The following is a 230,686-nucleotide window of genomic DNA, read 5'->3' as shown; positions in this document are numbered from 1 at the left end:
GGCGCTGCGCCAATTCTTCACCACGGATGATAGCAAGGCTTTCAAAACCACAAAGATAGGCTGCAAAAGCCGTGGCCGCAATGTGATTAGAATAGGCTCCACCAAAAGTGAGGACTTTTTTAAAGCCTAAACGTTGTGCTTCTAAAAAATTATATTTTAGCTTATAAAATTTATTGCCTGAGATTTGCGGATGGACTAAATCCAAACGTTTTATGGTGATGCTCACATCCTGTATTTGCACGGTTTGATAAGGAATGGTATGAGCAAGGGAATCAAACATACTGGACAAATCTGCAAGAAAAAAGAATCCGTTATAGTGTAGCGGATTCTGACTGATGATGGATATCAAGGGATTATTGGGCTGTATTTGAATGTGCGGTATCGACAGAAGCCACCACTGACATCCCTGGACGTAAGTATTCAATGCCGTTTTGTTTGGGGTCAATGGCAATGCGAACTGCAATACGCTGAACCACTTTGGTAAAGTTGCCTGTGGTATTGTCAGGTTTTAAAACGCTGAATTCAGAACCTGCAGCCGGTGAAATTCGTTCAACCTTGCCAGTAAATTTTTGATGATTCATTGCATCAACTGTAAACCAAGCTTTTTGCCCAATTTGCATATTGGAAATTTGGGTTTCTTTAAAATTGGCTGTAATCCAACGTTGTTGTGGAATCAGATACATCAGCTGTGTACCCGCAGTTACATATTGACCAATACGTGGGCTAACTTCGCCTAATTGCCCATCCATGGGAGCGGTGATAATACTGTAGTCTTTGGTGGTGACGGCTTGGTCAAACTGTGCTTGTGCATTGGTTACTTGCGCTTTTAAACCTGTTTGCGCCACTTGAGCCGTTTTTAAGGCTTCTTGTGCCACGTCTATATTGGCTTGGGCTTGGTGAAGTACAGCCAAATTATTTTTTACATCTGCATGAGCTTTGTCTTGTTCCGTTTTTGATGTAGCACCACTATTTCCTAATTGTTGGTAACGCTGTAATTGTGTCACTGCAAGTTCATAGCTAGCGCGAGCCTGATCTGCTTGGGCCTGTGCTGCGACAATATCAGCTTTACGCTGTTGAATGGCTTGGGCTTGATTAGCAAGATCATTTTCAGCTTGATCAATTCCTGATTGTGCCTGCGTGACTTTTTGATCATAGGTCGTTGCATCAATATGAATGAGCGGTTGACCTTTTTTGACCGTTTCAAAATCGGTGACCAGTACATCTTTTACATAACCATTAATTTGCGAAGACAGAATGGTGGTTTTACCTTTAACGTAGCTATTTTCAGTCGATTCAATATTTGAATGAAAAGGGCCAATTTTCCATGCCCATAAAATAATTGCAATTCCCGCCAGTAGCACAAAGAACATCAGTACCAGCACCCGCTTATTGGTGGGAATTAATTTACTAGACGGCTCTGGTGCAGGGGTGGTATTTTCCTGCTGGGTTTCTTGTGCTGACATCAATTCTCTCTGACTTTAATTTATAGATTTCTTGCAATGGAACGACTTTTAATTCCTAATTTTCCTTTTAAGCTAAAGATATCACCTTAACTTGAATTGGGTAAAAGTTGTTGTTTATAGCTCCGATATTGGTTCAGGCTAATCACAAATAAGCCCCAAAAAAGTAGCAGAATAGCAAAGATTTCATTGAGAAAAATTACATCGTTATAGGCACGGACTTGTGCTTCTTTTAATACATTTTGATTCAAAGTACGTAATGCCTGATTCTGTTCCAAAACAGGGTCTGTTGTATATGTTTTACTGCTTTGGCTATACTGCTGTAGGCGTTGTATCACCTGTGGGCTGGTTTGCGGTAAATCGGCAATAATTTCGGCTTGATAATGTTGGGTGCGAATTTGCTGATAAGTCGAGAAAAATGAAGAACCGACTAATCCTCCAAAAGTTTGGCTTGCAGAGAACAGCACAATAAAAGTCACCATATGGCTTGGCCCTTGTTGTAATGCGCGAAGAATGCCCGTCAGCAACAATGGGCCAATAAACATACCACTGGCAAAGCCAACCAAAAATTGACTTGGATAGAAATTCTCTGGGCGGACGTCACTGCTCAGATGATGATCGAGCGAACAAGCAATTAAAATAAGAACCACTGCAGCCAATAAATGCAAAATAGCTTTTTCACGAGAAAATGTGAGTGCGCTAAATAATGTCCCGCTAATAATACCGACGATAATAACCACATAGAACGTTACAAATTGGTCGGGGCCCATCCCCATCGTTTTTAAAAAATTAACTGCAGCATAGCTTTGTTCAGACATTAAAAACCGAATGGCAAATGCCCCAATGACAAATCGTATAGTCGATGATGTTCCTAACCAGCGGGTAATAATAAGTGGATTTACTCGATAATGTTCATACGTTATACCGACAATAATCAGTGCTAAAGCACCCATAAGCAGATAGGCCAGCCAGTCCACATTCAGCCACCATAAAATGGGCCCTTGTGTAAGCACAATACACAAAAAGGCAAAGCCTGTGGCCAAGAGGGCAAACGTGAATAAATCTTGATACTCAAATACGGCTATGCGTAAGCTTCGTGGTAATTTAAGTGAAACCACCATTGCGAAACAACACACGGCCAAACCCAATTCGAAGGTGTAGAGCACAGCCCAATCATTTACATTGACCAAATACGGAGAAATAATCCACGCCAAAGGAATGCCCAATTGTTGGAAACCTAAAGCCAAATATAGGCCGCGTCCAAAGTTTTCTCGCTTAAAAGCCTGCATAATGTAGTACATGCCCAGCGAGCTGAGGGGCGCTGCCACTAAGCCACTGATCAGACGAACAAAGACCGCCATTTCGAAGGTATTGACAAAAATATGCAAAATCAGCACGGCAATAAACATCAGCAAGCCTATTTCAGAAAATAGACGTAGCCCATACTGCTGACGTGCTTTAAACAAAATTAAATTGGAACTGACATTGGCCATGACATAAGCTGCAGGAATCCATGCAACTTCTGAAGATGTTAGACCATATTCACCCTGAATAAGGGGTAAATTTGCGGTAATAAAACCATTGCTTAAACTGCCTGAAATGGCAACAAATAAGCCAATAAAGAAATATAAAAAGCGTTTATAGCTTGGGTGTGCAATGGCCGCGGGAGAACCTGGTAGAGTTGGTTTTTCTTCCGTTGTCCAGTCGGGTGCGGGTTCTAACAAGCGAGGAGGCTGAGCCATTATGTTCTCTCTATTTCGGTCGAATACCATCTAAGAGCAATTCAACCGCACGGGTCGCTAAACGTTCTTGTTCTGCATTGGTATAGCCTTGTAAGGCAGCCCGAAGAATAGACGTAACCATCGAATAATCGGCAGGGCTAAAGTCAGCACGGCAAGTACCATTGGCAATGGCTTGATCAATTAAAGGTTGTAAAATGGTGTCGCGGTGTTGGTAAATACTGACCATGGCAGGGTCGTTGCGCTCAATCACTCGCCAATATTCCATTAACGCCGTTAAGTATGGAATATTGTAAATATGGTCTTGAATTAAACGAATAAAACCATCTTCAAATTGTGCATGATTACGTGCCCGTGCCTCAAGGCGGTCTAATGCTTGTTGCATTAAGGCCAAAACTAAATCGCGACGGTCAGAAAAGTTCCGATAAAAAGTGGCACGTCCTACTTTCGCCTCATCAATAATTAATTGTAGTGGGGCATTAATACCGTGAAGACGGAAAACATGAATCGCCGCTGTAAGCAATTCATCACGATTTTGGGCGGCGCGTTCTTGGCGAATAGACATGCGGACGATTGAACCCAGTTAAATACAAGAGGCTTATATTTAACGGACAAAAGTGTCCGATGTAAAATGTTAACGAGTATATTTTTTGTAACCTGAAGGCAGTTCTGATCTAAATTAAGGCGTAATTTTGCTAAAAACAGCTCAAAATTTCATCTAAAAAGATTAACAGTATAATTTACTAAAATACTGCTGATATTTTGTACAGGAATGCTACGCTGTAAAATAAGACACATGGAGGGGATAATATGAAAAATTTATCCGCAACCATAATGACTTGCTTAGTGTTCACACTGGCTGGTTGTGATGTGAAGGACGATTTAAATAAGCCCAAAACACAGGTACGAACCATGATTATTGGCGGTATGCCTGCATCTGAGCAGGACTATAAAATACCGAACAATAAAGTCATCTTGGCAGAGCATATTCAGCGTGAATAAATCACTGAGTTTAAATAGGGTGGGCATATTGTCAGTACAGGGTAGTGCACTATAAATTGTAAGAAGTAAAAGATGCCTTGTGATGCGTCAGATATGTAAATATTTGAAGCAGACGCCTTACTTCTCGTAAGCGTTTGTTGAATTAAAGCCTTACAAACGCAGAAAAGGCCTTGTACTCGCCCAATATGCCCGAACAGAGATGGATGAATCATCCAAATTTTTAAATCAGATCGACTTGCCAGTTCGATGCTTGAATCTCTAAATTATTTTGACGTAATTGCTTACTTATTTCATCTGCTTGTTTTTGCAAATCTGCAACAGAAATGGTTTTTATCCAACGAATTTCACTTGAACTATAACGCCCATTTTCGCGTCGTGAACTGTCAATAGCTTGTTGAAGAATACGGTGTTGTTGCGTTAGGAAGTCACGCTGATTGAGAACAAAAAGCAGTGATTTCCCTTCAATTGATTTTGCCTGTGCATTGGTGGCATGAATGCGTTGAATTAATTCATGCAGTTCCTTATTGACGATAAAGGCTTCTTTAAGCAATAGGTTTGGATCTTCGCTAGGCTGATCACCTTCTTGCACCAAAACGTTATTATTAATACGTTGTTGTAAAGATGCCAGTTTGGTTTGCAAGTCACTTCGTAAGAGAAGCGCTTCTGCTAGTTTCATAATTTTTAAATCTTTTATTCCTTGAATACGATCATGCAATGGAATCGTGGGGCAATCAAGGAAATTACAGTGAATTATTCGGTAGTTTTGTGAAAGTCTGGTGAAAAATAGGAAGATATTCGGCCATCAAGCTTGTAGAATTGCCACGGCATTTATTTTTAAGGTATTACCGTGGAATCATTTTGGATTTTAGGCTCTATTGCTTTTGCTTTAATGTTAGGGGCAATGAGTCCGGGGCCAACCTCTATTTATGTGGCTAAAAATTCAATTGCAATTTCACGTAAACATGGTTTGTTTACGGCTTTAGGAACAGGCACTGGCGCTGCCGTTTTTGGTTTGTTGGCGGTACTGGGTTTGCAGGCTTTTTTACTGGCTGTGCCTTCGGCTTATTTGGCTTTAAAAATTTGTGGTGGCTTATATTTACTGTTTTTGGCTTTTAAAATTATTAAGCATGCCAAAGAGCCTATCGATACAGATAAAAATGTATCTACGCAAATGACCTTACGCCGTGCATTTACCACAGGCCTCATTACTCAATTGTCGAACCCTAAAATAGCGATTGTTTTGGCCAGTATTTTTACGGCACTTTTACCGAAAGAAATTCCCACTTATTTCTATTTCGTTTTACCTATTTTGTGTTTTTTTATTGATGCCGGATGGTGTTCATTGGTGGCTGTGGCTTTATCTGCAGAAAAACCGCGCCGTGTTTATTTGAAGTTTAAGGCAGTGTTTGATCGTATTGCAGGTGGGGTCATGACCTTGTTAGGGTTAAAGTTAATTTTTGGGATGAAGTAATTTTAGTTGCCTAGCGGAATCCATAAAATAATAAAACCTTGTGCTTTCATAGAAGGTGCTTCTTTGGGCTTTAGAGAACGAGAGTTTCTGATCTTTTTGATGCTATGATGTTATAGAGCCGATTTTATTTGTAGACGAAAACAATCTTGCAGATGGCGATAATTATTCCATCAAGATAAATGGCTGATTTATCTAATAGTTTGCAAGAAACGCTTCATTCCTAAAAAAATATAGGTATTCACCAATAACTCTTGTTGTTGTTGTCTGTATTAGAAAAATAATGAAAATCTGTATATTGACTTTATTTGAAAAAATCGACGGTTTTGTAGATAAAATATTTTATAAATTAAAAGCTTAGCTTTGTTTCACTTTTTATTTAATACACGTTAATATGGTGTGAATTAGTACATTTAGGTGATGAAATGAGTTTCTGGAAAAAGAAAAACAAAGCAAGTTTTGTATATTTTATTATTACAGCATACTCGTTACTTGGCTTCAGCATAGGTTATGTCATCTGGGAGTTTTTTCTGAATGGCTAGGTCGAAGTACCCGTTATTTGCAAATAAAAAAGCCTCTAGTGATAGGGGCTTTTTTGTAGCTGTGCTTTTGACTTGGTTTATTTGCTTGACTATCTTTTAGAGGGAAATTCTGCCTTACTTTACCCTTTGCGGAACAATGTTTCCTCCTCTTAAAAGGAGGAAGTTTGTTATCAATTAATCCTTAAAATGCACAGGAATCCATTGATAGCTTTTCCCATCTGCGGAATAGATATGTCCAATAGCAGGGAACGGCAAGTGTGGTGCTGCAATAGTTTGCCCGCCTTTTGCATATTCCGCAAATTGCTTTAAGCGAGTTTGCACCGCTTTTTTCGGGTCGATGTCATAATCAATAGCGGTTTCTGGTTTGTCGAATTGCACGGTATGTGAGTGCACAATGTCACCAATAAATACCACTGTTTCGTTTTTGGTTTTCAGCGCATAGCTAAAATGTCCCGGCGTATGCCCCGCGGTATTAATGACTTTAAAGCCCTGAACTTGATCGCCCAGTTGATACGTTTTGAAGCGTTGTTTGGCTTGATAGGGCGCAATGGCTTGTTTAATTTTTTCAACAGTTCCTAAGTAGCCTGCTTGTTTCTCTTTCGGGAACTTTTCGACCTGTTTCGGGTTTAGCCAATAGTTCGCTTCATCGTTCGAAACATAAACCGTTGCATTTGGAAAGTTAGCCATGCCATTTTGGCTAATGCCACACACATGGTCTGGGTGCAGGTGTGTCAGCAAGATAGTATCGACTTGTTCAGGTTTATAGCCTGATGCTTTTAAGTTGCTTAACACTGAACCTAAATGTGTACCAAAACAGCTAGCAGCACCGCTATCCACCAAAACCAGTGAATGACCTGTATTGACTAAAAAGGCATTTATGGAGGTTTGTACACCTTTGGCTTGGTCGGCAGTGTATTTCTTTAAAATTTCATGCACTTGTTTTTCTGGAAGGTTTTGAAATAGCTTCGGTGACATGAAATTGGTGCCGTCTAGCAGGGCAGTGATTTGTACATCACCTGCTTGGTATTGGTAATAGCCTGAAACTTGTTTTTGTTGGGGGATGGCGGATTCGGCAGCTTGGGTGGTAAGGGCTGTAGTAATTAGAGCGAATGCTAGGAATAGAGGTTTTAAAGTTTTCATGGATTTTTGTAAGTTTTAAAGAGATAGTCTTTTTTATCATATTAATAATTTTGATTAAAATCTTTCTTATGTATTGTAATACTCATTGTGTTTACGTGACTCTTAGGTTGTGTTTGGCGTAAATCCTCAACAATGGCAAACACAGTCGAAAAAATAGCAGATCTAGTAAATTGAAGTAAATTCTGAAGACTACTTTCAAAATCGCTGATTTTTACATAAGTATGTGTCGAATCATTTGAGAGCTCAAATGAATCAGGTACTAAAAATAAAATATGATGCTCTAGCGAGTTTCGCCAAATTTTATAAAATCCAAATTGCCCATTTTTTTCATTTAGATCGTATATAAGACTATTAATTGCAATCAAAGCAAAATTTTCTTTTTCTTCAAGTTTTAATTTATTTGTATGCCAAAAATTATTAAAAGCCGTATTTTTATTAATTGTTAATCCGAAATATTGGCAAAGAAAAATTGCTAATTTATCTAGTATTGAAAAGCATAATCTAAAACAAGTCCTTAATTTTTCGGATCTTATATCTATGATTTCATGTTCATTTAATTCTGAGTAACAACTTTCAAAATCAACTTTATAGCTCTCAGTAAATCTATATTCATAGTAAAGAACACGAACTAATGAAAACTCAGCTTTAATACGATTCAAGTATTGTTCGTATTGAAGAATATTCTGAGAAGAAATGACGCTTTCAAATAAGGTTAAAGTGTCTCGCTCATTGGCTATGCATGGACAATACATGCCGTGAATATTCAAAGTTAAATTTTCTTTGATACACCATTGTCGAAAGTCACTCATTGAGGAATTGTCTTTAGATGTCTCTAATTCTTCAATATCTAAATTTTTGGAACTTAATTGTTTAGTTAAATAATCTATCTTATGATTGTAATAGGGAATCCAAGCTTTAGGGATTAACGGAGATTCGCTAGCAAATTTATATCCTTTTATTATTTCAATAATCATTTTTTCAGTGCGATGATCTAATAATTGATCAAATTGCTCTAAACATGATGTTCGATTTAGCCATGCTTGAGGGTAGGTAGTATTTTCTTTAATTACGGAATTATAGAGTTGTAAGGCTTCCGAAAAACGAAATTGTTGTTTGAGAGTATTTGCAAGATTAATTATATTTTGCTGATATAAATCGTAGTTATTTTCTTTTTTAATTAATTTATATGCTTTCCAATATAGGTTTTTAACATCATTATATAAATCTATATTTTTAAAAGTTACTTTTTCTTCGGAATAACCACAATCATTTGCTAAGGATAATTTTCCATTTGCTAAATTATAATAATAGTTAATATTAGATTGAATTTCATAATGATCTGAGTTGGTTTCTAAAATTTGGATTCCTTTAGAAACAGCATTTTTATTTCTTAAAGATGTACCTACGTCTATAAATTGCCCTGCTAAATTAAATAATAAATGTAATACTGATTCGGAAGTTTCATACTTTTCGAGTTCATTTAACATCATCTCCGAACCTAACAATGCTTCATCATATTGTTCAGTATCAATTGAATAAGAAATAGCATTTATTGCTTCATTGATTTTTTTTAATTCTAAATTCATTTGATTTACTTAAATAAAAAGCCTCACTAAGAATATAGCAGGGCTTTTCATAAGTGTCTAAATCTTAAGACACTTTATCACCCGCTTTAGCACCAGATTCAGGTGAAATCACCCAAACACCTTCGCCATTACCCGCAGCAAGCACCATACCGTTAGAAATACCAAAACGCATTTTACGCGGTGCAAGGTTTGCCACCATGACCACCAGTTTACCTTTTAGATCTTCAGGTGCGTAGAACTCACGAATACCACTGAATACATTGCGTGGTTCAGCTTCGCCGACATTTAAGGTCAATTGAAGCAGTTTGTTAGAACCTTCAACGTGGGCAGCATCTAAAACTTCAGCGACACGAAGGTCAACTTTCATAAAGTCTTCAATACCGATAATTTCAGCTTCGCCAACTTTAGGTTCAACTTTGGCAGGTACTGCTTTCTTCTCTTTTTTCTTTTCAACTTTTACAGGTTCAGCCGTAGCCGCTAAAGAGTCTTTAGAAGCATCGACCATTGCCGCCACAGCTTTCGGGTCAACACGCTGCATTAAAGCTTGGAACTGTGCAATTTCATGATCGACTAAAACAGTTTTTACAGAAGCAAAATTGAAAGATTCAAGTTTTAAGAAGTCTTGAACTTGCTGTGCCAACGTTGGCAGTACAGGAGCTAAGTAAACTGCCAATTGACGGAAGAGGTTAATGCCGACTGAACACACGTCATGAACTTGTTGTTCTTGGCCTTCTTGCTTCGCCAATGCCCACGGTTTTTTCTCATCAATATATTGGTTGGCTTTATCTGCAAGTGCCATAATTTCACGAATCGCAGCAGAAAACTCACGTGCTTCATATGCTTTGGCAATTGAATCGCCTGCATCAATAAAGCTTTGTACCAATTCAGGTTCTGCACATGTTGCAGAGAGTTTATTGTCAAACTTGGTGTTAATGAATTTTGCACAACGGCTCGCAATATTCACCACTTTACCGACTAAGTCAGAATTTACTTTTTGCACGAAATCATCTAAGTTTAAGTCAGAATCTTCAACTTTATCTGACAACTTAGATGCGAAGTAATAACGTAAATATTCAGGGTTTAAATGTTCTAAATAAGTTTCAGCTTTAATAAATGTGCCACGAGATTTTGACATTTTTTGACCATTGACAGTCAAGAAACCATTCACAAATAAACCTGTTGGCGTACGGTAGTTTGAGCCTTCAAGCATGGCAGGCCAAAACAGCGCGTGGAAGTAAACGATGTCTTTACCAATGAAATGATAGACTTCTTTGTCAGAGTCTTTCTTCCAAAAGTCATCAAAGCTTAGTTCAGGGCGTTTGGCTTTAATGTAGTTTTCAAAACTCGACATATAGCCAATAGGTGCATCTACCCATACATAGAAATATTTGTTGGGTGCATCTGGAATTTCAAAACCAAAATATGGTGCATCACGGGAAATATCCCAATCATTTAAACCATTTTCAAACCATTCATCCAGTTTGTTGGCAATTGAAACAGGCAAGCGACCTTCATCACGTGTCCATTTTTGTAAATATTCTGCAAAGTTTGGCAGTTTAAAGAAGTAGTGATCAGATGACTTCTCTATAGGTGTCGCGCCACTTAATGTCGAACGTGGGTCTAATAATTCTGTAGCGTTATAGGTTGTTCCACATACTTCACAGGCATCACCGTATTGATTTTCTGCTTTACACTTCGGGCATGTGCCTTTAATGAAACGGTCAGATAGGAACATACCTTTTTCAGGGTCAAAAAGCTGTGTAACTGGGCGTACAGCAATATTGCCCGCTTCACGGTTTTTAATGTAAATTTCTTCTGAACGTGCTTTATTTTCAGCGCTATGAGTTGAGTCATAATGGTCGAAATACACACTAAAACCGTCAAAATCGCGAATATGTTCTTTTTGCACATTGGCAATTTGTTCTTCGGGTGAAATACCGTTGGCTTCGGCACGAAGCATGATGGCTGTACCGTGAGCATCGTCTGCGCATACATAAGTCACATCGTGTCCCATTGCACGCATGGCACGAACCCAAATATCTGCTTGGATATAACCGAGTAAGTGACCCATATGAATGGGGCCATTGGCGTATGGAAGGGCGTTAGTGACTAAAATATTACGCACGGATATAACTCTCTCATTCGTATTTTATATAAGGTCAATGATTTTACCTTAGATAGCGCTGACTTGCACAAGTGAATCGGTGAAAAGTTTTCAAAACATATGGGTACTGTGATACCTGAAGCAAAAATATTACTTTTACATCATTTAGACTATTACTTAAAGTGCAACGCCGTGCTCTTGTAATAGTATTAGGGTGTGTCCTTACTTAGCTTTGCACCAAATAAATAAGCATGCTAAGAACAACATGGATTTATAATTTCGAGCTAATTCTTCAAAACGTGCGGTAATACCACTAAAATGCTTTAAACGAGAAAACACATTTTCAACAAGATGCCTTAAGTGATAATAAAGGTAGTAGTCAAACTCTATGTGCAGTTTTTTGCTGTTAGATTATTCTTGGAGTAATAAGAATCATCTTACGATATTGAGCAACCTCACGAATATACTCTGAATTATAGCCTTTATCTGCGATCAAATAATCTACTTCACCGACCAACTCAATTAACTTGCAACTTGACTGTCGTGGACTTCGCCTCCAGTGATTTCAAAATTAATTGGATGTCTATTTACATCGATGGCAGAATGAATTTTTGTAGTTGCCCCACCTCTTGATTTTCCAATTGCTCTATCTTCACCATGCCGAGCTCCACTTGCATGCTGATGCGTACGAATGTAGCTTCAGTCAATGAAAACCTACTCTACCTCGTAGTTAAAAAAACGTCTCTCATATCCCTTTATTCGCTCAACGATTGTAGGCTGTTTACCAAGGACAAAAAAATTGGGAATATCACGCCAAGGTGTGCCTGTTTGAAGTTTCCATAATATTCTTGCTATTACGTGAACGATAGTAGCCATAAAATTGTATAGGAGTTTGGATTTTCACCCAAATTTCTTCAGTTATGACTCTTCGTGACATATTAGAAAACTTAATTTTAGTATGGTGATATAAGATATTTTAAGTGAATAGGTAAGAGGAATGAAATATCTACCTCAAATGAGAGCATGTCCTAATGACTCATTAAATATTTTTCTAAAATCATCCAGAATATAAAATATTTCGGTAATAGGATCCATAGAAAGCCTTGTGTTATAACGTTTTGTCTTGAGAACCAAGACGTTAAAATACTAAGGCTTTTTCCTACTCTTTTTTAGGTTGAACTCAGGTTAACTATGATTCGTTTTACTTTTTTGAAGCTTTAATCTTGATTCCAATCTTCTTATGGTCAATGGCACAAATCGTTTTAGCCCTTTGTTTTGAGGTTGGATTTTTAGGGATTATATAAAATATCTAAATATTTTTTTTATGACTTAAAAAGAATAAAATTCGCATAATGCCCATTATGTTAAATGAGGTCAATTTTGGTGAAAATTTCCTTAAATTCTAGGGCTGTATTTTGAATATGACCAGTAATGTATTCATCCTTAGCCTGAAAAAAGAAATCAAAACTTTGGCTCATCAATGAATCTTGTTGGCTTTGCTTTTTATAGATTGGTGCTAGACGGTCAATGTAGTAATTGATCCAGTCGGTTTGATTTAAGAACGCTGAATAGTCTTTTAAATCTGTATAGAGGTTCTGTAGGTCACTAGAAATAGCTTCAATATTGGGATGAAATAGCCAAACTGCAATATCCATAGGGGGAATTGCAGTAAGTTGGTAAGGCTGTGATGATTCAAAGCGTTGTATTGTATAAAGTTGTGCGCCACGGTCGTTATAACAAGAACAAAGCAGTTTAGTATTTTCTACTTGAAAATAATTTTTGCCTATTTCTAACTCTCTTATTTGTCTTGATATATCCAAGCACTGAGGAAGCTTATTTATATTGGATTGAGCTAATTTTTTAAAAAATTCAATGGATCTGCTAATCACATAACCTTCACCTGTGCCTGTAATAATGCCTTTATTCCATGAATAAATTTTTTGGCATTTTTTAGTGTCGAATTGAATTTCACTAGTTTCTTTTAAAACGACTTTTTTATTGTCTGTTGTGATAATGATGCTATCATTGAGCTGAATTGCTATGATGAAAGTCATATTCTTATTAAAAAAATTGAATTATTAATTATTTATATTATGCCAAATTCAGGCTCAACTTTTATAAATTTATAAAAAAATAGGTAATCCTATGGCGGGTGGCTCTCAGATTATCATCAATAAAGATGGTATTAAAATTATAACTCCTGCAAAGTTTGAAGTGAAAGCAGGACAACATGTATTTCAAAGTGGAGCAAAAGTTGACATTGTTAGAACTATTTTACCTGATATAAGAGTGGAAACAGAACATCGAAACTTTCAGGCAATTAATTCTGAAAATAATGAAATTTTAATAAATATTCCTTATTCAATATTGAATAAAAGAACAGGCATTAAGACCTATGGGTTTACGGATGAAAAAGGGATGACACATACAATTAAGTCCCCTGAAACTGATGAAATAGAAGTAAAATGGTTTGATCAAGAAGAGAATTAATGTGGCTACAACAACAAGTAATACTACAAAAAATTCAAATTCACCAACTCAACAAGTACCTCTAAAACCTGAGGCGGAATTACATTTGTTGGTAGGAAGTGCTTATGGTGAAGGAGACACGGAATCTCCCTATGGTCATACGGCTGTTTATATCAAACTAAAAGGCAAAGATTATATTTATGATTTTGGGCGATATGGGAAAACAAAACCTGAAACTTTTGGGCTTATTACTTTAACGGGAGCGAGTAGTCCCCGTGGAGAAGGCATATTAAGGGTCTGGGATAGCTTTCAAGCTTATATTGAAGATGAAAATAGACAGGGATTAGCATCCTCAAGATCAAGAATAACACATGCTTATGGATATAAAGTTTTTGATAGCCAAGCAAGTTTAGTTTTAAATTTTTACAATGACTTAATAAAAACAGCTAAACCACATCAAGAACGAGCGCATTTTAAAAGTTATATTTTGGCACAAGATTATTTTGCTTTAGCTCCAAATTGTACAACACAAAGTTTAGAAGCAACAAAGAAAGCAATTCCAAGCATGACTAAGTCAGGTTTTAGATTTGTGAATGCCGATAAAGTTTTACCAACTTCAGCTAAACTAGCTTTTAAAGCGAGTAAATATGAAATGCCTAAATATTTATTTTTACCTGAGAATCTGAATGATTATCTAATGGCATCTCCAGATGTAAAGGTTGATATGCGAAATACTCATCGACATCAAAAGTAGTGCCCATTATGAAAAAAAATATTGTGATAGGTGTGTTAATTATATTTTTTTTAGTTCAATTAATTTTAAATATTTATTTATGGAAAACTACGAAAATGCCTAAAATTCATGTTTTAGAGAGACCTTTAAAAATAACTTCTAATTTTGGAAACTATTCAGAGTATGCGATATTACCAGAAGGTACAGTTCTTTATGATGACAGTGATTCTTTAAATAGAAGAGTTAAAATTTATTTTAATTTACAGGGGCTTGATTTGAAATTTACAGAACAAAATCCTGAAATATTAAAACAACCGAGTGAAGTTTCGGCTATTAGATCTACAGATTTACCACGAATTTTAAAGACTCTTCCATTAACGAATAAAGATATTTATTTAATTATTAAACATGATGAAGATATAAGTGACAATGTTCGTGAGATTTTATTTAGAAAGTATAAGTTAAAACCAGAAGATTTTGAAAAGTAATTTAATAGATAGGTCATTTGAACTTAAAAATATAAATTTAACCCGAATCGCGGATAAGGAATTGACTTAAAAAAAGGTGGCTGAAAGCTATTAGGGGAGTTACACCAGCATCTATGCCTTCAGCCACTATGTTCCTTGAGCCATATATGGCTCATACATATTTATTTTGCATGATTGATGACTTTTTCAGAAAGTTGAAGCAACCTATTGGGAGTTTCTGAAATACAGTAACAAACGTTTGAGAATGTGCTCCTCTCAATTGAATATTTCGGAAATCGTGTTCATCGCCATTTGGTATAAATGCTCGTATTTTAATAATTTCAAAGCCTTTTCTTTTGCTTGAAACACAATTACAGTCATCTCTTTAGATCTTACCTTGTTAGTAGCACATGGTTTATCTCATGAGCAAATATCAATGTGCACTGCATGCTTTCTTTTCCCTGATGAAAAGGGGGTGTCAAAGCAGTCATTTATGGATTGATTCAACTATCCAAAGCAGATGAATATCACTTAAAACAACGTAATAAAACAATCTGAGCTAGACCTAAAAAAGAATAGAAAAAAGCCTTATGGTTTTAACATATTGGTTTTCTAGACAAAACTTTAAAATACAAGGCTTTCTATGGATACTATTACCGAATTATTTTGTATTTTGGATGAATTTTATAGTCTATGGTTCAGAAAAATATATTAAGACAGTGGAGCAAGCGTGCATGGCCACTGCATTTAAAGTGCTTTGGATCACAATCAACTTGCTCATGGTTATTGGGCAATAAGTGAAACGGAAAATTTATTATTCAGTGTGTATGATATAAATTAAATTTGAAGCCGTATTGCGTAGATTAAACCTCGTTAAGACGAACTTGTCCCTATATTCGCTAGTCAATAACAGCGATAATGTCTAGATTCAGCCAGTTTTAAGAGTAAACCGTCCATGATCGATGATGATTTTGATTTCGACCAGCCCGTGACCCGCATTCCACAACATGCAAATAGTACCAAACAACTTGGCAATCAAATTTTAAAACAAGCAGAGCAGTATTTAACAAGCATGGGCTCAGCTTCACATGCTCAGTTTGTAAGTAAATTAAGACAGTTGGCTACACAAGAGCCTTATTTTGACCTATTGGCAGACCAAATTGAATTTGAAAGTGATGTACCCATTGCCAATGATGCATTAAATTTGCTGTATTTTTGGAAAATGGCCTCTGAAAAAGAAACCGAACTGGCTGATTTCGCTTTGCTCGATTTAATTGAAAAAGACTATTTCCAAAATGAATTGCTAACCGCTGTAGATGCTTTACAGATTGGCGAGAATTTAGCGCAACATCGTCAAGTGATTGAGCAATGCTTAAAGATGTATCAGCAAGAATGTTATGCAGGTTGTGTGACAGTACTGTATGGACAAGTTGAAGGTATTTTGACCGAGGCATTGGCAGAACGTGGTTATTTGAAACTGAATCAAACCAAATATATTGATGTCTATAAAATTGTCCCAGGTCTAAAAGGCCATGAAGTGAAAGGCCTATGGCATAAAGTCAAAGTGGCTACAGATATCAATCCTTATTTCATGGAACTACAAGCCCTAAAAATGGACAACAGTTCATCTGTGACGGCAACTCGCCATAATATTGTGCATGGCTCAGACCTTGGACACTTCAGCCGAGAACGTAGTTTTGTACTCTTTATTTGGCTCTTTGCCATGATTAGCTTCATTACGACCGTGAAAAAATAATACGCGTATCTTTGGCTCTTCTGGCAATTATGACTTTTATTTCTGTTTGTCATAAAGTGTGTCGAAATGATGCTAAGGGCATTTTTTATCCTCTTTAATGTTATACCTATTGTTAGACAATTTATAACAGGAAAGAGGATAGATCATGAGCGATAATCAACTTGATGAATTGAAAAATAAAGCAACTGAACTGGGCGATGACTTCAAACAGACTGTTAAAGAAGCACAGTTAAAAGGCGAAGAAGTACTGGATGATTTAAAGCATTCAGCTAAAGAAGCCAAACTTGAGGCAGAGACAACATTAGATGATCTCAAGCAGGATGCCGATGTTCAGAAAGATGAAGCTCAAGCAGGTTTGAACGAAAAAGTGAATGATTTAAAAACCAAAGTAGAGACGGCTAAAGAAACAGCCCAAGAGAAACTGGATCATTTGAAAGAAGAAGCCAGTCATAAAATTGATGAGGCCAAGTTAAAAGCCAACGAACTGAAAAAAGAAGCCACCGATAAATTGGGTGAACTTAAAGTACAGGCAACTGAAAAGTTCGATGAATTAAAGAAAAAGGCCACAGAAACATTGAGTAAATTCAAAAAAGATGATCAGGCTTAAACTCGCTTAACGTAAAAGCCACTGCGGATAAAGCGGTGGCTTTTTTATTGCGCGATTGCAATAAGATAAGACTTAAAGAAAAAACGATAAGTGGATTGAGTAATGATGCTGAATTATTTATTTAAATTTTCAGTTTGAATGTTTTTAACATGTTGATTCACGACAGTAATGATATAGCGCATATTTTCAATTTCATAGGTGTAATCAATCGCTAAAACATCTTCTCCTTTATCTTGTACCAAGGGATAAGATTTCACCGTAATAGGAGATGCCTTGATGCGAATTTGCATTTCTTCGACTGTATCACCAATAGTGATGGCTTGTCGTTCAGCAGTTTGAATGGTGTTGGTACTGGTCGCACTATGGGCGAAACCCGCAGAGGCCAACAATAGAATCAATCCAATTTTTTTCATCTTGAAACTCCCCTAGTGATAAGTACTTTTGGGAAATTTGACTATAAAGTAATCAATAATGGATTATATCCACATTAAGCCCTATTTTTAAAGATTTATTTGTACTGTGTCACAAAGTTAGGTAAATAGTTAGAAAACAGCAGATTTTAGCGTATGAAATCACCATATTTTTCATATATCTATTTGTTAAATATGAAATTAAAGTAAGTTTATACCACTTAAAACCTAAAACCTTGCAAAGGTATATCAAGTACACAGCATATTTATATTGCAGAAATGTATCTATGTTCATTGTGTAAAACCAAGTCATTTACTTGGTTTTACACATTTTACAGGTATCTTATCCGTTGTAGTGCTTAACCTTCGCTGTATTTGCCGTTAAACTATGCACAATTTGCTGTATATCTGCTTTTTTGGAGTAACTTTATGTCGTGGCTTTCTTCGCTTAAATCTGTCTTTTCACCCTCTCAAGAGGTGAAAGAAGAGGAAGTCCAAAAGGTGCTTCAAAATTATATTTTACCGCACTCGGAAAATGCATTGAAAGATCGGATTACACAGATCAATGTGCAAGGACAAGTGTTACAAATTACCATCAATACCCATCCTTCAGAAGCCGACGATTTACAGCAAATTCACGATGATTTAGCCGATGCGCTAGAAAAATGCGGGATTACTGAATTGAATATGCATGTCATTCAGCAAAAAACAGGGCAGACAACGGGTGGTTGTGGTCATAATCATGCAGAAGGCGAAAGCTGTTCTAGTCAGCCAAAAGCTGAAATAGAAGCACCAAAAAGCAATTTACCACCTGTTGTCGATGCCTCTGGAACAGCTCCAGTACAACCAACCCAAGAACCTGATCCCAATAATCCACCTATTCAGAAAGTTGCGCCACAGCAACGTGATGTGCCTAAACATCCTCGTATTCAAAATGTGATTTTAGTTTCATCAGGCAAAGGAGGCGTGGGCAAATCGACCACAACCGTTAACCTTGCTTTGGCTTTACAGCAACTGAGTTTAAAAGTGGGTGTGCTTGACGCTGATATTTATGGCCCAAGTATTCCAACGATGTTGGGTAATGCAGGCCGCACGCCGATGATTGAGGCAGAACAATTTATTCCTATTGATGCTTATGGTTTGGCAGTGTTATCAATTGGTCATTTAACTGGGGATAATAATACACCTGTGGCTTGGCGTGGTCCGAAAGCAACAGGAGCACTGATGCAACTGTTTAATCAAACCCTTTGGCCAGATTTAGATGTTTTGATGATTGATATGCCACCGGGTACAGGGGATATTCAACTGACTTTGGCACAGCGTATTCCAGTGACCGGCGCCGTGATTGTGACAACACCACAAAATGTAGCTTTATTGGACGCTACCAAAGGAATTGAATTGTTTAATCGTGTGAATATTCCAGTTATGGGTGTGATTGAAAATATGTCGACGCATATCTGTTCAAATTGCGGTTATGAAGAGCAAATATTTGGTACAGGCGGAGGCGATAAACTGGCTGAACAATATCAAATTCCATTATTGGGGCGTTTACCGCTGAACGTGAAAATTCGTGAAAATGCCGATGCAGGAAAACCTTCCGTAATTGCAGGTGATGATGCGGCCGAAAGCTATTTGGCTATTGCACAAAAAATTGCAGATAAACTGACTAAAGTAGAAAAAGACCAAAGCCGTATTTTCTAATAGCGAAAGGTTTTGTTAAACGCCAAGACACTCAGCTCATTATGAGTTGGGTGTTTTTTGAGGGGATATTTAAACACAAGCAGACGGAATGTGGATTTGTACCACATGTAGACATCTCAAAGTCTTGGATTAGAATACAGATTTATTTAGTGATGCTTTGAAGTTCCAATTTACTTCAAAATGAACTGGGTTATGATGGCTAAATTAGAACAATTACGCAAAAAATAAGCAAAATGCCAAATAAATAATCATTTGTGACCAAACAGTAAAGCATCTTATTTTAATTTAAATATATGATTTAAATTAATAAAATAATTTATATCTAAATTTCATATATTGCCTTACAAATATTTTTTTGCGAACTGGCTTGAACTGATTTAATCTGCGCTCAATCTAAAGCGAGTTTTAGGTATGATTTCAATGCTTTTCATTGGTTTAGTGGTCTCTATTTTATTGACCCCTGGGCCAACCAATACCTTGCTGGCATCATCAGGAATACAAGTAGGAGTGCGTAAATCCTTTCGTTTAATTCCTGCTGAAGCATTTGGTTATCTTATTTCTATTACCCTTTGGGGGGTATTAATTGGAAAGATATCTACACATTTTCCATTATTGCCTACAATTCTGAAATTATTCAGCGCAACTTATATTGTGTTTTTGGCCATCCGTTTATGGAAAACAGCGAATGTTTCGCAAGACTATAATCAACCTACAATTGGTGCGATGACGCTTTTTACGGCAACTTTGCTAAATCCTAAGGCTTTACTCTTTGCATCAGCGATTTTTCCTGCAATTGCATGGGTAGATTTAAGCTACTATGTTGCTCATATGTTGGTCTTTTTAGTATTAATTATCCCGATTGCATTTTTATGGACATTCGTTGGTTCTATTCTGAGCGCGAATAAAATTAGCTGGTTAAATCAATCGAATATGCAAAAAACGGCATCTTTAGTGTTGATGTGTTTTTCTATCCCCCTAAGTTATTCAGCCTTGTTAACGCTTTAAATAACGTATTTTTTGGGTACACGCATTCTGCGAAGTAAAAGACAAATCTGTCCTCTCGGCCTTCGTGTTATTTTCATTGGGGCCAATTTCAGTTAAAGTACCACGCAATAATTGATTTAAGTTTTTGGAAAGAAAATAGATGGCTATTAAGTCTGATCGTTGGATTCGCGAAATGAGCGAAAATCACGGCATGATTGAACCGTATGCAGAAAATCAAGTCCGTTATGATGAAAATGGCGAAAAGCTCATTTCTTATGGCGTATCTAGCTATGGTTATGATGTGCGTTGCGCCCGTGAGTTCAAAGTGTTCACCAATGTTCATTCTGTAATTGTTGATCCGAAGAACTTTGACGATAAAAGCTTTATTGATATTGAAGCCGATGTGTGTATTATTCCGCCCAATTCTTTTGCCTTGGCACGCACGGTTGAATATTTCCGTATTCCACGAAATGTATTGACCATTTGCTTAGGTAAATCGACGTATGCACGTTGCGGTATTATTGTGAACGTCACTCCACTTGAACCTGAATGGGAAGGTCACGTTACATTAGAATTCTCAAATACCACCAACTTACCAGCACGTATTTATGCAGGTGAAGGTGTTGCTCAAATGCTATTTTTTGAGTCTGATGAAGTCTGTGAAACTTCTTATAAAGACCGTGGTGGTAAATACCAAGGTCAGACGGGCGTCACTTTACCTAAAGCTTAATTTTTAAAGTTGACAAAAAAGCAGACAATTTAGTCTGCTTTTTTTATGCAATTCATTCATCGGAAATAGGAAGGTTTCGGCTGGATTATTTTGCAATTGTGTAATTATTCAGCATAATTAAAAGTTAAAGTGGCTTGGCATATATCCATCATGGACTCGATGGAATAAAACAAATTAAAGTGCCAAGACAAGGAATAAATATAAGAAAGATGCAAGGCATCTGATAAAAAGGAAGGTCGAGATGACTTATGTAAAAAAGGCTTACAGATTTCGCCAGAGCTGTATAGCAATGTCGGTCAGTTTATTGCTGGCTCAGTCTGCCTATGCACTTCAAGATTTATCAGATATGGCACTTTCCGAAACCACAGGTGAAGGAGTTGCATTATTACCTGAAAATTTCAAAATGGTTTTTCAGGGGCCGAATGATGTGTCTAAGGCATCAAGTTATGGAACGCTAACAGATAAAGCCAGTTTGTTTGAAGCATCCCGAAAAGATACGGGTTTTATCCGTATTATTCCGCGTGGTGAAAATTACGAAAATTTGTATAAGCGTGCTTACGATAAAATTTATAAAGATAATTACCAACCTAACTATACCTATGCTAAAGCAAACTTATATCAACCTTCATATGACTCAACGTATACATCGACATATGATTCTATCTATCAAAATGGCAGTACCACAAGCAGTACTTATCAGACAAAATACACACAAGTAGCGGGAAAAAATACAACTTTATATCGTAATCAAGAAATTGAAACTTATGTAAATACAAAGGAATATCAAGACTATTATAATAAGCGCTACGATCAATACTATTGGAATTCTACGGCAACACTACCCAATGATGGTACAACAAAGTACGATGGTGGTTGGTTGAATAAAGAACAAGCCGCCGCAAATGCAATGAAAAATACCATACAAAAAATTGAAACATCGAAAGGTACAATAATTACAAACATAGTGAATAATCGGTTAAAAGACAAGACTTTAGCTGAAATTCGGGCCGATGCCACGGTTATTGCTAAGAATAAGGCTTTGTCCGTTGCGAATTTAACGGTTGAAAATTATGCTATTTCAAGTTCTAGGGCCGTGGCAAATACAAGTGCATCAAGCGTTGTGACTGGCACGAGAAACAAAGCAGATGTATTTATTTATGGTTTAGCTTTGTCTAAAAGTAATGATGACATGAACCAGCGCTACAGTAATCAAGGTCTAACTTGGGGGAGCACAGAAAACCCATGGCTATTCCGTTCAGGTACAGCCAAAGATATTCAGCAGTTCAAAAAAGAAAATAAAGCCGATATTGCTTATATCGCTTTAGAAGCGCCGTTGGCAAAGCAAGGCGGTAACTCGACTTCAGATCGAATTAAATTAGGTTTTTGGACAGATATTTTTTCAAGATCTTTTGATTCTATCAGCTATGTAGATCCTGTTACTGGAGCGCCAGATAGTGGATTAGATGTCAACTATCGTTTGCGTACTCAGTTTGTGGCAAATGGTCTCAGTATTGATGGCTCACAAATTCGACTATTCCAAACGCAATCTTCTAGTGTTGCACAGCAAAGTCAAACTTTTGCTATGGCATCTATTTTAAGGCTCAATACCAATGATGATCCTTCTACGCTTAAAGCGAGTGATCTTAATTTAAATGCTAGAGGTATCCGGATTAGTACGGCAGCTAAAACCGATATAGATGATGGTGCAGTTGCTACACCTGCAATGGATGGAAGTAATGCACCATTATTCAATGCTGTGGAGGGGTTATATCTTTATAGTACTAACATCAATCTAGTTCTAGGTAGTATGTATCAACCTTTTATTATTGGTTCTGAGGGCAATAATATTATTTTGGAAGTGACACAAATTCCAAATGTTCCTGAGATCTATTCCAAAATTTATACATTGTATGAAGACACCGATTCGAATCCAACGTTTCACACTGGGACGAATTTAACCAAAACCTCATTTAAAGGTTCTACTTGTAATGTGGCTTATTGTGGATCGAATACCTCTAGTATTACCGCTGGGGGGATGTCAGTTAACTATCAAGGAACCAATGCGACACACAGCAGTATTTCAATAGGAAGTGTAACTCGAGATTCCACAACAAATATGCTTCAAGCGAATCGCGATACAAATGCGACTGGTGTGATGTTTAAAAGTACTTCTGGTGCATCAGTCAATTTAGGTTCAGCTGTAATTGATGGTGTGCTAATCCAGCATTTGAAAATAAAAACAACAGGGCTGTAAGGAGCAAAATATGATGAATAAATTGATTAGCTCTGTACTGCTATTTACTGCTGGGATGTGTCATGCAGAATTATCAGGGTTAAACCTTCAAGAAATGCAAGAAACTCAAGGGCAAGGTGGGGCTGATTTAAGTTTGACGATGTCTTTAAATCATCGTTATGCAAATGATATGAGTTTGAATGATATTTCTAAGCGCGATGCATCAGGCAGGGTGACCCAAGCATTTTACAGTTATGACTGTGTCCAAGATGTACGGTGTCGTTTTGCATTTTCACCGAATAATCATAAGGATGGGAATAATCAAAAGTGGCTGGTATTTAAACAAATTCAAGGCACGATACAAATTGATAAAATCTCATTAGCTGGAACCACGATATTAAATAAAGATGGTAATCCTCAAACCGCGATGAAGCTCTCATTTTACGACGATAAGCCATTAAAAATAAGAAATTTAGGATTTTCTAATCTTTCTGTAGAAACAGACGATACAACAACGAAAGGTTATTTGAAAGATTCAAAATATAGTCAGTATACGGCTTATACGATTGATGAGTCTGGCGTGAAAACGACACAGCAAGTCAATGTGCCAACATTTGATAATGGTGCTGAAAAAGGATTTATGGGGTTAAATATGCATGGGAATTTGCATATGTCAGGTGATTTAAAAATATTCAGTTATAACTGTTCAGGTGCAACAGGTGCGCGCTGTTAAGTCGTTGACGATTTTATAAGGATATTGAGATGCATAAAATAATAAAATTAAATCTCCTGACAGCTTGTATATGTATTGCTCACCAAAGCTATGCATTGGAAGCATTGAATGATCAAGTCCTTGGAAAGGTCACGGGTCAGGATGGTATTTCCATCACACATGAAGTTTCACGTGTGAAAGTAGAACAAGTCAACTGGGTCGATTATTCAAGTGATGGAAATGCTCCAATCAAACTGGGCTTACATGATGTTGAAATCTTATCTGGACAAAATCACAGCAATATCAAGTCTCAAATAGATTTTGATGTGGGAGTCACGAATCCAGATAATACTAGCCGTAAAGGCGTAGGTATTGCATTAAAAGCAAGCATATCTCCTTTTACTGCCACAGCCTCTAAAATTATGCTGATTTGTGAGCCAAATTGTGCAACAGGTGAAGTGAGCCAAAATTTAGGCTCTTTAAGTTTTTCAACAATTTCGCCTTTAACTGTTTATTTGGCAACGACCAATGGATTATTTAATCGCAATGATAAAGCACATTTAGAATTTCGGTTGCAAAATGCCAGTATTGGTTACGGATTAAATGGACAGGATTTAACCGCTAAAGATTTTAACTTTAATTTTTCGGCAGATGGATATATGTATATAGATCCATCTGAAGGCATTGTACTTGCAACAAAATCACAAGATGGGAAAACTGATCATATTGTGAGCCTAGATCGTGTAGAAGATAAAACCAATGTCCATAATAGTCGTGTAGGAACAGCAACCAACCCAGGTTTGAATATTGATTTACGCTATGGCCCAAGTACTGGTGTTCAAAATAACTTAATACGGATAGGTGCATCTGGTGATTTAACCAATGCCAAAATGATGCTGAACTCTGATCAGACGGGCATTTCGCAATTTACTCAGGTTAATCGCTCAGGTGGAAACGTCACTGAAAAAGCGGTCACTGCAACCACAGGCTATGGTTTTAAAGATGCAGGTGGACTACATTTTGGTTTATCAGCAGATTTTTTGCATAGTGGTGTAAATCCAACTGTATTTGAATTGGGACATACTGGGACAGGTAGTTATGCGATTGAGTTTTCTAATTTAACTCGTTTAAATGTCCGTAATTCAAATGATGCAACGGCGACTGTAAATACCCAAAATGCCTATATAGACTTAGGCGATATTTATATTAATAACATTCGCACAAACTCTTTGGGGTTTGTAGTGAATGAACAAATTAAGAATATTTTGGGAGCGTCGGCATACGAACAAGTGTACAACCCTTCATCAACAGTTAACCCGCAAAATATGGTTCTGGTTGCTGTACGTGGTATGGATTTTCAAGCGATTGCACGTAAAGCGCGTTTTATTTCAGATAATTCGATTGCTGATGTTAATGCGGGGGCAACAACAGCTTCTACATGGGGCTTAGGAGTTCCGATTTACAATTTGAATGCCAATATGGCTATTTATTCAAAAGCGTATACCAATAAAAATAATGAAACCAAAGCAGGTCTAGGTTATGACTTAGCCATGTCTACAGACGGTTATGGGGTTGATGCAAAAACGGGAACTCCAAATACAACCTCAATTATTGTGATTGATGGTGCACAAGGCAATCATGGTGAAGAAGTTAACTATTATGCAGGTTTAAGAAATATTGACTCTTATGTTAAAGCCAAAGGGGTTATTGGTTTTGAAGATAAAGAAATTTATATTAAAGCGGATAGTTTGTTGGTGGTGGCTAAAGCTGAAGTGGCGATTGGTCAATTACCAGGCTCACTATATAATTGTACAAGTGAGCAGGCAACATGTGCCAAGAAAGTTGTTCCTATTGATAACTTTGCTCAAAAAGACGACGTTCTTGTCAGTATTGCTTTAAAACTGGATGGTAAGGGAGAGCTTTTTATTATTCCTGGTTTGGAAGGTATAAATGGCACACCAGATACCAACTATTTATCATTAAAAGCTAATTTTGAATTTAATCCACTCAATAATAACGATGACCGCGGGAGTTATATTAGTTTAATAAATACAGATGGTACATCAACTGAGTCCAGTATTAACTTAAATAAACTACAAGGTGATATTGGTCTTGAGTCACGTATACATATGCAGAAAGAAAGCATCGTATTAGATAATCAAGTAAAGTTTAACCGCTTAGCAACTGCTTCAGATTTTGGAAAAGTATTTACAGCAGAGTTAGCGATTGCACCCGCAGGGCAAATGCAAAAAATAGCAGATATCGCTATTCCTGGAGGTGTTATGCGTAGTTCGTTTGGAATCACACCAAAATAAAATAAATCACAGGGAATGATAAAAAATGAAAAAGACATGGATTGCTGCTGTCATTAGCAGTATATGCTTAAGTGGTAATGCGACGACTTTCAAAAGTTTGTCTGATGACGAATTGTCTAAAGTTGATGGACGAGCATTGCTAAACTTCACTAAAGATATGGAAACATATAAAACTAACTCAAATGAAGTGGTAAGTTTTTTTAAGTTGGGTTTAGATGCTGAAATGTCATTAAATACAAATATTAAAACTTTGCAGCTAGGCTGTGGCGGTGTCAATGGCTCGGATGGTTGTGATATTGATATTTCTAATTTAGCACTTAGTGGCCTACCTGATAGCTACGACAGCAAAGGAAATGGTGTTTATAACAATGGTCGTGCTTCTACCAGTGCGAAAATTACCAACCCATTTGTTCAGTTTGCCATTAAAAATAATGATTCAGCATCACAAAGAGAAGTAGTTGGCTTCCGATTGGGTGCAGAACAAATTTTAGGCTTATTAACCGCAGGTGTGTCAAATACACAAAATCCAACGGATGGTATTCAATCTTTTAGTGGCTATATGAAAATTGCTGGGACAACAGGTTCTACAAATACGGCTGGTGCTAAATTTGGTACAGCCCAAGACCAGAAAATTTCAGGTTTATTAGATATTGCTTTATTTGGGAATCATGGTTTTACCAGTGACCCAGGAAGTAGTGAGACAAAAGGTATTACTGTACCAAAACTAGATAATATTAAGTTCGATGTTCCAGGGTTTGTGGTACAAGGAACCAGAACAAAGTCCGCTAGTGCGAAGGATATTATAGTAACAATTCCTGTTATTCCTTTGGCTGCAGGTAGTGCAGAGGATAAAAGTAAGTATTCTGTCTATACAGGTTTGGATGCAACACAATTTGCCAACGACCAACTGTTAGTTAATATTGAACCCTGTGTTGGATTGGGAGCGCTTTGTTTAGTAAAAACCTCAAAATTTCAGATGGGGGAAGGCTCTAAGCTGACTAATCTGAACATGAATGTTACATTTGACCAGTTACTAAGTATGGTGCATAACATTCCTTTAACCGGTTCTGGGGGCTATTTGGCATTACAGCAAATGGCATTAAAATGGCCAGGTGCTGATAAGGCAGATGTAGCTCAAAGAGGGTGGTGGATGTCTTTTGCAGATCCTGTGCAGTTAGGTGAATTAAATGTTTCAGGAGACGTCGATATTTCAGCAGTGCTTCCTCAGGTTGCGCAAAATATTACAAAAACTTTAACTCAGGAAGAGATGCGTATTGAGATTGATTTTGGTAATGCTTTAGGGGCTTTAGCCGGGACGCCAATTGTAAAAACTTTGGAAATTGATGTGGGGCAGTGGACGCAAGCAAATCCATCTAAGTTAACGCTGTCGAATCAAATTCTAAAAAATCAGGATGTAACATCTAACTGCTTCGGTGGTCTAAAATTCTGCTAAAAGTACATATTATTCCAGTAATAAAAAATCCCGCATGAAGCGGGATTTTTTATAGCAAACTAAAAGTTACTTTGCAATTTTAGTCAGTAATTCTTCTTTAGAAATATTGACAGATTCTGCATCACGGCGACCTTTATATTCAAAAGTACCTGCGTCTAAACCTTTTTCACCAATCACAATACGGTGCGGAATACCCGTCAACTCAAGGTCAGAGAATTTTACCCCTGGACGTTCATTACGGTCATCCAGTAATACATCATAACCCGCTGCAGTTAATTCGGCATAAAGTGCTTCAGCTGCTTCTAAAGTGCGTGGAGACTTATGGGCATTCATTGGCACAATCGCAACTTCAAAAGGTGCAATGGCTGATGGCCAAATAATACCTTTTTCATCAAAGTTCTGTTCAATAGCAGATGCCACAACACGCGTTACACCAATACCATAACATCCCATTGTTACAACCAATGGTTTACCGTCTTCACCTAAGACTTTACAACCCAAAGCTTCAGAATACTTTTGACCCAATTGGAAAATATGACCGACTTCAATGCCACGTTTAATCAAGATTGTGCCTTGACCATCTGGAGAAGGATCACCTTCAACCACGTTACGTAAATCATAGACTTCAGTAAATTGTGCATCACGCTCCCAGTTAACGCCAACTGCATGTTTATCTACTTCATTGGCACCAGCTACAAAGTCAGAGAGTACAGATGCAGCACGGTCAACAATGACAGTCATGCCTTTTTTAACTAAACCTTGTGGGCCACAGAAACCGGCAGTTAAATCTAGTGCGACAAGTTGTTCTTCTGTTGCAAAAACAAGTGGAGTTGCAATAAGTGGATGTTTTTCTGCTTTAATTTCATTCAGCTCATGGTCGCCACGTAGGAATAAGGCCACGATAGGTGTGTCTTCACCTTCTTTAGCTACGCCTTGTACCAGTAATGCTTTTACTGACATAGCAGGATCTGATTTTAAAAATTCAGAGACATCTGCAATGGTTTTTTGATTGGGTGTATCTACAATTTCTAATGCTTTTGTTGGTGCTGCACGTTCACCAACCAATACGGCTTCTGCCATTTCAACATTGGCTGCGTAATCAGATTCGGTAGAAAAGGCAATATCATCTTCACCACTTGAAGCCAATACGTGAAATTCATGTGAACCTGAACCACCGATTGAACCTGTATCTGCTTGAACTGGACGGAAATTTAAACCTAAGCGATTGAAGATTTTGCAGTAAGCTGCGTACATGTTGTCATAAGTTTCTTGCAAAGACGCTTGGTCAACATGAAAAGAATAGGCATCTTTCATGATGAATTCACGTGAACGCATCACACCAAAGCGTGGGCGAATTTCGTCACGGAATTTGGTTTGCACTTGGTAGAAGTTTGCCGGTAGCTGTTTGTAGCTTTTTAATTCATTACGGGCAATGTCTGTAATAACTTCTTCATGCGTTGGACCTAGAACAAAGTCATTGTTATGGCGATCTTTGAAACGAAGTAGTTCTGGGCCGTATTGTACGAAACGGCCAGACTCATGCCAAAGTGACGCAGGTTGCGTTACGGGCATTAGAACTTGAAGTGATCCAACACGATCCATTTCTTCACGGACAATCGCTTCAACTTTATTTAATACGCGAACGCCCATCGGCAACCAAGTGTATAAACCTGAAGCCAATTTACGAATCATCCCAGCACGAAGCATTAATTGATGAGAAATGACTTCAGCATCGTTTGGGGTTTCTCTTAACGTTGCAAATAAAAAGCGACTCGCGCGCATAGAAACTGTCCTAAAATTAAGCGTTAAAGCAGAGATTATACAATAAAAAATGAGGCGAACATTTTGAATGTCACCTCATTGGTGTAGAAAAGGCATGAAAAAGTTATGACAAGATCTTTTTGGCTTGACGCAACATGAAATTTTTCAAGTCATCTAAGTAGGTAAAAATGACGGGAACCACGACCAAGGTCAGTAGGGTAGAGGTAATCACACCACCAATGACTGCATGTGCCATAGGTGCACTTTGTTCACCGCCTTCGCCTAAGCCAAGTGCCAAAGGCACCATACCCATCACCATTGCACTGGTGGTCATTAAAATTGGTCGTAACCGCGTTTTACCTGCAAGAATAATGGCTTCGTAGCGATCTACTCCTTTATCCATCGACTTTTTAATAAAGTCTATCAATAGGATGGCATTTTTTGTCACCAATCCCATCAACATAATAATGCCAATAATAGAGAATAAATTCAGGGTGGAGTTAAACACATATAGGGCTAAAAACACTCCAATCAAAGACAATGGCAAAGAGGCCATAATGGCAGCAGGGTGAATAAAGCTATTAAATTGCGAACCCAAGACAATATAAATAAACACAATAGACAGCGTAATTGCGGTCATCGCATAGCCAGCAGATTCAGCCATGTCTTTATTGGCACCTTGCGTTGCAAAATGATAACCGGGTGGTAGGTCAAAACTGTTTTCAATTTTTTTAATATCCGCGCCTATATCGCCTGCAGGACGACCTGCTGTATTGGCTTCGACCAAAACTTCACGTGCAAGATCACGTCGGTTAATTTGTGATGCGCCCAAGCTTTGTTCAAAACTGGCCACAGAAGACAGTGGAATTAAAATTGGTAAACCTGATGCATCAACTTTTGGCGAAGTGATATACATATTTTGCACATCACTGGGTACTCTGCGCGTTTCTTCTGTTAGTCGTAAATTTACATCATAGGTTTCGCCTTGAGCGTCTTTCCATGTGGTGACGTTGTCGCCTGCAATTAATGGACGAACGACATTGGCAATTTGGTTGACAGACAACCCTAAATCACTGGCCAATACACGGTTAATGTGGACGCCTAAAGTTGGTTTGGGTTCTTTCAGTGAACTTTCTAAATCGACAATGCCATTGATTTGAGATACTTCTGCCATAAAACGGTCTGAAATTTTTTGTAGTTCATTTAAGTCAGGCCCTTTAATTGAAATCATCATAGGTTTTTGCCCGCCTGAAACGGTTTCATCTGCCGATGCCACCGAGGTAATGGTAATGCCTGCAACCGATTGAAGACGTTGCCGAAATTGATTGTTTAAGTCGGTCAGGGTTTCCTTTCGTGCGGTGCGCGGGCTGACTGTAATACGAATACTAATATGGTTTTTACCACGGTCGGTCACACTATTAATGGCGCCGTAGGTGGCCCGAACTTCTGGATGTTGACGAATAATGGCATCGGCTTGTTTCAGTTTGGCTTGTGAATATTCTAATGTTGCATCGACTGGGGTTTCAAACTTCACGCGAATTTCGCCCTTATCTGGTACAGGTACAAATTCGGTGCCAATCAACTTTGAAAGCCCTAATGCGCCAAACAAAGACGCAACGGCGATCAGTACTGTAATGAAACGAAAACGGAGTGCAAGTTTGAGTAATTTTTCATAATGATGGCTCAGGTTATCTAGCTTGCCTGAAATCCAATTAAAAAATTGTTTAATACGACTTGGTTTTTTGTTGGGGTTTTTCTTTTCCGCCCAATGTGCAGACAGCATTGGGTCTAATGTAAAACTAACAAACATTGAAATAAGTACAGCGGTACTTACCGTAACACCAAACTGATAAAAAAAGCGCCCAATAATGCCTCCCATAAAGGCAACAGGAAGAAACACGGCAACAATTGTCAATGTGGTGGCCAAAACCGCTAAACCAATTTCTTGGGTGCCATCTAAAGCAGCTGTGACGTGGTCTTTGCCCATATCGGCATGGCGTACAATATTTTCACGCACCACAATGGCATCATCAATGAGTAGGCCAATACTTAGTGAGAGGGCCAGCAAGGTCATCATGTTGATGGTAAAACCAAAAGCCCAAATAAAGGTCAGCGTACCCAACAGCGCAATCGGCAAGGTTATACCCGTAATCACCGTTGAGCGGAATGAGCCTAAAAATAGCAAGACAATGAAAATAGCTAAAACAGCGCCCTCAATAATGGTACGCGTCACATCTTTAATACTGCCGCGAATACCTTTGGAGGAATCCACCACAATTTCGGCAGTCGTGCCTTCTGGTAATTGGGTTTGAATGTCTTTTAGTGTTTCACGTGTATTGTCTGTCACTTCAATGACATTTGAGTCAGAACTGCGCAAAATATCAATGGCCACTGCCGTTTTACCATTTAAGTAGGCACTGGATTGCATTTCCGCTTGGCTGTCTTCAATTTTGGCAACTTGTTTGAGAAAAATGGGTGCGCCGTTTTTATTGGCGACGATTAAATCACCAAAAGCCTGTGGATGAATAACGCGTGATTTGATTTCAACGACCAGCTCCGACGTTGGCTGTTTTAGCGTGCCACCTGGGACTTCAATGTTTTCGGCTTTTAAAGTGTTAATTACCTGATCGACCCCAAGCCCAAAACTTTGTAGTTTCTGTGGCTCAACTTGAATCCGAATCTGCCGTTGCGCATCCCCCAAAAGATTCACAGTCCCTACGCCAGAAACTGTTCTTAATTGCGGCACAATCCGTTGCTGTAAATAAGAACTCAGATCACGTAAATCCATATTTTTTGATTCGAATACAATGGACATAACGGGACTAGCGGTTGGATCATAGCGTTCAACAATCGGGTCATCAATTTCGTCACGGAACTGCGCACTGACTGGAGCAATTTTGTCACGAATGTCTTGGGCGGCAACAGAAGAGGGCACATCTAAATTGAATTCAGCAATAATGGTGGATAGACCTTCACTGGACTGTGAAATAACCTGTTTTAGGCCTGAAATCGTATTAATCTGATCTTCCATTTTTTTGGTAATTTCAGATTCAACCGACTCTGGTGAAGCCCCCGGATAATTGGTGTAGATCACCACAAATGGAAAGTCGACATCTGGAAATTCTTCAACACCCATACGTTGCCAAGATGCTAACCCCAGTACCATTAGACAGAGCATCATCATAATAGTAAAAACAGGGTATTTGACGCTAATTCGGGTAAACCACATAACAGCTATCCTATTCTTTTATTTATTCTTTATTGATGCTGACGGCTTTCTGAATATCATCGTCATTAAATTTTACACGGCTAATTAAATCAGTATTTTTCAGTCCCTGAACCACTGCAATATTGGTGTTGTAGCGTTGTTCTAGTACTGTCACATTCTGTCGAATAATTTTATTTTCGCGAATAAGCCAAACATAAGGTTTGTTTGGCAAATCGTGCACAGTATCTAAAGGAATAATTTGCCCCGAAATGGCTTGTGTACCTAAAATGCTCCCTTCTAGGAAAGAACCGATACTCAGAGAGGTAATACTTTCATTCAGTTTTGCAAAAAAATCAATTTGGCGACTTGTCGGATCGGCAAGGGGTGAAATACGCGATAAAGTTGCGGTGAGTTTATTGGGGTTGCCTTGAAGGGTGTATTCAATTTTTTGACCTATTTTTAATGCGGCCTGCATATCACTTGGGAGCTGAGCCTGAATTTCTAAATGATTTGGATCGATAATTTCAAATAAAGTTGTTCCAACCGCGACTGTTTGACCCGGTTCAACTTGTCGTTTGGTAATCACACCATTAATGGGACTGGTGATAATGCCATCTTGATCGGCTTTTCGTGCAATATCGACATTGGATTGTTGTGCATTCACGTTTTCTAATTGCGCTTGATAGTCCACTTGGCTTTGCTCGAACTCAACTTTTGAAATAAAGCCCTGATTGAGTAAACGTTGTTTGCGTTGCATCATCAATTTTGCCTGATTGGCTTGGGCTTTTGTTGCGGCTAAATTGGCCTGAGATTGGGCTAGTCGGGCGGCATTGTCCTGATTATTTAGACGTACTAAAATCTGCCCCTGCGTGACTGATTGACCAACTTTTGCATTGACTTGGGTTGCAGTTGCGGTCACTTGAGCCTGAATACTACTTTGATTGACCGCCCGAATAGTTCCAGTGAAATTCGTTTGATTGACTGAAGTACCTAGCTGAATAGGCACCAAATCTTGTTGAATCAATTCAATTTTTTTAATATTTTTAGAAGGTTGCTCTGGCTCATTTTTTTGACAAGCGACCAAGAGTGTACTAAAGCATAAAATACTAATTTTAAAATAAAATAAAAAATTCTTGCGGTAAAGATACGTTGTAGATTGTGCAGATTGCATAGTTGTCCTTTTTCAGTTGTTCACAAACACGCGAAAATGAACAGCAATTATTCCATTTCTTTTAAACGGGAAATAATTTTGTCGTATTCAGCTGCTGTATTTCGATAGCTACTTTGTAAAGATTGAATGTTTTCTTTTTTTGTGACGATGTTTTTTTGATTATTCGATAAAATAGTTTTCAATTGCGCAGGCACAGACTCACCCTTGCGAAAGTGCTCACGTTCTTGACGCACAAATAAAATACGATCATTTTGTAACTGTTTCAATTGATCTTGTTGAAAAATCAGCTGTTTATTAATAAGCGTCAAAGCATCCTTTTTTTTCTGCTGTGCAATTTGACTATTATTATAGGCTTGCTTTAATTTAAGGTCAGAGGCATTTTGTTTTGCCTCAGCAGCACGTTTAGGTGCTTGTTTAATATCTGCTTCAACATTATAGGGTTTATTGCGCTTAATGACCTGCATATTCTGATCAAGTGCTTCATAGCCATAACGGATATGATTGGGGCTTACACTCGTACTGATATTGGCAATGCCTCGGCTGTCATAATAACGATACCAAGCAACTTTGGGTTGTTGAGAAGCAACTGCAAATGTCGTATATAAAAGTAGATATAATCCTAAAATAATTTTTTTGCTCATACTTTTATAATCCATGAAAGTAAGTTTGAGCTGAAACTGACTTAACATTGGACTCCCCAGTTTAATGTTGACTAAATTACTTATTTTAAAGTAATAAAAATGCTATATTAGACCCAAAATGCAGAATTAAAAACTACTCTAAGCTAAAAAAAAATCATTGGTCGCCAGAAAGTGTGAAACGGTTACTGAAAAATGAGAATATTGTGTTTTTGAACGGAAAATGCGCATTGAAAATACACGTTAATATATGTTAAAAATGTTGATAATATGTAAAAACACAGCTACTAACAAATTTGTTTGTACATCCAAAAATAGTAGGGTCATTAAATGGACGATAAATTCCAAAATTTAAAAGTTATGGTGATTGATGATTCAAAAACCATTCGTCGTACAGCAGAAACACTGCTTCAACGTGAAGGTTGTGAAGTCGTTACAGCTGTAGACGGTTTTGACGCTTTATCTAAAATTGCAGAAGCGAATCCAGATATTGTATTTGTGGACATTATGATGCCTCGTCTAGATGGTTATCAGACTTGTGCATTGATTAAAAACTCTCAAAACTATCAAAATATTCCTGTCGTTATGCTTTCTAGTAAAGATGGTTTGTTTGATCAAGCAAAAGGACGAGTTGTTGGCTCGGACGAATATTTAACCAAACCATTCAGTAAAGATGAATTGCTGAATGCTATCCGTAATCACGTAACTAATTAATTTAGAAAAATTATTGGGGAATAACATGGCACGTATTTTGATCGTGGATGATTCGCCGACTGAAACCTTTCGTTTCAAAGAGATTTTAGGGAAGCATGGCTTTGAGGTGATTGAAGCTTCAAATGGTGCTGATGGGGTAACAATGGCACAGGCAGAGCTTCCAGATCTTGTTTTGATGGATGTGGTTATGCCGGGTGTAAATGGATTTCAAGCAACTCGTCAGATTGCTCGAGGTGCAACAACCAAGCACATTCCAATTGTTATTGTTAGTACAAAAGATCAGGCAACGGATCGTGTGTGGGGGAAACGTCAAGGCGCGTGTGATTACTTGACTAAACCTGTAGACGAAGACCAACTAATTGAAGTGATTAAGCAACACCTCAATGCAGGATAAAGCTCTATGGCAGCAAATGGATTTATCGAATTACTTCGAATAGCAAAACGTGGAAACAAAAATTATGTTTCCACAGAAAATGAAGTAAACCGATGGTCAGGCATTGCTTTTGAGATGATGGGGCAATATTTTGTTGCCCCTTTAGGTGAAGTATCTGAAGTGATTTATCCGCCTAAATGTACCCCAGTGCCGAATACGCAATCTTGGGTGCAGGGCTTGGCGAATATTCGAGGCCGTTTATTGTCTGTGTCTGATTTAGCGCATTACATTACAGGGCATAGAAGCAGTTACTCACCCACACAGAAAGTTTTGTGCATCAGTCATAATGACCATTATGTCGGTTTAGTTGTAGATCAAGTTTTAGGGATACAGCATTTTAATAAGAAAAGTTACTTTTCTGCAGGTACTGAGTTAGATAGCAATTTAAAAGAATATTGCCAGGGGTTTTTCCACCAGCATAATCAACAATGGCATGTCTTCCTATTTAGTAGCCTAATGCAAAATCCTAAATATATGAACGCATCTATAAAATTTATAAATTAAATATCGCACCTAAGCATGAAAGCGAACATCGGGGAGAAGCTGCATGGGCTTTAAACTTAAAAAGAAAAATACAGGCGAAAGCACGGGCCACAAAGGTGGTAATGCTTTATTAGCTAAGATTCAATCACAAACAGAACAGTTATCGCGTGTATTTGGTGATAGTGAAAAGTCCAAGCCATTAATTTTGGGTGCAGGCTTCTGTCTACTTGTCGCAATTTTCCTGTTACTTTATTTATTCTATAGCGTTCCGCGTAATAATGAGTTAACGCGAAGCTTAGGTGAATTACGCTTATTGTCACAAACAATTTCGCGTCAAGCAACAGAAGCAACCGCTTCAGGTACACCAGAGTCAATTAAGAAACTAATTGCATCTCAAAAATCTTTTGAAGAAAACTTAGAAACTGTTAAAGATACGCATGCATCCACTCAAGCGTTGAAATCAGTTGAAACGCAATGGAAGAAGGTTTCAGACAGTATTAATTTGATTTCTTCTCAACAAAAAATCATTAATACCTTATATGACACCAACATTGCTATTGGTGAATCTATTCCAGGTATTCAGGCTGAATATAACTTGATGGTTGACCAGATGGCGCGTCAAGATATGCCGTCGAATCAGGTTGTAATTGCAAAGAACCAAGTGTTCATTGCAGAGCGTATTTTACGTTCAATCAGTTCTGTATTGACGGGAAGCGAGAGCTCACGTGAATCTGCTGATGACTTTAGTGCAGATACAGAAACATTCGGTTCTTACTTAAATGCACAGTTAAATGGTAGTGCAGAGTTGGGTGTAGAGCGAATTACTGACCCAGCATTACGTGAGTCATTAGAGGGGATTAAAGCTGAATATGATGATGTATTGAAATCAGCAGCAGCGACGATTCTTAAAAACTCGACTCAAATTGTTAACGTACGTCAAGCATCTGCTTCCATTTTTGCACAATCAGATGAATTATTGACGAACTTAAATAAACTTTCGGGTGGTTCAAGTTTAGCGATTGCAATTCCTGCATTGTTCTTGTTGCTGTGTTTAGTTGGCTTCTTGATTTGCGTATTCCGTTTACTTACATTACGTGGTCATTCTGATAAACAACGTGTAACACGCTTACAAGAAGAATATGACCGTAACCAGAATGCGATTTTACGTTTACTCGATGAAATTGCAGACTTAGCTGACGGTGACTTACGTTCATATGCAACGGTATCTGAAGACTTTACTGGTGCAATTGCCGACTCGATTAACTTCGCGATTGACCAATTACGTGACCTTGTATCACGTATTACGGAAACGTCAGAGGAAGTAGCGCAATATACAGCGAATACACAGGGGATTACCAACCAGTTAGCTGAAGCATCTGAGCATCAGGCACAGGAAATTGCAGGTGCATCTGCCGCAATTAACGAAATGGCTATGTCGATTGACCAAGTATCTGCCAACGCCGATGAATCCGCTGTAGTAGCAGAACGTTCAGTACAAATTGCTGCCAATGGTGCACAAGTTGTAAACCGTTCAATTGAAGGTATGGATACGATTCGTGAGCAGATTCAAGAAACTTCTAAGCGTATTAAGCGTCTGGGTGAATCTTCGCAAGAAATTGGTAACATCGTTGCTCTAATTAATGATATTGCCGACCAAACGAACATCTTGGCATTAAACGCAGCCATTCAGGCATCGATGGCAGGTGAAGCAGGTCGTGGCTTTGCGGTAGTAGCCGACGAAGTACAGCGTCTTGCAGAACGTTCAGCATCGGCAACGAAACAGATTGAAGGCTTGGTAAAAACCATTCAAACGGATACCAATGAAGCTGTAATTTCAATGGAACAAACGACATCTGAGGTTGTACGTGGTGCAAACTTATCTAAAGATGCGGGTGTGGCACTGGATGAAATTCAGAACGTATCGGGTAACTTGGCAAAACTGATTGCAAACATTTCTGATGCTGCAAAACTTCAGTCTGCATCAGCAGGTCATATTGCAACCACGATGAACGTTGTACAAGAGATTACCTCTCAGACAACTACTGCAACCTTTGATACTGCGCGTTCGGTATCTGAATTGGCAAATATGGCCGAATCATTACGCGAATCTGTATCTGACTTTAAACTTCCTGATTAAAGTCAACGTATTGTGATTCATGCGCCTTACTTAAGGGTAAGACGCATGACAGAACATAGATAAAGCATCATCAAGATGAACTTAGCAGACTAAAGCTAAGTCTCTGGTGATGGTTACAATTAAGTTTAAGCATCCTGCTTGGTGGCAAAACGTAAGAAGCCTTAGCTATGAAAGAAATATTAAAAAATTTAGTAGAAACGACTACGCTTCCAGAAGATAGCTATCTTGATCAAGATGCAGAAATTTTAGAAATTTTTGTTGAAGAAATAGAAGAAATCTTTGCTGAATTAAATTCTTTATTTACTGATTGGCTACAAGAGCCGAATAATCAAGACATGCTGACTACGATTCGCCGTCACTTCCATACCTTAAAAGGTTCTGGTCGTATGGTGGGGGCAAAATCTGCTGGCGAAATAGCATGGGCTGTGGAAGATACTTTAAATCGTATTATTTCTGGGTCTCTTCAGGCTACACCTGTAATTCAAAAGTTTGCCAAAACAGTACTCAATGTCTATCAATATAAGTTATATCCACGTTTTAAAGTGGTGAGTGAACTAGATGTTGATTTACGTCCTTTGATTTTATTGGGTCAACAATTACAACAGGGTCTTAGCCCTGAACCTGCTCTAGAAGAATTATTAAATCTTGCAGATACACTGAACTCACCAGAAGGGCAGACAGGTTTAGAATTACACGACACAATCGATGCTACGAACGCTCAAGTGCTAGCCGATGATAATTATATTGAAGAAACGGTAGCAATCTTTATTGAAGAAGCAGAAGAGCATCTTTACACGATTGATCAGTTCTTAAAAACCGAAGATGGCAAGTCACAAGATTATAATGGTTTAATCCGTGCATTGCATACATTGCGCGGTAGCTCATCAATGGCACAGATTGAGCAAATTTTTGAAGCCAGTACCAAAGTTGAAAACTTATTTAAGACTTTGCTACAAGAAGATATTGGCTCTACCTCGAAAGAAACTGCCGTATTAATTCAATATGCAGAATTTGTCAGAGACTATCTGCACCTTTTAAGAGAAAGTCCAGAGCATTCAACAGGTACCATTTACGATACCTTTAATACTGCATGGCATGATTATGGTTTTGCTACAGCAAAAATAGATGACGATGTTAATCCGCAAGGTCTTGTTTCTAAGCTAATTGAGTTAAATATTGATCAATTGCTGGATGCTGAGTTTGAGTTTGATAGCCGAGCAAAAGCTGAATTTCCAGAATATCTACAATTGTTGAGCACTCAAGCTCAACAATTGATAGAGCATAGTAATAACCGTGCTTCGGCAGGTATTCATGAATTTGCGACAGAGCTGAAGCAGAGTTACGATGTTCTTGTGGAAAAACCACAATTACTCAATCTTGAATATGCCTATGAATTATTTGCGCAGGCGCACCAAGAAATTATTCATTTGTTTGATACTTTAGCGGCAGGCCAGCGAGTCGTATTAAGTGTCGAAACACAACAGCTCTTGAGTGAACTTTCTGCCTTTATTCATCAGGATATCGAGCAAGCGGTTGAGCAATCGAATACTGCACAAACTATTTCTGCTGAAGCTGAGCCAGTTGTTGCAACAACTAGTGTGGATTTTGCACAGTTAAGTCAGCGTATTTCTTCAGACCGCGCACAACAACAATCGGCTGAAATTAATAATGAATTTGACGAAGATCTACTGGCTATTTTCCTTGAAGAAGCAGATGAGCTTCTAGCAGGTATTGATGAAGATCTGAGTACATGGACAAAAGATCAAAGTAACATTAGTGCTTTAAATAATTTGATGCGTTATTTGCATACCTTAAAAGGTGGCGCAAATATGATTTCAGCATCGCATATTGGCCTGATTGCACACGAACTTGAATTTGTTTATGAACGTATTATTCGTAATCAAATCAGTATTAATCCTGCATTGATTCAAATTATTCGTTTGATTCAGGATGATGTTGCTGATCGTATTCAGATTATTCGTGATCAACAGATTGACTATCCTGCTTATGAAGCAATTGCAATTATTCAATCCATTCAGGATATTGCTGCAGGTCAAGCTACTACTTTGGTGGCAACACCTGTCGTAAAAACGTTGGCGAGTGTTGATGCTCCCACGCATGAAGTACCACTTGAATCTGATTGTTCAGTTGAGCCATCAGCAGTGCCTGATGAAACTCCAGTTTCTGCATCGCCAGATTTATCTGAGGATGATGCACTTCGGGCGGTGGTGGAAGAAACCTTCCTTGAGGAAGCTGAGGAAGTGTTGGAAAATGCTGAAAAGCTTTTAAGCCAATGGTTCGAGCAACGTAGTGACCGTAGTATTTTGCTTCAACTACAACGTGCAGCCCACAGTATTAAAGGTGGCGCGCGCATGGTGGACAATGAGCCAGTTGCTGCCATTGCCTATCAAATTGAAACGACTTTTGAGCAATTTGCAGTTTATCATTTTAACTCAAATGCTTACGATCATTTGCTACAAACCACATTAAGCTGGTTAAAGCAGGCGATCTTTGAGAAAGATTATAGTCATTTTGATAGTATTAAGCACAGTCTAGAGTCGATTCAGTTTGTTGACGTGACTGCGCAATTGCCAAATAGTTTTACTCAGTCAAATCAGAAATCAATTACACGTGGCTTTGAGTTTATTCAAGGAGATGGTGTAGAACCACCATCTATGCAAGGTGAATGGACGGATACGCTCAAGAACGATAATAGCAATGAGATGATTCGTATTTCAGCTGATTTAGTCGAGAAGATGATCGACTTATCGGGTGAGAACTCCATTAACCGTTCGCGTATTGAAATGGATTTGGGGCAACTGGGCAATACATTGAATGAAATGGAATTGGCCATTAAACGTTTGGCCGATCAGCTTCGCCGAATGGATGGTGAGCTTGAGTCCCAAATTATTGCCAAGCACGGTTCAGAAAAATCACGTTATGCCGATTTTGACCCCTTGGAAATGGACCAATATTCGTCTTTAAACCAATTGTCTAAATCACTTGCAGAATCAGCCTCGGATTTGGTCGATTTTAAGAGCACGCTCTCTGAAAAAATACGTGATACCGAAGGTTTGCTCCTTCAACAATCACGTATTCAAGCAGAAATTCAAGAGAGTTTGATGCGCACGCGACTGGTACCGTTCTCTCGCATGTTGCCTCGTTTACAACGTATTGTGCGTCAAACGTCTTCGACCTTGAATCGTCCAGCAGAATTGATTGTTCAAAATACTGAAGGCGAATTAGACCGTACTATTCTGGAACGTTTGGTTACGCCATTCGAGCACATGTTACGTAATGCGATTGACCATGGCTTGGAAGATACAGCAGAGCGTTTAGCACTGAATAAACCTGAATCGGGCAGTATTATTTTAAATATTAGCCGCCAAGGTACAGATGTTTTAGTTTCCTTTAGTGACGACGGTAAAGGGATTGATGTTGCTAAAATTAAAGCAAAAGCACTCAGTCTCGGTTTAATTAAAGCCGATCAACTTCTAGATCAACAAGAAATTTTACAGTTAATCTTCCATCCTGGTTTTAGTACGGCCACAGAAGTAACTCAAATTTCTGGTCGTGGTGTTGGATTGGATGTTGTACAAAGTGGAATTAAAGCGCTTGGCGGTCATGTTTCTGTTGATTCTGAGTTGGGTCAAGGGACAACCTTTACGATTCGTGTACCAACAACAGTATCGGTAAGTGATGCATTGATGGTTAAAGCGGGCGATCAACAATTTGCAGTTTCTTTAGCACAAATTGACCGTATTGTTCGTATTGCACCATCGACTTTGGAAGATTATTTTGCCAGTAAAGCCGATATCTTCAGAATTGATAACACCAGCTATAAGTTACGTTATTTATCTGAATTTGTGTCTAATCAACCTATTCCACGTCTAACCAATGTTGCACACTCATTGCCAGTCTTATTGATTAAAGGCAACGGTGGTCAAACTATTGCCTTATTGGTCGATCAATTGGTCGGCTCGCGCTCGCAAATTGTTGTGAAACCAATTGGTCAGCAATTCTCAAATGTGGGTGTCATTGCGGGTGCTACGATTTTAGGTGATGGTCAAGTGTGTTTGATTTTGGATGGACAAAGTATTGCCCGTCAAATTCAAACTACGCAACGTGTTAAACGTAGTACAGATCAGCGAGATCTTTCGCGTCATGGTCATGCACGCCGTCTGGTGATGATTGTGGATGACTCGGTAACCGTACGTAAAGTTACGTCGCGTCTTCTAGAGCGCCAAGGTTACGATATTGTCACGGCGAAAGATGGTGTTGATGCGATGGAGCAGCTAGAAAATGTCCGCCCAGACCTGATGTTGCTGGATATTGAAATGCCACGTATGGATGGTTTCGAAGTAACCAACCTTGTTCGACATCACGACATCCATCATGATTTACCAATTATTATGATTACGTCACGTACTGGTGAGAAGCATCGTGAGCGTGCATTTAGCTTAGGTGCGACAGACTATATGGGTAAACCGTTCCAAGAAGCTGAATTGCTTGCCAATATTGAAAATTTACTTGCAGAGAAGCAGGGGTAATCGATGAGTACTTTATCCAATGAGATTAGCCAACAGGAATTACAGCATTTAATTACGGTTTCTACTGGATTTATTGATGCTTATATTATCGATTGTCATGGTAAAGAGGCGATGCTACTTCCGCAAAATATTGTTTTATCTGCGTTAGATAGTGAAACACAGGTTCCTAGTGTGCAGTGGCATGAATTAAATTTACCAGTTTATGCCGTAAATGAGCCTTCGCGTCAAAGAGGTGTGGCCTTGGTACTTGAGGGCGATGATGTCAGTCAACGTTTCGCACTGATGTGTAATGAAATGCCGAAATCAATTCGTTTGCGTATTTCGGAAATTGTGGATGAGGAGCATGCGCTCACTGATCCTGCTGTTTTCCAATATGTCCGCATGAATGATCAGGTTTATCATGTGCCTAATTTGGCTTATATTCAGTCCACGATGGGCTTATAATTTTTAAAAAAAATAAAAAAGGAACTGAAAGAAGTTCCTTTTTTTTATTGATGCAATTTACTTAGGCGAGTAAGCCTTCTAAAATTTGTTCATAAATTTCAGCTAATGGTTCTAAGTCGGCAACATTTACATGTTCGTCAATTTGATGAATACTGGCATTTAAAACGCCCAATTCAAGCACCTGAGCACCTGTTGGGGCAATAAAGCGACCATCGGATGTGCCACCACTGGTAGAAAGTTCAGTTTCAATACCCGTCACATTACGAATGGCATTTTGTGCAGCAGTAACCAATTCGCCAACAGGGGTTAAAAATGGCAGGCCAGATAAAGTCCATTCAATTTCATATTGCACTTGATGGCGGTCTAAAATTTCCAAAGTGCGCGCTTTTAATTCATCGGCAGTCACTTCAGTTGAATAGCGGAAGTTGAAGAGGGTAGTCATGGTACCTGGAACCACATTGGTGGCACCTGTACCTGAGTTAATGTTTGAAATTTGGAAGGATGTTGCAGGGAAGTATTCATTACCATTGTCCCAAACAGTTTCACACAGTTCAGCCAGGGCTTTAGACGCAGTATGAATAGGGTTTACGGCAAGATGTGGGTAGGCAACATGGCCTTGTTTACCTTTAACAGTCAACTTCGCATTTAACGAGCCACGACGACCATTTTTAACAATATCACCCAATTGATTGGTACTTGACGGTTCGCCGACTAAACACCAAGTCATTTTTTCATTGCGCGCTTCTAGGGCTTCAACGACTTTCACTGTGCCATTAATAGAAGGGCCTTCTTCATCTGAGGTAATTAAAAATGCGATTGAACCTTGATGATTTGGATGCTTTGCAATAAAGCGCTCAGAGGCAATCACCATGGCTGCCAACGCGGTTTTCATATCAGCACTACCACGCCCGTATAGTTTTCCATCACGAATTTCGGGCTGGAACGGGTCTGAACCCCATGCATCTAAACTACCTGTTGGAACTACATCGGTATGGCCAGCAAAACATAAAACTGGAGATTCAGTACCTTTACGAGCCCATAAGTTATCGACGTCTTCAAAACGCATGTGTTCAATATTGAAGCCAATCTTTGCCAATCGGTCTGCCATAATAGTTTGGCAGGTATGATCAATTGGCGTTACAGAAGGCTGACGTAAAAGCTCTAGGCTGAGATCGAGTGTCGCTGAAGAAGTCATGCTGAATCTAAAAGTCTAAAATGTCGCAATATAATAGGCGAATCAGCAAAATAAGGGAAAATTTAAACATAAAAAAACCCTATTTAAATAGGGTTCTTCTAAATCAAGCGATGAAAGTGAGTTACGATAAAATTAATTGCGACGAATTTCATCAGATGTTTTTTCGGCAGTACCCGTGACAGCTTGGCCAGCCTTAGATACGTCTTTACCCACACCTTTTATAGTATTACAACCGGTTAAAGCAAAAGTAACGAGTAGTGCAGTAGCTAGAATTTTTTTCATCATCATCTCCATTTATTTTGAATAATTAAATTATTCTGATGTGAGATTAAGATTAAAAAATACACAGCTTGAACTGTGTTTAATTTTTAGGTGGTTAGGTAAGCAAGTGTAATTGAAATATTTTTCCATTTGGTTTAGAAAAATGGAAAAGTTAATAGACTGGCTTGGCGGAACATATAATATCGCTCATCATTGCCCTGTTTATATAAGCCATCTGTCCACCAAGTTGCATCTTCACTGCTTGAAAATTCCTGTGGACAGATCCACTCATGGCGCTGTAGGCGATAATAATGTTCTGAACCAGATGGAATACATTGGCCCCAATGTCCAATTCTACGTGCGGGGTTCACCCAGTCAGGAAGGGGGGAGCGCAATGAAAATTCAGGTAAATAGAGTTGTCCTTTTAATATGCAAAAACGGTGTTGAATGTTTTGACCAAGCGCATCTTCGAATTGGAATTGTTTTTGTGTGAAATGATTCAATTTACGGCTTAACGTATCGCTACGGTTTAGCCCATACCAATAAGGCAATGAAAAATCACCTTCTGCCAAATAGTATTTTAATGCAACTTCCCAATGTTCTATTTCTGCCGTTACTGTATTGCGTAAAACAAAGTCCAGTTCACCGACCGTTTTCCGACCATCAATTTTTTGGATGCTGTGTCCCAGTAATTCATAGGGATGATATGCATGATCTAAAAGCCAAAACCAGATAAACATTTCAAAACGCAGTCCAAGACGGGTGCTTTTTAATTTCTGTAAAAAACTCAAAAGTGCTTCTGGGTGCTGGTCTAAATATTGTAGGCGAGGCCAGTAGGTTTTGATGTGATCTTCCCAAATCTTATTGTCGTGAAACTGAAAAGAAAAATGCAGGTTTAAGTCGGCAGGAATATTTTGCAGAATATTGGGACTGCCGATACAAAAAGCCAGTTGTCGCACTTGAGGTTGTTTCAATGCCAGCCAAGGCTCATTAAGTTCAGTATTTAAAAATTTAAGATGCATAGTGGGCCTGAGGAAAGTGCAGAATAACAACGGATAAAATGCAAAAACACTTTATACTACTTTAATTCAGTAAGAAGGGTTGTGGTATGAGAACGTTGTTTTGGCGCAGCCTAGTGGTGATTTTTGTCATACTGGGCTTTATTGGTGCTTTGTTACCAGGGATGCCAACAACTGTTTTTTTGATCTTAGCCGCTTGGGCTGCCTCTAAAGGTTGGCCTCAAATGGATGCATGGTTACTGAATCATCCTAAGTATGGCGCAACCTTACGCGGGTGGCGTGAAAATGGCACGGTTCCCCGTAAAGCCAAATGGTTTGCTAGTATCATGATGTTCATCAGTGGAATTATCATGTTATTTACCACAGCACCTTTGGCTGTAAAAATTTTCACCAATGCAACGATGCTGATTGTCTGTATTTGGCTGTGGATGCGCCCTGAATCTAGTGACAGCTCAGGCACAGAACATCAACAACATTCGTCAGAGGAGCAACGATGACGCAATATATGCCTGATCAAGCGGATATCACCATTGATTTAAAGCATCAAACGCTGAGTTTAAATAAACACAATAAATGGTATGTGATCTCAAGTGGTAAAAATGGCATTGGCGAAGCTGAAAATAGTGGCAAAACCCCACGAGGTTGGCACACGGTCGCAGAGAAGTTTGGTCATAATTTACCGTTAAATACTGTTTTTATTGCACGCCAGCCTACGGGTGAAATCTATAGTGCAGCGTTTGCGATGCTACATCCTGAGCGAGATTGGATTTTATCGCGGATTTTATGGCTCAGTGGGTTAGAAGCCGGATTTAATCAAGGCGAGGGTTGCGATACCTATACGCGCTATATTTATATTCATGGCACGCCAGATTCAGAACCAATGGGTCTACCCATGTCGCATGGTTGCATTCGTATGCGAAATGCCGATATTGCAGAAATGTTTGAACTCATTCCTGAACATGCTTTGGTCTATATTGCAGAATAAGTCGATACGCAAAGTTGTTTCTACAATCATTCAGATTTGAGTGATAAAACTAGAATGAGAAAGTGACTGGTATTGAAAGCTTGTTATGATTAAGATGTAATGAGTGCCTTACATTTAAATGAAGTGAATGAAAAGATTTATAATTTTTCATCAATCTGAGCTTAAAATGAATAATCGTTCAATTAAAAGTCTAAAAGTAATTTATTGAATGTTTGAAATAAGTTGCTGTAAATCAAAAAAAGCACTTATATATTTAAGAATTAAATAAAAATGTCGTTTTTTATAGCAGATCACCTATTTTTTAATCACTTAGATGCGAAAAATGGAAAACTCGCAGAAAAGCGTTTGACACTTAGTGTGGATTCTCTATAATGCACCTCATCAAACGATGAAGACGTTTAGAAAGGGCGCTTAGCTCAGTTGGTAGAGCGTCTGCCTTACAAGCAGAATGTCGGCGGTTCGATCCCGTCAGCGCCCACCAAGCTTTTTCAACGTTAAGATGTTAAAAGTGCAGCGGTAGTTCAGTTGGTTAGAATATCGGCCTGTCACGCCGAGGGTCGCGGGTTCGAGTCCCGTCCGCTGCGCCACTTTAAAATCTTAATATTCGTTTGCCGCAATAGCGATATTGTGTAAATGCAGCGGTAGTTCAGTTGGTTAGAATATCGGCCTGTCACGCCGAGGGTCGCGGGTTCGAGTCCCGTCCGCTGCGCCATTTACATCGTAACCTTTTGAGGGCGCTTAGCTCAGTTGGTAGAGCGTCTGCCTTACAAGCAGAATGTCGGCGGTTCGATCCCGTCAGCGCCCACCATATTTTTTTGTGATGCAGCGGTAGTTCAGTTGGTTAGAATATCGGCCTGTCACGCCGAGGGTCGCGGGTTCGAGTCCCGTCCGCTGCGCCATCCCAAAAAAACAAATGTAACAACCCTTTAAGGGCGCTTAGCTCAGTTGGTAGAGCGTCTGCCTTACAAGCAGAATGTCGGCGGTTCGATCCCGTCAGCGCCCACCATATATCTGCTAAGATATTGGTTGTGTTTAAAAGACACATTGTGATGCAGCGGTAGTTCAGTTGGTTAGAATATCGGCCTGTCACGCCGAGGGTCGCGGGTTCGAGTCCCGTCCGCTGCGCCATTTCTCTTAAGTTCCTGAGACTTAAGAGGGTAAACAGCCAAGACATCATTCGTTTGTCTGGTTTTATAAAGACAATTTTATTGTTTTTATTCTCAGGGCGCTTAGCTCAGTTGGTAGAGCGTCTGCCTTACAAGCAGAATGTCGGCGGTTCGATCCCGTCAGCGCCCACCATCCCTTTATCTTCAAAAGCTTGCCTAATCTATTTTAATTTTATAGAATCTCAAATCTATAATAATTACTATATGTATATGATTTATGCGAAATCCATATCAGCGCAAAGCAGCATCTCAAAATCAAACAGCGCACCATAATCCCCAAGATATTTATAAACAATTTATTGAAATGATTGTCGCTCAAGGCGGTTTAATTGCATTATATCAAGAGGGTTGGGCCCTTTGTGCGACACCGACTGGACAAAAAGCCTTTGCGGTTTGGAAAAATAAAAATTTAGCTAAATTACTCATTAAAGATAATTGGGCAAATTATGAAACACAAAATATTAATTTAAAAGATTTTATTGAAAAAGTCATTCCATTTTTACGTGAACAAAATACGGTTGTCTCTTTAGATTTGACACCAGAGGGGCAGAATATTTTGGTTGCCCCAGAAAAATTATTACTTGATTTAAAAAATTATTTATATCAAGTCTATGTGCAAAAACCAGAAATATTCAAAGAAATGGAAATTCCTTTACCGAGGAATATTCGCCTTCATTAGATGGTGTTATTTGCTGTTTATTTTAATATTCACGTAGTAACCACCCGCTTAAAAAAGCAAAATATTCACGTAACCATGAGTTATAGCGGATATAAAGTGGCGTTGGCGCACTGATGGTATAGATATTGGTATAACCTTGATATTGGGCAATAGCCGAGGCTCTAGGTAGATGAAAATCACTGGTGGCAATCGCAATCGGTTGATTTAAGCGAATATTTAAATCTTTTAAAATGGCTTTACTGTTTATGATATTTAATTCAGTACTGGTGCTACGGTCTTCTAAATAAATATGTTCAGGATTCACATGATAATTTTGAACAATATATGTTTTCATCACTTCGGCTTCAGAGACTTTCTCATTAAAGCCTAAACCACCAGTCATGATGAGAACAGCTTCGGGATTGTTTAAGGCAATATCGGAAGCGACATCTAGACGTGTTTTTAAGGTGGCTGAAGGCTGACCATGTTCAATACCACTGCCGAGCACTAGAATGGCTTTGACTGGAGGGATATGGTTAGATTGAGCAATGGAATATTGTAAGTAGGCGAAAAAACCTGCCAAACTTATTAACCAAACCCAAAATCCTGCCCAGCAGAGTTTCCATATTTTTTTGAATGTGGCGTGTCGTGCTAAATATTGGTGTATTGCGTTATCAAATAGAGCAGTCACTATAAATATGACAGCAATGAGTAAGGGAAGAACAATACCCAAATGGATTTTATCCATTGAAATAAGCCATAGGCCATCTATAAGCAAGAGTGCGCCTGCGATAAACAGAAAGAGTCTTTTCATTTAACAACTGTATGTCTTTTAATATGCTGTGCAGTTTATACAACTTTCAGCCAATAAAAAACCGAGCAAAATCGCTCGGTTTTTTTAATTAAAGCTTAATTAAATTAATACACATCACGGCGGTAACGACCATCTTGCTGCAACTGATCAACTGTACTTTCACCTAATATTTCAATGAGTGCATGGTGAACATCAGAGGCCATGCCATTAATGCTGCCACAAACATAGATGACAGCACCATTTTCAACCCATTTTTTCACTTCCGTAGCTTGTTCACGAAGTTTGTGGTGCACATAGATTTTTTCTATTTGATCGCGTGAAAAAGCTAAATCTAAGCGTTTCAACATGCCTGTGCTTTGCCATGCTTCCATTGTACTTTGGAAGAAGTAATCGTGTTCACGTTGGCGTTCGCCAAAAATCAGCCAGTTTTCTGTATAGTCCGAACGAATGCGTGCGCTTAGCAAACTCATGAGGCCTGCTATACCTGTTCCGTTACCAATACAAATGATTGGGCGGTTATCATCAATCAAATGGAACGATTCATTGGTACGAATCCGCATTGCAATTGGGCTGTTCAGTGCAATGTGTTGTGTCAGCCAGCCAGAACCTAAGCCCAATTGACCTTGGGTATCTAACTGTTGGCGTACCACTAAACGTAAAACTTGTTGTTCAGGAATGCTAGCAATAGAGTATTCACGCGATGGCAATACTGGTAGTTGTTGCAGTAATTGATCTAGATTGGAAAATGGCTTAATTTCAACTGTTAAATTACGATTCCAAAGCATTTCTACAATAGTTTTATTGCTTGAACCCACCAAGGTATTTGCTGAAATGTTTTGTTGCTCTAAGAAGTCGTTAATGCGCGTAGGACTGTTGCCAGGTTGAATTTCAGCAATATCACCCGCTTGCCAAAGGACTTCATGTGTTGGCTGAAACTCTAAATTAAAAGCAGATGTCCCTAAGCTGTTTGGATTGAGTAAAGTACGTTGTGACAACATCCAGGTATCGAACGTTTTATCGATGGTCATGGCTTGTAAGTTGAGCTTTGTACTTTGGGCCAATGCACTATTCCAGTGCTGAATAGATGCTACATTGCCATTATCGACTTCAATGGTACTGAACAATTGAACCGCGCCATTCGCTTGTAGCCATGTATCAATACGATGTCCAAAACTACAGAAGGTATCTGGATATTCTTGTGAACCCAACGCCAATACTGCATAACTTAGATGAGTTAAATCTAGCGTTTGAGACATCAATTTTTTCTCAAAAGCAGAAGCTAAATCTGGCGATTCACCTGTTCCATAAGTACTGGCAATAAACAAAATTTGTGAGGAGTTTTTTAAATCATCAGCAGTCAATTGCTGGACTGATTTAACGCTCGCAGGTTGACGAGCTTCTTGCAAACTTGTTGCCGTGCGCCAAGCCAGTTGTTCCGAAACGCCCGTTTGAGACGCATAAGCAATGAGCCAAGGTTTGGCATTTGGGTCTAATGTGGTGCCAATTAAACTATTCCGTGCTTGCTGGGTTAAACGTTTTTGTTTACGACGTTTTAAATACAGCATCCAGCCCGTAATGAAGAATAAAGGCATTATTAAGGCCGCCAACATAGCCGCAAACTGATAGACAGGACCAAAGAAGCTACCGCGATGTACCGGTAACATACTATTCATGATTTTTTGATTCAGCTTTTGGTCTTCATATAATTCAAGCTTTTTAATTTGCGATGCTTGATAGTCATAGGTTGCTTTATTACGTGCACGTTCATGTTGAGGAATACTATCCACAAATGAAACTTCCATTTCGTTATTGGCTTTTTTCGGAATATTGAATGTAATGCTTGAATATTCACGGCCCACTTGTGCGTTAAAGCCTGTCCATGTTTGGTTTAATGCATAGCTGACTTGTTCTGGTTTTAAGCCTTTAGAGCCACGACCTTCGCCTTTTTGACCATGCTCAGTTTGAGCTGTCATTGCTGGTTTATTTTGATTTATTTCAGGTGGTTGAGGCTGTTTATTTTCCGCACCTTTGTTTTGAGTATTGGCTTGCATTTCAGGTTGTGGACGTTCTACACCCATCACTTTAAACATGCCATTTCGCCACCAATCATATGACCAGTACAAACCTGTAAATGCGAGAAGTAGATAAAAAATAATGACCCATGTACCAACAATTGCGTGTAAATCCCACAGGAAATTACGACCTTTCAATTTGGGTTTTACAAATAGCCACTGTTTGACCGAATGCTTTTTAGGCCAACGTAAATAAAGACCGCTCAAGACAAAGTAAATCAGCATAAGGGCGCTGGCGCCAGTAATCTGCTTACCGACTTCGCCGACTGTTAAATTGCGGTGCAATTGCTGAATAAATTGGAAAAATTCGCGCCCTTTAATTTCAGGTAATACGGCCGCAGAATAAGGATTAATCATCATGTTATAACCCTTACGTGCACCTTCTTTCACAATATTAATCGAGGAGGAGGCTGTAGGATCTGGGTTGATGGTAATACTATTGATTTTAATTGCGGGGTCAGTGTGCTGAAAATGCTGAAAAATTTGAGCAGGGGTTAATTTGTTTTTTTGTTCGACTTGAACTGTATAGCTTTCAGGATTGAGCCATTTTTGAATAGGTTGTTCATAAGAATAGATTGCCCCAGTCACCCCCATAATTGAGAGTATTAAGCCAGCGCTAATGCCGAGAAACCAATGGATTTGAAATAGAATTTTTTTAAACATGGCAATCAATGTTTAGGGCGTAGATAGAATGGTGCGAATTATAACCTCATATTTAGCAGACAATATGGATTTTAAGGATAATATTTATTCTCATTATCATTATTAGTTAAGAAAATAAAAAAACCTCCAAATTGATGGAGGTTTTTTTATACAATTTTATTTAAACAGCTTTCGGTGCACCGACAACTTCAGTCAAATGCTTACGAATGGTACTGAACGGAAAGTTTTTACTATCCAAACGTTTAGGCAGAATGTAAGCACCTTGTTGACCTTTAATTTTAAAGTTCACAAGAATAAATTCTGGTGTGTTGTACCATTCATAAATGTCTTTCCAACCTACGGTCATGTTACCTGTTTGCATGCCCATTTGTTGTTGCATAGAAATACCGTGAGGTTGTACACCTAAACGGATGCCTTTAATTTCTTGGACTGGCACTTCTTTCAGTTTGCGTTTGACATACCATTCAATACCAAAGGTACGAACAAGGAGGTAAATGGCAACTGCAACAATTGCAACCCAGCAAAAAATGGTGGAATAGTTTTTAATAAAAATGATTCCAAGCACGGCAAGGGCAATAATTGCACCCATAATTAGCCAAGCTTTTTTACCAATTTTATAATTGCTACGAGACAATACAAGTTGTGCATTGCGTTGTTCTTCTTCAGAAACTTCATAAGCTACTGGTTGTAGCGTATAAGCGTATAGATTTTTTACGGTCATGGTCAACTAACAAATTTCAAGCTGTAAAAAGTTTAGCATTAATTATAGCAATTCAGTGAGTATATTGTTCCAAAATCATCCGAATTATAATGAAGCCAATTCTGTCGCACGTTGATCGTGATCGTGGCTTAAATTCTGCTTTAAACGACTGAGTTGACCTAAGATGCTAAACATCAAGGAAAGTTGTTGTAAAACAATCAAAGATTTTTGATCTTCATCATTATTTTGTGAAAGACGATGGCGAATTGTTTGGAGCATATTTTGCACGGTTAAATCAGGAACTTCGTCGCGTAGAAGTGCACCTTGAATATCTTCTACGGCTTTATCTAACAACATCAGTATTTCTTGATCTTGAATTTTTTCCCGATGTGCACCTAAAGCTGCAATATAACTAATAAAGGTGTGATTTAAGCATAAGAATTCAAAAGCTTGAGTTTTTTGTACAGGGTCAAAATCGGGTTCCGTGGCTAAAGTTGAAATTAAAGATGCAACATCTGCGTCGTTATTGTGGGCCGCACGACGCACCACACGATAATTCAGCCCATTGTTTCGACCATCTTTATATTGTGCAACCACTTCTATTAAATAATTACATTGCGCTTGTAATGAGCGTTTGATCGTGCGTGGGAGGCGACGGAATTTCCAATCGGGGAAAATAAAACTCACCCCAAACCATGCCAAGGCGCAACCAATAATGGTGTCGACCATGCGAGGTACCGCGGCAGTAAAGCCTAAACCATCTAAATTGAAGTTAATGAGAGCCAAAATAGTGATAAAAGCAGTGGCTTGTGCATATTGTTTACTGCGTAATTCAAAGAATAAAACACCACAGAACACCAGTAGGAGCAGTTGGCCTTCAATAGAGGGAATGAAATACAAGATGGCATAGCCAAGAATAATACCGACCAAGGTACCGACAATACGTAAATATAAGCGTCGTTTCGTTGCGTTAAAATTTGGCTGACTCACAAATAAAGCGGTCAGTAGAATCCAATAACCATATTGAATATTTGTAATCTGTACAAAAATATAGCCAATGAACAGCACTAAAGACACTCGAATGGCATGACGGAACAATACAGATTCAGGCGTTAAATGCTGTTTGATGCGAATCACAATATCGTCCCAACCTTTCAGATCATCGTCCTTTAATTGGTTTTCTATATGATTGGTTTTATCAAAGTTGATGTGGCGTTCTGTTTCAACGTTACGCAATTGAGCATCAATTGCCTTTAAGTTTTGAAACAAGGAAAACAGCGCATTTACCCAAACTTGGTCATATTGTTGTTCTGCACGTAATTTATCTAAAGATATTTTTAAATTTTCAAAAGAATGCTTAAAGCGCTTACTGTGATCATAAGCATTACGTTGCATAATACAGGAGCTTAAGTCTTTACAGGCTTTGGCTTGAATGAACAGAATGCGCTGGAAGCGAAAAAGAATGTCACTGTGCTCAAAAATTTTGGCCAGTTTTTGATAGTCAAAATGTGCTGAATCGGCACGTTCATGAATATCCTGCGCCACAAAGTAATATTGCAGGTTACGTCGCGTATCTTTTTGCCCGCGGTCACCTTTTAAACGGGTAAGTAGGGCGGTTTTCATTTCATTGAAGATGGTAGTCAGCTTGGCATTTTCTAAAGACAATTCAATCATGCTTTGTTGGTAGCTTTTTGCAGTCATGTCGACATCAAATAAATTTGATTTGGCAAACAGAAAATCACCTAATGATGAATAGCATTGTGCCAATTTGTCTTGTACTTGACGCACAGGGAAAAGTAAAAAGCTAATGGTGGAAATGATTCCATACCATGCGGCACCAATCACCAATAAACTGGCTTGCATATACCAATTATCAAATAAATGTACGCCCAACATCGCATAAACTGAAACCACTAAACACCCATAAGAAATGGTGGCGTAGCGCCGACCTAAGGAGCCCAGTAAAATCCAACCAATACAGGCCACAATTAAGCCAATAGCAAATAAAATAGGGTAAGGGAACAACAAATAGACAGATACGGCAGTGACAAAGAACCCAATATAGGTGTAGATCAGGTTCATAAGCCGTACAGAAAAACGGTCATCGATATCGCTTAAAGCTGCAGCTACAACACCCAGTGTTAAGGGAATGGTATAAATCTGTTGGCCAATAAAATAGGGGACAAAAGCTGTTCCCGAAAAAGCGATAATCATGCGAATGTTATACATGAAGGTGGTGTTGTAAGTCGCTTGCTTAAGACGTACGAGCCAAGAGTTCAATTTCTATCCTTTGTTGTTCAAAATTGAGGTTTGCTAAACCAATCTTCAAATTATGTGATTATTCACCTTGAATATGCAGAAATAATACTATGACCTGTGTAAACTTGTCTGTAATCCTCTCATTTTATAATGAAATATTCATATGAAAGTCGAACAGAGCAAGGCCCAGTATTCAAGTGCATGGATTATGTTATTGGCGCTTTTAACTTCGCTAGGCCCACTTTCTATTGATATGTATTTGCCTGCTTTGCCTCAAATGGCACAAGATTTTAATGTCAGTACGCAAATGATTTCGAATACTCTGCCGGCCTATTTCTTAGGTCTGGCAGTTGGACAATTAATTTACGGCCCTGTGAGTGACCGTATTGGCCGTAAAATTCCACTGTATTTTGGTTTAAGCCTTTATATTGTCGCCAGTTTAATCTGTTTATTTGCACAAGATGAATGGAGCTTAATTGCTGCGCGTATTTTACAAGCACTGGGTGGTTGTGTTGGTGTGGTGATTGCGCGGGCGGCTATTCGCGACCGCTTAGACATACAAACGTCAGCGCAGGCTTTTTCTAGCATGATGATTGTAATGGGAATTGCGCCTATTATTGCACCAATGTTGGGGTCTTGGATACTACACTTCTTTAGTTGGCATGCTGTATTTGCTTGTCTAAGTTTTATGGGTGTGATTTGTCTGCTGTGTGTGCATTTCTTTTTTAAAGAAACCTTACCTGTTAGCCGTCGTTTGAACTTGAATTTCAATCAAGTATTACAACTGTATATGGCAATTTTAAAAGATGGCAGTTTTAGGGCACCAATGATTATTGGTTGTTTCTCTGGTGGATTACTGTTTTGTTATATCAGTTCTTCAGCTGCAGTTTTAATGGACAGTTATGGATTAAGCCAACAACAATTCGCTTATGCTTTTGGTGCAAATGCTTTTGGAATTATGGTGTTTTCTACGATTAATAAGCACTTGGTCACAAAGACTCAGGTGATTCAGCGTTTAAGATTAGGGGCATATATACAGCTATTTGGCGTATTTGTTTTGTTGATGGCAGCGCTATTTGAAAGTACACCGTTGGTTTGGGTCATGTTAGGAATGTTTCTTACGGTTTCAGGAATTGGCTTTACAGGGCCGAATGCTATGGCTTTGGCAATGTCAAAACAAGGAGCGCGTGCAGGAACGGCCAGTGCGCTGATGGGAAGCTTACAGTTTGCTTGTGGCCTGATTGGTGGGTTAATTTTGAACTTTATGCTTTGGAGTGCATTATTGAATATGGCAGGGGTGATGCTCATCTTTGTTGCAATTGTACTTTTTGCACTGCGAAAAATTCAATCAGGGCAGACGGCTTAAACCTTTATTTAATATAATCGCATATCGAAATATTTAAATCGTATATTTAAAATCAGAGATGAAAATGAGGCTTTTAAGCCTCATTTTTTGATTGTTGTTACCAGTTCAATATTGCTATTCAATACCATTATTCTAAAAACACCGCAAAATCTTCTACAGGAACACGTGGTGTAATAAAGGTATTCACAATATGATCGGGGTCTGCATACCCTAAAGCCATGCCACAGACCAATTCTTCATCTTCCGATGCATTTAGTGTATCTAGCACAATAGAGTGAACGTGATTCCATGCTGCTTGTGGGCAAGTGTCTAAACCACGAGCTTTGGCTGCCAACATGACATTTTGAATCATCATGGCTAAATCCATTTTAGAACCAATGCCTAAAGATTGATGCACAGTGAAAAATAGCCCAACTGGCGCATCAAATAATTTGAAGTTGCGGAGTTGTTGTTGTGCCATTTTTTCTTTTTCACCTTTTTGAATATTGAGCAATCCGTATAAGCCCCAGCCATTTTCACGACGACGGTCAATATAAGGTGAAAACCATTGTTCAGGATAATAGGGAAAAGTTTCTTGGTAGTTTTTAGCAAGTTCAGGGTGATGAAATAATTCTACTTGAGCAGCACAGACTTTTTTAACCAATTCATCACGCTTTTGCCCTTGTACCACATAGACTTTCCAAGGTTGTGTATTGGTGCCAGAAGGGGCACGACTTGCCACTCGTAAAATATCTTTGAGTATTTCAACATCAATGGGAGTCTCTAAAAAAGCCCGCACAGAGTGGCGCGAAGTGATGACTTGGTCGACAGATTGCATTTGCTGCTGATCCATAAAAATTCCCTTTTATTGACATTTAATTTTAATTCGTACTGTTGTTTAACATTTTTAGTTGAGATAGAACAAGTCAGGCTACCTAATGATGAAAAATAGACTAAAGTTGAAATACTTTTAAGGTATGAAATTATATTTTATAGGTATAATTGTGATGCTTTCAGCATATATGTTCGCGCTATTTTAATGACAATCTATTCTACAGTTCAATAGTTTAAGTCGAAATAGAAAATTGTTTTTAGCCTCTTTATTGTTTTTTTGCCATCACATTTATTTAGCATGTAACAACATGCTACTAAAGCACAGATGGTTATTCGCTTGAATGTCCGTTCAAATATTGCACATGGGATGTCAGGATGAGCAACTCAATTTTTAAAAGACCTAAAAATGGATTTCATAAAACAGAGCGCTTTGACTGATCCAATGATTGCAATAAAACGGTTTATTTAAAACGGTAAAAATGGAGTTTTTTTTACGCATTGATGATTTGTATAATTAGAAGACAAGCCATGTGCTTTATTCTAATTATAAATTAAAAAAGCGTAAAAACAGCAAAGAGGATTGCGATTTTTCCTGTATAAATATGCAATTATGGAAAAGTTAAGATTGTAACAAAAAAGCACATTTTCATCGGGATTGATAAAAAATGTGTGAAATTAGAATTCTTCTGGAGAGTATATGAATTTCGTTCAACTTAAAAACCCTGCGGTTAAATACAGCTTAGCCATTGCCGTTTCAGCAATTATGTTGAATTCTGCGCATGCAGCCACAGCAGACCAAAAGGCAGTTGCACAATTACGCGCTGAAGTTGCAGAGCTAAAAGCATTAATCAAACAGCAACAGCAGGTTCAAGTACAGCAACAACACGTGCAAGTACAACAACAAGCTGAAATTCTACAAGTTAAAACTCGTCCAGCAGTACAACCTGTGTCTACACTTGCAGGCTTAAAATCTAAATCTGGTGCAGATGTAAACCTCTATGGTTTTATTCGCGGTGATGCAAACTACATTATTGAAGGTTTTGATGGGGACTTTGGTGGCGTAGCTAGCTCTACTGGCGCTACAAAAGACAAGTTACGTGCAACAGCTAAAACAACCCGCTTTGGCTTAGATTTTACTGCACCAGTTGGTGGTGACAATAAAGTAGGCGGTAAGTTGGAAGTCGATTTTGCCGGTGCTGGTGATAGTGAATCATTACGTATCCGTCATGCATATTTGACTTATAACAGCTGGTTATTTGGTCAAACAACGTCTAACTTCTTGTCTAGCCATGCACCTGAAATGATTGATTTCAGCACCAACGCAGGTGGCGGTACTGCACGTGTTCCACAAGTTCGTTATAATTATAAACTTGCACCGCAAACTCAATTATTTGTTTCAGCAGAAGAAGGCGACAGCAAAACAGCGACAGCTGGCGATGTTCAGTACCGTCTTCCAAACTTAACTGCGAAGGTAACTCAAGGTTTTGCAGAAGGCAAAGGTTCAGCGTCTGCACGTGCACTTGTTGAAAACTACAAGTCAAAACTAGCAGATGATACAGAAACAGCTTGGGGTGTAGCAGCAGGTGCATCTTATGCAGTGACAGATCAATTGAAGCTAAATGGTGATCTTTCATATGCTGAAGGGAACAGCAACTATTTATATGCCGCTAATAATGCATATGTAGTTGATGGTAATAATATTGAACAAAACAAATTTTCAGCTGTACAAGTGGGTGCAACGTATAAATTCAATGAAAAACTACGTTCGACTGTAGCCTATGGTGCATTGTTTGCAGATGACGGTTCACGTTTTGCAACACTTAGTCCAGCTCAGAATGAAGAAGTGCAACAAGCATGGTTAAACATCATTTATGCACCAGTTAAGCCTGTTGAGCTAGGTGTTGAATATGTGAATGGTAAGCGTAAAACATTCGGTGGTAACTCGTACAACGATGACCGTGTTGGCTTAATGGCAAAATATAGCTTCTAATTTTTAATAGTTAGAATCTAGATAAAAAACAGGAGCATAAAGCTCCTGTTTTTTATAAACTTAAATAATTTAGCAACTTAAAAATACCAAATTAGAAATTTAAAAAAAAATACCAAAAATATAAAGCTAATCAATCAATATTATTGTAAAAAAATAAAGATTTTCTACAAAAAATCTGCATAATGTCCCACTTTTATTCGTATTGATGGTTGATCAAAGGCATCTGGCTTATGATGATGCAGTGGAACGCTAGAGGATTATAATGATGAGATGAATCATTATAGGCATTTCGCTGGGTTTGAATATTGAAGTAATACAAACACCGCATGTTCGGCTATTGACGTATTACAGTTATTTGTTGTGAGAAGCATCAGATGGACCGCTAAATTTTTATTGCGAAGCAATACAGACTGCTTAATGATTTAGGCAGAGCTGACGCTTATGTTTCGTTGTTATTTTACAGGACTGTTTAATTGTGGCGGGCCATTATCTGCATGGACTATTATTATGGAATTTACTTTTAACGCGTTCTATACCCTAATTGCAGCAGTTATTGTATTGTTGTTGGGGCGTTTTCTTGTTAATAAGATTAGTTTTTTAAAGCGATACAATATTCCTGAACCAGTTGCCGGTGGTTTGGTTGCAGCGGTTATATCGCTTATTGTACATAGCCTTTGGGGCTATAGTATTACGACGAGTAGTGCACTACAAACCAGTTTTATGCTGATTTTTTTTGCATCTATTGGTTTAAGTGCAAATTTCGCCAAACTTAAAGAAGGTGGTTTGGGACTTGTTGTGTTCTTGGTGGCTGTTGCTTCATTTATTGTGGTACAGAACTTTGTTGGTATTAGCTTAGCGACCTTATTGGGTATTGATCCTTTAATTGGTTTAATTGCTGGCTCAATTACCTTAACAGGTGGCCATGGTACAGCGGGTGCTTGGGGCGAAATTTTAGAGACGCAACATGGTATTAAGGGTGCGTTGGCTTTAGGTATGGCTAGTGCAACATTCGGTTTGATTATTGGCGGTATTATTGGTGGGCCTCTAGCGAAGTTGCTTATCAACCGTTATCAATTGGCAACTCCTCGTACCAATGAACAAATTGAAAAAAGTGATAGTACACCTCTAGAAGATATTAATTCGACTGAATATGTACCATTCGAATATCCACATCGTGTTCGCTTAATTACAGCAGATAATGCAATTACGACATTGGGTCTATTTGCAGCTTGTTTGGCTTTTGCTGAATTCATGACTGGTTATAGCAAAGGGACAATCTTTGAGTTACCGACATTTGTTTGGGCTTTGGCTGGTGGTGTAATTTTACGAAATATACTGGAAAGCATTTTTAAAGTTCAGATATTTGACCGCGCCATTGATGTGTTTGGAAATGCGTCTTTGTCACTTTATTTAGCGATGGCATTATTGTCATTAAAATTGTGGCAATTGTCAGATCTAGCTGGCCCACTGGTTGTTATTTTAGGTGCGCAAACCTTGACCATGGCACTGTATGCTGCATTTGTCACATTCCGTGTTATGGGGAAAAACTACGATGCTGCAGTATTGTCTGCAGGGCATTGTGGTTTTGGTATGGGGGCAACACCTACTGCCGTTGCAAATATGCAGGCCATTACCAACATGTACGGGCCATCACATAAGGCATTTTTGATTGTGCCACTATGTGGTGCGTTCTTTGTAGATTTGATTAATGCGACAGTTATTCAAATGGTACTTAAATTTTTAGCGTAAATGATGAAAAGAAAAGCCTTGTAAAAGGCTTTTCTTTTGTATGAATAATTCAATCAAACTTCACTTGCTTGGGTGTATAAAATCAATAATCCCTAGATGGGGCTTTCTTATTATCTTTTAGTACACAATATTTGAGAGACTTTTTATTTACATATAGGTAAAAAAAGGCTATTCAAAAGTGACAAATACGATTGGTACCGCATCTATAAAAATATCCAAAAACTTAAAATAAATTACATCGCTACATACTTCTTCACAAGGTTCTTTTTTGAATTATAATTTTATAAGATGACTGTTTGGCACAACTGGCGCTGATAACCTTTGCTGTTTAACGAATTATAACAGTTGCTACAACCCGATCTCTTTAGACTGTCCAGTTATAAAGAACTTGAATCAATACCGTGGGAATATTTGTGGTGAAAATGAAATTTGCTTTTGCTACGTTGGCCTGTGTATGTCTCGCGGGTTGTCAATCGATAGCAACTCAAGCAACTGATACGACTTCAGTGTCAGGGCTTATCACAGAATTTTCTACTTTACAGCCTGTAGAAGCCTATGCAGGAAAAGACCGTATTGATTTTAAAAAACTCAAGCAACAAGAACAGCGTCCTATTGTGGCTTTGGTGCTGGGTAGTGGTGGAGCACGAGGTTATGCACATATTGGTGCAATACAAGTTCTTGAAGCCAATGGTATTAAACCCGATTTTATTGTAGGTACCAGTGCAGGTAGTATTGTTGGTTCACTGTATGCGTCGGGTATGAACGCAGAGCAATTACGTGAAGTTGCTTTAAGCATGAAGCCGAAAGATGTACGAGAAATTCGCCTTGATAAAAAAGGGGTGTTGGACGGCAAAAAAGTAGAAGATTATATTAATAAACAAGTCAGTAATACCCCATTAGAACTTCTGAAAATCCCAATGTATGTGGTTGCGACCGAGTTACAACAGGGCAATAAAATGGTCTTTAATGCGGGAAATACAGGGCAAGCAGTACGTGCTTCAGTGTCTATTCCAAGCATGTTTATTCCTGCGGTCATTAATCAGCAGGAATATGTCGATGGTGGTTTGGTCAGTCCAGTCCCTGTCGATGTTGCACGTGATTTAGGTGCAGATATTATTATTGCGGTCGATATTTTGGCAAAGCCTGTACATACTGAAACCACAAATGTATGGGGATTGTTCAATCAAAATATTAACATCATGCAGTATTATTTGGCCAAAGAAGAGTTAAAGCGTGCAGATGTGGTCATTCAACCCGATATTCGGGAAAAAGCCCATATTTTTGATGTTGAAGGTCGTGAGTCGACCATGCAGGCAGGTGTCACAGCGGCTGAGCTGAAACTAAATGACATTTCTCTGGTTTATGCTACACATAAATATGCATTAGGGCATCAGATCATGCCTTATAGCGCACAGCGCTAGTACAATTTTTAAGATACCATCTAAGCAAGATGGTATTTATTTGGGACGAACTGTGTAGAAAAATAATTAAATTTTCTGGTATTTTTAATCGATAATTTTTCTGATCTGAATCGTACTGTTGTATGTATTAGCTTTTATAGGTATGAGCGCTAAAGCATGCCTTAACCATCTCTGTTTTATACATATCTTTATATTAAGTTATTGTTATTAAACTAAACCATCCTATGGCTATGTTGTATCAATTTTATGATCTAGAGGTTTAACTGTAGCTTACAGTTAAAAATTGCTCATGTTTTTATCGTGACCTCCGTAGCAGCCGATGAATCATCAGCAAAAATTAAGTTAGAAAAATACGTCATTTGAAATGCTTAAAATTCTGCGGCCTCAGTTATAAGACTCGCGTTATAATCTTGTTGTTCTTTCATTCAATCCTTTTTATCTGTTCATTTTTCTTATTGTGAGAGAATACACATTAATTCGCTGTATTTTTTGTCATAGGTCAATGACGAGGATATTTGGTAAATTTAATTCGAATTCAATCATTTAAACTTACTTTTATATATTTTATTGAATGATGATGGAATCACTATAAATAATAGTGATGGTTTTTTTGCCGATTAGAACATTTTCTTCAAATGAAAAACGATATAATAATCACACTTATCAATGTGATTTCACAGAGTCTAGAGAAACGCGATGTCCCCATTAGATCAAATTGCTCCAGTATTAGAAGACCAATCTGAGTTAAACATGTCAGTCTTAATGACCCCAGATATGGCTAACTTTTCAGGTAATGTCCATGGTGGCACTATTCTAAAATTGCTGGATCAGGTGGCATATGCATGCGCGAGCCGATATTCGGGGAGCTATGTGGTTACCTTATCTGTAGATAAAGTAAATTTTAAAGAACCGATTCATGTCGGTGAGCTGGTGACATTTCTTGCAAGTGTAAATCATGTCGGTCGCACGTCGATGGAAATTGGTATTCGTGTAGAAGCACAGAATATCCAAAAACGGACAGTACGCCACACCAACAGTTGCTATTTCACTATGGTTGCTGTGGATGAAACAGGTAAACCAAAACCAATTCCTGCATTGAATTTGGACAATGATTGGAAGCGTTGCCGTTTTGAAGCTGCAGAGCATCGCAAAGTTGCACGCTTACAGGAAAATCATCATCCATCTTGTAGCATTTATAAAAAATCGACCAATCGCTGATTTCGCGAAAGAAAAAGACTGCCATGGCGGTCTTTTTTATTGCCCAAGATTGAGAGGACGATCATTCTGCGTATAGTCGATATAAAAACCGAAGAGCTAATGACAGCACTTCGGTTTTATTTTTAGGCTAAAAACATTAAAAATCAATGTTGAGCAGCTTTAGCCTAAAAGGCGAAGCGTCAATTGCGCTGTTGTTATTGCGCAGGCTGAGTAGGTGTAGCGCCTTCAGCATTTGCTTCAGAAGCGGGCTGTGCAGCACTTGAGTGGGTTGTCGCATCTTCGGCAACCGGTTGTTCCTGTGTACTTACCACAATTTTTTGCGCTTCTTTGATGGTTGGTGATTGAGCATCTGAAGCGGCAAAACTGGTTGCAGCGACAACAGCCAAAGTTGAAGCAAGTAAAATTTGAGTTAATTTCATTTTGAGCATCCTTTTAATCTTTAATGTATTTTCATCATGATTCACATTGAGCATCACTCTCAATTTGAATCCGAACTCATGCTAAAAGTATCAAGGGATATGATCAATAGCCGCAACAAAAGGCCACATGACGATTTACTCGAACGATACAAGGACAGAAACTTTGTAGTCTTATGTGAAAATTGCGCTCAAATTTTCAAATAAAATGTATGAAAACATTTCAAAAACCTAGATTAGGCAATTTTAGATTACATACGCTTTACCAACCAGTTGGTTTGAACGCTTAAATATTAAATTTGAGTGCGTTAAAGATGTAAGCATTTATTACAATATTGCTGATCTAAGCAATTTTGAACGCTCAATTGAATGAGGGGTGGGAGTATCGAGGTCTATTTTTAAGACATTGCATCATCAACAGAGTGAAAAATAGAGACTTGCAAATAACCATTGAACCGAGGTTTAGAAACTTGCACGATTAAGGGCGTATCGCTATAGAATATGTCAGTTACTTTTGTTCATGCAGGCCATTTTGAAGCTTATTACCCCATCTCATGCCATTCCTGTGCATATTATTTCAGGCTTTTTAGGTGCTGGAAAAACCACATTGCTGAAGCATTTACTGAGCCAAAAACCAGAAGGTGAAGTGTGGGCTGTGTTGATGAATGAGTTTGGTCAAATTGGGGTCGATCAGCAGTTACTACCACAAGATCAAGGTTATGCCGTTAAAGAGTTACTGGGCGGTTGCTTATGCTGTAGCAGTCAAATGCCCATGCAGATGGCCTTGTCGCGCTTATTGTCAGAAACTCAACCTGACCGTTTATTTATTGAACCCACTGGTTTGGGGCATCCTGCACAGTTGTTAGAACAACTAACTGAGCCACATTGGCAACCTCATTTGAACATGCGGGCTTTGGTCACGGTGATTGATGGTTCACGTTTGCATGATAGTGATTGGAGCAAGCAAAACTTATATGCAGATCAGCTGAAAGCCGCACAAATTGTTACGGTTTCTCATGTCGATGTGATGACTGACGCAGACAAATTGGCATTATTCGCCTTACAAAAAGAATATCGGCCTTATCAGCAAATATGGTTAAACCTACCCATAGAGGAGTTGACCCTGACCGATGTTGATTTGGCTTTTACGGGCACGTCGCGAAAAATACAGCCTTTGCTCCAAATTCAAAGAAATCTATCGTCAACAGAAGCCATGCCTGAAATTAAACAGTTGCCTTATCATTATGTTGAAACAGCACAAGGCTATAGCGTTGCAGGTTGGAAAATGCCAAAGCGCTGGGTTTTTGATTTTTATGATTTATTAGACGTGCTTTGTGAACAAAAAAATTGGTTACGTATCAAAGGTATCTTTAATACCAATGCGGGCTGGAAAAGTTTTAACTTCAATCCTGAACAATTCAACTATCAATCTGCCGAAGAAAGTATTGATAACCGCCTCGAAATTATTTATCAGCAAAGTAAGGAATGGCTAGAATTTGAAAGCCAGTTGATGAACTGCCGTGTTGATGATACGAAATAGCGCAATCTTCTCTGCAAAATGTGGCTAAATCTTATATGCTAGGCGCCAAATTTGAGGACTTTTTTATGGCACTGAAAGCGACAATTTATAAAGCAGAATTGAATATTGCCAATATGGATGTTCATCAATATGCGGACTTCCAACTGACAATGGCTTTACATCCTTCAGAAACCATTGAACGTCTGATGGTGCGTATTTTAGCTTACGCACGTTATGCAGATGAAGCTTTGGAATTTACCAAAGATTTGTTTGAGACAGATGAGCCTGCCTTGTGGGAAAAAGATTTAACGGGTCAATTGGTAAAATGGATTGAAGTCGGTAGCCCAGATGAAGACAAAGTAAAAAAAGCCAGTGCACGTTGCAAGCAAGTTGCGGTCATTACTTATGGCAGTGCTGTTGATGAATGGTACAAACGCAATAGCAAATTAAAGACATTAAAAAATGTTGAAATGTGGAAGTTGTCTACTGCAACCACTGAAGCCATTCAGGCGTTGTGTGAACGTACCATGCAATTGCAGTTAAATGTGATGGATGGTGAATGGACTTTAATTGGCAATCATGCACAAGCGGTCATTGAGTGGGAACAGTTGCAATAATTCAGTACGCGTTTTAGAGCCGTATTCATGCAACAGTATTGATTGAAATTTCAATGAAAGATGTAAGCAAGACTTGCATCTTTCATACAAAGTTTTGTATACCTAAAGCAGAGAAATAACAATAAAGGCACAGTATGTATGCAGATTATGCTGACTTAATCCATCTGCTGGTGGCTTTAGCAATTGGCGCTGTTATTGGCGCAGAGCGTGAATATCGCAGTAAGTCTGCAGGTTTACGCACCATGATTATGGTGAGTTTGAGTTCCTGTCTATTTACTATTTTATCGCTAAAAATTGGTGTAGAAAACCCAGACCGTTTGGCTGCCAATATTTTAACAGGTCTGGGTTTTTTAGGCGCGGGCGTTATTTTTAAAGATGAAAACCGCATTTCAGGTATCACTACAGCAACCACCATTTGGATGACAGCAGCGATTGGTATGGCAGTCGGTGCGGGCTATTTGATACTGAGTTTGTTTGCCACACTCATTGTTTTAATCGTTTTAATTTTGCTGATTTATGTGCAAGAACGTATTGAGCATAGGCATCAGGCGCGGACGTATCGGATTGTTTGTCCATACCGCCAAGAAACTCTAGATAAATATGAAGAATTATTTAAAGAATACGGCATGCAGGTCATTCGTAATACACAGCGTAAAACGGAACATAGAATAACAGGGCGTTGGGTACTTATTGGTACAGCAGATAATCATCGTCATTTAACTGAATATTTATTGGATGATCCAAGTATTATCGAGCTAAGCTTTTAGCCAATTTGCATAGAAAAGTGCAGTTATAGCTGTAGAGCAGTTTATAATGTCGCGTAGCAGTATTTATTTTTAGGTGTGCAAATATGTCAAATGAATTAGAAATTATTGAGTTAAAAGTTGGCGAAGGCAAAGAAGCGGTTAAAGGCGCATTAATTACCACGCACTATACAGGCTGGTTAGAAGATGGAACGAAGTTTGACTCTTCTGTTGACCGTGGCAGTTACTTTGAAACCGTAATTGGTACAGGCCGTGTCATTAAAGGATGGGATCAAGGTATTATGGGAATGAAAGTGGGTGGAAAACGTAAACTGATCGTGCCTTCACATTTGGCTTATGGTTCACGTAAAATGGGGAATGTTATTCCAGCGAACTCAAATTTAATTTTTGAAATTGAATTGTTTGATGTGAAAACTCGCGATTAATTGTTTTAGTTTTTGTTTAAATAAACGGCAAGGAAGCCGTTTACTAATATTAAGAAAAAGTATTTGGAAATCAGCAAAATTAACCGTACATTAGATTGATAAACTACATTTTGGAAAATGTGTACATTGTTTTACTTGCAGGATGCAATTCGTTTTTTCTGGGGAGCTCTTCTTCTCATCGTTGTCTTTTTATTTGGGCAAACGTCCGTTTATGCGCAATATGAAACTGCGCCAGTTTCTTTTTATCAGCAACATCTTTTAACTGTAAATGAAGTCAATTTTTCTGAAGATGAAAGTACTCCACTTCAAGGTCAATGGTTATTTTATCCAAAGCAATTTCTCACTGGAACAAGCCCTGCACCTGTATTTATCCCCAAAGTCATCAATTTACCTGCCTCATTTAAAGAACTGACTGGTAGCAATGAAAATTACGGCACATTTGTTGGATATTTTAAAATCCCCAAAGAATTCATTGGACGTCGTATTGGTATTAAAATTCCAAATCAATATGGCGCATATAGAGTGTATTTGAATGGAGATTTTTTGGTTCGTGTCGGTGAAATAGGCAAATCATCAGCAGAACACGTGACTGAAAATGCGCCAAGAATCGCTTATTTTGTTGCGGAAAATGAATACTTTACCCTTGCAATTCAAGCTTCTAGCTTTTCATCTTTACATGGTGGTCTAGAAAACCCCATGCATATTGGTGTTGCAAAAGTAATTAATCGCCAATTTCAGCAATTGATGATGAGCATTGCCATGGTTTGTGGCGCGGTACTGGGGATTGGTTTATTCACTATTTTATTTGCGGTGTTCCGTGGCTCGAAAGTTCGCAATAGCCCCAGTATTTTTGTTTTTGGCATCTTTATTGTCTTTTTAGCGCTGCATAACCTATTTTCTGCCCCCTATGCTTATACCGTATTTACGGATATTAACTGGTTGTGGGGCACCCGCTTGGAGTATATATTTACTTACTTCGCCATTCTATTTTTTATTAGTTATATTTATTTATTGAGTCCAAGATATTTACATCGTCTCATTTACCAAATAGCGATGTTGTTATTGACTTTGAATATTTCGGTCACACTGGTTTCAGTTCCTGAAGTTTTTGCACGGCTGGCACTGTATTGCTCACCCTTTGGTTTGGTGGTTCTTATAAACTTTGCTTATGGTTTTTATCTGACTTTAAAGCATCACGAAACATATTCTGTCTTAAATTTATGCGCTGTTATTTTTCTGTGTATTACCTTCTTAAATGACTTTTTATTAATGATGAACTGGATTGATACGGTCAATTTATCTTTTATTTCGACCAGCGTTTATGCATTATTAATTATGCTACAGCAGTCTAGGAATTATGCGTACCAGACCTATCATACTGAGCAATTAAATAATAATTTGATGGAGCTGAATCGTCTACTGGATCAGAAAGTACAATCGCGCACCGAACAGCTTCATGCACTAAATGCAAAGCTAGAACATCAAGTGCAAACCGATGCGCTCACTGGGGCATATAATCGCCGTGCATTGAATGCCGAAATCCAAGTGCGTTTTTTAGAAACACAGCGACAGCATCAGGGCACTTTAATTTTTGCCATGTTAGATGTCGATTATTTTAAAAACTACAATGATTATTATGGGCATTTAAAAGGCGATGATATTTTGCGAAATCTGGTTCAGGTCATTTCAGACAACTTACCTTCGAGTGCTTTTTTAGCACGTTATGGCGGAGAAGAATTTGCTGTCGTCATGCAAAATGTTCCATTTCAGGTATCGGTCGAATTAATGAATACCGTTTTAGACGCAATTCGCCAGCAAGGGTTTGAGCATCATAATCGACAAGATCATAAGGATTTTGTCACGGTGAGTGTGGGGATGGCTTTCATGGATCGTCAACATCGTTATATTGATATTCATGCATTAATGAAAGCCGCCGATGTGAAATTATATGAAGCAAAGCATTCGGGACGCGATCAGCTGAAAGTCATTTAAGATTTTTGAGATGAATAATTTAGCTTAAATATTTCACCAAATGAGTGGTCGTTTGTGCTGAAGTAACATCTGCAGTGTGTTTAGGTTTAAACCCATGTTTCTTATAAAAGTGTAAAGCGGTTTGTGTACTGTCCAAGGTAATTTTTTTAACTTTTTTAATGTGCATACGTTCCATCATATTCATTAAAAGTGCTTTGCCAATACCTTGTTGTTGCATTTCAGGACAAATATAATTTAATAAAATTACCCCTTGGTCATCCACTAAAATAAAACCCACGACACGATTATTGTCAATATAGACCCAGCTGTCATTATAAAGTAGCCATAACAACAGATTGGATTGATTGGTTTTTTCAAGCCAAATTTGAATGTTACTTTCGTTGCGTTGATGATCGAGTACGCAGGAACGTATACTTTCATGAATCACCTGAATAATTTCAGGAATATCTTCAATCCTTGATTCACGTATCATAGCTCTTCTTGTTGAATTGAAAATGAAGTTACATTTCAGAAGATAATCTGTATTTTTAAAAGCCGAGAAATGTTGCTTTATGATGTGTTTTTGAAGAGTTTTCACTTAAATAGTCGGGTTTTATTCTAGTTTTGTTTCAATTCAGTTTTAAGTGTGATGTCTTCTTTATGTGAAATTTACTTTATAAAGCAAAACAGTCTTTATGACGGCATGATTGCTTTTCCTGTTGTGATACTTAAAAAGTACTTATCCTTAAAAAAAATACAATTTTATAGCACTGAATGTATATCAATGAATTGTTTAAAAAATACCCAAATCTATCGTATGATGATTGAGAACAATAGATGACTTAATACTATTTCGGGGCTGAGAGATGGTCAAACTTTTATTGATACTTTGCATCATAATTATACTTACTGTCGCTTGGATTATTGGTCTGAAAATTTATAAGACTCAGAAATTTATTCAAAAAAGACGCAAATCCCAAGCGCCAGATCAAGGTGCGAGCATAAGTGGCAGTTCGTATATCAAAAATGATGAAATAGTGGTAGTTCATGTCGATGCGTATGAGCAACAATTGTTTGATGATATTGCTGACTTATTTATGGAACAAGAGCAATTGTACGCGATTGATCATGCTGAAAAGGTACAAGATGCAGTATTTCGTAAAATGCCGGTGTGTTCCAAAACACAAATTCGTAAATTAGATTTAGAAGAGTGGTCAATTTATTGGACATTCTACGACCAATCTTTGGAATATTATGTCGGAAAATATGGAGTGTTTTATGCACATGTCGACCGTTTTGGCGCAGAGCATAAACACGAAATTCGGCGACAGGGAACATTTAGCTAATCGCTTATTACATCACATGAGACAGCTTGCATCCATCCTCTGAATTGAGTGCTTTAGAGTAATGATGGTATTTATTTGCCTTTAAATTTAGGCGCTCTACGCTCTAACATGGCCATGACACCTTCTTGAGCATCTTGTGAATGCAGTAAGGGATTTAAATATAATTGTAAATTGGAAAATGCCACTTCAGCTCCTTGCAATGTCGCTTCTTGTGCCGATGCCAATGTTGCTTGAACCGCTAAGGGGGCAGCGCGACAAATGTGTTCGGCCAATTCAAGGGCACGATCAAGTGGTGCTATTGTGCTAATTTCAGTAATTAAATTCATCGCTAGCGCATCTTGTGCAGAGAACGGAGCGCCCGTTAGCAAAAAACGCATGGCTTTGGCCCAACCAGCTGCTTGTACAAAACGTACTGTGGCTCCCCCAAAAGGTAAAATTCCGCGTTGTACTTCCATCTGTGCGAACTGAGTATTGTCCTGTGCAATGACTAAATCTGCATTGAGCATTAATTCAATTCCTGCGGTATAACAATAGCCTTGAACGGCCACAATGACAGGTTTAGTCCGCTTTCTGGAGCTTGTCCCCCAAGGGTTAATTTCATTGGGATTAAAATGAAAGACCCCAGAAGCCAGTTTCGGTTGCAGTTCAACTAAATCTAGGCCTGCGGTAAAATGTTCACCGTGCGCGAATATCACGGCACAACGTAAGTCATCACCATCTTCATATTCAGTCAGTGCGACAGAAAGATCATGAATCATATAACTGTCAAATGCATTGCGCTTTTCAGCCCGATCCAGACCAATCAGCATGATATGGCCACGGATTTCACGACTGACTTTCCCTTGATGATCCATATTTTTTCTCTTCAAGATAAAATAAATGATTATGGAGCTAGTTTTAAACAATCCTTATAAAATTGTCAAAAAAGCTGTACAGCAGGTTCTACATATAGAGTGGTCAGTGCGTTTTAATAACAAAACGGTGTAGATTTAACTTGCCTTTAGGTCAGAATTTTCCATAATTGCAACGTCTTTTTTTAGTTTCGTTGCTCATGTCTGGTCTTGAAATTGTAGCCGTACTTATTAGTCTGATTGGCGTGATCTTAACGGTTAAACGCAATATGTGGTGCTGGGGGTTTAACTTTGTGGCCTTTGTGTTGTACGCCTATTTGTTTTACACCTTTAAGCTGTATGGGGAAACAATTTTGCAGTTTTTCTTTATGGTGGTTAATTTTTATGGCTTTTATTTTTGGCTCAAAGGCAAAAAACACGATCAAGCGCATGAAATTCGCATCGAACCGATAGCAACCAAGAAGGTCATTTTACAAATGTTGATGGCGACCTTCGGTGGTTTGGTTTTTGGTCTTAGTTTAAAATATTTTACCGATGCGGCCGTGCCCATTTTAGATGCTCAATTGGCTGCCTTTAGCTTACTTGCAACCTATTGGACCAGTCGTAAACATATTGCGACATGGGTGCTTTGGGTTTTTGTCGATATTATTTATGTTGGTATGTTTATTTACAAAGACTTAATACTCACTGCTGGCTTATATGCAGGTTTTGTCGGGCTTGCAGCCTTTGGTTGGTGGCAGTGGACTCAAGTGAAGCATCAGCAACACAAATCAAATGCTTTAGCTCAAGTGTAGATAGTCTTGGCATGATGATTAACTTTAAACAAACCCAGTTGGATCAGTTTGATGCGCTTATTAGGCGCATCGTCAATACGCCTAATGACTATTTAAATTTTGATTCAGTGTCTGACTTTTACCAAGCACCGTGGCTTAATGACTTACCCAAAAGTGCAGTATGGGAAGTTTCAGGATTAGATAATGGTGCTGAAGTTTTTGATGTGCGTTTGAGTTGTTATGAGCGTGTGGTTTTTATTTATATCGCAGAGGAAATTGTCATACAGGATGGCAAAAAATAGCATTTAAAAACGAGTATAGTGCAACTTTAGATTTCACCATGACATGGATAAAGCCCTTTATGTCAGAGTGAAAAACCACAAAAACAAAAATGAAAGGAACAATCATCATGGCGCATCAGTTTGTTGTCAACGCTACTATTCAAGGTATTTCACTAGCAGACTTTCATCGCTTGGCTTCAGATATAACTTTGCATGAAGCTGTTTGTAAACGTATTCCTGGTGAAAATTTAGAAATTTTAGAATCTAAAAAAGCTGGGGACATTTATACCTTAAAGCGTGCTTATAATTTAGAGGTTAATCTGCCTGATATTGCAAAAAAACTCTTAAAAGATGCATTTCGTCTAAAACGTACAGATGTCAGTGACTTATCAAAAATGACCTCTGAAGTGACCTTAGACCCGAATTTACCTTTAAAAGCCCACTGTCAGCGCCAAGTGACAGGTGATGATTCGCAAATTCAGTTTCAGTTGGAATGGAGCGTGAAAGTCAATGTTCCGCTTATTGGTGGGATGTTAGAAAAACATGCGGAAAGTGAAATTCGTCGTTTTAGTCAGTTGGAAATTGACATCGTCGAAGATGAGTTACGTAAAAATTTAACGGTTTAAAGTAGGCTTTCCAGTTGAAAAAGAGCGGAATTTACCGCTCTTTTTATATGGATAATCATCAAACAAGAAAATTAATCATCTGCTTGAATTAAAGACGTACCATTGAGTTCTTGGTTTTTTGTTTGTTGCTCAAAGCGCGAACGGTAAACGAGGGCTGTAAAAAAGGCCACTATGCATACCACCCAAATGTAGTACATTGCACCAATTTGACTGTAGACACTTAACCACTGCACAAGAGGTAAGGTTATCCCGCCTGCAATGGCGTAAGCAAAATTATAAGAAAAAGAAATACCCGAAAAACGAATTTGTGCAGGAAACATTTTCACCATACTATAAGACACCATACCGACAGTCCCTGAGCTTAAGCCCAACAGCATATACAGTATAAATACAGTATAGGGTGCAACATGACCTAAGCTGTTATAGAACACGGTGGCAAGAGTGGCAACAGCCAAAGAACCCAACAGCATAATTTTACCAGCACCAAAACGGTCAGCCAACATACCAGCCAAAACACACCCCAACATTTGCATGATAATGGCGGCACTTTGCATTTTAAAAGCATCGGCACGTTCAAAACCAAAAGCACCTGTCAGTAGGTTTGGCATGGCTAAAATAAGCACAACAACACAAGCCGTTAAAAACCAAGTAAAAAACATGCCTACAATGACGGCAGTTTTATGATGAGCCAACACTTGTTTAACGGGGAGTTCTTTGGCCAAGGATTTTTTCTCTTGCATGGCTTTGAATACAGGGGTTTCTTTTAAGTAAGTGCGTAGGTACAGTGCAACAAAACCAAAAATTCCGCCTAAAATAAATGGAATTCGCCAAGCCCAATCATGAATTTCAGTTTCACTGAATTTAAGTGAAATAAACAATGACATTAATGCACCGAGTAAAATCCCCAGTGAAAGCCCTGCGGTAAGTAAGCCATTGGCAAGACCAACTTTCTTTTCAGGTACATGCTCTGATACAAATGTCCAAGCTGCAGGAATTTCACCACCAATAGCAATGCCTTGTACCACACGCATTAAAAGTAAAAGCACAGGTGCTGCATAACCAATCGTTTCAAATGTGGGCATAACGCCAATCATTAAGGTTGGAAGTGCCATTAATAAAATAGACAGACTGAACAAGCGTTTGCGTCCAATTAAGTCCCCAAAATGTGCCATGACCACACCGCCGAGTGGACGGAAAAAGTAGCCTGCTGCAAAAATGCCATAGGTGTTGAGCATGGCCCAAAACGGACTAAGCGTACTAGGGAAAAATAATTCAGAAATGATTTTTGCGTAAAAGACATAAATTACAAAATCATAGAATTCTAAGGCGCCACCTAGGGAAGAAAGTCCTAGTGTGCGTTTGTCTTCATTGGTTAAACGTGGATGAGCGTCCATGCAGATATTCCATAAACAAAGCGGAAATTAATTAGAGCTTAGTTTAGTTTAATGATCTGAAAATTGGTTGAATAATCAATCTTTATTTATATATTAATAACTTTCTATTATGATTTAACTAAATTTATATTATTTATAAGATATTGGCTTTTAATAGGCCGTATTATAAGCGAATAAATTGGGGTGAAATACAGAGAATAATTCCAATTAATATTAAAACAACTGTATTTTCAATAAAATAGGGGTAAATCATTAGTGCAATTCCACAAATAAGTGGCATGGTTTGTTGTTGTTTTTTACCATAAATAAAATAGCCCAAGCCAATTGAGCTAAAAACGACGCCAAGCAATACTGGCACAGTATTCATGATTGCATTCCAAAGTCAGTAAAATATTTATAGTTAAAATAGATGAAGCCAGACTTAATTTTTTCTCATTAAGTGAATACTTTTTATTTCTGTAATTTAATTATTCGGCCATACATCATTCGGGTAAAAACAATACAGATAATCACCGCGACAGTAATCACAATTTTATGTTGATGTGGGAGGAGCAGATGCCAAAAGACATGTAGCCAGTGACTAATTTGCAAGCCTACACTGACCACAACAAAGGCCCAAATAAAACTCGCAATTAAATTCATGAGGAAATAACGCACCGCAGGATAATGCACAATTCCGAAACTCATTGGAATAATAGTTCTTAAGCCCCATAAAAAGCGCATGAGTAAAATGGTTAAAGTGGGATAACGTAAAATAAGTTGGCTTGCACGCTGAAATTTTTGATTTAATTTCGGGCGATTTTTTATAAAGCTATAGCCATATTTTTTACCCAAATAATAATACATTTGGTCACCCAAAAATCCGCCAACCATTGCGACAGCAATTAAAGTCCAAAAACTGAAAAGGTGTTGTTGAACAGCATAAGCACCCAAAAGCAGTACAGTTTCACCTTCAAAGAAGGCACCGACAAATACAGCCAAATAGCCATAATGTTGCAATAGGGCAGACCAATCAAACATAGTTCATGTCTTTTATATTTAATAATGAATAGTGTTCGCTGTTCTACAGCCCAAAGCTTAAGCTATGATTAAAACGTGATAAATTTTTCTAAACATAAGCCTAAGAGTAGCTTTTAAATATTTCACTGTATTGGAGATGGTAAGGAATGAGTACAATTTTAGCAGTTGCACAGCGTGGAGAAGCAATTTTAAAGTGCATTGCTTCACCTGTGTTAGAGACTGAATTTAACAGTACGTGGTTACATGAACTGGCGCAATCGATGCATGCCACCATGCAGATAAAAAGTGGTGTCGGCATTGCGGCACCACAGGTTTATGTTTCGAAACGCGTGATTATTGTGGCTTCTCGGCCTAATTTACGTTACCCAGACGCACCTGAAATGGATGCAGTGGTGATGCTTAACCCAGAAATTTTAGAAATGTCAGAACAGGTGCTTTTAGGTGAAGAAGGCTGTTTAAGCGTAGAAGGTGAACGTGGTCAAGTCGCCAGAGCAGACACAATTCGAGTCCGTTATTTTACTTTAGTCGGCGCTATGATGGAGCTCACCTTGAGCGGATTTCCAGCGCGCATCGTGCAACATGAAGTCGATCATTTAAATGGTATTTTATTTGTAGATAGGCTTTAAATAAGCATCGAAATTTTAGTTTAAAACATGAGTATCTGCATAAAAATTGAGACAATATTTTCGGAATAAAATAATCAGTATTTGACTAGGTAAATAGTTATTGAATTGCTACAAGATATTTTATGACCAAATAGAGCCATGAGTTTTTGTGTGTTTATATCAGGTATTTTATCTATGAACGAATGTGTAATTTGCTCACAATAAGGCTAATTCTTTGAAAAATTAATTAATATATAATGTAATACTGTGGACTATTAGACATTCTTATATATAATTTGCTTGGTTTATCAATTAATTATGACTTGAGTATATAAGCGTGGCTGAATTAATTCCCCAAAGCATACAACAATTAAAATCGGCAAGCAGTGGGGAAAGAAAGGTCTACCAATTATTAGAGTATGTTTTCCAATCCGAAAATGCCATTATTTGGCATGAGCCGAAGGCATTAAATCGGTATACCGACTTTATTATTTGGTTGCCTGAACACGGTCTATTGGTGGTTGAAGTTAAAGATTGGTCAAAAGACCGTTTTGAAACATTGAACCCAGAAACTTTTACAGGTCGTTTTTATAACAAAAATGATCATAAGATTGTTGCTGTAAAGAATCCAGAATCTCAAGTGCGAAAATGCATGTTGAGTATTTTAAATGAGTTTAAAAAGTCAGCTATTTTTTTACAAACGGGTGGGGCATATAAGGGAAATGTAAAATTTCCAATCAGTAGTTGTGTTATTTATACCGAATTAAAACAAGAAGAAGCAGATTCTATTGGCTTAACCTTACCTTCAATTAGCACAGCACATAAAACCATTTTTAAAGATGATTTACGTTTTGTGGCTGAAAATAAAACCTTTAAGCAAAAGTTAATTCAAGCATTTAAAGATGTAGCGTTCCCATTTGAAAAATTAAGCTATGCAGAAGAGAAGTTTTTACGCTATATGATTTTTCCCGAAATTCGGGTAAATGAGTTCACGCAAGATGAATTATTTAGTGTAGAACCACAGGCAGTAAAAGCTTTAGATTTATCGCAAGAATCAATTGCTAAAAATATTGGCGATGGACACCGAATTTTAAAAGGTGTTGCTGGTAGTGGTAAAACTTTGGTTTTAGCTTGTCGTGCCAAATATTTAAAAACCATTTATCCAGACTATAAAATATTGGTGGTTTGTTATAACAATTCGTTGTGTAACCATTTAAGTCAAATGTTTGGTGATGATTTTAATGAAAAAATTGAAGTTCGTAATTTTCATAGTTTGGTTAAAAGTGTAACCAATGCCAAATTGTTTATGCTAAATAATGAAAAACAGGCAGATTATAATAGCCGTGTTGGTGATATTTTAAATGATTATTTGGCCCTAGATAATGTGGCAGAGTCAGATAAGTATGATGCAATTTTAATTGATGAAGGGCAAGACTTCGCGCAAGAGTGGATCATTGGTTTGTCTAAGTTGGTTAAAGCAGAAACCAATCATATTTTATTTTGCTATGACCCTGCACAGAATATTTTTAATCGTAAAAAACCAAGTTGGCGTTCAGTAGGATTACAGGTTCAGGGAAAAAAACCTGTTGAATTATTAAAGTGTTATCGAAATACCAAAGAAATTTTAGATATTGCCAAAGAGTTTTTAAATCCCAAATTATTAGACAGTTTACAAAATCATGATGAATATGATCGGGTTTTAGACCCAGACACGGGAGAGTGTAAAACGGGTGAATATCCAAGTATTTATCATGAAAATGACGTGCGTCATTTAGCGGACTTAATTGCGCGTAAAATTCGCCAATTAATAAAATCGAGTGTGCTAGCAAGTGATATTGCCGTTTTACAAGCAAAGTCGGCGCAATACGATATTTTTATTACAGAGCTGAAGGAAAAGATAGCTCTATATTGCCCTGATGTTGAATTGGATTTAATTTTTAGTAGTACAGATAAAAAAGCGCTTAATTTACAGAAAAATTCTATTAAAATTATGAATGTAGAGTCATCCAAAGGATTGGAATTTCCACATGTGTTTTTTATTGGTTTAGATTATATGCCACGTATAGGCGAAAACCGTGACATAGATTCTGAACGTAAACTGGCTTATGTTGGCATGACGCGTGCGCAAAATAAATTATTTATTCTAGGTTGTGAAAATACGGGTTTTTTATCTGATATCAAAGAGATACAGCAAAGAGCTACAATTCAATCGAGTGAAAATAAAGTATCTAATAATATTGTTGTAGAAACAACTAGTCTGGAAGTACTCACAGCTCATGATGAAATTGACATAAGTACGGATGCAATGACTGGTCAAAAGTGGTCTGAAGATGAAGAAGTAAAATTAATTGATGCTTTTATGGAAGAAAAACTGTCTATTAAAGACATTGCACAACGGCATCAGCGTAAAGAGGGCGGTATTCGTTCTCGCTTAAAAAAACTCAGGCTCATTGATTAAGCTATGCAGTGAATGAAATTTATTTTGGTATACCATTTTTAGCCTAATACAACTGATTGCCTTAATATATTGATGAGATTAAAAGTGTTGATGAAATGAATAGGTCATAAGGTTCATAGAACTTAATGCATTGGATTTTATATTGTGAATATTAATAAAAGTAGATAAATATTGGCAAATAAAAATAAGCATCATGTTGAATTTTTAAGATAAAGGTTGGATTTTTTAAAATAAATTTTATTAATTTAAAAAATGTGTAAGGATTATATTTTTTGTGTTGAATAGGGTGTTTTTGATTTTTTTATTTTAAGTGTGAGTATAAGAATGAATACTAAAATAGTTTAATGATCTTATGTTGTTTTTTTATTCAGTTGCTAGCGTAGTCTTTGTCAATTTTTTTGAAATAAAAGTCGTATTTTTTTAACAAAAAGCAGAATAAGTTGAAGATATTTAAATCAATTTATAAAAAAAAATTTAATTTTTATTACCTCGTTGTTTAGTTTTTTTTAATTGATTCTTAAACAAAAATGATATAAAAAGACACATCTAAAAAGGTAAAATATAATTTAATGATTATTGGTAGTTTAAATTATAAGAGCTTTGCAAAATTGATGACTAGAAGAATGCATTATGGGGTCACTGTATAATAATTTTCCAATACATATTTTCCGCGCTTATGATATTCGTGGAAAAGTGTCATTGCTCAATGCCGAGATGGTGCAAGCCATAGCGCATGGTTTGGCACAGCAGTACATTCGTGCAGGCCAAACGCAGTTAGTAATCGGTTATGACGCCCGTTTAAGCAGTCCCAGCTATGCCCACATTATTTTTGAAGTCTGTGCAGAATATCAGTTAAAGGCAACCATTATTGGCTGTTGCTCAAGCCCTATGTTGTATTACATTGCGCGCCAGTATGCTGGCAATGGCATTATGGTCACGGCAAGCCATAATCCTAAAACAGATAATGGTATTAAATGGATCGTGCAAGGCGAACCTCCATGTCCTGAGAAAATTCAGCAAGTAGCGCAAGATTCTAAAGCATTTTTTATTCCGAAACAGGCTGTACAGCAGTCACAGACTGAGCACCAAATTTTTCCTGAATTTTGCCTACAGTATCAGCAGTCGCTATTGTCTGATATTCAGCTCAAGCATCCGATTAAAGTTGTATTAGATGGCTTAAATGGTTCTGCTGGACGTTGTGCCACCTTGGTATTGAAGAAGTTAGGTTGTCAGGTAACCGCTATTCGCTGTGAAGCGGACGGAAACTTTCCAGACCATGCACCAGACCCATCTCAAGAAATTCATTTGACGAAAATTTGTCATACTGTACAAGAACAACAAGCCAGTATGGGTATCGCTTTAGATGGCGATGGTGACCGTTTGGTACTAATTGATGAGCATGGGAAAATCATTTCGGCAGATCGTTTACTGTGTTTATTTGCAGAGATGTGTTTGGCGGATCATCCTGAACGTGAAATTGTTTATGACGTAAAATGCTCGACTATGGTGAGAAATACCATACAGGCTTTAGGTGGTTTACCTGTCATGATTCGCACGGGGAGTTCATTTTTACGAAAATATTTAGCCAAGTCCCAAGGTAAAGCAGTCTTTGGTGGCGAATATGCAGGTCATTATGTGTTTAATGATGGCCGTGGTGGTGGCTATGACGATGGTTTATATGCTGCACTTCGTGTGATGGAATATATTCAGCAAAAAGGCCTCAGTTTGTCACAAGCATTGGCACAATATCCTGAACGTAATGGTACAGAAGATTTATATATCAGCACTTATCAAGCGATTCCGCAAACCGTTTTAAATGCGGTTGAACAGCAATCTCAGTATATTGATGCAGAAATTAGTAAAATTGATGGCATACGGCTTGATTTTGATGATGGATTTGGCATCATTCGAGCATCGAATACAGGTGAATATTTCACAGTACGTTTTGACGCAGATAATGCGACACGTTTAGATGAAATACGTCAGCTGTTTAGTTCCATGTTATTAGAGCAATATCCACATATTGCCCAAGACATTTTAGATGCTCAATAAGGAGAGGCGAATGCCACATCAGCATACTGGCATCGACAAAGCACAAATTTTGACAGAAGCTTTGCCGTATATTCAAAGATTTTCGGGCAAGACGCTGGTTGTTAAGTATGGTGGCAATGCAATGACTGATCCCGAGTTGGAAAGTTCGTTTGCACGCGACATCGTATTATTGAAAACTGTAGGTTTGAATCCGATTGTCGTTCACGGTGGTGGTCCACAAGTCGATTCATTCTTAAAACAGTTGGGTCGCGAATCTGACCGTATTGATGGCATGCGTGTGACGGATGCTGCAACCATGGAAGTGGTTGAAATGGTGTTGGGCGGTAGTGTTAATAAATCAATTGTCAATCTCATCAATCAACATGGTGGTCGTGCCATTGGTTTGACGGGTAAAGACGGTAATTTGTTACGTGCACAAAAACTGTTGATGTATAAAACCGCTGAAGACGGCACAGTACAAGAAATTGATCTGGGTCTTGTCGGTGAAGTGGTCGGTGTGAAAACTGACGTTTTAGAAATGTTTACACAAAGCGATTTCATTCCCGTGATTGCACCTTTGGGTGTTGATGATGAAGGCAATACCTACAACATTAATGCGGACTTGGTTGCAGGTAAAGTTGCAGAAGCATTAGGTGCAGAGAAATTAATTTTGCTGACCAATATCACCGGTGTTTTAGACGAAAACAAAAAATTGCTGACGGGTTTAAGTACGCAAGAAGTTGACCGTTTAATTGAAACGGGTGTGATTTACGGTGGCATGATTCCTAAAGTAGGTTGTGCTCTAGATGCTGTAAAAGGCGGTGTGGTTAGTGCGCATATTGTTGATGGTCGTGTGCCACATGCAACTTTACTGGAAATTTTTACAGATCATGGGGTTGGAACGTTAATTACCAATCGTAGCAATGTGAAAAAAGCTTAATTAAAGACAGTCTATATTTTAAAAAAGCCTCATCATAATGGGGCTTTTTTTATGCCTTAAATTCTATATAGATGAGCCAAACGTCATTCAAATGTCATCGACATTGTTTATTCGCATGCAAGGTAATGAAGCATGAGCTTATATAGGCATCAATACAATGCAATACCTTCCTACAGCGCTCTAGCTACCCTATATAGTCTCAGCAAGCATTTGAACGGCCTTATCTGCAATATCATTTTCAGTAAGATGAGCGTATCTCCAAGTTGTTTGCTGTGTATTTAGAAATGAGCTAACGGACGAAAAAATTTATTTTGCAGAAAAAAAACCGTGCCAATTTGTTAAAAATCATAAGAAACGCTGATTTTCCCGTTTGAAATGGTGGAAGGAGTCATGCAGAATAGCTTTGATGCCGATTAAAAAAAGATGATGAGTTATGTGCCAGTTGCTTGGAATGAATTGCGCGACACCTACGGATATTACCTTTTCTTTCCGAGGCTTTTCACAGCGAGCAGGAATTACCTCAGATCACTGTGATGGTTTTGGTATTGCGTTTTTTGAAGATAAAGCCTGCCGTTTGTTTGCCGATAATCAATCAGCAGTTGAATCACCAATTGCAGAATTTATTCGTAATTATCCGATCAAATCACGTAATGTTATCGCACATATTCGTAAAGCAACACAGGGTAAAATCAATCTGGAAAACTCACATCCTTTTAGTCGTGAACTGTGGGGACGTCAGTGGATTTTTGCGCACAATGGTGACTTACACAATTTTAAACCTGAGTTGGTGGGGCGTTTTACACCTGTAGGGAATACCGACAGTGAATTGGCTTTTTGTTATTTACTGGAACAGTTGGTAAAGCGCTTTGGGTACGTAGAACCCACGTTGGATCAAGTTTTTGATGTTCTGTTAGAAATTTCACCGCAAATTGCGGAGCATGGTACTTTTAATTTTTGCTTGTCGAATGGTCAAGCTTTATTTGCCTATGCCATTACTAAATTGCATTGGTTGGTACGCGAATTTCCATTTCAACCTGCACAGTTAATTGACCTAGATGTAGAAGTCGACTTTAGTGAGTTGACCACGCCGGAAGATCGTGTCGCGGTGATTACCACAGAACCGCTCACTCAAAATGAAGTTTGGACGGCATTTCAAGCTGGCGAAATGATACTTTTTCAGCATGGTCGTCCAATCCGTCAAGGATTGACACAAGTGGCGCGTTTAGAACGAGAAAAACATGATCCTTCACTTAAACGAATAACGAAGGCTGACCAATATTAAGTTGAAACATGTAATGGTTGCGGTTGGTTTTTAGTTGATATTTTCAGCTTTTGAGGCAACTATTGTGTTCTTGGTCAATTTATAAATTATTGAATTGATTAAATAATATCTTAGCTTTATGGTTGGTTTAAATTGTTTTATACATTTAAAACAACAGCATATAACAAATATGTAGATTTTTGCTTAAACCCGAGTAATTCACTTCATTTTTATTTAGCTCAATTGTCTATATCATTCATTTAAAGTGATATGTCTTTTATATTGTTAGGGGTCGTAATGAAAATGCAATGGGTTCCAGAATATAATACGGGTATCGATGTGATTGATGATCAACACAAACGAATTCTGGATTACATTAATGAAATTGATGGAATTAATGCGAATTTAGAACGTGATCGTGTTAAGCAGATTCTTGATAATATTATTGATTATACGCAGTCACATTTTACTTTTGAAGAATCTCTTCAAGAGGAAGCAGGTTATAAATATCGCGTACCGCATAAGCGTGTACATGATTTATTTATTAAGAAAATTGAATCTTATCGCGACCGTTTCGAAATGGGTCATGCAATTGAATCTGAATTACATGAAGTGCTTTCAAAATGGCTTATTAATCATATTCAACACGATGATGCAGATTATGTCGGCGCGGTGAAAGAAAATATGATGGGGATTATTAAAGAGAAAGAAAAGAAAACAGGTAAAAATTGGTTCGCCCGTTTTTTCTCATAAGTTTTTCTTTATAAAATAAGACTAAGCGAGATAAAAAAATTAAAATATTCTTATAAATTTGCGCAGCAAATCACTGTTATGGTGGTTTGCTTTTTTGTTTTTGATTTTCAGCGTTGAGCAAGGCAAAATAGCGCTAGATTTTAAAAAGGAATGCATCATGCAGGACAATGCTATGCCAAAATGGTTATCGCCTCTGATGGCTTTTTGTTTATCGTTTATTGTAATCGCAACACTTGCACCAATAACGGGAATTCAAATTGACCGCCAGTTAGATTTTTGGCTACTCTGGCTCGGCGCAATGTTAATTTTAGCATTGCCTGTGTGTTATTTAGAGATTGCTTTAGCAAAACGCTCCAAAACTACAGCATTGCAAGCATTATCAAATTTGACACGAGACGCAGATGCGTCTTCTAAATGGCGTTTGGCGGGTTGGTTCGGAGCTGTTTTTATTCCTTTTCTGGTCGGAGGAATGCTTTCAAATTCTGCACATCTCTTGAATATTTCTGTACTTCCTAGCGTTACACCCACAATTGTATTTGCTATTTTGGCTGTGGTGGCTTTTGCAGTATCTTTTATTCCCCGCCAATATACTGTGGTTTTGACCGCAGTTGGGGTACTGGGCTCTTTAATTTTAGCCCAAACCACTGGAACTGCATTATCTGAATGGAAAGTTACACCGCTTGAGTTTAGTGAATGGGGAAGCGCAACCGTATTGGCTTTGGTTGCCAGTGGTTTAGGCTTGGGCCTTTATTGGCAAAGTAGCTTGGCTGTGCTGAATCAACAAGATTCCGTTACAAAAATGGCCTTACCTATTTGGATTGCACAACTTTTAGCTGTGGTGGCTTTTGGCTTCTTTGCTGTAAAAGCCAATATTTCTGCATATGCTTTAATTTTTGCGACGGTTATGGCAACAGGGTTCATGTTAAATATGGCCCGCGAGCAGTTACAACAAAGACAATTGGCTGTGCTAATACAGTGGGCTATTTTATTGGTCGCTGTATTGGTTTGGGAAATTCCACAAATCGGCCCGATTTTTAATATTCTGCTTGTGTTGTGGGGCTTGGTGATTTGTCTCATTTATGCCGTTTTTGCAGGTTGGATTATGAAAATTAGTCACCTACGTAAATCAATGAATTTTAGTCACGAAGTTTTTTATAACATTTGGCGTATTGCTGTACGTGTGATCTTGCCAGTCGCGATTGTGCTTGCAATGATTGCTGTACTTGGAAAATTGTTCTAATGACGCAAGCTCAGGTTTGGGTGGCCTATGCAGGGGTAGATCAACAATTTCATATTGCCGTGCCATTTACAATTGGTATGACTGCATTAGATGCAATTGAACAAAGTGGTATCAGTCAACTCACTCCTTTAGCAGAAACGCTTCAAGTTGGAATTTTTGGTGTCCGTTTGCAAAATTTGCAACAGGTATTGTTGGTTGGAGATCGCGTTGAGATTTATCGACCTTTAACCATTAATCCGAAAGATATTCGCCGTAAACGTGCAATCAATAATCCCGTTGGGCGCTTAAGTAAGGGAAATCGCTTTAAATAATTGAAGCCATCAAAAAAACCCCTCAATGAGGGGTTCCTTTTTATATTAAACTGACTATAGTGGGGGCGCGGTTAGAATTGCTTCTTTAGAACCTGGTAACCCTGGTTGAGATTGAGGAATAGTTTCCAACCCTTCAACCTTTTCTACAATGCCTTGTTGATTAAAGTAAATTTTTAAATGCTGACCGCTGACTGCAGGGATTTTTGCTTTTTTAGCATAAGTACCTGGGGTATAGTTGTAAACATAGTCCCAGCGCAATGGATTCATTGGATCTGAAATGGTTGGACTGCCTAGCAAAAAGCGGACTTGTTGGAAGCTCATGCCGGCTTGGATTTTTGATGCTTGCGCTTGTGTTAATGGTGTTCCTTGAGGAATATCAACTTTATAAACGCCTAAAGTTGAACAGCCTACGAGCAATGAAGTGACGAATAACGTCAGCATGATTTTTTGCATTTTGCTACACTATCCCAAATTAATTATGATGCATTTGATCCAAGGATAGATCATACTGCATCTAAAGTTTGTTGCATATTCCAACTTTAGATTTGTTGAGAGACCTTTTTTCATGGCTATATCAAACCAAGATTTACGTAAAGCTGGACTTAAAGTTACGCTTCCACGAATTAAAATATTGGAATTATTAGAAAATTCAAGACAACATCATTTAAGCGCGGAAGATATCTACAAGACTTTACTTGAGCAAGGTGAAGATGTCGGTTTAGCAACTGTGTACCGTGTGTTAACACAGTTTGAAGCTGCAGGTATTATTCAGCGTCATCATTTTGAAAACAATCATTCTGTTTTTGAAATTATGCAAGAAGATCACCACGACCATATTGTATGTCACAATTGTAATAAAGTTGTTGAATTTACCAATGACACCATTGAACATGAACAGCATGAAGTTGCAAAAAAATACGGTTTTGCTTTAACTGGTCATTCATTGAATTTATATGGTTATTGCGATTCACAAGAATGTCAGGATGTGTATCGTAAAAAATAATGATTTAAAAATATAAATCATTATTTACGCAAAAAAAACAGGCTTCATATGAAGCCTGTTTTTTTTTAACGCTTAAATTTAGCCGATGATTAGGACTGTCCATCAAAGGTGATGTTGGAGTTGGCACGTAATAAATGCTCGCCACCTTCTTCAGACAGTTTAATTTGTAGACGTAAGTCATTTGGTGAGTCGGCGTGTTTTAGTGCATCTTTGTAGGTAATTTGCTTGGCTTTATACAAGTCAAATAAGGCTTGGTCAAAGGTTTGCATGCCCAATTCACGTGAACGTTTCATTAAGTCTTTAATTTCATGGACTTCACCTTTACGGATGAGGTCTGAAATTAAAGGAGAGTTGATTAAAATTTCAATGGCAGCACGACGACCACTACCATCAGGTGTTGGAATCAACTGCTGAGCGACCATTGCTTTTAAGTTCAGCGACAAATCCATGAATAATTGGCCATGTCGGTCTGCTTCAAAAAAGTGAATAATTCGGTCAATGGCTTGGTTGGCGTTGTTGGCGTGCAGGGTTGCAAAAACCAAGTGACCCGTTTCAGCAAAGGCAATTGCGTAATCCATCGTTTCACGCGAGCGAATCTCACCAATCAAAATAACATCCGGTGCTTGGCGCAGGGTATTTTTTAATGCAACTTCAAATGAATCTGTGTCAATGCCCACTTCGCGTTGCGTAATAATGCAGCCTTTGTGTTCATGAATAAACTCAATCGGGTCTTCAATGGTAATAATATGACCATGGGTATTTTCATTACGAAAACCAATAATTGAAGCCAAAGATGTAGACTTACCTGTACCCGTTGCACCTACAAAAATAATAATGCCACGTTTGGTCATGGCCAATTCTTTTAGAATCGGTGGAAGTTTTAATTCATCCATCGTTGGAATGACAGTTTCAATCCGACGCAAGACCATACCCGGTTGATCGCGTTGTTGAAAGGCACTCACACGGAAACGTGATGTATGATCTTTATTCATGATGGCAAAGTTACATTCGCGGGTATCTGCAAATTCTTTGCGCTGTTTATCCGACATAATCGAATGTACCAGCTGTCCAACGGTTGCACCCGGAAGCTTGGTCGAGCCAATTGGCAAGATGGTGCCGTTAATTTTTATTGATGGTTCGACATCGGCAGTAATAAATAAATCAGATGCCTTTTTTTCGACCATGTAGTCGAGTAAGCCATTAAAGTCCATAAGTTATCCCCAATCGCGACATTGTGTTTATAGGAATGATTCAGGTTGTTTGGCTGCAGTACGTGCAACTTGAGGGCTAATAATTCCTTTCGACACTAATGTTTTTAAGCTTTGATCGAGCGTCGTCATTCCGTAGTTTGCACCCGTTTGAATTGCTGAATACATTTGCGCAACTTTGTTTTCACGAATCAAGTTACGAATAGCTGGAATCCCGATCATAATTTCATGGGCTGCCACACGGCCTCCGCCATTTTTCTTTAATAGGGTTTGTGAAATAACGGCTTGTAAAGATTCTGACAACATGGCGCGAACCATATCTTTTTCTTCGGCAGGGAATACGTCAATCACACGGTCAATGGTTTTGGCCGCAGAGGTGGTATGTAGTGTACCAAACACCAAGTGACCCGTTTCAGCAGCAGTCAGTGCTAGGCGAATAGTTTCAAGGTCACGCATCTCACCGACTAAAATAATGTCTGGATCTTCACGGAGTGCAGAACGTAATGCTTCGTTAAAGCCATGAGTATGGCGATGTACTTCACGTTGGTTAATCAGGCATTTTTTTGAATTGTGTACAAACTCAATCGGGTCTTCGACCGTTAAAATATGGTCATAACGGTTATCGTTAATATAGTCAATCATGGCGGCAAGCGTTGTTGATTTACCTGAACCTGTAGGGCCTGTTACCAGAACAATTCCACGTGGGAATTCACAAATATCTTTGAAGATTTGTCCCATGCCTAAGTCTTCCAGAGAAAGTACTGTCGATGGAATGGTACGGAAAACGGCACCTGCACCACGGTTCTGGTTAAATGCGTTGACACGGAAACGGGCTACACCAGGAACTTCAAATGAAAAGTCAGTTTCCAATTTTTCTTCAAAATCACGACGCTGTTTATCGTTCATGATGTCATAAACCAGCTTGTGAACTTCTTTATGTTCTAATGATGGTAAGTTAATACGACGAACTTCGCCATCTACACGAATCATTGGTGGCATACCTGCTGATAAGTGTAAATCTGATGCACCATTTTTAGCAGAAAATGCTAATAATTCTGTAATATCCATAATATCCCCGAGAGCGTCTAAATCTTAATTATTTTGATAGAATAATAAGGCTTTCCCTCAGCTTAACCAACTGTTAGTTGAAGGGCAAAGGAAAAAAAGATGAATGAAATGAGAAACTCGTCAATGAATACACTTCAAGAAGCAAGAGAGCAGGTTTTGCATCAAATTCAGCAGGTATGCCAACAGGCTGGACGTGATGTAAAATCTGTACAGTTACTGGCAGTGTCGAAGACACATCCGAGTGAAATGCTTCGTGAAATGTACGTTGCAGGACAGCGTGCATTTGGTGAAAATTATTTACAGGAATCTTTAGAAAAAATTGAAGCCTTGTCGGATTTAGACATTGAGTGGCATTTTATCGGTCATGTACAACGGAATAAAACCAAGCACTTGGCTGAAAAATTTGCATGGGTACATGGTGTTGACCGTCTGATTATTGCAGAGCGCTTATCTGGCCAACGCGAAGCATCTCAAAGAGCACTGAATATTTGTCTTCAAGTCAATATTGATGCGCAAGATAGTAAAGATGGCTGTCAGCCAGAAGACGTTGCGGATTTAGTTAAAAATATCAGTCGATTCCCCCATTTGAAATTACGTGGTTTGATGGTGATTCCTGCGCCAAATCATCCTCAAGCTTTTTTTGATGCGAAAGCTTTATTTGATACTGTTAAATCACAACATGCACATCCTGAAGATTGGGATACGTTAAGCATGGGTATGTCGGCAGATATGTCTGAGGCTATTACTGCAGGCTCAACAATGGTACGTGTAGGAAGTGCATTATTTGGGGCACGTGATTATTCACAATAAAGTTGTATAAGCTTTATTTAAAGTATTGAAAACTGAACCTAAGGGTTCAGTTTTTGCTTTTAAAATTGAACTTTCCACTAAAGTTGAGTACAAAAAGAACAGCATAAAGGAATAACGTGTACTAGAAATACAGTATGGATCAAATATAGGGAAGGGCTATGACGGCTTATTATCAGCTGATAGAACGAAATACAGATGTGACAGGTATGGTAACTGCACATTATCGATCCACTATTTTGGCGCAAGGGGCATGGAATGAACATGAGCAACACATGGCGCCAGCGACAGGAATTATCTGTGCAGAGCTAGAGCAATTTTCTCCTCGAAATGAAATGCGTATTGGTCGAATCAGTTTAGATATTTTAGGCTTAATTCCAGCAGGTGAATTTACCATTAGTACCAAAGTCATTCGTTCAGGTAAAACCATTGAACTGATTGAGTCTGAAATGAAAGCGCAGGGCAAGAGCTGTATTGTCGCGCGGACATGGCGCATGATGGTACAAAATAGCAAGTCCATACAAGGTTTAGAAGATCAGCAGGTTTTGGGGCCAGAAAATGCGCCGATTTGGGAAGGAATTCGTCAATGGCCGGGTGGTTATATTCAGTCCATTCAAGCCAGAAGTCATGAGCGTCGTGAAGGGCAAGGGGTTGTATGGCTGAACACAGTGCATGATATGGTCGAAGGTCAGACGACTTCAGATTTTGTGCGTTTAATGGGGATGGTTGATACTGCCAATGGGGTTGTTTCTAGACAAAGTTGGCCGTTTACTTGGGGTTTTCCAAACCTAGATTTACAAATTCATTTGCACCGTTTGCCTCAAGGAGAGTGGTTGGGTTTAGAAACAATTCAACAGTATGGTGCAGATGGTATTGGTTTAACAAGTTCAGTTCTACATGATATTGATGGGCCATTTGGACGGAGTGAGCAGATTTTAACTTTACGCCAAATCTCATAACCCATGGTCAATATTTATCTAAGAATGTCAAAAGTCTAGAGAATGATCTAGGCTTTTTTGTATTAGCTGACAATTTCAATAGTACTGGCACCCGCGCCTAAAGGGCGAACCTGAATCTGTACAGGTATACGTTCATGCATATCTTGAATATGTGAAATGAGCACTACTTTACGGCCTTGATTCTGCAATTGATCGAGTGCGTTCATCACCATATGCAGTGAAGATGCATCGAGTGTGCCGAAACCTTCATCAATAAATAAAGATTCTATTTTCATTGAACCTGATGCCATATTGGCAATGGCCAAAGACAGGGCAAGGGCTGTAAGAAAGGACTCTCCGCCAGAGAGCGATGCCACGGAGCGAGTCTCTCCGTCCATGTCATGATCAATAATGGCTAAACTTAGCGAGTTTTCTAAACGCTTTAAGGTGTAGCGCTGAGACAGCATTGCCAATTGTTGATTAGCATATTCCAGTAAAATATCTAAATTATATTGCTGTGCATAATCACGGAATTTTTTCCCTGTGGCATCACCCATTAATCCTGAAATTTTGCCCCAACGGTGTTCTTCTGTTTGTATGGTTTTAATTTGTTCGGAAAATTGGTTTTGCTTAGCTAAATTTTGTTGATGTAACTCAAGTTTAAGTTTCAGTTGATCTCGAAGGTCTTGTTGTACTTTTAGCAACGTAACATTGTCTAAAATCAGTTGTTGTAACTGTGCTAAATCAATTTCAGATTGGTGCGCAAGATGTTCATGTAGTTGCTCTTGCATGGTTTTGAGCGCAGCGCTGGCTTCATTCAACAGTCGCTCAGCATTTTGCAATTGCTGACGAATTTGCTGCTCTTGAATAGGGCTAATTTGCGCCAACTGTTCTAAATCTTGAGGCTGAAAATCTGCATGCTGAATCAGCCACTGCTGAATGTCATGGTTCACCTGATTGGTACTGTTCTGATTTTGCTGTAACTGGACGTTAAGCTGCTCTAGCTGATTTTTTTCTTGATCAAATTGGGTACGCAGTTGCTCAAAACTTTGTTTCAGTTGTTGGAAGTGGCTCTGCATCTGCTGACGATTTCTATCATGTTGGTTTAACCATTCGTTCGGCTTTACATCGGTTAAACCGGTCATCTGTTGAATTAAATGATAAGCCGTTTCAGTGTTCTGCTGTCCCTTGAGTTTGATGTCATTCAGGCTTTGAGTTGTGTCACTAATGTGCTGATTAGTATTTTCAAGATTGAGTTTCAGTGTATGCAGTTCTTGATTCATTCTATCCAATTGCTTAGATAATTGTTCAAACTGCTCGAGTTGTTGTGAACGATGATTTAATTGGGAAAAAACTTTTTGGGCACTCACCACACTTTGCTGTTGCCATTGTATTTTTTCAGCATCATTTAGACAGTTCACAAGATGTTGAACTTGGCTCTGTAAATTTTGTGCGGTTTGAATTAAATGTTCGGCTTGTTGAATGTCTTGCATCAATTGCTGTTGATGTTTAATGCTTTGCATCCATTGATTCGATTGAGTTTCAAACTGTTGAATATCGAGCTGATAGTGCAGTTTAATTTGCTGAAATTGCGCCGTAATTTCAGCGGATGATTGCATGAAATTGAGTTCAATATCTGCCGTTTTAGTTTGTTCTTGTAATACTTTTTGAATAGTTGCAACTTTATCAACATTATGTTGAATGGCGGATTTAAGTTGTTCCAATTCTGTATTGAGTTTGGTCAGATTGTTTTGCGACTGTTGCCAAATTTTAAAACATTCTTGTTCTTTAATGTTCGCTTGCTGCTCTTGTTGCTGTTGCAATTCAAAGAGGGCTTTAGATACGGCAGAATCATTCACCTTATACGGATGCGAGGTGCTACCGCAGACTAAACAAGGTTCATTGTCTTGCAGTTCTGTGCGTAAATGTTCAATATTTTCAGCATGAAGTAAGCGTTGTTGTTGCAAAATTTCTTGTAGTTTTAGATGAGCGTCTTTGGCAAATTGGAAATCTTGCTCAGTATTGAAAGTATTTTTTTCCAGCTGTTGAAATTGAGCAGATGTGATTTTTAACGTGTCTTGACCTTGTTGCAATTCGGTTTGTAAGTCAAAAAGTTGTGTTAGGTTTTGTTGAATGACATCCAATTGATTGCGTTGATTGATTTTTAAATCACGGTGCTGACGCATTTGTTCTATTTGGTTTTCAAGTTGTTCAAGCGTTCCAAATTGATCAATAGCGTGTTGCAGTTGAGCTTTGTGCGTGGTTAATTTACTTTCAGCTTGGGCTAAACTTCCCAATTGATTTTCAATGTTTTGATAGTGTTGAATAAATTTTTCAAGTTGTTGTAAATGTGCAGAGAGGCCTTTATCTAGACTGCTAAACTGCTGTGTTTCTGCAAGTTGCTGACTTAAATTCGACCGTTGTCCGGAAGTTTGTTGAAGCAGTTGTTCAAGTGCAAATTGTTGCTTTAGTAACGGTTGTTTAGCGTATTTGCATTCATTCAATTTTGCCTGAATATTTTTAAATTCTATCCCAATCCGATCACGCTCAGTATTGCAATGGCGTACCTGATTGATTGCTTCAAAGTGTGTACTTTCAAATTTCTGCAATTCATTGACAGCGGTTTCAGCTTGGGTGAAGTTGGATTGTTCAGTTTTAAATAAATTTTGTATGTTATTAAAAAGCTGTTGTTGCTGTTGAATTTGTGGCGCAAGTTGCTGTTTAGTCTTAAGCAATTGTTGCTGTTGATACACACTAGGACGAATACTCGAAAATAGATTTAAGCGATTTAAACGTTCACGTTCTGGGGCTATATCTTGTTGGGCTTTGAGCTGTGTATCTACAAATTGTTGTTTGAGAATGATTTCGCTATCCAGTTTTTGCTTTCGCTCAAACCATTGCTGTTGTTTGTCTAATTGTATTTTTTGAGTCTCTAACTTTTTATAATCGGCTTCTACCTGTTGAAATTGATTGGATAATTCAGTTATTTGTTCATCAGACAAAATTTCGATATGACCCAGTACATTTTCAAGTTCTTTACGTTGATTGATGATTTGTTTGGTTTTTTCATATGCCAATTGGCCAATTTTTCCAAAAATTGAAGAATTGGTCAAATATTCAAGTAATTCACCACGTTCATTGTCACGCGCTTTTAAAAATGCTGTCACTTCAGATTGCGCCAAAAGTACAGCACGGGTGAATTGTTCAAAGCTCAATTGCGTAATTTTAAGAATACTGGCATCTACAGCCTTGGCCTTGTCTGCAACAACCACGCCATCGGTGAGGCACTTTAAATAACGTTGCACACTTTGTAATTTACCATCGGCTTTTTCACGTGAACGTTTGAGTTCCCAACGCGCCAAATAGCATTTTTGATCTTGTGCGACAAAGGTAATTTCTGCGAAACCATGCGCTGTGCCACGTCGTAACACAGTTAAAGGAGAATTGGTTAAAAGCTCGGAACCATCTACGTCTTGTAGTTTACCGTCGCTGTCTTTTAAACGTGGAATTTTATTAAATAAGGCAAGGCACATGGCATCTAAAATGGTCGATTTACCCGCACCTGTTTTTCCGACAATGGCAATTAAACCAGCCGAAGCCAAAGGCTCAGACTCAAAATCGATAAAATGCTCACCCGCAAGAGATGCCAAATTTTTTAGTCGTATTGATAAAATTTTCATGGCAAATCCTTAATTATGCTGTTCATCTTCAAGTGATTTTTCAGCATCTTGAATCAGGCTCAGAAAATCTTTTAATACAGCGTCATCAGTTGAATAGCCATTTTTATCCCAAATTTGTTGGAATAACTTTTCAGGGGTAGGTGGTTCTAAAGATGTTTGTGCATGGGCTTCACCTTGCTGTTCAGTGGCTAAATATTGGCGTGAAATGCGTACTAATCTATATCGGTTTTTAGGCAAGGCGTCTTCAAGTTGTTGACGTAAGTTTGGCTGCGGTGGGGTCAAGGTATGGTATTCAATATCAATATATTCACGATGGTCAATATTGCTAATTTCGCCATGTGGTAAGGCTTTTAGTTGAGTAAATACGTCATTTAATTCGCCTTTAATTTTGTGCAAATGAATACTACGAGGAATGCCAATAGCTTCAAATTGATAGCGGGATGTATCGCTTTGATTGGGATTAAGCGTGACATCGACCACTTGATGTTTATAGTTAATTTCACTAAAAGACAAGGGAATAGGTGAACCACTATAGCGAATATGTTCTTGTCCCACTTTTTGGGGTTTATGTAAATGCCCTAACGCGACGTAATCAATTGCATCATCAAATAAGGCTGTAGAAAGCGCTTCTTCATTGCCAATAATAATAGGCCGTTCGGAATCTGAGGTTTCCCCACCTTGCATATGTGCATGTGACATCAAAATAAGTGCTTGCTCTGGTTTTTTCCTTTTTTTCGCTTCTGCAATTAGTTGCTGATGTAAATAGGCAATAGCGGTTTGGCTGTTGGTTGTTTGCTCATTGATACCTGTAATTTCTGCAGGGCGTAAAAAGGGCAGGGCCAAACACCATGCCACAATATTTTTATTTTCATCATAAATTGGCAACATCAAACGGTCTAAATCGAGCTGACCTTCGGCATTTTTATGAATCACCCCAATGGTTTTGGCATTGTATTTTTCTAATAATGGTTCAACTTGTTCAATGCGATAACCAGAGTCATGATTACCTGCAATCATGAGGGTTTGCATATGCGGTGCTAAATCATGTGCATCGGCTAAAAATTGATATAACTGTTTTTGGGCAGCTGATGCAGGGTTAATGACATCAAAAATATCGCCAGCAATAAGTAGGGCGTGCGGTTGTTTGAGTTTAATTTGTTGCAGTAACCATCCCAAAAATTGTTTATGTTCATAATGACGGGAATGGTTATAGAAAAACTGCCCTAAATGCCAATCTGAAGTATGAAAAAAGCGAACCGTCATGCTGAACCAAAGTGTTGAAATTACGCTATTTAACTTAGCATATTTTAGTCAGATAAAATGAGCATAATAATGGAAAGCGCTAGTTTAGATGCGATTTAATACCAGAGACGTTTTGTTTTTGGAAATACAGAATGAGTCTTGAATTGCTTTGTAGATAGGCGGTTTAGAGCTTTGATTACGCATATGCACCGACTTGAAGCAAGCCAAGTGTATTGTAATCTTGATCGATGAAATAGTCCTGCCAGCACTTGTTGGGAAGAGCAAACCTTTCCATGGTAACTTGACCGCTGTGTGCTAATATTTTTTCTGTGGTGACATCAAAGTTTTCCACTTCAAAAGAACAGGTAAATGCATTTGTATCACAATATATTGGCGGAATCGGTGCTGGTCCTGCTAATCGTCCGTCATGCGTTGTTGCAGTTTAAATTTGATAGTACTGTATAGGTAAGGCTTCAATTTAATGAGATTTCAGCCAAAACATGGCTGTAAAACCCAATTTTACGAGCAGGGTTTGGTGATTGGATTTTAAAATAGTAGAGTGGATTCATTGTACGCCTTTTAAATAATTTATCAGCGGCCCATGCTTGGTCTGGTGCTTAAAAACCTTTATATATCATCCTCTTGAGTTGCTGGATATGCTTTGGTTTGTCATTTCTTTTGTGCAATAAATTAAGGTATTCCTTTAAGTCAGCAGTTATGAAATAATGTTGTTGTATTGTATGAAAAATATACTAATTGTTTTGGGCATTCCATTTCTAAATGCCTAAGTCAGGGTGGCTCATATGTGAATGATGAGCAGATAAAAAAACTGTTCTGATTGTAAATATCAGAAGCGTAAATAGTTTTGCAAAGACTGTATCACAGGGCTGGGGCAACGTTATGATCAACCATCATTTTGATTCTGAAGAATTGTCGAATAACAGGATTTATAAAACACTCATTGAGTCGACTTTAGCTATTCCATGGAGTATTGATTGGGAAACAAAATCTTTTAGCTATATCGGGCCACAGATTGAAAAGCTACTGGGCTGGTCACAAGATTCATGGCAGACCGTGCATGACTGGGTTGACCGTATGCATGAGGATGACCGTGATAATGTTTTTAATTATTGCGTTTCTCAATCTATTGCAGGGCTGGATCATGAGGCGGACTATCGGGCTTTGAAAGCCAATGGTGAATATACGTGGATTCGCGATGTCGTACATGTGGTGCGTAAGCCTAACGGCGAGGTAGATAGCTTAGTCGGCTTTATGTTTGATATTTCTGCGCGTAAGCGTCAAGAAGACCGAATGAAAGCCATGCAACGAAAACTTGAAGAGTATTCTTATAAGGATGGTTTAACTGGTGTCGCGAACCGTCGCTTATTTGATGAATATTATTCGCGTGAATGGCTGAATTCAATTCGGGTGCAAAAGCCACTGTCTTTAATTATTGCGGACATTGATTATTTTAAACAATATAACGATGTGAATGGCCATATTGTTGGTGATGCCTGTATTCAGCAGATTGCACAGTTGTTGGAAAGCTGCTGCGCACGGCCACGGGATTTAGTGGCACGGTATGGTGGAGAAGAGTTTGTGATCATTTTGCCTGAAACCAATTTAGAAAATGCGATACAGGTGGCAGACAATATTCAGCGGACGGTTAAGGTTGCTGCTTTACCGCACAAGGCATCTCCAGTTTCGCATCAGCTGACCTTAAGTTTAGGGGTGAAATGTATTTTGCCGACCGAAGAAAGAGGTCAAATGAACTTTTTAAGTTTAGCGGATGCCAATTTGTACCAAGCGAAAAATTTGGGGCGTAACCGTTATGTAGCAGATTTAGCACAGTCGTAAAAGAATGCAAAGCCTTCTAGGACTTTTTGAGTGAATAGATTTTTGATGCTTAATGTCTTGAGATTTTTAGTTGTGCAAAAAGTATGGCTACAGAAAATAAAAGACCGGCGATTCGAGTGATGGTGAATTCGCCGGTCAAAAAATCTGTTTCAAATTTAGGTTTTGGCTGCTGTTCAAAACTTAAATCTGAAACGAAGCTTATTGCTTTAAGTAAAAGGTCACCGAAACATTGTGGATGCCAGTACAAATCATCGGTTGCTACAGACCTTGTACTCTATATAACGCATACAGTTTCACATTGGTTGACAATAAACTGAAAAAATATTCATTTTTTTTTATACTGGTCATAATCTTTTTATAGGGTCATCGCTCAGATGTCTTTAAAACGTTATTTTCTAATCTTTTTTTTAATTTGTTTTGTGCTGACTTGTCTTTGCGGTGTGTTGGCTGCTGTGTTGCCAACAGGCGTAGGCGGTGTTTTAACAGCAGTGCCTTATATTGTTACCATGGTATGGGTACTTTTTATATTTTTAAAACGAAATCAGCGTGCGCCGACACAAGCGGAACGTAAAAAAATGACTTTAGGCTTTACTCTAATTTTTTGGGGTTACAACGTTGCTTTTCAAATATTAGGCATTGCCTTTTTTGCTTATAACGATCCTGAAATTTGGCAGAATTTCCTTTTATATTTAAAACAGCCGCAGTTTTTGACTGTTGTACTGATTATGGTGTTGTTAATTGCGATTCCTTTATATTTACTAACCTATTGGTTTTATGGCCCACAGGCACGTCGCATGGCGCAGAAAATGTTTGGGGCGAATTAAACTTGAATAAAAAACCATCTTATTTTATAGATAATGTAGATTGTTTTTAAAATAAGAGTTCAATGCCATGCAGAAAGAACGGGTGTTAATTACAGGAGCAAGTGGCTTTATTGGCACACGCTTAATTCAATATTTACTGTCTAAAGATTATGCAGTTGTTGGTTTGAGTCGGCAAAGTACTCGATTATCGAATCATCCAGATATGCTGTGGATTCAGCAACTGGATGAGCTAAAAACCGACAGAATTGATTATGTTATAAACTTGGCAGGTGAAAGTATTGGTAAAGGGCGTTGGACAGAGCAACGCAAACAACAGCTCATACAAAGTCGCGTTGAAACCACTACAAATTTGTATCGTTATTTAGAACGGCGTCGTATTCAACCCAAATGTATTATTTCAGGTTCAGCAGTGGGTTATTACGGTATTGATGCTGAAGAAAAATGGTTGAATGCTTGTACGGAATACTCACCCTATCAGCTTATTTTTCAGTCGGAATTGTGTCAGCAATGGGAAGCTTCTGCACTACAATTTCCACATCAGAACACTAAAATTATTCGTTTAGGCATTGTATTGTCTGCAAAAGGCGGAATTTTGCCACAAATGTTAATGCCGATTCGGCTTAATTTAGTCGGTAAAATTGGACATGGACGGCAACCGGTGGTTTGGGTGCATATTCAAGATGTACTCAGTGCTATTGAGTTTCTAATGACCAAGCAGACCCAGTCCAATGTATTTAATTTAACGGCACCAGAGCGGGTAACCCAAGTCCAATTTTCGATCTTGGCCGCGCAACAATTAAAGAAACATCCTTTGCTAAACATGCCTGCATTTGTTTTTAAATGTATATTAGGCGAGCAGTCGCAACTGGTTTTAAATGGTCAATATGTGAAACCACAGGCGCTGACTGAAGCAGGTTTTAGCTTTAAATATCCCACCTTAAAAGAAGCTTTAGCCAATTTGTTGGGTTAGGCACTTTTTATTCTTTGATGAAAAACCTGTAAAAATGGCTTCATTTTTTAATGATGGAAGCCATTTTAATATTCATTTTTGAGTATTTTAAACCGCATTTTCTACTTCTGACTGTAAGAGTTTTATTGGGTCATAAGCGTCGGGTGAGACTATTGTGGGTTGGTTTAAAACTAATTGACGGAGTAGTTGTGCTGAGGCAGGGCCCATACATAAACCGTTACGATAATGACCAAAATTGGCCCACAAATTTTCTAAATTCGGCATTTTACCAATATAAGGCACACCTGTTGGTGAGCTTGGTCTTAAGCCTGCCCATTGCTTGACCACTGGAAAATTTTCTAGCTCAGGCACCATTGCAATACTGGCTTTATAAATATCCTGTTGGGTTTGGGTCGATGGACGTTTATCAAAACCAAGATGATTCATACTGGAACCACAAACAATATGACCATCTGTACGTGGAATTAAATACATCACATTATTCATGCACATGGTCGGTAACCAGTGTTCAGGTGCTTTGAACAGTAACATTTGCCCTTGCACGGGAGTGACTGGAATAGAAAACCTTAGTTGCGTAGACCAATGTTCAGACCAAGCGCCCGTAGCAATAATAAATTGGTCGGCTTCATATATTTGGCCATTTTGCGTTTGAACGGATTGAATCTTTTGATTTCTAATCTGAAAGTTTTCAACCCATGTATTTTCAATAAATTGAACCCGTGGATGTTGTTTTAAATAGGTGATAATTGATTTTAAAAGACGTGGATTACGCACATTGGCAATTTGTGGGAAATAAATGGCTTGTTTAAATTGTGCTGAAATACGCGGATTGACCTGTTTAAGCTGCTCTTGTTGTAGATATTCACAGTGTTGCATCGGTTCTTGAAATTGTTTGGCATAATTTAAGCCAAGGTCAAAATCAGCTTCATCAAAAATCAGCATGCCTGTTTCATGAATTTCAAAATCTATACCAGAAATAGGTTTTAATTTTTCATTCCATGCCTGATACAGCACTTTGCCATGTTTAGCTAAAGCATTGACCGCTTGCGGATAGCGCCATGGATACATGGGAGAGAGGATACCGCCTCCCGCCCATGATGCGGCTTGCCCCGCCTGTTGCTGATCAAAAATAATGACAGAACAGCCTTGTTCAGCGAATTCGAGTGCAGACAATAAACCGCTGATGCCTGCACCAATGATAACAACTTTCATTTTTGAATGATTACAATCCGTTTATTTCATGTCTTTAAGTTTGAGCGCTGCTTCTTCTGCGAAATACGTCCAAATGCCATCAGCACCTGCACGACGACAACTCATCAGCGACTCAATAATCACATCATCCGACAACCAACCATTTTGAATGGCACCGGCCAACATGGCATATTCACCACTGACTTGATACACAAAAGTAGGTACGCCAAAAGTATCTTTCACTTCGCGGACAATATCCAAATAGGGCATGCCAGGTTTCACAATCACCATGTCAGCACCTTCTTGAATATCTAAGGCAATTTCATGTAAGGCTTCTGCACGGTTGCCAATATCCATTTGGTAGTTGTATTTGTTGCCACCTTTTAAATTGCTTGAAGAACCGACCGCATCGCGGAAAGGACCGTAGAAGCTAGATGCGTATTTTGCTGAATAAGCCATAATATTGGTATAAATATGACCATTGGCTTCTAAAGCCTGACGAATTGCGCCAATACGGCCATCCATCATGTCACTTGGAGCAATCACATCTGCGCCTGCTTCTGCATGGCTGAGTGCTTGTTTAATTAAACATTCAACCGTTTCATCATTTAACACATAGCCTGTGTCATCAATAATGCCGTCTTGACCATGTGTGGTATAGGGATCAAGAGCGCCATCTGTAATGAGGACCATTTCTGGCAATTCTTTTTTTAATAAACGTAGGGTATTTTGAACTAAACCATCTTCCTGCCAAGCGGCTTCTGCGGTTAAACTTTTGTCTTCTTGTGGCGTAACAGGAAACAAGGCAAGTTTAGATACCCCTAATTCAAGCAAACGTTCAGATTTTTTCAGCAGTAAATCTGCAGATAAACGCTGAATATTTGGCATACTTGGAATATCTTGGGTTTGGTTTTGACCTGGCAAAACAAAGACTGGATAAATGAGATGGTCTGCCGTGAGATGCGTTTCACGCACCATGGCGCGAAGTTGGTCATTTTTACGAATGCGGCGCATACGAGTGGCTGGAAATGCTGGACGATTGAACGTATAGGTCATAACAATCTCAAAGATCAGTATTAAACTTGCGGTATTGTAGCCCTAGATTTACCTTTTGGGTGAAATGTAATAGATTTTTTGCGGTAGGAACTCATATAGATGACAAGCAGTACAGAAAAAAGTTGGACGGGCAATATTGGTTCGGGCTCGCATGTTGAAATTGATGTGATCTTAGAAAAAATTTGCCAAGCCTTTAATAGCTCTCCGTTTTATTTGCATAATGGTATGCAAATGCGCGTGGTAGATGGTCAGGTTGAAGCGCATGTTTCAATGGCTGAAAACTTGATTGGGAATGTGGCATTTCAGATTTTACATGGTGGTGTGGCGGCCACACTTTTAGACAGTATTGGTGGTATTTCTGCCATGGCTGAGCTTTATAAAAACACCGCACCTGAAGATTTAATGGCAACCAGTCAAAAAGTATCGCGTTTGGCAACGGTCGACATGCGTGTCGATTATTTAGCGCCTGGGCGAGGGAAATACTTTATTGCGCGCGCAGAAACACTACGTTTAGGTCGTAAAGGATGCACCATGCGCATGACGATGGTCAACGATGAAGACAAGGCCATAGCAACAGCCATTGCTTCGTATGCGTATTAAGTTTGGCTTAAGCTAAATCAATAATAATTCGACACAATTTGCAGTATTTACAGGGAATTAGGTGCTATAAATTGAAAAAAGACTGATCAGTTACATTTTATATTCTCAAAAGATGATTATCTACCCTTAAAATGCATCAAATTTTAAAAAATGACTTTTTCATCGACATCATTGCGGACATAAGTGTCCGAAGCTGCCTTTGTTGCAGGGATGATGCTAGGTGACTAAGTCTGTTCGATTTAGGAAAAATCAATGACAGATGCTCAAGACACCCTGCCAGATCTGCAAGATACTGACCAGCCTAGCGATCAGGAACTTAAATCCAAGCGCAAAAAAAGTTTGGGCTTTGTGGCTTTTATTTTAGTTCTTGCACTGGCTATTTATTTAGTTTGGCAATTATTTTTCAATGACAGTGTCAGTACAGATAATGCCTATGTCGGTGCGGAAACTGCATCAATTACTTCGATGATTACAGGCCAAGTTGCAGATGTACTCGTCAGTGATACCCATGCAGTGAAAAAGGGTGATGTATTGGTACGGGTCGATTCACGCGATGCAGAAATTGCCGTTGCGCAGGCCAAAGCAGAATTGGTGAAAGCACAGCGTCAGTACAAGCAAACTCAAGCCAATAGCAGTGCGTTAAATTCACAAGTTTTTGTCAGTGATGATGGTATTCATAGCGCAATTGCGCAGGTGGCAAAAGCGAAAGCAGAATTGGATAAAGCCAAAGATGAGCTAAACCGTCGTCAACAATTGAGTGTTTCAGGTGCAATCTCTAAAGAAGAATTAAGTACTGCGCAAAGCGCCGTAAATAATGCACAAGCTGGCTATGATTTAACTCAAGCGGGTTTAGCGCAAGCAAAATCGAGTCAAAAAGCAGCGCAAAGTAGTTTGGCTGCCAATGATGCGTTAATTAAAGGCGCAAATGAAAACTCTACGCCAGATGTTTTGGTGGCACAAGCAAAATTAAATCAGGCGTTATTAGATTTAGAACGAGTGGACATTAAAGCCCCTTTTGATGGTGTGGTCACCAGTCGTAAAATTCAAGTGGGGCAACGAGTTGCACCAGGTATGGTATTGATGGTGGTGGTTCCTATTTCACAGTTATATGTGGATGCCAACTTTAAGGAAAGTCAGCTAGAGAACGTTCGTATTGGTCAAAAAGTGGTATTAACCTCCGACTTGTACGGTGATGGGGTTGAATATCACGGTAGCGTAGTGGGCTTTTCAGGAGGGACGGGTTCTGCCTTTGCATTAATTCCTGCACAGAATGCAACAGGTAACTGGATTAAAGTGGTTCAGCGTTTACCTGTACGTATTCGGCTCGATCCTAAAGAATTGGCTGAGCACCCGTTGCGCGTCGGCTTATCTATGGAAGCGAAAATCAACCTTTCATCGAAGTAGTTGCTTATGAATAACTACGTACCATATGGTGATTTGAAAGGTGGACGCTTAATGTTGGCTGCCTTTGTTTTGGCACTGGCCAACTTTATGGTGGTGCTGGACATGACCATTGCCAATGTTTCTGTACCTCATATTACGGGTAGCCTTGCAGTTTCTAGCTCACAAGGTACTTGGGTCATTACTTCTTATGCTGTAGCCGAAGCAATTTGTGTGCCCCTTACAGGCTGGCTAGCAGGTCGTTTTGGTGGAGTACGAGTCTTCATCTTTAGTTTAATTGGTTTTACCGTTTTCTCCATTTTTTGTGGTTTATCGACCAGTTTGGAAATGTTGGTGTTTTGTCGGATTGGGCAAGGCTTATTTGGCGGGCCGATTATGCCATTGAGCCAAATGTTGCTAATGCGTATTTTCCCACCAGAAAAGCAATCTCAAGCCATGGGCATGTGGGCCATGACCACTGTGGTTGGTCCCATTTTAGGGCCAATTTTAGGTGGTGCTATTAGCGATAACTTATCTTGGCACTGGATTTTCTTTATTAATATTCCAGTCGGTATTGGCTGTGCAATTGCCGCAATGCGTCTATTAAAGCCTGCCGAAACAGCAACCACCAAATTAAAAATTGATATGGGGGGCTTGTTGTTATTGGTGCTATGGATTGGTGCTTTGCAACTAATGTTAGATTTAGGCCATGAGCAGGATTGGTTGAATAGTCCGTTTATTGTGGTGTTAGCACTGACAGCATTGGTGGGTTTAATTATATTTACCATTTGGGAGCTGACAGAACGGCATCCTGTGGTCAATATTCATATCTTTAGATATCGAAGTTTCACCATTTCAGTTTTGGCTTTGGCTTTTGGCTTCGGTGCATTTTTCGGTAGCATTGTCTTAATCCCGCAGTGGGTACAGATTAACTTGGGTTATACCGCCACGTGGGCAGGGTATCTGACTGCAACGATGGGTTTTGGTAGTCTATTGATGTCACCGATTGTGGCCAAGCTTGCCACCAAATATGACCCACGGGCTTTGGCCAGTTTTGGTTTAGGTATGTTAGGTTGCGTCACTTTAATGCGGGCATTTTGGACTACAGAAGCAGACTTTTTTGCTTTAGCCTTACCACAAATTTTACAAGGCTTTGCTGTACCATTTTTCTTCATACCATTATCCAGTATGGCTTTGTCTGCTGTATTGCCTCAAGAAATGGCTTCAGCTGCAGGACTAATGAACTTTTTACGGACTATGGCAGGGGCAATTGGCGCATCACTTGCAGTGACAATTTGGGATGATCACGCCAAATTATCACGAAGCGAGATGGTTGGAACATTACATGTCGATGATGTCCAAGCGACGCTCATACAAAAAGGGGTAAGTTCTGAAGGTGCATTGGGCTATATTTCAAGTCTGGTGGATAAAGAAGCATTAACATTATCAGCCAATCATGTGTTTTTAATTTTGGCTGCGGTATTTATTTTTGCCGCACTGATTATCTGGTTATGCCCTAAGCCGAAAATAGGTGCGAGTGGTAGTGAGCACGTGCATTAAGGCTCAATAAAAAACCGCTAAATATAGCGGTTTTTTATTGTCCATCTTTTCAGATTTATAAATCAGATTTGGCACGTTTTAGTGCAGATTGCCAAAGATTTAAATGATACTCGCGTTGATCGTCCGTCATGGTAGGTTCAAACGCACGTTCCAATTGCCAAGATGCTGAAATTTCATCTAAGTTAGAAAATATACCAGATTTAAGTCCAGCCATGGCTGCCGCACCCCAAGCGGTTGATTCTAAAAGTTTAGGTCGTAGCACAGGCACATTTAAAATATCGGCCTGAAATTGCATTAGCATGTCATTTTGGCTGGCTCCACCATCGACACGGAGCTCTTTGAGCGGTTTAGAAATATCAGATTGCATGGCTGTGAGGACGTCGGATACTTGAAAGGCAATAGACTCTAAAGCAGCACGGGCAATATGGGCTTTATTGGTTCCGCGTGACATACCGCACAGTAAGGCACGTGCTTCACTGTCCCAATGCGGTGCACCCAATCCTGTAAAGGCGGGAACTAAGACTACACCTTCTGTGTCATTCACTTGGCTGGCCAGTTTTTCAACATCACTGCTTTTTTGAATGATACCAAGACCATCCCGCAACCATTGCACAATGGCACCTGCCATAAAAACACTACCTTCTAGGGCATAGGTGGTTTGACCTTGTGCTTGCCAAGCCAGTGTAGACAGCAATTTATTTTGGCTATATTGAACGTCGTGCCCTGTATTAAACAGCATGAAGCAACCTGTACCATATGTGTTTTTAGCCGTTCCTGCTTCAAAGCAAGACTGTCCAAATAAAGCCGATTGCTGATCACCTAAAATACCGGTAATAGGAATATTTGCACCCAGTAAACCAGTGGCCGTATCTGCAACATAAGTATCTGAGCTGATAATTTTAGGCAGTATAGACGCGGGGATATTAAAGCGTTGCAGAAGCTCATCATCCCATTGTTGCATCTGTAGGTTCATCAGCATGGTGCGTGAAGCATTACTTGCCTCAATGACATGTTCTGCACCTTGGGTTAAATTCCAAATGAGCCAACTGTCTATGGTGCCAAAAGCTACATGACCTTGATGCGCTAAATCACGAAGGCCTTGAGTATTTTCAAGTAACCAGACCAGCTTGCCTGCACTAAAATAAGGGTCTATACGAAGGCCTGTTTTTTTGTGAATCGTGTCATGCAGATTTTCATCAAGTAGCTGATTGCACCAATCTGTTGCGCGACGGTCTTGCCAGACAATAGCAGGTGCTAGAGGCTTACCTGTACGTTTATCCCAAACGACAGTAGTTTCACGTTGATTAGTAAGGCCAATGGCTTTAATGTCTTTGGCTAAAATTCGTGCATTTGCCAGCGCTTGTTGTACAACAGCAATTTGCGAACCCCAAATTTCTTGTGCATCTTGTTCTACCCATCCTGAATGTGGCGTTTGAATATGGGTTTCACGTTGAGCTGTTGCCTGAACTTTTCCGTGTTCATTGAAAATAATTGCACGACTAGAGGTCGTTCCCTGATCGAGGGCAAGTAAATAGCTCATATTTTTTTCTGTATGTCGGCTTGAAAAACAAAATTCTAACGCAATTATGCTATTAAGCGCATCAAGTTGTGTAAATGTTTAAAAAAACGCATCATGAAATCAAATATTTGTGCTATGCTTACTGCGTACTTTGGGGGTGTTTCTGGCTTCGACGCTGGTGATGAAACTCATAGATGCATGCCGAGAGCGCATTTTCTCTCGTAAATCAAATTTGCATTTTTTAGTCGCAAACGACGAATCATACGCTCTAGCTGCCTAAGGGTAGCTTGTCCGTCTCTCCGAATACTTGTGGTTAGAGAGTCCGACTGAAGCGCACGCACACAAGTCCGTATAAAGCCAAGCCTCGGGGCTTTGTACTAAACTTAGAGGATCGCGATTTGTACCCTGTTCGTCGGGTCACAAAGAGTTAAAATAGTAGACGATATCTAAGCATGTAGTATTCTCGAGCGTAATGCTGGCGGACGCGGGTTCAACTCCCGCCACCTCCACCAAATACCTAGTTTTATATGACTGAATATGATGTGATATAAGGCGGAAAGGCTTGATTCTAAAAGGATCAAGCCTTTTTTTATGCCTGTATATAACTGAGCTTAACCGAGTATACGAGTTTGTATCATGTATCACATCGTGTATCATTGATAAATTATTGAAACCACTGTGATACACAATGAAGCGTTCGGATATTAAAAAGCGCCCCTTATCAGATACAACACTGGAAAATTTAAAGCCCGAAGATAAAGACTATCGAGAATTAGACGGTAATGGGCTTTATTTCTTTGTACAAAAGAATGGCAATAAATCTTGGCAATTACGATACAAGAAATCCGATGGAAAATGGTCTTGGGTTGGATTGGGCGGGTATCCTGCTATTAAAGGCAAGTTGGCACGAAAGAAAGCACAAGAATTGTTGAATGATATCGGTAACGGCGAAAACCCGATTGTCAGTAAGCAAGAAAGAAAAATTAAAGAATTAGAAGCGAATAACGCGACCTTTGAAGCATTAGCAAGAGAATGGCTTGATACAAAGCAAACTCAATGGGTAGCAGATACGATGACACGTAACAAAGGAGCATTAGAAAAGCATATTTTTCCAATGTTCGGAAAGAGACTGTTTGTTTCGATTCGCCCGATTGAATGGATGGAACATTTAAAACGTATTCAACTTGAGCAAAAGATTTATGAGCAAGTAAAGCGTATGTGTGCGATGTGCCGAGATATTTACGATTATGCAAAGGTCACAGGACGCATTGATTACAACCCTTTAGAAGGCATGCAGAAATACCTTATTCAGGGCAAAAAAGAGAACATGGCTCATGTATCGGAAAATGAACTTCCTGCATTACTTAGAGCAATTAATAATTACCCAACTCTAGATAGCCGAATTGGTTTACAACTTTTAACGATGTTGTTTTGTAGACCTAGTGAATTACGTGAAGCTAAGTGGGAAGAGTTTGATTTAGATAATGCACTTTGGACTATTCCTGACTTTCGCATGAAAAAGCGCCGTGAGCATACAGTTCCTTTATCAACACAAGCTGTACAGTTACTCCAAGGGCTTAAAAGCATCCATTCTGAGTCTGAATATTTGTTTCCGAGTAGATCTAATAAGAATAAACCTAAATCAGACACGGTCTTTATTATGGCATTACGGCGTCTTGGTTATGAAGGGCGTCAGACACCCCACGGGTTTAGACATATCGCAAGTACGATATTGAACAATAAAGGCTTTGATGAGCGTCATATTGAATCTGCGCTTGCACATGTGAAAGATGGTGTAGCAGGGGTGTATAACAAGGCTCAATATTTGGAAGATCGTGCACGATTAATGCAGTGGTATGCCGATTATTTAGAAGAGTTAGCGGATATGAAAGTTATTCAATTTAAAAAGCTGGGAAATTAACAATGTTTTTGAATTATGAGGAGACTATTAAATATCTCAAAAATGTTACTCGTCAAAATAGCAATGGATTCACATTGATGCACTTTTTATCGAATGGATATTTGAATGCATACTTAAACTATGAAGGTGAACTTTGCTCTAAAATGTATGATGTACTATCGAATGGTATTGATGATTTTACAATCTATTCAACTGAGTTATATGCAGGGTATTTAATCTTGAATAGCAAAGAACATCTCAAAGTTCTAAATCAAGTTCTGATAGATGATAAGGCAGCTAATATTGTTAATTTTTATAAGCCTTCAGATTGTAAAATTTATTCTCCTTTAGTCGCTGGAACTCATGTTAATTATGGGGGACTTAGTATGAAGGATTTAGAAGCTTATATTGATATGATAGAAGCTTGTGGCGAAACAGTGCAAAAAGATATTACAGGGATGAGGAGTGAAAACTCGATCTAAAAACAATAATCCGTAATTTACGAGTTAATAAAAAAGATTTATTATTCAAAATAGAAGAAATTAATAGTATCCCCTTATCTCATCATGCCTTAAACCGTGATGGTGAATTCTATTCTTCAGAATTAGGTCTAGCCTTGGAGTTGTGGGAGGAAATCTACCTAAAGCGTAAAGGTCTATTTGAAGAAGAACAAAACTTAGAAAAAGCTATTAATGAATTGTTAAAAAATTATGAAATCACATCTACTAAGTTGAGGAGTATTAAAGTTGAAACGGAGGAAACAGGAAGGTTAAAAGCTAGGCTTAAAGTTCTTCTGAATCTAAGTGGCAAAAATAAAACTAGAAAAATTGTTTAACAGTTGAAAAAACGACCTTGTGTCACTTTTATGACACTGCCAAAAATTTTGTTTAATGACCTCATCGCAACGAGCATGGAGTCATTAAATGCAGTCTCAAACAATACCTCCTCTTCAGATTACCTACAATAAAGCATGTCAAATGCTTGATGTATCAAGAGATACATTGCGGGTTTTAATTCGAAGAGACCCCTCATTTCCACGCCCTCTCAAATATTGCGATACAAGGCAAGCCCCTGTTTATTTTGATTATGCTGAATTAATCGAGTGGCATAGTAAAAGAAAGGTGCAGTCATGATCGCTGATTCTACATGGCTAACTAGACCACAAGCTTCCGAATATTTGGCAAATAAATTGCCCTTTAAAACAGTGCAGCAATGGGCATCCTTTTTAGCAAATAACCGAACTTCGAAAGAAGTTTACACACTTAAATTTCAACAGATTAACGGAAAGATTGCATATAGCGAGACAACGCTAAAAGCTTTCATTCTTTCAATTACATCCAAACATTAAGAAAGGAATTCAAAATGAATTTTACTGATAAATTAAACGTACGACTTGGCTTGGCAGTTGGTGCTGAGACATTTCAAAAATTGACAATCGAGAATTTATTTAATGATTGGTTGAATGGTGTTGATTGGGCTCAATTGAAAGTTGAGTTTCCAAAAGAGCTAGTTGAGAAAAAATTAGCTAAAGGAATCGATGGTAATACCTTACCTGATTTAGTCAAAGTAATTGATCAATATTACTTTGACCAATTTAAAAAGGCTGAAGATATTCATCTTCAAAAAGTTGCTCAATGGCATGATATGGAAATGGAGAAAACATTTGGAAAACTTAAGAACTAGGAAAAGATTCATTCAGTAAGACAAAGACGGCTCAATGAGCCGTTTTTTAATATTTTAAGGAAAAACCAATGTTAAACAATTCAAACCCATTAACTTTAGAATGCCAACAATTGATTGAAAGACTTGATCAGTTAGATTTTGTCGATCCATTCAGCCTTTATTACTTTAATGAGACTAAAGATATTGAGAGTGAAATTCTTCGCTTAAAGACAATATCTACTCGTAATACAGTAACTAAAAAAGATCTAAGTTTTGGTATTCATACTTCAAATGATGAGCTTGATTTAATCATTGAAAGTATGAAATTACGTTATGCAAATAACGCTCAACATGCAGATCAAATGGAAACCAAAATTTTCTCCAATATTCATAGTTATGACTTTAAAGCGATGAATATAAAGATCAAAGCATGTCTCGACTTTTTGGATATTTATTTTCAAGTCGAGAAGTCATGTACAAGGCATGATATTAAAAAGTACTTGACGGAAAAAACGAAGATCCGCCATTTTATTAAAGAAAGTAATAGTGGTTATATTATTCGTTTACATGATATGAACTCAATTCACTCTATTAATCAACGAATAGCACACCTCAACCACTTCGGATTAGTCAAAGCTAGTCTAGCTATTACAGAGATGGAAGTAGCTTTAGACTTTTACGGTTACAAGCATATAGCGCTGATTACAGCCCTTTTTAAATCTCTTAAGCTACCAAACGATACCGAAAATTTAAGGATCTTTAAAACGCAAATAGGAGTGTTTACGCCGATTCCATTCAATCCAATTATTCTGCATAGCAAAATTGAAGATGGATACAATATTGGTATTAATCACAAATTAGCAGATGAATATTGGCATTTATACCGAAAGCAGACTGATCAAAATGGTCAGCCTTTACCTGAAGAATATTGGCGGATTCGAGCAGAAAAGAATATGAAAGTTAATGTCTTGTCTAAGCTGGATAATCGGCTTGTGAATATCAAACGTGTTTTACTAGATTGCTTTAAAGGCATCCGCTTCACCCAAGTAAAGAAAAATGCTGTTCAGAAAACAAAGCAATTGTATGATTGTACAGTGGAAGCCTACGGAGTTGAAAAAGTAGCATATCTTGATGCCAATCGGAATTTAAGAAAGCTACCTAAAGAAATTGAAATGAATACGGAGCTGAATAAATTAGCCGTGAATGCAATCTGTAATTTAGCTAAAAATTTTAGTCACCCTTCGTAAAATTGCTGTAAGTAAATTTATGCACTGATAACGCTAAAGTCCTTATACAGCAAGGATCACGGCGTTATTTCGAAATCTAATCTGCCTAATAACTTATATATGTCCTACTAAGATACTTTATCTAAGATGAAACTTAACATTTACTTAACCCTAACTTTAGCAAAAAGTTAACCTAATTTGAGCCAATGAGCGAAGTCCTAGAGAATTAGAAAAATGGTGTATGGAGACCATTCATAAAAATTGAGATTTTCACAAAAAACCTTATACTTTATTTTTAATTTCAATTATTTATAAAAAATGAATATGAGCACTAAATTTATCAAAGATCGTGAAGAAGAAATTACTGAGCCGTTTAAAGGAGATTTATGGGGGCGTAAGCAACTAGGTGAAAAGTTGACGCACTTCATCTCTAACTTGCAATGTGGAGCTACAATTGCATTAGATGCGGAATGGGGATCAGGTAAAACATGGTTTGTAAAAAACTGGAAAGCTGATTTAGAAGAGAAAAACTATAAAGTTATTTACATAGATGCTTTTGCACATGATTTTATGGAGGATCCATTTCTGATTTTATCTATGGAAATTCTTAATATAGTTGATTCCGATGCATCGGTTAGTAATAGATTTAAAGATAAATTCATTAGTGCTTATCATGCGGTGCTTCCAAACTTACCAATGCTTATTTGGTCTTTGGCTATGACCTTGATGGGCGGAGGGCATTTTAGCAAAGGTGTTCAGGATACAATCACAACTGTCAAGGAAGCAACAGGAGGTGTTGGAGAAAAGGTAGGCGAGTTATTAGAGGAAGGATTAAAAGAGCACTTGACGGAACTAGTTGATAATTACAATACAAATAAGAATGAGTTAAAATACTTTAAACAAGAGCTAGAAAATTTAGTTAAAGATTTGGAATATCCTTTAGTTTTTATTGTAGATGAGCTTGATCGGTGTAAGCCTGAGTTTTCTATAAAATTAATTGAAAGAATTAAGCATTTCTTTGACATTCCAAACATTATTTTTGTTCTTGCAACAAATAAAGCTCAATTAGAAGAATCAATAAATAGTTTCTATGGCTTCAAATCGACAAATAGTTATTTAGAAAAATTCATTGATTTAAATATTAAATTCCCAAAACGGGAAAGTGATTCTTATGTTGAAGTTATTCGAACATATGTTAGCAAATTTGGATTGAGAGTGAATAATAAGGATATTTTGATTTTATCAGCAGTATTTAATCTTAATTCAAGAGATCTCACTAGAATTCTACAGAAAATAGCTTTAATGAGTAATTTCAATCATTATGTTTCTATAGTAATGGCTTTTATCTACTTAGCTATGGAACAAAAATCAATGAATCCTAGCCGAATGTCTGAGAAGGAGTTTTTAGATAATTTTATGAATTTATTGATTACTCATGTTAAGAGTCAGCGTTCATATAATCATAGCAATTATGATTTCGCTAATGTGGCAAAATTTGCGGATCAATATGCCAGTAGTCAAGCAGGAAGAGATAGCTCTGGTTTTCCGTATTTGCTGAAATATTACTATCTTGAATATACCGATGAGATAATTGATGAACGCACTTTAGACATGAAAAAATCATTAAAAGATGATTTGAAAGCTAGTGGTTATTACAACGAAACGGATTTTGTTAAAAGTTGGGATAATTACATAAACTCAGGTTTTATAGTTAATTAAACTGAGTTTGTATCACAATATGTATCACATGATTTTTAATAAATTAAATATTCTATATTAAACATGCGTTTACTTGTTAAGTTCAATTGTCGCCACCCCAAAATTCTTTATATAAATCAGCCACTTAATTAAGTGGCTTTTTTATTGCCACATTTTTGCCACATTTCATATAAATCACGCCACATTTTCATAGGCATTTGTAAGTTTTCGGCTTTTTTTGTACTACTTTGTTTTTTATTCTGCACTAAATATTTGCAGTTATTCTGCACTATCTAACGATTTGCCAGATAGTGTAGGGCTGTTTAATTAATTCGTCGAAACAATAACAAAGCCAATATCACTCGCAGTACTGTAGAAGCATTACTGAACAACCTTTCACTTTTAAAGTCAGTGTAGAATAATGAGTAAATTAAGAATCGCTTAGTTTTACTCCATAAAAACCTCCAAACTTTTATTGGCTCAGTCTTTAGGTTCAACTAAAGCAGTCATATGGATAATTTTAGGTTTTTTTAAAGCACCCTTTAAGTTTTGAGTGACATTATGTTTACACAGTTCAATAGGAACGGCATAGCGTAATATCTGACTACATTTCACTTTAACTTTTTTAGCTTTCCGTCTTTTTTATAAAGTCGACAGACCTTGAGTACATCCATAGCTTTAATTTCATAAACAGGAATTTGGCCAATGTGCTGATTGATCACTTCTAATAAGCTTTGCTGTCCTTTAGTTGTAGATTCAGCAACGTCTTGTTTACTCATCCATTTTTTAGATAGCTCACTAAAAATATTCTTATTTGAACTTAATATCTCATTCTTAATTCTGATTTTTCCACATGTGGGTCAATGTTTTTAGTGAGACAGGTACGGCTTCTTCGCACTTAATTATTACATCAGCTAGAGTGATTGTTGGATAGGAATCAAAACTTAAGGAGTTTCATTTTTTAGTAGAGGGGTGTGAGTAACTGTATCACCAGTTTTGGAAAGGATTAAAAATAAGCCATTATTGTCTGAAATTCGTTGATGTTTATTAAGGGTTGCTTTGAGATTTTTTATCTTGCTATTCATAAGGATTTTGATGATTTTTGGCATTTTTACAGTACAAAATTTCGCGTATAAAAGTTTGTACTGTATTTTATATTGTAAAAATATTAGTCCACAAGAGAGTCATTAAGACTAATATAGAATCAAGTGTTATTTAAATTTCTGATTATTATAAAATTATATTTATGTTGTGGAGTGCTGTAGACCAAAATAAACCATAAAATGGTGCGCCCTGCGGGACTCGAACCCACGTCGGTCGCTTAGGAGGCAACTGCTCTATCCAGTTAAGCTAAGGGCGCAAAACGAACTTAATGTACTCTAATTTCAGACAAAAAAAAAGGTTATTGTCGAAACAATAACCTTTTAAATGCTTTAAAAAATTAAGCTTTTCTATAAAGTATTTTGAATAAAACAAACATGAGCGTAATCCAAACGGGAATCATAATGACCGCACCGCTCAAACCTTGTGTCCACATGATATAGAGTACTGTTGCAATAAAGGCAAGTACCAAATAGTTACTAAATGGTGACCATAGAGCAGGGAATTGTGAAACAGTCCCTTCAGCTTTCATCGCTTTCATGAATTGAAGATGGGTTAAACTAATCATCGCCCAGTTCAAAACTAAAGCGCCAACAACAATATAAATTAGATTACTTAAAGCATCTTCTGGCGCAAAATAGTTTAGCAAGACACAGCCAAAAATCAGTAAGGCAGAGAACAAAACAGCAGGGATTGGCACACCTTGCTTATTGGTCTGAGTAAAGATTTTAGGTGCATTTCCTTGCTGCGCTAAACCAAATAGCATACGACTGTTGGCATACATACCACTGTTATAAACAGAAAGCGCCGCCGTTAAGATAATAAAGTTCAGCAAATGCGCTGCCCAACCAATTCCTAATTGACTAAAAATCAGTACAAATGGACTTTTATCTAGACCGCCAAGTTCTAATTGGTTCCAAGGCACAAGCGATAACAGAATGGTTAACGAACCGACATAGAAAATCAGAATACGAAAAACCACTTGGTTAATGGCTTTGGGAATTGTTTTCTGAGGGTCTTTGGCTTCTGCTGCCGCCATACCAATCAGTTCAATACCACCAAAAGCGAACATAAGAAAGGCCAGCATGTAAAATAGGCCTTCAAAGCCATGTGGGAAGAATCCACCGTGTGACCAAAGGTTGCTAAAAGAAGCTGTTGATTCAGGCCCAGCGGTAACCAGTAAATAAATACCGAAAATAATCATAGCAACTACAGCAGTTACTTTAATAATAGACAGCCAAAATTCAGATTCACCATAAAACTTCACATTACCCAAATTTACAAGGGTAATTACAATGAAGAAAAACAGTACTGACACCCAAGCGGGAATAAACGGCCACCAATAATTAATATACTTAGCGACAGCGGTTAATTCGGTCATGGCAACTAAGACATATAAAACCCAATAGTTCCAACCCGCGAGAAAGCCGGGAAATTTGCCCCAATATTTGTTCGCAAAATGACTGAATGAACCGGCAACAGGTTCTTGTACAATCATTTCCCCGAGTTGACGCATAATTAAAAAGGCAATTAAACCACCAATCGCATAACCCAAAATAATGGATGGACCGGCAGATTCAATCACATGCGCAGAACCTAAAAATAAGCCAGTACCAATTGCACCACCCATGGCAATCAATTGTATATGACGGTTCTTTAAGCCACGCTGAAGTGTAGAGGATTCGTTATTCAAATTATTCAGCCCGACAAGGATTAAGTTCCGAATTGTAAAGTATTGCAAACTATTAGCCTAGTAGATGGTCAGTATGAAACATTTTGTTGATTTTAAAAATTATCTTTTTTTTAAAGTTATTATGATTTTTATCAAAGAATTAGGTTTATTTTTGAGGTTAAAACTATTAATAATATAAAAACCAGATTCTCTTGAGCGACTGTTTTTTATACTTAAGTCCAGTAGCGCATGTTTTACTTGCAAAAGAAGCTATGATTATGCGTGATTAATATCATATTGATCTAACGCAATACAATGATAAATAGGAAGGATTCAAAAATATGTCGTTTGCTCCACAAATTAAAATTCCAGCAACATATATGCGTGGTGGCACCAGTAAAGGGGTGTTCTTTAAACTAAGTGATTTGCCTAAAGAAGCACAACAGGCAGGCACGATTCGTGACCAGATTCTGTTACGTGTTATAGGTAGTCCAGACCCGTATGGCAAGCAAATTGATGGTATGGGTGCCGCTACATCAAGTACCAGTAAAACGGTAATATTAGCCAAAAGTGACAAGCCAAATCATGATGTTGATTATTTATTTGGCCAAGTTTCTATTGATAGTGCTTTTGTCGACTGGAGCGGTAACTGCGGTAATTTAACGGCTGCGGTTGGCGCATTCGCTATTACAAATGGCTTGGTCGATCAACATAAAATCCCAGAAAATGGGATTTGTACTGTAAATATCTGGCAAGCCAATATTCAAAAAACCATTATTGCGCATGTACCGATCACAAATGGACAGGTTCAGGAAACTGGTGATTTTGAATTAGATGGTGTGACTTTTCCTGCGGCCGAAGTTCAAATTGAATTTTTAGACCCAGCAGATGATGGCGGCGCAATGTTTCCGACTGGAAATTTGGTCGATATTTTGACAGTTCCAGAGGTAGGAGAGTTTCAAGCCACATTTATTAATGCGGGTATTCCAACCATCTTCTTAAACGCTGAAGATATTGGTTATGAAGGCACTGAATTACAAGAAGTAATTAATTCAGATGCTGTTGCACTGGCACGTTTTGAAAAAATTCGTGCTTACGGTGCTAAGCAGATGGGGCTAATACAAGATATTTCAGAAGCACAAAAGCGTCAGCATACGCCTAAGATTGCTTTTGTTTCTAAGCCAAAAGCGTATGTATCTTCTAGTGGTAAAACAATTGCTGAACAAGATGCAGATTTATTGGTACGTGCATTGTCTATGGGTAAATTGCATCATGCCATGATGGGAACTGCCGCTGTGGCTATTGGGACTGCAGCCGCCATTCCGGGGACGTTGGTGAATATTGCTGCAGGTGGTGGGGAACGCGAAGCAGTTCGATTTGGACATCCTTCAGGCACCCTACGCGTTGGTGCGCAAGCGGTTCTGGAAAATGGTCAATGGGCTGTGAAGAAAGCCGTTATGAGCCGTAGTGCACGTGTCCTGATGGAAGGTTGGGTGCGTATACCTCAAGAGACATTGGATTAATTCCAGCAATAAGATAAAAAGTCCCTCAATGTAGGGACTTTTTTATTTTGATTACACAAGATGCAGAAATGTGATTGTTATGATCGGCTATCAAGTTTATGGTTTTCATAAGCATGTATGAATTTACTTTTATAAAGCAAGATTGTGCTGAGAACATAGAGAAAGTAAATTAAAAGCAGTATGATGCTACAGGCCAATAAAAGCCAGTGAATGGCCGATTTTGCATGGTCTGTGCAAATGAAAAACTGTTTTAAAAGCTTAACGAAGTACTCGAGGTGAAAGTGTCATCTTTAACTGATGTGCAGACACATATATTGACTGAGGCGCAACAGCGCATTCAGCAAGATTTATTAACTGCATTAGATGCATTTGCAATCCCAGAACCTTTAAAAGGTGCGGTGTATCATGCGGTGATGCTGGGTGGAAAACGTGTGCGTCCAGCACTGTGTTATGCCACTGGTGCGCTACAGAACAATCCTAATCATGCTGCAGTACGCCGTGCTGCAGTCGCAATTGAATTTATTCATTGTTATTCTTTGGCACATGATGATTTGCCTTGTATGGACAATGATTTACTTCGCCGTGGGCAACCAACGTGTCATGTAGCTTTTGGCGAAGATACCGCGCTTTTAGCGGGTGATATTCTGCAATCCATGGCTTTTGAAGTATTAGGCAGTCGATTGTTTGATCAAGGCCCCGCCGTTGAAGCCTCAATTGTCCTGAAGCAAATGCAAATTTTGGCAACGGCATCATCAAAAATGGTGAATGGTCAGGTGCTCGATTTACAGGCCGAAGGCAAGCAGATTACACAAGATGCATTAGAAACAATTCATCGGAATAAAACAGGTGCTTTAATTACAGCGGCTATTATGATGGCTGCGGTTACACTTTTTAAAGGCACAGATCCTGCTATTCCAAAACTACGTGAGTATGGTCAAGCCATTGGTTTAGCTTTCCAAGTTCAAGATGACATTTTAGATATTGTGTCTGAAACAGAAGTTTTGGGTAAAACAGCAGGTAAAGATCAGCAAGTTGAAAAGTCGACTTATCCTGCACTGATGGGATTAGAACAAGCCAAGGCTTATGCGCAAGATTTACATAATCAAGCCATGAATGCATTGTCATATTTTGATGATCAAGCGGAAGAACTGACTCTCATTACTCAGTTTTTATTGGCGCGTAAAAGCTAAAAATAAATGGCAATAAAAAAGGGAGAACTCAAATGTTCTCCCTTTTTTATCACTTCACTATTACGTACTAAATGAATTACTTATTTTCGTTATAGATTTTTTCTGCTTCATCAAAACGGTCAGTCACTTCATTGCTTGGGACTTTGTCCATTAAGCTGACAATAATAATGGATGCAAATGACAAGATGAAACCTGGAATAATTTCATAGACACCTGTTGCGCCCCAAACATTTTTCCAAAGAATAACCATGACTGCACCAACAATCATACCTGCAAGTGCGCCATTGAGTGTCATGCGTCTCCAGAACAATGAAAGGATGATTAATGGGCCAAAAGCAGCGCCAAAACCAGCCCATGCATAAGCCACTAATCCTAACACTTTAGATTCAGGGTTTCCTGCCATCCAAATGGCTAATAGGGCAATCATCAGCACCATTAAGCGACCCACCCAAACCAATTCTTTTTGTGAGGCATTTTTGCGTAAGAATGATTTATAGAAATCTTCGGTTAGCGTGCTTGAGCAGACCAAAAGCTGACAGCTTAAAGTGCTCATGACCGCTGCTAAAATTGCGGCCAATACAATCCCTGCAACCCATGGATTAAACAAAATTTTAGTAAGTTCCATAAACACGGTTTCAGGATTAGCATTGACCACACCAGCCAATTCAGGATGTTGCTGGAAGTATGCAATACCGAAGAAGCCAGCAGCCACGGCACCACCTAAACATAGGATCATCCAAGTCATGCCAATACGGCGTGCATTAGGAATGGATTTAACAGAGTCTGCTGCCATAAAGCGAACAAGAATATGCGGTTGACCAAAATAGCCTAAGCCCCATGCCAATAAGGACAAAATAGCCACCCATTCTAAATGCCCCATCACATCTGTTGCATGTGGTCGGGCAGCCTCAAGTGCTAAAGTCACTTGAGACATATCTGCAAATGCCATGAGTGTCACAATAGGGGTCAGCAATAGTGCAAAAATCATTAGACTGGCTTGGATGGTGTCCGTCCAGCTAACGGCCAAGAAACCGCCAATAAAGACATAGCCAATTGTGGCAACTGCACTGATCCAAAGTGCTGTACTGTAAGACAGGCCAAACATGCTTTCAAATAAGCGTGCACCAGCAACCATGCCAGAGGCACAGTAAATAGCAAAGAACACTAAAATGATGACGGCAGAAACAACACGTAGAATTTTTTTCTGGTCATTAAAGCGATTAGAAAAATAATCGGGCAGGGTCAGGGCATTGTGTTGGACTTCAGTATGTACACGTAAACGTCCTGCAACCAATAACCAGTTCAGCCATGCGCCAATAATTAAGCCAATAGCAATCCACATTTCAGACAGACCTGAAAGATAAATTGCACCCGGCAAGCCCATTAAGAGCCAGCCACTCATATCGGAAGCACCAGCCGAAAGTGCAGTAACAAAACTTCCTAAACGACGGCCCCCTAAAATGTAGTCAGAGAAGTTTGTTGTCGCACGATATGCAATTAAGCCAATTGCAGTCATGGCAACAATATAAAAAAGAAAAGTAATTAAAGTTGGATTCAGGGAGCTCATACAATATCCATTTCGAGTCGGACAGCAGATCGAAATATGAATTGACAGTACAAAGAACGCCGATTGAGGGCAGTTCAGGCCACCATCAATTCAAATAATTTCAAAAATAACGCGAAATTTAACCATAAATTCATTTTTTTTGCTGACTTATTATTGGTGCAAATAAAAATAGACAGCATTTGAGCTGTCTATTGGTTTGAAACGAATGGTGTTTTAGTGATTTCGGCCCATGACACCACGAATGGTATTCATAATATCGGCAGGTAAAACCACCGTTTTGGCATTGTTTGATTTAGACATATCTTGCATGGCTTTAATATATTGTTCACCCAAAAGGTAAGCCACAGGGATCTCTTTATCGCCCACAGCAGAGCTTACCATTTCAATGGCACGTTGCGAGGCTTCTGCAAGCACAACTTGTGCTTCTGCATCACGACGCGACGCTTCTAAACGACCTTCTGCACTTAAAATAGCAGCCTGTTTTTCACCATCGGCTTTGGTGACTGCAGCACGACGTTGGCGTTCGGCCGCTGCTTGTTCTTCCATGGCAGTTTGCATGGTGTGAGAAGGTTTAATATCCTGAATTTCAACAGTTTTTAGGGTAATCCCCCAGTCTGAAATATCATCAGAAATCGCTGCTTTTAACTTCGCTTTGATATGATCGCGAGAGGATAAGGCATCATCTAGGCTCATTTCGCCAGTGATTGAGCGTAACGAGGTTTGAACCAGATTTTGAATCGCCCATACATAGTTTTCAATCCCATACACTGCTTTTTCAGGCGTGGTGAGGTTAATGTATGCTACGGCATTCATCAGCAATACAGCATTGTCACGGCTAATGACTTCTTGGGATGGAATATCAAGAACAATATCTTTGGTGGTGACTTTATATGCCACTTCATCGACATAGGGAATCACAAAATTTAGGCCAGGGCTTAAGGTTGTATGGTATTTACCCAAACGTTGCACAATCCATTTATAACCCTGAGGAACAATTCGCACGCCTTTAAAAATAGTTACAGCAACAAAGGCCAGCAGTGCAAATACAACTATCATAGCTCCGCTCATTTATTTACTCACTTTTTCGTTGTCATTATTACTGTGCAATTGCACAACTAAATCATTGCCTAAAATATCGACGACACGCACACGATCACCCACTTGCACAGGAGATAATGCACGACAGTTCCATTCGTCAGAACCCAGAACAGGCATCGGAAAACGTACTTTGATTTGATCGTGCTCTAAATTGGTTTGAATCACCATACCCACTTGGCCAATGGTGGCTTCTCTGGATAGTCCAGCTTTGGTTTTGTCAGTTGAAAGTGGCTTAATAAATTTAAACCAAGCGACGGTACAAAGAATAGAGAGAATCATCCAAGTGATGAGCTGGGTGGTGGTTCCCATCATCGGAAACAGAAAATACAAAATGCCGACCATAATGGCGCCAATACCGAACCAAAGTGCGGCAAAAGCGGGCAATAGCAATTCTGAAATAATCAGCAAGACACCTAAAACAAACCAGTGCCATGGCTCTAAAACTAATTCCATACATCTACTCGTGCATTATTGCAATTGATATAGATAAATAACTCTATATCAATGTAACAGATGAATAAGTATTTGAATATTTAAAAACTGTCTAAATTAAAACTTAGACACAGGCGCTGGTTTTAGTGCGGCAGGAGAGGCTTTAAAATTGGCAACCGCTTTTTGAATGGCGCGAATTTGCAATTGAGCCGCTCTTTCACCTTCTAAAATGGTTTCATTACTCGATTTTAAATCGAGCGTACCAATGTGGCCAACTTTGGGCTGAATCACAATATTGGCTTGATCTAATTCTTCATTGATGCTTTTTTGTCCCATAATGTTGAGGGTTTGATCTAAGACAGCAAACATATTTAGAGCTTTACTGCCATCGGGACGTGCTGAAATATCGACTGCAATGACAATATCTGCGCCCATATCTTTGGCTGTTTTTACTGGAATTGGACTGACCAAACCGCCATCGACATATTTATGTCCACCAATGGTTGCGGGAACAAATACATTGGGAATACTACAAGAGGCACGAACTGCTTGGCCTGCATTGCCTTTAATAAAATCGGCCCTGCGTCCATTGTCTAAACGTGTAGCCACCGCTGCAAAGCGAATGGGAAATTGTTCAATGGGTTTATTGCCGACATTTTTATTCACATAGTCTTGTAACTTTTGTCCCAAAATAACGCCTTGGCGGTTTAAGGTTAAGTCGCGAATATCAGACTCTTTAAAACCAAGGGCAATTTGTTGCAATTGGTACGGTGTTTTTCCGCTGGCGTATAAGCTACCGACAAAACTGCCTGCACTGGTTCCTGTAACAATCTTGGGCTTAATCCCATGCGATTCTAAAACTTTTAACACCCCAATATGGGCAAAACCTTTGGCACCACCACCGCCTAAGGCAACAGCAATTACTGGTTCGCGAGCTTTTATTGCTGTGGTTTGAGTTGGCTTTTTGACAGTTTTGTCACAACCTGCAAGGCTGAGCGCTAAAAGACCCATCAAAGAATAATGTAATAGTTTCATAAAAATACAGTTGAATAAGATGTGTACGAATTGGTGCACATCTCAGCAAAAAAAAGCCATTTTGGCTAGTGGTTTTTCCATCGCTTTTGTAACGGCTTGGCCAGCCAGTCTGGGTTTTTGGGTGAAAAATGACCTTCGTAGCGCTGTAAAATTTGTTCCAAATCTGCTTCAAAATTTCCAGTGGGTTCAAACGTACCAAGGCAATGAATGGTTTTCTTTGCATAATCAAAGGAAAACATCACAATAGGAATGTGTGCTTCATAAGCAATGTAATAGAAGCCACTTTTAATTTTATCGGCCTGCTTGCGGGTTCCTTCGGGTGCCATCCCAATCCAAATTTTATCTTTGGCATGAATAATGTCTGCAATTTGTTTGGTTAGACCGTGTTGATTGTCACGATTGACTGGAATAACACCCACCCATTCCAGTAAAGGTTTTAAAGGGGTGTTGAATAAAGTGTGTTTACCAAAAATTGTAATTTGAATACCAAGTCCCAAAAGTGCTGTAAAGCCATGCCATGCATCTATATTGGAGGTATGTGGGGAAATAATTGCAACCGCTTTGGGTAAATTGGGAAATTCACCTTCAAAGCGCCAGCCTTGCGCCAAATAAATGCGCTTAAAAATTTGCTTGGTCAGTGCCGAACCACGAGCAGGAACAAGATCTGGCAATGTTGGAAAATATTGAGTCATTGTTTTTATCATATATATTTCAGTATTTAACTTATCATAAGCCGATGCATTGATTGTCACATTGGCAAAATGGTGCAGTCTCATTGATATGTCGGTCATTTCAGATGGATTGGCCTCAAAATTATTCACCTTAGAACATCAGTAAGGACAACTTCATGTTTCAGGTACGTAATATCTACGTGTTGTTGTTTTCGCTGTATTGGGCACAGGGGCTTCCTGTCGGTTTTATGACTCATGCGTTGCCTGTTATTTTACGGGCAGAGGGCGTTTCTTTAGCACATATTGGTGGGTTTGGCCTATTAATGTTGCCATGGTCAATTAAAATATTTTGGGCACCGTGGATAGATCGGCTGGGTTCGGCGCGTATGGGGCATTACCGATCCTGGATTATTGCAACGCAACTTCTGACTATTTTAGTACTGATTATTATCTCTTTTTTGCCTATTCAGTCTTTGAATGAACCTGTGTATTTACTGGCTTTTTTTGTGGTGTTGTTCAGTATTAATTTACTGGGTGCAACGCAAGATATTGCAACTGATGGATTAGCCGTAAAAATTTTAAAGGGTGAGCAACAACATTGGGGTAACACCTTTCAAGTATTGGGTTCGCGACTGGGTTTTATTGTTGGTGGTGGCGCTATTTTATGGGCACTGGATTGGTTGCACTGGCAAGCGACTTTTTTACTGCTCGCAGGAATGGTCTTATTAAATACTTTCCCGATTTTATTTTATACAGAACCTCAACATCAGAAGCATCAGGAAAGACATCTAAATCGGACAAATATAAATTACCCACAAAGCCACTGGCAGACTGTTCAGCAATATCTAAATTATTTTATTGATCACCCACAGTTAAGACTTTGGCTATGGGTTTTAATTACTTTTAAAATTGCAGATGGTTTATCTGGCCCGCTATTAAAACCTTTAATGGTCGATTTAGGTTTGAGTTTTACGCAAATCGGGCTTTATGTCACCATGTTAGGTGCTGTTGCCGCTTTAATTGGCGCAGGGCTTGCAGGCCTGTCTTTAAAATGGTTATCACGCTTTCATGCACTAATTCTTTTTTCAGTTTTTAAAATAATCAGCCTAATGGCGTATACATGGTTGGCTTGGCAATATGATGCGGGGTTACAGATTCAGCCGTGGATAATTTATTGTATTAATGCACTAGAAGATCTGATTTCTGCCATGCTTTTGGTGGTGATGCTCACAGTCATTATGCAGTATAGCCGTCAGCACTTGGCAGCAACCGATTTTACTTTTCAAGTGGCATTGATGGCGACAGTCAGTGGTCTGCTATATAGCATAAGTGGCATAGTCGCTGACGCATTAGGCTATAGCACATATTTAATCATCATTAGCGTAGTAGCCATATTTTGTTTGATCCCAATTTACAGGTGGGGGCGTATTCAAGTCGTAATTTAAAATAAAAATAGTTATTAATCTTAATTGGTTGTAGTAGTCTATAAATGTCTACAAGAGGTATTCCTCAGGTCTGGATAAGCAAAATAGAGTGTCATTTTCTGTTCATTCTCTATTTTGAAAATATAAAACCAAGATAGCGCGATCTAACCAATGAATGCTCGTAGACCTTAAGCAAGTTTTAAGTTTTGGGATTTAACGTAGCACCATCTAGCCAAGCCGATGAAACACATGATGCTGACACAATGGTCTTCACTTAAGAAAAAAATACCGCCAATTTCTTTGGGCATGTTTAACTTTATTGTCGCATTGTGGCTGGCTATTGCGTTAAATCTGCCATTTTTTCGAAAAATTCATGATTTAACGCCCTATCAAGGAATAAAGGCACAGCTCTTTCTGCTTGCGACCATTGTGGTGGTTATTGCGTTATACAATGTATTGTTGCAACTATTGCAATGGCGTTGGAATGCTAAAATTTTAGCATCGGTTTTGATTTTTGTTGGTGGATTTAGTGCCTACTTTGTTTCAAGTTTAGGGGTGGTCATTTCACCAGATCAAATCCAAAATGCAATGCAGACTGACCCGAAAGAAGTCAAAGATTTACTTTCAGCACAATTTATAATTTGGGCTATTTTGTTTGTGGTTTTGCCTATTGCTATTTTAAGTCAATTGCCTATTTTAAAAGAGCCTGTCTCAAAAATTATCGTTAAAAAATTTCTACATATTGTCGGTTCTTTTATTGCTATTGCCAGTTTATTGTTTGTTTTTTATGTCGATTATGCAGCCATTTTTCGTGAACATCGTGATTTAAAAGGCATGCTTTCTCCGCAAAATGTCATTGCATCGAGTTTGTCTTATTACCGTCATCAAGTACCTGAGCAAAACTTACCTTTGGTTACTTATGGCACAGATGCACATCAAGTTGTCCCTACATCGAAAACTGAAAAACCTAAACTCATGGTCTTGGTTGTGGGCGAAACAGCACGTGCAGAAAGCTTTTCGTTGAACGGATACAGTAAAAATACCAATCCAGAATTATCTAAATTAGATGTGATTAATTTTAGCCAAGTCAGTTCTTGCGGAACAGCGACAGCGGTTTCTGTGCCCTGTATGTTTTCTGGCATGCCACGTAAAGACTATGACGCAAAACTGGCCAGCCACCGCGAAGGATTATTAGATATTGCTAAACGCGCAGGTTATCAAGTCACATGGTTAGATAATAATTCAGGCTGTAAAGGGACATGTGACCGTATTGAGCAAGTTCAGTTCAGTCCTGAATTAACCAAAAAATGGTGTGCAACCGATGGCGAATGTCGCGACGAAATTTTAGTAGATGGATTAAAACAATATATTGCAGCTATTCCACCTTCAGATGAAACGCCACGTTTAATTGTGCTACATCAAATGGGCAGTCATGGGCCTGCGTACTACCGTCGCTCAAGCGCAGATTTTCAGCCTTTTAAACCGACTTGTGATACCAATGCCATTCAAGGGTGTTCACAGCAAGCCCTGATCAATACTTATGACAACTCTATTGTGTATACCGACCATATTTTGAGTGAAGTCATTGGTGCATTACAGCAAAATCAAAAATATCAAACGGGTTTTTGGTATTTGTCAGACCATGGTGAGTCTACAGGCGAACACGGTATGTATTTGCATGGTGCGCCGTATGCCATTGCCCCGACACAACAAACCCATGTTCCAATGGTGATGTGGTTTTCAGCCGATTGGAAAGCAAAAAATGCACAGCAAATGACTTGCTTAAACAGTCAAAAAAGCAAAGAATTAAGTCAGGATAATTTATTTCCAAGTTTACTCAGTTTGTTGGGAATTCAAAGCCAAGTCATTGATGCAAAAAATGATATGTTGCAAAACTGCAGACCTGATAGCAATAAGGGAATCTAGTTCATGAGTAAAATATTAATCATTGAAGATGACTTTATGATTGCAGAATCGACACAGACTTTGCTGAAATATCAGGGCTTTGATGTAGATTGGGTAAATAATGGCATTGATGGCTTAAAAAAAATTCAACATGAAGAGGTCGATGTCGTATTACTGGATTTGGGGCTACCAATGATGGACGGTATGCAAGTGTTGAAACAAATTCGACAAAACCATCCCAATTTACCTGTTCTGATTATTTCTGCCCGTGATCAACTGCAACAGCGTGTTGAAGGTTTGAATCAGGGTGCTGATGATTATTTAGTTAAACCTTATGAGTTTGATGAACTTCTGGCACGAATACATGCATTGCTCCGTCGGAGTGGAAAAGAGCAGATACAAAACAGTGAGGCTCTTTTAAGTTATGGTGATTTGGTTTTAGATATTGAACAGCATTTGGTTAAATTTAAAGGCGAATATATTGACCTATCGAACCGTGAATGGGCGATTCTTGTTCCTTTGGTGACACATCCTAATAAAATTTTTTCTAAGGCAAACTTAGAAGACAAGTTATATGACTTTGACAGTGAAATTAGCAGCAATACCATTGAGGTTTACGTTCATCATTTAAGAAGTAAATTAGGTAAAGACTTTATTCGCACCATTCGAGGGTTAGGCTATCGTCTTGGACAGTTAGAAGGAAAATAATCAGTATGGCGTGGCTGGTTGGCAATTCTTTAAAGAAAAAACTGATTTTATATACTTCCTTTTTTAGCCTGATATTGGGCTGTTTGTTGATGGTATCCGCTTATAAAATTTCGTTGGAAGAAACCAATGAGATTTTAGATGCCCAAATGCAAAACCTAGCCAAACGTGTGGCCGAGCATGAACCGAACCCTGTAAAAAGTACTTTTGATGCGTCAAAGCACTATCATGAAGAAGACTTGTTTATTGATGTTTGGAGCTATGCCGAACAGTCGCATCAATACCATGAATTTAATCTTCTGATTCAACCGATGCAGCAAGCAGGTTTTTATACCCATAAGACGGATAACGGCACTTGGCGGACTTATGTTTTGCCTTTAAAAGATCATCAAGTTCAAGTCAGTCAACAACAATCTGTACGGCAAAATCTTGCTTTAGAGTTGGCTGGCAGTATGTTTATTCCTTATTTATTGGTGATGCCTTTTGTGCTTTGGGGTTTAGGCTGGATGATTGGGCGCATTTTACAGCCACTAGATGACTTTAAAGCGGAGTTGGCACGACGTGATGTGAAAGAGCTACAACCCATTTTAACGCAGCATTATCCTGTGGAAATTATTCCAACCATTGATGAAATGAACAGTTTATTCGAGCGAATTTCTACGGCACAACAGGAACAGCGCCAATTTATTGCCGATGCAGCACATGAATTACGTACACCAATTACCGCTTTAAATTTACAAATGAAAGTATTGCTACAAGAGTTCCCAGAACATGAGGCGTTGAAAAAGCTCAGTTTAGGCTTAATTCGAATTCAGCATTTGGTTGCTCAACTCCTCAGTTTAGCCAAGCAAGATGCATTTATAGATACCTTGAACCCTGTTCAGTCTTTTTATTTAAATGAAACAGTGGTCGATTGTGTAGAACAGCTGATTCATTTGGCGATGCAAAAAGATTTGGATATTGGCGTGGAACGCCAAGAAGTGGTGCTTATTTCCAGTCAGCAAAGTGCCATGCATTCTATTATTTATAATTTAATTGATAATGCCATTAAATATACTCCCACGCAGGGCATCATTAATGTTTCTGTCTTTACACAAGAAAATTACGCAGTCATTCAAGTTGAAGACAGTGGGCCGGGTATTGATCCAAAATTACATGAACATATCTTGAAACGTTTTTATCGGGTGCATCATCATCAAGAAATGGGCAGTGGATTAGGCTTATCTATTGTGGATAAGGCCGTGGAACGCTTGCAAGGCAAACTGAGTTTCGGCACCAGTGCAAGCTTAGGTGGTTTACAGGTGACGGTTGAATTTCCTATTTAGGCTGAATTGGTTTTGTTTAATGGTGGTGAATGCGATGCTAAAGTTGAAAAGCGAGAGTAATAGCAACTGTAAATCAGCACATTAATGCACCAGACAATCCATGCAGTCCATAAATTATGGCTAAGGAAATGCGCGCCTCGCATCATTTGAGCCCAACCCATCGCAAAGCCTAAAATAAACCCTGAAAATAAAAAGAAGTAGGCACGTTTAGGTTGTGTCAGCCGATAGACAAAATAGCCTGTCATAAAAGCAAAGCCAGTCGATGCATGACCACCAGGAAAACAATGGCCATTTTTCACATTGAATATCCAGAGAAATCCATGGGGCAGAGGTTGTGTCATAGACCATGGACAGGCATGTGATGATTGGGATTTTAAAATGCCAACCACAGCGGTACAAAGCATGGCAACACAGAAAAAATAACCCATTTCAAAACGCTGCGTGTGGAAAGTTTTAAACTTAAACGAAGCCAACCATTGCAATAAAATTAGAACGTATGTACCAATCAGCACATTTTTAACCCAACGGTGGTTTAATTCTGCTAAAGCCCAATGATCACGTAGTGGAAAATCGCCTACCGGACTCATCCATGAGGCAATGGTGTTTAAATCGATTAATCCACCGACCGGAAAAAATACACGAAGCACAGCAAAGCTAAAAAGTAAAAAGCAGGTCTGTAAAAAAATGAAATGCTGACGATCGGTCATAGTAAGCAAAATAATTATAATGAGGTGCTATTGCAGCAGACTTAGCTTAAAGTGAACTTAAAGATTACTAAACAGTGTATTTAGCTTGCTGATATCCAGATGAGTCATCATGCATGAGATGACTTTAGGAAGATGTTAACGTTAGAACAAAGGCAGTTTCAACTGGCAGTGGTGGGCATTGCCAAACCTTATCCTGGGATTCTTAATTTCGCCTGTAAGCCGTTGAATGTAGCGAGTTATCAATGTTTATTGATTGGTGATTATCCATAAATGATATTTATGGCGCGACATCAGTAGGCATGCAAGGGTGATGGTCAGATGGTTTTCATCCCGAAATAGAAAAGCATGTACCGTTTAATAAAATTTGGTCTTTGGAACAGGTTTAGTCTTAGCTTAATTAAACCAAGCGGTCATTGTATCTGCCCGCTTGGCTTAAACTTTAAAACATAGTGTCTTCTGAATTGGCAGTAATTCGATGAATAGACAAATCTGCACCACGGAATTCTTCTTCTTGGCTCAGACGAATGCCCATTAACGCTTTTAGTGCGCCGTAAACCATAAAGCCACCGACTAAGGCAATGCTGATTGCCAAGAACGTCCCGATGAATTGAGAAATAATAGATACGCCACCCAAGCCACCGAGCAATTGCTGGCCAAAAACACCTACGGCTAGCCCACCAAATGTGCCACAAACCCCATGTAGAGGCCACACGCCCAATACATCATCGACTTTTAATCTGTTTTGGGTGTAGGTAAATAGTTTCACAAAAATAATACCTGCTCCTATTCCAATCACCAATGCACCTACAGGATGCACCACATCTGAGCCTGCACAAATTGCGACCAAGCCTGCCAATGGGCCATTGTGTAAAAAACCAGGGTCATTTTTACCCATAAAATTGGCTGCCAGAGTTCCACCGACCATGGCCATTAATGAGTTAATTGCCACTAAACCTGAAATAGCATCTAGACGTTGGGCGCTCATGACATTAAAGCCAAACCAACCCACAATTAAAATCCATGAACCCAACGCTAAAAAAGGAATAGAAGATGGCGGATGTGCACTGATTCGGCCATCTTTTTTGTAGCGACCATAACGTGGGCCTAATAAAAGTACAGCAGCCAACGCAATCCAGCCCCCCATAGCATGAACCACAATAGAACCCGCAAAGTCATGGAAACTTGCTCCAAAGGTGCGTTCTAACCAAGCTTGTAAGCCAAAATTACCATTCCATGCTATACCTTCAAATAAGGGATAAATAAGAGCCACCAGTACTAAGGTTGCGATGGCTTGTGAACGCATTTTTGCACGTTCCGCAATACCGCCAGAAATAATGGCTGGAATTGCTGCCGCAAAGGTCAGTAGAAAAAAGCAACGCATGAGGTTATAGCCATGATCATTGGCTAAAACTGAACCTGCATGAAAAAAATGCTGACCGTAGGAGATATAATAGCCCACAAAAAAATAGGCAATGGCGGACAGTGAAAAGTCGGTTAAAATTTTACTCAGCGCATTGACTTGGTTTTTATGGCGTACTGTACCAAGTTCAAGAAATGCAAAACCTGCATGCATGGCCAGTACTAAAATTGCACCAAGGAGAAGAAAAAGTAAGTCAATATTTTGCATTTTGAGTCCCCATTTAGTGCATTTTTTCACAAAAGAAATTCAGTATATCGATGCAAACGATTTCGAAAAGAGGATTGATTAAGGGAAATTTTGATTAATTGGGTTTAAAAATAAACAAGACTCGATATAAAGCATTTTATTTTAATTTGCACTACATGGGGGCGTTTTTAAATTTTGGAATTTATCTATAATTATATACTTTTCAACTGGATGAGTTTGTTGTTGTGCTATGAGATTAAGCTTGTTTTAGAAAGGTGCAATTATTCAATTACAGGCTATTATCAAATTAAAATAGAAATAAGCGTTTTTTTATACGAACAAGAAAGATGTTATGCACTGCAATTAAGCACGATATGTTTTTATGCTTCTTTGAGATGTAAATATAAGAATAGAAACTTTAAGCTATGAATATCAAGTTAAAAAAAGCAGATTTAAAAATCTGCTTTTAATACAACATGTGCTGAATGAATTAGTGCAAAATTTTATTTAAGAATTGTTGCGCACGTTCACCGCGTGGTGTGTCAAAGAATTCATCTTTGGTGCAGTCTTCAATAATTTTTCCCTGATCCATAAAAATCACACGGTTTGCAACTTGTCGTGCAAAGCCCATTTCATGCGTCACGCACATCATGGTCATGCCTTCTTTGGCCAGTTGCACCATTACATCTAAAACTTCATTAATCATTTCTGGGTCAAGGGCAGAGGTTGGCTCATCAAATAACATAGCAATAGGGTCCATGCTTAGCGCACGCGCAATAGCAACGCGCTGTTGTTGGCCCCCAGACAATTGCGCAGGAAATTTCGATGCATGTGCACTTAAGCCAACACGCTCTAAATAGGCTAAACCTTTTTGTTTGGCTTCGGCTTCAGAACGGCCCAATACTTTCACCTGTGCAATGGTCAAATTTTCAGTAATGTTCAAATGTGGAAAGAGTTCAAAATGCTGAAACACCATGCCTACGCGACTACGCAGTTTATTTAAATCTGTTTTTGGGTCATTAATGGAAATCCCATCAACCAAAATTTGACCTGCTTGGAAGGGTTCTAAACCATTTACAGTTTTAATTAGGGTCGATTTTCCTGAACCCGAAGGGCCACAGACCACGACCACTTCGCCTTGACGAATTTGTGTAGTGCAGTCGGTCAACACTTGAAAGTCTTTATACCATTTACTGATATTTTGGAGGTCAATCATTACTTTTTGATCTGTCATACACTTAACCTCCGCTGTAGTTTTTTAACGACATAGGTTGCAATCATACTGACGGTGAAATACACCAAACCAGCGAATAAAATATATTGAGTAAGCAGTGACATTAAGTCTCCGCGGACATAGTTGGTACGGAAAAAGTCCAAAAGACCAATGGCATAGACCATAGTGGAATCTTGAAAAAGAATAATAGTTTGTTGCAGGAGGAGCGGAGTCATTTTCCGAAAAGCTTGAGGCAGAATAATCAAACGCATCGATTGGCTATAGCTCATACCTAAGGCATAAGAGGCTGCAGTTTGGCCTTTGGGAATAGACTGAATACCTGCACGGACAATTTCAGAGAAGTAGGCGGCTTCAAATAGCATGAATGCCACAATACTTGAAACCAGTGCAGTATCCATGGTCAAGTAATTGCCTGTGATGCCTGTATAAATAAAAGGCACGGCAAAATAGAACCACATCAGCACCAAAAGCAAAGGAATAGAGCGAAATAAATTGACATAACTTTTCGCAAACCAGTTCAGTGCTGTAATTGAAGACAAGCGCATTAGCGCAAGTAGTGTACCAATGAACACACCACCAATGGTCGCGGTAATGACCACTTTTAAAGTAATACTGAAACCATACCAAAGCGCAGGCCCAGACTGTTGTAGGTCTTGGATAAACGACGTAAGCCAATCCATTATTTATCTCCTGCAATTAAGCCAGGAACGCGCAAGCGTTTTTCCAGAAAATTCATAAAACCAATTAAACATACATTGATAATGATGAAAATAAGGGTGACGTAGGTGTAAATTTCGATGGTATTTTGCGTATATTCACTGATGGTTTTCATCTGAGAAATAATTTCAGCAACGCCGACTAAAGATGCAACCGAGGTATTTTTGACACAGTTGGTAAGTTCCGAGCTGAGCGGTGGCAAAATAGTGCGAAAGGACTGCGGTAAAATAATATAGCGATACAGTTGAGCCGTCGAAAAGCCCATGGCATAGCCTGCATTGGTTTGCCCCAAAGGTAAGGCTTCAATACCCGTACGTACTTGTTCGCAGACACGAGCTGCTGTAAATAAACCTAAACCAATACTCGCTGAAATTAACGCCGTGGTATTGGCACCTAAATCGTTCATCCACCAGTTTCGAATACCTTCTGGCAGGAAGTTGGGCACCACATAAAACCAAATAAATAATTGAATTAGCAAAGGTACATTACGAAAAATAGTCACATAAGCTGTGCCTATTGCACGTGCAGTCGGGCTGGGTAGGGTTCGCATAATCCCTAAAATGCTACCGAGCACCATGGCAATGCTCCATGCAACCAGTGCAATGACAAATAGCCAGCCGATCCCAATGAAAATCCACTGAAGATAGGTAGAATCACCTACACCTGTGGACTGGAAAATCATGCCCCAATTCCAACTATAATTCATACAAACTCCCTTTTAGCTTAAGCCAAATTCCTTTTGGCTTAAGCATCTCTCTTGTGTTTAGGGATTATTCATCACGATCATGTGGATTGCTGATAAGCGCTTTTAACTGATCGGACATTTCAAAGTTTAGGTTAATATTTTTAGGTGGAATTGGTGACTGGAACCATGTTTTATACATCGCATTAATGTCACCAGAACTATAGGTGGCTTTAATTGCATCATCGACCACTTGTTTAAAGCCTGTGTCGCCTTTCCGCATCATACATCCATAAATTTCATGAATCGGTGCGGTGCCAACAATTTCCCATTTATTTGGGTCTTTGGCTTTAGACTTTTCACCTGCCAATAAAATGTCATCCATCATAAAGGCAGCAGCACGACCATTTTGTAGCATTAGGAATGATTCTGCATGGTCTTTGGCAGAAATAATTTCACCAATGCCTAATTCTTTTTCATGCTGACGAATATAGCGTTCAGACGTTGTACCTGCTGTAGTGACTAATTTTTTGCCTTTTAAGTCAGCAAAGTCTTTGATACCTGAATCTTTTGCAGTGAGCAAACGAGAACCAACTTCAAAGAAACCTGTAGAAAAATCAACTTGTTGTTGACGCTCTTTATTGTTTGTTGTTGAGCCACATTCTAAGTCTACAGTGCCATTAGACACCAAAGGAATACGATTTTGACTGGTTACAAGGTTATAGCGAACTTTTAAATCTGGCATGTCCAGTTTCTTTTTCACCGCTTCAACCACTTTCATTTGCAGGTCATGCGCATAGCCGACAGGTTGGTTTGGATTATCTGCAATATACGAAAATGGAATAGATGAGTCACGATAGCCTAAAACAATAGTGCCCGATTTTTTAATCTTATCTAGCGTGCCAGAAGCAGAGGCATCTGCGCTTGCTGGTTTTTCAGATGCCGGTGCTTTGTTGTCACTGCAGGCACTCAGGCCAAGCATGAGTGCGCTTGCACAGAACAGTGAGGTCATGGCGCGTTTGTGTATCATAAGCAAAACTCCTTTTATTGCATTGTCATCAATTGCTTTAATTTTCGATGAATTCCGTCCATCAATTGGTGCAAAAGATGTTTTATTTTATGTATAAAAACTACATCAGAATTCATCTTAAGCGAGATTTGACAGATTGCTCAAGCAAATTTTTTATGAATTTGTTAACGGTAACTATTTAGGATTTAAACAGTTTTTTATAAATAAAAATGATTAGAAAAGTACAGCACAATACATGCCAGTCAGTGGTCATTAGTGAATTAGATTAGACAAAAGGTCAATATAACAGGCAGGATGAATGTCACTGCTTGATGCATATGGATTATTTAAGATAATGAAATAAATAGATATTTAAGCTTTATGCTACAAGTAATGGAATGCAGGAAAATGAGCAATCAAGAGTTTTTTGATGAAATTTTTGAGCTATCTTTTATACACTTTCAGTTATTTCATATTGAAGTTTTATCAAAAGGGTGAATTTTGAACATAAATGCGAATTTTTCAGTGCGTTGGTAATAGGAAAATTGCGCCCTGCAATAACATTATTACAGAGCGAAGAGAGACAAAATTGAAGACAAATTAAATTTATAATGGGTCTTTTGGCTTTCCAAAACGTTGTTGAAAACGCTGAATGTATTTTTTAAAGGGCCAAGTAAACTGCTGTACAAAACTATTGGGGATTTTATAGCCCACCGTACCATATACACTAGCAAGATGATTGGGCATATAGACTGATTTAAAAATGACATCATACAGTGGAATAAAGGCCGCATAGTTCTTATCGATGGCTGGTTTTTCTGAAGAATGATGCCAATGATGAAATTCAGGTGTGGCAATGAGCCAGCGTAAATAAGGAAAACGGAAGCGCACATTAGAATGAATAAAAATGGCGTGAAAGGAAATAAAGACTAAATAAGCAAAGACCGCAGACGTGTGAAAGCCTAAAAGAAAAATCGGTAAGGTTGCAATGAAACGGGTCATTAGCACTTCTACAATATGCAGGCGTGATGATGCCAGCCAATCCATATGTTCCGTTGAATGGTGAATGGCATGGAAACGCCATAAAAAATTGACTTCATGCATGGCACGGTGTAGCCAGTAGGTGGTGAAATCGACCACAATTAGCAACTCTATAAACTGTAGCCAAATTGGCTGTGCTTGTACCCAGGGCACAATCGGGTTACTGGGAAGGTGGGTAATCCAATATTGAATTGGCATAACCGTTAAAAAACTGAATAGCTGAATGCCGATGTGGCTAAACATGAAATATTTTATATCGGTCACCCAACCGACACGCAAAATTTTCTGCTTAGGATTTTTGGCAAAAAAGCCTTCAAGTGGAATAAATACCAGTGCCAAAATGATGAGGGTTAGCACAAAATAATCGAAGCCTGCATAAAAAGGAACGCTTGGTAGGACGGGTGCTTGAATGACACCACAACCCAAAACAGCAGCAATTAATGCCAAACAGAGACCATAAAAACCATAGCGGTTTTGCCGAACAATGGCGCTGAAAGCGCCGAAACCTGCACTGATGATAATGCCTGCCATTAAGCTGAAATAGAATAAGTCAGAATGTTTGCTGTAAAGCGGACGAAGTTCAGGTGTCGTCAATACACTGGGAAATAGAAAGCACAATGCACCAAATAAGCAGAGTAAGCTTAAGGTCATAGAAATAAAGGCGCTAATTTTACCAAGCCCAGCATTTAATTCTATATTTTCAAATTTTGCTCTTAATTGATCGGTCATCAGAAATATCAAAATTTATTATTATTGGGTTGCGCTATGTTAGCAAATATTGATGAATGATGGAAAGAAGCTAAGGAATGCCATGTCATGAGAGGGTAAATTCTCATCATGATTAAAATAAAATATTCTGCCGAACCCATAGTTTGGATGTTGCCTTTATCTAGATGTTTCATAATATTGTTCAATCTGCTGAATTAAAGTCATGCTTAAGCGATGAATATGTTGTCCATGCTCGATTAACGCATCTTGATGCTTGATCTGTTTTTGGTCATGGGCTAACAATAAATGCTGTTGCAGAATCTCTTCAGAATGAAACAGTTCAAAGGCCAGTTGGTTTAAATTGGCATCGTAGATTTGGCTATGTACAAAAATATGCAGTTCTTTGGCAAAAACTGGAATGAGTTCTAGGTATTCGGTTTCTAGGGTATGCAAAATATTTTCGGTACTTTGTTTATTTTGCTGCATTTGTATGAGGAAATCGTCGCTGTAGCGTTTAATGCGGTAGAGCGTGGGTAGGAGTGTCACAAAATATTTTTGCTTTTGTATGTTTTGCAATGTGCGATCACGTTGTAGTTCTAAACGGTTTAAATATAGAGGCACACTAATGGCCACGAAAATGGCAATGACGGAACCGACGGCTTGTACCCATGCGGCCAGTTCTTGATTAAAAATTAAATCTGCTTGTGTTGGCATTGAATACGCTCATTTTATTGTTGTCTTGATTGTGCCAACTATTGCATGGGACGGATATGGCATTAAAGGCCGATTAAGGCTTTGGGTTTCATGCATAAAGTTACGCTATAATTGCTCTTTTGCTTTGCATTTACTTATGTCTTTGGATTTAAAAACTACGATTCAGCCTGATGCGGAGCATTCACCCCAACAGAAAAAACTAAACCGTTTGATTGAACAAATTGAACAGCAAAAAATACAACTGGCAGCGTGGCAAAAAGCCCAAGCCGAAATTCAGCAACAGGCACATAAAACCCTTGTTCCCATCTATACTGAACTGCATGACATACTGTTTCAGCAGCTTGAACAGTTATGGAATAGCTTACAGCGTTATGAGTTTTCGAAAGCAGATATTGCACAGCTGGATGATAAAATCCAAAATCTCGCTGCAATCTTAAAAAGTTCCCAAGTGCTTTCAGAACAGCAAAAACTGAAAGTGACTCAAATTGATAAATTTTACCAACAACATGCAGAACATAATCAAGCTAAAAAGAATAAGAAAAAGGGAGCAGTTGAAAGTCATGATCCGACAGAAGCCTATGATCAGAATTCAGATCATGAACAAGCCGATGTAGCTTTAGATGGCTATGAATATGATGAACAGCAACACGAAGTAGAACGTGAACAGCACAGGCTAAATAGACAAAAACAAAAACGTGAGCAAGCGCAAAAAATGGCGCAGCAATCACTCAAAACAGTGTATTTAAAAATTGCCTCGATTATTCACCCTGACCGTGAACAAGATGAACAGCTTAAAGTTGAAAAAACGGAGATGCTGCAACACGCCAATCAAGCCTATGAACAGCAGGATTTATTTTATTTACTAAAACTTCAAATACAGGTCGAGCAGAATAGGGGCGTGGCTCAAAAGGGTTTAAGTAATGAGCAAGTGAAGTTTTATAAACTGGCTTTAGATGTGCAAAAACAGCAGTTAGATGCTCAAATTGATGACATTATTGAGTCACTGAATTGGACGAAACAAGCGAAATTGAAAGCTCAAAAGCCCTCAAATCCAATTCAAATTGCGGATCTGTATAAGAAGTTAGAAGCGGATTGTGCCGAATTAAAACAGCAAGTGAAGTGGGAAAAAGAACGGCTCAAATATATGAGTCGAGTGAAAGGGTTGGAGATGTTGTTGGGGAATGGGGTTTTGTAAATCTCAATTGCCCTCACCCCAACCCTCTCCCATAGGGAGAGGGAGCAGCAAGTGATTTTATAGCATCATGAATTTAATAATGAAAATTCCCTCTCCTTTTAGGAGAGGGCTAGGGAGAGGCAATAATAAAAATGAAATTAGACCCACAATTATTAGAATTCGCTAAAACCATGCGACACAATGCCACTGATGCAGAAAACCTGATGTGGAAAATACTCCGTGCCAAGCGTTTTATGAATCTGAAATTTCGTCGTCAGTATGTTATTGCTCCATATATTATGGACTTTTAATTTCATGAGTTTAGTTCTTAAGTTAAGCTTGAAATCATTTGGATAACTATTTAATTTTTCATTATTTTTGTTAGAATGATGAACTATAAAATTTTGCAATAGTATATCTTAATCTTATGCGAGACTATTTTTTAAGTTGTTCAAAGAATGAGAAATTAATATGAAACCCAGTTTGGGAATTAAGAGGGAGATATGGAATATATAAAAGTTCCATTGTCTGTGATAGGAAATTATAAAAGAGAGTCTATATTTTGGGTTCTTTGTGTAATTGTGGCAGGACAATTTGGTATTCTATGTAATTGGTTTGTACAAACTGTTTTTACTAAAAAGAGTTTTATGAATACATTTATATCTGATTTTAATAATGGTAATTTCTATATTTTTACCATTAGTTTAATGGCTTCATCATTTTTTATTATTCTGATTAGCTTTTTGTATGATGAAAAATCACATTTTAAGTCTTTAAAAATTTTTACACTTTTTATATTGGGTTTTGGGATTTTGTGGTGTGGATCAATTCATTCTTTAGTTCAAGCTAAGCCATCATATTTTTATGGTGAAAGTTTTTTTAAATATTATTTACAAATTGTTGGTTATCTAACTGGTGTCTTCGCCTCTGTTTACGCTGCTTGTATTGTGAAATTAGATTATGACAATGAGCGACATAAAAAATTAGATGATAAATCCTTTCATGCTACTACTGATACGTCAGTGAAAGAAATGGATGCTAAAAGTAAAGATACTACTAAAGATAGAAAAGGAAGATCATTATGAAAATAAAATTTTTTGAGGTTCAACAACCAATAGGTACTTTTTATCTATCAGTAGTAAATGCAAAAGATTTAATAAATATTACAGAGACTAAAGCAAGAGAAATTGACTCTGATGATATACAACGAGAGTATTCTCCAGCTAGAGTCAATGAGATTTCAAATTATTGTAAAGACCCAGATGCTACATTCCCTACTTCTATTATTATTTCAATAAAAGCTGAATCTTTTATAGGGTTACATAATGATTATTTGGAATTTAAGGATAATATTATAGTTGGAGAAATTTTAGATGGACAACATAGATTATTAGGATTAGAAAAATCAGGTATTGCTGAGAAATTTGACTTACCTGTTGTCTTTATGTTTGATTTAGATAATTATCAAAAAGGTTATGTTTTTTCAATTATTAATAGCAAACAAACACGAGTTAATCCTTCTCTAATTTATGATTTATTTGCTTTAGCAAGATATAGAAGTCCATTTAAAACTTGTCATGAAATTGTTAGAAATTTAAATCGAGATAAAGATTCGCCATTCTATGAAAGAATCAAAATGTTAGGTAAAAAAGAGGAACATCAAGATAAAGCTTCACTTTCACAATCGGCTTTTATTAATTATTTAGTAAAATTGATAAGCAGGAATCCTGAAAAAGATACGATTGATATTAAAAATAATAAAGAGCTTTTAGATGATTCAAATTTGATATTTAGAGAATACTTCATTGCCAATGAAGATCATATTATATTGAAAATTTTATTGAATTATTTCAATGCTATTAGCAAAGTATTTAATAAGGAATGGAATGATCCAGATAACTATATTTTATCAAAACCAATAGGTTATGGTGCTTTATTAAAAGTATTACCTGAATTCTTCAAAGTGGGTGATAGGGTAGGTGATTTATCCGAAAAATTCTTTATTAGTGAATTTAAAAAAGTGAAATCATATTTTGAAAAAAATGATGTAGAAATTACCTCAAAATATTTTGGTTCGAATGAACAAGCTAGAACACAGTTAGCAGACCTTATTTTGAAGGCAATTAATTCATAAGTATAAAGGGCTGAATAATCAGCCCTTTATACTATGGATTAGATTATCAACACCTTACAGCGCTGCAATCTGATCCATATTCGCTTTAATCTTCACTAACTGATCAGCAAACTCAGCCAGTTTCACTTTTTCACCTTCAACTACCGCAGCAGGTGCTTTTGCCACAAAACCTTCATTTGAAAGTTTGCCTGCAATTTGGTCATGCTGCTTTTGAACTTTGTCGAAGTCTTTTTGCAAACGCCCCAATTCCGCTTTCGGGTCAATTAAACCCTTCATTGGAACAAATACAGATACATGACCAACCACAGATGAAGAAGACAATGGCGGTTGCTCAGCTTCAGTTAAGAAAGTAATGCTTTCAACTTTTGCCAATGCTTTAACCAATGGCTCAATACGTGCAATCTGCGCTTTTTCAGCATCAGTGGTATTTTGCAGTAACACAGGTAATAAACGTGCATTACCTAAGCCCATTTCACCACGAATATTACGTACCGCACCAATCAGACCTTGCAGCCATTGCATGTCTGCTTCAGCTTGATCATTGATTTTTGCAGGGTCAGCAACAGGGTAAGCCGCAGTCATAATGGTGTCGCCACCTAAGCCAATCATTGGCGCAAGGGTTTGCCAAATTTCTTCAGTCAAATACGGCATGATTGGGTGAGCAAGACGTAACGATGCTTCCATTACTGCAAGTAATACACGACGAACTTCAGCTTTACGTTCTTCAGCAACATTTTCATCATTTAGAACAGGCTTAGTCAGTTCTACATACCAGTCACAGTATTCATTCCAAATGAATTCGTAAATCGCTTGTGCAGCCAAGTCTAAACGATAAGTCGCAAAGGCTTGTTGAACCGCAGCTTCCGCTTTTTGTAAACGGCTCACGATCCATTGTTCAGGCAATTCCCAAAGATCAGGACGCGCTGTTTGACCAACTGTTTGACCTTCAACATTCATCAGAACGAAACGTGTACCATTCCAAATTTTGTTACAGAAGTTACGGTAGCCTTCAACACGTTTCATGTCGAATTTAATGTCACGACCCGTGTTTGCAAGCGCGCAGAAAGTGAAACGAACCGCATCTGTACCGTAAGCTTGAATGCCTTCTGGGAATTCTTTACGCGTTGATTTTTCAATCTTCGCGGCTTGTTTTGGGTTCATCAAACCTGTGGTACGTTTTTGTACCAAAGTTTCAAGGTCTACACCGTCAATGAGGTCTAAAGGATCAAGCACGTTGCCTTTAGATTTAGACATTTTCTGACCTTCACCATCACGTACCAAACCATGTACATACACAGTTTTAAACGGAACTTGTGGCGTGCCATCTTCATTTTTCATGAAGTGCATGGTCATCATGATCATGCGGGCAACCCAGAAGAAGATGATGTCAAAACCAGTCACCAATACATCTGTTGGGTGGAAAGTATTGAGGAAATAGTTTTCCGCATCTTTCTTCGCGTCACCCGTCCAACCTAAAGTTGAGAATGTCCACAAACCAGACGAGAACCACGTATCCAACACATCTTCGTCTTGAGTCAGTTGAACATCAGCAGCAATGCCATTTTCTTCGCGCACTTCAGCTTCATTACGACCGACATAAACGTTGCCATCTACATCGTACCAAGCTGGAATACGGTGACCCCACCACAATTGACGTGAGATACACCAGTCTTGAATGTTGTTCATCCAAGCCATATACATGTTGCTATATTGCTCAGGCACAAATTTAATGTCGCCATCTTTTACCGCTTGAATTGCAGGTTCAGCCAATGGTGCAATTTTTACATACCATTGATCGGTCAATAACGGTTCAACGATCACGCCTGAACGGTCACCGCGAGGTGGCTTCAAAGTGTACGGCTGAATTTGGTCTAACCAACCTTCAGATTCTGCTTGTTCAACCAATTTTTTACGTGCCGCAAAACGCTCTAAACCGATATAGTCCGCAGGGGCAGCAATGGTTTTCGAAATTTGTTCGCCCGCTTTGGCAATAAACTCAAACTCTGCCAAAATTTCTGCATTTTTATTGAAGATGTTGATGATTGGGAGTTCACAACGTTTACCCACTTCATAGTCATTGAAGTCATGTGCAGGGGTGATTTTGACACAGCCTGTACCGAATTCTTTGTCTACATACTCATCTTTAACGATGGCAACAGTACGACCTGTGATTGGCAAAATAATATTTTTACCAACAAGGTGTGCATAGCGTTCATCATCCAGTGCTACCGCAACCGCAGTATCACCGAGTAATGTTTCAGGACGCGTGGTTGCAACGACGATGTAATCTTTACCATCATGGGTACGAAGTGACTTATCTTCAAAGAAATATTTAAAGTGCCACAAAGAACCTTGTTCTTCTTTATCAGACTCTACTTCTAAGTCAGACAGGGCCGTTTGTAATTTAGGATCCCAGTTTACAAGGCGTTTACCACGGTAAATTAAACCGTCTTTGTGCAAACGAACGAAGACTTCTTTTACTGCATTGGATAAGCCATCATCCATAGTAAAACGTTCACGTGACCAATCTACCGATGAACCTAGGCGACGAATCTGGTTGGTAATGTTATTGCCTGATTGTTCTTTCCATTCCCAAATTTTGTCGATGAACTTTTCACGACCAAGGTCATGACGGCTAATGTCTTGTGCAGCCAATTGGCGTTCAACCACCATTTGCGTGGCAATCCCCGCATGGTCTGTTCCCGGTTGCCATAAGGTATTTTTACCTGACATACGGTTGTAACGGGTCAGAGCATCCATAATGGCATTGTTAAAACCATGACCCATGTGCAAGCTACCTGTGACGTTAGGTGGCGGAATCATAATACAAAATGAATCACCTTTTTGGGATGGCTTAAAGTAGCCGTTTTCTTCCCAAGTTTTGTACCATTTTTTCTCGATCTCAGTCGGATCGTAAGTCGTAGCAATATTCTGCGCTGAATCAGTCATAGTTTAAACAGACCAAAAGTATGTGAAAAATTGCATCTATTGTAGCAAAGAAATGATAGGTTTAGACACTTTGGACGAATGTAAACTTTAGACAGTTGGCACTAGGCGAAAGTGAAGATATGATAAGGTCAGGGTCAAGTATTATGTTTTTTAAACATTATAAAAAAGGAGTCTGCTGTCATGAGTTATATTATTTCTTTAAAAATTAAACCAGAAACTCATCAGCATTTTTTAGAGATACATCAGCAACTTAATGCAGAAACGACAGAAAGTCTAGCCAAGCCTTTGGGAGATAACTTGGCTGACATTGCGTGTGAAATTATCGATCAGGTGTTTGGTGATATCGCCAAAATGTCAAAATCAGATGATCATGAGTCTGAAAAAATTATCCAGCAAATTTTAGATACCACGCGCAAATATATGCCGTGGTCGGTCTCTTTTTTCGGCAATGATCGGCTTAAACCGATGGTTAACTATTTATATGATTTAACTTCAGAAAAAGAAGGGACTTTTTTGATGAGTTATCCTGTCGAGCAATCTGTAGTCACTGAATTGTTGAACTGCGTCGATCAAATGAAAGTAGGCAATGACACCTATGTTCCTGTTGCACTCAAAGCCTTTACAGAAATAGTCGATCAAGGCGTAACGCATTTAATTCGTGAGCCGAAAAAAATACTTAAATTTAATTTGGTGGTCGATAAAACCTTAAACGGCATTATTCATATTACCACCCAGTTGGGGTATAAACGCTTTGAAAAATTAGGCACTTTATATGATGCCAAGAGTATGAGCGGTTTTTTTGACCACTTTTTAGGGTTTTTGAAGAACAAGTCTGATCTTTAAAAACTCATAAATTTTCTATTTTCAAAGGAAATACATCATGACCAAGCTAGATAATTTAAATGCTAAAGTGGTTTGGATTACAGGAGCTTCATCGGGTTTAGGTAAAGCCTTGGCTGAAGAATGTGCCTTGCAAGGCGCGCAAGTTGTTTTGACTGCACGTCGTTTTGATGAATTGGAAAAAGTCCGTATTGGGTTGCTAAATCCAGACTTGCACTTGTCTATTGTTGCCGATATTACCGATGAAAGCCAAATTCGGCATGCCTACGCCCAAGTACTTGAGTGTAAAGGGCGCATTGACTGGTTAATTAATAATGCAGGTTTAAGTCAACGTGCATTAATTAGCGAAACAACTATGCAAACTGAACGCGCGATTATGGAAGTCGATTATTTTTCACAAGTGTTCTTAACAAAAACAGTTTTACCGACTTTTCTTGCACAAAAAACAGGTCGAATTATCTTTGTTTCAAGCGTTGCTGGCTTATTAGGCACGCAGTATCGTGCTTCATATTCGGCAGCCAAAGCCGCAATTCACATGTGGGCAAACAGTTTGCGCGCTGAAGTTGCAGAGGATGGTGTGGATGTTTCGGTTATTTTCCCAGGTTTTGTCAAAACCAATGTTTCGATGAATGCTTTAAATGGTGAAGGAAAAGCCCAAGGCTATGACAATGATGCGACAGCCAATGGTTTAGACGCGGGTGAGTTCGCGCAAATTTCTGTCAAGGCACTACTTAAAGGTGAGGAATATATTGTGGTCGGTGGTCGTAAAGAAGTGCTGGGCACGTGGGTGTCACGTTTATCACCAAGTACCTTATATAAAATGATTCGTAAAGCCAAAGTGAAATAAGTGTGAATATTCGTAAAAAAGCGGTATTTAACTGGAGTGGTGGTAAAGATTCAGCTTTAGCACTGTATAAAATTTTACAGCAAAATCAATTTGATGTGGTTGCATTATTAACCACGGTAAATGAAGAAACAGAACTGTCTTCAATGCATGCCATTCCTCATTCATTATTACTGAAGCAAGCCGAAAGTATTGGTATTCCACTCTATCCAGTTTTCTTGCCTAAGAATCTTCAAATTTATGAACAAAGAATGAAAGATGCTGCAAATCACTTTAAAGCACAGGGCGTAGAACACTTTATTTTTGGTGATATTTATTTAACCGATGTGCGTAAATATCGTGAAGATCGTTTGCATCCTTTGGGAATTGAAGTGGTTGAACCTTTGTGGAACCCAAATTCAAATGAAGTGATGCAAGACTTTTTGGCTTCAGGCATAAAAACCCAAATTATCGTGACCGATGCCAGTAAATTAGGTGAGGCTTTTATTGGACAAGATATCAGTCTAACCGTACTTGATTTAATGTCCGCCGAAGTCGATGTCTGTGGGGAAAATGGCGAGTATCATACTTTTTCCTATGATGGCGGGCCATTTAAGTATCCTGTTGATTTTAATATTATTGAAACACGTAAGTTGTCTTATGAATTCAAGTTAGATAACGGCGAAGAAATGACCTATCACTATTGGCAAGCCATTTTTGAGCAGTAAATTGATCTGTCCTGATCTCATTTAAGAGGGGCAGGACAGACCATATTTTACTTTATATGATGGTTGATGATTGCTGTGCCGTAAGCAAAGACCTCCACCATACCACCTTGCATGCCTAATTCTGTTGTACTTAAACGCAAGCCCATAATATGATTTGCCCCTATTTTTTCTGCTTCTTGTTTGAGGCGAATAATGGCTTCACGGCGGGCGCGTTCTACCACACTTTCATAACTGGTCAGGCGACCGCCAAAGAAATTTTGAATATTGGCAATCACATATTTAAAATAATCGTGTGAAATAACCACATTGCTAGACACCAATTGTCCAAGATGATCACTGCTTTTAAAGCGATTATTATCTAAGCGAATATAAGCTAAACGTTTTTCTTCATCGTTCAGTGCTTTTAAATGTTTTTGTTCTGTATGACGGCCAAAACCCCATCCGACTGCAAACAAAATTGCAAAAATAGCAATTTTAAAAAGAAAAGCATCCATAACTTAGCCTTGCACTGGGAATGGATTTGCAATTTTAGCTGTATTTGCCTCAACGCGAACAGCTGTGCCATAGACAAATAATTCTGATGCACCTTGTGCGATATTTGAAGTTGAAAAGCGAATCCCGACAATGGCATTTGCACCTAAGCCTTGGGCTTTTTCAATCATCCGATTCATCGCTTCTTGACGAGATTCTTCTAAAAGTTCGGTATAACCTTTGAGTTCACCACCAACAATATTTTTAAGGCCAGCCATAAAGTCGCGCCCCACATGTTTACTACGAACTGTACTGCCGTAAACAACGTCTAATTGCTGGGTGATGGTATGAGCTGGAACAGATTCGAGATTACTTAAAATCATGATTAAAATTTATTATAAAAAAGATGCCTTGAAGATAGGCAAACTGTAGAAAAAAAGCAATAAAAAAGCCCACCGAAGTGAGCTTTTAAAACTGTTAAAACTTATTGAGCTTTGTCTGCTTTACGTTCAGCAGATGATGGTTGAACTTGAATCGTTTCTGAACTGCGGGCTTTGAGGCCACCACCCAGTGATTTATACAATTCAACTTGGTTGTTTAAGTTTGCTTGTTGAAGCAAAAGTAAACCTTGTTCAGCACCATACGATGTACGCTGTGCATCCAAAACAGTCAAATAGTTATCAATACCCGCACGGAAGCGGGCATTAGATAGCTTATAAGTTGTATTGGTTGCATCGACTAAACGGCGTTGTGCCGAAATACGATCGCCAATATTTTGACGAACAGCCAGTGCATCATTCACTTCGCTAAAAGCAGTTTGAATAGATTTTTCATAATCTGATAACGCAATTTGTTGATCAGTTTCTGAAATTTTTACATTGGCTTTGCGTGTGCCCCAGTCCCAAAGCGGAATATCCAAACTTGGGCCAAGTGACCAGACAAATGCGCCAGATTTAAATAAGTCACTTAAATCTGTCGATGCATAACCCGCCGAACCCGTCAAACTAATGGTGGGGAATAATTTGGCTTTGGCCGCACCAATATTCGCACCAGCAGCAGAAAGTTTATATTCTGCAACACGCACGTCAGGACGGTTGTTTAGCAAATCACTTGGTACACCAGTGCCAAACGCATTGTTTGCAGTAATACGCATTACACGTTGCGTTGCTAACAAGTTGGTTGGAACTTGCTGACCAACCAAAAGGTTAATCGTATTTTGTGCTTGAGCCACTTGGGTTTTGTAGTTTGCAACATCGTTACGCGCAGTTTCTACAGAAATCTGTGCTTGACGTACAGGAACTTCACTATCAATACCAACATCAAAACGTTTTTTGTTCAGATTGTATGATTCAAGCTGTGCCTTAAGCGTCTGATCTGCCAGTTTCAAATTGGCATTGGCAAAAGAATAGCTTAACCAAGCTTGAGCCACTTGACCCACCAATGCAATTTGAGTTGCATCACGTGCGCTAGCAGTCGCTAAGTAGCTGTCTAAGGCATTGTCTTTTAAGCTACGGACACGGCCCCAGAAGTCAAGCTCGTAAGCCGTTACGCCTAGACCCACGTTATAAACGGTATTTGCACCATTTGACGTTGCAGTGTCTTGACGTAATATGCCACCACTCGCACCAATCGTTGGAAGCTGATTGTTTGAGGTGATTTGATATTGTTGCTGTGCACGTTGAATATTCAAGGCTGCAACACGTAAGTCACGGTTATTGGCCAATGCCATGTCTAGCACTTGAATTAAGCGTGGGTCAGCAAAGAAATCTTTATAGCCTTGTGCTGCAGCAGATGAACCCGAAGCATAGCTACTAAAGCCTTCTGGAATATTCGCCTGAGCAGCTGGTTCTGGACCACGCATGCTTTGGCAGGCAGCCAAAGCAAGCGCAAGTGAAGAAACCGCAATGCTACGACCTGCAATAGACCATACTGATTGCATCACGATGTTTGCTCCTGATCATTTTGTTGTTTTGGTTTGTACTTAAAGATACTTCGAATCCAGACATAGAATACAGGAATAAAGAAGATACCTAAAAGCGTTGAACTGATTACGCCACCAAGAACACCATAACCTACAGAATGTTGACTTCCTGCACCGGCACCTGTTGATAATGCAAGTGGAAGTACACCAAAACCAAAGGCCAGAGTGGTCATAATGATTGGACGTAAACGCATTTTAGCGGCATGTAAAGTTGCTTCAAAGAGTTCTTCACCTTTTTCTTGAAGTTCTTTTGCAAATTCTACAATCAAAATTGCGTTTTTAGCAGAAAGACCAATCACGGCAATCAGTGCAACTTTAAAGTAAATATTATTGGACAAGTTTGGATCATTGGTTAAGGTCATGGTCAGGAACGTCAATACAACCGAACCAATAATACCCAGTGGAATAACCAAAATTACAGAAACTGGAATTGACCAACTTTCATATAAAGCCGCTAAGCAAAGGAAGACGATTAAGATAGATAACGCCATAAGGAATGGGGTTTGAGCACCTGCATCCTGTTCTTCTAGCGATAAACCACTCCATTCATAGTCAAAGCCTTGTAAGCCCGCAGATGGTAGTTTTGCAACAATTTCTTCCATCGCGATCATGGCATCACCAGAGCTGACGCCAGGTGCTGGTGTACCTTGAATATTCATCGATGAAATACCGTTATAACGTTCTAAACGAGGTGAACCATAAGTCCATTCGCCCGTTGCAAATGCAGAGAACGGAACCATCGTGCCTTGATTATTACGCACATACCACTTGTTTAAGTCTTCAGGCATCATACGGGCATCCGCTTCACCTTGAACATAAACTTTTTTCACACGACCGCGGTCAACAAAGTCATTGATGTATGAACCGCCCCAAGCCATACCCATTGTGGTATTAATCTCAGAAACACTTACACCCATTGAACCCGCTTGCGCTTGATCGACAATGATTTTGTATTGTGGGTTATCTTCTTGACCGTTAGGACGTACACCCGCTAAGCGTTTGTCTTGGGCAGCCATGCCTAAAACTGCATTACGTGCAGCCAACAGTTTGTCATGACCTTGGCCAGATGCATCTTTTAACTGTAAGTTAAAACCAGCAGTCACACCAAGTTCAGGCATTGCAGGAAGTTGTAATGGCATGATGTAAGAGGCATCTTTTACAATCATGTTTAACGCCATACCACGCTGAATAATCGCACCCACTTTAGACTCAGGTGTTGTACGATCATCCCAGTCTTTAAGCTTAATAAATGCTAAACCGGCGTTTTGTCCGACACCTGTGAACGAGAAACCAGATACGCTGAATACAGATTCGACGTAGTCTTTTTCTTTGTTCATGAAGTAGTCAGTCATGGTGGTAATGGTTTTGTCCGTACGTTCTAATGTGGCATTAGGCGGTAACTGGACTAAGGTCATGACAATACCTTGGTCTTCGTCTGGTAGGAACGATGATGGAAGCTTTGGAAATAAGAAGACCAATAAGCCAATCACTACCACATAAATCGTACCAGAGATGACTTTATTGTGTGTTAAACGATTCACACCACCTTGATATTTATGTGCAACTTTATCAAAACTGGTGTTAAACCAGCGGAAGAACCGTGCAGGCAAGCTATTGCTTGGTGCTTTATCTGGGTCATGCTGTTTGAGAATAGTCGCACAAAGGGCAGGGGTAAACGTTAAAGCAACAATCAATGAAAGAATCATTGCTGTAACTAAGGTAATAGAGAACTGACGATAAATAACACCCGTTGTACCACTCATAAACGCCATTGGGACGAATACTGCGGTAAGTACAGAGGTAATACCCACCAATGCACCAGAAATTTGCTTCATCGAAATTTCAGTTGCTTCTACAGGATCGCGATGTTCTTCCACCATAATCCGTTCGACGTTTTCCACGACAACAATCGCATCATCGACCAGAAGACCAATGGCGAGAACCATGGCAAACATGGTTAATGTATTGATTGAAAAACCGAAAACGTTAATAACCGCAAACGTACCCAATACAACAACAGGTACAGCCATGGTTGGAATAATGGTTGCGCGCCAGTTCTGTAAGAACAAGAACATCACCAAGAACACCAGAATCACAGCTTCAATTAAGGTATGAACAACACTCTCAATAGACAACTGAATGAACGGTGTAGTGTCAAATGCAAGTTTGTCTTGCATCCCTGTAGGGTAGTTCTTACGCAGTTCTACAAGGCGCTTTTCCACAGCAGCAGCTGTATCTAAAGCATTGGCACCTGTTGCAAGTTTAATTGCCACACCACCCGCAGGTTTACCATTGAATTTAGAGTCAAACTGATAGTTGTCTGCACCTAATTCTACACGTGCAACATCACCTAAACGCACTTGTGCGCCATTAGGGGTGTTTTTAAGGAAGATGTCTTTGAATTCATCAGCTGTTTTTAGCAAGCTTTGAGCATTGACAGTTGCGTTGAGCACTTGACCTTTAATTGCCGGTGCACCACCCAATTGACCAACTGCTACTTGTGCATTCTGAGTTTTTAACGCTGCAGCAATATCACTTGGTGTGACTTGGAGGCTTGCCATTTTGGCCGGATCCATCCAAATACGCATTGCATATGAACCACCAAACACTTGTACTTCACCTACACCCGCTACGCGACTTAAAGGTTCAGAGATGTTTGAGTTGACATAGTCTTTAATGTCATCTGCCGATAAGCTTTCGTCGGGTGAGTAAAATGCAAGAACTTGCAAGAAACTCGCGCCAGACTTCGTCACTTTTACACCTTGACGTTGTACGTCTTCAGGTAAAAGAGCGGTCGCAGACTGCAATTTATTTTGTACTTGAACTTGTGCAATATCAGGATCAATACCAAGTTCAAAATTTAATGAAATAGATGATTGACCATTACCCGCACTGTTTGACGAAATGTAACGTAAACCATCAAGACCATTCATTTGCTGTTCAATGATCTGGGTTACCGTATTTTCTACAGTCTCAGCAGATGCACCTGGATAAGTCGCAGAAATGGTGACCGTTGGCGGTGCAATGGTTGGATATTGTGCAATGGGCATTTTTGACAGCGTCAGTACGCCTGCCAACATAATGACCAGTGCAATCACCCATGCAAAAATTGGGCGATGAATAAAAAATTGAGCCATATAGTCTACCCCTTATGTATTTGAAGTAGATTTTTGTTCAGTTTTAGGTGTAGCACTTTCAGCAGGTTTTGCTGCAGGTGGTTGTGCACCTTGAGGCGCAGTGACTTGAGGCTGATAAGGTTTAGCAACGACTTGCTGTTCAGGTTTTACTTTCGCAATACCATCGACAATTACTTTGTCACCAACGTTTAAGCCAGCAGTCACAACCCAGTCTTTACCTTGAACACCTGAAGTTGTCACTGGACGAGGTTCTACAGCACCTTTGGCATTTACAATCATTGCCATTGCTTGGCCCGTAGGCGTACGCGTAATTGCAATTTGTGGAATCAAAATTGCATTTGGAATGACTGCTTGCACAATTTGTGCTGTTGCAAACATGCCCGGTAGAAGCAAGTGGTTCGGGTTTGAGAATACCGCACGCAATGTAATGGTGCCTGTATCAGGGTTCACACTAGCATCCGAAAATGCTAAACGGCCTTCAACAGAGTAATAGCTACCATCTTCAAGTTTTAACTTAACTTGAGTGTTATTACTGCTGTCTAAATTACCTTTGCTTAATTGCTGACGCAAGCGAAGCAATTCAGCACTTGATTGATTCATATCGACATAGATTGGGTCTAAGCGTTGAATCGTCACCAATGGGCTGGCTTGATTTGCAGTTACTAACGCACCGACAGTGACTGTCGAACGGTTCGTTTGACCAGAAATTGGCGCACGTATAATAGAATAGCCTAAATCAATTTCTGCACTTTTAATTTGTGCTTGCGCTGCCGCAACTTGCGCTTCTGTTACTTTCACGCTACCCAGTAAATCATCGTATTCCTGTTTAGAAACAGCGTTGATTGAAACCAGTTGTTGATAGCGATTCAGTTTGGTGCGCAATGAATTTAGGTTTGCTTGTTGCTGTAATAGGGCCGCTTTTGAACTGTCTAGGGCAGCACGGTTGCTACGCGAATCGAGTTCATACAGCGCTTGACCTTCACGGACATAGCTACCTTCAGCAAATAAACGTTTCAGAATGACACCGCTGGTTTGCGGTCGTACTTCAGAAATTTCAAATGCTGTAGTACGGCCCGAAAGTTCTACGGACTGCTCTACGCTTTGCGGTTGAGCAACAACGACACCCACCTCAGTTGGAGGCATTTGCTGAGAAGCCCCAGCTTGCTGTGCGTCTTTTGGGTCTTTGCTACAACCAACAAGTGCAATACTTGTTGCTAATGCGCAAGCAGTCAGGGCAGGAGCCCAAAGCTTTGCAGACATCATTCTTTCACCTCGGTTAGATTTTTATCTAAAATTCATTATTTATTGGTACTGTTTATATTTGGTCAGAATCAAATACAACAACGTGATCCAAATAAAACTTATGCTCCAGCCAGAAAGGACATCGGAAGGAAAATGAGCGCCCGCATAAACTCTGGATAAACCCATAATTAGTATCCATATACTAACAATAAGGCAGAGTAGTTTATGTTTTGAATGCTGCAGATAAACGTACATCAGCAAACAGCCCACCGTGGCTGCATAAAGGCTATGTCCACTTGGAAATGAATCCCCGTAAGTTTTTACAAGAGAATACATTTCAGGTGGGCGTGGTCTTGCGATGAGGTACTTGAGCAGCCAGGCTGTACTTATACTTCCAATCATTCCTATACTGATAAAAACAATATCTGAGTATTTTTTATACCATGCTAAGTGTAAACACCAGAGTATGATTAAAAATAATACAAAAGGCATGCCACCTAGTGCTGAAAGTCCGATTGCGATTGTATTCAAACTATTCAGGCGGTGTTGATACATCCATTGCACACTGACTAAATCAAATTGACTTAGTATCGGTAAATTGAGCATTAACACACTGATACTTAATAAAAAACAACCGAGGAAAAGCAACAGTTTTGGCATGCTTAAATCCTTGTCTTTTTCACCGTTCGGTTCACGGCTAAATAATATAGCAAAGTGTACTCATCAGTACACTTTATTTCAAGTGTGTGTAAATTATGCTAATTTCTTTTTGGTATTTTTTTAATACCTAGCAATATAAATTAACAAATCCTTTAATGACTATTCTTTTGGTTAGGTGATGCATCATTAATTTCTAAGGGTTGTTTAGGAGGCCAAAAAAAGTCACTTGGTCGGGTTAAAAAATGGGTCAAGACTAACTTAGCCAAGGGTTTCCACTGTTCAAAACGGACACGACGTGCGCGTAAGGCCACAATAATAGTTAAAGTAAAACTCACAAATAGGTTCGTGAGACCAATACATAGCACACCTAAAAAAGAAACAATAATTAGGCTTATTTCAGGGCCTCCATTAATACACATTAAGCCTTGAATAAAATTGGCAGAAGCGAAGGCAATGTGACGAATATCAAGAGGTAAACCTAAAATAAAGCCAATTGTTCCCATGCTACCCAGCATAATCCCGAACAGGAAATTACCTGCCAATGCACCTAAATTACGTTGAATATAAGACGCAAATTTATTTAAGCGTTCTTGTCCCATCATACGTTTAAGTGATGGGTGGGCTTGCAAGCGTGGGCCAACTTTGCGATAAATGGCCATATTGTCAAAATAACCGGCCAACAAACCCGATAAAAATAAACATACGCCCGCAATGGCTGCATGCGGAATAGCCAAAGAGGTAAATGGATCTAGGCTGTGTAAAAGTTGGGTGGCCTTAGTATGATTAAGCAAAGGTTCATCTAATGTCGTTTGCCATAAATAAGTAATAAGTGCAGCCGTAGGAATAGCAATTGAAATATTGCCCAAAATGGCAATAAATTGCGTTCGAATAATATTAATAATTAGGGCGGCTAATTCTGCGATTTGAGCATTTTTGGAACCTTTACGATGCTGTACCGTCGAGGCTAAAGCCGCTGCAGTCATAGCAGGTTGCTTGGTTGCAACGGTAAAATGCAAGACATGAATAAGGATAAAACCCAATGAGTAAGTCATGCTGAACAGGAATGCTTGCATTAAGGGTGCTAAGACTAAGCGGGCTGCTAAAATTTTGAGCGAAGCCATGATGGCAATAATCACGCCTGCACCTGCAGCGGATTTATACATATCGATAAAGCCTTTTTTATCGGTACTTACATAATGCTCACCCGTTTTACTGGCATTTTCGGTGACTTGCAAAGCCATTAATTCACTATTCATCGCCAGCAAAGAGCGCACACTACGTTCACTATATAAGGCTGTTGTCACATCGACCAATAATGCTCCAATAGAGCTGTAGCGAATATCATCTTCTTCGACAATTAAATTTAGCAAAATTTCAATACGGTCTAAACTTTGTTCCAGTAATGACAATAAATAGGTCAGGCTGACACTTACGCCACTACGTTTAGTTGCACGACGAATTTTTAATACCACTTCACGACATTGATCGAGCATCACCAGTGCTTGTGAAGCATCTGGAGGGACAACAGCGCTCATCTTTTCAGCATTTTGGTGTAGTTGTTTGTATTGCTGAATAAAGTCGTTAATTTCGCGGTTTTGTACTAAAAACGGTGATTTATATTCTGTCAGTTCGGGGTGTGCATTAATAAATTCAGGATATAAGCCAATACCACTGACACGATAGGAGAGCACTGTAATTGCTTTAATAAGTTCACTGCGAATCTGCTTTTTTTCTTCTTGATTGCTGTGGCCTAAATTGAACAGCCTGAATAGTTTTTGCCAACTTTGATCTTCAATATGGTCTAGCCAGTATTTATCACTGCGCTGATGAAAGACGCGTCGGAATAGTTCTTGAAGCTGACTTTCATCATTAATTAATGGTAAAAAATGTGCACCTAAACGTTGGGCAAGCTGATTCCAAAAGCCATCTAAAGATAAAATACCTGTATCTGCATATAAACTGGTTTGCTTATATTGGCTGATGAGTTTCAAAACAAAGCTTTGTAATGTAGAAGCAGCATCGGGTGTTAGTAGCAAGGTGGTGTACAAAGCTTCAAAATTATTTTGTATTTCTTCCGTATTTTGTGTGTCAGTAGGACGAATGCGATTTATCAGTTCAATCAGCAGTTCGTCTTCAAGTACAGCTCGAGGCGTATCGAGCTGTTGTTGCATTTTTAGGAATAAATCATTAAATTTTATATGCATAAGCAAAAGTGAAGCATCTTCTATTTTATTGAATTCGATGTAATGCCAAATTTGCTAAATTAATCAAAGCTTGACGGTATTCACTGTCTGGCAGTGCATTTAATGCATTTAGTGCAGCATCGGTTTCTTCAGTTGCGCGCAGGCTACAGTAGTCTAAAGCGCCTGAACTTTGAACAATGGCAATGACGCGTTCTAGGTCGGCTGTGCCACCTGTGGCAATACTGCGACGAATGATTTCGTGCTCTTCACCTGTAGTGTTCTTCAATGCAGAGATTAATGGCAAAGTCGGCTTACCTTCCATTAAATCATCACCAATATTTTTACCTAATGTTTCAGCATCCGAGGTGTAATCTAAAATATCATCAATAATTTGAAAGGCATTGCCAAAGTGTCCTGCAAATTTACGAAGAGGCTCACGATACTGCGGTGTACCACTTAAAATGGCGGCACCTTCGGTTGCTAGTTCAAATAAGCGCGATGTCTTACCGTGAATAATATTTAAATAAGTTTGTTCAGTTGTATCAGGTTGATGCTGTGATTGTAGTTGTAATACTTCACCTTCAGCAATTTCACAGGTGCCTGTCGAAAAGTCTTTCAATAAAACCATATCGTTTAAGTCAACCAACAAGTCAAACGCCCGCGAAATAAGAAAATCACCGACTAAAACAGCGGTTTGATTATTCCAAGTGGCATTGGCTGTTGGGCGACCACGACGTAATCCCGATTCATCGACCACATCATCATGCACTAAGGTTGCAGTATGAAGCATTTCAATAATGGCGGCGAGTTTACGGTGTTTTTCTAAATCGTCTGCGCCACAGGCTTTGGCAGCAAGTAGACACATGACGGGGCGCATACGTTTACCACCTGCTTCAACCACGTGTTTACTAACAGCCATAACTAAGGCAACTTTTGAGGTAATTCCTTCATTAATAAATTTGTCCATCGTGGCAAAGTCAGAAGCAACAGGCGCGAGAATGTCTTGCTTAAAGTCGATGGTCATGTGAAGAAAAACCTCAGTAATTTTGAATTGCTTATAATAGTGTAGCAATTTGGCACAATAATTACAGATAAGAAGCTAAACGATTGATTTAAAATTAGCTGATACTTTTAAAATTAATCGTTGTTCTCATCATCCAATACGAATATAAAATGCTTGAATTTAATCTGGCTGGCATTTTTTCATTTATATAAAGCCTATATAGTAGCGAATAGATTTTAAAAATCTATTTGATTTTTTGAAAAGGTTTTTGGTTTGTTAAGTTACTCAGGCAAAACATGCCAGAATTTGTTTATAAATTAATCGTGGCTTCTCGATATTTTTTGTGCAAATGGCTTGTTGTTTGTGTGGTTATCGCTTAAAATCCTTGCCCTTGTATGACCCCAGTGGTGATCGTCTTAAGATCGGTATATTCCTTTACCGGCACGACAACACGGGCATGTTTTGGAGTACATATGTACGCAGTTATCCAAAGCGGTGGTAAACAACACCGTGTAGTTGAGGGTGAAACCCTTAAAGTAGAATTATTGAAAGCTGAAACTGGCGCAACAATTACGTTTGATGACGTATTGATGCTCGTTAACGGTGAAAGCATTCAAATCGGTGCTCCAGTTGTTGCTGGCGCTACTGTAACTGCTGAAGTAGTTAGCCATGGTCGTCACGACAAAATTCGCATTATCAAAATGCGTCGTCGTAAGCACTATCGTAAACAACAAGGTCACCGTCAATGGTTCACTGAGTTGAAAATTACAGCTATTTCAGGCTAATTACGAGGAGTAAATAGACATGGCAACTAAAAAAGCCGGTGGTTCGACTAAAAACGGTCGTGACTCAAATCCTAAAATGTTAGGTGTGAAAATGTACGGTGGTCAAACTGTGACTGCTGGTAACATTATCGTTCGTCAACGTGGTACAGAATTCCACGCTGGTACAAACGTAGGTATGGGCCGTGACCATACTTTGTTTGCTACTGCTGACGGCGTAATCAAATTCGAAGTGAAAGGCCAATTCGGTCGTCGCTACGTATCTGTTGAAGCGTAAGCTTTAATAGAAAAAAACCCGCAGATTCTGCGGGTTTTTTTTATGCCAAATAAATAATATTTAAAATAATTTTGCTTTAAAAATAGATAAAAAATCACTAGAAAAAGAAAGTGTTTATTTGAAACATTTAATAATAATTGGTTTGCAATTGTGTAACAAAATGTGATTTACGTCACAATATTGTAGGGGTTTAATGGAGAGGTAAAATACAAAAAAAGGACAAGGGCATGAAAATGATATTAAAAAGCCTACTCACGCAGGCCCATTCTAAAGGCGAAGAACTTTCTGAAAGTGAATCTGAAGGTGTACTAACTTCAAAAGTATCTACAGTGTTAAAAAACACAGAAAATTGGTCTGGTTATAATTCTCAAAAAACTGTTCACAACTTTAATCGTGTACCGAAATTATTGTTACTTAGTGCAATGATCGCAGTCAGTGGTAGCGCTTGGGCAACTTATGGAGGGGATAGTCATGATTCAAATGGTAGTGGCAATGGGCAAGGTCATGAAGTTCATGGTAATGGCAATGGATATGGCCATGGAAACCATGATGATGATGACGATGATCATGGACATCAAGGTCCAATAGGACCACAGGGACCAATAGGACCACAGGGTATTCCGGGTAAAGATGGTCTGAATGGTACAAATGGAGTCGATGGTCTAAATGGTACAAATGGAGTCGATGGTAAAGATGGTGCCAATGGTCTGAATGGTACAAATGGAGTCGATGGTAAAGATGGTGAGAAAGGCGATAAAGGTGAGCAAGGTATTGCGGGTGTAAACGGAGCTAAAGGTGACACTGGAGCTAATGGTCTGAATGGTACAAATGGGGTCGATGGTAAAGATGGTACCAATGGTCTGAATGGTGCAACTGGAGCGAAAGGTGATACAGGCACAACTGGCTTACAAGGTGACATGGGCTTAAGTGCATATGACGTTGCAGTTGATAATGGCTTTAAGGGGACCGAAGGCGAATGGTTGCTTAGTTTAAGAGGGCCGACCGGACGAGATGGAGAAAATACTCTGGCTGAAGCGAAAAGCTATACGGATAGCCGTGTTGATGAGCTAAATCGTAGGGTTGATCATCTGGAAGATGGATTGTATGCAGCGGTTGCATCTAGTATCGCAATAGCATCTCTGCCACAACCAACAGATGCTGGCTATAACATGTTTAGTGTGGGTATGGGAACATGGGAAAGCGAGCAAGGCTTCGCAATTGGTTTTAGTGGTGTTTCAGAAAATAATAAGTATGTTTATAAACTGGCAGCAACAACAAATACTGAAGGTGATTTTGGCGCAGGCGCATCTATAGGATGGCAGTGGAAATAATCAAATGATTCAGTATTACGGTACAAAAGCTCCTATTTATTTAGGGGCTTTTTTTATGGCTGTTTTCTCCATCATGATGAATAAAAAACAGCAATTTGCATTAATAACAATACAAAACTTATTGTTTTCACTCATATTAGTTTTAAAAATTGGTTTAAGATGGGTGTCTAATAAATTGCAAAGTTACAAATATAAAAGGTGAATCTATGATTAAGCTTCGTAAAACCGTGTGTGCTATAGCATTGGGTGTGGCGACATTGGCACCTATGATGAGTACAACAGTTTTTGCTGCGACAGTTGCAGCGTCGCAACAACAAGCGACATCAAGCTTGGTTAAGCAGTTGAGTGGTGTAAAAAGTTTTACTGCAAATTTTGAACAAACCACCAAAGTAAGTGGCGGAAAAACTGTTCAGAAAAAAGGCTTATCTGCGCAACATATGAATCAAACCTTTAAAGGTGTGATGAAGGTTGAACGTCCAGGTAAATTTTTCTGGGAAACGCATAGTCCATCGAAGCAAACCATTGTAACTTCAGGGAAAACAGTTTGGATTTACGATCCAGATTTACAGCAGGCGGTTCGCCAAAGTTTAGATGATCAGGTGGCGAATACACCGGCATTGTTGCTTTCAGGTAATGCTGACCAAATTATGCAGTCATATCGTGTCACTCAGCCAGATAAAACCAAAACTTACTATACTTTGTATCCTAAAAATGAAGACGGTGCATTTCAAAGCTTAACCATTAGTTTTGGTGCAAATAAAGCCCCAACGTTAATGATTCTTGCTGACTCATTGGGCCAAACAACTTATGTTCGTTTTAATAATGTGAAAGTCAATGAATCGATTTCTGCATCTACTTTTAACTTTACGCCACCCAAAGGCACTGACATTATCGACCAGTAAGTATGAGTTAAAGCAAATTTAATAGAATAGATCAAGCAGGTGAAAGCCTGCTTTTTTATGCAGGATATAAATGATTCACTATTTATCAGATACATTTCGTAATGTTACCAAAGTGTTAGAGTGCGTATAGTGTAGGGCTTAAGTTTTGCAGGATAGGTTATAGGGGTTCCAGAATGAGAAAAATTCACTCGAATGCGATGATACTGGCGACGTTAGTTTCAATTGGCGCATTGACAGCATGTCAGCCTAGAAATGAGCCAGTTGCAGATAAAGATGGCGCGAAACAAGTAGCAACAGCTCAAGCAGAAGGTATCCCACTTATACAATCTAAAGCTGTACCAATGACGTTAACCAAACCTGAAGCCTGTGATGCTGAAGGTTGTACGCAGTACTCTATTCAAACGGTAGAAACCAATGTCGATTGGATTAATCAGTATTTTGCAGAACGTATTAAAAAGGCAGACCCGATTGCGTTTTCTACCGCACCGAATGAAAAGGTCAACTTGTCTGAAGGGTCGGAAGCAGGACTTAGTCAAAGCTCGACAGCAGTGCGTTATATTAGCCAATGGGGGCATGTTGCGACATTTGCTTTAGAAAGTTACAGTTATTCAGCAGGTGCGGCGCATGGCATGTCGCATGTGGAATATGTGAATTTTGATTTAAAAGCCAAAAAGCGTTTGGCTTTACAAGATGTTCTTGTTAAAGGCACAGAAGCGAAAGTATTAGATGGTTTATTTGATGCCAACAGCATGTGGCTTGCCAATCATGATATTGAGCGGAGTAAACTTCAATTGAGTGATAATTTCTATTATGGCGCTAACGGTATTGTATTTGTCTATCCACTTTATGAGTTAGCCAGTTATGCAGAAGGCATGTCTGAGTTGACGCTACCTTATCAAATGGCAAAAGGCTTGTTTAAACCTGAATATTTCCCAAATTTGCCAAATTATGAAAATCTTTAATTTTGCATAAATCTTACACTTTATTGTTTTAATAAGGTGCAGCTGTAAGCTCTGTGACTGTATTTTTTAGTGTTAAGAGCTTACACTATAGCCAGTTTTTTTCTTTACAAATGATTGGCTATGATCGACCCGAAATTACTCAGAAATAATATTGAGGCTGTAAATTTAGCCTTGGCAAAACGTGGTGTTCAACTTAATGTTGACGAATGGGCATCATTGGAAGTTCGTCGTAAAGAAATTCAGTCGAAAACCGAAAGTTTGCAAGCAGAGCGTAATGCAGGCGCAAAACAAGTCGGTCAAATTAAAAAATCAGGTGGTGACGCCTCTGAAATTATGGCGCGTATGTCTGCCATTGGCGATGAGATTAAAGTAGCGGATGCTGCATTGACTGAATTGCTGAATGAAATTGAAGCCAAATCTTTATCTATCCCAAATATGCCACATGAATCTGTACCAGAAGGTAAGGATGAAAGCGATAATGTTGAAATTTTAAAATGGGGCACTCCGCGCCAATTTGATTTTGATGTTAAAGATCATACTGACCTTGGTGAGATGATGGGCGGTCTGGAGTTTGAAACTGCAACCAAATTGACGGGTACTCGTTTCAGTGTATTGAAAGGCCCCTTGGCGCGTTTACAACGTGCAATCACGCAGTTCATGTTAAATACTCATACCGACCAAAACGGCTATACCGAAGCCTATGTGCCGTATTTAGTCAATGCAGATTCTTTACGTGGTACAGGTCAATTGCCTAAATTTGAAGAAGATTTATTTAAACTTCAAGGCGAAAAAGAATATTACCTCATTCCTACCGCAGAAGTGCCTGTAACCAATTTTGTACGTGATGAAATTATTGCGCCAGAACGTCTTCCTTTGAAATATGCCGCACATACCCCGTGTTTCCGTAGCGAAGCAGGTTCATATGGTCGTGACACACGTGGCTTAATCCGTCAGCATCAATTTGACAAAGTTGAGATGGTGCAGATTGTAAAACCAGAAGACTCGATGAATGCTTTAGAAGAGTTGACGGGTCATGCTGAAGGTATTCTTCAAGCTTTAGGTTTGCCATACCGTAAAATTATTTTGTGCGGTGGTGATATGGGCTTTGGCGCAATTAAAACTTACGACTTAGAAGTTTGGGTGCCAAGTCAAAATACCTACCGTGAAATTTCTTCATGTTCATGCATGGGTGATTTCCAAGCACGTCGTATGATGGCACGTTACCGTGTAGACCAAAAGAAAACTGAATTGGTACACACCTTAAATGGTTCTGGTTTAGCTGTGGGTCGTACATTACTTGCAGTCATGGAAAACTATCAACGTGCAGATGGTTCTATCGAAATTCCAGCAGTGTTGCGTCCATATATGGGCGGTGTTGAATACATCGACTAATATTTAATTTCCATACCCAATGTGGGTATGGAAATTGCTTTTAGACAATCAGATTTAAATTATTGAGGCTGTACGTGGATATTTTTCCAATCTCGTTAAAGCTACAACAGCAGTCTTGTCTGATTGTTGGCGGTGGTCGTATTGCCTATCGAAAGGCCGTGCTTTTAGTAAAAGCAGGCGCGGTTATTGATATTATTTCCCCTGAAATTGATGCCAATTTGTTGGAGGTGATCCAGCAGTGTGGTGGTCAGTATATTCAATCGCCGTATAGTGCAAGTTTATCATTACGCCATTACCGCTTGGTGATTGCTGCAACAGATGATCAAGCCATTAATCAAGCCGTTTTTGAAGCTTGTGAAGCAGATAATGTCTTAGTGAATAGTGTCGATGATCCACCACATTGTCGTTTTATGGTGCCTGCAATTATTGATCGCTCGCCTTTGGTGGTTTCTATTGCAACCAATGGCGCATCACCGGTTTTATCTCGTCAAATTCGGACACAGTTAGAAGCATCTATTCCACATGGTATGGGGAAGCTGGCTGAATTCTCAGGAAAATGGCGAAGTACAGTCAAAGCGAAAATAATGAATCCAGATGAGCGCCGTATTTTTTGGGAAGAGCTATACGACAGTCCGCTCAAGGAGCAGGTGTTTAATAATAATCTGGCTGAAGCCGATCGACTGATTACACAAGCTTTGACGCAGTGGGATAAACCCAAAGGTGAGGTTTATTTAGTCGGTGCAGGCCCGGGTGATCCAGAACTGTTGACACTAAAAGCCTTACGCCTCATGCAACAAGCCGATGTGGTGATTTACGATCGTCTGGTTTCAGCTCCAATTATGGAACTCTGCCGTCGTGACGCTGAAAAAATCTATGTGGGCAAAGCTCGTTCTAATCATTCGGTGCCACAGGATGGTATTAATGCCTTATTGGTAAAATATGCTTCTGAAGGCAAGCGGGTCTGTCGCTTAAAAGGGGGCGATCCGTTTATTTTTGGGCGTGGTGGTGAAGAAATTCAGGAACTGTTTGCAGCTGGGGTGGCTTTTCAAGTTGTGCCAGGGATTACTGCAGCATCAGGATGTTCTGCATATGCGGGTATTCCGTTGACACACCGTGACTATGCACAAAGTGTACGTTTTCTGACGGGACATTTGAAAGAAGGTTCGCCTGAATTGCCGTGGAGTGAATTGGTTTATCAAAACCAGACACTGGTGCTGTATATGGGATTAGTCGGATTGGAAAAAATTTGTGAAAAACTCATTGCCCATGGTCAACGTCCAGATATGCCTGTTGCCTTAATATCGAAAGGGACAACTCCAGAGCAAAAAGTAGTGGTTGGCACACTTGCCGATATTGCGACAAAAGTGTCCGAGCATCAAATACAGGCGCCAACACTCACGATTATTGGTGATGTGGTAAGTTTGCGTGAACAATTGCAGTGGCAAGGCTAATTTAAGCCCTGTTACATTATTTAAAAGAGTAGAGAAATCCAGTGATTCATGTCGTTTTGTACGAGCCAGAAATTCCAGCAAATACAGGGAATATCATTCGTTTATGCGCCAATACTGGTGCACAGCTACATTTGGTCAAGCCATTGAGCTTTGAATTGGATGATAAAAAACTGCGTCGTGCGGGTTTGGATTATCACGAATGGGCACACATGAAAGTTTGGGAAAACTTTGCAGAATGTCTTGCTTATTTAGAAACGCAAGGCATTACGAAAGATGCGATTTATCCTTTAACCACAAAAGGATTTGAAGCGCCACATACCTCTAATTTAAACCGTTCTGTGGTTTTATTGATGGGGCCAGAAACGCGTGGTTTACCTGAAGATGTGCGTATGTTATTTCCAAAAGAACACTGGATTCGTTTACCCATGGCTGAAAACTCTCGTAGTTTGAATTTATCTAATGCGACTGCAATCATCTTATATGAAGCTTGGCGTCAGCAAGATTTTAAGGTTTTAGTATAAAACTTTCATCTTTCTAAATTAAACCGCTATTGAGCGGTTTTTTTTATTGGACAACGAATACCTGCGTCAATTTTGTAAAATGAAAGACACATTACTTTTGAATAAAAAGAAAAATGTGTATAAACAAACGACTAATGCTAAAACAAACAGGTAAGCAGGTTTGAAATACATCAATATAAACTCCTTGTGGCTAGCATTTTTTGCAGTTTTTATTGCCATGTCATGTCTAGCAGAAGGTAATCAAATAAGTATGGGGAATGAAGTAGTTCCTGTGGTTCAACCATTAAGTAAAGAAGAAATTCAGCAGGGCATGCTCGAAATGCAACAGCGACAAAATCAGCGTATAGAGGCGTGGGGTAAAACGCTGAAATCGGAAGATTTTGAGAGGAGCTGGTTTGGACGTATTTTAAAACAGCCGAAACGTCAGGAAGTTTGCGGTATTTATCAGGGGTTAATCGATGAAACGTATCATTTGATGCAACAGAATAAAGAGCGTTTACCTGCAACAGATCAAACCCTGCTAGAAGATCGCAATCAGTTTATTCAAGCTTTTGGTTATAAAGATAATATTGTCGATACCCGCATGGGCTTTAATTGTCGTATACGCTAAGGTGATAAAGCACCATTGAGTTGTGATCAATAAAAGATGTATTTGGCGTTTTTAACTTCATGGTATAGCCCTGATTTTAAAGGGTGAGAAAAAATAGGATTCATAAAAAAGGCGCATGAAGCGCCTTTTTTATGAAAACTAGTATTTATCTATGTGAATCATCAAATTCATTGTGTTGTGGTGCAGGGTGCTTAAAGCCCTTGGTTTTATAACCAAGATATAAGATACCGAACATGGCCCACCATAAACCAAACTTTAACGCTGTTTCTTCAATTTCAAGCCACATGGCAAAAATACTAATAAAGCCCAGTAGTGGAATCACCACGAAACTAAAAATATCTTTAATATTTTTGGTGCGACCATCGCGTAATGCATAGCGCGAAATAACAGACAGGTTCACAAAGGTGAATGCTGTGAGTGCACCGAAGCTGATCATTGAAATAACAATGTCTAGGTCCATAAAACCAGCAGTTAAGGCAACGACACCGACAATTAAAATATTGTATGACGGTGTAAAACTTTTCGGACTGATATGACCAAAGATTTTTTTGTTGATTACACCATCACGGCCCATGACATACATTAAGCGTGAAACGCCTGCATGTGCAGAAATACCCGATGCCATTACTGTCACAATTGCAAAATACAATACGACCGTTTTGAATGCGACGCCACCAACTGCTTGAAGAATATCAGGCTGTGTTGCTGCTACATCTGCAAAGTAGGTTTTTGGGTCATTCGGGAAGTAAATTTGCATGAAGTAAGTGCTGATAATGAAAATTACACCTGCAATTAATGCTGTTAGGAAAATTGCTCTTGGTAATGTTTTTTCAGTATCTTTGGTTTCTTCTGCCAGTGAACTGAGTGAGTCAAAACCAGTGAATGAGAAGCATAATAATGTTGCACCAGTAATAAGTGCACCAACTTGTGTCATTTCATTCCAAAAGGGTTCTAGGCTCCATAACTGGTATTTGGCATTCACTAAAGTACCATCGGCATTGACACCGCCAGCAAGCAGGCTGTAGACCATCCAAGTGAAATATCCCACAACAGCCAATTGGATAAGTACAATTAGACTATTAAAGTTGGCAACAAATTTGGCGCCACGTAGATTGACCGCAGTCATGAATACCGTAAGACCAATCACCCATACCCAATGGTTAATGTCTGGGAACAATGCTTCCAAATAAATTACGGCCAAAATAATGTTGACCATTGGTGATAATAAATAATCAAGCAATGAAGACCATCCCACCATAAAACCGACATTAGAATGAATCGATTTTTGCGCATAAGTGTACGCAGACCCAGAAGATGGGTAACGGCGGATCATATGTCCGTAACTGATAGAAGTGAACAAAATTGCAATCAGGGCAATAATGTAAGAAGTCGGCACATGATAATGACTTTCTTCCGATACCAAACCGAAAGTGTCAAACAGTGTCATTGGTTGAATATAAGCCAAACCAATGATAATGATGTGCCAGAGACCGAGTGTTTTTTGCAGTTTTGCTGCCGATTGAGTCCCAGAAATATTAGTCAACGGCGTTGTCCTCTTAATCGTTGATCAAGGATCAGTCATGTGTCATAAGGATCGTTTGAGACGAACGATCCTCCCTGTGTTTTATACAAAAGTGCGCCAATCTACCCAAAATGGTGCATTTTGTCAGTAACTAATTGGGCTCTTTTAGCAAAAGTATGCCAGTTTGTATAAAAAATAAGTCATTTGTTTATTGCATGATAAAAGCCCGATGTTTAAAAAAACATCAGGCTCTAATTTCCCGCTATATTCGCTTACTTTGCAGCAATTACCAAGCTTTTTCTAAGATAGTTTTTAAATCTTGTAATGTTGCTTCTTTCGGATTGTAGATGATTGAACCATCATTTAATGCCTTTTCAGCGACATCATTTAACTGCGCTTCAGAGACTTTACCTGTTTCACGCAAAGTACGTGGTAATTTGGTTAAAGTATATAGACGGTCGCGCATTGTATTCAGGGTTGAAATGGCTTTGTCTGCTCTTAGGTGGGCAGGGGTTTGGGCATAAATATCTGGGCCAGCCAGTGGCAACAGCAAATCTGCCAATTTATCACCATTGACTTCTTTGTTGTATTCCAACACATAAGGCAGAAATAGATTCATACAGAGCCCATGTGGCAAATGAGCAACTGCACCTAATGAATGCCCTAGGGAATGGACTAAACCGACCATTGAATTGGAAAAAGCAATGCCTGCCATGGTAGATGCCTGTGCTAGTTCTAAACGTCCATTGGCATCGGTTGGATTATCTAAAACATTGAATAAGTTGGCACTGATTTTTTTTATAGCAGCCGTGGCATAGGCATCTGAAATTGGATTGGCTGCCAGACAAGTATAGGCTTCTACTGCATGAGTCATGGCATCCATTGCAGTCATTGCAGTTAAATGTGGTGGCAAGGTTTGAGTCATGCGAGGGTCTAAAATGGCAGCATGAGGCATTAAATAATACGATGCAAACGGCATTTTTACATTTTTCTGATTATCAGAAACCACTGCGACCATGGTCACTTCTGAGCCAGTACCTGATGTAGTTGGAATAACAAAAAATGGTTTGAGTGGTCTAGGGAGATTATGCGCCCCTGAGTATTTGAGTAAGTCATCGCCACCTTCTGAGACTAAAATATTGGTGGCCTTAGAGGTATCAATAACTGAACCACCACCAACGGCAATAATTGCATCACAATTATTATCACGATACAGCTGAGCAGCTTTACGCACGGTTTCTAGACTGGAGTCTGGTGGGACATCATCAAAAATATAACCAATAACAGCATCGGTCGATTCAAAAGCAGCTTCAATAGGTGCAAGCAAATTATTACTACGCACGCCTTTGTCTGTAATAATTAATGGACGAGTTGCGCCCAATGTCGCAAGTTCAAACGGAATATGTTCTAAAGCTGCATGGCCTGCAATCACTTTGACTGGACAGAAAAATTCGTAATAAGGCTTAGCCATGGGTTAGGCACTCCGTGTGAAATAAGATTGAGCTACTTTTAAATAAATACTGGCAGCTCCAGTTAATTTTTCTTTTAGGCTTAAATTATTTGGATATTCTTTAACTGCAAGTTCTGCAATTAATTTTGGCAAAATCAACGATTCCATTTTATTTAGACAACGTACTAAGCGAATTGCATAGGAAATATCACCATCGGCAATCATACGGTCGTTGGCAAAAGCCTGTGCAGTGCTTTCTTGAAAAGAAAATACTAAAAATGCGTGGCTTAAATGTTTAAATGTAATGGTTAAATCAGGCTTGGTGGCTAAGTTGGGCACCAATTCTAATTGTTGATTACTGGTTACACGTGCAATAAAAGCAGGGCCGTGCGGGAATACATTCATAGAGAGTGTAAAATTTTCTGGAAATTTAGACACTTCTTGCTTCACTTCATCATCGACTTGGCTTGCCATGACTAAACCTCTGCCAATCACGTCCATCATGAGTTTGACATAGGTTAGTTGCAAAGCGGGCTTTACGGATTTTGTTGCAATCACGCGATCATCCCTTTTTAAATATTATATTTAGAGTAAATACTCTAATTTATTTTTGTGTCGAAAGCAAAAGCTTTATCGCTGTTCGACGCTAACTTCCTTAAAGTAACCGCTGTTTTGTAATGTTTCAATGATGTCAGCACATAAGTTTTCAAATTTAGGATAATTTTGTACTAAATCTTGAATACGTACCATTTCCAGTCCTGCATAACCACAAGGGTTGATGCTGTGAAAACCAAATAAATCGCAATCAATATTCAGGGCAAGGCCATGATAAGAGCGCCCTTTTCGAATTTTAAAACCAAGTGAGCCAATTTTTCGCTCATTGACATAGACGCCCGGTGCATCAGCTTTGGCATAGGCTTGAATGTCATGTTTTTTCAGCAGATCAATCATTAAATTTTCTGCATAAGACACTAAACTTCGTACATTCCATCCCAAACGGTTTAAATCAAACATGAAGTAGGCAACCAGTTGTCCAGGGCCATGCCAAGTGACTTGGCCACCACGGTCTGTTTGTACCACAGGAATATTCGTTGGCATGAGGATATGTTCAGGTTTACCGGCTTGACCTTGGGTTAAAACATCGTGATGTTGCAAAATCCATAATTCATCTGGAGTGTTTTCATCCCGTTGTTCTGTCAGCGCTTTCATTTCAAGAAAGCGCTCTTCATAAGGGGTGAGTTGATTATATTGACGAATAATCAAAGCGGGTTTGAGAACCATATCAGTCACGTCAATGGCGTCCTTGTTCATTAAAATTTATGCTGCCTATTATAAAGAATTGTTGGTTAGATGGGGCAGTCAGATCTGTAATTCATTTATGATTAAGCATAAAAAAACACGCTGAATGGCGTGTTTTTTTATTTTATTTGATGCAATTACAGTGCAGTTTTAATGAGAGGGCAGGCAGCAAGGTCAGCATATAATAGATGCACTTGTTCAAGCTCTTCAAAACGAAGCTGCGCGGTAATTGAGTGATATTTTCCTGTGCGAGAAGGCTGTACAGCTAAGCTTGTAGCATCAAACTCGGGGAAGTGTTTCACTAAAATTTCTACGACAGCACCGTGTAGTTCTACGCCTGCGCTACCAATTAATTTAATTGGATAATCCATAGGGAAAACCCAAAGATCTTCTTGAAGCTCGCGAGATGGCGTACGGTCTAACATGGTCATAGTAATCCCCTTATATCAAACGCCTGCATGAATGCAGGCGTTGTCTGTCTTTTAATACTAAATGGGGATGCAAGATAGTTTTTCAAGCCCCCATCGGTATTATCGAAAATTAGTCATTTTCTAAGAATGAACGTAAGTGTTCAGAACGAGAAGGGTGACGTAATTTACGTAAAGCTTTGGCTTCAATCTGACGAATACGTTCACGTGTTACGTCAAACTGTTTACCTACTTCTTCCAAAGTATGATCGGTTGGCATATCAATACCAAAACGCATTTTCAATACTTTCGCTTCACGTTCAGTTAAGTTTTCAAGCACTTCACGTGTCGCTTCTTTTAAGCCTTCAGAAGTCGCAGCATCAATTGGAGAGGTAATGTTACCATCTTCAATGAAGTCACCTAAATGCGAATCTTCATCATCACCAATTGGCGTTTCCATCGAAATTGGTTCTTTGGCAATTTTAAGCACTTTACGGACTTTAACTTCGTCCATTTCCAGACGTTCACCCAATTCTTCAGGTGTTGGCTCACGGCCCATTTCTTGAAGAAGCTGACGTGACACACGGTTGATTTTGTTAATCGTTTCAATCATGTGTACTGGAATACGAATGGTACGTGCTTGGTCAGCAATCGAACGGGTAATCGCCTGACGAATCCACCACGTTGCATAAGTCGAGAACTTATAACCACGGCGGTATTCAAACTTGTCTACCGCTTTCATCAAGCCAATATTACCTTCTTGAATCAAGTCGAGGAATTGCAGACCACGGTTGGTATATTTTTTCGCAATCGAAATTACCAAACGTAAGTTTGCTTCAACCATTTCTTTTTTCGCACGGCGGGCCTTCGCTTCACCGACAGCCATACGTTTAGAAATGTCTTTGATGCCTTTAACATCTAAACCTAATTCTTTTTCAATATCAGCAATTTTTTGCTGGAATGCCGTAATGTCTGGACGAACTTTTTCCAAATATGCTTTTTGATCAGCAGGCGCTTTGGCAATTTGCTCATCTAACCAAGCAAAATTTGATTCTTGACCTGGGAACGAGGTACGGAACTGTGTACGATCCATACGACCACGGCGGATTGCATAACGCATTACTTCACGTTCAGAGGTGCGAATTTGTTCGTGTGTACCGCGAATCAGTTCAGAAATAATTTCAAACAGGCGCGGTGTGAACTTGAACATCATAAACACAGATGCCAATGCTTCAAGTGCTTCTTCGCCATCTTTGCTGTCACGGCCATGCTTTTCAAAAATTACTTTTGAGTTTTTCCACGCATTTTCAAGTTCAGTGAAACGTGCTTTGGCAATTTCAGGATCTGGCCCTGATTCGCCTTCAGATTCTTCCTCTGTAGTTTCAGCTTCTTCTTCCTCTTCATCATCATCCAATTTTACGTCTTTGGTTGATTTTGAAGTAGCAACACTTTCAGTTACTGTTTCTTCAGCTTCTTCTTCCAAAACTTCTGGAATAACTTCATCACTTTCAGGGTCTAAATAACCAGAAAGGATATCGGCAAGACGACGTTCGCCTGCTTCATAATCTTTGTATTCTTGTAGTACAACTTCAACAGCGTTTGGCCAGTAAGCAATAGAATGAAGAACGTCTCGAATACCTTCTTCAATACGTTTTGCAATACTAATCTCGCCTTCACGCGTTAATAGTTCGACGGTACCCATTTCACGCATGTACATACGTACAGGGTCAGTGGTACGACCAGGCTCGTTTTCAACAGATGCAAGTACTGCTGCAGCTTCTTCTTCGGCAACTTCGTCAGTGGCTTCATTGCCACCTTCAAACATTGTATCGTCAGTTTCAGGTGCGCGGTCATGTACAGGAATACCAACGTCATTCAACATTTGAATGATGTCTTCAATCTGTTCACTTTCCGTGATCGAGTCCGGAAGATGATCATTAACCTCAGCAAAAGTTAAGTAACCTTGCTCTTTGCCTCGGCTAATCAGAGCCGCTACTTGTGAAGTAGGGGAAGTTGTCTCGCTCATCTTTGCTTACTCTTCATTGAATCAGTGGCAGTAAAAAACCGTGCATAATTGCACAATTCAGATAAATTCGTTTGTGGATAGCTTTGCGTATTCTATTAGAAAAATTTTAGACCAATTTGTCTAATAAAATATAAATTCTGTCATATAGATGGGGGTGAAATTGTTGTTTTCAAGTTCATCCCGTACGTATTCTATTTTGAAAGCATTCAAAAAATAGAAGGACGCAGGGTGGATTATATCATGCCACATAAAATAGGCAGAAAAAAAGCCCTAAAAGTAATTTAATTGTAATAAATGCGAAAAAAACTTGACAAGTTTTTGGAACAAAGATAAATAGCGGCTAGGACCTTTATATTTTTCATTCATGAGGTAATTTTTAGTGTCTTCTACAGATTTTGAACTAGACGATAGCTTCAGTGATGATGACGTTAATTTCGATGAAGCAACCAGCAGCAAGATAAGTGCAAAGGAATCGCTGGAAAAACGTCGCCTTATCGATGATCTTCTTGCACAGCGCCGTTTAGAACGTGAATTAAAAGAATTTGATTATGATTTCGACGATGATGATTTAGATGGCGATGATGATTAAATTCATATGTAGCATAGCGTTTGAAAATGCTATGCTTCGCTTTTAAGTTTCTACGTTCGGATTTTAAATGAGTGCTTTAGATTTAGACTTGTTGAGTGAATATCTAGATGGTGACCAAAATGAGCATGGTCTAGATTTTGCAGCAACTCATGGTTTCTTGTGTGCAATTGCTGTTGGCCCAGCATTTGCCAAATGGTTGGATGAACTTTTTGATAGTAATCAAAAGAAAGTGCCTGCCGAAGTCATCGAACAAATAAAAGTATGGTTAGAATCTATTCGTCAAAACTTGGCGAATGAAGAAGGAATTGAGTTTCCTTTCGAGATTGAAGAAGCAGATGTAGAGTCAAGCTTGGGTGATTGGAGCGTTGGTTTTGTTGATGCCATGTTCTTAAACGAAGATGCTTGGTTTACAGAAGAATTTGAAGAACAATTGGTCGACTTAACTTTACCTATTATGGTGTTCAGTGGTGTCGATGATGAAGATCCTCAAATGGAAACTTTCCGTCGCAACGGCCAGTTAATGGACGAGCTTGCAGAAGAAATTCCAGCGAATTTAAATGAATTGTATTTGATGTATCACACACCAACTTAATTCAGCGCATATATAAAAAAGCACCTTTTTAAGGTGCTTTTTTATATTCTGTGTTTATGAATTTGTAAGATTAGCGTTGATGTTTTTTATTCTGTCCTTCTACACATTTTATTGCAAACCAGCCATAACTAAAATAAAACACTGCGAATTCAATCAGGGTAATAAATGCTATAGCAAGGAGCCAAATCCACATCGGTATAAGTTGTAAGCTTGCAATGATTGCTTCGCTTGTTCCTGTTGCCAATGCAAAAATAAAAACCAATAACGCACTGATAATAAATGTACAGGCGATGGATCCCCAAATAAGTTGAATCTTTTCATCGGCCGTTGGTATACGCTTTTCTCGCTTAACAAAATGCCAAGCCGTAAAAAAACCACCAACCATAAGCGTTGGAGCGCCACTACTACTTCCTATGCTAATGAATGTAGAGAGAATTCCAAAAACAATGAGAGCTGCTGTGTACGCGCCTGTAAATATCCATAAATAATGTTTCATATGTTTTTATATCCCCTTAGAAAGCTTAAAAATGACAATGGATTAACCATGCTAGTAATGTGAAAAATATGCTTTATTTAAAAATATTTGTTGTTTCAAACCACACTGAGTAGCGCTCTAAATATTTTTATTTTTGAGTTTACGATAGAAAAGCCATAACAGAGCTAAAATAACAATCGTAATAATAACATAACCCACTTGACTGAAAATTTGCTGCATAAGTGCTTGATTTTCACCAAAGTAAAACCCGACACAAGCCAAGAAGGTTGTCCAGATAATAGTTCCTAAGCTACTGTAAAGCATGAACTTCCAAAATGGCATACGACTCATGCCAGCAGGAATGCTAATCAGTGAACGAACAGCAGGAATCATGCGTCCCAAAAAAACAATTCGATGTCCATATTTTTCAAACCAGAGTAGAGATTTTTTAACATCTTCAGATTGAATAAACAGGTATTTACCATAACGGTCGACAAAACGAAAGATTGCATCGTGATTGAAGAGATAGCCAATCCAATAGAGTAGGGCGGCGGCAACCAATGAGCCGATACACCCTGCAACAATGACCCCACTGAGTAGTAGTTGACCTTGTGACGCTGTGTAGCCTGCGGAAGGCATAATAATTTCAGAAGGGATGGGTGGGAAAATGTTATCTAAAAACATCAGTAAAGCAATACCGAGGTAACCCAGTTGTTCCATGATGGATATAATCCATTCGGTGACATTCATAACGATGAAAATTCCAATTTGATGGAATTATCCTAAGCGCTATTCACTTTGCCGTAAAGGGTTGAAAGTGTAGATAACACAATCAGTTTTAGACAGTTGATAAGTCATTGAGTGCTGTAATCCATACCTTAATTTTTTGATTATTCATCTTGATAGTATAAATAAAATAACCCTCAAAAAGAGGGTTATTAAAAAAATGTTCTATCGGCTGTAATGCTTATAGACGTTTGCGTTTAGCGGCAGCAATTTGTGATTGACGCATACGGAATCCCGCTTTTTGTTGATCAGTGGTTTTGTCGATGCAATATTTGCACGATACGCCATGTTCATAGCTAGGAAGTTCTACTTCTTCTGGAAGTAGTGGCCAACCGCAAGCGTGACATTTAATATTTTCGCCTTCTTCCATGCCATGTGTAACAGCGGTACGGCCATCAAATACAAAACATTCACCTTCCCACATACTTTCTTCTGCTGGGGTTTCTTCGAGGTATTTTAGAATGCCACCTTTCAGGTGATAAACCTCTTCAAAGCCTTCTTGCAATAGGAGAGACGTTGATTTTTCACAACGGATGCCACCTGTACAGAACATCGCAATTTTTTTATTTTTGTGGTCTGCTAAATTTTGTTTCACATATTCTGGAAAGTCACGGAATGATTCAGTTTTAGGGTCAATCGCGCCTTTAAATGTACCTGCTTTGTATTCATAGTCATTACGTGTATCGACTAAAATGACATCATCACGGGCAATCAAGTCATTCCATTCTTTGGGGTCTAAATAGTGACCAACTAAGTCGCGTGGTTTAACTTCAACACCTAAAGTCACAATTTCTTTTTTATGCTTAATTTTCATTTTACGAAATGGTTTTTCAGAGCTGAAAGACTCTTTGTATTCCATTGTTGTAAAACCTTCATTTAAAAGAAATTGATGAATGCTATCCACCGATTTACGGTCACCAGCAACTGTGCCGTTAATTCCTTCATCTGCAACAATAAGAGTACCGCATAGGTTGATGGTTTTTACCAAATCTAAAAGACGTTGCTGTAAATCAGCAGAATTTTGAACTTCTTTGAATTGATAAAGTGCTGCAACAACCCAGTCAGAGACCGCGTGCTGTTCTACAGGTGCAAGCTGTTCTACAGTAGCGTTCATGGATACTCCAATTAATTAAGACGAGAATTTAAAGGCGTACATTTTAACTGGAATTACCAGAATATGCGAGTCATGCGACGGATATTAACAACTTCTCATCTGCCTAGAGAGCGTGTATATTCTTGGCCTGTCGGGTTTGACCCCGATGTTGTAGATTTTATGATTGATTAGGAGCATGTTTTGACTGCGGATCGCCGAATTGCCTCATTAACCCCATGTGCGGGACGTTGTTCGACGGTATTTGGGGACGCTGTGTGTCGAGGGTGTCGGCGCTTTAACCATGAAGTAATTCGATGGAATACCTACACGCCCGAGCAACATACGACGATCTGGAAGCGACTAGATGCGCAGCTCGATCAAATTCTTGTTCCAATGTTACCACTAGCAGATTTGCGTCATGTTGAAGGTTTTGTCCTGTCCAAACGTGTTCGCTTACGGCCAGATGCCAGTCGTGGTCGAAAACTGTATCACGCGCTTAAATTGTGTGAAAAAAACCGCCATTTTACCGATGCCAGCGGTTTAGGAATTCATTACAAGCAAGTTCGCCCACTTTGGGATGAGTTTGAGCGACGTGTGCTGGCACTTGCAACGGCCAGTTATGATTTGGCTTTTTTACGTGCCGACGGCATGAGCTATCATTTAATTCATAGAGTAGAAGAGGACGATTAACTTCACGTCTAATTTAATTTGGGTATTTGTTTTTAAATGAATATTTGGGTATTTGTTGCTGACCAGTTGTTGTAATGATTATCGTGTCTATACCCACGCTTATAGTTTTGTCTGACATTTAGCCACGACTATTTTAAAAGCATCAAATATTAAAAATGTAGCGGTTTAGATGCAAATTTAGTGTCTGATAGAAACCTTTTTATATCCTCAATGGTTTTCTTTACAACGATAGTGTTTTGATTGATATAAAAAATCCCAGCGAAATACTCACTGGGATTTTTATTGAAGCCTAAAAGGAGAGGGTGCGATGAATTTATCGTTTAGCCATTGTTCATTTATAGGGCTTCATCAAGGCAAATTAACATTGGTGGGCTAAGCGATATTGCACAATTTCTTCAATCGTAATAAGTGTTAATTGATGTGTTTGAGCATACGCTAAAACTTGAATACCCGAGGCCATAGAACCGTCTGGATTGGTGACTTCGCAAAGTACACCAGCAGGTTTTAAGCCAGCCAAACGTGCCAGATCAACGCTACCTTCTGTGTGGCCTCTACGTGTTAATACACCGCCATCACGTGCGCGTAAAGGGAATACGTGCCCAGGACGGTTTAAGTCACTGGCGATAGCACCATCTTTAATGGCTGCATGAATGGTTGTTGTACGGTCTTTGGCTGAAACGCCTGTCGTTACCCCTTCAGCCGCCTCAATTGTCACGGTAAAGGCTGTTCTAAACTGACTGGAGTTATCTGAAACCATGGCTGGTAGTTCAAGATGATTGGCCAATTCATTAGTCAAAGTTAGACAAACTATTCCTGAACCATCACGGATCATACGGGCCATAGTTTCGACATTCAATGTTTCAGCAGCGATAATTAAATCTGCTTCATTTTCACGGTCAAAATCATCCATCACTAAGACGGGTTTACCTTGGCGCATATCTTCAAGTGCTTGCTGAAGACGTTGCTCAGCAGGAGGAAGTGTTGAAAAGAAAATTTCGGGTTGAATTAAACTAGACATTGAAACGCTCGCGTAAGTTTTAAAGTACGATTGAACATTTCAGGACATAAAATAGGCGTAGCAAATCATTTGCAGAACAAACCACAATTGAAATGGATTACGTCGTCTTCTTTCATCCGGACTATACCGTCGGCTTTGGAATTTCACCAAATCTGCGAATCAAAAAATGAATTTAAGATAGGCTCGTGGGCTGAATCAGTTAGAACTGAGTGCTACTGAATTTACCACCGGTGGGGAATTTCACCCCGCCCTGAAGCGATGTAAGGTCATTATAGCCATCTTATATCAATGAAGAGATATGTTTTTATAGTCCGATGAGTTTTATATTTAGAACGAAAGAGGCTGTTGATAAATGAGGCAATAAAAAAGCCCACTTTAAAGTGAGCTTTTAAAATCTGTTTTCGTTTATGCAACTTGAACAGGAATACAGTTTGCCGTGTGGTTTACTGTGTTGTTCGGGTTTGCATACACTAAGCGCGGTTTGTGCGCATTTGCTTCCGCGATGGTGAAATCACCAAAAGTTGCAATAATCATTAAATCGCCAACATCTGCTTGATGTGCAGCGCCACCATTGACAGAAATAATGCCTGAACCTTCTTCACCACGGATGGCATAAGTTGTAAAACGTTTACCATTCGTCACGTTCCAAATATGAATTTCTTCATACTCACGGATTCCGGCTAAATCTAAGAGAATACCGTCAATTGCACATGAACCTTCATAATGCAATTCTGCTTGTGTGACCACGCAACGGTGAATTTTAGCTTTTAATAAACGAGATAGCATGGCTGGCGTCTCCTTGGTGGATCTAAGATCTTTATCTTACAATTAAAACAATCAGTTGGAACTGGGTCAGTATTAAACTGCATGCGCATTTTGCTCTGAAAAAAGCACCATGGCAATAAGCTTTACCCAATAATTTGTAGAACGATCAGTTTGGCTTGTAAGCATTGATTTGATTCATGGCTTGCTGTATGTCACCGTTTGTCAGTAATTTTATACGAGACAAAGCATGTGCAAGGGCATCATCCATGAGGTTTTGTTCGCTACTAGGCGCTTTGCTGAGGACATGTCCAGAGACACGCTCTTTAGAGCCCGGATGACCAATGCCAATACGCAAACGGTGAAAGTTTGGACCTAAGTGAGGGACAATGTCTTTTAAGCCGTTATGACCACCATGACCGCCAGCAGTTTTTAAGCGGATCACACCTGGATTCATATCGAGTTCATCGTGTGCAATGAGCATTGCTTCTGGAGCAATATTATAGAATTTTGTGAAGGGCACAACACTTTTGCCAGAGGCATTCATAAAGGTTGATGGCAATAGTAGACGAACGTCTTGACCTTCAATATTGCCACGACCGCTAATTCCATTGAATTTTGGGTCCGCTTTGAGGGAAATACCATATTGTTCTGCTAGGCGTTCTACGAACCAGAAGCCTGCATTATGGCGAGTTTGGGCATACTCTTTACCAGGGTTGCCCAAACCTACAATCAGTGAAATATTTGACACTAATTTATACCATTAAATACTTATGCGCGAACAAAGTCAGCGTGCATAGGTGTATTTTTAGCTGGGTGACGTTGTAACGCTTTGATTTTAACGCTTTCAACTTTATCGCCAACTTTAACTTCAATTACTTCTTCAAAGAAAGCATTGCTTTCTAAAGCTTTAACAAGTTCACGAAGCTCTAAAGTTACAGCTACAGGTTCAGCTGCGCCACCATAGATAATTGCTGGAACTTTGCTTGCTAAACGAAGGCGGCGGCTCGAACCTTTCCCTTGAATTGCTTCTTCACGTGCTGCTGCGTTTAATACGAAGTTTGCCATGATAGACATCCTATTTAAGTTTAATTGAGCTGAACTTTCGACCAGTTCAGCAATAGAAAATCTTGCTAAAAGAGCAAGGCTTTAAAATTGGCGCTGTCTTATAAATAAGAATCGAACATTGCGCTAATAGATTCTTCGTTGTTAATGCGACGAATTGTTTCTGCAACCATACTGGCAACTGAAACTTGGCGAATCTTACCAAGAGCTCTTGCTTCATCTGAAAGAGGAATGGTGTCAGTAACAACCAATTCATCAATAACAGAGTTTTTCAAGTTCTCGATAGCTTTACCTGAAAGTACTGGGTGAGTTGCATAAGCAACAACACGGCGCGCACCAAAAGTTTTTAGTGCATCAGCAGCTTTACATAGAGTTCCAGCAGTATCAACCATGTCATCTACAATGACGCAGTCACGATCACGAACATCACCAATTAAATGCATCACTTGTGATTCATTTGCTTTTTGACGGCGTTTATCGATGATTGCAAGGTCAATATCACCCATTTGTTTGGCAACAGCACGGGCACGAACAACACCACCAACGTCAGGAGAAACAACCATTAAGTTGTCATGTGACTGTTGACGGAGGTCAGCTAAAAGCGCTGGCGTACCATAGATATTGTCTACAGGGATGTCAAAGAAGCCTTGAATCTGATCTGCATGAAGGTCGATCATCACTACGCGGTCAATGCCTACAGTTGTTAGCATATCTGCTACAACTTTTGCAGTAATTGGCACACGGCTTGAACGAGGACGACGGTCTTGACGAGCATAACCGAAGTAAGGAATGACAGCTGTAATACGACCAGCACTTGCACGGCGCAAAGCGTCTGCCATAACTAAGATTTCCATAAGGTTATCATTCGTTGGGGCACAAGTTGGCTGTACGACAAATACGTCTTTACCACGCACATTTTCAGTGATCTCTACAGCAATTTCACCATCAGAAAATGTTGAAACAGCAGCAGCACCTAAAGGAATGTGTAAGTGGCTAACGACTTTTTGAGCGAATTGTGGATGCGCAGTTCCACTAAAAACGACAAGATTGGGCATGAAGCACCCTTGGCGGTTGATATATATAGAAAATAGATGGCAGGGGTAGCTGGATTCGAACCAACGGATGCCGAGATCAAAACCCGGTGCCTTACCACTTGGCGATACCCCTAATGCGGCAGAATTCTAATATTTTTGAACTGTTCTGTCAAGGTGTTTTAACAGATAAGTAGCAAAAGTGTGTTCTGTCTTTTTGATGAAATGGCAGGGGCGGCTGGATTCGAACCAACGGATGCCGAGATCAAAACCCGGTGCCTTACCACTTGGCGACGCCCCTAATGCGATGACTGTAAAATGGCAGGGGTAGCTGGATTCGAACCAACGGATGCCGAGATCAAAACCCGGTGCCTTACCACTTGGCGATACCCCTAATACAGATCATCTTACAGGTGAATTTAATTGGCAGGGGCGGCTGGATTCGAACCAACGGATGCCGAGATCAAAACCCGGTGCCTTACCACTTGGCGACGCCCCTATTAAACTTCAAAATGACATAATGGCGATTCTGCTAAACTGCTAACCAAGTAAGATTTACATGGCGCATTTTTCAGAATGTCATGAACATTCATTTTTTCATTTATCTCAACAAAAACACAAGCACCTGTACCTGTAAGCTTTGCTGTACCGAACTGATCTAAATACTGCATTGCTTCATCTACTTTAGGATATAAACTTCTTGCCACTGGCTCAAAGTTATTACCAAAATTAGATGGCGTTAGCTGATAGGCGCAAAATTTAGTAGGCTTCGTGTCTCTTGTCAATGTTTTTTGTGAAAAAAGCAGTTGAGTGCTGATAAAACAGTCAGGTTTTAGCACTATGTATTGTTTTTGATCTAAGTCTATGAATGTTAAGTGTTCACCAATTCCTTCAGCCCATGCATTGCGTCCATGAATGAAAATTGGTACATCGGCACCTAATTTGACACCTAATTCAGCCAGTTGTTCAGTATTTAAGCCACAGTGCCATAATTGATTAAGCACAATCAGTGTGGAAGCAGCATTAGACGAACCGCCACCAAGACCAGCCCCCATCGGAATGTTTTTTTCAATTTTAATTTGGACGCCACTTGGTGTTTGTGCAAAAGGCAACAGCATGAGTGCAGCGCGATAGATTAAATTTTGTTCTAATTCGACGCTTTGTAACCCATCAATGCAAATTTGATCTGAAGTTGTTTGCTTGAATTCCAACCAATCGTATAAGTCAATGAGTTGGAAAATACTTTGCAATTCATGATAGCCATTTTCACGGCGACCCGTAATATGCAGAAACAGGTTGAGTTTGGCAGGAGAGGGAACTCTGATCATATCAATTAGCACTAACGGTTCTGAATAATCATTGTAATGCGGTTTTCTTTTCCTGTTTCAAGTGCTTGCTTGAGGATGAGTTTGTTTGGCAAAGTGGCATTATTGTCGTAACTTAAGTCGACTACCCAACCATCTTCTATAATTTGCGTGGCTCGTCCGCTTTCATCTTTACTGAGCTGTGCATGTGCGGTGGCAGGTTTGGCTTGTACCCACTTGACTAAATGCGTAATGGGAGCTTGCCAACCTGTTGCGCGTTCTAGTAATTCTTCAGGCGTCGCTGCCATAATTAAACCTGTTTTGGCACTTTGCAGGCTTACTGCACCAGGTTTGCCATTAATTTGTGTTTTACCTACACCTAAAATGCCACTCAGCTCAATATCAAATTCATCTTGTTCTTGTACCCAGGTAAAAAATGCGCTACCCGATTGCTGCGGTGTGCGAACGCCAATTTTACCTTGTAAATTGAATTGATTTGGTGCTTCAACCACTGGCGTCGTTGTCTGCTCTTGCGGTTGGATATACTGCTGACAGCCTGTAAATACCAAAGTACTGGCCACAAGTGCGGAGATGCAAAATTTTGAAATGGTGCGCATAGCAGGGCTTTTAACTCTTTTTAATTTGCTGAGGTAACAATAACGTACTTAATTGATCTAACTGAGGATCATTCGGATGTTTTTGTTTGAGTTGTTGTAACACACGACTAAATTCGGGGAGATCACCTTGCATGTAAATAGAACGTGCATAACGAACGCCAATTTTTGAACTACCACTTAGTTCATATGCTTGTTTTAGCACCGCTGTTGCAGTCACAAAGTCATTTTGTAGAAAGCAAATATAGCCTAAAGTATCTAAAATAGAGGCCTGTTCAGGCGCGAACTCTAGAGCGTGCTCTACATATGTCCGTGCTTCATCTAAGCGATGGTTTTGTAAGGCTAAAGTATAAGCATACGCATTCAGGTAGGTTGGGCTATTTGGTTCAATAATCAATAAATTTTTGAGTAATTTATCGAGTTTATCGCGCTCTTGAAATGGGTCTAAAAGTAAAACTTCTGCATAAATCAGTTCAGGATCATCAGGAAGATTTTTGACGGCCTCATCTAAGAGACGAATTGCCGCTTTTTTATTGTTCATGCGTTTTAAAATATCAGCCTGCGCCAAGTAGAGAAAGCTGGCATGTTGCGGATAGTTCACCCGTTCCTGTGTTAAAAAGCGCAAGGCATCATTGAGTTTTTCTTGCTGGGCAAAAATATTCACCATATTGCGTCTAGACACGGTATATAGACTGCCATCGACCAAACGATAATAGGCTTTTGCTGTTTCAAAATGCTCTTTGCGTTCTGCGTTAACAGCCAAATAATAATAAGCTTCATTTTGATATTGTGCCGAATAACGCAATTCAACTAAATATTTTTCAGCTTTTTCATATTGTTCTAAGTCAATACTGGTGAGGCCTGCAATAAACAGAGGTTCTTCTGCTTTGGGCCATTTTTTTAAAATATCTTCTAGTTTGGTGAGGGCCAGTTCAGATTGATTGATTTTGATTAAGTATTTGGCTTCGGCTAAACGAACTTCCATATTGCTACGATGCTTTTGGCTTGATTTTTCATACCATTTTAAGGTTTCGACCTCGTTGCCAATTGCGGTAAGTAAATTGGCTTTCATTAAAATATAGCCTGTTGCTTTAGGGCGTTTTTTTAATGCGTGGTTAATGGTCGTTAGTGCTTCATTCAGTTGACCATTTTGGGCTTCTAAGCCTGCAATGAGCACCAAAATTGATGGATTATGATTTTCTTTACTGGTGCGTAGTGCACGTATTAAAAAGTCACGATCCTCTGTCGATTCAGGAGAAATACCCGCTAAAATTTGTTCCAAGTCTGCATTTGGGTCAATATTTAAAATTTTATCAAGGGTTTCTGCAGCCAACTCATATTCATGTGCTTTGAGTGCAATATGTGACAAATAGAACAAAGCAGGAACATCTTCAGGTTCCTGTACAACCCAATGCGTTGCAATGTCTAAAGCGGCTTGTAAATCGTTATGGTCTAGCGCGATGTTGAGTGCGCGCTGTTTTACAGCAGTGGAATTGCTTTTAATGGCAAGGACAGTATAGTTATGTAAAGCAGTGGGAATATCTTGATATGCAAGTGCAAACTCTGCAATCATGCTTTGTTTTATGGCATCATAGCTTGAATTTGCATGATAAACTTCTCCAAATGCTCGGACTTGAGCACTGGAAGCCATGCTACCGACCAGCAAGAATGTGGTAGAATAGTGCTTAATTGTCGCGCCGCTGAGTCGGCTATTTATTTGACGCAATTTTTCTTGATCCAAGTAATGCTTTTTATGACACCGATATTGCACAATAGCATAAATTTAGCGAAATGATGATCTGATATGTCTTTCTTTGCATTGGGTGTCAACCATCAAACCGCCTCTGTAGAATTGCGCGAAAAAATTGCATTTAACCCTGAAAAGTTAAGTGCTTTACTTGCGCAACAGAACTCGACTGCCGATTTAAACGATATGGTGGTGGTTTCTACATGTAATCGAACTGAAGTTTATGCTATGTCTGAAAATGCAGATATGGTATTAAATTGGCTTGCCCAAGCAAATCATCTTGATGTGAAACAACTGTCAAATCATGTTTATCGTTATGAAAATGCGCAAGCGGTAACACATCTTATACGGGTGTCGAGTGGTTTAGACTCGTTAATGCTGGGCGAACCGCAAATTTTGGGTCAGGTTAAAACTGCACTGACTTTAGCGAAAGAAGCTGAAACAGTTTCGCCAAATTTAAACCGAATTTTTGAATATGCCTTTTATGCGGCCAAACGTGTGCGTTCTGAAACTGCTGTGGGTAGCCATGCAGTGTCTATGGGCTATTCGGTTGCGCAATTGGCCTTACAAGTGTTTAGTAAACCTGAGCAACTGACGGTGTTAATTGTGGCTGCGGGTGAAATGAATAGCTTGGTTGCTAAGCATTTGGCAGAAATGGGTGTGGGTAAAGTCATTATCTGTAATCGAACACGTAGCCGTGCAGAAGTTCTGGCGCAGGAAATTGCACATCGTGTTGAAGTCGAAATTATTGAATTTGATGATCTTGCGAATAACCTACACCGTGCGGATGTGATTTCCAGTTGTACGGGCAGTTTGCATCAAGTGATTTACTTTAAAGATGTAAAAGTTGCGCTAAAAAAACGTCGCTATAAGCAAATGCTTTTGGTAGATTTAGCTGTACCTCGTGATATTGAGGCCAAAGTAGAAACCTTGGATGGCGTATATTTATACGGTGTCGATGATTTACAAAGTGTAATTGATGAAAACTTAGCGCAACGTCGTCAAGCTGCAGTCGAAGCAGAAGTCATGGTTAATCAGTTGGCGACTGAATTGGTAACGCAACAAAAAGTCAATTTGGCTGGGCCGACCATTCATGCCTATCGTGAACAGGGTGAATATTTAAGACAGGAAGAATTGGCTTTAGCATTGGCGCAATTACAAAAGGGCGAATCTGCTGAGCAGGTATTGCAAGAGCTTTCTTATCGCTTGACCAATAAATTATTACATCCAACGTCTATTGCGCTTCGTCATGCAGCAACAGCAGAAGACCCATCTTACTTTGAAATGTTAGAACAGGATTTAACTGAAGTTGCACAAAAACGACGTAAACCTAAAAAATAATTCAAACTAAATTTTAAATTCCATAAGCTAAAGATTGTTGCTTTGAACTGTAGATGAATATTTTATTCATCTAGCAGGGTTAATGATCTTTTTTTACCTATTTCATAAATTTTCTGTTTTAAATTACGCATTTCGGCCAGACTTGAGAACTTTTTAGATTTGATTTTTTGTTGCAAGCATTCATATTGTAGCTTGGTTGAAAAATCGGCAGCTAATTTGTCAGCTTGTTCAGGTGATGATGTGTAGTCACCAATGTTGGCATGTTCCAAAATATTTTGTAATTCATGATGATAGGAAGCACATGCACCTAAAGCATAATAGGTAGACAGTTCAGGATCATCTGGTAAATCATCAAAAATAATATTAAAAATATTTAAAATTTTGAACAGCAATAGATCTGGTGAAATCAATGCACGCAAAGGCTCAAAATGAATATACAAATAGGGATGATTGATCAAAATAGCAATCACATATTCTTCAGCATCAATTTTGGTACTAAAACTCAGTGATGCATCATTATTGACCTGCGGTTGCCATTTACGGCTAAAGCCGAGTTTTTCACGAAAATATTGCTGTAAAAGGTAGCGATAAGACCCTGTTTTAGGCAAAAGTTCCGTCAGTTGACGTAAATCACCCATCACCTGACTTTTACCTTCAGGCGACGCCACGTTGTGATTTTGTGTTAAATGAGCAAAAACAAACTCAGACAGCAAAGGCGAGGTGGCTAAAAGCCGTCTAAAGTTTTCAATCCCTTCACGTCGAATCAGTGAGTCAGGATCATGATCATTCGGGAGTACAAAAAACTTGAGTTCGCGACCATCATTGAGCAAGGGGAGAGCAATTTCTAAGGTGCGACGTGCGGCTTTTTGCCCTGCAGCATCGCCATCGAAAGCAATGGTAATACGACTGCTTTGCTTAAATAAAATATTTAAATGTTCGGTGTTGCTGGCTGTGCCTAAGGTCGCGACTGCACCTGCAATGCCATATTGCTGTAAAGCAATGACATCCATATAGCCTTCAACCATTAGCCATTCTTGGGCTTTTTGCTTACGACCTTCGTACAAGCCGTAAAGCAACTGGTTTTTATGAAAGACTTCAGAGTCGGGGGAGTTGATATATTTCGGTTTAATTTCGTCGTTTAATGCACGACCACCAAAACCAACCACACGACCTTTAGCATCGCGAATAGGAAAAATAACTCGTTCGCGCAATAAGTCAAAGTCACGGCCACTGTCACTGGTTCGAATTAAACCCAATAACTTTAAGCCACTAATATCTTGTGGAAAAGCTTTTTCTAAATGTTGCCAATCTTCTGGTGCATAGCCTAAGCGCCAGTAAGCAATGGTTTCTTTGGACAGACCACGTTGCTTAAAATATTGCTGGGCAATTTGGCTATGAGGAAGTTGGCTTTCGTAAAACTGCGCAATATTTTCCAGTAAATCGTATAAATTGCCGTCTTGGGCGGTTTGTTCTGGTGCTGTCGATTGCTCAAAAGCTGTAAATGGGTCATTGCCGTAAAAAACATCATCTTGAGCTTGGAATTCTGCAAAAGGATCATGCTCGAAAGTTGTCGACGTATTATTTTCTAGTGATGGGACGGAAGCTTCAATTTTAGTAGGTGCTTTCGGCTGTGGCGCTTCGCGTTTATATTTAAGTTTATTTGAATCTTGATTGTCTTTAGGAAGTTCAATGCCTGTTTGGCTAGACAGGTCTTTCATCACCTCAATAAAATTTCGGCTACCAACATCCATTAAAAAACGAATGGCATTACCATTGGCCTGACAACCAAAACAGTGAAAATACTGTTTGTCACGATAGACATGAAAAGAGGGCGATTTTTCCTGGTGAAACGGACAGCAACCCGAATAGGTTCGGCCTGTCTTTTTTAATTTCACAAATTGACCAATCACATCGACAATATCGGTGCGATCTAAAATTTGATCAATGGTGTGCTGAGGAATCGCCATGCTGTTTTATCAATATCATCTAAAAAATTGTTTAAAAATAGAATGCCGTTGCGGTTTTAATTGGCAAAACTGCACATAAGTTGATTGTTAGTTTGTATACCTTTTAAGCAGTCAGATCAAGCAATGCAAAATTTAGCTGAAAAGATAAAAGGGCAAGTATGATAACTTGCCCTTCATGAAAAATCGACCTTTAATGGTAGGTGATTTTATTCCACAGGTTTTGCAATGTCTGTCGATTCTGCTTTTGGACGATCTAATAGACCGAAAGATAATCGGTTGCTTAGACTACGCTTTTCATTTTCAATGTTAGTGTTTTTAACTTCAGCTTGTTCAGAGTGAGTTAAACCTTCTGCACCAAATACGCCCAGTGTAACGCGGTTGAATAAACTTCCTTCACTACGCGCAGCACGCATATTAACCGTACCGTCAGATTTTACTAGCTCTGGGTAGTTGAGTTTCAATACATTAATATATTGTTGCGACGTGGCTTTATCGCCTAGTTTGTCGTAACCATAAGCAATGGTGGCCAATGCTTCAGGAATTTGTGGTGTTTGTGGGTAGTGTTCAACCACCCAAAGTGAACGCTCAATAGCGGCTAAATATGCTTTACGTTTAATATTAAAACGCGCGGCATTCATTTCGCTTTCAGCCAGTTCTTGACCAATAAATTTCATCCGTTGCGCTGCATCTACTGCATAAGTGCTTGATGGATAACGACGAATAAAGTCTACAAAGTTTTGATAAGCCGCTTTAAGATAGCTGACATCACGGTGTGATTGCTTTAACGAAGTATAGCGTAACAAACCATCATAGTTTTGTTCCATGTTCGATACGCCACGAATATAGTAAGCATAATCTACATGTGGATGTTGCGGATTTAAACGAATAAAACGCTCTGCCTGTGCAATTGCGGCTTCATAGTCTTTTTGCTGAAATTTTACATACAATAATTCCAATTGTGCCTGTGTTGCATAGTCGCCTGTTGGATAGTAAGTTTCTAAGGCTTCTAAATGTTTAGCCGCGTCAGTATATTGATGACGATCAAGCGCTTTTTTTGCTTTTTCTATATAAACTTGTTCGCTGGATTGCGGACCAGTATCGACCACATCTTTTTTTGGATTGCTACTACAACCCGCCATTGCTGTTGCAATGCCAAGGGTTAGCGCAAGCATTGTCATTTTATAATGCGGTAGCGACATAAAAATTCCTCTGTTAATACTGGCAATGAGCTACAATTACACTATTAAACCACTTTTGCCTGAATGATCAAATGACTCAAGCACAATCTTCTAATGCAACACTCCCTGAAACTGATTTCAACTTACTTGAAGATTCAGAGGAAGCAGATAACCATAATTCAGACGCAACTGCAACACGTTTATCGTTGCAATTTCAACTGGATGAAAGCTTTTTAGGGCAGCGAATTGATCAAGTTGCAGCCATAGTATGGCCTGACTTTTCGCGTGAAAAACTTAAACAGTGGCTAAAAGACGGCCATTTGTTAGTAAATGGTAACAGCGTAAAGCCAAAGTATAAATCTGAGGGCAATGAGTTACTCACCTTAGATGTTGAACTGGAACCGCAAACCACAAGTATGCCTGAAGATATTCCTTTAGATATTATCTATGAAGATAATGATCTTATGGTGATTAATAAGCCTGTTGGTATGGTCGTACATCCAGGGGCTGGTAATATTACCGGAACTTTGGTTAATGCAATTTTATTTCATTATCCTAAATCTGTTGAGCTGGCGCGTGCAGGTTTGGTACACCGTATTGATAAAGACACTTCGGGTTTATTGGTTATTGCCAAAAATCTTGAAGCGCAATTTGCATTAAGCAAACAACTGGCTAAAAAAACCGTTTACCGTGTTTATGACTTAATTGCTTATGGTGCCATTATTGCAGGTGGCACAATTGATGAGCCAATTAAACGTCATCCTGTTGATCGTACTAAAATGGCTATTTTGCCAGGCGGTAAAGACGCGGTAACGCACTACAATGTGAAAGAGCGTTTTCAGCATTTCACGCGTATTCAAGCGCGTTTAGAAACTGGACGTACTCACCAAATTCGTGTGCACTTTAGTTATCTTGGTCATGGCCTTGTGGGTGACCAAGTCTACATGAACCGTGTACGTGTCCCAGCTGGTGCCTCTGAACTTTTGACAGACACCTTGCGTGGCTTTAAACGTCAGGCCCTGCATGCGGCCAAATTGGGTCTAGTGCATCCGCGTACAGGTGAAGAAATGATGTTTGAAGCGCCTTGGCCAGATGATTTGACACATTTGGTTGAGGTTCTACGTACTGAAAATAAAACCTATTAATGTCCAATCTGTTAGTTGATATGATTCATTTTTAAAGGAATATGACATGCAATTTGTTCAAGGGTTACCGAAAGGAATTTATGTTGGACAGACCCAAGTACACCATGAAAAAACCTTAGCGACTAAAACACCAGAGTTAGCGGGTTTTAACTTGGCATTGCATGTAAATGATGATTCGCAACGTGTCCAACAACATCGTATGGCATTGTTGGAAGAGTTTTCCTGCTATGGCGTTCAAAAAGTTACTTGGATGACACAGACCCACAGCACCATTTGCCACACCATTAATGCAGAAATTCCTTTTAATGCATTAGAGGGTGATGGCTTGGTCACACAAACTGCGGGTCATGCCTTAATGATGATGACTGCCGATTGTTTGCCTGTGGTTTTGGGTAATGCAGAAGGCACTGAAATTGCTAATTTGCATGCGGGTTGGCGCGGATTGGCTAACGGTATTATTGAAACCACCATTGAAACCATGCAAAGCCCACCTGCTTGGGCGTGGTTAGGTGCTGCGATATGTCAGGACAGTTTTGAGATTGGTGCAGAAGTTAAACAAGCCTTCTGCACAAAATATCCTGAATTAGACCGTGCATTTAAGGTGGGTATTAAAGCCGATAAGTTTTATGCAGACTTATATGCCATTGCACGTTATATCCTTGCATTACAGGGGGTAAAAACAGTATTGGGTGGCGATCAATGCTCTTATTTACAAGCTAAAGATTATTTTTCTTATCGTCGCGCCCCTAAAACTGGGCGTATGGCGACATTCGTTTTCATGGCATGAAAATGCTAAACTTGACTGAATCTGTAGATTTTTAATTCCTATGTCTTTAAGTGCGTCTTTATCCAAAAAATCTCTCGCAATTGTTTATCATAGTCCGTACGGACATACAGCAAAGGTCGCGTCTTTTATTGCTCAAGGTGCGACGCAAGTTGGTGTGCAAGTACATTGCATGAATATTGAACATATAGATTGGGATGTTCTGGATCAATCGAATGCCATTGTATTTGGTTGTCCAACCTATATGGGAAGTCTTACTTCTGGTTTGAAACTGTTCATGGAGCAATCTTCCAAACGTTGGTTAGCGCGAACATGGCAAGGCAAACTTGCGGCAGGGTTTACCAATGGTGGCGGTTTAAGTGGTGATAAACTGGCGGTATTACAGCAAATTAATTTATTTGCCATGCAACACGGCATGCTGTGGGCGGGTTTACCCATGATGCCGACGGGACGTGGGACGGAAGATTTAAACCGTATGTCGAGCTTTTTAGGTTTGATGACACAGTCTGATAATGCTCCTGCTGAAATTACCCCACCCAAAGGTGATCTTGATACAGCGCTTTGGTTTGGTGAATACCTTGCTTTGATGTTGAATAGAATTCAATAACGTGTAAGTCAGCTTATATGTATAGTTTAAAAAATTTAAATGAGTGCAGTGGCTAAGCATTGATCGAGTCATTGAAAATTTTCATAAAATGATGATGACAATTTGAAGTTTTTTTCGCGCATGCAATAAAAAAACCCCCATATGGAGGTTTTTTTATGACGGCATTATTTATGAAAAATACGAGCTTTATCACGTTGCCAGTCACGGTCTTTTTCAGTTGCACGTTTATCATGCAACTGTTTACCTTTAACCAAAGCAATTTCCAATTTGGCTAAACGGCCTTTCCAGTAGCAGGCTAAAGGCACACACGAATAACCTTTTTGCTCGACTGAACCCATTAATTTTTCAAGTTCACGCTTACTGAGTAAAAGTTTACGTGTGCGACGTGCTTCAGGCACAATATGTGTAGATGCACTAAGCAACGGTTGCACTTGAGCACCGAATAAATAAGCCTCACCATTTTTAAAGGTAATATAGCTTTCACTTAAGGTCATACGACCTGCACGAAGCGATTTAACTTCCCAGCCTTGCAAAGAAAGTCCAGCTTCAAATTTCTCTTCAATAAAATAATCGTGACGGGCACGCTTGTTTTGAGCAATGGTTCCGCCAGTATTTTTTTTAACTACAGTGACTTTCGACATAATCAGAAACTTCCAAAGTTATAACTATTGTACCCGAACTTGAAGATAGGGGAAGTTTTTAAATTAATGGAGTTTCTTCAACATAAAACAAGAGTTTGCTAAAATAAGGTTCTACAAAATAAACAGAGTACAAATGGATGTCTAAAACTCGCGTAATTTATCCGGGCACATTCGATCCAATTACCAATGGACACATTGATTTAGTTACCCGTGCATCAAGAATGTTTGATGAAGTTGTGGTTGCAATTGCTATTGGTCACCATAAGAATCCTGTGTTTAGCCTAGATGAGCGGGTAGAGCTAGCCAAAAACTCCTTGAGCCATTTGTCCAATGTGGAGTTTGTAGGTTTTGATGGTCTACTGGTAAACTTCTTTAATGAACAGAAAGCAACTGCAGTTTTGCGTGGGTTGCGCGCCGTATCTGATTTCGAATATGAATTTCAGTTAGCCAATATGAACCGTCGACTCGATTCAAAATTTGAAGCGGTATTTTTAACGCCGTCAGAGCAATATTCTTTTATTTCATCTACATTAGTACGTGAAATTGCACGTTTAAATGGTGATGTCACACAGTTTGTACCACAAGCTGTCGTGGAAGCCTTTAAACGGAAACAACAACAAGGCTGGTAGCGTGTCTTTATATATTACTGATGAATGCATCAATTGTGATGTTTGTGAACCTGTTTGCCCCAACGAGGCAATTTATATGGGCGAATCTATTTATGAGATTCACCCAGATTTATGCACCGAATGTGTGGGGCATCACGATCAACCGCAGTGTCAATTATTTTGTCCTGTGGACTGCATACCACTCGATCCGAATCATGCAGAAACACAAGATGAACTGATGCAAAAGTATGAAAAACTAATTGCTCAAAAAACATCAAGCAATTAGTTCAGAAGTTTGATAAAATGCGCCCCGAAGTGAGCCAGACGATCGCTGCTGTGGAAATCTCCGTGATTGAAGCAGGGGAGGAAAGTCCGGGCTTCATAGGGCAGGGTGCCAGGTAACGCCTGGGCGGCGAAAGCCGACGGCAAGTGCAGCAGAGAGTAGACCGCCTTCATTATGTTTCCAAGCAATTGGAATCGGAGGTAAGGGTGAAAGGGTGCGGTAAGAGCGCACCGCGTGTCTGGCAACAGTTCACGGCAAGGTAAACCCCACCAGAAGCAAGACCAAATAGGGATCCTGAGGCACGGCCCGTGCTGGATCCGGGTAGGTCGCTTGAGCGTACGAGTGATTGTACGCCTAGAGGAATGATCGTTCACGACAGAACCCGGCTTATCGGCTCACTTCACTAAATTTTGATCAATTAAGCGCATTATATACTTGACGGTTTTTAAATAAACCCACATAATGCGCGCACAAGTTTTGGCTATGTAGCTCAGTTGGTTAGAGCACCGCACTCATAATGCGGGGGTCACAGGTTCAAGTCCCGTCATAGCCACCATTTTTATAGACCACGTTCCAAAACGTGGTCTTTTTTTATTTAAAATAAATAAAATGATGATAATTGGAAGAAAGACCGCTGTAATTTTTCGATCTATGGGCACTATTTAATTTTTCATTCTGCAACAATTAACAGTTTGTCAGATCGTTCAGAACAAAATCGCATGATTTAAAATATTAATGATCACTCAAATGTCAAAAAAGGACTAGTCTGGTTAATGTATCATTAGAATTATTGAAGGTTTTTGGTCGAATTAAAATAAAAAATGCCTGATAGTGTTTGAGTATGTAGCTTCATTTTTGTTAAAATTATTTTAAATAATGAATAAAAAATATTAAAAATAAGGTCATAAAATAATGTTCAATAATATTTTTGGCATTCTGGAGCAATTTGGCTTTGGAACACAAAAACGTGCGATTAGTATTCAATTTTCAAATTTAGCACTTGATTCACAAATTATGTTGCAACGCATTGATGGTCATCATGGCATCAATGATGGATTGTCAGCAGAACTTATCTGTTTATCGACGCATCCATTCATCGAACTCAAACAATTCATTGGCTGTCAGGTGGCAGTGGATCAAGTGACAGATTCAAGTCAGTTGTTTAGAGCGACAGGAATTGTTACAAGTGCAAGCCAAGGTCAATCAGATGGTGCTTTTAGTCTTTATCGCTTAACGATGCAAGACCCAACGAGCTTATGACATAAGCGACGCAATAGTCGCGTATTTATGAATAAAAGCATTGTGGAAATTTGCGAAGTTATTTTTAAGGAGTGGCAATCTAAAAGTTCATTGTTTACTTCAAGTTTAAAACTAGATACTAGTGGCTTAACCAAAACTTATAATGTTCGCCCTTTTTCAATGCAATCGAATGAATCAGATTATGCTTATTTGACGAGATTAATGCGTGAAGAGGCAATAAATTGGCTGGTAGACGAGTCCAAATATATAGTTGCAAGCAATAGTGAAAATATTGAACCACAACAATTACGCCTAATTAGATGACAATACTCAATTCAAAGCCATTGAGCGTAGAAATATTCGATATCACCGTAGCAATGCCACAGAGCAATATGACAGCATCACCAGTTTTATTGCACAACGCCAGCTACAATCGACAGCAATACATGTTCAACGTTGGCAAGCAGAAGTCTAAGTCAAGAAGATGCCAGTGGCTCCGTGCTAAGTTCACATCAGCCCAGTTCACAACGAGATAATGAAAGTCTCAGTCTGGAACAAGCTTGGAACGTTTCACCTGCATGGATTCGTGATCTTAAATATGAAGATCAGGCGACGACTTCAGGCAATGAGCAACTTCATAAACTGAACAATCACCTTAATCAATACCAAGCGTTGCAAGCTAAATATTTTACAGCGCATAGCAGTGTGCGTGATATTCAAGTCGGGTATTGGTTTCAGCTTGTGGAGCATCCTGAGCTAGATAAAAATCATAGTGGTAGTGATAAAGAATTTCTCATACTCAATAAGCACTTTTACAATCAAAATAATCTTCCCAAAGACATTCAAAACCAAGTTGAAAAACTACTTACTCTTAGTCATTGGCAAACCAATAAAGACAGTGATGAAGAGCGTCAAGCCAATGAACTCAATGTCGTACGTCGAAGTATCAATATTGTCCCTGAATATGATCCATTGGTGCACCGTCCGACCGCATATGTACAACGAGCCAAAGTCACCACAGATGGAGAAGAAATTCATGTCGATGAATGGGGAAGGATAAAAGTCCGATTCTTGTTTACTCGAACTGAAGACCATTCCCATGATGGTGGTGCGGGTTCAAATGACAATGACAATGACACTGACTCAGCATGGGTGGATGTGCTTACCCCTTGGGCAGGCGAAGGTTATGGCGCACGGTTCTTACCACGTAAAGATGAGATCGTCGTCATCGACTTCTTTGATGGCAACATTGATCGCCCATTCGTGACAGGTCGTATTCATGAAGCACGGCGAAATCCGACCCAGTTTGATCTTAAAGGACAATTGCTGGACACTAAAAAACTCAGCGGTATCCGTTCGAAAGAAGTCGGTGGCGAAGGTTATAACCAATTGAGATTTGATCATCAAGGTTTTTATAATAATACGCATGTGCGCCGATCGGTTTTGTACTCAATTGTCAGAATAATCAAAGAAAAAAATATTAATCCTACATTTAGATGATACTCAGCTAGGACAGAAGAGTAGCTTATATTTTGTATATTAACCTGAATCCTGCTTAAGAAGGTAAGATCATTCATCTTGAGACAGATTTGCTATTTTGATTATAAAAATCTATGATCTGATCGCATTAAAATTGGATTCAAATGAGCCAGAAAATTACAATTATTTCATGATTTTAAAGAAAAAACCTTATCAGCAATTCTAGTTAACTGCTCATCTACATCAGATAACGCTTACCTAAAAGAAAAAATCAATGAGCAATCTTATTTCTATTGAAAGGCTAGCGGGTCAAAGTATTCGATTAATTGAGCAACATCATCCGTTTGCAATTGTTCACGCATTTTTAAAAACTGCTTTTCATCTAAGTCATACAGTTTAAGTGCAAGCAGTTTTTCTATGTCTGTTTCAGAAAAGCGATATTTAATAATTTTGGCAGGGACACCACCTACAACTGCATAAGGTGGTACATCTTTTGTCACAACGGCACCTGTTGCGACCACAACGCCTTCGCCAAGTGTTACACCTTGCATAATCATGGCGCGGGAGCCAATCCAGCAACCATCGCCAATGATTGTGTCGCCAGCAGGAACGAAACTACGGGTATCGAATGGAAAGGCTGAAATCCAGTCGGTACGATGCAATTGGTTGCCACCCATCATAATGACGCATTCAGCACCTAAACAGACAAAGTTGCCGATGTGTAGCTGATCTATCGGTTTTTCTGCTGTAGCAGGCTTATCATGTAGATATCGCACCACACAGCGTTCAAAACCTTGATCCCAATAAGCTGAATAATATGAATAATTGCCTTTAATATGGATATTCGGATTCTTCACTGTTTTAGAAATGAATTCAAATTCACACCAATGTTTTACAGGGGAATTAATCAATTTTTCAGACATAAAAATACAGTGTAAAGAGCGCTTTTAAGATTATAGCGTATTTGCGCAATGCTTTCGCCATTGTAGAGGTTGGTGCTGTCGTGGTTTACAGTTATAAGCCAAAAATAGTTGAGTAATAAGAAGCTATTTATCTAAAAAAATTCCAAAATGCTCTGAACCCATATGGGGCTAGATTGGGAAATAAGAAACTGCAAAGTGCTGAAAGGGGGGGGGATTGAGATAATTTGTGTAGTATTCGTTTGCGTACTGACATAAAAAGACCAAAAAATAGCAATCATGACACCCAAGAACACACCGCCAAAAGCAGAGTAAAAAGTTTGTATGAGACGATCATTCATTGGTTCTAATTCTTTGTTTTTATTGAGTTAATTATAATCTAAGGAATCAAAAAAATACAAAAAAACCCCTCAAAAGAGGGGCTTCAAGATTGAATCTTTAACTTTTAAAGATATTCAACTTTCACAATTTCGTATTCAACTTCACCATTTGGTGTTTGAATTTTTGCTTCATCGCCTTCATTTTTACCCAAAAGACCACGTGCAATCGGTGAGTTTACAGAGATTTTATTGATTTTGAAGTCTGCTTCATCATCGCCAACAATCTTATACGTCTTTTTTTCTTCTGTGTCTAAGTTTTCAATGGTTACAGTTACACCAAAAACAACACGGCCATTTTGCTCAAGGGTTTTAATATCAATTTCTTGAACTGCGCCCAATTTGCCTTCAATATCTTGAATACGGCCTTCACAGAAACCTTGTTGCTCGCGAGCAGCATGGTATTCTGCATTTTCTTTCAAATCCCCATGTTCACGTGCTTCTGCAATTGCTGCAATAATACGCGGACGATCAACCGACTTAAGTTGAAGTAATTCTTTCTCTAAGGCAATTTTGCCTTCAGGTGTCATAGGATAACGTTTCATTGTTGTCCCTCACAGTTGTTATGTATTAAAAAATACAGGGTTATAAAATAAAAAAATCCCGCCACCAATAAGGTGACGGGACTTATCGGTAACTTAATTAACCTTTAGTAAGGTCTTGCAAACGGTAAACGTCCATTGGCAATTTAATTGCTAAAGCTTGGCATACCGCATCGGCACCATTCAAGGTCGTTGTGTAATACACTTTACCTTGAAGTGCAGAGCGACGGATTGAGAATGAATCCTGCTGTGCTTGTTTGCCTTCAGATGTGTTGATAATGAGGTGAACTTCGCCATTTTTCAAGCGGTCCACAATATTAGGACGACCTTCGGTGACTTTATTCACACGTTCACATTCAATACCAGCTTCTTTGATCACGTTATAAGTACCGCCAGTTGCGATAACTTTAAAGCCAAGATTAGTCAACTGTTTAGCAATACCAACCGCACGTGGCTTATCTGACTCACGGACAGATAAGAACGCATGTTTTACTTCACCTTCGGTTGGAAGACCTGGTAAGCGGTCATTAGAGCCTAACACAGCTTTATAGAACGCTTCACCAAAAGATTTACCAACGCCCATGACTTCGCCTGTAGATTTCATCTCTGGGCCAAGAATAGGGTCAACGCCTGGGAATTTGTTGAATGGGAACACAGCTTCTTTTACTGCAAAGTGCGTCGGGATAATTTCTTTAGTAAAGCCTTGAGAGACTAAAGATTGTCCCGCCATGCAACGTGCAGCAACTTTTGCTAAAGACTCGCCGATACATTTAGAAACGAATGGCACAGTACGTGATGCACGTGGATTCACTTCTAAAATGTAAACGTCATTACCTTTTACAGCAAACTGTACGTTCATCAAACCAATCACGCCAAGCTCTTTTGCCATCGCAACAGTTTGACGACGCATTTCGTCCTGAATCTCATTTGAAAGAGAGTAAGGAGGAATTGAGCATGCAGAGTCACCTGAGTGAATACCCGCTTGTTCAATATGCTGCATGATCCCGCCGATCACCACATCTTTACCGTCAGATACGCAGTCCACATCAACTTCAATAGCATCATCTAGGAAACGGTCAAGTAATACAGGCGCTTCGTTAGATGCTTGAACCGCATCACGTAGGTAGCGTTTCAATTCGTCGTCGTTATAAACGATTTCCATTGCACGGCCACCCAATACATACGATGGGCGTACAACCAATGGATAACCCACTTTAGATGCTTCAGCCATACCTTCTTCAGCAGATTTTACAATGCTGTTGTTTGGTTGGCGAAGTTGCAGACGTTGAATCATTTGCTGGAAACGTTCACGGTCTTCTGCACGGTCAATTGCGTCAGGTGATGTACCAATAATTGGCGCACCCGCTTCTTCAAGCGCACGAGCCAATTTCAAAGGTGTTTGACCACCGTACTGTACGATAATGCCTTTAGGCTTCTCGATACGTACAATTTCCAGTACATCTTCTAAAGTGATTGGTTCGAAGTACAAACGATCTGAAGTGTCATAGTCAGTAGAAACCGTTTCAGGGTTACAGTTGACCATAATGGTTTCATAACCATCTTCACGCATTGCAAGGGCTGCGTGTACACAGCAGTAATCGAATTCGATACCTTGACCAATACGGTTCGGGCCACCACCAATCACCATGATTTTATCTTTGGTCGATGGGTTTGCTTCACATTCTTCATCGTAAGTTGAATACATGTAAGCAGTATCAGATTCAAACTCTGCTGCACAGGTATCCACACGTTTGTAAACTGGCATTACGCCTAAGTTCCAACGGTGTTTACGGAATTGCTTTTGTGAAATACCCATCAAATCTGCAATACGAAGATCTGACAAACCTTTGCGTTTGAACGAGCGGATGTTGTCGGCATTCAAATCGCCAAAACCTAAAGTTTTGATTTGTTCTTCAGACTTAATAATGTCTTCAATTTGAATCAAGAACCATTTGTCGATATTGGTTGCAGCAAAGATTTCATCTAAGCTAAAGCCGTGACGGAAAGCATCTGCGATATACCAAATACGCTCAGGGCCTGGAACTTTAAGCTCTTGAAGAATTTTATCTTTCGCGCCGTCAGCACCAATTTCAATTTTTTCGTCAAAACCACACGCACCGACTTCAAGACCACGAAGTGCTTTTTGTAAAGACTCTTGGAAGTTACGACCAATGGCCATCACTTCACCCACAGATTTCATCTGTGTAGTCAAAACTGCATCTGCTTGTGGGAATTTTTCAAAGTTGAAACGAGGAATTTTTGTTACAACGTAGTCGATTGCTGGTTCGAAAGATGCAGGTGTTGTGCCACCTGTGATGTCGTTTTTCAACTCATCAAGGGTATAACCCACAGCTAATTTTGCAGCGATACGTGCAATTGGGAAACCAGTAGCTTTAGATGCAAGTGCAGATGAACGCGAAACACGTGGATTCATCTCAATCACAACCATACGGCCGTCTTTCGGGTTGATACCGAATTGAACGTTCGAACCGCCCGTTTCAACACCAATTTCACGCAGAACGGCTAAAGACGCATTACGTAATAATTGGAATTCTTTATCGGTCAATGTTTGTGCAGGAGCAACGGTGATTGAGTCACCAGTATGCACGCCCATTGGGTCAAAATTTTCAATGGTGCAGACGATGATACAGTTGTCGTTTTTGTCACGAACAACTTCCATCTCGTATTCTTTCCAACCAATTAAAGATTCATCAATCAATAACTGATGAGTTGGAGAGAGGTCGAAACCACGTTCACAAATTTCAATGAATTCGTCGCGGTTGTACGCGATACCACCACCTGAACCACCCATGGTGAATGATGGACGAATGATTGAAGGGAAGCCCAATTTTGCTTGGATTTCGAATGCTTCTTCCATGTTGCTAGCAACAGCTGCACGTGGACATTCAAGACCAATACGACGCATTGCGTCATCAAACAATTTACGGTCTTCCGCCATTTCAATGGCTTCTTTACTCGCACCGATCAATTCAACATTGAATTTTTCTAAAATGCCGTGCTCATCAAGCGCAAGGGCACAGTTCAATGCTGTTTGACCACCCATTGTAGGAAGAACTGCGTCTGGGCGTTCTTTCTCAATGATTTGTGCAACAGTTTGCCATGTAATCGGTTCGATATACGTTGCATCTGCCATTGCAGGGTCGGTCATGATGGTCGCTGGATTAGAGTTGACCAAAATAACACGGTAGCCTTCTTCACGAAGGGCTTTACATGCTTGCGCACCTGAGTAATCAAACTCACATGCCTGTCCGATCACAATCGGGCCAGCACCAATAATTAAGATGCTTTTAATGTCTGTACGTTTAGCCATGATCGCTTCCTTAATTACTTCTTAGATGCTTCAATAAGTTCGATGAAATGATCGAACAATGGTGCGCAGTCGTGCGGGCCAGGGCTCGCTTCAGGGTGACCTTGGAAACTGAACGCAGGTTTGTCTGTACGATGCATCCCTTGTAGGGTTTTATCAAACAAAGATTTGTGCGTAGCTTTCAAGTTTGCAGGTAATGTATCTGCATCTACTGCGAAGCCGTGGTTTTGCGAAGTAATCATCACTGTACCATCTTCAAGATTTTGTACAGGATGGTTTGCGCCATGGTGGCCATGAGGCATTTTGATTGTCTTAGCACCAGAAGCGAGAGCCAAGATTTGGTGACCTAAGCAAATACCAAAAACAGGAATTTCTGTGCTTTCTACAATTGTTTTTACAGCTTCAATTGCATAGTCACAGGCAGCTGGGTCGCCAGGGCCGTTTGAAAGGAAAACGCCATCTGGGTTTAAAGCAAGTACTGTTTCTGCAGAAGTTTGCGCAGGAACAACAGTCAATTTACAACCGCGGTCTGCAAGCATACGTAAGATGTTGGTTTTGACACCGTAATCGTATGCAACAACATGGAATTTAAGTTCTGGTTGAGAGAAGCCTTGGCCAAGTGTCCAAGAGCCTTCAGACCATTCAAAGCCTTCAGGGTCACAACATTCTTTTGCAAGGTCTAAACCGTCTAAACCGCCGAAAGCACGTGCTTTTTCTAAAGCTTGTTCTTCTGTAATATTTTCGCCAGCCAAGATGCAACCATTTTGCGCACCTTTATCACGTAAAATACGGGTTAATTTGCGTGTATCAATATCGGCAATAGCAACTACATTGTGTTGCTCTAGGTATTCACCCAATGATTGCGTGGATCGGAAATTGCTATGCAGTAAAGGTAAGTCACGGATAATTAAACCGTTTGCCCATACTTTATGAATTCGACCTGATTCAACGTCTTCATCATTACAACCTGTATTACCGATATGCGGGTAAGTTAAAGTCACAAGTTGCTGTGCATAACTAGGGTCAGTCAAAATTTCTTGATAGCCAGTCATTGCTGTATTAAAAACGACTTCACCAGTCGTACTACCCGATGCACCGATTGACGTACCTTTAAAGATAGTACCATCGGCAAGGGCTAAAATTGCTGGGGTGCTCAAACCAAAGCTCCTGAAATTTAGGCTGTAAAAAAGCGAGAAGACGAAAAAAAAGGAAGGCCATTTTTAAACCTTTCCTCCCTATGTCTGCTCGCTTGAACTTAACACTGCATTATACGCATGAAGAACGATAAAGTCCATTTTATTTATGGTGAATATGTGAGATAAAGGGCTTGTATTTCGCTATAAAGTTGAGTTTTTCTTGCTGGGAAATGTAAGCAATTAATTATTGTTAGACAAATCGTAAACTAAAATTCATCAAATAAGTTTAAGCTGTGAAACTTAAGAATAATGATGGGTATAAGGTCATGGCGGCGCAACAGAAACCAGCAGTAGTAGCAAAATCTCTCAAAAATATTGCTACAGATAGTGCAGAGCAACTTGAGCAGGTAGCAAAAGAAGCGACTGACCAAGTGACAGAAGCTGTTACAGAGAGTAAAGATAAAATTGAAGTAGAAGCAAAGCAGTTGAATGCGAATGTTCAGCAGCAATTACAGCAATTAAAGCAAGATGTATTGCAAAAAATTGAACAGCTAAAAACACAGTTTGGTTCTTCGCAAAAAGACTTAACTGAGCTGAAAGATTTTGTAAAAACAGAATTTAATATTGTCCTTGATGATATTACGAAGCTCGGTAAAGAGCTAAAAGAAGATGTTGGTCAGATTTCTTTGAAACATAAAGAACAGTTGGCAGAAACTTATAAGCGTTCAAAAGAGCATACCTTAGAGGCGTGGAAAAAAGTTTCACCGTCAAAGGCTGAAAAAGAAGAAAACGTGCAAAGCTGAACTCTAATTTAGAGACTCAATTGCTATAAAAAAAGTAGCAATATAAATACGAGGGATATGTGTATCGTTCATCTGGTATGGGCATGCATGATGTGATGCCTGATTTTATTGTTATTGCTTAGACCAGTGTTATTCAAATTTTTATTTATTGCTTACTTATATGTTCAGCAACTTGATTGTTTTAGGTTTAAGTAATCGGCTATTTGCAATTGTATGCAGGTGTTTGGGAAAGTCTATTTATATGGGTTGGAGCAATGAGAAAATAGCAGCACAAAAATTACGACAGTCGAAATTTAATAATTACAGTAGATAGAAACAAAAAAAGCAAAAGGATTTCCTTTTGCTTTTCTTTTTTAAAACTGATGTAACCAGTCACGCTTATTGTGAAAATCTGCGTTGGGGCTACTGTGTTGCATGGCATAGTAATGATCACCTTGAGAGGTTTTCATTACAGCACTAAGACCTAAATACAAATTAGACCAACTCAGTTTGTGTTGCAGCATGAATTCAGCCAGATTGATGCTTACATTCATGCCGTAATGGGTACGCTTTAGTTGATTCAGTTCAATATCATAAGCTGCCTTCGGCGGCATATCTTCAGGATAGCGATATTCTTCAAACTGATAAGCTTGCCATGCCTGAGACGGGGAGAGGTTAATTTCTCTGTAAAAATCTTCACCGTGAACACCAATGAAAATTTCAAAACAACTGTGTTCCCACAGAAAGTCTTGACGAGGGTTCGATGTCACTAATTTAGGCCATTGAATATATTGGTTTGGATCACGTAACCAAAAACCCACATTAAGTGAATATGGGCCTTGTTGTTCAATAGCGCCAACAATCGAAATTGCTTCAAAGCGACGGTCAAACGCATTTAGATCATAACTTGCCATAATTGAAATCAGTTCGATGCATTTGCGAAACGAACAAGATTTGATAATTTTGCATTTTGTTTCACTGCTTTTTTATAAAGCAAAGCAATTTTACCAATCGTTTGTACAACTTCAGCGTCAGACGCCTTTGCAACTTCAGCAATTAAAGCGGTACGAGCAACACGGTCTTCACCGCCAACTTTAACTTTGATCAGTTCATGATCATTAAGCGCACGGCCTAATTCTTCAATTACATTTTCAGTTAAACCTTTATCACCAATCATTACAACTGGATTTAAAGCATGTCCGATTTGACGTAAACGCTTACGTTCTTGAATAGATAAAGCCGCCATAAATGTAACCTAATTTTAAAAACGGCTTAGTATAGCAAAAATCAAGATTAAACGCTTTAAATTCTAAGTAAAAAAACGATGCAAATTATTGAAAAAAACTAGCACGAATCGAAGAATTAGATACAGATGTATACTGCAAACAGGGTGTTTTTCACGTACACTTAAGGATTAGAAGTTATTTTTATTTAGAGAGTTATGGCAACACGCATTACTAACCAAAAATTATCCAAGAGTAGTCGAGATTGGATGCGAGAGCACTTAGATGATCCTTTTGTTAAAAGAGCACAAAAGGAAGGTTACCGTGCGCGTGCTGCCTATAAACTCCTTGAAATTCAAGAAAAGTACAAGTTGATTAAACCTGGTATGACCGTGGTTGACTTAGGCGCAGCGCCTGGAAGTTGGTCTCAGATTGCTGGAAGATTGGTCGGAGATAAAGGCCTTGTCGTGGCATCTGATATTTTAGAAATGGATGCACTGCCAGATGTAACATTTTTGCAGGGTGACTTCCGCGAAGAGGAAGTATTCGAAAAATTGTTAAATATTTTAAATGGACGGACTGTAGACGTTGTAATTTCAGATATGGCCCCCAATACATCAGGTAATAAGGCTGTAGATCAACCGCGTCAGATTTATCTTTGTGAGCTTGCACTGGACTTTGCGAATAAAGTACTGAGCCCGAAAGGTCAATTCTTGGTAAAAGTATTCCAAGGAGATGGTTTTGATGAGTTTCGTAAGCAAATAATTGAAAATTTTGATGTATTGAAAACGGTAAAACCAGCTGCTTCACGTGCGCGTTCAAAAGAAGTATTTCTATTGGGACAAGGGCGTAAGAAGAGTTTCAAGTAAAGTTTACTTGCCAACACGTTAAAAATTGTGCATTTTTAACTTATTGCAAGCTGGTCTGCAGCGTAAATATTAGGATCACCCCTTGGTTGGGCATGGTCGAATTAGATTGATATGGGAATAAAGCTTTGAGCGATCTTTTTAAGAATGCCGTGTTGTGGCTCATTATACTGGGCGTGCTGGTGTTAATCTTCAGCAATGTCAGTGACCGTAAACAACCGACCGCAATGAACTATTCTGAGTTTGTTGCAGCCGTGAATGCTGGTCAAATTAAGCAAGTCATAATTGATGGCGAAAGAATCCGTGGTGAGAAATCTAACGGTTCTGAATTTGAAAGTATTCGTCCAGCGGTCCAAGATCCTGAACTAATGCCGAATCTGATTAAAAACAATGTTGTTGTTGAAGGTACAGCGCCTCAACGTCAAGGTTTGTTAATGCAGCTTCTCATTGCCAGCTTCCCAGTGCTTCTAATTATTTTGCTATTCATGTTCTTTATGCGCAACATGGGTGGCGGAGCGGGCGGTAAAAATGGCCCAATGAGTTTTGGTAAATCAAAAGCAAAAATGCTTTCAGAAGATCAAATTAAAGTTACTTTTGCTGATGTTGCCGGTTGTGATGAAGCAAAGCAAGAAGTTGTTGAAATTGTAGATTTCTTGAAAGATCCAACTAAATTCAAACGTCTTGGTGCAACTATTCCACGTGGCGTATTGATGGTTGGGCCTCCAGGTACGGGTAAAACTTTAATTGCAAAAGCCATTGCTGGTGAAGCAAAAGTTCCATTCTTTAGTATCTCTGGTTCTGACTTTGTTGAGATGTTTGTAGGGGTCGGTGCATCACGTGTTCGTGATATGTTCGAACAAGCAAAACGTCATGCACCATGTATCATCTTTATTGATGAAATTGATGCTGTCGGTCGTCATCGTGGTTCAGGTACAGGTGGTGGTCACGATGAGCGTGAGCAAACCTTGAACCAAATGTTGGTGGAAATGGATGGCTTTGAAGGCAACGAAGGCATTATTGTCATTGCTGCTACAAACCGTGCAGATGTATTGGATAAAGCTTTGCTTCGTCCAGGACGTTTTGACCGTCAAGTGATGGTTGGTTTACCAGACATTAAAGGTCGTGAACAAATTTTGAATGTTCACTTGAAGAAATTACCATCTACAACAGGTGTGGATGTTAAAGTTCTTGCTCGTGGTACACCGGGTTTCTCTGGTGCGCAATTGGCAAACCTTATTAATGAAGCTGCGTTATTTGCTGCGCGTCGTAACAAAAATACAGTCGATATGCATGATTTTGAAGATGCAAAAGACAAGTTGTATATGGGACCAGAGCGTAAATCGATGGTACTTCGAGAAGAAGAACGTCGTGCAACAGCTTATCATGAAGCAGGTCATGCCATTGTTGCTGAAATACTTCCGGGTACGGACCCTGTGCATAAAGTCACAATCATGCCACGTGGTTGGGCATTGGGTGTGACTTGGCAGTTGCCAGAGTTTGATCAAACCAGTCATTACAAAGACAAAATGCTAAATGAGCTTTCAATCTTATTTGGTGGTCGTATTGCAGAAGAAGTCTTCATTCATCAAATGTCGACAGGTGCTTCAAATGACTTCGAACGTGCAACGAAAATGGCACGTGCGATGGTGACCAAATACGGTATGTCTGACAAGTTAGGCGTAATGGTCTACGAAGAAGACGCGCAACAGTCGTTTATGGGTAGCATTGGTAGTCGTACTATTTCTGAAGCAACGCAACAACAAGTTGATGCAGAAATTCGACGTATTATTGATGAGCAATACCGTGTTGCTCGCGATATCCTTGAAAATAATCAAGATATTGCGCATGCAATGGTTAAAGCATTGCTTGAATGGGAAACGATTGATCGTGATCAAATTCGTGACATTATAGAAGGTCGTGAACCGCAACCACCAAAAGTTTATGTTGCAGAAAATCCTGTGATTGATGTAGCACCAACAGATGGTCCAGCGACACCACCACCCTTGCCAGTAAGCTAATTTAAAGCATAAAACAGAGTCTCAATTGAGGCTCTTTTTTTATGCTTTAAATAAAATGATGATTGAAAAGAATTCAGCCCTGTTTGAAGCAAAGTTGTTAAAATACTCACAGAAAAATAGGAGTATTTGAATGCAGTTAATGCCTTTGCCAAATCGAATTTTAAATTGTGGAAACTTAAAGCTAGATTTATCTACACCACATGTCATGGGTATTTTGAATGTAACGCCCGATTCTTTTAGTGATGGTGGACGGCATAACAGCAAAGACATGGCGGTTGCACATGCCAAGCAAATGATTGCGGATGGCGCTACGGTGATTGATGTGGGTGGTGAGTCGACAAGGCCGGGTGCATCGGCGGTCGACGTGGCAGAAGAGATTCGTCGTGTGGTGCCTGTGGTCGAAGCATTGTCAAAACTGGATGTTGTAATTTCTATTGATACCTCTCAACCCGAAGTGATTCAAGCTGCAGTACAAGCAGGAGCACATATTTGGAATGATGTACGTGCATTAACGCGCCCTCAAGCACTAGAAACGGCTGCCCGATTAAATATTCCTGTCATTATTATGCATATGCGTGGCGAACCGACCACGATGAATCAGCTAGATCAATATGATGATGTTACACATGATGTGATTGGAGAAATTCAGCAGCGTGTAGATGATGCATTAAGTGCAGGTGTAAAAGAAGAAAATATTTTGATTGATCCTGGTTTCGGTTTTGCAAAAAATGCACAGCAGAATTTGAGACTTTTAAATGAATTTTATCGGTTAAATGGTTTGGGTTATCCTATTTTATCTGCATTATCACGTAAACGCTTTATTGGTGAGGCGCTGAATGGTGCGGATGCACAAGACCGTGCAGTAGGCTCGGTGGCTGCTCATTTGCTTAGTATTCAGCAAGGCGCATGCATGGTTCGGGCACATGATGTCAAACAAATGTCCGATGCGATTAACGTCTGGAAAGCGATGCAAATGGCGGTTTAGATACCGAAAGAGTTATGCTTTTAAACAAAGCCAATATTCGACAGCTATTTCGTGGGTTTTGTTTGGTAAATATGTGCTGATATGGTATATAGGCTCGCTTAGTTTGTATATTTAGAGTGCCTGTATGTTTACAGATTTACTTCTCCCAATGTTTGATGATGAGTATTACCCAGATGTGCTGGTTGCAGATGTAAAACAGTGCATTGAAAAATTCGCAAAAAAATTGTCGAAAGATGAATTGTCATCAGCTGAAATTTATCATTTTGCACATGAAGCAGTTATTTCAATCAATGCACTCAAGCCACAATTTGAAGACCTTGATTCATCTTTAGATGATACAGCTGCAGATTATATTGCTGAAGCCATGATGATGGTTGCTCAGTCAGAAGGCTATATGGATGTAGAAATGGAAGAGCTGATAGTCAATAGAGAGTGGTAATCCACTCTTTATTTTATGCTTGTTTTGAATAAGGTATGCATTATTGTTAGATTAAAAATCACTCTTCAAATAAGTCCAATAAATGGCAGGATTGGTTAGGGTGTACATCTAATATTTCTTCTATTGTTAGATGATAAAGCTCTTGTTTTTCATATACATCACCTCGAATGTTGACCCAAAATTTAGGATGCTGTTTTAAATAGTGTTCAATTTTAGCTTGATCATTTGTGTGATTAAAATGCAAAGGATATTCATATTGACTTAGGTCGCAGCGTTTTAAAAATAATTGGTTTGCACGCTGATGAATGGTTCCTGAAAATAGATCATAAAATTTAGTTTCTTCAATATCTGTTGCTTGAAGAGCGGTAGAGCTAAACAAGTAGAAAATGCATAAACACACAATATTTTTTTTCATCAATTAAATATCTTATTTTTAGAGTGATACTTTTTACATTAAATATGCAGACATAAAAAAACCAGCTATAAGCTGGATTTTTTATTGCACCATTTTAAGAAGTATTAAAATGGTGCCCGAGGCCAGACTCGAACTGGCACGCTTTGTGGGCGGGGGATTTTAAATCCCCTGTGTCTACCGATTTCACCACTCGGGCATGAGCGCAATAATAGTGGACGAAACGTGGCTTGGCAAGTGTAAAACTGCATGATTGATTTAAAATTAGACAAAATATGTGTTTATGTATAAAAAAAATGCTAAATCTGGCTTTGATATGATATGCGTCATATTTAGTCCATACTTTTGCGCTCAAACTGAAATAGAGTTTTATTAAGCTGGCTGAAAAAATGGATAGCTGAAGAATGAAAATTAAAGTTTCAGCTTCTAAGATGATTTAAAAATCTTGCTTGGTTTTATGAGATGCGTACAGTAAAAAAGAATATCTTAGGTTATCCAGAGCTAAAATTTTAAGATTTGGCGATGCATTGAAGAAACCTATTTTTCCATTGGCACAAAGTGCTTAATTGAAGCCAAAAAAAACCGAGCTATAAAGCTCGGTTTTTTATTTCATCATATTTTCTAAATAGGTGTTTAAATCTAAATGTTTGAAGCTTTTGCAGAGCTGATGCTCAAAGCCTAAGGCCTTTTCATGGAGTATTTGGAATTGTTGTTGTTGTTGCTTTAACTCATTCAATTTTTTAGAATTACGTTTGCATAATAGGCGCCGACATTTAATTTTCAAGACTTGTTTATAAGACCAAAAACACACCCGACGGGTTTCTTGTAAATAATAATATTGATGGCTGTCGCTGTGATCGCGGAATAAGTTCTCTTTATAAAAACGAACAAAGCCAAAACTCATGGCAAAAAAGAACAGTAAAGACTGCAAAAAACTGCTTTCTACATAGGCAATATTGATGGCTTGCAAAAGAATGATAACTGCAAGTTTAATGGGAGTGTGGCAAAGCTGTTTATAAAGCGAAACAGAACTATGCTTCATTTGTTTAATAACTAACGGTGTAATTAGCATGAAAAACAACATGACAGCAAGAACGGCAAGGCCTTTGGCGCGAAATTCGCTTAATTGAGGCCAAGTGTTTTGCAGATATGCTCCCAGACTCATGCTAATGGATATAAAAATCATCGCTGCCAATAGCCACGGAATGAACTCTTTTAATTCATCCAAAAGACCTTTGGTTTTTATCATGCTGTAAAACAGATAATTACGCTTAAAGGCGGCAGGATACAGCAATTTGAGCTGTTCCAAAAATTGCACAGCTTGTTTATCTTTCATCATGCAAAAAGCAGTGTTCTAAAAACTTGATGCTCAATATAATTTAATTTAGCGCATAAGACACAAAAAATTGTATGGATTTTTATAGATTCATCGCAGAACGGTAGATATTCCACTTTTCTGGGCTGAAATATGAGAAAATACTTTTTTATAATTGTATTTACAGGCAAGCAATGGCTGACCAATCTCCTGAAAATTTAAGTGATATTGAAATCTTAGATATTTTAACGTCGATGAGAAATGATGAATTGGATGCAGAAGCAAACAACATTATTCGTGAAGGCGGAAAGGCTGGACGTCAGGAAGCGCATAAACAAGCTTTGGTTGCTTTGCATCACTCATTTGAAGAAAAATTTGTAGAGGCCGTGACTTTGGCTTTGCATTTGAATGAAGGTCAAAGTAAAAAAATTCGCTACAAAAAAGACCGTATCCGTATTTTGAAAGTACGTGGTATCGATTACTCTGCGATTGATGGTGCAGAAACAGCACAAGTACTGTCTCAAGTTGCACAAGCCATTAGCCGTGAAGATGCAATCGTGACTCGCGATTTGCATAATATTTTTCCATTTTGGAAAGAAGGCTGGCCAATGGTTCAATTTGATAATGCCTATAGCATTTTACAAGATGATATCTCGATTCATTATCAAGCTGTGTTAGATGCACTTATTTCAAAGCATTAATTAAGTTTATCGTGTCAAAAAAGCGCCTAATGGCGCTTTTTTGTCTATTGGACTTTTACCCAAGTGTTAAACCGAAAGGGAAGATCTCAAATGCTCAAAGAAAAATCAGATTACTCTGATTTTTCTTCAGCTGTTTCGGTAGTTTCTAATAAGCGTGTCACCAAGAGCTGGTCAATTTTAAAATGATCAACATCGACCACTTCAAATTTATAGTCACCAAAAATTACGGCATCTGCAGGGCGTGGAATTTTTCTCAGTTTATACATCATGAAGCCTGCCAGCGTTTCATAGTTGTCGGTGTCGGGCATTTCATCAATTTCTAACGCATGCATCAAATCTTCAATGGGGGTACTGCCTTCAATTAACCATGAATTATTATCACGTTTAAAAATTTGTTGGTCTGCATCAATGGGAATAACCCAATCACCCATCACGGTAATCATAATGTCGGACAAGGTAATGACACCAACAACCAAGGCATATTCATTAATAACCACAGCAAACTTTTCTTTCGTTGAACGAAAACGATCAAGAAGCTCAGATAAGGTTAAAGTATCTGGGATAGTGAGCACATTACGAATGGTATTTTCGTTGAGTTGTAGTAGCGATTGGTTGTTAAGAATACGGACTAAAATATCTTTTGCATCAATATAGCCAATCACATCATCAATATTTTCGCTACACACCACAAACTTAGAATATGGGTATTCTGCAAGTTTTTGGCGAATACTGGCTTCGGATTCTTTTAAAGTAAAAAACACGACATTTTCACGCGTGGTCATACTTGAGGGTACATTACGTTCTTCAAGTTCAAATACATTTTCAATAAAATGATGTTCTTGTTTTTGTAGAACGCCCGCTTGTGCACCTGCATCCATGACGGCTGAAATATCTGCGAAGGTAATATTGTCGTCGCGGGTCGTGTTGACTTTAAATAAGCGGAACAATAAATTCGCAATGGCATTAATGACCCAAGCCAGTGGTTTACAGACTTTAATAAAGACTTGAATTGGGTTAATAACGGAGACGGCAATTTTTTCTGGAGCAATCATTGCCAAACGTTTTGGCATTAAATCTGCAAACAGAATAAATAGTGAAGTCACCATGGTAAAGGAGAGGGTAAAGCTGATGGATTCGGCCAATGGCCCTGTATAAAACCGCTCAACAAAATTTAGAAAATAAGGACGGAAAGCTCCTTCACCTAAAATACCACCTAAAATGGCAACGGCATTTAAGCCAATTTGTGCGGCTGCAAAAAAATCAGCGGAATTTTCTTGTAAATCTAGAACTTCTTGCGCACGTTCATCGCCAGCTTCAGCAAGAATTTTAAGTTTAACTTTTCGCGCACCAGCTAGAGCGATCTCTGTTAATGATAAAAAACCGGCTCCGGCGATAAGGATGGCGATGATTACGATATTTTGGAAGAGGCTCACAAACCCACCTGCGGATCATCGTTATTATGGATATTTTTAACATAAAAAAACTTGAGGAATAATGTAATTATTGCCTCAAGTCACAGTATAGGCTTAAAAAAGAAGAATTTAAGATTAATTATGCTCAATATTGTGAAAATTGAGAGTTATTCATCAAAAACTCACGGTTTTCTTCCTCTACCATTTGGCGGGCAACATAAAGAATGAGCTGGCGTAACCAACGGTGGGCAGGGTGATGGTGTAATAAAGGACACCATGCCATTTTTAGCTCAAATTCTGGAATATAGAAGGGCGGATCTTTTAATAATAGATTCTGACTTTTGGCTTGTAAGCGCGCAATTCGTGTTGGCAAGGTTGCCACTAGGTCGACATTGGCTGCCAATAGACCCGGCATTTGATAGTGACGAGTGAAAACAGAAATTTTACGTTTTTGTCCAATACGCTCGAGTGCTTGATCAATCCAGCCCAAACCTGCTTGTTTTTCTGGATTTACGCCAAAGCCAACGCCCATACCTGTTTTAGACACCCAAATATGTTGTGCATCTAGATAGCTTTTAAGATTGAGATTGGTCGCAGCAGGATGTTTGCTATTGAGTAAACAGGAAAAACTATCACGCCAAACCAAAACTTGGTGGAAACTTTGGGGAATTTCATTGAATCGGTTAATGGCTAAGTCGACTTTACCTTGTTCCATATCACGGTATGACACATCACTTGGGGTTAAAAAGTCGAGAACCACATTCGGGGCTTCGGAACGTAAAGCTTTGACTAAGCGAGGAACCAACGTGGCTTCTGCATAATCAGATGTCATAATGCGAAAAACACGATTAGATGTATAAGGACGAAATTCGGTACGAGGTTCCAAAATCATGGAAAGGTCAGCTAATACATCCCGAATACGTGGTTGTAATTCTAATGCACGTTCAGTTGGTGTCATTCCTTCCGAAGAACGAATAAGCAGAGGATCATTAAATAAATTACGAAGACGACGAAGAATATTACTCATTGCGGGTTGTGTTACACCGAGCTGTTCAGCAGCGCGAGTCACATTTTTTTCACGAAGCAGTACGTCTAAATAAATGAGTAGATTGAGATCGACACGCTCCAGATTCATAAAAAAAATACCGAAAATAAAATCAAGAAATTATTAGGATTATGCCATAACTGGTATGGGTTGTGTAAAAAGTTGACGAAATAAAAGACATCAAATGAATCAGATTTTTCAGTGCGTCATTGTTTTAAATAGGCCTATATGTCGCCCAAAAATATAACCTACTCGAAAGCCAAAATACCAAAAAAGAAGGCATGATTAAATAAAGCACAGAATAATAATTTTTTGAAATGACTCTTGAAGGTGGTGAAACCAACCGCAAAAATTGATCAAAAAACAGAGCAAATGCTCTAAATGGTGTTTTTAAGCATTGTTTTATTGTGTTAAGACTTAAGTCTAATAAAGAAAAATCAGCCAGTTTGATTGATTTATCGTCTAAGAAGTAAAGGTGAAAAATATTTTTATTTCATTAAAAGTATGTACTTACGATATTTTTAATGAAATATAATTAGACTTTAATCTACATATTTTTTAAATAAATGTTGAAGATTCTTAGAGAATATTGGATTAATTGATTCGCACAATCTAATCTGTGTTCATCGCAACGAAGCGCTGTAAATCTGAACTGTTAGAATTAACTAGATGAAAGCCTTCGATTGATAATCCTAAAAATATACACAGGGTAAAATATCATGACTACTTACCAAACAGCGATTGATGCAATCCGCGAATTAAAAGCAAAATTCGGTAGCACTTGGCGCGATATTAGCCCAGAAGATGCTGCACGTATGCAAATGCAAAACCAATTCAAAACTGGTTTAGATATTGCTAAATATACCGCTGCAATTATGCGTCGTGATATGGCTGAGTATGATGCTGACTCTAGCAAATACACCCAATCTTTAGGTTGCTGGCACGGTTTTATCGCACAGCAAAAAATGATTGCGAACAAAAAATATTTTGGTACAACTGACAAGCGCTACATCTACTTATCTGGTTGGATGGTTGCAGCACTTCGTTCAGAATTTGGTCCACTTCCTGACCAATCTATGCATGAAAAAACATCTGTACCTGCTCTAATCGAAGAAATCTACACTTTCCTTCGTCAAGCAGACGCTAAAGAATTAAATGACTTGTTCCGTGCGCTTAAAAAAGCAAATGAAGCAGGCGATACTGCTAAAGCAGCTGAAATTACTGCTCAAATCGACGGTTTCCAAACTCACATCGTGCCAATTATTGCGGACATCGATGCTGGTTTTGGTAACGAAGAAGCGACTTACTTACTTGCTCGTAAAATGATTGAAGCGGGTGCTTGTGCACTACAAATCGAAAACCAAGTATCTGACGCGAAACAATGTGGTCACCAAGCTGGTAAAGTAACTGTTCCACATGAAGACTTCATCTCTAAAATCCATGCATTACGTTATGCATTCTTAGAAATGGGCCTTGATGACGGTATTATCGTTGCGCGTACTGACTCTGAAGGCGCTGACTTGACTCAAAAAATCCCAGTGGTTAAAGAGCCAGGCGACATCGCTTCTCAATACATCGGTTTCTTAGACACAGTTGAAATTGACATTGCTGATGCTCAAGAAGATGAAATCTTGATCAAACGTGATGGTAAATTACACCGTCCTAAGCGTTTAGCTTCTGGTTTGTACCAGTTCCGTGCTGACACGCAAATTGACCGTGTTGTACTTGACTGCGTATCTAGCTTACAAAACGGTGCTGACCTTCTTTGGATCGAAACTGCAACGCCAAACGTTGACGAAATCGCTCACATGGTTAACCGTGTACGTGAAACAGTTCCAAATGCGAAGCTTGTTTATAACAACAGCCCATCGTTCAACTGGACTTTAAACTTCCGTCAACAGTCTTATGACCGTTTCGTTGCTGAAGGTAAAGACGTTTCTGCTTACGACCGTGCTAAATTAATGAGCGCTGAGTATGACGAAACTGAATTAGCTGCTGATGCTGATGAAAAAGTACGTACATTCCAAGCGGATGCTTCTCGTGAAGCAGGTGTGTTCCATCACTTGATCACACTTCCGACTTACCACACTGCTGCTCTTTCTACACATGAGCTTGCTAAAGGTTACTTCGGCGAACAAGGTATGCTTGCTTATGTTGCTGGCGTACAACGTAAAGAAATCCGCGGTGGTATCGCTTGTGTTAAACACCAAGCAATGGCTGGTTCTGACATCGGTGATGATCACAAAGAAATCTTCTCTGGTGACAATGCACTGAAAGCGCATGACGATGCTAAAAACACAATGAACCAATTCGGTGGTTAATCCCCCCGAGTGATTCAAAAAAACCCTGCATAAGCAGGGTTTTTTTATGGCCAGTTTTTATCACCAGAGAATGCGAAATAAGCATTTATAGAGAACACATATTTTTATGTTGTAGTCTTTAAGGAATTAAAACTAAAGCCCACACAATAAAGATGAGCGTTAAGGCAACAAACTGTGCGGCGCTCCCCATATCTTTGGCATTTTTTGATAATTCGTGGCGGTCTAAGGAAATTCGATCAACCACAGCCTCAATTGCTGAGTTAAATAATTCAACAATGAGTGCTAACAAGCACACAGCGACCATAAGAGCTTGCTCAACTCGGCTGACATTAAGAAAGAAGCTCATGGGAATTAATATGGCATTAAGTAGGGTAATTTGCCGAAATGCTGCTTCATTAAAAAATGCAGCTTTAAAACCGGCCATTGAATACCCAGTAGCACTCAAGATACGTTTGGCCCCTGTTTTACCTTTAAATGGTGAGATATTAGTCATATCTGCGCCTATAATTTGAAATGACTTCTAGCCTAAAAGATGAAACTGAAAGAAAGCTGAAATTTGAGAACATGATCGAAATTTTTTACGATGTTAGGATGACCGAGTAGTTTTGCACAAGAAAAAGATTAAAAGCAAATTTGTAAAAAAGAACTTAAAAATGCAGCAGTTTTAAATCTGATTCAGGCGTTTTCTAATCATGAAGTTTTTATAACAACGCTCCATATATGATGCAGAGAGAACAATCTATGGGGAACTTCTGATGTTTCATAAAATACGGTTTCTTCATAGTTTCTACACATTGCTATATATTTGCTGTTTTCTGTTGAATAAGCTTGTTTTTTCTATGTGAGTCACTGAATATCCATCATTATTTGTTATTCATATTTATAACGTTTTATAACAAAACCCTCATGACGAGTGAATCAGTCTGATGCTGTCTAAATTCTTTATCCATCGTCCTATTTTTGCAGGTGTACTGGCTATTATGGTCATGGCGCTGGGTATTTTTGCAATTTTAAATTTACCCGTAGAGCGTTATCCCGATATTGCACCACCCAAGATTAATGTCAGTGCAACGTATACAGGTGCCTCAGCAGAAACGGTGGAAGAAAGCGTTACACAGGTTTTGGAACAGCAAATTAAAGGCATCGATCATTTACTATATTTTAGTTCCAGTAGTGATTCGTCAGGTCGTAGCCGAATCAGTATTAGCTTTGAAAATGGGACAGACCCAGATACTGCACAGGTTCAAGTACAAAATGCCATTAATGGGGTCATTAACCGTTTACCCGATGATGTACAGCGCCAAGGGGTGAATGTTTATAAGTCCTTGGGCGACACTCATATGGTCATTGGTTTATATGATGCATCAGATAACAGCTCCAGTATTGAGTTGTCTGATTATTTAATGACACATTTTGAACAAGACCTTGCACGCATTGACGGAATAGGCGAGGTTGATGTTTTTGGTTCGCAATATGCCATGCGCATTTGGTTAAATCCGCTTAAATTAAAACAATATGGTTTAATGCCAAGTGATATTCGTAACGCAGTAGAATCACAAAATACCCAAGTTGCAGCCGGAGCCCTAGGTGATTTACCTGTTCTACGGAATCAGTATTTAAATGCCAAAGTAACTTCTGGGTCGCGTTTAAAAACGGTTGAAGAATTTGAAAATATTATTGTTAAATCGGCTGTCGATGGTCGTTTCGTTTATTTAAAAGATGTCGCCCGCATAGAATTGGGTGCAGAAAATTATCAATTTTTTAATATTATTAATGGCTATCCATCCGCAGGCATGGGGATTTCATTAGCCTCTGGTGCCAATGCTTTAGCAACATCGGCATTGATTCAGCAAGAAGTAAATCATTTATCTCAGAAATTGCCCAATGGTTATAAAATTGTCTACCCACGAGATAATACGCCTTTTGTGCAAGAGTCGATTAAAGAAGTGGTTAAAACGCTATTTGAAGCGGTCGCCTTGGTGGTCTTGGTGATGTTCCTGTTTTTACAAAATTGGCGCGCAACTTTAATTCCAGCGATCACTGTTCCTGTGGTTATTTTAGGAACTTTGGCTATTTTGTATGCCGTCGGCATGACGATTAACACACTCACGCTCTTTGCCTTGGTTTTGGCCATTGGTTTGTTGGTCGATGATGCCATTGTGGTGGTGGAAAACGTTGAGCGATTGATGCATGAACAAGGCTTAAGTGCCAAGCAAGCTTCTATTGAGTCTATGCATGAAATTAGTGGGGCATTAATTGGGATTACATTGGTTTTGACGGCTGTATTTATTCCAATGGCTTTTTTTGGCGGTTCTACAGGTGTGATTTACCGTCAGTTTTCTATTACTTTAGTCGCTGCTATGGGGCTGTCTTTAATTGTTGCCCTAATTTTAACCCCTGCATTATGCGCTTTAATCTTAAAACCTAATCCACAGCCTGCAAAATGGGCCATTTGGTTTAATCAAAAGCTAGATCAGCTGAAAGGTCGCTATCTTCAAATTTCAAAAATAGCGCTTGCGCATAAAACTATTTTTATGGTGATTTTTATTGCTTTAATTACTGTTTTTGCTTTGTTTTATCGGGCACTGCCCACCAGTTTTATTCCTAGCGAAGATCAGGGCATTTTATCCGTCCAATTTAAATTGCAAGATGGCGCGCCCATGTCTAAAAGTCGTGAAGTGGGAGAATCAATTCGTCAGTATTTCTTAGCACATGAAAAAGACAATGTGGACTTGGTGATGATTCGCTATGGACGAAATTTTTCAGGCACAGGGCAAAATTTAGGCCAAGGCTTTATTGCATTAAAACATTGGGATGCACGTGCCGGTCAAGCCAATACGGCACAAGCGATTCGTGAACGTGCCATAAAATATTTTAAGCAATACCCCAATGCGCAAGTGAATGTCAATATGCCTTCCTCTGTCAGTGGTTTAGGTCAAACGGACGGTTTAGAGTTCTGGATTCGTGATATGGACGGAAAAGGACTGTCTTATTTAGAAGATAAATTTAAGGTTTTGAAAGAACACTCAGGTGAATATCACAGTTTTGAAAATTTAGATAAAAAGTCCAATCCAGATAAAGCTGAACTAAACGTTAATATTGATCAAAAGCAAGCCATGGCTTCAGGTCTATCACCCGTTGCAATTAATAGTACTTTGGCCAGTGCATGGGGCGGAACTTATATTAATGACTTTATTGATCGTGGTCGGATTAAACGTGTGATGATGCAAGGTGATGCCGAATTTCGCTCAAAACCAGAAGATTTGCAGTATTGGCATGTGCGTAATGCACAAAATCAAATGGTTTCATTTAATCAGTTTTCGACAATTGATTGGACGGGCGGGCCAGAAGTTGTAAACCGCTTTATGGGCTATACCGCTTTGCAAATGCAAGCCGATACGGCAAAAAATATTAGTTCTGGGCAGGCCATGCAAGACGTACAGCGTTTGGTTGCACAAGAATCAGGTATTGATGTGGCATGGAGTGGCTTATCTTATGAAGAACAAAAATCTAGTCATCAAGTTGCATGGCTATATTTAATTTCGATAGGTTTTATTTTTCTATGTTTGGCCGCGTTGTATGAAAGCTGGAGTATTCCAACGGCGGTGATGAGTGCCATTCCTTTGGGTATTGGAGGCAATATTTTATTTAGTTATTTTGTCGGTTTCCCCAATGATATTTATTTTCAAATTGCATTATTAACCACCATTGGTTTGTCATGTAAAAATGCAATTTTAATTGTGGAATTTGCCTTATCAGCACAAGAAAAAGGGCGCAGTGTTATAGATGCTGCCTTAGAAGGAGCCGTATTACGTTTACGTCCCATTTTAATGACTTCTTTGGCCTTTGGGGCAGGGGTTGTTCCTTTGGTTGTGGCTTTTGGAGCAGGTGCGGCCAGTCGTCAAGAAATTGGCGTGAGCGTATTGGGGGGCGTTATTTTTGGTACGGTATTGGTCTTACTTTTTATTCCCTTTATGTATGTTCTTATCCGTAGTATTTTTAAATTCAAGGAAAGAGCTTAAGTAACTTATTGAATTGTATTTGTTTTGAAGCATTGATTGAGCTTTATGGTAAAAATTCGTACTATTGTCGCGCCGTATAAGCGGTTAAATGAGGATTCACCCCTTCAATGGACAGGCATTGTTGTCATTCATTCCAATATTCAGATTGCTATAATTTTTTTGCTCAGAATGATGGGGTTGTGTATTCATCATAATAAAATGTGAATGTATGCCCTTGTTACTGTGCAAGAGACAGAACTAGGGGCTTACATGGGCTTTAATAATTTTTTATATCTCCTCAATGATGCATTAAGTAATCAACATTTAGATCTTGCACTCGATTCAGTCAAAACATTTCGGGCTGCCGATTTGGCGGACGTGCTGACGCAGCTTCCTTTAGAAAATAGCCAATTGCTGTTACAACATTTACCAGATCGGGCCTATGTCTTTTCCTATTTAGCACCTGAAGTACAGGTTCGTTTTGCTAATGTTTTGGCACGTCAGACCTTGGCGGAAATTGTGGGTGAAATGTCTTCCGACAAACGCGCAGATTTGTTTAAAAACTTAAATAAACAACAGCAAAATGCGCTGTTACCTGCTTTGGCACAAGCTGAAAGGGAAGATATTCGCTTACTGTCTTCGTATGTCGAAGGCACTGCGGGTGCAATCATGAGTTCTGAATATGCCACGCTTAAACCAGAACTGAGTGTCAAAGAAGCCATTACAATGTTGCGCTTAGAAGCACCCGATACCGAAACAATTTATTTTGCTTATGTGTTAGATGAAGCACGGAAACTGCTGGGTGTGGTTTCATTAAAGCAACTGATTTTGGCCCCAGAAAATCAAAACATTGCAGATTTGATGGCAACAAATATTGTTTCTGCCTTTGTTGAAACAGATCAAGATGAAGTCGCCAAAACCATTGCACGTTATGATTTATTGGCATTGCCAATTATTGATCATCAAGGCGTTATGGTCGGAATTGTCACTTATGATGATGCCATGGACGTTGCCAGTGAAGAAGCCACGGAAGATTTTTTAAAAGCGGGTGCGGTAAATGCAGACAGTAAATTAAGTCTGAAATTTGCACCAATTTTGCAATTGTATCAAAAACGCGTGTATTGGTTGGTTTTTTTGGTATTCGGTAGTTTGCTTTCTGGACTGGGCATTGCACATTTTGAAGATATTATTGCGGCCCATATTGTGCTGGTCTTTTTTCTACCACTCTTGGTGGGTAGTGGAGGAAATGCAGGCTCACAATCTGCCACACTGATGGTCCGTGCTTTGGCCACAGGTGATGTACATTTTAAGGATTGGTTTTATTTATTGGGACGTGAAAGTTTGGTGGCGTTACTACTAGGTGGCACTATGGCATTTGCAGTATCTGTATTGGGCTATTTCCGTGGTGACGAAATGGTGGCTTTGGTTCTAGCATTGAGTATGCTGACTATTGTGATGATGGGCTGTTTAATTGGAATGAGTTTGCCCTTTATTTTGAATCGTTTTGGTATGGACCCTGCAAGTGCTTCAGCCCCCTTAGTGACTTCAATTTGCGATGCAACAGGTGTGTTGGTGTATTTATTCATCGCCTCTAGACTTCTCTTCTAATACACTAGCGCGCAGACCACTATATACGTCATAAAATTATTATGTTCTATTAAGATAAAGCCGTGAAGTACGATTAAATTATGTCGCAAATCATTCAGAAAAAAAAATTAACTCAGCAAGAAGTCATTCGTTTGGAACGCGATTTGGCCAAATTTGCCAATATGATGGATTCAGTGGTTCGTATTCCATTTACCAAACAAGGGGTCGGCGCTGACGCGGCTTTAAGCACAATTCCTATTGCAGGCGATGTTGCTGGCTTTATCTTGACTTGCTATGCCATTTATAAAGCCAAACAAATTGGTGTACCACAGAGTAAATTAAATTCTGTAATGAAATTGGCCATGATGGATGCAGTCATTGGTTTTATTCCCATTGTTGGCACTATATTTGATATTTTTATTCGACCCAGTCGTAAAGCTTTAGATGTGGTACATGAACATATTCGGACTGAATATCAAATTCAGGGTGACTCACATGTAGTTCATCCATTTTTGCATGAACAATTAGAAAAGAAACAACAACAATCGGCATTTTGGCGTAATCCAATTGTGGCTTGGTTTTGGCTTCACATTCCAGATTTATTGGGGCTATTCTTTATTTTATTGTTAATAGTAGCGCTTTGGGCTGGCGGTGCTTGGCTTTGGCAGGCATATCAGGCTATGCAAGCTGGATAGGGGAACAAGAGATGAAATTTGAAGGACATTTGACAGCCAACCTTCCTGCCATAGATTTTGTGCACACTGCAAATTTTTATCAATTTCTAGGTTTTGATCTGGTCTATCACTCATCTGAATGGATGATTTTAAAACTGGGCGAAATGGTTCTAGAATTCTTTCATCATCCGCATCTTTTACCTCAAGACTCTTGGCATAGTGCATGTATTCGCGTTAATAATATTCAAGAGTATTTCCATTATTGGAACGCACTTGATTGGAGTTTATTTCCACAGGCAAAACTCACGGAGATTCAGCATTTACCTGAGCTTCAGCAATTTTGTATTATTGACATCAATGGTAGTTTACTGCGTTGTTTACAGCTACAAGCGTAATTTTAAATATGAATCAAACAATCAAAAAAAAGCCTCCTTGTGGAGGCTTTTATATATTGAAACAAAGGAGTGCTTATGGGCAATCTAATTGCTGTAAAGCCGCCACACGTTGTTCAATACTCGGGTGAGTTTGGAATAGAGCCGCTAAGCTAAAACCTTCCTCTTTCCCTGCAGAAATTGCAAATGCTTTCATTTCTTTTGGCATTGCATCAGGCATTTCAGACTCAGCTTGTAAACGTAATAAAGCTGAAATCATCGCTTGTTTACCAGCTAAACGTGCACCTGCTTCATCGGCACGGTATTCACGTTGACGGGAGAACCACATCACAATAGACGATGCCAAAATACCAAAGACGATATCTAACACAATGGTAATCACAAAATAAGCGATACCAGGGGCTTCACCCTCTTCACGACCAAAGACATTACGGTCAATAAAGTCACCCGCAACACGGGCAAAGAACATCACGAAAGCGTTGACGACACCTTGAATTAAGGCCAATGTCACCATATCGCCATTGGCAACGTGGCCAATTTCGTGTGCCAATACAGCACGAAGCTCATCTTTATTCATGCGTTCTAGCAAGCCCGTTGAAACAGACACTAAGGCATCATTTTTGTTCCAACCCGTTGCAAACGCATTCGATTGATAAGATGGAAAAATACCCACTTCAGGCATTTTAATACCAGCGCGTTGAGAGAGTTGAGCAACTTCTTGTAATAACCATACTTCAGCTTGGCTACGAGGAGCATTCGGGTCAATAAGCTCAGTACCAGTTGTTTTTTTCGCCATCCATTTAGACATGAACAGGGAAATCATTGAGCCAACCATACCGAAGACAAAACAGATAACCAATAAGTTACCAAGATTTAGGCCACCGGCGCCATGGTAACTGCCGACACCGAAGAGTGACAAAATAATGCCAGCTACAACCAGTACCGCGAGGTTGGTTAGCAAAAACAAACCAATCCGCATCATTGATAAAATCCTCTTATAAGATAAAAATAATCTGATTTACTAATATAAATCATCCAATTGAATATGAGGTGAAAGTTTCGAAAATTCAAGGAAAAATCGTAAATCAACTATAAAAAATAGCAAAAAATTTCGTTATTGATTGAAATAGATATGGGCAGAAGCACTTGCATTTGCTGTTGCATATGAGCCAGCGGGTGCATCGGTAAAATTGCCATCAGCTGTTTGGATAATTTGACGGGAATTTTGCGGTGTTTTTACTTCTGGTGCAGCTGATGAATAATTGCTTGAACTGGCAATGATTTGACCCTGCGATGAAGAGGGGGGAATCTCACTTACCAGACCTGCGCCTCTTGAATATAAGTTGTTATAGCGACTAGTGACGCGTCGGACATAATCTTGTGTTTCACGAAAAGGAGGGATTCCTCCATATTTTTGTACATTGCCTTCACCGGCATTGTAGCCCGCAAGTACTAAAGAGGTGTTGCCATTAAAACGTCTATTTAACCACGCTAAATATTTTGCACCCGCCATAATGTTTTGTTGTGGATCAAAAGCATTCGAGACATTAAAACGCCGTGCAGTGGCAGGCATGAGTTGCATGAGGCCTTGAGCGCCTACTGGCGAACGTGCATTGACATTAAAACCGGATTCGGTATGCATGACTGCTTTAATTAAACCTTCCGAAACACCATGCTGTTGGGCTGCCTGTTTAATAATGTGGTTATAAGCATCTTTATTGCGACTATAGCTGGGTAAAACAGCTGCTTCATTCGAACCCCAATTACGGTATGAGTGAATATTACTGTCTGCATAATAAGTTACTTTGACTTTAGTCAAAGAACGATCTGAACTTTTACGATTGGTCAGTAGCGTACTACCCTTGTTGTCTTTATATACGTAAATTTGACCGGCATGCGTCGTACCTGCAACAGAAAACATTGTCGCAACACTGCAAGTATAAAAAAAAGTAAGTATTGCGAATTTATTGTTCATTATCGTAATAGAAAAGATTCTGTCCCCAAACAGTTAAGCACGAGTTTAGCAAAAAAAAAGTCATTGCACAGGCTTGAGTGATTTATTTCGCAATTAGTTTGTAAAAAGCAAGTCAATTTGATGATTCAATAATCAAAAAAATAATTAATTTATTTTTATCCAGCATAACTTGACACATATAAACTACTGAATATTAACAATATTTAAATTGATCAAAAAATGATCAATTTAAATAGAACCCTTAAAAGGAGGGCCAGAGAAGCTGTCAAGTGGTTTTAAATCCACAAAGTTATCCACAGGATTTGTGGAAAACTGTGGAAAAGTCCAAAAGATAAGCATCTTGGCTAAAAAATAAACTCAACCGTTCAAAATAACATCCTATCAATGAAGAACTGATGACAATATTTTTCTAGCAATTAATTTTTCATTCTTTTGATGCGGGATGCTGCTGAATCGGATAAAATTACGCGGTATTTTTATTTATGGGTTTACCTCGTCTATGTACTCGCCAGTTGAGTCCGAACAAGGATTTAATTTCAAGCCGGAACTGCCGACTAGTTCTGCGTACTACCGTTTGCTGAAAAAGCTCCGTCGCCAAGTTGGTCATGCCATTCGTGATTTTAAAATGATCGAAGACGGTGACAAAGTAATGGTATGTGTTTCTGGTGGGAAAGACAGCTATACCTTATTGGATATCATGTTGCAGTTTAAGCGCATTGCACCGATCAATTTTGATGTGGTTGCCGTGAACTTAGACCAAAAGCAACCTGGCTTTCCAGAAGATGTTCTGCCTCGTTACTTAGAAGAAAATAATATTCCTTATTATATTCTTGAAAAAGACACCTATACCATTACCAAACGCTTAACGCCTGAAGGTAAAACTTACTGCGCCGTATGCTCACGATTACGCCGTGGCTCTTTATATGGCTTCGCTCAAGAGATTGGCGCAACCAAAGTCGCTTTGGGTCATCACCGTGATGATATTTTGGCGACGTTCTTCTTGAACTTGTTCCATGGTGGTAGTTTAAAAGCGATGCCACCGAAGCTATTGTCATCGGATAAAAAGAACATCTTGATTCGTCCTTTGGCATACGTCGAAGAAAAAGACATTATTAAGTATGCAGAAATGCGTAAATTCCCCATTATTCCGTGCAACTTGTGTGGTTCGCAGGAAAATTTACAGCGCGCTATACTGAATGACATGTTGCGTACATGGGACAAAGACTATCCAAAACGCTTACACAGTATTTTTGGTGCGTTGCAAAACGTCTCGCCTTCACAACTCGCAGACCGTGAATTGTTTGATTTTGAAGCATTGGACGAGCAACGTGAGTTTGATTTTAAAACTAGCGACTCAACCGAAGAGCAAGCTGAAGGTGAACCTAAGCGTATTAATATGGTCAATCTAGGCTTTGCTGCAGAATAATCGTATTTTTTGCACTAAAAAAAGCATCTTAAATTAAAGGTGCTTTTTTTATTTTTGATTTATATCAAAGTTGTATAAGAAAGATAAAAACTGAACGCTGCGTACAAAAAACTTTAGGTAGAAATTATATTTACATGCTATAACAAGCATCAAGCAAAATAGCTTCAAAAGATGCGGCCTGGATAGGCTTCACGTAATGAACAAATAAATTGAGGAAACATCATGCCTGCTTTTTTAACTGATGATTGGTTTTCAAATGTTGAGACCCTTACCGCACAAGCGGGGGACTTAAACTTGTCACCAGCACTTGCAAATCTAGCCATTAACTTAGTGGTTGCAGACGCTTCAGGTAATACTGAATTATCTTTAGAGGGCGGTGCGATTAAAAAAGGCCTATCTTCAAATGCAAAAACCACATTGAACATGGATGGAGAAACTTTACGTAAAGTTTTTCTAGAGTTTGATATGGCTGCAGCGATGCAAGCATTTATGACCGGTAAAATTAAAGTGCAAGGCGATATGTCTCAATTGATGGCATTGCAAACCGCTAAGCCAAGCCAAGAGCAGAAAGATTTGTTTAAAAAAGTACTTGAGCAAACCGCTTAAGTTAACTTAAAGAAATATATGTAAAAAAAGCTTACCCAGAGGTAAGCTTTTTTTGTGAATATGGTATCTAGATTTAGATATTGACCAATTCAGGTGTCGTCTTAATGTGTTCTAAATATGCACGAATACGTGTTACATATTGCACCGCTTGACGATAGCGACCATTGCTGGCTTTGTTTTTATCTAAATAAGAATATAGGTTGACCCATTTATTCGGATCTTTACCTTGAGACTTAATACGGGTCTGAAGCTGATTGACTGCACCAGGGCCCATATTATATGCAACCAGAGCAAACCAATTACGGTCTGGGTATGGAATATCTGCATATCGACTAAGCATTAAGTCGTAGTACTTTGCACCACCTTGAATACTTTGAGTTGGGTCTGTACGGTTGCTTACACCCATAGCTTTCGCTGTACTGTTGGTTAGCATCATTAAACCGCGAACACCTGTGGGAGAGACAGAGTTGGGTTTTAAGTATGATTCTTGATAACCAATGGCTGCCAATAGGTGCCAATCTAAATCATATTGTTGCGCTGTACGTTTAAAGCTAGCTTTATAAATAGGCATACGATTATTGAGGTCACGTTGAATACTATTCCACGATTCTTCTTTAATTATATTGCGATTATAAAAGGAAGCCAATTGTTGCAACGTCCCACTTTGCTTTGCACGACAAACGAAACCGCTTGCTGTTTGACTAAGTGGATCATCGGCATGTTTAAAAACCCAATTTAAGTTGGAATTTAAGCCGTTTTTTTGCAAAGATACAGTTTCACCACATGTTGCAGAGAACGAAGTTAAGCTCTTTGCTTCAATGCTTTGAATACTTGCTGTGGTCATGGCAAAACTGGCTTTACCTTGTTTGACCCATTTTAAAGCTGTAGCATTATCTGCTACCGTTTTAAATTCCAGCTTTACATTTAAATTATCTGCATAATTTCGTACAATATCATAGCCAAAGCCATGAAAATGTTCGCTTTCTTCAAATACTGTGGTTGGATTTACCACGGATACAACAACCAGTTTATTGTTGTTTACTACATCATCAAACTGATAGGCTGTTTTACTTGCATTAATACTGTGAAATGGGAGTAATACAGTGCTAAATGCGAGTGCTTTAATCGGGAGAGATTTAAAAGAGTTAAGGCAAAGCCTCGACCCAGAAGTTGAACTACTGTGCATGTTGTCTCCGCTACAAGTATTTATGCCCTAAAAAGCAAAGGCAACAGGCCTTAAACTTTTACAAGTTAGATAAATTCGATAAGGGGTTGGGCAGTCATGACGTCATTCAAAAATGACTAAGAGTGAATCGAATATTGTGCAGAAAAACTACACTGGTTAAAAAACAAACTACATTGGAAGATGTGCGCATAATAAAGATGAAAAAAAGACTTGTCAAATTTTGTACTTAAAATATTTAAAATATGTATCGTAAGTGTATAATTTAATTAATAAATTAATTTTGTAGCCTTTTTTTGTGTATAAAAATGGCATAATATACCCATTTAACCCCAGTTAAATGTAATCACAACGGCCTAAAATTATTATGAAATCCAACTTAATTACACGTGGCGGACATGATTTGCTGGTCGCTGAATTAAAGCATTTATGGCATGAAGAACGGCCTGAAATTACCCAAAAAGTGAACTGGGCCGCAAGTCTTGGCGATCGGTCAGAAAATGCAGATTACCAATACAACAAACAAATTTTGCGCAAAATTGACCGTCGTGTGCGTTACCTCGGAAAACGTCTTGAAGAATTACATATTGTAGATTTTTCAGCCGAGCAGGAAGGTAAAGTCTATTTTGGTGCATGGGTTGATATTGAAAATGAAGCAGGCGAAAAAAAGACTTTACGTATTGTTGGTGTGGATGAAATTTATGATCATCATCCGCAACATATTTCAATTGATTCACCGATGGCGCGTGCATTGTTGTCTAAACAAGTTGATGATGAAGCTGAAGTAATTACGCCTTCTGGGAAAAAAATATGGTTTATCAATGCAATTCGGTATGAACCATCTAATAAACTTACTTAACCTGAATCGCGGATAAGGTTTTTTCTTTAAAATGATAAAATAAGTGTAATTTTTTGGCTCATTTAAGCCCAATTTTAATGAGATCAAATCAAATCATAAATTTTTTCATAATCAAAATAGCGAATTGGTCTCAAAAGGTGAATGATCTTGCTTTCTTAAGCAGGATTCAGATTACTTAGTATGATTTTTTGATTTTATTTTAACCAATCGAAACACTTTTTTTTTAAATCATTTGCCAAAGCCTTAATTTATTTATATTATGACGCCCATGGAAGCGTGGCAGAGCGGTTTAATGCACCGGTCTTGAAAACCGACGAGGGTTTACCCCCTCCGTGAGTTCGAATCTCACCGCTTCCGCCAAATATTGAATTAAGCCCTTGTTATTACAAGGGCTTTTTTCTTGCCTGTAGTTTTACCCCACAACCTACCCCACATAAAAAATTGGATTGGATTGCTTGTCTTTGTATGATATTGGACAAGAAAAGTCTGATAGTTAGATCAGAATTGTTTTTTTAAACTCTTTTATTTGTGTTGATGAACTTTGTTTTAAAAGTCATATCAGTAGAAAATAAAAAAGTTAAATAAAAAAATGGCAGAGGGTATTCTGCCATTTGTATTCAATTAAATATTTCCTGTATAGGATTTCCACTCATAGGTGATATTGCTACTTTTGTAATGATAATACTCTAAAGGTTTATGATAGTTTTTGAGTAAATCCTTCCATTGTTTTTTTGCAAGGGCGTGTTCTTTGTAGATAGTCATGGGTGGGTGAACATATAAAGTATCATCCTTGATATAAGGCAGAAGTTCACTGCAACATACTTTCCATATTCTACGTAGTGCACGTGCTTCAATGGAGATGTCACTAACAAAATAAATAAGTATCTGAGCGATAATTGTACCATCTAGCCCTTTTACAATACGCCATTGAATGTCACATAATTTTTTATCGAAGTCCCGATTTTGCCACAATGCTAAAAAGAATTTTTTGAGTAGTGGTGGAAAACTAGATTCGTACTGTTGCATTGCGGTATTTGAAACCATATTGGTTGTATTGCTATATGGAATTTCCAGAAAAAAACAATTGATGTGTTTGTGCTTACGTAGTATTTGATCAAAATAACGATTTTGAATAGTGAGTTGCGTATTTATTTTTTCTTTGTATGCCGTAGCTTTTAAACCTGCTTTTTCAGCATACAATGCTGTTTGAATTTGTTTTACAACATCAATTGGTTGGTTATTCCAGTTTGGATTCAGAGTTATTTGACTGACTTGCTGCACAAACGCCTTAATATAAGGACTGATCAAATAGCCCATAGGTAAAGGCGGTGAGTTCTGAACCAGCTGAATACAATTGAACAGCATTTGCCATTTTTGTACAGTAGAAGATGAAGGGGACTTGGATAGCCATTTCATTTGATCAAGTTCGATTGCCTGCATGAGGCTCGTGATTTGTTCGAACAAGAACCTTGTACTATTTTGATGCCAAGAGTATTGCTTAAGTATTGATTGAGCTTGTAAGTTTGTGAATTGTTCTAGGCTTCTTTGTGATTCTTCAATGAAGCTTTGTAGAGCGTTATGGTCTAACATAAGATAGGGTTCCTTGTTAATTAAAACTAAGCAGTTTGTGTACGTGGTCGCCCTAGGCGTTTTTTTACATAGGGTAGACGGGCTGTCTCAAATCTCTTTTTATTTGCAATCGACTTATGGACAATAAATTGATCTTTTTTACAGAAATAGCGAATAACTTGATTTAATAGCAGATCATATTTTTCAGTATCATAAGGTTCTAAGCGCCCTGTAATCGGTTGTTGATAACGTTTCAAGTATTTCGGGTGATTGCAATTGAAGTAACAATGTTTGCCTTCGATGATTTGATCCCATATGTCACCAAGCATTTGGGCCAATTTAATATCTTGTGCGTGTTTTCGCCCATCCAGAAAAAAAAGACAGTGATAATGAAAGGACTGATGAAAACCATATTCTAGTTTCCATATGTAGCCTTTTAAGTTGAGTGAGCGTTTACGTCTAATTTTTTGTAAGAAAGTACCAAATCGACGTTTAAGCTCATCGACCTGCATTTCTTTATTGTCTTGAGGTAAATGTAAATCAATCCGAATAACCAACAGACGACCGAAATACCGAGGTAGTTTATTGATATATTCTGAAGCTGTTTTAAAGTTCAATTTTGAACGTTTTCTTCTTTCATTACATGCTGATAAGAACTTCGTGCCATGACATAACTCAAAAAGTTTTTGTACAAACTCATTCATCATTTTAGCGATTGTGGTCGTAGTCGAGTTTTGTAGCGCAATTACAGTTGAGGGGTGTTTAAACCCGATACTGATTTCATCTAGGTGGGGCATTAGGGGGAGTGCTGCTTCCAAGACGCACTCGTAGGGGCAGTAAATTAATTAGGTTAAAAAATTCAGTCTTACAGAGTGCGCTGTCTCTAATTTTTATTTAGTTTATGGTAATAAAACTATTATAGACTCGATATTTTTTGGTTGAAATATAGATGCCTTAAATGTGTTCTAACATAAGTATTTTGCGTAATATGCTGATTTTATGAAAAATAAAGATAAATTCCATAGAGCTTAAATTATGAGCTCTATGGAATATTTGGTGAAATTTAATAATTTATAGATATTTTGTAGAACGGATTGGGTGGAGCAAATAAACATATAAATTTAGTATGTTCGATCACCAATAATAGCTGCTCGTTCCATTTTTCGATGACAGGCAGGGTAGTCCATAACTGCATAGTGCTGTGTACTGCGATTATCCCAAATTGCAATACTATTAGGCTTCCAACGCCAACGGACTTGATATTCAGGAATAGCTGCTTGTGATATTAAGTAACGCAATAGGTCTGCTGCACCAGGATTAGCATCCTGCCCGAATCTTACACGTTCAGGTGTGTGATAATTACTGATATGAGTCGTGTAGCTATTAACAAACAAGACTTTTTCACCTGTTTCAGGGTGAATACGAACTACAGGATGTTCAGCATCTGGAAACTTTTCCTTGAGTGCTAAACGCTTTTCAATCGGCATTGCAGCGCCAAAACTAGCTTCAATACTGTGACGTGCACGAAGACCATCAATTTTTATCTTTACATCTTCAGGTAGATTTTCATAAGCCTGTACCATATTTGTCCACATTGTATCACCACCTACTGGTGGACACTCAACACAACGTAACACTGCCCCCATCGGTGGTGCATCACGCCAAGTAGCGTCTGTATGCCATGCGTTCTCATAACGATCTTGTGGCTGATCAGGTCTTTTATAAATTTGTACCAATCCGGGGTTTTCTGGGTTGCTTCCAAGTACAGGATGGTCTTCTAGTTCCCCAAAAAGTTTTGCAAAGGCAACATGCTCAGCCCCAGTCAATGGCTGATCTCGTAAGAATAAAACACGATGCTTAAGAAGTTGCGTACGAATTTCAGAAAATAAATCATCATCATGAATCGCATCTGCCAAGTTAATACCACTCAGCTCTGCACCTATATGGCAAGTTAATTGTTCAATTTGCATAAAAATCCTTTCATATTACAAAAAGTGATAAACCTATCGTTCTATGTATTTTTCAACCTTGATGTACTTGTACGACACCTTTAAAATCCATGTTTTGTATTTTGTTTAGGGTGTGAAAAACAATAGCTAAAACTACAATACTCAAGGTACAAATCACTTTTCATATGACGACAGTTATTTATCCTATAACGACAAAGGTACTCTTCGAAGTTTATTACTAATGATCATTAGTAATAAATTAACTCTCGAATGATCAGATTAAAATAGAAATAGGTAAGTTTTATACTTTACCTTTTTAGTGTTTGAATACTATTGGGCTTACTACCAATAGAACTAGTAGTGGCGTTGGCGGGACTGGTACGGTTGGGAGAAATTACTACTAATATTGCTGTGGCAATTAAGGAAGAAGTTCACTGCTAGAGTGGCCTAATTACTTTTATTATTAAAATGTCAGGAATGATTTTTTTAGGGCTAAGTTTTGTATTTAGGGGCATCTGTATTGGCTTGCCATCGTATATTTATTTTAATTAAACGTGAAAAAAAAATTAAAAATTCATGGGCAATTAAAAGCCTAAAAAATTAGAACACAATCAGATAAAACTTGTACTGTTGATTTTTATTTAACATGAATCTTTTATATGAAATAAAGAATGGAAGCTAAGCTTCCATTCTTTTATTGATCGTTTTTTAATTTTTCAGCATTGTATTGTGTAGGTTTTTCAATTATTTAAATGCGGTGAGATCTTGTGGTGTGATGTTATTTTTTTCACA

The 230,686-nt window shown here is 39.0% G+C and carries 204 protein-coding genes, 16 tRNA genes, 2 other RNA genes, 6 pseudogenes and 1 riboswitch (2 of these 229 cut by a window edge); of the genes and pseudogenes, 122 read left to right on the top strand and 106 right to left on the bottom strand.

Going from position 1 to position 230,686, the window contains the following annotated elements; genetic code table 11:
• The 4 genes from BBP83_RS06605 to BBP83_RS06590 form a co-directional block, all read right to left on the bottom strand.
• Positions 1-280: the 5' end (the start) of a 1-aminocyclopropane-1-carboxylate deaminase/D-cysteine desulfhydrase gene (locus BBP83_RS06605; protein WP_068886699.1), read on the bottom strand. The gene continues 587 nt to the left of window position 1, outside the view; the window shows 280 of its 867 coding nt (coding positions 1-280); the start codon lies at positions 278-280; its stop codon lies beyond the left edge, outside the window.
• Positions 281-353: 73 nt separating this feature from the next.
• Positions 354-1,463: an HlyD family secretion protein gene (locus tag BBP83_RS06600; RefSeq protein WP_068886697.1), complete on the bottom strand. Its 1,110-nt coding sequence runs from the start codon at positions 1,461-1,463 to the stop codon at positions 354-356.
• 86 nt (positions 1,464-1,549) lie between these two features.
• The gene (locus BBP83_RS06595) at positions 1,550-3,202 is read right to left on the bottom strand and encodes an MFS transporter (protein WP_068886695.1); all 1,653 of its coding nucleotides are present in this window, start codon (positions 3,200-3,202) and stop codon (positions 1,550-1,552) included.
• A 10-nt stretch (positions 3,203-3,212) separates the two neighbouring features.
• The gene (locus tag BBP83_RS06590; RefSeq protein ID WP_068886693.1) at positions 3,213-3,764 is read right to left on the bottom strand and encodes a TetR/AcrR family transcriptional regulator; all 552 of its coding nucleotides are present in this window, start codon (positions 3,762-3,764) and stop codon (positions 3,213-3,215) included.
• Between the two features lie 245 nt (positions 3,765-4,009).
• Here BBP83_RS06590 and BBP83_RS06585 point away from each other — a divergent pair, with 245 nt between their 5' ends.
• Positions 4,010-4,201 (top strand): NF038215 family lipoprotein, encoded by a 192-nt coding sequence (locus BBP83_RS06585; RefSeq protein WP_068886691.1) that lies wholly within the window; start codon positions 4,010-4,012, stop codon positions 4,199-4,201.
• A 220-nt stretch (positions 4,202-4,421) separates the two neighbouring features.
• Here BBP83_RS06585 and BBP83_RS06580 read toward each other — a convergent pair whose 3' ends face one another.
• Positions 4,422-4,877, bottom strand: a complete 456-nt coding sequence (locus BBP83_RS06580; protein ID WP_068886689.1) for a DIP1984 family protein — start codon at positions 4,875-4,877, stop codon at positions 4,422-4,424.
• A 171-nt stretch (positions 4,878-5,048) separates the two neighbouring features.
• Between BBP83_RS06580 and BBP83_RS06575 the strand changes: the two genes are divergently transcribed.
• Together BBP83_RS06575 and BBP83_RS15655 are read left to right on the top strand one after the other, a co-directional pair.
• On the top strand, positions 5,049-5,672 hold the full coding sequence (locus BBP83_RS06575) for a LysE family translocator (protein WP_068886687.1): 624 nt from the start codon (positions 5,049-5,051) through the stop codon (positions 5,670-5,672).
• A gap of 422 nt (positions 5,673-6,094) precedes the next feature.
• On the top strand, positions 6,095-6,211 hold the full coding sequence (locus BBP83_RS15655) for a hypothetical protein (protein ID WP_415502320.1): 117 nt from the start codon (positions 6,095-6,097) through the stop codon (positions 6,209-6,211).
• A 174-nt stretch (positions 6,212-6,385) separates the two neighbouring features.
• On the opposite strand, the gene BBP83_RS06570 is transcribed toward BBP83_RS15655, so the two are convergent.
• The 5 genes and pseudogenes from BBP83_RS06570 to BBP83_RS06555 form a co-directional block, all read right to left on the bottom strand.
• Positions 6,386-7,351, bottom strand: a complete 966-nt coding sequence (locus tag BBP83_RS06570; RefSeq protein ID WP_068886685.1) for an MBL fold metallo-hydrolase — start codon at positions 7,349-7,351, stop codon at positions 6,386-6,388.
• Positions 7,352-7,392: 41 nt separating this feature from the next.
• Entirely contained in the window at positions 7,393-8,937 is a 1,545-nt protein-coding gene (locus BBP83_RS06565) for an LA2681 family HEPN domain-containing protein (protein WP_068886683.1), read from the bottom strand.
• A gap of 64 nt (positions 8,938-9,001) precedes the next feature.
• On the bottom strand, positions 9,002-11,062 hold the full coding sequence (metG, locus tag BBP83_RS06560) for a methionine--tRNA ligase (protein ID WP_068886681.1): 2,061 nt from the start codon (positions 11,060-11,062) through the stop codon (positions 9,002-9,004).
• Positions 11,063-11,263: 201 nt separating this feature from the next.
• Positions 11,264-11,978, bottom strand: a pseudogene (locus tag BBP83_RS15345) (IS5 family transposase).
• A 427-nt stretch (positions 11,979-12,405) separates the two neighbouring features.
• On the bottom strand, positions 12,406-13,095 hold the full coding sequence (locus tag BBP83_RS06555; RefSeq protein ID WP_068886679.1) for a hypothetical protein: 690 nt from the start codon (positions 13,093-13,095) through the stop codon (positions 12,406-12,408).
• A gap of 91 nt (positions 13,096-13,186) precedes the next feature.
• On the opposite strand from BBP83_RS06555, the gene BBP83_RS15250 reads away from it, so the two are divergent.
• The 6 genes and pseudogenes from BBP83_RS15250 to BBP83_RS06525 all read left to right on the top strand — a co-directional run bounded on the left by BBP83_RS15250 (position 13,187) and on the right by BBP83_RS06525 (position 17,073).
• Complete coding sequence (locus BBP83_RS15250) at positions 13,187-13,531, top strand: hypothetical protein (protein WP_068886677.1); 345 nt, start codon at positions 13,187-13,189, stop codon at positions 13,529-13,531.
• A 1-nt stretch (position 13,532) separates the two neighbouring features.
• Entirely contained in the window at positions 13,533-14,264 is a 732-nt protein-coding gene (locus tag BBP83_RS06545) for a hypothetical protein (RefSeq protein WP_245669717.1), read from the top strand.
• Positions 14,265-14,272: 8 nt separating this feature from the next.
• The gene (locus BBP83_RS06540) at positions 14,273-14,731 is read left to right on the top strand and encodes a hypothetical protein (protein ID WP_068886805.1); all 459 of its coding nucleotides are present in this window, start codon (positions 14,273-14,275) and stop codon (positions 14,729-14,731) included.
• Between the two features lie 250 nt (positions 14,732-14,981).
• A pseudogene (locus tag BBP83_RS15650) lies at positions 14,982-15,097 on the top strand (IS982 family transposase); the annotation flags it as partial.
• A gap of 568 nt (positions 15,098-15,665) precedes the next feature.
• On the top strand, positions 15,666-16,466 hold the full coding sequence (locus BBP83_RS06530) for a hypothetical protein (RefSeq protein WP_068886673.1): 801 nt from the start codon (positions 15,666-15,668) through the stop codon (positions 16,464-16,466).
• Positions 16,467-16,611: 145 nt separating this feature from the next.
• Positions 16,612-17,073, top strand: coding sequence for a hypothetical protein (locus tag BBP83_RS06525; RefSeq protein ID WP_068886671.1), 462 nt, complete (start codon positions 16,612-16,614; stop codon positions 17,071-17,073).
• Positions 17,074-17,186: 113 nt separating this feature from the next.
• Here BBP83_RS06525 and BBP83_RS06520 read toward each other — a convergent pair whose 3' ends face one another.
• A complete protein-coding gene (locus BBP83_RS06520; RefSeq protein ID WP_068886668.1) occupies positions 17,187-17,486 on the bottom strand; it encodes a hypothetical protein in 300 nt (99 codons plus the stop codon).
• 426 nt (positions 17,487-17,912) lie between these two features.
• Between BBP83_RS06520 and apbC the strand changes: the two genes are divergently transcribed.
• The 7 genes from apbC (at position 17,913) to BBP83_RS06485 (ending at position 27,611) form a co-directional block, all read left to right on the top strand.
• The gene (apbC, locus tag BBP83_RS06515; protein ID WP_068886666.1) at positions 17,913-19,184 is read left to right on the top strand and encodes an iron-sulfur cluster carrier protein ApbC; all 1,272 of its coding nucleotides are present in this window, start codon (positions 17,913-17,915) and stop codon (positions 19,182-19,184) included.
• 411 nt (positions 19,185-19,595) lie between these two features.
• Positions 19,596-20,189, top strand: coding sequence for a LysE family translocator (locus BBP83_RS06510; RefSeq protein ID WP_068886664.1), 594 nt, complete (start codon positions 19,596-19,598; stop codon positions 20,187-20,189).
• A 139-nt stretch (positions 20,190-20,328) separates the two neighbouring features.
• Positions 20,329-20,898: a dCTP deaminase gene (dcd, locus tag BBP83_RS06505; protein WP_068886662.1), complete on the top strand. Its 570-nt coding sequence runs from the start codon at positions 20,329-20,331 to the stop codon at positions 20,896-20,898.
• A 241-nt stretch (positions 20,899-21,139) separates the two neighbouring features.
• Positions 21,140-23,152: a hypothetical protein gene (locus BBP83_RS06500; protein WP_068886660.1), complete on the top strand. Its 2,013-nt coding sequence runs from the start codon at positions 21,140-21,142 to the stop codon at positions 23,150-23,152.
• A 10-nt stretch (positions 23,153-23,162) separates the two neighbouring features.
• Entirely contained in the window at positions 23,163-23,864 is a 702-nt protein-coding gene (locus BBP83_RS06495; RefSeq protein ID WP_068886658.1) for a hypothetical protein, read from the top strand.
• 29 nt (positions 23,865-23,893) lie between these two features.
• Complete coding sequence (locus tag BBP83_RS06490; protein WP_068886656.1) at positions 23,894-26,158, top strand: DUF6160 family protein; 2,265 nt, start codon at positions 23,894-23,896, stop codon at positions 26,156-26,158.
• 25 nt (positions 26,159-26,183) lie between these two features.
• Entirely contained in the window at positions 26,184-27,611 is a 1,428-nt protein-coding gene (locus BBP83_RS06485) for a hypothetical protein (protein ID WP_068886654.1), read from the top strand.
• Positions 27,612-27,677: 66 nt separating this feature from the next.
• Here the strand turns inward: BBP83_RS06485 and BBP83_RS06480 are convergent, their stop codons facing one another.
• The 4 genes from BBP83_RS06480 to BBP83_RS06465 all read right to left on the bottom strand — a co-directional run bounded on the left by BBP83_RS06480 (position 27,678) and on the right by BBP83_RS06465 (position 34,440).
• Positions 27,678-29,393, bottom strand: coding sequence for a proline--tRNA ligase (locus tag BBP83_RS06480; protein ID WP_068886652.1), 1,716 nt, complete (start codon positions 29,391-29,393; stop codon positions 27,678-27,680).
• Positions 29,394-29,496: 103 nt separating this feature from the next.
• On the bottom strand, positions 29,497-32,601 hold the full coding sequence (locus tag BBP83_RS06475) for an efflux RND transporter permease subunit (RefSeq protein ID WP_068886650.1): 3,105 nt from the start codon (positions 32,599-32,601) through the stop codon (positions 29,497-29,499).
• Between the two features lie 22 nt (positions 32,602-32,623).
• Positions 32,624-33,751 (bottom strand): efflux RND transporter periplasmic adaptor subunit, encoded by a 1,128-nt coding sequence (locus BBP83_RS06470; RefSeq protein WP_068886648.1) that lies wholly within the window; start codon positions 33,749-33,751, stop codon positions 32,624-32,626.
• A 47-nt stretch (positions 33,752-33,798) separates the two neighbouring features.
• Positions 33,799-34,440, bottom strand: a complete 642-nt coding sequence (locus BBP83_RS06465; RefSeq protein WP_068886646.1) for a hypothetical protein — start codon at positions 34,438-34,440, stop codon at positions 33,799-33,801.
• Positions 34,441-34,719: 279 nt separating this feature from the next.
• On the opposite strand from BBP83_RS06465, the gene pilG reads away from it, so the two are divergent.
• The 6 genes from pilG (at position 34,720) to BBP83_RS06435 (ending at position 43,150) form a co-directional block, all read left to right on the top strand.
• Positions 34,720-35,103, top strand: coding sequence for a twitching motility response regulator PilG (gene pilG, locus BBP83_RS06460; protein WP_068886644.1), 384 nt, complete (start codon positions 34,720-34,722; stop codon positions 35,101-35,103).
• A gap of 25 nt (positions 35,104-35,128) precedes the next feature.
• On the top strand, positions 35,129-35,497 hold the full coding sequence (locus tag BBP83_RS06455; protein ID WP_068886642.1) for a response regulator: 369 nt from the start codon (positions 35,129-35,131) through the stop codon (positions 35,495-35,497).
• 6 nt (positions 35,498-35,503) lie between these two features.
• The gene (locus tag BBP83_RS06450; RefSeq protein WP_068886640.1) at positions 35,504-36,040 is read left to right on the top strand and encodes a chemotaxis protein CheW; all 537 of its coding nucleotides are present in this window, start codon (positions 35,504-35,506) and stop codon (positions 36,038-36,040) included.
• Between the two features lie 43 nt (positions 36,041-36,083).
• Positions 36,084-38,156, top strand: a complete 2,073-nt coding sequence (locus BBP83_RS06445; protein ID WP_068886638.1) for a methyl-accepting chemotaxis protein — start codon at positions 36,084-36,086, stop codon at positions 38,154-38,156.
• Positions 38,157-38,323: 167 nt separating this feature from the next.
• Positions 38,324-42,706: an Hpt domain-containing protein gene (locus tag BBP83_RS06440; protein ID WP_068886636.1), complete on the top strand. Its 4,383-nt coding sequence runs from the start codon at positions 38,324-38,326 to the stop codon at positions 42,704-42,706.
• Between the two features lie 3 nt (positions 42,707-42,709).
• Entirely contained in the window at positions 42,710-43,150 is a 441-nt protein-coding gene (locus BBP83_RS06435; RefSeq protein WP_068886634.1) for a hypothetical protein, read from the top strand.
• Positions 43,151-43,211: 61 nt separating this feature from the next.
• Here the strand turns inward: BBP83_RS06435 and dapE are convergent, their stop codons facing one another.
• The 3 genes from dapE to BBP83_RS06420 all read right to left on the bottom strand — a co-directional run bounded on the left by dapE (position 43,212) and on the right by BBP83_RS06420 (position 45,628).
• Positions 43,212-44,345, bottom strand: a complete 1,134-nt coding sequence (gene dapE / locus BBP83_RS06430; protein WP_068886632.1) for a succinyl-diaminopimelate desuccinylase — start codon at positions 44,343-44,345, stop codon at positions 43,212-43,214.
• A gap of 132 nt (positions 44,346-44,477) precedes the next feature.
• Entirely contained in the window at positions 44,478-44,627 is a 150-nt protein-coding gene (locus tag BBP83_RS06425; RefSeq protein ID WP_068886631.1) for an entericidin A/B family lipoprotein, read from the bottom strand.
• 134 nt (positions 44,628-44,761) lie between these two features.
• Positions 44,762-45,628, bottom strand: coding sequence for a DUF1853 family protein (locus tag BBP83_RS06420; RefSeq protein ID WP_068886629.1), 867 nt, complete (start codon positions 45,626-45,628; stop codon positions 44,762-44,764).
• An 86-nt stretch (positions 45,629-45,714) separates the two neighbouring features.
• Here BBP83_RS06420 and BBP83_RS06415 point away from each other — a divergent pair, with 86 nt between their 5' ends.
• The 11 genes from BBP83_RS06415 to BBP83_RS06365 all read left to right on the top strand — a co-directional run bounded on the left by BBP83_RS06415 (position 45,715) and on the right by BBP83_RS06365 (position 48,455).
• Positions 45,715-46,122: a YbaN family protein gene (locus BBP83_RS06415; RefSeq protein ID WP_068886627.1), complete on the top strand. Its 408-nt coding sequence runs from the start codon at positions 45,715-45,717 to the stop codon at positions 46,120-46,122.
• Positions 46,119-46,610, top strand: a complete 492-nt coding sequence (gene elsL / locus BBP83_RS06410; protein WP_068886624.1) for a cell wall-recycling L,D-carboxypeptidase ElsL — start codon at positions 46,119-46,121, stop codon at positions 46,608-46,610. Before BBP83_RS06415 ends, elsL begins: the two co-directional genes overlap by 4 nt.
• 405 nt (positions 46,611-47,015) lie before the next feature.
• Positions 47,016-47,091 (top strand) — tRNA-Val (locus BBP83_RS06405).
• A 29-nt stretch (positions 47,092-47,120) separates the two neighbouring features.
• Positions 47,121-47,197, top strand: a tRNA-Asp gene (locus BBP83_RS06400).
• 48 nt (positions 47,198-47,245) lie between these two features.
• Positions 47,246-47,322: transfer RNA gene (locus BBP83_RS06395), tRNA-Asp, on the top strand.
• Positions 47,323-47,342: 20 nt separating this feature from the next.
• Positions 47,343-47,418 (top strand) — tRNA-Val (locus tag BBP83_RS06390).
• Between the two features lie 14 nt (positions 47,419-47,432).
• Positions 47,433-47,509: transfer RNA gene (locus tag BBP83_RS06385), tRNA-Asp, on the top strand.
• A gap of 31 nt (positions 47,510-47,540) precedes the next feature.
• Positions 47,541-47,616 (top strand) — tRNA-Val (locus BBP83_RS06380).
• A 45-nt stretch (positions 47,617-47,661) separates the two neighbouring features.
• Positions 47,662-47,738: transfer RNA gene (locus BBP83_RS06375), tRNA-Asp, on the top strand.
• Between the two features lie 95 nt (positions 47,739-47,833).
• Positions 47,834-47,909: transfer RNA gene (locus tag BBP83_RS06370), tRNA-Val, on the top strand.
• Between the two features lie 84 nt (positions 47,910-47,993).
• On the top strand, positions 47,994-48,455 hold the full coding sequence (locus BBP83_RS06365; RefSeq protein ID WP_068886622.1) for a DUF2750 domain-containing protein: 462 nt from the start codon (positions 47,994-47,996) through the stop codon (positions 48,453-48,455).
• 22 nt (positions 48,456-48,477) lie between these two features.
• On the opposite strand, the gene BBP83_RS06360 is transcribed toward BBP83_RS06365, so the two are convergent.
• The 4 genes from BBP83_RS06360 to yccS all read right to left on the bottom strand — a co-directional run bounded on the left by BBP83_RS06360 (position 48,478) and on the right by yccS (position 54,963).
• The gene (locus tag BBP83_RS06360; protein ID WP_068886620.1) at positions 48,478-49,248 is read right to left on the bottom strand and encodes a YdcF family protein; all 771 of its coding nucleotides are present in this window, start codon (positions 49,246-49,248) and stop codon (positions 48,478-48,480) included.
• Between the two features lie 104 nt (positions 49,249-49,352).
• Positions 49,353-51,983 carry a PepSY domain-containing protein gene (locus BBP83_RS06355; protein ID WP_068886803.1) on the bottom strand — a complete coding sequence of 877 codons (2,631 nt, stop codon included), beginning with the start codon at positions 51,981-51,983 and terminating at the stop codon, positions 49,353-49,355.
• Between the two features lie 160 nt (positions 51,984-52,143).
• Positions 52,144-52,704 (bottom strand): YcxB family protein, encoded by a 561-nt coding sequence (locus tag BBP83_RS06350; protein WP_068886618.1) that lies wholly within the window; start codon positions 52,702-52,704, stop codon positions 52,144-52,146.
• Between the two features lie 84 nt (positions 52,705-52,788).
• Entirely contained in the window at positions 52,789-54,963 is a 2,175-nt protein-coding gene (yccS, locus tag BBP83_RS06345) for a YccS family putative transporter (RefSeq protein WP_068886616.1), read from the bottom strand.
• Positions 54,964-55,105: 142 nt separating this feature from the next.
• Between yccS and BBP83_RS06340 the strand changes: the two genes are divergently transcribed.
• A complete protein-coding gene (locus BBP83_RS06340; protein ID WP_068886614.1) occupies positions 55,106-56,308 on the top strand; it encodes a multidrug effflux MFS transporter in 1,203 nt (400 codons plus the stop codon).
• Positions 56,309-56,435: 127 nt separating this feature from the next.
• Here the strand turns inward: BBP83_RS06340 and BBP83_RS06335 are convergent, their stop codons facing one another.
• Complete coding sequence (locus BBP83_RS06335; protein WP_068886612.1) at positions 56,436-57,140, bottom strand: nitroreductase; 705 nt, start codon at positions 57,138-57,140, stop codon at positions 56,436-56,438.
• A 678-nt stretch (positions 57,141-57,818) separates the two neighbouring features.
• On the opposite strand from BBP83_RS06335, the gene BBP83_RS06330 reads away from it, so the two are divergent.
• The 4 genes from BBP83_RS06330 (at position 57,819) to BBP83_RS06315 (ending at position 63,499) form a co-directional block, all read left to right on the top strand.
• Entirely contained in the window at positions 57,819-59,111 is a 1,293-nt protein-coding gene (locus BBP83_RS06330) for a DcaP family trimeric outer membrane transporter (protein WP_068886610.1), read from the top strand.
• Positions 59,112-59,618: 507 nt separating this feature from the next.
• Positions 59,619-60,860 carry a sodium/glutamate symporter gene (gene gltS / locus BBP83_RS06325; protein WP_068886801.1) on the top strand — a complete coding sequence of 414 codons (1,242 nt, stop codon included), beginning with the start codon at positions 59,619-59,621 and terminating at the stop codon, positions 60,858-60,860.
• 413 nt (positions 60,861-61,273) lie between these two features.
• Positions 61,274-62,281 carry a patatin-like phospholipase family protein gene (locus tag BBP83_RS06320; protein WP_415502321.1) on the top strand — a complete coding sequence of 336 codons (1,008 nt, stop codon included), beginning with the start codon at positions 61,274-61,276 and terminating at the stop codon, positions 62,279-62,281.
• A gap of 696 nt (positions 62,282-62,977) precedes the next feature.
• Positions 62,978-63,499 carry an acyl-CoA thioesterase gene (locus tag BBP83_RS06315; RefSeq protein WP_068886608.1) on the top strand — a complete coding sequence of 174 codons (522 nt, stop codon included), beginning with the start codon at positions 62,978-62,980 and terminating at the stop codon, positions 63,497-63,499.
• Between the two features lie 194 nt (positions 63,500-63,693).
• Here BBP83_RS06315 and BBP83_RS06310 read toward each other — a convergent pair whose 3' ends face one another.
• Positions 63,694-63,918: a hypothetical protein gene (locus BBP83_RS06310; protein WP_068886606.1), complete on the bottom strand. Its 225-nt coding sequence runs from the start codon at positions 63,916-63,918 to the stop codon at positions 63,694-63,696.
• A 529-nt stretch (positions 63,919-64,447) separates the two neighbouring features.
• On the opposite strand from BBP83_RS06310, the gene BBP83_RS06305 reads away from it, so the two are divergent.
• The 5 genes from BBP83_RS06305 to BBP83_RS06285 all read left to right on the top strand — a co-directional run bounded on the left by BBP83_RS06305 (position 64,448) and on the right by BBP83_RS06285 (position 69,232).
• On the top strand, positions 64,448-65,455 hold the full coding sequence (locus BBP83_RS06305) for a CobW family GTP-binding protein (RefSeq protein ID WP_068886797.1): 1,008 nt from the start codon (positions 64,448-64,450) through the stop codon (positions 65,453-65,455).
• A 65-nt stretch (positions 65,456-65,520) separates the two neighbouring features.
• The gene (locus BBP83_RS06300; protein WP_068886604.1) at positions 65,521-66,051 is read left to right on the top strand and encodes a YaeQ family protein; all 531 of its coding nucleotides are present in this window, start codon (positions 65,521-65,523) and stop codon (positions 66,049-66,051) included.
• Between the two features lie 134 nt (positions 66,052-66,185).
• On the top strand, positions 66,186-66,818 hold the full coding sequence (locus tag BBP83_RS06295; protein WP_068886602.1) for an MgtC/SapB family protein: 633 nt from the start codon (positions 66,186-66,188) through the stop codon (positions 66,816-66,818).
• 83 nt (positions 66,819-66,901) lie between these two features.
• On the top strand, positions 66,902-67,240 hold the full coding sequence (locus BBP83_RS06290; RefSeq protein ID WP_068886600.1) for an FKBP-type peptidyl-prolyl cis-trans isomerase: 339 nt from the start codon (positions 66,902-66,904) through the stop codon (positions 67,238-67,240).
• Positions 67,241-67,387: 147 nt separating this feature from the next.
• Positions 67,388-69,232, top strand: coding sequence for a sensor domain-containing diguanylate cyclase (locus BBP83_RS06285; RefSeq protein ID WP_425394292.1), 1,845 nt, complete (start codon positions 67,388-67,390; stop codon positions 69,230-69,232).
• Between the two features lie 19 nt (positions 69,233-69,251).
• Here the strand turns inward: BBP83_RS06285 and BBP83_RS06280 are convergent, their stop codons facing one another.
• Positions 69,252-69,704 (bottom strand): GNAT family N-acetyltransferase, encoded by a 453-nt coding sequence (locus tag BBP83_RS06280; RefSeq protein ID WP_068886598.1) that lies wholly within the window; start codon positions 69,702-69,704, stop codon positions 69,252-69,254.
• Between the two features lie 373 nt (positions 69,705-70,077).
• Between BBP83_RS06280 and BBP83_RS06275 the strand changes: the two genes are divergently transcribed.
• Positions 70,078-70,557, top strand: a complete 480-nt coding sequence (locus tag BBP83_RS06275) for a hypothetical protein (RefSeq protein WP_068886596.1) — start codon at positions 70,078-70,080, stop codon at positions 70,555-70,557.
• A gap of 71 nt (positions 70,558-70,628) precedes the next feature.
• Here BBP83_RS06275 and BBP83_RS06270 read toward each other — a convergent pair whose 3' ends face one another.
• On the bottom strand, positions 70,629-71,411 hold the full coding sequence (locus BBP83_RS06270) for a crotonase/enoyl-CoA hydratase family protein (protein ID WP_068886593.1): 783 nt from the start codon (positions 71,409-71,411) through the stop codon (positions 70,629-70,631).
• 197 nt (positions 71,412-71,608) lie between these two features.
• Between BBP83_RS06270 and pnuC the strand changes: the two genes are divergently transcribed.
• From pnuC to BBP83_RS06255, 3 genes are all read left to right on the top strand, one after another.
• Positions 71,609-72,202, top strand: coding sequence for a nicotinamide riboside transporter PnuC (gene pnuC / locus BBP83_RS06265; protein ID WP_068886591.1), 594 nt, complete (start codon positions 71,609-71,611; stop codon positions 72,200-72,202).
• A gap of 11 nt (positions 72,203-72,213) precedes the next feature.
• The gene (locus BBP83_RS06260) at positions 72,214-72,483 is read left to right on the top strand and encodes a hypothetical protein (protein WP_068886589.1); all 270 of its coding nucleotides are present in this window, start codon (positions 72,214-72,216) and stop codon (positions 72,481-72,483) included.
• Between the two features lie 107 nt (positions 72,484-72,590).
• Positions 72,591-73,088, top strand: coding sequence for a DUF2505 family protein (locus BBP83_RS06255; RefSeq protein ID WP_068886587.1), 498 nt, complete (start codon positions 72,591-72,593; stop codon positions 73,086-73,088).
• Between the two features lie 71 nt (positions 73,089-73,159).
• Here the strand turns inward: BBP83_RS06255 and BBP83_RS06250 are convergent, their stop codons facing one another.
• From BBP83_RS06250 to BBP83_RS06240, 3 genes are all read right to left on the bottom strand, one after another.
• The gene (locus BBP83_RS06250) at positions 73,160-74,482 is read right to left on the bottom strand and encodes an MFS transporter (protein ID WP_068886585.1); all 1,323 of its coding nucleotides are present in this window, start codon (positions 74,480-74,482) and stop codon (positions 73,160-73,162) included.
• Between the two features lie 163 nt (positions 74,483-74,645).
• Positions 74,646-74,849: an amino acid transport protein gene (locus BBP83_RS06245; protein ID WP_068886584.1), complete on the bottom strand. Its 204-nt coding sequence runs from the start codon at positions 74,847-74,849 to the stop codon at positions 74,646-74,648.
• Between the two features lie 83 nt (positions 74,850-74,932).
• Entirely contained in the window at positions 74,933-75,502 is a 570-nt protein-coding gene (locus BBP83_RS06240; protein WP_068886582.1) for a DedA family protein, read from the bottom strand.
• Positions 75,503-75,648: 146 nt separating this feature from the next.
• Between BBP83_RS06240 and def the strand changes: the two genes are divergently transcribed.
• The 8 genes from def (at position 75,649) to BBP83_RS06200 (ending at position 85,101) form a co-directional block, all read left to right on the top strand.
• Positions 75,649-76,128, top strand: coding sequence for a peptide deformylase (gene def / locus BBP83_RS06235; RefSeq protein ID WP_068886580.1), 480 nt, complete (start codon positions 75,649-75,651; stop codon positions 76,126-76,128).
• A gap of 316 nt (positions 76,129-76,444) precedes the next feature.
• Complete coding sequence (locus tag BBP83_RS06230) at positions 76,445-78,565, top strand: 3'-5' exonuclease (RefSeq protein ID WP_068886578.1); 2,121 nt, start codon at positions 76,445-76,447, stop codon at positions 78,563-78,565.
• A gap of 630 nt (positions 78,566-79,195) precedes the next feature.
• On the top strand, positions 79,196-80,617 hold the full coding sequence (locus BBP83_RS06225) for a phosphomannomutase/phosphoglucomutase (RefSeq protein ID WP_068886576.1): 1,422 nt from the start codon (positions 79,196-79,198) through the stop codon (positions 80,615-80,617).
• Between the two features lie 10 nt (positions 80,618-80,627).
• Positions 80,628-81,536, top strand: a complete 909-nt coding sequence (gene argB / locus BBP83_RS06220; protein WP_068886574.1) for an acetylglutamate kinase — start codon at positions 80,628-80,630, stop codon at positions 81,534-81,536.
• Between the two features lie 433 nt (positions 81,537-81,969).
• Positions 81,970-82,818 carry a class II glutamine amidotransferase gene (locus BBP83_RS06215; RefSeq protein WP_068886572.1) on the top strand — a complete coding sequence of 283 codons (849 nt, stop codon included), beginning with the start codon at positions 81,970-81,972 and terminating at the stop codon, positions 82,816-82,818.
• Positions 82,819-83,094: 276 nt separating this feature from the next.
• The gene (locus BBP83_RS06210) at positions 83,095-83,550 is read left to right on the top strand and encodes a bacteriohemerythrin (RefSeq protein ID WP_068886570.1); all 456 of its coding nucleotides are present in this window, start codon (positions 83,095-83,097) and stop codon (positions 83,548-83,550) included.
• Between the two features lie 157 nt (positions 83,551-83,707).
• Positions 83,708-84,790, top strand: a complete 1,083-nt coding sequence (locus tag BBP83_RS06205) for a hypothetical protein (RefSeq protein ID WP_068886568.1) — start codon at positions 83,708-83,710, stop codon at positions 84,788-84,790.
• Positions 84,790-85,101 carry an RnfH family protein gene (locus BBP83_RS06200; protein WP_068886566.1) on the top strand — a complete coding sequence of 104 codons (312 nt, stop codon included), beginning with the start codon at positions 84,790-84,792 and terminating at the stop codon, positions 85,099-85,101. The genes BBP83_RS06205 and BBP83_RS06200 overlap by 1 nt, the downstream gene beginning before the upstream one ends.
• Positions 85,102-85,155: 54 nt before the next feature.
• On the opposite strand, the gene BBP83_RS06195 is transcribed toward BBP83_RS06200, so the two are convergent.
• Positions 85,156-85,554 (bottom strand): outer membrane protein assembly factor BamE, encoded by a 399-nt coding sequence (locus tag BBP83_RS06195; protein ID WP_068886563.1) that lies wholly within the window; start codon positions 85,552-85,554, stop codon positions 85,156-85,158.
• Between the two features lie 112 nt (positions 85,555-85,666).
• Here BBP83_RS06195 and fur point away from each other — a divergent pair, with 112 nt between their 5' ends.
• Complete coding sequence (gene fur / locus BBP83_RS06190) at positions 85,667-86,104, top strand: ferric iron uptake transcriptional regulator (protein ID WP_068886561.1); 438 nt, start codon at positions 85,667-85,669, stop codon at positions 86,102-86,104.
• 89 nt (positions 86,105-86,193) lie between these two features.
• On the opposite strand, the gene BBP83_RS06185 is transcribed toward fur, so the two are convergent.
• Complete coding sequence (locus BBP83_RS06185) at positions 86,194-87,315, bottom strand: PilT/PilU family type 4a pilus ATPase (RefSeq protein ID WP_068886559.1); 1,122 nt, start codon at positions 87,313-87,315, stop codon at positions 86,194-86,196.
• A gap of 27 nt (positions 87,316-87,342) precedes the next feature.
• Positions 87,343-88,380, bottom strand: a complete 1,038-nt coding sequence (locus BBP83_RS06180) for a type IV pilus twitching motility protein PilT (protein ID WP_068886557.1) — start codon at positions 88,378-88,380, stop codon at positions 87,343-87,345.
• Positions 88,381-88,503: 123 nt separating this feature from the next.
• Between BBP83_RS06180 and BBP83_RS06175 the strand changes: the two genes are divergently transcribed.
• Complete coding sequence (locus BBP83_RS06175) at positions 88,504-89,190, top strand: YggS family pyridoxal phosphate-dependent enzyme (RefSeq protein WP_068886555.1); 687 nt, start codon at positions 88,504-88,506, stop codon at positions 89,188-89,190.
• A gap of 158 nt (positions 89,191-89,348) precedes the next feature.
• Positions 89,349-90,146, top strand: a complete 798-nt coding sequence (locus tag BBP83_RS06170; RefSeq protein WP_068886553.1) for a thioesterase family protein — start codon at positions 89,349-89,351, stop codon at positions 90,144-90,146.
• Positions 90,147-90,208: 62 nt separating this feature from the next.
• Here the strand turns inward: BBP83_RS06170 and BBP83_RS06165 are convergent, their stop codons facing one another.
• The 3 genes and pseudogenes from BBP83_RS06165 to BBP83_RS15465 form a co-directional block, all read right to left on the bottom strand.
• On the bottom strand, positions 90,209-93,805 hold the full coding sequence (locus BBP83_RS06165; RefSeq protein WP_068886551.1) for an AAA family ATPase: 3,597 nt from the start codon (positions 93,803-93,805) through the stop codon (positions 90,209-90,211).
• A gap of 9 nt (positions 93,806-93,814) precedes the next feature.
• Complete coding sequence (locus BBP83_RS06160) at positions 93,815-95,068, bottom strand: exonuclease SbcCD subunit D C-terminal domain-containing protein (protein WP_068886549.1); 1,254 nt, start codon at positions 95,066-95,068, stop codon at positions 93,815-93,817.
• A gap of 175 nt (positions 95,069-95,243) precedes the next feature.
• A pseudogene (locus BBP83_RS15465) lies at positions 95,244-95,616 on the bottom strand (VOC family protein).
• 331 nt (positions 95,617-95,947) lie between these two features.
• Here BBP83_RS15465 and BBP83_RS06155 point away from each other — a divergent pair.
• The 3 genes from BBP83_RS06155 (at position 95,948) to BBP83_RS06145 (ending at position 98,698) form a co-directional block, all read left to right on the top strand.
• Positions 95,948-96,904 carry a sensor domain-containing diguanylate cyclase gene (locus tag BBP83_RS06155; protein ID WP_068886547.1) on the top strand — a complete coding sequence of 319 codons (957 nt, stop codon included), beginning with the start codon at positions 95,948-95,950 and terminating at the stop codon, positions 96,902-96,904.
• A 374-nt stretch (positions 96,905-97,278) separates the two neighbouring features.
• Positions 97,279-97,728 carry an ABZJ_00895 family protein gene (locus BBP83_RS06150; protein ID WP_068886545.1) on the top strand — a complete coding sequence of 150 codons (450 nt, stop codon included), beginning with the start codon at positions 97,279-97,281 and terminating at the stop codon, positions 97,726-97,728.
• 67 nt (positions 97,729-97,795) lie between these two features.
• Positions 97,796-98,698 carry a TIGR01777 family oxidoreductase gene (locus BBP83_RS06145; protein ID WP_068886543.1) on the top strand — a complete coding sequence of 301 codons (903 nt, stop codon included), beginning with the start codon at positions 97,796-97,798 and terminating at the stop codon, positions 98,696-98,698.
• Between the two features lie 87 nt (positions 98,699-98,785).
• Here the strand turns inward: BBP83_RS06145 and thiO are convergent, their stop codons facing one another.
• On the bottom strand, positions 98,786-99,910 hold the full coding sequence (gene thiO, locus BBP83_RS06140; protein ID WP_068886541.1) for a glycine oxidase ThiO: 1,125 nt from the start codon (positions 99,908-99,910) through the stop codon (positions 98,786-98,788).
• Between the two features lie 21 nt (positions 99,911-99,931).
• Positions 99,932-100,945, bottom strand: a complete 1,014-nt coding sequence (gene hemB / locus BBP83_RS06135) for a porphobilinogen synthase (RefSeq protein WP_068886539.1) — start codon at positions 100,943-100,945, stop codon at positions 99,932-99,934.
• A gap of 99 nt (positions 100,946-101,044) precedes the next feature.
• On the opposite strand from hemB, the gene BBP83_RS06130 reads away from it, so the two are divergent.
• The 3 genes from BBP83_RS06130 to BBP83_RS06120 all read left to right on the top strand — a co-directional run bounded on the left by BBP83_RS06130 (position 101,045) and on the right by BBP83_RS06120 (position 104,485).
• Positions 101,045-101,545 carry a thioesterase family protein gene (locus BBP83_RS06130; protein WP_068886536.1) on the top strand — a complete coding sequence of 167 codons (501 nt, stop codon included), beginning with the start codon at positions 101,045-101,047 and terminating at the stop codon, positions 101,543-101,545.
• A gap of 252 nt (positions 101,546-101,797) precedes the next feature.
• Positions 101,798-102,949, top strand: a complete 1,152-nt coding sequence (locus BBP83_RS06125; RefSeq protein WP_068886534.1) for an HlyD family secretion protein — start codon at positions 101,798-101,800, stop codon at positions 102,947-102,949.
• A 6-nt stretch (positions 102,950-102,955) separates the two neighbouring features.
• The gene (locus tag BBP83_RS06120) at positions 102,956-104,485 is read left to right on the top strand and encodes a DHA2 family efflux MFS transporter permease subunit (RefSeq protein ID WP_068886532.1); all 1,530 of its coding nucleotides are present in this window, start codon (positions 102,956-102,958) and stop codon (positions 104,483-104,485) included.
• Between the two features lie 55 nt (positions 104,486-104,540).
• Here the strand turns inward: BBP83_RS06120 and glpK are convergent, their stop codons facing one another.
• Positions 104,541-106,025, bottom strand: coding sequence for a glycerol kinase GlpK (gene glpK, locus BBP83_RS06115; RefSeq protein ID WP_068886530.1), 1,485 nt, complete (start codon positions 106,023-106,025; stop codon positions 104,541-104,543).
• A gap of 132 nt (positions 106,026-106,157) precedes the next feature.
• On the opposite strand from glpK, the gene ssrA reads away from it, so the two are divergent.
• From ssrA to BBP83_RS06070, 8 genes are all read left to right on the top strand, one after another.
• Positions 106,158-106,516: a transfer-messenger RNA gene (ssrA, locus tag BBP83_RS06110) on the top strand.
• A 176-nt stretch (positions 106,517-106,692) separates the two neighbouring features.
• Positions 106,693-107,925: a tyrosine-type recombinase/integrase gene (locus BBP83_RS06105; protein ID WP_068886528.1), complete on the top strand. Its 1,233-nt coding sequence runs from the start codon at positions 106,693-106,695 to the stop codon at positions 107,923-107,925.
• Between the two features lie 2 nt (positions 107,926-107,927).
• The gene (locus BBP83_RS06100; protein ID WP_068886526.1) at positions 107,928-108,386 is read left to right on the top strand and encodes a hypothetical protein; all 459 of its coding nucleotides are present in this window, start codon (positions 107,928-107,930) and stop codon (positions 108,384-108,386) included.
• Positions 108,387-108,520: 134 nt separating this feature from the next.
• Entirely contained in the window at positions 108,521-108,739 is a 219-nt protein-coding gene (locus BBP83_RS06095; protein ID WP_068886524.1) for a hypothetical protein, read from the top strand.
• Between the two features lie 294 nt (positions 108,740-109,033).
• Positions 109,034-109,252, top strand: a complete 219-nt coding sequence (locus tag BBP83_RS06085; RefSeq protein ID WP_068886522.1) for a hypothetical protein — start codon at positions 109,034-109,036, stop codon at positions 109,250-109,252.
• Between the two features lie 14 nt (positions 109,253-109,266).
• Positions 109,267-109,587 (top strand): hypothetical protein, encoded by a 321-nt coding sequence (locus tag BBP83_RS06080; RefSeq protein ID WP_068886520.1) that lies wholly within the window; start codon positions 109,267-109,269, stop codon positions 109,585-109,587.
• A gap of 68 nt (positions 109,588-109,655) precedes the next feature.
• Entirely contained in the window at positions 109,656-110,813 is a 1,158-nt protein-coding gene (locus BBP83_RS06075) for a hypothetical protein (protein WP_068886518.1), read from the top strand.
• 303 nt (positions 110,814-111,116) lie between these two features.
• The gene (locus BBP83_RS06070) at positions 111,117-112,511 is read left to right on the top strand and encodes a KAP family P-loop NTPase fold protein (protein ID WP_245669716.1); all 1,395 of its coding nucleotides are present in this window, start codon (positions 111,117-111,119) and stop codon (positions 112,509-112,511) included.
• A 590-nt stretch (positions 112,512-113,101) separates the two neighbouring features.
• Here BBP83_RS06070 and BBP83_RS15245 read toward each other — a convergent pair.
• The 3 genes from BBP83_RS15245 to BBP83_RS06060 all read right to left on the bottom strand — a co-directional run bounded on the left by BBP83_RS15245 (position 113,102) and on the right by BBP83_RS06060 (position 115,284).
• Positions 113,102-113,269, bottom strand: coding sequence for a hypothetical protein (locus tag BBP83_RS15245; protein WP_171258039.1), 168 nt, complete (start codon positions 113,267-113,269; stop codon positions 113,102-113,104).
• Positions 113,270-113,774: 505 nt separating this feature from the next.
• A tRNA-Arg gene (locus BBP83_RS06065) sits at positions 113,775-113,850 on the bottom strand.
• 81 nt (positions 113,851-113,931) lie between these two features.
• Complete coding sequence (locus BBP83_RS06060; protein ID WP_068886791.1) at positions 113,932-115,284, bottom strand: amino acid permease; 1,353 nt, start codon at positions 115,282-115,284, stop codon at positions 113,932-113,934.
• Between the two features lie 320 nt (positions 115,285-115,604).
• Here BBP83_RS06060 and prpF point away from each other — a divergent pair, with 320 nt between their 5' ends.
• Together prpF and BBP83_RS06050 are read left to right on the top strand one after the other, a co-directional pair.
• On the top strand, positions 115,605-116,786 hold the full coding sequence (prpF, locus tag BBP83_RS06055) for a 2-methylaconitate cis-trans isomerase PrpF (protein WP_068886514.1): 1,182 nt from the start codon (positions 115,605-115,607) through the stop codon (positions 116,784-116,786).
• Between the two features lie 281 nt (positions 116,787-117,067).
• Entirely contained in the window at positions 117,068-117,976 is a 909-nt protein-coding gene (locus BBP83_RS06050; protein WP_068886788.1) for a polyprenyl synthetase family protein, read from the top strand.
• A 76-nt stretch (positions 117,977-118,052) separates the two neighbouring features.
• Here the strand turns inward: BBP83_RS06050 and putP are convergent, their stop codons facing one another.
• The 5 genes from putP to BBP83_RS06025 all read right to left on the bottom strand — a co-directional run bounded on the left by putP (position 118,053) and on the right by BBP83_RS06025 (position 122,800).
• Positions 118,053-119,543 (bottom strand): sodium/proline symporter PutP, encoded by a 1,491-nt coding sequence (gene putP, locus BBP83_RS06045; protein WP_068886512.1) that lies wholly within the window; start codon positions 119,541-119,543, stop codon positions 118,053-118,055.
• A 213-nt stretch (positions 119,544-119,756) separates the two neighbouring features.
• Entirely contained in the window at positions 119,757-120,611 is an 855-nt protein-coding gene (locus BBP83_RS06040; RefSeq protein WP_068886510.1) for an SPFH domain-containing protein, read from the bottom strand.
• Positions 120,612-121,094 (bottom strand): NfeD family protein, encoded by a 483-nt coding sequence (locus BBP83_RS06035; RefSeq protein ID WP_068886508.1) that lies wholly within the window; start codon positions 121,092-121,094, stop codon positions 120,612-120,614.
• 96 nt (positions 121,095-121,190) lie between these two features.
• A complete protein-coding gene (locus BBP83_RS06030) occupies positions 121,191-122,108 on the bottom strand; it encodes a patatin-like phospholipase family protein (protein ID WP_068886505.1) in 918 nt (305 codons plus the stop codon).
• Between the two features lie 65 nt (positions 122,109-122,173).
• On the bottom strand, positions 122,174-122,800 hold the full coding sequence (locus BBP83_RS06025; protein WP_068886786.1) for a 1-acyl-sn-glycerol-3-phosphate acyltransferase: 627 nt from the start codon (positions 122,798-122,800) through the stop codon (positions 122,174-122,176).
• 155 nt (positions 122,801-122,955) lie between these two features.
• Between BBP83_RS06025 and BBP83_RS06020 the strand changes: the two genes are divergently transcribed.
• The 4 genes from BBP83_RS06020 to BBP83_RS06005 all read left to right on the top strand — a co-directional run bounded on the left by BBP83_RS06020 (position 122,956) and on the right by BBP83_RS06005 (position 128,138).
• The gene (locus tag BBP83_RS06020; protein ID WP_068886503.1) at positions 122,956-124,224 is read left to right on the top strand and encodes an MFS transporter; all 1,269 of its coding nucleotides are present in this window, start codon (positions 122,956-122,958) and stop codon (positions 124,222-124,224) included.
• Positions 124,225-124,455: 231 nt separating this feature from the next.
• A complete protein-coding gene (locus tag BBP83_RS06015; protein ID WP_068886784.1) occupies positions 124,456-126,129 on the top strand; it encodes a phosphoethanolamine transferase in 1,674 nt (557 codons plus the stop codon).
• 3 nt (positions 126,130-126,132) lie between these two features.
• Entirely contained in the window at positions 126,133-126,816 is a 684-nt protein-coding gene (locus BBP83_RS06010; RefSeq protein ID WP_068886502.1) for a response regulator transcription factor, read from the top strand.
• Positions 126,817-126,821: 5 nt separating this feature from the next.
• Positions 126,822-128,138: an ATP-binding protein gene (locus BBP83_RS06005; protein ID WP_068886500.1), complete on the top strand. Its 1,317-nt coding sequence runs from the start codon at positions 126,822-126,824 to the stop codon at positions 128,136-128,138.
• On the opposite strand, the gene BBP83_RS06000 is transcribed toward BBP83_RS06005, so the two are convergent.
• The 8 genes from BBP83_RS06000 to BBP83_RS05965 all read right to left on the bottom strand — a co-directional run bounded on the left by BBP83_RS06000 (position 128,135) and on the right by BBP83_RS05965 (position 136,556).
• Positions 128,135-128,845 (bottom strand): phosphatase PAP2 family protein, encoded by a 711-nt coding sequence (locus BBP83_RS06000; RefSeq protein ID WP_068886498.1) that lies wholly within the window; start codon positions 128,843-128,845, stop codon positions 128,135-128,137. The two genes, BBP83_RS06005 and BBP83_RS06000, sit on opposite strands and share 4 nt — an antisense overlap.
• A 439-nt stretch (positions 128,846-129,284) precedes the next feature.
• Complete coding sequence (locus BBP83_RS05995) at positions 129,285-130,472, bottom strand: ammonium transporter (protein WP_068886496.1); 1,188 nt, start codon at positions 130,470-130,472, stop codon at positions 129,285-129,287.
• Positions 130,473-130,941: 469 nt separating this feature from the next.
• Positions 130,942-131,667 carry an amino acid ABC transporter ATP-binding protein gene (locus tag BBP83_RS05990; RefSeq protein WP_171258055.1) on the bottom strand — a complete coding sequence of 242 codons (726 nt, stop codon included), beginning with the start codon at positions 131,665-131,667 and terminating at the stop codon, positions 130,942-130,944.
• Positions 131,668-131,681: 14 nt separating this feature from the next.
• Entirely contained in the window at positions 131,682-132,365 is a 684-nt protein-coding gene (locus tag BBP83_RS05985) for an ABC transporter permease subunit (RefSeq protein WP_068886493.1), read from the bottom strand.
• Positions 132,365-133,108, bottom strand: coding sequence for an amino acid ABC transporter permease (locus BBP83_RS05980; protein ID WP_068886491.1), 744 nt, complete (start codon positions 133,106-133,108; stop codon positions 132,365-132,367). Before BBP83_RS05980 ends, BBP83_RS05985 begins: the two co-directional genes overlap by 1 nt.
• A 64-nt stretch (positions 133,109-133,172) precedes the next feature.
• Positions 133,173-134,114 (bottom strand): transporter substrate-binding domain-containing protein, encoded by a 942-nt coding sequence (locus BBP83_RS05975; RefSeq protein ID WP_068886489.1) that lies wholly within the window; start codon positions 134,112-134,114, stop codon positions 133,173-133,175.
• A gap of 585 nt (positions 134,115-134,699) precedes the next feature.
• Entirely contained in the window at positions 134,700-135,863 is a 1,164-nt protein-coding gene (locus BBP83_RS05970) for a sterol desaturase family protein (RefSeq protein WP_068886487.1), read from the bottom strand.
• 156 nt (positions 135,864-136,019) lie between these two features.
• The gene (locus BBP83_RS05965; protein ID WP_068886484.1) at positions 136,020-136,556 is read right to left on the bottom strand and encodes a hypothetical protein; all 537 of its coding nucleotides are present in this window, start codon (positions 136,554-136,556) and stop codon (positions 136,020-136,022) included.
• Between the two features lie 136 nt (positions 136,557-136,692).
• On the opposite strand from BBP83_RS05965, the gene BBP83_RS05960 reads away from it, so the two are divergent.
• The 4 genes and pseudogenes from BBP83_RS05960 to BBP83_RS05945 all read left to right on the top strand — a co-directional run bounded on the left by BBP83_RS05960 (position 136,693) and on the right by BBP83_RS05945 (position 139,864).
• Entirely contained in the window at positions 136,693-137,751 is a 1,059-nt protein-coding gene (locus tag BBP83_RS05960; protein WP_068886482.1) for a coiled-coil domain-containing protein, read from the top strand.
• 131 nt (positions 137,752-137,882) lie between these two features.
• Positions 137,883-138,038 (top strand): annotated as a pseudogene (locus BBP83_RS05955) (endonuclease domain-containing protein); the annotation flags it as partial.
• A 195-nt stretch (positions 138,039-138,233) separates the two neighbouring features.
• A complete protein-coding gene (locus BBP83_RS05950) occupies positions 138,234-138,815 on the top strand; it encodes a hypothetical protein (protein ID WP_068886481.1) in 582 nt (193 codons plus the stop codon).
• Positions 138,812-139,864: a DGQHR domain-containing protein gene (locus BBP83_RS05945; protein ID WP_068886480.1), complete on the top strand. Its 1,053-nt coding sequence runs from the start codon at positions 138,812-138,814 to the stop codon at positions 139,862-139,864. Before BBP83_RS05950 ends, BBP83_RS05945 begins: the two co-directional genes overlap by 4 nt.
• A 54-nt stretch (positions 139,865-139,918) precedes the next feature.
• Here the strand turns inward: BBP83_RS05945 and BBP83_RS05940 are convergent, their stop codons facing one another.
• Positions 139,919-142,813: a valine--tRNA ligase gene (locus tag BBP83_RS05940; RefSeq protein WP_068886478.1), complete on the bottom strand. Its 2,895-nt coding sequence runs from the start codon at positions 142,811-142,813 to the stop codon at positions 139,919-139,921.
• A gap of 180 nt (positions 142,814-142,993) precedes the next feature.
• Between BBP83_RS05940 and BBP83_RS05935 the strand changes: the two genes are divergently transcribed.
• From BBP83_RS05935 to BBP83_RS05925, 3 genes are read left to right on the top strand one after another with little or no spacing between them, the layout of a single operon-like run.
• Positions 142,994-143,656 (top strand): hypothetical protein, encoded by a 663-nt coding sequence (locus tag BBP83_RS05935; protein WP_068886476.1) that lies wholly within the window; start codon positions 142,994-142,996, stop codon positions 143,654-143,656.
• Between the two features lie 37 nt (positions 143,657-143,693).
• Complete coding sequence (locus tag BBP83_RS05930) at positions 143,694-144,500, top strand: SDR family NAD(P)-dependent oxidoreductase (protein ID WP_068886475.1); 807 nt, start codon at positions 143,694-143,696, stop codon at positions 144,498-144,500.
• Entirely contained in the window at positions 144,497-145,204 is a 708-nt protein-coding gene (locus tag BBP83_RS05925; protein WP_171258054.1) for a Dph6-related ATP pyrophosphatase, read from the top strand. Before BBP83_RS05930 ends, BBP83_RS05925 begins: the two co-directional genes overlap by 4 nt.
• Before the next feature lie 47 nt (positions 145,205-145,251).
• On the opposite strand, the gene BBP83_RS05920 is transcribed toward BBP83_RS05925, so the two are convergent.
• The 8 genes from BBP83_RS05920 to sdsA form a co-directional block, all read right to left on the bottom strand.
• Positions 145,252-145,698, bottom strand: coding sequence for a YbjQ family protein (locus BBP83_RS05920; protein WP_068886470.1), 447 nt, complete (start codon positions 145,696-145,698; stop codon positions 145,252-145,254).
• Between the two features lie 3 nt (positions 145,699-145,701).
• Entirely contained in the window at positions 145,702-146,058 is a 357-nt protein-coding gene (locus BBP83_RS05915) for a YbjQ family protein (RefSeq protein ID WP_068886469.1), read from the bottom strand.
• Between the two features lie 101 nt (positions 146,059-146,159).
• On the bottom strand, positions 146,160-147,614 hold the full coding sequence (adeK, locus tag BBP83_RS05910; RefSeq protein WP_068886468.1) for a multidrug efflux RND transporter AdeIJK outer membrane channel subunit AdeK: 1,455 nt from the start codon (positions 147,612-147,614) through the stop codon (positions 146,160-146,162).
• Positions 147,614-150,793 (bottom strand): efflux RND transporter permease subunit, encoded by a 3,180-nt coding sequence (locus BBP83_RS05905; RefSeq protein ID WP_068886467.1) that lies wholly within the window; start codon positions 150,791-150,793, stop codon positions 147,614-147,616. The genes adeK and BBP83_RS05905 overlap by 1 nt, the downstream gene beginning before the upstream one ends.
• Positions 150,794-150,805: 12 nt before the next feature.
• Positions 150,806-152,056 (bottom strand): efflux RND transporter periplasmic adaptor subunit, encoded by a 1,251-nt coding sequence (locus BBP83_RS05900; protein WP_068886466.1) that lies wholly within the window; start codon positions 152,054-152,056, stop codon positions 150,806-150,808.
• A gap of 39 nt (positions 152,057-152,095) precedes the next feature.
• Positions 152,096-152,695, bottom strand: a complete 600-nt coding sequence (locus BBP83_RS05895; protein WP_068886465.1) for a phosphatase PAP2 family protein — start codon at positions 152,693-152,695, stop codon at positions 152,096-152,098.
• A gap of 152 nt (positions 152,696-152,847) precedes the next feature.
• The gene (locus BBP83_RS05890) at positions 152,848-154,899 is read right to left on the bottom strand and encodes a site-specific recombinase (RefSeq protein WP_068886464.1); all 2,052 of its coding nucleotides are present in this window, start codon (positions 154,897-154,899) and stop codon (positions 152,848-152,850) included.
• Between the two features lie 25 nt (positions 154,900-154,924).
• Positions 154,925-155,902 carry an All-trans-nonaprenyl-diphosphate synthase gene (gene sdsA / locus BBP83_RS05885; protein ID WP_068886463.1) on the bottom strand — a complete coding sequence of 326 codons (978 nt, stop codon included), beginning with the start codon at positions 155,900-155,902 and terminating at the stop codon, positions 154,925-154,927.
• A 452-nt stretch (positions 155,903-156,354) separates the two neighbouring features.
• On the opposite strand from sdsA, the gene rplU reads away from it, so the two are divergent.
• From rplU to BBP83_RS05835, 9 genes are all read left to right on the top strand, one after another.
• Entirely contained in the window at positions 156,355-156,666 is a 312-nt protein-coding gene (rplU, locus tag BBP83_RS05880) for a 50S ribosomal protein L21 (protein ID WP_004280640.1), read from the top strand.
• A gap of 19 nt (positions 156,667-156,685) precedes the next feature.
• A complete protein-coding gene (gene rpmA, locus BBP83_RS05875; RefSeq protein WP_068886462.1) occupies positions 156,686-156,940 on the top strand; it encodes a 50S ribosomal protein L27 in 255 nt (84 codons plus the stop codon).
• A gap of 227 nt (positions 156,941-157,167) precedes the next feature.
• The gene (locus tag BBP83_RS14945; protein ID WP_068886461.1) at positions 157,168-158,271 is read left to right on the top strand and encodes a YadA-like family protein; all 1,104 of its coding nucleotides are present in this window, start codon (positions 157,168-157,170) and stop codon (positions 158,269-158,271) included.
• Positions 158,272-158,477: 206 nt separating this feature from the next.
• Positions 158,478-159,173, top strand: coding sequence for an outer membrane lipoprotein periplasmic chaperone LolA (gene lolA, locus BBP83_RS05860; protein WP_068886459.1), 696 nt, complete (start codon positions 158,478-158,480; stop codon positions 159,171-159,173).
• Positions 159,174-159,346: 173 nt separating this feature from the next.
• Entirely contained in the window at positions 159,347-160,135 is a 789-nt protein-coding gene (locus BBP83_RS05855; RefSeq protein WP_068886458.1) for an RsiV family protein, read from the top strand.
• 120 nt (positions 160,136-160,255) lie between these two features.
• On the top strand, positions 160,256-161,527 hold the full coding sequence (serS, locus tag BBP83_RS05850) for a serine--tRNA ligase (protein WP_068886457.1): 1,272 nt from the start codon (positions 160,256-160,258) through the stop codon (positions 161,525-161,527).
• Between the two features lie 74 nt (positions 161,528-161,601).
• Positions 161,602-162,978: a siroheme synthase CysG gene (gene cysG / locus BBP83_RS05845; RefSeq protein ID WP_068886456.1), complete on the top strand. Its 1,377-nt coding sequence runs from the start codon at positions 161,602-161,604 to the stop codon at positions 162,976-162,978.
• A 41-nt stretch (positions 162,979-163,019) separates the two neighbouring features.
• Positions 163,020-163,499: a tRNA (cytidine(34)-2'-O)-methyltransferase gene (locus tag BBP83_RS05840; protein WP_068886455.1), complete on the top strand. Its 480-nt coding sequence runs from the start codon at positions 163,020-163,022 to the stop codon at positions 163,497-163,499.
• A 250-nt stretch (positions 163,500-163,749) separates the two neighbouring features.
• Positions 163,750-164,109, top strand: a complete 360-nt coding sequence (locus tag BBP83_RS05835) for a hypothetical protein (RefSeq protein ID WP_141689957.1) — start codon at positions 163,750-163,752, stop codon at positions 164,107-164,109.
• Between the two features lie 145 nt (positions 164,110-164,254).
• Here BBP83_RS05835 and BBP83_RS05830 read toward each other — a convergent pair whose 3' ends face one another.
• The 6 genes from BBP83_RS05830 to rpoD form a co-directional block, all read right to left on the bottom strand.
• Positions 164,255-165,652: an APC family permease gene (locus BBP83_RS05830; protein ID WP_068886453.1), complete on the bottom strand. Its 1,398-nt coding sequence runs from the start codon at positions 165,650-165,652 to the stop codon at positions 164,255-164,257.
• A gap of 265 nt (positions 165,653-165,917) precedes the next feature.
• On the bottom strand, positions 165,918-167,102 hold the full coding sequence (locus BBP83_RS05825) for an iron-containing alcohol dehydrogenase (RefSeq protein ID WP_068886452.1): 1,185 nt from the start codon (positions 167,100-167,102) through the stop codon (positions 165,918-165,920).
• Between the two features lie 3 nt (positions 167,103-167,105).
• Positions 167,106-167,639 (bottom strand): hypothetical protein, encoded by a 534-nt coding sequence (locus BBP83_RS05820; protein WP_068886451.1) that lies wholly within the window; start codon positions 167,637-167,639, stop codon positions 167,106-167,108.
• 72 nt (positions 167,640-167,711) lie between these two features.
• Positions 167,712-168,371: a lipoyl(octanoyl) transferase LipB gene (gene lipB, locus BBP83_RS05815; RefSeq protein WP_068886782.1), complete on the bottom strand. Its 660-nt coding sequence runs from the start codon at positions 168,369-168,371 to the stop codon at positions 167,712-167,714.
• A 146-nt stretch (positions 168,372-168,517) separates the two neighbouring features.
• On the bottom strand, positions 168,518-168,805 hold the full coding sequence (locus BBP83_RS05810) for a YbeD family protein (protein ID WP_171258053.1): 288 nt from the start codon (positions 168,803-168,805) through the stop codon (positions 168,518-168,520).
• A 115-nt stretch (positions 168,806-168,920) separates the two neighbouring features.
• The gene (gene rpoD, locus BBP83_RS05805; protein WP_068886449.1) at positions 168,921-170,813 is read right to left on the bottom strand and encodes an RNA polymerase sigma factor RpoD; all 1,893 of its coding nucleotides are present in this window, start codon (positions 170,811-170,813) and stop codon (positions 168,921-168,923) included.
• A gap of 379 nt (positions 170,814-171,192) precedes the next feature.
• Between rpoD and BBP83_RS05800 the strand changes: the two genes are divergently transcribed.
• Positions 171,193-171,402: a PA3496 family putative envelope integrity protein gene (locus BBP83_RS05800; protein WP_068886448.1), complete on the top strand. Its 210-nt coding sequence runs from the start codon at positions 171,193-171,195 to the stop codon at positions 171,400-171,402.
• Positions 171,403-171,469: 67 nt separating this feature from the next.
• A complete protein-coding gene (locus tag BBP83_RS05795; RefSeq protein WP_068886447.1) occupies positions 171,470-171,994 on the top strand; it encodes a YecA/YgfB family protein in 525 nt (174 codons plus the stop codon).
• Between the two features lie 70 nt (positions 171,995-172,064).
• Here the strand turns inward: BBP83_RS05795 and BBP83_RS05790 are convergent, their stop codons facing one another.
• From BBP83_RS05790 to trhO, 3 genes are all read right to left on the bottom strand, one after another.
• Positions 172,065-172,490: an ABZJ_00895 family protein gene (locus BBP83_RS05790; protein ID WP_068886446.1), complete on the bottom strand. Its 426-nt coding sequence runs from the start codon at positions 172,488-172,490 to the stop codon at positions 172,065-172,067.
• Between the two features lie 117 nt (positions 172,491-172,607).
• Positions 172,608-173,219, bottom strand: coding sequence for a DedA family protein (locus BBP83_RS05785; protein WP_068886445.1), 612 nt, complete (start codon positions 173,217-173,219; stop codon positions 172,608-172,610).
• Between the two features lie 217 nt (positions 173,220-173,436).
• Positions 173,437-174,369: an oxygen-dependent tRNA uridine(34) hydroxylase TrhO gene (gene trhO / locus BBP83_RS05780; protein WP_068886444.1), complete on the bottom strand. Its 933-nt coding sequence runs from the start codon at positions 174,367-174,369 to the stop codon at positions 173,437-173,439.
• Positions 174,370-174,549: 180 nt separating this feature from the next.
• Between trhO and BBP83_RS05775 the strand changes: the two genes are divergently transcribed.
• Positions 174,550-175,038 carry a DUF1289 domain-containing protein gene (locus tag BBP83_RS05775; protein WP_068886443.1) on the top strand — a complete coding sequence of 163 codons (489 nt, stop codon included), beginning with the start codon at positions 174,550-174,552 and terminating at the stop codon, positions 175,036-175,038.
• 358 nt (positions 175,039-175,396) lie between these two features.
• On the opposite strand, the gene ribB is transcribed toward BBP83_RS05775, so the two are convergent.
• The 12 genes from ribB to BBP83_RS05715 all read right to left on the bottom strand — a co-directional run bounded on the left by ribB (position 175,397) and on the right by BBP83_RS05715 (position 182,558).
• Entirely contained in the window at positions 175,397-176,056 is a 660-nt protein-coding gene (ribB, locus tag BBP83_RS05770) for a 3,4-dihydroxy-2-butanone-4-phosphate synthase (protein WP_068886442.1), read from the bottom strand.
• 100 nt (positions 176,057-176,156) lie between these two features.
• A riboswitch (FMN riboswitch) is annotated at positions 176,157-176,317 on the bottom strand.
• Between the two features lie 144 nt (positions 176,318-176,461).
• Positions 176,462-176,842 (bottom strand): aspartate 1-decarboxylase, encoded by a 381-nt coding sequence (gene panD, locus BBP83_RS05765; RefSeq protein WP_068886441.1) that lies wholly within the window; start codon positions 176,840-176,842, stop codon positions 176,462-176,464.
• 145 nt (positions 176,843-176,987) lie between these two features.
• A complete protein-coding gene (pth, locus tag BBP83_RS05760; protein ID WP_068886440.1) occupies positions 176,988-177,569 on the bottom strand; it encodes an aminoacyl-tRNA hydrolase in 582 nt (193 codons plus the stop codon).
• Positions 177,570-177,589: 20 nt separating this feature from the next.
• Entirely contained in the window at positions 177,590-177,886 is a 297-nt protein-coding gene (rplY, locus tag BBP83_RS05755) for a 50S ribosomal protein L25 (protein ID WP_068886439.1), read from the bottom strand.
• 98 nt (positions 177,887-177,984) lie between these two features.
• A complete protein-coding gene (locus BBP83_RS05750; RefSeq protein ID WP_068886438.1) occupies positions 177,985-178,938 on the bottom strand; it encodes a ribose-phosphate pyrophosphokinase in 954 nt (317 codons plus the stop codon).
• Between the two features lie 37 nt (positions 178,939-178,975).
• Positions 178,976-179,050 (bottom strand) — tRNA-Gln (locus tag BBP83_RS05745).
• 90 nt (positions 179,051-179,140) lie between these two features.
• Positions 179,141-179,215: transfer RNA gene (locus BBP83_RS05740), tRNA-Gln, on the bottom strand.
• 18 nt (positions 179,216-179,233) lie between these two features.
• A tRNA-Gln gene (locus BBP83_RS05735) sits at positions 179,234-179,308 on the bottom strand.
• 30 nt (positions 179,309-179,338) lie between these two features.
• A tRNA-Gln gene (locus BBP83_RS05730) sits at positions 179,339-179,413 on the bottom strand.
• A 1-nt stretch (position 179,414) separates the two neighbouring features.
• Positions 179,415-180,242 (bottom strand): 4-(cytidine 5'-diphospho)-2-C-methyl-D-erythritol kinase, encoded by an 828-nt coding sequence (ispE, locus tag BBP83_RS05725; protein WP_068886781.1) that lies wholly within the window; start codon positions 180,240-180,242, stop codon positions 179,415-179,417.
• Positions 180,243-180,253: 11 nt separating this feature from the next.
• Positions 180,254-180,835: a lipoprotein insertase outer membrane protein LolB gene (gene lolB, locus BBP83_RS05720; protein ID WP_068886437.1), complete on the bottom strand. Its 582-nt coding sequence runs from the start codon at positions 180,833-180,835 to the stop codon at positions 180,254-180,256.
• Between the two features lie 10 nt (positions 180,836-180,845).
• Positions 180,846-182,558, bottom strand: a complete 1,713-nt coding sequence (locus BBP83_RS05715) for a tetratricopeptide repeat protein (RefSeq protein ID WP_068886779.1) — start codon at positions 182,556-182,558, stop codon at positions 180,846-180,848.
• 78 nt (positions 182,559-182,636) lie between these two features.
• Between BBP83_RS05715 and hemA the strand changes: the two genes are divergently transcribed.
• The gene (gene hemA / locus BBP83_RS05710) at positions 182,637-183,920 is read left to right on the top strand and encodes a glutamyl-tRNA reductase (protein ID WP_068886436.1); all 1,284 of its coding nucleotides are present in this window, start codon (positions 182,637-182,639) and stop codon (positions 183,918-183,920) included.
• Between the two features lie 62 nt (positions 183,921-183,982).
• Here the strand turns inward: hemA and BBP83_RS05705 are convergent, their stop codons facing one another.
• Positions 183,983-185,887: a DNA primase gene (locus BBP83_RS05705; RefSeq protein ID WP_068886435.1), complete on the bottom strand. Its 1,905-nt coding sequence runs from the start codon at positions 185,885-185,887 to the stop codon at positions 183,983-183,985.
• A 206-nt stretch (positions 185,888-186,093) separates the two neighbouring features.
• On the bottom strand, positions 186,094-187,086 hold the full coding sequence (locus BBP83_RS05700; protein WP_068886434.1) for an outer membrane protein assembly factor BamD: 993 nt from the start codon (positions 187,084-187,086) through the stop codon (positions 186,094-186,096).
• A gap of 71 nt (positions 187,087-187,157) precedes the next feature.
• Here BBP83_RS05700 and rluD point away from each other — a divergent pair, with 71 nt between their 5' ends.
• The 3 genes from rluD to BBP83_RS05685 are packed head-to-tail and all read left to right on the top strand — an operon-like array spanning position 187,158 to position 189,601.
• Positions 187,158-188,210, top strand: a complete 1,053-nt coding sequence (gene rluD, locus BBP83_RS05695; protein ID WP_068886433.1) for a 23S rRNA pseudouridine(1911/1915/1917) synthase RluD — start codon at positions 187,158-187,160, stop codon at positions 188,208-188,210.
• A 46-nt stretch (positions 188,211-188,256) separates the two neighbouring features.
• Positions 188,257-188,997: a peptidoglycan editing factor PgeF gene (gene pgeF, locus BBP83_RS05690; protein ID WP_068886432.1), complete on the top strand. Its 741-nt coding sequence runs from the start codon at positions 188,257-188,259 to the stop codon at positions 188,995-188,997.
• Positions 188,998-189,037: 40 nt separating this feature from the next.
• Entirely contained in the window at positions 189,038-189,601 is a 564-nt protein-coding gene (locus tag BBP83_RS05685; RefSeq protein WP_068886431.1) for a flavodoxin family protein, read from the top strand.
• A 164-nt stretch (positions 189,602-189,765) separates the two neighbouring features.
• On the opposite strand, the gene smpB is transcribed toward BBP83_RS05685, so the two are convergent.
• Positions 189,766-190,242, bottom strand: coding sequence for an SsrA-binding protein SmpB (gene smpB / locus BBP83_RS05680; protein ID WP_068886430.1), 477 nt, complete (start codon positions 190,240-190,242; stop codon positions 189,766-189,768).
• A 137-nt stretch (positions 190,243-190,379) separates the two neighbouring features.
• On the opposite strand from smpB, the gene coaD reads away from it, so the two are divergent.
• The 6 genes and pseudogenes from coaD to BBP83_RS15455 all read left to right on the top strand — a co-directional run.
• Entirely contained in the window at positions 190,380-190,871 is a 492-nt protein-coding gene (gene coaD / locus BBP83_RS05675; RefSeq protein WP_068886429.1) for a pantetheine-phosphate adenylyltransferase, read from the top strand.
• Between the two features lies 1 nt (position 190,872).
• Entirely contained in the window at positions 190,873-191,136 is a 264-nt protein-coding gene (locus BBP83_RS05670) for a YfhL family 4Fe-4S dicluster ferredoxin (protein WP_068886428.1), read from the top strand.
• Positions 191,137-191,162: 26 nt separating this feature from the next.
• Positions 191,163-191,539: RNase P RNA component class A (gene rnpB / locus BBP83_RS05665), an RNA gene on the top strand.
• Positions 191,540-191,612: 73 nt separating this feature from the next.
• A tRNA-Met gene (locus BBP83_RS05660) sits at positions 191,613-191,689 on the top strand.
• A 356-nt stretch (positions 191,690-192,045) separates the two neighbouring features.
• Positions 192,046-193,773, top strand: a pseudogene (locus BBP83_RS05655) (type VI secretion system Vgr family protein); the annotation flags it as partial.
• Positions 193,768-193,872 (top strand): annotated as a pseudogene (locus BBP83_RS15455) (hypothetical protein); the annotation flags it as partial. The pseudogenes BBP83_RS05655 and BBP83_RS15455, both read left to right, overlap by 6 nt.
• A 269-nt stretch (positions 193,873-194,141) precedes the next feature.
• Here BBP83_RS15455 and BBP83_RS05650 read toward each other — a convergent pair.
• The 4 genes from BBP83_RS05650 to carA form a co-directional block, all read right to left on the bottom strand.
• A complete protein-coding gene (locus BBP83_RS05650) occupies positions 194,142-194,774 on the bottom strand; it encodes a CatB-related O-acetyltransferase (RefSeq protein WP_068886427.1) in 633 nt (210 codons plus the stop codon).
• A 442-nt stretch (positions 194,775-195,216) separates the two neighbouring features.
• Entirely contained in the window at positions 195,217-195,693 is a 477-nt protein-coding gene (gene greA / locus BBP83_RS05645; protein ID WP_068886426.1) for a transcription elongation factor GreA, read from the bottom strand.
• A 97-nt stretch (positions 195,694-195,790) separates the two neighbouring features.
• Positions 195,791-199,021, bottom strand: coding sequence for a carbamoyl-phosphate synthase large subunit (carB, locus tag BBP83_RS05640; RefSeq protein ID WP_068886425.1), 3,231 nt, complete (start codon positions 199,019-199,021; stop codon positions 195,791-195,793).
• Positions 199,022-199,035: 14 nt separating this feature from the next.
• Positions 199,036-200,175, bottom strand: a complete 1,140-nt coding sequence (gene carA, locus BBP83_RS05635) for a glutamine-hydrolyzing carbamoyl-phosphate synthase small subunit (RefSeq protein ID WP_068886424.1) — start codon at positions 200,173-200,175, stop codon at positions 199,036-199,038.
• Positions 200,176-200,480: 305 nt separating this feature from the next.
• Here carA and BBP83_RS05630 point away from each other — a divergent pair, with 305 nt between their 5' ends.
• Entirely contained in the window at positions 200,481-200,957 is a 477-nt protein-coding gene (locus BBP83_RS05630) for a hypothetical protein (RefSeq protein WP_068886423.1), read from the top strand.
• A gap of 353 nt (positions 200,958-201,310) precedes the next feature.
• Here the strand turns inward: BBP83_RS05630 and BBP83_RS05625 are convergent, their stop codons facing one another.
• Positions 201,311-201,850 carry a DOMON-like domain-containing protein gene (locus BBP83_RS05625; protein WP_068886422.1) on the bottom strand — a complete coding sequence of 180 codons (540 nt, stop codon included), beginning with the start codon at positions 201,848-201,850 and terminating at the stop codon, positions 201,311-201,313.
• 8 nt (positions 201,851-201,858) lie between these two features.
• Positions 201,859-202,182 (bottom strand): ribosome assembly RNA-binding protein YhbY, encoded by a 324-nt coding sequence (yhbY, locus tag BBP83_RS05620; protein ID WP_068886421.1) that lies wholly within the window; start codon positions 202,180-202,182, stop codon positions 201,859-201,861.
• 195 nt (positions 202,183-202,377) lie between these two features.
• Between yhbY and rlmE the strand changes: the two genes are divergently transcribed.
• The 4 genes from rlmE (at position 202,378) to BBP83_RS05600 (ending at position 206,467) form a co-directional block, all read left to right on the top strand.
• Positions 202,378-203,028, top strand: a complete 651-nt coding sequence (gene rlmE, locus BBP83_RS05615; RefSeq protein ID WP_068886420.1) for a 23S rRNA (uridine(2552)-2'-O)-methyltransferase RlmE — start codon at positions 202,378-202,380, stop codon at positions 203,026-203,028.
• Positions 203,029-203,153: 125 nt separating this feature from the next.
• On the top strand, positions 203,154-205,043 hold the full coding sequence (ftsH, locus tag BBP83_RS05610; protein WP_068886419.1) for an ATP-dependent zinc metalloprotease FtsH: 1,890 nt from the start codon (positions 203,154-203,156) through the stop codon (positions 205,041-205,043).
• A gap of 130 nt (positions 205,044-205,173) precedes the next feature.
• Positions 205,174-206,028 carry a dihydropteroate synthase gene (gene folP, locus BBP83_RS05605; protein WP_068886418.1) on the top strand — a complete coding sequence of 285 codons (855 nt, stop codon included), beginning with the start codon at positions 205,174-205,176 and terminating at the stop codon, positions 206,026-206,028.
• Positions 206,029-206,152: 124 nt separating this feature from the next.
• Positions 206,153-206,467 carry a DUF5713 family protein gene (locus BBP83_RS05600; protein WP_068886417.1) on the top strand — a complete coding sequence of 105 codons (315 nt, stop codon included), beginning with the start codon at positions 206,153-206,155 and terminating at the stop codon, positions 206,465-206,467.
• 58 nt (positions 206,468-206,525) lie between these two features.
• Here BBP83_RS05600 and BBP83_RS05595 read toward each other — a convergent pair whose 3' ends face one another.
• The 3 genes from BBP83_RS05595 to BBP83_RS05585 all read right to left on the bottom strand — a co-directional run bounded on the left by BBP83_RS05595 (position 206,526) and on the right by BBP83_RS05585 (position 208,218).
• Positions 206,526-206,882 carry a hypothetical protein gene (locus BBP83_RS05595; protein ID WP_068886416.1) on the bottom strand — a complete coding sequence of 119 codons (357 nt, stop codon included), beginning with the start codon at positions 206,880-206,882 and terminating at the stop codon, positions 206,526-206,528.
• Between the two features lie 110 nt (positions 206,883-206,992).
• Positions 206,993-207,078: transfer RNA gene (locus BBP83_RS05590), tRNA-Leu, on the bottom strand.
• Positions 207,079-207,483: 405 nt separating this feature from the next.
• Positions 207,484-208,218, bottom strand: coding sequence for a hypothetical protein (locus BBP83_RS05585; protein ID WP_068886415.1), 735 nt, complete (start codon positions 208,216-208,218; stop codon positions 207,484-207,486).
• 170 nt (positions 208,219-208,388) lie between these two features.
• Here BBP83_RS05585 and BBP83_RS05580 point away from each other — a divergent pair, with 170 nt between their 5' ends.
• Entirely contained in the window at positions 208,389-208,895 is a 507-nt protein-coding gene (locus BBP83_RS05580) for a hypothetical protein (protein WP_068886414.1), read from the top strand.
• Positions 208,896-209,005: 110 nt separating this feature from the next.
• Here BBP83_RS05580 and paeA read toward each other — a convergent pair whose 3' ends face one another.
• Positions 209,006-210,328, bottom strand: a complete 1,323-nt coding sequence (paeA, locus tag BBP83_RS05575; RefSeq protein WP_068886413.1) for a polyamine export protein PaeA — start codon at positions 210,326-210,328, stop codon at positions 209,006-209,008.
• Between the two features lie 124 nt (positions 210,329-210,452).
• A complete protein-coding gene (locus BBP83_RS05570) occupies positions 210,453-211,442 on the bottom strand; it encodes a LysR family transcriptional regulator (protein WP_068886412.1) in 990 nt (329 codons plus the stop codon).
• Between the two features lie 629 nt (positions 211,443-212,071).
• Between BBP83_RS05570 and BBP83_RS05565 the strand changes: the two genes are divergently transcribed.
• Positions 212,072-213,673: an isocitrate lyase gene (locus BBP83_RS05565; RefSeq protein ID WP_068886411.1), complete on the top strand. Its 1,602-nt coding sequence runs from the start codon at positions 212,072-212,074 to the stop codon at positions 213,671-213,673.
• 118 nt (positions 213,674-213,791) lie between these two features.
• On the opposite strand, the gene BBP83_RS05560 is transcribed toward BBP83_RS05565, so the two are convergent.
• Positions 213,792-214,166, bottom strand: coding sequence for a diacylglycerol kinase (locus tag BBP83_RS05560; RefSeq protein WP_068886410.1), 375 nt, complete (start codon positions 214,164-214,166; stop codon positions 213,792-213,794).
• A 433-nt stretch (positions 214,167-214,599) separates the two neighbouring features.
• On the opposite strand from BBP83_RS05560, the gene BBP83_RS05555 reads away from it, so the two are divergent.
• From BBP83_RS05555 to BBP83_RS05540, 4 genes are all read left to right on the top strand, one after another.
• Entirely contained in the window at positions 214,600-217,695 is a 3,096-nt protein-coding gene (locus tag BBP83_RS05555) for a multidrug efflux RND transporter permease subunit (protein ID WP_068886409.1), read from the top strand.
• Positions 217,696-217,944: 249 nt separating this feature from the next.
• On the top strand, positions 217,945-219,282 hold the full coding sequence (gene mgtE, locus BBP83_RS05550) for a magnesium transporter (RefSeq protein ID WP_068886408.1): 1,338 nt from the start codon (positions 217,945-217,947) through the stop codon (positions 219,280-219,282).
• An 89-nt stretch (positions 219,283-219,371) separates the two neighbouring features.
• Positions 219,372-219,956, top strand: a complete 585-nt coding sequence (locus BBP83_RS05545) for a DUF4112 domain-containing protein (RefSeq protein WP_171258051.1) — start codon at positions 219,372-219,374, stop codon at positions 219,954-219,956.
• Positions 219,957-219,967: 11 nt separating this feature from the next.
• A complete protein-coding gene (locus BBP83_RS05540; protein ID WP_068886406.1) occupies positions 219,968-220,330 on the top strand; it encodes a VOC family protein in 363 nt (120 codons plus the stop codon).
• A gap of 73 nt (positions 220,331-220,403) precedes the next feature.
• Here BBP83_RS05540 and htpX read toward each other — a convergent pair whose 3' ends face one another.
• Positions 220,404-221,309 carry a protease HtpX gene (gene htpX, locus BBP83_RS05535; RefSeq protein WP_068886405.1) on the bottom strand — a complete coding sequence of 302 codons (906 nt, stop codon included), beginning with the start codon at positions 221,307-221,309 and terminating at the stop codon, positions 220,404-220,406.
• 132 nt (positions 221,310-221,441) lie between these two features.
• Positions 221,442-222,302, bottom strand: a complete 861-nt coding sequence (locus BBP83_RS05530) for a lytic transglycosylase domain-containing protein (RefSeq protein WP_068886404.1) — start codon at positions 222,300-222,302, stop codon at positions 221,442-221,444.
• A gap of 499 nt (positions 222,303-222,801) precedes the next feature.
• Here BBP83_RS05530 and ttcA point away from each other — a divergent pair, with 499 nt between their 5' ends.
• Together ttcA and BBP83_RS05520 are read left to right on the top strand one after the other, a co-directional pair.
• Complete coding sequence (gene ttcA / locus BBP83_RS05525) at positions 222,802-223,728, top strand: tRNA 2-thiocytidine(32) synthetase TtcA (RefSeq protein WP_068886403.1); 927 nt, start codon at positions 222,802-222,804, stop codon at positions 223,726-223,728.
• Between the two features lie 222 nt (positions 223,729-223,950).
• Positions 223,951-224,334, top strand: a complete 384-nt coding sequence (locus BBP83_RS05520) for an SCP2 sterol-binding domain-containing protein (RefSeq protein WP_068886402.1) — start codon at positions 223,951-223,953, stop codon at positions 224,332-224,334.
• A 73-nt stretch (positions 224,335-224,407) separates the two neighbouring features.
• Here the strand turns inward: BBP83_RS05520 and BBP83_RS05515 are convergent, their stop codons facing one another.
• Positions 224,408-225,520, bottom strand: a complete 1,113-nt coding sequence (locus BBP83_RS05515) for an MltF family protein (protein ID WP_068886401.1) — start codon at positions 225,518-225,520, stop codon at positions 224,408-224,410.
• A gap of 364 nt (positions 225,521-225,884) precedes the next feature.
• Between BBP83_RS05515 and greB the strand changes: the two genes are divergently transcribed.
• Complete coding sequence (greB, locus tag BBP83_RS05510) at positions 225,885-226,376, top strand: transcription elongation factor GreB (protein ID WP_068886400.1); 492 nt, start codon at positions 225,885-225,887, stop codon at positions 226,374-226,376.
• A 270-nt stretch (positions 226,377-226,646) separates the two neighbouring features.
• Positions 226,647-226,736: transfer RNA gene (locus BBP83_RS05505), tRNA-Ser, on the top strand.
• Between the two features lie 261 nt (positions 226,737-226,997).
• On the opposite strand, the gene BBP83_RS05500 is transcribed toward BBP83_RS05505, so the two are convergent.
• The 4 genes from BBP83_RS05500 to BBP83_RS05485 all read right to left on the bottom strand — a co-directional run.
• Positions 226,998-227,966 (bottom strand): hypothetical protein, encoded by a 969-nt coding sequence (locus BBP83_RS05500; protein ID WP_068886399.1) that lies wholly within the window; start codon positions 227,964-227,966, stop codon positions 226,998-227,000.
• 26 nt (positions 227,967-227,992) lie between these two features.
• On the bottom strand, positions 227,993-228,763 hold the full coding sequence (locus BBP83_RS05495; protein ID WP_141689954.1) for a YagK/YfjJ domain-containing protein: 771 nt from the start codon (positions 228,761-228,763) through the stop codon (positions 227,993-227,995).
• A 303-nt stretch (positions 228,764-229,066) separates the two neighbouring features.
• On the bottom strand, positions 229,067-229,915 hold the full coding sequence (locus BBP83_RS05490; RefSeq protein ID WP_068886397.1) for a TauD/TfdA dioxygenase family protein: 849 nt from the start codon (positions 229,913-229,915) through the stop codon (positions 229,067-229,069).
• A 723-nt stretch (positions 229,916-230,638) separates the two neighbouring features.
• Positions 230,639-230,686 carry the 3' end of a 2,4'-dihydroxyacetophenone dioxygenase family protein gene (locus tag BBP83_RS05485; RefSeq protein WP_068886777.1) on the bottom strand. Its footprint extends 429 nt past the window's final position, so the window shows 48 of its 477 coding nt (coding positions 430-477); its start codon lies off the right edge, out of view; the stop codon is at positions 230,639-230,641.

Origin of the sequence: Acinetobacter celticus, assembly GCF_001707755.1 — a bacterium.
GTDB lineage: Bacteria > Pseudomonadota > Gammaproteobacteria > Pseudomonadales > Moraxellaceae > Acinetobacter > Acinetobacter celticus.
The sequence above is the reverse complement of the archived record's forward strand: the minus strand, read 5'-3'. Positions and strand labels throughout refer to the sequence as shown.

Bases quoted from the DNA above. Each gene is read 5' to 3' on its own strand.
- BBP83_RS06600 (WP_068886697.1), bottom strand. From the start codon at position 1,463: ATGTCAGCACAAGAAACCCAGCAGGAAAATACCACCCCTGCACCAGAG.
- BBP83_RS06595 (WP_068886695.1), bottom strand. From the start codon at position 3,202: ATGGCTCAGCCTCCTCGCTTGTTAGAACCCGCACCCGACTGGACAACG.
- BBP83_RS06590 (WP_068886693.1), bottom strand. From the start codon at position 3,764: ATGTCTATTCGCCAAGAACGCGCCGCCCAAAATCGTGATGAATTGCTT.
- BBP83_RS06585 (WP_068886691.1), top strand. From the start codon at position 4,010: ATGAAAAATTTATCCGCAACCATAATGACTTGCTTAGTGTTCACACTG.
- BBP83_RS06580 (WP_068886689.1), bottom strand. From the start codon at position 4,877: ATGAAACTAGCAGAAGCGCTTCTCTTACGAAGTGACTTGCAAACCAAA.
- BBP83_RS15655 (WP_415502320.1), top strand. From the start codon at position 6,095: ATGAGTTTCTGGAAAAAGAAAAACAAAGCAAGTTTTGTATATTTTATT.
- BBP83_RS06570 (WP_068886685.1), bottom strand. From the start codon at position 7,351: ATGAAAACTTTAAAACCTCTATTCCTAGCATTCGCTCTAATTACTACA.
- BBP83_RS06565 (WP_068886683.1), bottom strand. From the start codon at position 8,937: ATGAATTTAGAATTAAAAAAAATCAATGAAGCAATAAATGCTATTTCT.
- BBP83_RS06555 (WP_068886679.1), bottom strand. From the start codon at position 13,095: ATGACTTTCATCATAGCAATTCAGCTCAATGATAGCATCATTATCACA.
- BBP83_RS15250 (WP_068886677.1), top strand. From the start codon at position 13,187: ATGGCGGGTGGCTCTCAGATTATCATCAATAAAGATGGTATTAAAATT.
- BBP83_RS06540 (WP_068886805.1), top strand. From the start codon at position 14,273: ATGAAAAAAAATATTGTGATAGGTGTGTTAATTATATTTTTTTTAGTT.
- BBP83_RS06530 (WP_068886673.1), top strand. From the start codon at position 15,666: ATGATCGATGATGATTTTGATTTCGACCAGCCCGTGACCCGCATTCCA.
- BBP83_RS06525 (WP_068886671.1), top strand. From the start codon at position 16,612: ATGAGCGATAATCAACTTGATGAATTGAAAAATAAAGCAACTGAACTG.
- BBP83_RS06520 (WP_068886668.1), bottom strand. From the start codon at position 17,486: ATGAAAAAAATTGGATTGATTCTATTGTTGGCCTCTGCGGGTTTCGCC.
- apbC (WP_068886666.1), top strand. From the start codon at position 17,913: ATGTCGTGGCTTTCTTCGCTTAAATCTGTCTTTTCACCCTCTCAAGAG.
- BBP83_RS06510 (WP_068886664.1), top strand. From the start codon at position 19,596: ATGATTTCAATGCTTTTCATTGGTTTAGTGGTCTCTATTTTATTGACC.
- dcd (WP_068886662.1), top strand. From the start codon at position 20,329: ATGGCTATTAAGTCTGATCGTTGGATTCGCGAAATGAGCGAAAATCAC.
- BBP83_RS06500 (WP_068886660.1), top strand. From the start codon at position 21,140: ATGACTTATGTAAAAAAGGCTTACAGATTTCGCCAGAGCTGTATAGCA.
- BBP83_RS06495 (WP_068886658.1), top strand. From the start codon at position 23,163: ATGATGAATAAATTGATTAGCTCTGTACTGCTATTTACTGCTGGGATG.
- BBP83_RS06490 (WP_068886656.1), top strand. From the start codon at position 23,894: ATGCATAAAATAATAAAATTAAATCTCCTGACAGCTTGTATATGTATT.
- BBP83_RS06485 (WP_068886654.1), top strand. From the start codon at position 26,184: ATGAAAAAGACATGGATTGCTGCTGTCATTAGCAGTATATGCTTAAGT.
- BBP83_RS06480 (WP_068886652.1), bottom strand. From the start codon at position 29,393: ATGCGCGCGAGTCGCTTTTTATTTGCAACGTTAAGAGAAACCCCAAAC.
- BBP83_RS06475 (WP_068886650.1), bottom strand. From the start codon at position 32,601: ATGTGGTTTACCCGAATTAGCGTCAAATACCCTGTTTTTACTATTATG.
- BBP83_RS06470 (WP_068886648.1), bottom strand. From the start codon at position 33,751: ATGCAATCTGCACAATCTACAACGTATCTTTACCGCAAGAATTTTTTA.
- BBP83_RS06465 (WP_068886646.1), bottom strand. From the start codon at position 34,440: ATGTTAAGTCAGTTTCAGCTCAAACTTACTTTCATGGATTATAAAAGT.
- pilG (WP_068886644.1), top strand. From the start codon at position 34,720: ATGGACGATAAATTCCAAAATTTAAAAGTTATGGTGATTGATGATTCA.
- BBP83_RS06455 (WP_068886642.1), top strand. From the start codon at position 35,129: ATGGCACGTATTTTGATCGTGGATGATTCGCCGACTGAAACCTTTCGT.
- BBP83_RS06450 (WP_068886640.1), top strand. From the start codon at position 35,504: ATGGCAGCAAATGGATTTATCGAATTACTTCGAATAGCAAAACGTGGA.
- BBP83_RS06445 (WP_068886638.1), top strand. From the start codon at position 36,084: ATGGGCTTTAAACTTAAAAAGAAAAATACAGGCGAAAGCACGGGCCAC.
- BBP83_RS06440 (WP_068886636.1), top strand. From the start codon at position 38,324: ATGAAAGAAATATTAAAAAATTTAGTAGAAACGACTACGCTTCCAGAA.
- BBP83_RS06435 (WP_068886634.1), top strand. From the start codon at position 42,710: ATGAGTACTTTATCCAATGAGATTAGCCAACAGGAATTACAGCATTTA.
- dapE (WP_068886632.1), bottom strand. From the start codon at position 44,345: ATGACTTCTTCAGCGACACTCGATCTCAGCCTAGAGCTTTTACGTCAG.
- BBP83_RS06425 (WP_068886631.1), bottom strand. From the start codon at position 44,627: ATGAAAAAAATTCTAGCTACTGCACTACTCGTTACTTTTGCTTTAACC.
- BBP83_RS06420 (WP_068886629.1), bottom strand. From the start codon at position 45,628: ATGCATCTTAAATTTTTAAATACTGAACTTAATGAGCCTTGGCTGGCA.
- BBP83_RS06415 (WP_068886627.1), top strand. From the start codon at position 45,715: ATGAGAACGTTGTTTTGGCGCAGCCTAGTGGTGATTTTTGTCATACTG.
- elsL (WP_068886624.1), top strand. From the start codon at position 46,119: ATGACGCAATATATGCCTGATCAAGCGGATATCACCATTGATTTAAAG.
- BBP83_RS06365 (WP_068886622.1), top strand. From the start codon at position 47,994: ATGCGAAATCCATATCAGCGCAAAGCAGCATCTCAAAATCAAACAGCG.
- BBP83_RS06360 (WP_068886620.1), bottom strand. From the start codon at position 49,248: ATGAAAAGACTCTTTCTGTTTATCGCAGGCGCACTCTTGCTTATAGAT.
- BBP83_RS06355 (WP_068886803.1), bottom strand. From the start codon at position 51,983: ATGTTTAAAAAAATTCTATTTCAAATCCATTGGTTTCTCGGCATTAGC.
- BBP83_RS06350 (WP_068886618.1), bottom strand. From the start codon at position 52,704: ATGACCGTAAAAAATCTATACGCTTATACGCTACAACCAGTAGCTTAT.
- BBP83_RS06340 (WP_068886614.1), top strand. From the start codon at position 55,106: ATGAAAGTCGAACAGAGCAAGGCCCAGTATTCAAGTGCATGGATTATG.
- BBP83_RS06335 (WP_068886612.1), bottom strand. From the start codon at position 57,140: ATGGATCAGCAGCAAATGCAATCTGTCGACCAAGTCATCACTTCGCGC.
- BBP83_RS06330 (WP_068886610.1), top strand. From the start codon at position 57,819: ATGAATTTCGTTCAACTTAAAAACCCTGCGGTTAAATACAGCTTAGCC.
- gltS (WP_068886801.1), top strand. From the start codon at position 59,619: ATGGAATTTACTTTTAACGCGTTCTATACCCTAATTGCAGCAGTTATT.
- BBP83_RS06315 (WP_068886608.1), top strand. From the start codon at position 62,978: ATGTCCCCATTAGATCAAATTGCTCCAGTATTAGAAGACCAATCTGAG.
- BBP83_RS06310 (WP_068886606.1), bottom strand. From the start codon at position 63,918: ATGAAATTAACTCAAATTTTACTTGCTTCAACTTTGGCTGTTGTCGCT.
- BBP83_RS06300 (WP_068886604.1), top strand. From the start codon at position 65,521: ATGGCACTGAAAGCGACAATTTATAAAGCAGAATTGAATATTGCCAAT.
- BBP83_RS06295 (WP_068886602.1), top strand. From the start codon at position 66,186: ATGTATGCAGATTATGCTGACTTAATCCATCTGCTGGTGGCTTTAGCA.
- BBP83_RS06290 (WP_068886600.1), top strand. From the start codon at position 66,902: ATGTCAAATGAATTAGAAATTATTGAGTTAAAAGTTGGCGAAGGCAAA.
- BBP83_RS06280 (WP_068886598.1), bottom strand. From the start codon at position 69,704: ATGATACGTGAATCAAGGATTGAAGATATTCCTGAAATTATTCAGGTG.
- BBP83_RS06275 (WP_068886596.1), top strand. From the start codon at position 70,078: ATGGTCAAACTTTTATTGATACTTTGCATCATAATTATACTTACTGTC.
- BBP83_RS06270 (WP_068886593.1), bottom strand. From the start codon at position 71,411: ATGGATCATCAAGGGAAAGTCAGTCGTGAAATCCGTGGCCATATCATG.
- pnuC (WP_068886591.1), top strand. From the start codon at position 71,609: ATGTCTGGTCTTGAAATTGTAGCCGTACTTATTAGTCTGATTGGCGTG.
- BBP83_RS06260 (WP_068886589.1), top strand. From the start codon at position 72,214: ATGATGATTAACTTTAAACAAACCCAGTTGGATCAGTTTGATGCGCTT.
- BBP83_RS06255 (WP_068886587.1), top strand. From the start codon at position 72,591: ATGGCGCATCAGTTTGTTGTCAACGCTACTATTCAAGGTATTTCACTA.
- BBP83_RS06250 (WP_068886585.1), bottom strand. From the start codon at position 74,482: ATGGACGCTCATCCACGTTTAACCAATGAAGACAAACGCACACTAGGA.
- BBP83_RS06245 (WP_068886584.1), bottom strand. From the start codon at position 74,849: ATGAATACTGTGCCAGTATTGCTTGGCGTCGTTTTTAGCTCAATTGGC.
- BBP83_RS06240 (WP_068886582.1), bottom strand. From the start codon at position 75,502: ATGTTTGATTGGTCTGCCCTATTGCAACATTATGGCTATTTGGCTGTA.
- def (WP_068886580.1), top strand. From the start codon at position 75,649: ATGAGTACAATTTTAGCAGTTGCACAGCGTGGAGAAGCAATTTTAAAG.
- BBP83_RS06225 (WP_068886576.1), top strand. From the start codon at position 79,196: ATGGGGTCACTGTATAATAATTTTCCAATACATATTTTCCGCGCTTAT.
- argB (WP_068886574.1), top strand. From the start codon at position 80,628: ATGCCACATCAGCATACTGGCATCGACAAAGCACAAATTTTGACAGAA.
- BBP83_RS06215 (WP_068886572.1), top strand. From the start codon at position 81,970: ATGTGCCAGTTGCTTGGAATGAATTGCGCGACACCTACGGATATTACC.
- BBP83_RS06210 (WP_068886570.1), top strand. From the start codon at position 83,095: ATGAAAATGCAATGGGTTCCAGAATATAATACGGGTATCGATGTGATT.
- BBP83_RS06205 (WP_068886568.1), top strand. From the start codon at position 83,708: ATGCAGGACAATGCTATGCCAAAATGGTTATCGCCTCTGATGGCTTTT.
- BBP83_RS06200 (WP_068886566.1), top strand. From the start codon at position 84,790: ATGACGCAAGCTCAGGTTTGGGTGGCCTATGCAGGGGTAGATCAACAA.
- BBP83_RS06195 (WP_068886563.1), bottom strand. From the start codon at position 85,554: ATGCAAAAAATCATGCTGACGTTATTCGTCACTTCATTGCTCGTAGGC.
- fur (WP_068886561.1), top strand. From the start codon at position 85,667: ATGGCTATATCAAACCAAGATTTACGTAAAGCTGGACTTAAAGTTACG.
- BBP83_RS06185 (WP_068886559.1), bottom strand. From the start codon at position 87,315: ATGGACTTTAATGGCTTACTCGACTACATGGTCGAAAAAAAGGCATCT.
- BBP83_RS06180 (WP_068886557.1), bottom strand. From the start codon at position 88,380: ATGGATATTACAGAATTATTAGCATTTTCTGCTAAAAATGGTGCATCA.
- BBP83_RS06175 (WP_068886555.1), top strand. From the start codon at position 88,504: ATGAATACACTTCAAGAAGCAAGAGAGCAGGTTTTGCATCAAATTCAG.
- BBP83_RS06170 (WP_068886553.1), top strand. From the start codon at position 89,349: ATGACGGCTTATTATCAGCTGATAGAACGAAATACAGATGTGACAGGT.
- BBP83_RS06165 (WP_068886551.1), bottom strand. From the start codon at position 93,805: ATGAAAATTTTATCAATACGACTAAAAAATTTGGCATCTCTTGCGGGT.
- BBP83_RS06160 (WP_068886549.1), bottom strand. From the start codon at position 95,068: ATGACGGTTCGCTTTTTTCATACTTCAGATTGGCATTTAGGGCAGTTT.
- BBP83_RS06155 (WP_068886547.1), top strand. From the start codon at position 95,948: ATGATCAACCATCATTTTGATTCTGAAGAATTGTCGAATAACAGGATT.
- BBP83_RS06150 (WP_068886545.1), top strand. From the start codon at position 97,279: ATGTCTTTAAAACGTTATTTTCTAATCTTTTTTTTAATTTGTTTTGTG.
- BBP83_RS06145 (WP_068886543.1), top strand. From the start codon at position 97,796: ATGCAGAAAGAACGGGTGTTAATTACAGGAGCAAGTGGCTTTATTGGC.
- thiO (WP_068886541.1), bottom strand. From the start codon at position 99,910: ATGAAAGTTGTTATCATTGGTGCAGGCATCAGCGGTTTATTGTCTGCA.
- hemB (WP_068886539.1), bottom strand. From the start codon at position 100,945: ATGACCTATACGTTCAATCGTCCAGCATTTCCAGCCACTCGTATGCGC.
- BBP83_RS06130 (WP_068886536.1), top strand. From the start codon at position 101,045: ATGACAAGCAGTACAGAAAAAAGTTGGACGGGCAATATTGGTTCGGGC.
- BBP83_RS06125 (WP_068886534.1), top strand. From the start codon at position 101,798: ATGACAGATGCTCAAGACACCCTGCCAGATCTGCAAGATACTGACCAG.
- BBP83_RS06120 (WP_068886532.1), top strand. From the start codon at position 102,956: ATGAATAACTACGTACCATATGGTGATTTGAAAGGTGGACGCTTAATG.
- glpK (WP_068886530.1), bottom strand. From the start codon at position 106,025: ATGAGCTATTTACTTGCCCTCGATCAGGGAACGACCTCTAGTCGTGCA.
- BBP83_RS06105 (WP_068886528.1), top strand. From the start codon at position 106,693: ATGAAGCGTTCGGATATTAAAAAGCGCCCCTTATCAGATACAACACTG.
- BBP83_RS06100 (WP_068886526.1), top strand. From the start codon at position 107,928: ATGTTTTTGAATTATGAGGAGACTATTAAATATCTCAAAAATGTTACT.
- BBP83_RS06085 (WP_068886522.1), top strand. From the start codon at position 109,034: ATGATCGCTGATTCTACATGGCTAACTAGACCACAAGCTTCCGAATAT.
- BBP83_RS06080 (WP_068886520.1), top strand. From the start codon at position 109,267: ATGAATTTTACTGATAAATTAAACGTACGACTTGGCTTGGCAGTTGGT.
- BBP83_RS06075 (WP_068886518.1), top strand. From the start codon at position 109,656: ATGTTAAACAATTCAAACCCATTAACTTTAGAATGCCAACAATTGATT.
- BBP83_RS06070 (WP_245669716.1), top strand. From the start codon at position 111,117: ATGAGCACTAAATTTATCAAAGATCGTGAAGAAGAAATTACTGAGCCG.
- BBP83_RS15245 (WP_171258039.1), bottom strand. From the start codon at position 113,269: ATGAGTAAACAAGACGTTGCTGAATCTACAACTAAAGGACAGCAAAGC.
- prpF (WP_068886514.1), top strand. From the start codon at position 115,605: ATGTCGTTTGCTCCACAAATTAAAATTCCAGCAACATATATGCGTGGT.
- putP (WP_068886512.1), bottom strand. From the start codon at position 119,543: ATGAGCTCCCTGAATCCAACTTTAATTACTTTTCTTTTTTATATTGTT.
- BBP83_RS06040 (WP_068886510.1), bottom strand. From the start codon at position 120,611: ATGAGCGGAGCTATGATAGTTGTATTTGCACTGCTGGCCTTTGTTGCT.
- BBP83_RS06035 (WP_068886508.1), bottom strand. From the start codon at position 121,094: ATGGAATTAGTTTTAGAGCCATGGCACTGGTTTGTTTTAGGTGTCTTG.
- BBP83_RS06030 (WP_068886505.1), bottom strand. From the start codon at position 122,108: ATGAAACTATTACATTATTCTTTGATGGGTCTTTTAGCGCTCAGCCTT.
- BBP83_RS06025 (WP_068886786.1), bottom strand. From the start codon at position 122,800: ATGACTCAATATTTTCCAACATTGCCAGATCTTGTTCCTGCTCGTGGT.
- BBP83_RS06020 (WP_068886503.1), top strand. From the start codon at position 122,956: ATGTTTCAGGTACGTAATATCTACGTGTTGTTGTTTTCGCTGTATTGG.
- BBP83_RS06015 (WP_068886784.1), top strand. From the start codon at position 124,456: ATGCTGACACAATGGTCTTCACTTAAGAAAAAAATACCGCCAATTTCT.
- BBP83_RS06010 (WP_068886502.1), top strand. From the start codon at position 126,133: ATGAGTAAAATATTAATCATTGAAGATGACTTTATGATTGCAGAATCG.
- BBP83_RS06005 (WP_068886500.1), top strand. From the start codon at position 126,822: ATGGCGTGGCTGGTTGGCAATTCTTTAAAGAAAAAACTGATTTTATAT.
- BBP83_RS06000 (WP_068886498.1), bottom strand. From the start codon at position 128,845: ATGACCGATCGTCAGCATTTCATTTTTTTACAGACCTGCTTTTTACTT.
- BBP83_RS05995 (WP_068886496.1), bottom strand. From the start codon at position 130,472: ATGCAAAATATTGACTTACTTTTTCTTCTCCTTGGTGCAATTTTAGTA.
- BBP83_RS05990 (WP_171258055.1), bottom strand. From the start codon at position 131,667: ATGATTGACCTCCAAAATATCAGTAAATGGTATAAAGACTTTCAAGTG.
- BBP83_RS05985 (WP_068886493.1), bottom strand. From the start codon at position 132,365: ATGGATTGGCTTACGTCGTTTATCCAAGACCTACAACAGTCTGGGCCT.
- BBP83_RS05980 (WP_068886491.1), bottom strand. From the start codon at position 133,108: ATGAATTATAGTTGGAATTGGGGCATGATTTTCCAGTCCACAGGTGTA.
- BBP83_RS05975 (WP_068886489.1), bottom strand. From the start codon at position 134,114: ATGATACACAAACGCGCCATGACCTCACTGTTCTGTGCAAGCGCACTC.
- BBP83_RS05970 (WP_068886487.1), bottom strand. From the start codon at position 135,863: ATGACCGATCAATTAAGAGCAAAATTTGAAAATATAGAATTAAATGCT.
- BBP83_RS05965 (WP_068886484.1), bottom strand. From the start codon at position 136,556: ATGCCAACACAAGCAGATTTAATTTTTAATCAAGAACTGGCCGCATGG.
- BBP83_RS05960 (WP_068886482.1), top strand. From the start codon at position 136,693: ATGTCTTTGGATTTAAAAACTACGATTCAGCCTGATGCGGAGCATTCA.
- BBP83_RS05950 (WP_068886481.1), top strand. From the start codon at position 138,234: ATGGAATATATAAAAGTTCCATTGTCTGTGATAGGAAATTATAAAAGA.
- BBP83_RS05945 (WP_068886480.1), top strand. From the start codon at position 138,812: ATGAAAATAAAATTTTTTGAGGTTCAACAACCAATAGGTACTTTTTAT.
- BBP83_RS05940 (WP_068886478.1), bottom strand. From the start codon at position 142,813: ATGACTGATTCAGCGCAGAATATTGCTACGACTTACGATCCGACTGAG.
- BBP83_RS05935 (WP_068886476.1), top strand. From the start codon at position 142,994: ATGAGTTATATTATTTCTTTAAAAATTAAACCAGAAACTCATCAGCAT.
- BBP83_RS05930 (WP_068886475.1), top strand. From the start codon at position 143,694: ATGACCAAGCTAGATAATTTAAATGCTAAAGTGGTTTGGATTACAGGA.
- BBP83_RS05920 (WP_068886470.1), bottom strand. From the start codon at position 145,698: ATGGATGCTTTTCTTTTTAAAATTGCTATTTTTGCAATTTTGTTTGCA.
- BBP83_RS05915 (WP_068886469.1), bottom strand. From the start codon at position 146,058: ATGATTTTAAGTAATCTCGAATCTGTTCCAGCTCATACCATCACCCAG.
- adeK (WP_068886468.1), bottom strand. From the start codon at position 147,614: ATGCAATCAGTATGGTCTATTGCAGGTCGTAGCATTGCGGTTTCTTCA.
- BBP83_RS05905 (WP_068886467.1), bottom strand. From the start codon at position 150,793: ATGGCTCAATTTTTTATTCATCGCCCAATTTTTGCATGGGTGATTGCA.
- BBP83_RS05900 (WP_068886466.1), bottom strand. From the start codon at position 152,056: ATGATGTCTGCAAAGCTTTGGGCTCCTGCCCTGACTGCTTGCGCATTA.
- BBP83_RS05895 (WP_068886465.1), bottom strand. From the start codon at position 152,695: ATGCCAAAACTGTTGCTTTTCCTCGGTTGTTTTTTATTAAGTATCAGT.
- BBP83_RS05890 (WP_068886464.1), bottom strand. From the start codon at position 154,899: ATGCATATAAAATTTAATGATTTATTCCTAAAAATGCAACAACAGCTC.
- sdsA (WP_068886463.1), bottom strand. From the start codon at position 155,902: ATGACCATCGACTTTAAGCAAGACATTCTCGCGCCTGTTGCTTCTGAC.
- rplU (WP_004280640.1), top strand. From the start codon at position 156,355: ATGTACGCAGTTATCCAAAGCGGTGGTAAACAACACCGTGTAGTTGAG.
- rpmA (WP_068886462.1), top strand. From the start codon at position 156,686: ATGGCAACTAAAAAAGCCGGTGGTTCGACTAAAAACGGTCGTGACTCA.
- BBP83_RS14945 (WP_068886461.1), top strand. From the start codon at position 157,168: ATGAAAATGATATTAAAAAGCCTACTCACGCAGGCCCATTCTAAAGGC.
- lolA (WP_068886459.1), top strand. From the start codon at position 158,478: ATGATTAAGCTTCGTAAAACCGTGTGTGCTATAGCATTGGGTGTGGCG.
- BBP83_RS05855 (WP_068886458.1), top strand. From the start codon at position 159,347: ATGAGAAAAATTCACTCGAATGCGATGATACTGGCGACGTTAGTTTCA.
- serS (WP_068886457.1), top strand. From the start codon at position 160,256: ATGATCGACCCGAAATTACTCAGAAATAATATTGAGGCTGTAAATTTA.
- BBP83_RS05835 (WP_141689957.1), top strand. From the start codon at position 163,750: ATGGGGAATGAAGTAGTTCCTGTGGTTCAACCATTAAGTAAAGAAGAA.
- BBP83_RS05825 (WP_068886452.1), bottom strand. From the start codon at position 167,102: ATGGCTAAGCCTTATTACGAATTTTTCTGTCCAGTCAAAGTGATTGCA.
- BBP83_RS05810 (WP_171258053.1), bottom strand. From the start codon at position 168,805: ATGTTAGACCGTACGCCATCTCGCGAGCTTCAAGAAGATCTTTGGGTT.
- rpoD (WP_068886449.1), bottom strand. From the start codon at position 170,813: ATGAGCGAGACAACTTCCCCTACTTCACAAGTAGCGGCTCTGATTAGC.
- BBP83_RS05795 (WP_068886447.1), top strand. From the start codon at position 171,470: ATGAGTGCTTTAGATTTAGACTTGTTGAGTGAATATCTAGATGGTGAC.
- BBP83_RS05790 (WP_068886446.1), bottom strand. From the start codon at position 172,490: ATGAAACATTATTTATGGATATTTACAGGCGCGTACACAGCAGCTCTC.
- BBP83_RS05785 (WP_068886445.1), bottom strand. From the start codon at position 173,219: ATGAATGTCACCGAATGGATTATATCCATCATGGAACAACTGGGTTAC.
- trhO (WP_068886444.1), bottom strand. From the start codon at position 174,369: ATGAACGCTACTGTAGAACAGCTTGCACCTGTAGAACAGCACGCGGTC.
- ribB (WP_068886442.1), bottom strand. From the start codon at position 176,056: ATGTCTAGTTTAATTCAACCCGAAATTTTCTTTTCAACACTTCCTCCT.
- panD (WP_068886441.1), bottom strand. From the start codon at position 176,842: ATGCTATCTCGTTTATTAAAAGCTAAAATTCACCGTTGCGTGGTCACA.
- rplY (WP_068886439.1), bottom strand. From the start codon at position 177,886: ATGGCAAACTTCGTATTAAACGCAGCAGCACGTGAAGAAGCAATTCAA.
- BBP83_RS05750 (WP_068886438.1), bottom strand. From the start codon at position 178,938: ATGCCCAATCTTGTCGTTTTTAGTGGAACTGCGCATCCACAATTCGCT.
- ispE (WP_068886781.1), bottom strand. From the start codon at position 180,242: ATGATCAGAGTTCCCTCTCCTGCCAAACTCAACCTGTTTCTGCATATT.
- lolB (WP_068886437.1), bottom strand. From the start codon at position 180,835: ATGCGCACCATTTCAAAATTTTGCATCTCCGCACTTGTGGCCAGTACT.
- hemA (WP_068886436.1), top strand. From the start codon at position 182,637: ATGTCTTTCTTTGCATTGGGTGTCAACCATCAAACCGCCTCTGTAGAA.
- BBP83_RS05705 (WP_068886435.1), bottom strand. From the start codon at position 185,887: ATGGCGATTCCTCAGCACACCATTGATCAAATTTTAGATCGCACCGAT.
- BBP83_RS05700 (WP_068886434.1), bottom strand. From the start codon at position 187,086: ATGTCGCTACCGCATTATAAAATGACAATGCTTGCGCTAACCCTTGGC.
- rluD (WP_068886433.1), top strand. From the start codon at position 187,158: ATGACTCAAGCACAATCTTCTAATGCAACACTCCCTGAAACTGATTTC.
- pgeF (WP_068886432.1), top strand. From the start codon at position 188,257: ATGCAATTTGTTCAAGGGTTACCGAAAGGAATTTATGTTGGACAGACC.
- BBP83_RS05685 (WP_068886431.1), top strand. From the start codon at position 189,038: ATGTCTTTAAGTGCGTCTTTATCCAAAAAATCTCTCGCAATTGTTTAT.
- smpB (WP_068886430.1), bottom strand. From the start codon at position 190,242: ATGTCGAAAGTCACTGTAGTTAAAAAAAATACTGGCGGAACCATTGCT.
- coaD (WP_068886429.1), top strand. From the start codon at position 190,380: ATGTCTAAAACTCGCGTAATTTATCCGGGCACATTCGATCCAATTACC.
- BBP83_RS05650 (WP_068886427.1), bottom strand. From the start codon at position 194,774: ATGTCTGAAAAATTGATTAATTCCCCTGTAAAACATTGGTGTGAATTT.
- greA (WP_068886426.1), bottom strand. From the start codon at position 195,693: ATGAAACGTTATCCTATGACACCTGAAGGCAAAATTGCCTTAGAGAAA.
- carB (WP_068886425.1), bottom strand. From the start codon at position 199,021: ATGGCTAAACGTACAGACATTAAAAGCATCTTAATTATTGGTGCTGGC.
- BBP83_RS05630 (WP_068886423.1), top strand. From the start codon at position 200,481: ATGGCGGCGCAACAGAAACCAGCAGTAGTAGCAAAATCTCTCAAAAAT.
- BBP83_RS05625 (WP_068886422.1), bottom strand. From the start codon at position 201,850: ATGGCAAGTTATGATCTAAATGCGTTTGACCGTCGCTTTGAAGCAATT.
- yhbY (WP_068886421.1), bottom strand. From the start codon at position 202,182: ATGGCGGCTTTATCTATTCAAGAACGTAAGCGTTTACGTCAAATCGGA.
- rlmE (WP_068886420.1), top strand. From the start codon at position 202,378: ATGGCAACACGCATTACTAACCAAAAATTATCCAAGAGTAGTCGAGAT.
- folP (WP_068886418.1), top strand. From the start codon at position 205,174: ATGCAGTTAATGCCTTTGCCAAATCGAATTTTAAATTGTGGAAACTTA.
- BBP83_RS05600 (WP_068886417.1), top strand. From the start codon at position 206,153: ATGTTTACAGATTTACTTCTCCCAATGTTTGATGATGAGTATTACCCA.
- BBP83_RS05595 (WP_068886416.1), bottom strand. From the start codon at position 206,882: ATGAAAAAAAATATTGTGTGTTTATGCATTTTCTACTTGTTTAGCTCT.
- BBP83_RS05585 (WP_068886415.1), bottom strand. From the start codon at position 208,218: ATGATGAAAGATAAACAAGCTGTGCAATTTTTGGAACAGCTCAAATTG.
- BBP83_RS05580 (WP_068886414.1), top strand. From the start codon at position 208,389: ATGGCTGACCAATCTCCTGAAAATTTAAGTGATATTGAAATCTTAGAT.
- BBP83_RS05570 (WP_068886412.1), bottom strand. From the start codon at position 211,442: ATGAATCTGGAGCGTGTCGATCTCAATCTACTCATTTATTTAGACGTA.
- BBP83_RS05565 (WP_068886411.1), top strand. From the start codon at position 212,072: ATGACTACTTACCAAACAGCGATTGATGCAATCCGCGAATTAAAAGCA.
- BBP83_RS05560 (WP_068886410.1), bottom strand. From the start codon at position 214,166: ATGACTAATATCTCACCATTTAAAGGTAAAACAGGGGCCAAACGTATC.
- BBP83_RS05555 (WP_068886409.1), top strand. From the start codon at position 214,600: ATGCTGTCTAAATTCTTTATCCATCGTCCTATTTTTGCAGGTGTACTG.
- mgtE (WP_068886408.1), top strand. From the start codon at position 217,945: ATGGGCTTTAATAATTTTTTATATCTCCTCAATGATGCATTAAGTAAT.
- BBP83_RS05540 (WP_068886406.1), top strand. From the start codon at position 219,968: ATGAAATTTGAAGGACATTTGACAGCCAACCTTCCTGCCATAGATTTT.
- htpX (WP_068886405.1), bottom strand. From the start codon at position 221,309: ATGATGCGGATTGGTTTGTTTTTGCTAACCAACCTCGCGGTACTGGTT.
- BBP83_RS05530 (WP_068886404.1), bottom strand. From the start codon at position 222,302: ATGAACAATAAATTCGCAATACTTACTTTTTTTTATACTTGCAGTGTT.
- ttcA (WP_068886403.1), top strand. From the start codon at position 222,802: ATGTACTCGCCAGTTGAGTCCGAACAAGGATTTAATTTCAAGCCGGAA.
- BBP83_RS05520 (WP_068886402.1), top strand. From the start codon at position 223,951: ATGCCTGCTTTTTTAACTGATGATTGGTTTTCAAATGTTGAGACCCTT.
- BBP83_RS05515 (WP_068886401.1), bottom strand. From the start codon at position 225,520: ATGCACAGTAGTTCAACTTCTGGGTCGAGGCTTTGCCTTAACTCTTTT.
- greB (WP_068886400.1), top strand. From the start codon at position 225,885: ATGAAATCCAACTTAATTACACGTGGCGGACATGATTTGCTGGTCGCT.
- BBP83_RS05500 (WP_068886399.1), bottom strand. From the start codon at position 227,966: ATGTTAGACCATAACGCTCTACAAAGCTTCATTGAAGAATCACAAAGA.
- BBP83_RS05490 (WP_068886397.1), bottom strand. From the start codon at position 229,915: ATGCAAATTGAACAATTAACTTGCCATATAGGTGCAGAGCTGAGTGGT.